This is a genomic window from Chitinophaga sp. 05T412, from assembly GCF_056396465.1.
Genome location: NZ_JBFTLN010000008.1, coordinates 173,015 through 403,700 on the forward strand (window position 1 = coordinate 173,015; position 230,686 = coordinate 403,700).

Below are 230,686 nucleotides of genomic sequence, written 5' to 3' on the forward strand. Positions count from 1 at the left end.
ATACCTTCCCGGTAGGATGCGCATTTTCTGACAAAATCGTTTTCCACGAATTCTTCAAAAATAATCCGGATATCAACAATCCTGATTACAATACCAAATACGGGGTATATGAGCCTAACTGTGGCTTGAGCAATGTACACCTGAGCTGGGGGCACGATGAATATGTTTATCAGATGATGAAGAATTACTTGCCGGAACCAGCACTGTATATGTTGCGTTATCACTCTTTTTATCCGCAGCAMAAAGAGCATGCCTACGGCCATCTGATGAATGCACATGATGTGGAAATGTTTAAATGGGTAGACCTGTTTAATCCATATGACCTGTATTCAAAGAGTCCGGTGCCGCCCAATTGGAAGGAGCTGAAACCTTATTATGAAGATTTGGTTGCCAAATATTTGCCTGCTACTTTAAAATTCTGATGTAGCGAAGGCCAACAAAGGATTATCGGGGATGGGTGCACGCAGTAATACAACATGACATCCAACCAGATAATCCTTTTTTATTTTTTCCACGGGGGAAAGTCTTATATTCCATCCAGGTATTTATATCCACGTCATTCAACTGCTGATCAACCACGAACCACTCATGAGTAATCAACTTGTCTTAAAAGACTACCTGGTATTTGCATTATATTTTCTTATTGTTGCTTCCTATGGTTATTGGATTTATAAAAAGAAGAAGAAAGGCGCGGTAAGTGCGTCCAAAAATTTTTTCCTCGCAGAAGGTTCTCTCACCTGGTGGGCCATTGGCGCCTCTATTATTGCATCTAACATTTCAGCAGAGCAGTTCATTGGTATGAGCGGCGATGGTTTTTTTGTGGGAATTGCGGTATCCGTGTATGAATGGGTAGGTGCGGCGGCATTGATTATTGTGGCGGTATTTCTGATGCCAGTGTATATCAAAAACAAGATATATACCATGCCGCAGTTTTTGAAAACCCGGTACAATGAAACGGTGGCATTGATCATGTCTATTTTCTGGTTGTTCTTATATGTATTTGTTAACCTGACTTCCATTCTTTATCTGGGGGCATTGGCCATTAACGGGCTATTGGGTGGCGCTTACTTTCATGAAGTGATGGTGGCATTGGCCATCTTCTCCGTGATCATTACCCTGGGAGGCATGAAAGTAATTGGTTATACCGATGTAATACAGGTAGGTGTGTTGATTGTAGGCGGGTTGGCTACTACGTATATGGCCTTAACGGTAGTGAGTGAAAAATTTGGTTTTGGGAAAGATGTACTCGCCGGGTTCAATGTGTTGATACGGGAAGCGCCCGATCACTTTCATATGATGTTAAAGAAACCTGCCGCTACAGCGCCGCAGGAGTATGTTAATAAATACCTGATTCTGCCTGGGTTTGGGATGTATATCGCGGGGCAGTGGATCAGTAATCTGAACTACTGGGGTTGTAACCAGTATATTACGCAACGTGCGCTGGGGGCAGATTTGCAAACCGCCCGCACAGGTATTTTATTTGCCGGTTTACTGAAAATACTGATGCCGGTGATTGTAATGTTGCCGGGTATCGTAGCGTATGTGTTGTATCAGCATGGACATCTTCCTCAATTGGAAGGCGGACATAAAGATGGCGCCTATGCAGCCATTCTTACCTTGCTGCCTTCAGGCCTGAAAGGCTTGGCTATTGCGGCGTTAACGGCTGCTATTGTGGCTTCGCTGGCCGGGAAATCAAATAGTATTTCTACTATTTTTACGCTGGATGTGTACAAGAAATATATCAATACCGGCGCTGATGAAAAGCAGTTGGTATGGATTGGAAGAATGACGATTATAGTTGCCATTATTGTTGGGGTAATATTTACCTGGAATGATGCGCTGGGCATTGGTGGTGCGGGCGGATATACTTTTGTGCAGAAGTATTCCAGTTTTATTAGTCCGGGTGTATTTGCCACGTTTATTTTAGGGATGTTCTGGAAACGTACCAGTGGCACTGCCGCTATTGCAGGGATCATTACCGGCTTTGTGGCGTCGTTGTTTTTCAATCAGCTGGCGGTGCGGATTTTTGGTCCCGAAACGATGTTGTACAGTGCGTTCCGCAATGCGGCCGGCGACTACGAGATTCCTTTCTTTATCAGCCTGGGATGGTCTTTCCTGACAACGGTGCTGGTGATGGTGGGTATCAGTCTGGCTGGTCCGAAAGTGAGCGACAAAGCCTTTGTGCTGGATTATGAGATGTTTAAACTGAAGCCATCTTCCGTCATACTAATCGTCACCATTTTATTGTTGTTGTCGGTTATTTATATCAGGTTCTGGTAATGTTCGTATATATACACTCGCTGTCTACTTGTTACAAAGCTGTTGCGCCTGCAACAGCTTTTTTTTGAGTGCAGGTAAAAGATTTTAACCCACCTGTAGACAGGTAGGTTAAATCTTTTTATAACCCTGTACTTATACTCTTACCACAATTTTTCCCTGCGTTTTACCGGAAGCCACTTGCGTATGTGCTTTGCCCATTTCTTCAAAAGAATAGGTGTGAGAAACGTCAGAGTGAAGGGCGCCTTCAGCCAGCAGTGCGGCGATGGAGCGGGTGCCGGTGGTGTCGGACTTCACGGTGAGGCGGTCGATATATACATTTTTGGCGGCGGCCTTAGCTTTTAGGGCATCGTCGAAATGTATGAGGAGGCTTACCAGGCGGCCATTAGGTTTCACGGTGTTGAGGGAGCGTTCCAGGTGGCCGGGGGCGCCCACCGCATCGATCACCACGTCTACGTCTTTGGCAACGGTTTCAAAATCCTGTTGGGTGTAGTCGATGTATTCATCTGCACCGAGGCGTTGTACGGCGTCTTTTTTGGCGGTAGAAGCGGTGGCGATCACGTGGGCGCCAAAGTGTTTGGCGATTTGTACGGCATAGTGCCCTACACCACCGGCTGCCGCGTGAATCAGTACTCTTTCTCCTTTCTGTATTTTGGCGGAGTCCACCAGTGCCTGCCAGGCGGTGAGGGCAGCGAGTGAGGCGGCGGCGGCTTCTTCATAAGAGGTGTGGGCTGGCTTTAGTGCAATGTGACCGGCCGGAGCGGCAACATATTCTGCATATGCCTTGCCAGGACCCGCGAAGTTCACCATACCGAATACATCATCTCCCACTTTGAAATCCTTGACATCTTTACCTACTGCTACCACCTCGCCGGCGATATCCCAACCCAGGATAATGTCTTCGCCGGGAACAGGCTGTACGTAGGCGTTCAGGGCTGCTTCAACGGCTCTTACGAAGTTGTCTACCGGATTGATGCCAATAGCTTTGTTATGTACCAGTACTTCATTGTCTTTTATAGCAGGAACAGGAACATCTTTGATAACCAGGTTTTCTACACCACCTACGGCTTGTAATACGATTGCTTTCATATCGAATAAATTTGTTTTTGTGATTTGATGAATCAAAATTCCAATAAATTTGTGGGTGGTCCCTTGTACGAACAGGGGTTCATTTTGTATAAAATCAGGTTATGAGAGTATTGAACCTATTTAAGCCATTTGACATCATCATGATAGAAGAAGGTAGCTGCCCGATGGGACAGCACCGGAACACCTTCTTTGAGCTGTTGTATATCATCAAGGGAACGGGGACCCTGCATAATAACCAGCATACCTTTGAGTATGGGCCGGAGCAGCTGTTCCTGTTTATGCCCCAGGATACGCATTATACCCGGATAAAAGAGCGAACGACCTTCCTCTTTATCCGCTTTAACGGCATTTACCTGGAAGCACAACGTACCGGTGCTTCCCATAGTAACCTGGGCGACTGGGCCCGCAAGCTGGAATATGTTTTTCTGAATAACCACCATTTTCCGGGTTGTATCCTGCGCAATGAAGCGGATAAACCGGTGATCAAGGCGCTGATAGATGCCCTGATCCTGGAGTATCCGAGGGAGCAATCTCTCCGCAACGAGGTGGTACAGCAACTGGTGAATACTATTCTCACCATTGTGGCGCGGAATGTAGCGATAATGGAGCCGGAAAAGCCCATGGTGAGTAATGAGCAGTCCAACGACTTAATGAGCTACATACACCAGAACATCTATTATCCTGACATGTTACGGTCCGATAAACTGGCGGCGCGGTTTAACATCTCACAAAATTATGTAAGTGAATATGTGAAGAAGGTAACCGGCGAAAGCATACAGCGGTACGTGACACGCTATAAGCTGAAACTGGTGGAAACACGTTTACAGTACAGCGATATGCGCATGAGTGAAATAGTAGCCGAACTGGGCTTTACAGACGAAAGCCATTTAAACAGAACCTTTAAGAAACATACTGGCATTAATCCCACCGACTTCCGGAAAAAGATGTGGGCGGAAAAGAACTATCAGCCGGGTTTGAGCGGCTGATGATTTACATCGCCAGTAATACCGCCACATAGTGACAAATAGCCGCTGCCAGTACCAGGAAATGCCAGATGGCATGGGTATAGGTATATTTATCCCAGATATAGAAAATAACCCCAATGGTGTATAATCCTCCACCAATGGCCAGCATAATCATCACTGGTAACGGCAGGGTATCGAAAAACCGCCGTCCGCCTACAATCATGATCCAGCCCATAGCAAGGTAAATAATGGTAGAAACAATATCGTATTTACCGGTAAACCATGTTTTAAAAAATACGCCTACCAGCGTTAATCCCCATAACACCGACAGCAACGTAATACCGAAGGCATTATTCATATACACCAGCAAAAACGGCGTATAGGTGCCGGCAATTAAAAAGTAAATGCTGATATGGTCAAATACGAGGAATAGCTTTTTAATGGCCACTTCCTGCGATAAATGATAGATGGTGGAGTTGGTGAAGAGTAATATAAAACAGAAGGTGTATATACAGGCGCCTACAATGCCTGGTGTATTATTATGGGTAGCGGCAATACCTGCCAGCATTGGCAGCGCACTCACGCCAAATATTATGCCCAGTCCATGTATCAGACCATTCACTATTTCCTGTTTGCGGGTATATCCTGTCTCATTCTTACTAACTGGCATGTCTCAAGTTTTCTTCTGATTTATAGGTGCTGTCAATGCAAAAGTAGGACAATAATCACCAACAGAAAGATCGAGTTTGTCGATACGGCTATTCATAAAAATGCCGCGGAGAATATAAGGGCTCCGCGGCATTTTTATGAATAACTCATCTTTTAATACACGGCCTTCCAGCCTTTTTCTTTCCAGTAGCTGATAATAGGCTGATAGGGGCCGTATTTATGTTGCGCTACAGAGAAGGTGTCTGCAAAAGGGCCATGGTCGTAGTCGATAGCTTTTTCTGCGATATGTGGATAATCGAAACTTTTTGGATTGGGTCTGGGGTGAATGGCATCGTTGTTAACGAAAGCCGCGATGTCCATCGCTTCCTGATCGGTGAGGAAAGGTTTGCCTGGCATGGCTTTATCATAGGGCATATTGTTTTTGAGCCATTCTGCCTGCTTGATCACCCGGTGCATGCTGGAGCCAGGCTGATAGGCTGTAGCCCCCCAGAGTGGCGGATATACATAAGTGCTTTTATCTGCATTCCATTGTCCTTCGCCGTTGGGACCATGACAGCGGGAACAGTTTTCCTGGTACAACAACTGCCCGTGTTGCGGGTTAGCGGCGATATCAGGAAAAGTGACAGTCAGGTTTTTAGCACCTTTGAAGGGTTGATTTTTGGGAACAAAAGTACTCAACCACTTAAAATACGAGAGGAACGCCACCATTTCTTTACTATCCAGTGGCAGTGGTTTGCCGTTATGTGGGCGGGTTACGCAGTTGTTCACTCTTTCTGCCAGTGTTAATACTTTTCCTTCCCGGCCCCGGTATTGCGGGTAGTGGTCGTGAGACGCCATGAGGTTAAAGGAAAAGGCTTTGGTACCGGCATCCTGATGGCAGTTGGTACAGTTCATTTTATTGCCCAGGTATTTTCCTGCGCTGCCATCGGGGCCTATTAAAACGGCGGTATTCATCATCAGTTCCCGGCCATAACGTACCGATTCCCCGAATTGATCATGTGGAATAAGCGCGGTATCGGCGGTAATCACTTGTTCAACGGGTGTTGTGGCAGCTTTGGCTGACTTGCCTTCCACCGCGGAGCCACAGGAGGAAATAATGGCAAACCCACTGATGCTGGCTATACCTATCACTATTAAGTTTCTCATGTGTTACTTTTTTTTGGTTGACATTAGTGTACATAACCTGGTTGTGAAACGTAAGGGGCCAGTCTTTCTGCCGGAATAAAAGAAGCCCGGTAAGATGACATGCCCGTTCTCATTGCCCAGAGAAATGTGCCTTGTAAGTTGGTCAGGATAACCGTATTGCGTTTAGTTGCACAAGATAATAAAGTGGTATCACCTACCAGATAGCTGCTGCCCATTCTTTCATTAAAGTTTTCCGGTGGCAGTTTGGTGTCCATGACGAGTTGTGCTTTCTTCGCGGCTTCATCGATTTTAAAGGAGAGGGTACGGGATGTTTTTTTGCTTACGCCATTGTCGAAAAACATCAATTCTCCATGTTCGTTGATATGCACGGCATGCGCCTGATCAAACAGGGCAGCTGCTGGTATATCGAAATCGCCGCCTTTGCCGAACGTCCATATGCGCTGGCCGGTGCGGGCATCTATCTTCCAAATTTGCCCATTGTTATAGAAAGAGATGAGGTAATTCCCCTCTTTATCCATAGCAATGCAATTGGCGTGCATCCAGTCTTTTTTCTCTTGTAAGATATTTTTATCATCGAGGGGATTGAGCGCATCAAATACTGTCCACTTCCAGATGGTTTTGCCGTGTTTATCCATGACGAGGATGCCGTCGCCGCGCACGGTATCTGTTTTGCTGCCGCCTTTGCTGCTCAGGTCTGTGACACGGTCTTCCACACAAAGTGTCACAAATTCATTTTTCGGCGTCAATAAAATTTCGTGGTGGATGGTAGGTGCAAAATCCCGTCCTTTTTTAAGATCGGCCAGCGTATCGCCGGTGAGTGAAACTTCGAGTATTTCATCGCCGTAGCTGGTTTCATAGCCGGGGCCACCGAGGAGTGAAAGGAAGGTATTGTTGTCCGTAAAGCGAGCCACTTTGAACCCGGTGCCGCTGACCTGGTGGTACCATACAATACGGCCTTTGGCATTTAACAGGAACAATACGCCAGGATCATCGCGACGGGATACCATCACATAGCCTGTCCGGAAGTTGGCGGGTAATACGGTGCTATCCGGACAAACCACGATGAATATATCTTTCATCCACATGGGATAATCGGTGGTCGTAAAAGTATATATTTTACTATCCTGAAGATCTTTATCATGGCCGGTACGCACACGGTACTCATAATTTTTTGCCGGCAGCAGGTTGGTGAGTACGATGGTGTGGTGCAGCTGGTGCAAAGATAGTGGCGTAGTAGTGCGTAGTGTTGGTTGTCCTTTGGGCCAGTATTCCACCGCAGCATCTACGGTGTCCGTACATTGAATATCTACTTTTACCTTGAGGGCATTTTGTCCTTTGGGTGTAAGTATGATTTCCGAGATGTTACCGGCGGTGTTACTTCCGCAGCTTTGCAGGAACAACGCTGCTGCCATTGTTAGCAATGGCAGCAGGCGTTGTATGTTATTCCATTTTTTCATCAATGTGCAATGATTTACTGGCGACGGCCACTATTACTGAGGCTTTTGTTCAGATCTGTTTGTGTTTGCGGATAAGGGAAATACTTATCGGTAGCGATTTTGATACTTGGAACTTTGCCTACTTCAGTAAGATACGCATTTACTATGCTTTCGTATTTATTCATACGAATCAGGTCTTGTCTGCGTTTGCATTCGAAGAACAGTTCCCAGCCACGTTCCTGCAGGATGGCGTTGCGAAGGGTTTCTTTGCTGAAAGTGCCTGCATTGCCTAATCCGGTGGCATGAGAGCGGCCTTTCACCTGATTGATCAGACCAATAGCTTCCGTGGTGGGGCCACTCAGCTCATTCAGCGCTTCTGCTCTGCATAGCAGGATGTCTGCGTAGCGCAGAATAGGGAATACGTGTCCATCGTAGTAGGTGGTGGAACCTTTAGGATCTGCGAATTTGGTGGTAGCTACATCCGGCATATAGTAGAAGCCCGTAGGTGGCTGGGTTTGCCCGGTTGGCGCCTGCATGTAGTGCAGTTTATCGGTACCAATATAGTCGTAGTAGAACATTTGTTTACGGTCGTCGTTGTCGGCAAAGGAATTCCAGAAATGCCAGGTCACCGCGAAATATTGCCATCTGTCTGTTACCACGGGATTGTTGATAGGTCCGAAGTGGTTCATGATTTCTACGGCATCATTGAGAGGATCGGCCAATGCACTGAAGATATTTTCCTGACACCATTTATTTTTCTCCGCAAATAACCCGGCATAAGAAGGATATAATCCATAGCCCAGTTTCATGATTTCAGTGGTGAGGTCCAGGGCTTTCTGCCATTGCAGTTCGCGCATATATAGTTTGCAGAGTAATGACATGGCAGCGCCTTTGGTAGCACGACCAATATCATTTGTACTGTAAATGGGGCTGTTCAGGTAATCGGCTGGTAAGTGCTGAGCAGCAAATTCCAGATCACTGATGATCAGTTTGTTGATCTCTGCTACAGGGGTAGGAGGCACAGCTGCTTCATAATCCGGTTGGGTGATGTTTTTTGCTACTGTTTCTTCCGTCACCAGGGGGACCGGACCAAAAGCATCCGTGAGATCCACGTAGCCCAGAGCGCGCAGAAACCGGAGTTCACCGGTGAACTGATTTTTCTGTTCAGCAGTAATGCTGGTCATTTTAGGAATATAGTATAGTGCAATGTTGGCATCTGTTACCAGTTTATATTGGTGCTGCCAGGCAAAAGCTAAGTAGGTGTTGGCGGGGGCCCACTGGCAATCAGACATCAGCCCTACATCTCCACCGGAGCTGGCGTGACCTATGTCGGTGGTGAGATCTGAAATAGTCACCTGGAAACCTGCGTAGTACATCCAGGCATCAGATCTGCCGCTGGGTTGTTTTAGTCTTGAGTATACACCGTTTACGGCTGCTTTGGCATCGCTCAGGGTGAGAAATGCATTGTCGTCTGTCAGGTAACTATATACTTTGGGTTCCACCAGTTTCTTACACGAAGTCGCGCCAAGCAGTAAGGTGGTAAGTGCGATATATGCGTATTTCATTTGTTCCGGAATTTACAGGTTTAGAAATTTAATTTAAGCCCCACAGTAACGGTGCGATAAGCAGGGAAGGCGGTGTAATCCAATCCGGAAGAAAGGTTTGCATTGCTGCCGCTGCTGTTCAGGTTAGTGTTTACTTCCGGGTCTGATCCTGTATATTTAGTAATTGTAAATAAGTTTTGTACGGAGCCATATACTTTGATACCTGCGAGGCTCTTCAAAAAGGTTTTAGCTAGGGGGATATTATAACCGAGTGTAATCATTTTGCAACGGAGATAGGAAGCATTTTCTACGAAGCGGGAGTTCATCAATCCACCATAGGAAATAGCATATCCATCTCTGGGAATATCCGTGTTTTCGTTGGTGGTGGTCCATCTGTTCAGCGCTGCTTTACCAGGACCTGATTCCAGTACCAACGCGGTACCATTGTACAAGCTATAATCTAAAGCTCCCTGCAGGAAGATGTTTAATTCAAAACCTTTGTAGGCAAAGTTGTTGTTGATACCATAGATGTAATGCGGGTTGGCATGACCGAGGTAGGTGCGGTCGCTGGCATTGATGATGCCATCTGGTTTGCCATCAGGGCCACTGATATCTTTGAATTTAGGATCACCTGGTTTTGAGTTAGGCTGTGCAGGATGTGCTTCACCGGTTTTTATTACGCCATCGTACACATAGCCATAAAAAGTACTCAGTTCCTGTCCTGGCTCCAGTTTGGTAAAGTCCATACCGCGACCGCCATACAGGTTAGCCGTTTGCGTGATCACATAAGGGCGGCCACCCAGGTCTATTGCTTTCTGTTTGTTATAAGCAATGTTTAAAGTAGTATTCCAGGTAAAAGCGTGGTGGATAATATTTTCTGTGGTGATGGCTAATTCCAGTCCTTTATTTTCAACGGTGCCGGCATTGAGGGTTTGAGAGGGAAAGCCATTCCAGTCGCCGATAGGTATATCGAACAACAACCTATTGGTTCTCTTCCGGTAGAAGTCGAGCGTAGCAGAAATGCGGTTGTTTAAGAAACCCATATCCACGCCGACGTCCCACTGTGCCGTGTTTTCCCAGCCCAGGTTCTCATTGGACAGGCGGGTCATCACCGTGCCGCCGTAGCTGTCACTACCTGCGCCCAATGATACATTGGTAGGTCCAAAGAGGGCCATGTAGATATAGTTGACGTTTTCGCCTAATCGGTCGTTACCGGTTTCACCGTATCCTGCTCTTACTTTCAGGTTGGAGAATACATTCAGGTTTTTGATGAAGTCTTCTTCACCGGCTCTCCATGCAATAGATCCGGAGGGGAAATTTCCGAAGCGCGTGTTACCACCAAATTTGGAGGAGCCATCCCGGCGGAAAGTAAAGGTGGCCAGGTATTTATCTTTCAGCGAGTAATTTAAGCGGCCATAGGCGGAGGCGAGGGGAACAGGTACATCCAGGCTGATGCTGGACAGGCGTTCTGAACCAGCCTCCAGGTTATGATACAGGAATGCATCTGTACTGAATTTCTGTACTTGTGAATAGTGTCTGGAATATCTGTCTGTCTGATAAGAGACACCCGCTACGAGGTTGAAGGAATGTACCTGATTAAATACTTTTTTATAGGTAAAGTAAGCTTCTATCAGGTTACGGGTAAGTGCCAGGTCGTTCAGGCTGGCTTTACCACCTACTTTTTCACCGTCTACCAGGTCGCGGGGCAGGTAAGTACCTTCTTTTGTGGTGGTATATTCCGTACCGCCATTTACACGGAAGTTAAATCCGTCGAGGATCTGGTAGTCGGCATATGCGTTGATGTTTACTTTATTTTCATACCGGTCGTTGGTAGGTGCCAGTAACCAGGCCAGTGGATTGTCTCTTCCTTTGAACCTGGCATAGGAACCATCCGGATTGTATACAGGAATAGCAGGGGACGCGGTTAATACACCATACATCACGTTAGACGGTACGATGTTACCATCATAGGTTTTGAAGTTGGTGTAGGCGCGTGATCCGTATACGTTGGCGCCTATTTTAAAACGTTTGGAAAATTGCCGGTCGTAGTTAAGACGTATGGAGTATCTTTCGAAAGAAGTGTTTTTCAAGGCACCGTCCTGTTTAAAGTAGCTGCCGGAGAGGGAAACGCGATCTTCCGGTGTACCACCACTTACGCTGATGTTGTGACTTTGTACCATACCGGGGCGGGTAGCCAGTTTGAACCAGTCGTTGTTCCGGCCACTGGTCAGGTCTTCCGCTGTATAGAAAGCAGGTTGTCCTTTTTCGATGGCTTTGGCATTGGTGACCTGCATGTTCTCCAGGCCGTTCATTTTATCGTATTCCTTTACGATACGTTGCGTACCGTAGTAGCCATCATACTGGATGTTTGCTCTGCCGGATTTACCCCTTTTCGTGGTGATCATTACTACGCCATTAGCGCCACGGGCGCCGTAGATGGCGGTAGAAGAGGCATCTTTTAAAATCTGTATATCATCGATATCATTCGGGTTGATATCTTTACCGGTTTCAGAAGGAAAACCATCTACTACGTAGAGGGGTTCGTTGGTAGATTTGATGGAGTTACCACCGCGGATACGCACAATGGTTTGTCCGCCGGGCGCCGCATTCGACTGACTCACCTGTACACCTGCAGCACGGCCCTGGATGGCTTGTGCGGCATTGGAGGTGACACCGCCGTTGTTCATCTGATCGCTGCTGATAGAGCTGATAGAGCCGGTGAGGTCTTTCTTTTTGGTGGTACCATAACCTACTACCACTACGTCGGTCAGGTTGGACACATCTTCTTCCAGTACTACTTTAAAAGCGGTGGTGCTGCCATCGAATTTTACGGACCAGGGTTTGAAGCCTACCATGGAGAATTCCAGTGTTTCACCGGGATTAGCGGAAATGCTGAAGCTACCATCCGATTTAGTCACCGCACCATGTTTGGTACCTTTTACGGTAACAGTAGCGCCGGGGAGTGGTTGTCCTTTGGCGGTGGTAACGGTGCCATGAATTTCTACCGGTGGCGGTGGTGTGCTGGCTGGTTGTGTGGCTGTTTTGTTTTTGACGATGATAGCGCCGTTTTCAATGCTGTAGGAGAGTGGTTGGTTGCGCATGAAAATATTCAGGGCATCATTGACCGTCATGTTTTTCACCTCAATATTGCTTCTGCCGCTTTTCTCCAGTAGCGCTTCATCCGCCAGGATATTAAGTCCGGTTTGTTTGTTGATTTCCCGGAAGACATCTTTGGCAGTGGCGTTTTTAAGCGACAGGTTCACCACCTGGTTTTGTGATTTAGCCGCCTGCACCTGCATACCAGTGGCGAGGCAGAACAAGGCCAGCAGCTTACTGGCTTTCAGACGTTTGGTGGAGCGCCGGTAGTTATCATACCGGGTACAGGCATCAGTACTTAATCGCATACTTGTGCTGATTTTGATTTAGATAATTGGTTGTTAAGTTTTCTATCGTTTTTCTTCAACTGTACTCTGGCTTTAGTGCCGCTCATCGGTTGTTGTCACTGTTCATTTGCTAATCAGTAGTTGGTTATTCTTCTCCTTTGACAATCAGTTTTTTTCCGTTTATGCTATATGTTACATTATTGGCATCCAATAGTTTTAATACATTCAGCAGCGGGCTGCGGCGGCTGATCATACCAAAGAATTTCCTTGGTTTTACCGGGCCTTCGTATACTACTTCGAGATCGTACCAATGCGCAAATTGTTTGAGCACGGTGGTGAGGTCTGCGTTTTCGAAGCGGAAGTAGCCTTCTTTCCAGGCAATAATTTCATCGGTGTTGATACCGGTTATTCTTTTTTGGTTGCCATTGCTGTTGGTCTGCGACTGTTCTCCGGGCGCCAGTTGGAGGCTGCCTTTATCGCTGTTTACTTTTACGGCGCCTTCCAGCAGGGTGGTATTCACCGTGGCTTCGTCTGTGTAGGCGTTGATGTTAAAGTGTGTACCCAGTACGTCGACTGTAATTTGTTTTGTTTGTACGCGGAAAGGCCGGTGTGCATCGTGTGCAATTTCGAAATAGGCTTCTCCGGTGAGTGTTACTTTGCGTTCATCGCCGGCAAAGGTGGCGGGGAAACGGATGGATGAGGAGGCGTTGAGCCATATTTTGCTACCGTCAGCCAGTACCAGCGGGAAGCTTTCGCCGGCGGCGGTGGTGAGTGTATTGTATTGTGGAGTGGCGGTTTCGCCGGTTGTTTTTTCGTATATCAGTTGTCCGTTGTTTGTCCGGATATTGCCTTGTTGGGCCAGTTGCTGCATGCCTTTTTCGTCCAGTACAATTGTTTCTCCGTTGGCCAGGGTCAGTACCGCTTTGTTGGGTGTTGTACCGTTGACTACGAATACCGGTCTATCGGCTGCCGGGGCTGCCGGGTGATGAGGATGCCAGAACCGGTAGGTAACCGGGCCGGCTATCGCCAGCAAAACGGCTGCTGCTGCGGCCAGTTTAAGCATCCGGTATTTGCCTCCAGGCTGCACTGGCACCACCGGGGTGGCCTGTATATGCTTTAAAAGCGCCTTCCTGACCCTGTCGCCCGCATGAGTTGCCGGTGGTGCCGCCTCGGGCGTTACCTGCCGGAAAGCGGCTTGTAATTCGTTTAACAGGGTACGGTTCGACATGTCCTGCCGCAGGTAGTCCATTAGTTCAATGGCTTCCGTAGGCGTACACGTCCGCTGTTGCCAGCGGAGGAGTAATTCCTCATTATACGCGTCGTTTTTTTCGGTGGACATATCTATACTATCCGAAAAACGACTAATAGGGTGGGTGGGGATGAAAATATTTTTTTGCTATGGTTGGGTGATGACAAAACCCGATAGCAGGAAGAGGGGAAGCAACCCATCTGCGTTAGTATAAAAATAAAAGCGGATACTTTTCATGGCCATGACCATATGTTCCTTCACCGTATTCCGGGAGATACCCAGTTCTATGGCTACTTCTTCGTAGCTTTTGCTTTCCTCCCGGCATAACCTGAATACCTTTTGTCGCTGTGGGGGCAACTGACGGATGGCTTCCAGCAATAATGCTTCATACTCCTTCCATATCAGACTGGTGTCTGCATCATTTGTTTGCCGTTGTAATTCCTGCATCACCTGCAGGCGCAGCGTTTCATCGGCAGTAATCTTTTTTAACGATTTAAATACCTGGTTACGGGTAATACGATACAGGTATCCACTGAAGGACAATTCCGGATTGATACGCTCCCTGATCTCCCATATCTTTATAAATACTTCCTGTAGTGCATCTTCTGCAAAAGCAGGAATATTAACAAAGTGGAGTATGTAGGTGTAAAGTGAGGGGTAGTATTGGTTGTATAATGTGATATATGCTGCTGCATCCCCTTGCTGCAGTTTCTTCAACAGAACCGCTTCTTCATTACCCACTGGCATTGTTATTTAAAGCTAAAATAAGCAATTGGCGATAAATTTTCCGGAATTTTCTGGGGAAGACAACATCCGCTGGATTTACTATCTTCGCCACGGTTCTTTACGTATTACCATCGAAGCAAGTATTGGTTTCCGCCGAAAGGCGGGATTAAAAGGGAACTGTGTGTAAATCACAGGCTGTCCCGCAACTGTAAGTTTTGCGCAGCTCATTATACTGCAACCGGTAAATAAGATGCCACTGTTCCGCTCCGGGAATGGGAAGGTATTTGCCGGCAAAACGAGCCAGGAGACCTGCCTTTACTTCACTTTGACATTGCTTTCGCGGATTGAGGCAGGTCAGGTTTTGATAGTAGTCTTTTTTAAAACAGCTAGCTGGCTAACTGCCTGCCTGTGAATAATAATAGCCTGCTGCCTTTTCCTTTCTCCTTCCTTCCGTTAAAGTATTGTGATATATGTATAAGAGCGTGGATACTCTTTTATCACTATTAAAAACAATACCAAAATGACGATGCAGGAAAAAATGCTGAAAGCAGAGACCCGTATATTCAAAGCCGTATTTCCCAGCACAACCAACCATTACGACACCCTCTTTGGTGGCACTGCCATGTCGCTCATGGATGAAGTGGCGTTCATTACAGCCACCCGTTTTTCCCGTAAAAAAATGGTGACGGTATCCTCCGGACAAATAGATTTTACGCGGCCCATTCCTGCCGGTACGATTGTGGAATTAATTGGTAAAGTAACGGAAGTAGGCAATACCAGCTTAAAGGTGCTGGTGGAATTGTATATAGAAGAGATGTATTCTGATAGCCGGGAGAAGGCTATATCAGGCACTTTCAGCCTGGTGGCGATTGGGGATGATAAACATCCGGTGCCCATCAATAGTTAAACGGAACAAATGAGGAGGCGGGATCATGTTGTGATCCCGCCTTTTTTGGGTATTTGAGGTGTTAGTTCATAGAAATGGTCATCATTTATTTTAGATTGAGATCTTTTACACCTGTTACTTCTGTAGAAATTTCTCCCAACCAACCGGCTTCTGCACGTTGACCAGTCTGTACTTTAATAAAGTCGATACCGGTGAGTTTTACAGGGTTACCGTCTTTATCTACTGCCCAGTCGATTTTAATTCTCGCATCAGGATCGTCATTAGGCATGTTATCTGAATAGCCCCAGGAAAAAGGAAGAGATACATAGTAAGGTGAACCTGGATCGCTGGAGGTATTTTTAACATTGGCAGCAGAAAGTTTAGTGCCGGTAAACGTGATGCTGTCGCCTTTCCACTGTGGATAGTAGGATTGGTCGTGGAAGATATTTTTCGCTAGATACCCGCTACCGCCCTGGTTATCTTTCCATTTGATGTAATTCTTATCGCTGGTATAATTATCATCCGGATCTGGAGTAGGAGCCTTGGTAGTATCTGGTTTATAGTAAGTGATCTGGTAGTTTTTAATTGTTTTGGAGCTGTTGTACTCAGATCCGGCAATTTCAAACCATTCGTCGTCTGGTAATCCGTTTTTGTTTTTGTCAACGGAAACGGAGATGACGCCCGGTTCTCCGAAATTGGCAAAAGCATTGCCCAATACAACGAAAGAGTATTGACCAGGTACATTTTTGATGGTATGGTCGAAGCCCATGACTACGTAGCCACCGAAGCCACCGAGTGAAATCATACCGTTTGCCTGCGACAGCGCATCCAGTGCGTGGGCTGCCATTTTTTTATCGTCGTCGCCTTTATTCCAGGTGGGCAGGTCATTGATAAATTGTCCGGGTGCAGGGAAGTATTCAAAAACTTTAGTGACTTTGTTTAAAAAGGGGCCGGTTGGTTCCGGATCTACCKGTGTTACTGCCTGATCTTTGCTTTTGGAGCAACTGGCGGCTATCATAGCCGTAATCATACCTGCGAGTAGAAATCTTCTTTTCATAATAGTTGATTAGTGTGATTATTTATTTGCTTTCACGAAAACCATATGACCGGGGATATCTCCGGTAACGGCTGACCATTTCTTTTTCCCTGTTTTATCGAAGCAGTATAGGGTGCCGAAAGACACATAATCTTTGGCATCTGTTACAAAAAAGTCTCTGGTGGCAGGATTCACAATAATGCCATAAGGCATTCTGATGGATTTTTCTGTGCCATCTGTAATGAAGTTGGTATTGAGCAACGTTTCTGTTTTTACGTTGATCATGTTGTAGGAAACGGTCCATTTGCCGGTATTATAGCTGAACTGAGAGCCATATACAAAAGCGGTATCACCGGCGATGCAGAGGTTACTGGCGCCGATATCAAACGTTTTTTTGACCGCATCTGTTTTGGTATCAATCACAAACAGCTTCGATGGAATACTGCGATAATCGCCGCGGGAAGTCACGTATAAGTCGCCCTCACTATCCGCTTTCAGCCGATCGAGGTTGATGGCCACATCAATTTTTTTTGTTTCGGTGAAGGTGAGCAGGTCAATGACAGAAACGGTGCGATCATAATTAGGCACGCGGTAGCCACCGGAATTAGCCACATATAATTTATTATTTACCACTGCCATTTCCTCCGGTTGGTAGCCTACAATTACTTTCCGTGTTACCTGCAGGGTGGCGGTATCTACTTCTGCTACAAAGCCAATGGGAGCGGCACCATCTATTTTTACCGGCCCTGCGTAAGAGCTCACATAGGCTTTACCGTTAGCAAAGGTGATATAGCGGCAGTTGAGGATATCGATTTTTCCGAGGCGTTTGGTATCGGCTACGTTCATCACTTCTACCTTGTTGGATACGTTGATAACGGCGTATAGTTTGCTGCCATAGATCTGGATGTCGTTACCCACATCTCCTAATTCTTTTACTACCGTTGGATTTCTTTCGGCATATATATTTTTTGTATAAATGCCGGTGGTATAATCGAAATAATCGAGGGAGGCTTTATTGCTGCCCATATTGCCTTCATTCAGCAGGTACATGCCTACATAAGGTGCATTGGGTTCCGGTGTGGTTACCGGTGTGATCACCGGTTGCACAATGGTGTTTTCCTTTCTGCAGCTGATGGCGGCGCCAACAACAACAGCCAGGAGTAAGATATGTTTTGCTTGTTTCATCATGATGAATGCCATTAAATGTTAACAGCTACAATGAAGCGGTAGTTTCTACCCGGCATGGGATAGCTTTGTACTACTTCATAGAACTGGTTTGCGAGGTTATTTACCTGTGCAGTAACGTGAACGTGTATACGTTTATATTGAAATTGTTTGCCAAAAGAAACATCGCTGGTGTACCAGGCAGGTACGTAGTTTTCTGCGGCGTTGTCTTTGCCGTTAAATCTTTCCCCAGTGTAGATGAAGCTGTAATTGGCTTCCCATGATTTATAGTCGGCCGCGAGGAGTAGCGTACCGCTATGTCGGGGAATATAAGCAATCTGTTGCCCATAAAAGCCATCCATCGGATTGGTATAATCCAATGCCTGCTGGAAGGTATAAGTGGCTTTGGTGTTGAGTTGCAGTTGTTGTGTGATAGGCCAGCTGCCGCTGATTTTAGCATCGAGGCCTTTAATTTTTACTTTGCCCAGGTTCATCATGGTCCATACAAACTGGTTTTGTCCGGGGATGGCTACAATTTTATCGGTTACTTCGTTGTAATAGGCGTCTACTTCTACGTTTGCTATTGACAGCCATTTACCGGTAAATGTTTTATTCCAGGTGATGCCTGCATCGTATTGTGTGGCAAACTCCGGTTTTAGCAGGTGGTTGCCGATTGCCGTATAGTAGAGGTCATTGAAAGTAGGCATGCGGAAGATACGTTTATAAAATCCACGCACTTTCAGGTCTGGTGTTGGTAAAGGCTGCCACGAAATAAAAATGGCCGGCGTGAATTTTTGTTGATACGGTGCTGCGGTGTTGACTTTCACCGTTTCCTTCACGAGGGTGGTGAGCAGGCTGGTCTGTGCGCTGAACCGTTTGAAATTCATTGCAGATGCCGCGGCAATGAGGGTGGTGTACCTGACGGGATAGCTGAAGCTGTCCAGGCTGGCGTTTAATTTATTCCATTGAAAATCGCCGGACAGGGAGATGGTCCACCAGTTGGTGAGGGCATACTGCTGCGCCAGCGAGAAATACATTTCGTATTGGTAGTAGTGATTATTTACCGGAAACTGTGCGGTATCCTGCGTTTTGTAATGCGTATAGTCGTAGGCGTATTTCCCGTTGAGCAGGATGCTATAACGTGGTGTCACTTCTTTCCTGAAAGAGGATTGAGCGAAAAAGCTTTTGTCCCACAAACGATCTATGTGGCCAAATACACCATTTACAATAAAGCCGGGAAGTCCTCTGGCGGATTCATAATAGTACACTTTTGTATTCCATTCACCGCCTTTGATAGTGCCGTTGAGTCCGGCTTCCACCCGCACGGCATTTACATCGCTATTCCTGCGGTAGTCGCTGGTATCGTATAGGAGGACGTGTTGGTCGTTGAATTTTTTATAAGTATACTTATATCTGCCGGTGGCATTAATCCATTCACTGCTGAAGGAAAGGGCGGTATGTTTGCTGATTTTTTGTTGCCAGAGAATAGAAGGGTTGAACAGCCCAAAGGAGCCTGTTTTTATGGTTGCTTTTGCATGGCTTTTTTCACCGGGTGCAAATTTGGGTTTGAGAGATGTTAAATAAATGGAGCCTGCGGAGCCAAAGTCTTTGGCCGGTTGGAAGATGTTACTTTTTTGTCCGTTATACAGGGCAATTTCTTCCATGTTATCCAATGAAAATTTGCCCAGGTCTACCTGTCCGTTTTGGGCGTTGCCCAGCTCTATGCCATCGTAGAATACGCCGGTGTGGTTAGATCCCATGCTGCGGATATCCACCGTTTTGAGGCCTCCTATACCACCATAATCTTTGATTTGCACGCCGGAGAAGAAGCGGATGGCATCGGCAACAGAATGAGTACCCAGCCTGCTGAGTTCTTTTTCCTGCATTTTTTGTCCGGGGCTTATTTCCTTGCCTGACCGGGGCGCAGTAACGGATACCTCCTTCAGATGAGTGGTAGTGGTATCTGTTTGTTGCGCTGTAATGAAGGTGAATGGCCAGATGATGAATCCCATCAGACATAAGCATCCCCTTATCAGTGAACGTATTTGTTCAGTGAATTGCATAAATTTTTTTCTCTGTTAATGTTTCATCAACAGCCTTCGACCGAAGAAAAAATAATTAGGAAAGCATATGGTACAGGCATTGCCTGTAGCTTGCATGTATCCCTAAGCTTCATTCCACGAAAGCTCAAAAATGAATGGTATGGCAGGTATTCTGACTTGTCTCTGCTTCTGGCGACCTTCCCATTGAATGAACAACAGTGGTCAAGAGTGATGCCTTTGCATTAGTTGAGACTTACAGCAGCGGGACTGTTCAGGATTTACGCCTGATTCCCTTTTAATTATTACTGGCCGGAGTGGACAGGAATAAACCATAATGGGGCAAAAGTAGGTTATTATTCTGTTGATGCAAAACAGAAAAGCAAATAGGGGAGAATGGTTGGTTTTTTCGGGAAGCGTTATTTAGCCGCACTTTCTGCGCCGCAGTCGTCCATGCGTCTGGTATCCAGGATATACTGGATTTTCCATTTACCATCCAGTTGTACCATTTGGAAGGAGTTGGCGCCGCAATGGTGGAATTGTTGTTTAAAATAAAAGCGATACGGTGTCCATACAGATGCCATGGTACCATCAATAGAGATGTTGCCAAATTCGATGCGTTCATCGGCGGCATTGGCAGGCAGTTTTCCAATGATGGAGGCGAACTCGTCGACGCTGGTAGTTTGTACATCTTTGCTTTTGGTGGTCACGGACTGAAGCCGGGCATCCGGGGCAAAGCAGGCTTTGAGAGCGGTGCTGTCGGCGTTGCGCATGGCGGTAAACAATTGGGTAACCGCTGCTTTCACAGCATCTGTAGGTGTTTGTGCAGATACAGTGAGGGAGGGGATGAGTAGCCCGATGAAGAGGTAAAACAGACGATGCATTTTTTTATACTAAGATAATGAATTTGTGCTGCATGAATATGGCAGTTGTGATAGATTAATGATCCGTTATAACTACTGGTGCTGCTGATTTTTGCCTGGATGAAGCCATGAAAAGCAGGGGGAGTGTTACCAGGAATATAATGCCTACCAGGAGGAAGGTGTCGCTGAAGCTGAGTAGGGTACTTTGACGGGTAACGGTATGGTCCAGGAGTTTCAGGGCTTTGCCGTGGGCGTCTGTGAGTGCCGCACCTTTGCTTAGGAAGAATTGGGTGTATCCATTGAGGCGGGCTACTACGGCGGGGTTGTCAGTATGTAAGTGACTCACCAGGTCATAACGGTGTTGGGCGTTGCGGTTGGCGAGATAGGTATTTACCATGGCGATGCCGAAGGAGCCACCGAGTTGTCGCATCATGTTATTGAGTGCCGCGCCTTGTGGGATGTCCGTTATAGGCAGTGACGATACGGCCAGTGTGGTGAGTGGTACGGTGACGAGCGCCAATCCTACGCCGCGCCAGATAAGCGACACGGTAATATCTGCGGCAGTGGCGTTCTGATTTAATTGCGACATCTGCCAGCTGAAGAGTATAAACAGCCCCATGCCGGCTACTATCAGAAAGAGAGGAGACACACCACGTTGCAACAGGCGGGCGGAGATGATGAGGCCACCAATGGCGAGGCAGGCGCCGGGTAGCAATAGCATGCCCGTTTGCAGTGGGGTAAAATTCAGGAGTCGTTGGGCAAATACCGGGGTAAGAAATACGGAGCTGAATATACCCATTCCTGATACAAAGGTGAGCACGGCTGCAATACTGAGGTTGCGGCTTTTAAGCACCCGCAGGTTCACTACCGGATGCTGGATACGAAGTTCCCACCAGATAAACAGGGTAATACATAAAGTAGCAATGGCGGTGAGCCAGGTGATATAGGGCGCTTCAAACCAGTCGTCAGTTTCACCGCGTTCCAGTACGGTTTGCAAAGCGCTTACACCCAGTGCCAGTAGTGCGATACCTGTCCAGTCGATTTTACTATCCGCTGTTTTTTCATGGGGTTCCTGTAGCAGCACATAACAAATGGCAGCTACTGCTATACCGATAGGTATATTAATGTAGAAGATCCAGGGCCAGGAATAAAATTCGGTGATATAGCCGCCGAGTGTAGGGCCTATCGTGGGACCAATAAACACGCCGACGCCAAACAGGGCGCTGGCAACATTACGTTTCTCTTTGGGAAACAGTTCAAAGATGATGACCTGTGATACGGAGAGGAGGGCGCCGCCACCAATGCCTTGCAGGAAACGGAATGCCACCAGTACCCAAATGTTGGTGGCTTGTCCGCACATCATGGAAAAGAAGGTGAAGGCAATGATAGATCCGATGTAATAGTTGCGTCTGCCCAGTTTGCCTGCCAGGAAGCCGGTGATGGGAATAATAATTACGTTGGCAATAGCGTAGGCTGTGATAACCCAGGAAGTGTCTTCCAGGGTGGCGCCCAGGTTGCCACTCATATGCGACAAAGCTACGTTTACAATGGAGGTGTCTATCAGCTCCATGATAGCTGCGGTGATGACCGCTATGATCAATATGGTCCGTTTCATTGGTGTGAGTTAATATACCGATCGGTATATTTATAGAGAAAAAATATGGGTTATAATTCGTCGATCACTTTTTCAACGGACTGCATAATTGCTTTCCGGTAATTCATTTTACMGGTTAATTTGGCAATCATAATACATCCTTCAATCAGGGCGATCATGGTCAGTGCGGTTTGTTCTGCAGGGGCGTTTTTGTTGAATTCTCCCTGTTGTATACCTTTTTCAATGATACCTATGATCGTATTTTTCCATCGTTGTATCGCGTCTGCGGCCTTTTGTTTTAACAGGGGGTGTGTATCATCTGCCTCTGTTGCGGTGTTAAGAATAGGGCAGCCGCCTGGTGGAAAGGGATGTTTGAGAAAGTTTTCGTACACATGTACATATACCATCAGTTGATCCCGCGCGCTGGTTTTTTTATCCATTTCCTGCCGGATGATCGCGCCTACTTTTTGCAGGTTATGATCAAATGCGGCCAGGGCTACTTCGTCTTTATTAGCGAAGTTGCCGTAAATACTTCCTTTTGTTAACCCGGTAGCATTGGTCATATCATTCAGAGACGTGCCGGTATAGCCCTTTTCATTGAATACCGGCGCGGTCATTTCCACAATAAACTGTTTTGTTTTCTCTGCTTTGTTCATATGATACGCTTTGGCTGGTACAAAAATATACCATTTGGTATTAAAAATAATATTTTTTTAGGAAGATGGAAAAAAGGATGCTTATGGTTTGTCGGCCGCCATCATCAGGAAAATGGGACGGCGGGTCTCATCCTGCATTTCGGGGTATTGTGCCAGTATTTCCGGAGTGGGTGTTGGTTCTGAAAGATACCGGAGGCGGAAGCCGGCTTCCAGCAGGCTATTCACCCAGGTAGCCGCAGTGCGGTGGTATTTTACTACATCTGTATCCAGGAACCGCGTTTGCCGTTGTCCTTCCGCCTGGTAATGATCTACCGGCCAGTGGAGGCGGTTGCCGGCGGCATCGTAGTACCAGTCCTGCGCCGCATTGCAGGTAAACACCGGGTGTTCCACAGATAATACAAAGGTGCCACCGGAACGCAGGCTGTTAAATACCTTGCGGCATACCACATCGTAAGCGGCTACATAGTGCAATGCCAGGGAGCTGATGACTACATCAAAGGAGCCGGGGACAAAGTCAATATCTTCCATGGCTTGTTGCAGGTAGGTGATGGCGGGATCGGGTGTTGTTTGCCGGGCCCGTTCCAGCATCTTCTCTGAAATATCTACGCCTACTACAATGGCGGCCTGTTGTTCCCGTGCATACCGGCAATGCCAGCCGAAACCGCAGCCCAGATCCAGCACGCTGGTATCGCGTAATGCAGGTAACATAGCACGGAAAGTTTGCCATTCTCCCGCTGCATTCAATCCATCTACGGAACGGGCCATCTGGCTGTAGCGGTCGAAGAAAGACGGATCATCGTATTTATTCTCTTTCATATTACGCCGGGTTGATGTGTTTGCTGGAAAGTTAAAAATAAGAAAACATTAAAATTAAGAAAAAGCGGCAAGTATAATGTAATATGCGCCCGCATGGCTTCCGGGAGGGGCGAATAAAATATTGTAAAAAGTTGGCGGAGCATGCTTATATTGTGTAGACCAGAATTTTTATAAATCGCTATGGATGATTTGTTGCGTCGTATTCAGTACGAGGGTGACCAGTTGGCTTTCCGGGAATTTTACCTGGCACATGCGCCACAGCTGCTCGACTTCGCATTTGTATACATAAAAAGCAAATTTATTGCGGAAGAAGTGGTGAACGATGTATTCATGAACCTGTGGCGTTCGCGGCAGCGCATTCATGAAATAGCGAATCTCCGCGTATACCTGTATGTAGGCGTGCGCAATGGTATCTCCAGTTATTTTAGTCGCAATAAGGATTGGCAGCATGTGGACATAGACACGGTGTCGGAAGTATCGCTGGAATTTACCACCGATCCTGAACAACAGCTCATCACCGCCGAATTGCGCAAACGCATTGAAGGCGCCGTTGCCAGTCTCCCGCCCAAATGCCAGGTGATTTTTAAAATGATTAAGGAAGATGGACTTAAATACCGGGAGGTAGCGGAAATCCTGCATCTATCTGTTAAAACGGTAGAGAACCAGCTCACCATTGCCATTCGGAAAATCAGCGCGGAAATATATCTTTGCACCGGTGAACAGCGAAAAGCGGGGCATTTATCCAAATTATAAACGCTTTTTTGGGGGTTTTTGCCGAAAACGGTGTCCTTGATACAGTAATTACATTAATGGAAGAAAGAATCGATTTACTATTAGCCAGGAAAATTTCAGGGGAGGCCACGGAAGCTGAGCTGCAGGAACTGCAGCAATGGCTGAAAGACCATCCTGAAGACGGTTTTGTGATGGAGGTGGTTAATGCAACACAATCAGTACCTCCCGCTAACAGCCAGGAGTGGGCCGGCAACAGCTGGGCCGCACTGGAAGCTGCCATGAATGCACCGGCAACAGCACCGGAAGCAACGCCTGCTGACACCCTGCCACCAACCGGTAAAGTGATTCGCTTTTTCCCCCGCTGGGTAATTGCTGCCGCCGTTTTAGCCGCGGTAGTCATTGCCGCCACTTTTATATTCCGTCCATCTCCCATAAAACATACCACTACCCATCCCGAAAGTAATACCATCGTGATGCGCAAGGGGGCACGCTCCAGTGTACAACTACCCGATGGGACTACGGTTTGGCTCAACAGCAGTAGCCGTTTGAGTTATAGCGACGGATTCGCACATGGCAAACGGGAAGTATTTCTCCAGGGAGAAGCTTTCTTCACCGTGAGCCAGCAGGAACAACAACCTTTTATTGTACATGCCGGCAATATGACGGTACAGGTATTGGGCACCACCTTTAACGTGAAAGCCTATACGGAAGATCAGCAACTGGAACTGGTACTGTTGTCCGGTAAAGTAGCCGTGGCTACCACCCGGCAACCACAGCCACTGCAACTGGTACCCGGACAAAAAGTAACGGTCTGGTCGGCCGCTGCTCCGGACAGCCTCCAACAACAACCAATGACGGTAGCCGCTTTCCCGCTGGATGCCAACAGCAACTCCTGCGATGAAACGGCCTGGATACACAACCAACTTATATTTAAGAATAAAACATTTGCCGCCTTATCAAAAGAAATGGAACGCTGGTATAATGTGAATATTCATATACAGGACGCTTCCCTTGAAAAAGAGTTATTCAACGGCGTCTTTCAGAAAGAGAATGTAACAGAGGCATTGAAAGCCCTGCAAATTGCAACACCATTTACGTTTTATCAATCAGGATCAGAAATATATATTAAGAAAGCAGGGTGATAATTATCCCAACCGCGTTCAGATATGAAGTCGCTTATAGTGATTTGCATGCTTATCGCTATGCTGGTAACCAACTATGCCACAGCACAGCAGAAATTCAGCTTTTCTTTCAGGCAGGTCCGTATGGAAAAAATACTGACCACCATCGAAGAAAAGAGTGGATACCGCTTTCTGTATAACAGCCGCTTGCTGCCCACTGCGCCGGTAAGCCTGAAAGTACGGCATGTTACGCTGGCCACCGCCCTCAGCCGGTTGCTGGGAGATTCACTCACGTATCGTATCCTCGATAATAAACTGGTCGTAATTTCTGCGGTGGTACGTCATGCTGCAGCAATAGACACTTCCCTGCAAAATGCACCGCCGGAGCGTATTAAAGACCTGCATGAAGTGATGGTAACGGCCATGGGTATACGAAAAGAATCCCGCGCCGTAGGGTATGCCCTTCAGGAAATAAAAATTGAAGGCACCGAAATGGTGAAGGCCCGCGAAGCCAACGCCTACAGCTCCCTTTTTGGAAAAGTGGCCGGCCTGGCTGTCAGTAATTCCCGCTACCTGTACAATGATCCACAACTGTATCTCCGCGGCAAACAACCGCTGATCGTAGTAGATGGCGTACCCGTCAACTCCGACTCCTGGGATATTAATATTGAAGATATTGCCTCCATGGTGGTGCTGAAAAGCGCCGCTGCCGCCGCATTATACGGACAGGAAGGTGCACGCGGTGTGATTCAGGTCACCACAAAAAAAGGAAGCAGCGGCAGACGCGGATTTGAAGTGTCCATTAACTCCACTACAGAGTTGCAGGGCAGCGCGGTAGCCATGCCCCATGCGCAACATAGCTACGGTCCCGGCGACTATTTTAAATACGCCTTCGTAGATGGAAAGGGCGGTGGCACTTACGACTACGACTATAACCTCTGGGGCCCCCGGTTCGAAGGCCAGCTCATCACCCAGTGGGATAGCCCCCGCGATGCCAACGGACAACTGATCCCGCTGCCATGGGTATCTAAGAATCCACGTAACCTGGAAGACTTTCTCCGTACAGGTATCCTGGCTACTAATAATATTGCGGTCACGGGCAACAACGGCCCCGGCGATTTCCGCCTCTCGGTCACCCAACTGAATCAGCGGGGCAGCATTCCCAACACCCATCTTGGTATCACCACCGCCATGTTGTCCGGCGGGTATAAGCTGGGTAAAAAAGCCCGGGTAGAGGCGCAGTTGTCGTACAACAAACAATACGCACCCAACTATCCGCAAATTTCATACGGACCGGAAAGTCCGATCTATGAACTATTAATCTGGGGCGGCAGCAATTTTGATATCCGTGATCCCAATCTCCGGCAATACTGGTATCCGGGGAAAGAAGGGGTGCAACAACGATGGGTAGAGTATACCCGCTACAATAATCCCTGGTTCAATGCGTATGAATACGAAAAGGCCTTTTATAAGGATGTATTAACCGGTTACGCTGCTTTGTCCTATCGCTTGAACGATCACCTGGATATGCAGCTAAAAACGGCCATTAATGGCTACTTTACCAATACGCATACCAACTACCCTGTTTCAGGGTTATACTATGGCGCCGATTTTAACCAGGTAGGCGCCTATGCCGAATCCGGTAACCGGTATAGTCAGGCGAATAACTCCCTGTTGCTGAATCATAGTACCAAACTGGATAGCAACTTTGCCTGGAAAACAACGCTGGGCGCCAATATACAGAACATCCGTTATGAGAGTAACAGCGCGCATACTTCCGGAGGGCTGGTACTTCCGGGCGTTTATAATCTCCAGAATTCTGTTAAGTCGATTGATAACGCTACCAATTACCGTGCGGCCCGGCAAATGCTCAGCGCCTTTTTTATGACGGATCTGAGCTATAAAAATTTCCTGTTCCTGGATATCTCCGGTCGGGTAGACCGTAACTCCAGTATGCCCGTGGAACGGGATACCTATTTTTATCCACAGGCCAGTTTGAGTGCGGTATTGTCGGATGTGATTCCGCTGCCGAAAGCGGTTTCTTTTCTGAAATTATCGGCGTCGATAGCGAAGCTGGGAGAGGGACTTACTTCCATCTCTCAAAATTATTCCCTGGAGCAAACCTACGATAAAGGCACTACCTGGCAGGGCTTCCCTTCCGTAAATTATGCGGCCGACAATGTGTTGTATAGTAAAGATATCCGCCCGGAATTTCATACAGTATATGAACTGGGCATGGAAGTACGATTGCTGCAAAATCGCTTGTCGCTCAAAACGCAGGCCTATAAAACCATTGACGGGCCACAGATTTTTGATGTGTCTATCTCCAATGCTTCCGGCTATGGTTATCGGAAAGTAAACGGGCTGGTAACAGAAAGAAGAGGGCTGGAATTTACGCTGGAAGCAGTACCTGTGGAAACCCGGTATTTCAGGTGGAATATGGGAGTGAACTGGAGCAGCAATATCAGCTATCTCCGGAAAGTATATGATTCGCTGCTCAACTATATCCGCATAAAACCGGGAGAACGGGTAGATCAGTTATTTATTAATCCCTTTGAAAGAAATCCTGCTACCGGCGCTATCCTTTATCACAACGACGGTACGCCGATTATCAATGACCAGGTGTATAAATTTGGCGGCTATGCCAACCCCGACTGGATAATGGGAACCACCCAAACCCTGAACTGGAAAAATATAGCGCTGACGCTGGAGTTTGATGGCAGCTTTGGTGGGAAAATTTTCAACCTGCTGGATTATAAAATGTGGCAGTCGGGCGCACATCCACAATCAGATAATGAATACCGCTATCAGGACTGGCTGCATCGCAATGATCCCAATTACAAAGGAACGCGTATAGGCGTTGGCGATAAGGTAGTGAGTGGAGAGGTGAAGTATGATGCAAACGGCAAGGTGATTTCCGATACCCGCACTTTTGCGCCGAATACTACGCCGGTACTGGAGCAAAACTGGGCCAATAGCTATGAAACAGCCGATGAGCGCAGGTACCAGAGCAAAACATATTTTAAGTTGCGGGGTATGACTTTCACCTATCGTTTAGCCCCTGCCGTTGTTAAGAAAATAAAAGGGCTGAGTGCCGCCAGCGTATCGGTAGTGATGCGTAACCTGATGTATTTTGCCCCTTTGAAACAAATAGACATGGATCACTGGTCGTATAGTTCACAAAGTGAATTGGAAGAGCCATCCATGAGGAGTATTGGCTTTAATCTCAACGTTAAATTCTGACTTATGCAGCGCTTCGCATGGTTGTTACTGTTGTTGTTGGCAGGTTGTGGGAAGATGGATGACCTCCGTAAGAATCCCAATAAAGCAACCATTGCCCAGCCGGGAGTGATATTCTCCGGTATTGCGCAATCGATGTTTGTACAACCCTGGGGCGACGCGCAGCGTAGCGCTCAATATCATTGCATTACTTATAGTTACTACGGCGACCAGAGTTATAGCTTTGGCGCCGCCGGTTTTAATTATGATGTGCTCCGGAATGTAGATCAGCTGGTAAAGGAAGCGCGGCGCAATGGAACTGATGCGATGCGGCCCTACTATGCGCTGGCTGATTTTATGCGGGCCTGGTTTTATATCAACATGACGGTACGAACCGGCGATATTCCGATGAGTCAGGCGATGAAAGCGGAACAGGGAATAGATCGTCCCGCGTATGATGCGCAACGCGATGTGTACCTGCAGTGTTTGCAACTGTTGCAGCAATCGCAGGATACTTTGGCAAAGCTGAACAGCAGTGGGAACTACCGGATTGAGGGCGACTTTTTCTTCAAAGGAAACCTGAAGCAGTGGCAGAAAGTAGTGAACGCTTTCCGCTTGCGGGTATTGATGAGCCTGAGCAATAAAACCAATGATGCCGCACTGAAAGTAAAGGAGAATTTTAATGCGATACTGCAAMTGCCGTTACCCGAAAGTAATGCAGACAACCTGGAAATTGTATACAGCACAGCGGAATTGAGTAACTATTATCCCGCTTATTCGCTAACGCCGGAAGCCAGTGCCAAACGTAATCCGCTAGGGGCCACCTATGTAAACCTGTTAAAGCAATTCCGTGATCCGCGGTTACTGGTAGTAGGTATGCCTGCTGCTATCAATGGTAGCGACAGTGCCACGGTGCATAACTTCGACGCCTATAGGGGCGCGTCTACCGGCACCTTACAGGGAGCGCTGAATGACTCTGCCAGCAAAGGATATTTTTCGTTGCCTGATTACCGTTACTGGTTTTCTTCTCCGGTGGGGCATCCTACGGTGTTACTGGGATTTCCGGAAGTTAGTTTTACGATAGCAGAAGCGATTAACCGTGGCTGGATCACGGGGAAAGATGCTGCCGTATATTATCGGGATGGCATTCGTGCCAATATGCAATATTATGAAATACCAGCAGTGGGGATTGAGCAATACCTTGCGCAGCCGTTGTTGCAATATGCCGGTAATAATGCGGATGGGTTCGCACAAATTCTGCAACAGAAGTATCTGGCCTTTTTTCAGCAGTCGGGCTGGGAGGCATTTTATAATCAACGTAGAACAGGTATCCCTGCTTTTGCTGTGGGCCCTGCCAATCAAAATCATGGCCTTATCCCCAAGCGCTGGATTTATCCCGCTTCCGAATCGATCGATAACCTGTATCACCTCACAGCCGCTTTACAAAGACAATATAACGGCGCCGATAATATCAATGGCGTAATGTGGTTATTGCAATAAAAGAATAACCAGTATAATTTTTCACCGGCGATACCCGCTGGCGATTTCCCTTGCCCTGAATGACCCCTTTTTTTCTGCGTCATCGAAAAATATTTTAATTCTCTTTAGGGGTATTTGCAAAATTCTGTCTCCCTTATATATCAACCTGTATTTTTTAGCCAGGAGTTTATCAATCAAGTGGACAGTGAACAATATTTAAACAGTTAAAATTTTACATAACGCGATAGTGACTGACTCCGCCCTGGCGGGGCCTTCCTGGCATGTTATTGCATTTACATTTTTTTATACCGGATAAAATTTTATGTAGCCTGATGATTTCACCTTTACCTTTTAACCGGCTCAGTATCTTACTACTACTGGCAGGAATGCTCCGGACGCAGGCCGTTACCGCCCGGCAAACACCCGCTGATTCTTTGTATAAGCGTACGGTTTGGAAGAATACGGCCTTCTTTACACCTGCAAAAGATACATTGTCGTATCGCACCGTTAGGGCACTACCGTATATGTATACCGGACAACTGCTGGAAGGCAGAGTTGCCGGGGTGAGTGTGATGCGTAATTCCGGTGAACCGGGTGTAGCACCATTACCTATTATCCGCGGCCTCGCTACGCCAATAGGCCAGTACAAAGACGTGTACAGCAACCGCCCTATTTATGTAGTAAACGGTGTGCCTTTAATCAGTAACAATAATCCCTATGCTTTGCGGATTAAAGCGGCTGATTTTACGGATATCGGCAGCGGCATTGAAGTAGATGCGTTGCCGGATATGAACAATATCCAGGAAGTGCACGTACTCAAAGGCCCGGAAGCCGTGGCGATTTACGGCAGCAAAGCGGCCAATGGCGCTATTGTTATCACCACTACCGATCCGGAAACAGGTAAGTATCATATTGGTGTGAATATCTACGGCGGTGTAGCAGTGAAACCCACCATCAATACTGCCAATGGCGCCTATCAACGCGATTTGATACTACCTTTTTATAACCAGTATGCCACACCGGCCCAGTGGAAAAACTTTCCGGCTTACCTCGCCGACTCCACGCGGCCGCTTTATTATGGTCCTGCTAACTGGGATGATATATATTATCGTAATGCCTTTCAACATGGCGTAGGACTGAGCATTGCCGGTGGTAGTGACCGTGCCAGCTTTCGCTTTGGGGTAGGCGAACGTACGGAGAATGGCGTTGCCGATCACAGCGCACTTCACCGGTATAATGTGTTTTATGATATGAGCATTATACCCATTGAACAACTCACCATCAATACTTATGTACAGGCGCTTACGGCAAAGCGTAATCGTAATAATAATATACTGGATCGCCTCGCGGAAGAGGAATATTACACCAATCAACAGTATCCATTATCACCAAATAAAACGTATCTCCAACAGTACTATCAGTTACTGGATGGCGGTGTAGACCGGAATCTGGCCAATGCAGCCCAGGCAGCAATCGACGTAAAATACCAGCTGTGGCGCACGTTGAGTATACACACACAGGGATCTATTGATTACAACGATAATAACCGCGACTTGTTTGTGCCGGCATCTGTGAATGACGGGAATAGTTATAACTCGCTGTTCACGGGTGTAAACCAGCGTTTGCGTTGGAATAACTTCCTCGCGTACGATAGAAAGGAACTACACATACAGGTTGGACAAACACTGGAAGAAGACCAGCTGAAGTATGATTATATGCGTGCTTACCGTGGCCCTTCCGACTTTATTAAAATCCCGGAAGTAAATACGGATAGCTCTTTCTGGCTCACGCATGGGAGAGAGTTAACGTATCCGTATAAAGATTATCAGCGTCAGCGTACCTTATCTTTTTACGGCAATGTATCTTATAAGTGGCGGGACAAATACAGCGCTACCGCCTCTTTGCGCAGCGATGGTTCTTCCTTCTTCGGTAATGGTTACTGGTGGAGCATTTCACCGGTGGTGTCACTGGGTTGGGATATGAAGAAAGAGAACTGGTTGAATGCCGCTACGGCGATCAATGCGCTACAACTCAACGTCAGCGCAGGACGTACGGCCAGGATGCTCGCGGAAGATATGTACGGCTACGGTCCTTATTATACCGTTGGCATCGGCTGGACCGGCGCCGGGAAAGTGTCTACCTATGCCTCTATGCCTACTTTAGGCAGGCCTTACGGTGACGGCTACACGGGTGGTGGCATTAAATCGCCTTATGATGAACATCTCAGTGTAGGCGTGACCGCTACCGCCTTTAAACATTTCAATGCTACGCTAACGGCTTACTCCCGTACCAGCAAAGGTCTGCTGATAGCGGTGCCGGTGGACGCCACCTATGGCTTTTCCAATAAAATTGTGAATGGAATGAGCGTACGCAACAGCGGTATCGAGCTGGGGCTACAGGGGAATTTCAAGTTGTCGCCGGAGCTGTATTGGTCTACCGGCATTGTGATGTCCTACAACCGGAATAAACTGCTGGCGCTCCCGKAAGGCCTTACCAGCATCAACTATGGACAACGCCACCTTGAAGTGGGAAAACCGATAGATCAGTTCTGGTTGTTACAAAATGAAGGCATCTACAAAAATAACAATGAAATTCCGGTATCCGATAAAGGTAAGCCGCTTACCTATAATGGTCTGACGCTGCATGCCGGTGATCCGCGCTGGAAAGATGTAAACGGCGATTACGTGATAGATGATAAAGACCGTGTGATGCAAGGGCATATTACGCCGCCGCTGCGTGGTGGTTGGAATAATACCCTTCGTTATAAAAAATGGACCCTGGATGCATCGTTTTCTTATGCACTGGGCAATCAACTGCTGAACAGTGCGGTAGCAAATCGTTTCGACTTTGCCAACCGTGAAGGAGCGAATGGTCTGGCTGGTGTAAAAGAAGTTACGTTCTGGCAGCAGATTCCGAATGCAGAGAAGTATCCGCGTTACAATCCCTGGAGCCTGGTGAAACCTTATCAGACAGAACAAACACTGTTTTATGAAAAGGCTTCCTGGCTGAAGTTACAGGCCCTTACGCTGAAGCATGATCTGGCAGGATATGCTTTTATAAAAGGTACTGCCTTGCGCAAGCTGCAGGCCTATGTAACTGCGTCTAATGTATTTACATGGTCGCCCTATTCCGGTGGTGATCCATCGCTGGTGGATTACTTTGGTTACGGCAGCGGATATGCGCAACCGTTACCCCGCACTTTCACCATTGGTATCACTGCTGATTTCTAAAAGTATTGTACATGACAACATTTCGTTTACCTATAAAAGTATTACTGGTGGCGGCCATGCTGACTGCTTCCTGTAAAAATACGCTGGACGTGAGTCCTACTCACCTGGTGCCGGAAAAAAATATGTGGACAACAAAGAACGATGCCCGTTCTGCGGTATTTGCCACCTATGGTTTATTTCGTGCCGCACTGGCAGATAACAACGCCTGGCTTGTGTATGGAGAGCTGCGTGCGGGCGACTTCAAAAGCGCTATGCGTACAGATCTGAGCGCAGTTACTACCAACCAGCTCAATGCGTCATCGGCTACGCTGGAAGGATGGAAAAGCTGGCGTCGTTTTTATGCCGCCATCGCGCAAGCCAATTTATGTCTGGAGAAATTAGCGCTGGTACATGAACATGATTTCCGTTATACACCGGAAGAAATGAAACTGGATATTGCGCAGGTGCGTTTCCTGCGTGCCATCACTTATTTCTACCTGGTGCGTATCTGGGGAGATGTACCACTCATCACGAATACGGGTGATGGTAATTTTACGTCCATAAAAAGAGAGCGCCAGGATAAAGTATTGGAGCAGGCCATGCAGGATGCGCAAAGTGCCTTAACCGATTTACCCTGGAGTTATTCCGGTACCTCACCGGAGCTGCTGTCTAATTACTGGGGGCTACCCGGTAACGTCTGGCAGGGGCTTATTGGTAGCAAGGGCGCCGCTTACGCTTTGCTGGCGCATATTTCCGCCTGGAAGGGCGATTACTTGTCCGCCGAAAAGTATGCACATACTGCCATGGATAATAAAGCACGTGGTGGCTATAATATGGTGGATGTGAGTACACTCACCGGTGCCACAGATGCCAGTACTTTCAGCGGACAAGGAGCAAACGTGATCTTTGCCATGCCGTTTAAAAACATTTACCAGGAGTCGTCCGGCAGTGGACATATTGAAGACTGGACCCTGGCAGATCCTTACATATCGCGGACTGCGCCGGACATCTACGTTTCCAGCGACAGCATATTGAAAATATTCAATGAACCCAATGATAATCGCTATTACATAGGCAATAATGGTTTTGCCTATGGTAATTATTTCTCCGGGTTTGGTAACCCCATACCCATATTTACAAAAGTCAAAATGCCGGGTATTGCAGGCGTTGATCCATTGCGCCTGTTTCAATCCGCCATCGTTGTTTTTCGCTATGAAGAACTGGTATTGCTGCGTGCGGAAGCCCTGCTGTTTCTCGGTAAGAACGAGGATGCCATTTTTCAGCTGAATGCGGTAAGGGCACAACGCAATCTACCCGACTTTAAAACCGGTAATCTGGCGAACGCTATTCTGGCGGAAAGAAGAAGGGAGTTGTTGGGAGAAGGATGGCGCTGGTACGACCTGGTGCGATTTGAAAAACTCACCACCTATACCGGGTTTAAACCAGCAGACATTGCCCAGGGGGCGCAGTGGTGGCCGGTATCCAAAGAGGTGCTGTCGTCTGGTAAAGAAATTACACAAACTAAATTCTGGCAACAATAATCATACATTATGCAGGGAAAAATCAGCGTTGTTTTATTGCTGCTCTGTTGTGTAGTGCTAACGTCCTGTAAAAAAGACAATACCTACCGGCAGGCATTACCACCACAAAATTATTCCGGTACMGTATATGAATACCTGCGGTCAAAACCCGGCAATTTCAAAGATGTATTACAGGTATTGGATCGGTGCGGACTTGGTCAGTTATTGAAAACTGATACGATAACCATTTTTGCGCCAACAGATCAGAGCCTGAATGCTGCTTTGGATAATTACAATTCCTATCGTCAGGCCGCGAATCAGCCGCCTGTTACACTGAATGATATAGACTCCTCTTCCTGGCGCGTGATCATGGGGAACTATCTGTTCTCTGGAAGTTGGCGTAGCAGCGACTTTGCCGGGCAAGATGGGAAATCATTAGTCAGCAAAGCGCTCCGGGTAATGGACCTGCGTCTCGTAAACCGCCGGGCCGCCGGTGTGGAGGGACAAGGACCGGAAGTGGTGCGCCTGTCTTATATGAACGGGTCCCGCTTTGTGAAGTACTGGATATCTACTTACGCAACAACAGCGGAAATTAAAGCGAAGAATGGAATGGTGTATGTGCTGGAATCAAGTCACCTGGTGGGTTTTGGCGCTTTCTTCGGTAAAGCCGGCAGCTACCAGAACCTCTATTCCGAATCGGTTCTTTTTGCAGATGGTTCCGCCACGTTGCCCAACGGCAACATTGAATTATGGAACTTCTATCCCAAAGAGTTGGCGGCCATTGATGCCAATACCGTTCAAACAGAAATGGCTAACCGGTTGAGCAAGAACTATGAGATGCGCCTTACCATTAACGCAGATAACACCGTGACCATTGCTGCAGCACCCGATTCCCCTGCACAGGAGATTCATAACAACGGCGCCTGCTATTTTGATCCGGCTGCCAGTTTGTTTAACCTGAATTATACCTATACAGATACGGACGGTAAAACATATCAGGTGGCGGAAGTGATTCGATACAATGCTATCAGGGAGCAATAAATAATATAAACGACAAATGTTTTTCAGATGAAATGGCAAGATTATTTAAAATGCGCACTGGTAGTGACCATCACCGCTACTGCCTGTAAAAAACTACCTGAGAAAAAAGATTATCTCAGTAACAACGCCAACTTTAACAAGAAGGATGTGTATGAGCCGGTGCTGGGTCGTACCATGCTGGAGCTCACCCAATTCAGCCCGGATGGCTCTACTTATCCGATGGTATTTTCTATTGAAAATGCCCGGGATCTGAGTAGTGGCAAACCTGCGGCCGACCTCTTTACGCCATTGAAAGTAAAAGAGTGGCAGCGGGACTATACCGGCCTGGAAAAATCGCTCGATGAAATTGAGGCCAAACGGGTATGGGTAAACGCTCCTTTCCTGGAGATACGCAAAGGCTCAGGTGATTTTATCTTCCGTAATGCCTCTTCGGCTATGATCAAAACTTACCCGGATACCGGCTATGCTTTTGACGTGAAAATTATGAATAAGGGCAACGTGCGCATCATCAAGGATTTCCGGTTGCGTCCATTGAAAGAAGTCCCTTATGAGCCTTATGAATATGATAAATATACCCGTCGGCGTATGCTGGAAGCCCGGCAGCAGCCCAATGGCCCGTCTTACATGGTACCCTATACCATTCATCCCAATTTCATGCAGAACTTAATATATGCAAAGGATAGCCTGATGAAGGATACCGTGGTATCTGTTTATTTTAATAAAACCAGTGAATCCGGACATTCACTCACTTTTAAGTTCCTCGATGAAAACCTGAAACCCATGAATCCGGCGCTGTTTAATAACACCAAATGGGATCAGCTGGTGCATGGTTTTAACCGGAAACAAACAGATAGCAGCGTAGTATATGATGTGGCGTATCCTATACCACTCACCGGGTTGACCACGCTATATGCATCCAATGGGAAAGCTAATTGCCAGTTTGGATATAGCCGTAAGGGTTATGGCGGTAATCGGGTGGATGCTTATTTCGGTTTGAGTTTCGCCATCTATGAGCCCGGCGACTGGTCCATCACTTTCTACTTCCGCCGGAATCCCATTTTCAATGATGATTAAACAACGCCTTTTATGAAATTATATATACAAGTACTATTACTACTCTTTTGTATTGGAACGGCGGTAGTGGCGCAGGACAAAACGATAGCGGTGAAAGGCCGGGTATTGTCGTCCGTGGATCGCAACGCATTGCCGGGCGTATCTGTATTATTACATGCACCGGGCGCCAAACCTAAAGCTATTGGCGTAACAGACGCCAACGGGGAATTTAATGTAAGAGTAGCACCTGATGCCAAACTGGAATTGCGCTTCATTTCATTTGAATCGTTGCTGATATCGGTGAATAACCGCGCTGTTATTAATATTTCGTTGAAGCCTTCTTCTACGTCGCTTAAGGAATCAGTAGTAGTAGGTTATCAGAAACGTACCAAAGAAACGGTAACGGGATCGGTTACACGTATTACCGCCAAAGAAATACAGGATGTGCCGGTATCTAATATAGAGCAGCTGATGCAGGGCCGTGTGGCTGGTTTGAATATCCAGCAAACAACCGGTGCGCCTGGGTTCCGGGGTTCTGCCTCTATCCGTGGGTTGTCGCAGTTAATGGTGAAAGGCGGCGGCAGCGATGCTTACCTGACCCCACAGTCGCCGTTGTACGTGATTGATGGGGTACCGGTAGATGCCAATGCCGGCTATGAATATGGCTTCCAGTCCAATGGCCCGGGCACCAGCCCCTTGTCGCTCATCCCACCGGAAGATATAGAAACCATTGACGTGATGAAAGATGCGGAAGCCACCTCCTTGTACGGTTCCCGGGGTGCAAACGGCGTAATTGTGATCACTACCCGTCGCGGACAATCTGCCGTACCTATTATCCGCTATGCCGGTAATATGTTCATCAACTTCCCGCCTTCCCTGCGTAATACCATTGGGGGTATGTCTGAACGCGATTACCGTATTGGCATGATCATGAATACCCTGAATGAAGATGAGATCAACCGCATCTCCAAAACGCCTTTACTGGCCGATAGTCTCAATCCCTTCTTCAATAATTCTACCAACTGGCAGGATATTTATTACCAGGTAACCTACAACCAAACGCATAACGTATCTGTGAGCGGTGGCGACCAGAAGCTGAACTATAAAACCAATGTGAACTTCTACAATGAACGCGGGGTAATTAAAAACACCGGATTTGACCGTTATTCCCTTAACCAGAATATCAACTTCAATCCTAATCCCCGCCTGCAGGTATCTGGTTACCTGGCAGCTGGTTTGGGTAAGAAGTTAAAAGGAAGTGGTAATGGTTTGACGGATGTAGGCGCCGGAAAGAATTACACCTCTTCGCTGTTGCCGGGTCCTTCCTACTTCAACAACGTAGGTCATTTCACCGGCGCCATGATGAGCAAGAATGATACACGTACTTATAACATCCGTACTTACCTGAACATCATGTACGAGCTGTTCCCGCATATTCAGTTGTCGTCCAATACCAGTTACGACTATACGGCGGATCAGGAAGATACGTTTACACCGGCATTGGCTAACTCTGAAATGCCTAAGGTGTACGGATTTACCGGGCGTACCAACAACCTGTATAACCGTACAGCGGTTAACTACAATCGTGTTTTCAATGGTAAGCATACCATCCTGGGCGCTGTTTTTTCTGAGGCCACCATTGCGCAGGGACAAACAAAAGTGCTGAATTTGCTGAATGCGCCCAACGATTACTATCGTGGACCATTGGGCTTCAATACGTACTATTCCGGTGTAAGCGGTATCCCGGCGGCAGGCGGATTTTCTGAAATTCATACAGTAGCATTGGCGGGTACCTTCAGCTACGACTACGATAAAAAATATGTGATTAACCTGAACTACCGCATGGATGGTAACTCTTATTCCGGTGTCAACGAACGTTGGGCAAAGAATCCTTCTATTGGAGTACGTTATAATTTCAATAAAGAGAAGATATTGGAGAAGCTGGAATGGCTGGACTTCGGCGACGTGCGTTTCAGTTATGGTATCAACCTGCGTCCCAGTACCAATATCTACGCCTCGCTGGGATGGTACGATGTAGTGGGCAACTATAACGGTGTAACCCGTATTTCTCCACACTTAGGACAGATGCCGAATCCATCCCTGAAACCGGAAAAAGTAGAGCAATATAACTATGGATTTGATATGAGTGTTTTCAAAGGAAGAGTGGGGATTACCTTCGATGCCTATACGAAAACAGTGTACAACATGTTGTATACCCGTGATCTGCCTACTTCTACCGGTTTTGCTACCACTACTACCAATGATGCTTCTTTGTATAACTATGGGTATGAAGGTAGTATTACTTTCCGGCCGTTTAAAACGCGGGAGGACTTTAGCTGGAGTATCAGTTTGAATGCGGCGATTAACCGTGATGTGCTGTTGTCGTTGCCGGGCGGCGCTACGCAGATGTTATCAGAGGATGGCTCTATGATCAATCGCGTGGGTTACGGTGCTTTGTCTAATTACCTGTATGTAACGCAGGGCGTGTACCGTACTGACGCAGATGTGCCGGTAGATCCTATCACGGGGTACCGCTACAGCAATGGCAAGAATGGTTATTATAAAGCGGGTGATGTGAAGTTCCAGGATGTGGATGGCAACTATGTTACCGATGGTACCGACCGTCAGGTGTCCGGTTCGCCTGTATCCCGAATCACGGGTGGTTTTAACTCTTTCCTCACTTACAAAGGCTTCAGCCTGAACTTCAATGGTACCATTCTGTTCCAACGGAAAGTGATCAACAGCGCATTGTATGAGCGGATGTTGAATCTGCAGTCTCCATATGATAATGGTACGATGGTAAACCTGGGCGACCTGAACTATTGGCGGCAGCCGGGAGATGTATCGCGGTATCCCAATCCGTATGATTATAAATCAAAAGCAGATGCTTACCGGGAATTGCAAACGCTGTTCCAGGAAGATGGTAGTTATATCAAGATCAACGCCATCACGTTTGGTTATTCTGCGAAGCGGAAATGGATCTCCAAATATCATATGAACGCACTGCGTTTCTACACCACCGTTACCAATCCATTTATGTTCACCGGCTATACCGGGCCTAACCCGGAAGCCGTAACAGAACTGGGTCGCGACAGGTTGGATAGTTATCCGATTGCGAGAACCTTATCATTTGGTTTAAATGTGGAATTTTAAAAATCAGGGTATGAAGCGTACTATTTATATAAGTCTGATCATGATGGTGTTGCTGACCACCGGCAGCTGTAAGAAATTCCTGGAAGTGTCACCACCGGATCGTATGAGTGATGCCGCTTTCTGGAAAACAAAAGGAGATGTGGAATCTTCCATCGCTAATGCGTATGGTTTTATATTCGATATCCTCACTAACGGGCCGTATGTGCCGTGTAATGGAGATATCCGGGCAGGGGAGTTTAATCCCAATGGGTTTGATGTATTTGCCGCAGTGGCAGCACAGGATTTGACGAATAACAGTCGCCTCATCCGGTATAACATGAATAAGCTGAGCGACTGGTATCCATTTTACCAGTCTATTGCCGCCTGTAATATTAACCTGGTAAGGGTACCGGGGGTGAAGGCGCTATCGGCAACGGAGATCAAACAGTACGAGGCGGAACTTCGTTTTGTCAGGGCGTTTACCTATTTCTATATTTCGCGGATTTATGGAGATGTACCACTATATGTGGAAGCGTATGATCAGCGCCCTTTGCCACGCACTCCGATGATTGACGTGCTGAAGTTTTGTCTGGCGGAGATGGACGCTGTGAAAGATGATTTACCCTGGCAATATGAAGAACCCTCCAAGTGGGGCGTACGTGCGGCCAGAGGCGCCGTGTACGCGTTGATCGCTAATGTAAATATGTGGGCCGCCGGTTTTGATAAAGCTAATCAGCAGCAGTATTGGAAAAATGCCGCAGCAGCCATTAAATCCATTTATGATTCCAATGCTTTTGAATTATTAGCGGTAGAAGATTTCCGGAAAATTTTTAAGGGTCGTACCAAAGAAAGTTTGTTTGAGTTTTCGGTAAACGCTAACTACGGTACCACCACCCGTTATGTGAGCATTGGCCAGTGGACATTGCATTCGCCGCTGGTACTTAACTATGCCAACAGTGACTGCTATTTCGACGCCGACTATCTCAAAAGGATTTTCCCGATAGACGCTACTGACAAGCGTCGGGACCTCTGGTTCTTTTCTCCCTATGCCAATAATACCAGCGCCATGTTTGTAAAGTACAGCAACGTGGTGAACAAGGTAAGTGAGACTGCCTGGTTGCTGGATGATGACCTGATTATTTTCCGTTACGGCGGAGAGCTGCTGTTAGGCGCGGAAGCACTGGCTAATCTGGGACAGGATGCAGAAGCCATTAAGCTGTTAAATGTAGTGAGAAAACGTGCCGGCGCTCCCAACTACAGTGGTGGTGGTGATGCGCTGAAGGATTTTATTTTCCTGGAACGCCAACGGGAACTGATAGGAGAGGGCGTACGCTGGTACGACCTGGTGCGTACCGGCAGGGTGACAGATCCTACGCAATGCAAAAGCTGGCTTACACCGGAACAGTTTACCCGTGGTGGCTGGACCTGGCCTATTGATGGTAAAGCGCGCAATAACAATCCTAACATCACCTTAAACACTTACTGGATAAAATGATGACGGCTACACAATCACTTAAAAGAACGGGCTGGCTGATGGGATTGCTCCTGCTGTTGGCAGCCGGTTTCAGCGCCTGTAAAAAGGATTACTATAAAGATTCCGGTTTACAGCAGGGGAAATTTGCCGGCTCCAGTTTTGAGTACCTGCAAACGAAACCTTATTACTTTGATACGTTAGTGACGATAGTACAGCTGGCCGGCCTGGAGTCGGTGTTGCGAGATTCGTCCGTGACTTTCTTTGCGCCAACTGATTACTCCGTGAAAGTGGCGATGAATATTATTAACGCGGAGCGTTACAATCAGTTCCAGGACTCGCTGAAGTTACAGGAAGTGCCGGGAGAAGTGTGGCGTAAGTTTTTGTCGCGCTACATATTCCGGGATAAATATATGTTGAAAGATGTACCCCGCTATGATCCTGATCAGCGGGAATTATATCCCGGTATGAATATGGAATCCTGGCAGGGCTATGTGATGAACCTGGGCGTTATGTTTTCCGACTACAACGGTACACATGATGTAGGGCCGCGTAGTTTGCTGCTGAGAGATATTGGTGACCTGGGCAATCCACAGAACGTTAGCGCCCAAATAGCCAGCTCTGATATGCAAACCCGCAACGGTATTGTGCATGTGCTGAACTCGGATCATATACTTGGATTTAACCCCTTTGCTTTCGCCTCGCTGGTGAAGGAATATTTAAAGTAACGCATTTATCATGAGGAACATACAAAAACTTTCGCTGTGGGGTGCATGCCTGTTGCTGTTATACTCTGCCTGCAAAAAAGATAATTATACCGGGAAAGATCCCTATGCCAACGCCAAAGAACCGTTGAAAATAAAGATCGATAAATCGGCCGCAGCGCCCGTATCCGGCGGTATTGGCGCTACTGTTACCATTAATGGCAGTGGTTTCCTGAAGTATAAAGATAGCGGCATGGTCATCAAGTTTAACGATGTGCCAGGTCAGATCACGGCAGTGACCGAATCCAGCATCACCGCCACGGTTCCTGACAACGCCAGTACCGGTATTATTTCATTAACGGTACAGCGGCAATTATTTGCAGGGCCTAATTTTCGTGTAATCGGTCCCGTTAGCATCGATCAAAATTTTCATGCGGTACCGGGAGCGGCTGATAATATGATCAATACCATTTGTTTTATTCCGGGAGGCAAATACCTGATTGGAGGTAGTTTTTCTGACTATGATAATTCCGGCGCCAGAAACGGCTACCGTGGCCTGGCGCGTGTCAATTCAGATGGTACCGTGGATCGCGATTTTAAAGTAGGAAAGGGGATATCTGGTACTGTGAATAGTATAGTGGTGCAGGCATCGGGCAAATATATTGTTGCCGGTGATTTCAATAACTACAACGAACGCTTTAAAGGTGGCTATGTTAATAACATCCTGCGGTTGAATCCCAACGGCATGTATGATAGTACGGTGATTGTAACGCCGCTGGGGCACCATGATACCATACCGGCATTGAATGTATATCTGGATGCGCCTATTACCAGGGTGCTGCAAACACCGGACAGTGGTAAGCTGGTGCTGGTAGGCGGATTTAAATATTTTATGCGGAGAAACTATGCGGGTATTACCGCCGATGGTAAGCGGGATTCTATCCTGGTAGACAGTATTCGTATGGATGGCATCATGCGGTTGAATGAAGACGGCAGCTTTGACTCCACTTTTAACTTTGATGCGGCGCGTCGCCGTAGCTACGAGGGACCCAACGGCTATATCGGCTCCGCGTTGATACAGGCAGATGGTAAAATTATGTTGGCAGGCAGCTTTACCCGCTTTCATGGCCAGCTGACCGGCAGTGTGGTCAGATTAAATCCAAATGGTGAAATAGATCCCAGCTTCAACACCGGTGCCGGTCCGGATGATAGGGTGGCGATGATTAGTCCATTGAAAGATGGCCGTTACCTGATTGGTGGCATGTTCTCAAAGGTGAATGGAAAAGAAGCGCACCGGGTGGCCGTATTAAATCCCAATGGGTCACTGTATGATGGCTTCAGCGTAGGTACTGGTCCGGAAGCAGGACCTAACGGCGTTCCTACTTCCGCTATACAATTGAAAAATGGAAAGATATTCCTGGCAGGATACTTTGAAACGTTTTCCGGTGTGAAGCGTGGAAATACTGTGATCCTGGATGAAGATGGAAAGATGAGTAAAGGATATAACTCTATGGGCGCGCTCAACGGTCAAATCGGGGATATGGTGAATATACCAAATGGCAATGGCGCTATCATGGTAGGCGCCTTTACTCAGTATGATATGCTGCAACAGAACCGTATTATGTTACTGCGATATTAATAGCTATGATAAAAAGATTATTTCCCCTGGCAGGCTTACTGCTGTTACTGGCAGCCTGTTTTAAAGAAAAAATGGCCGTAGTGGATTCGCCGGTGGATATCAATCCGAAAGATACCACCAGTGCCCCGGTTACCACTGCCGTGAAACGGAAGGTATTGTTCATCGGTATTTCCGGCGTCCGTGGAGATGCCATGCGTACCGCGCAGGCGCCTCATATGTTGGGACTATTGCCTAATGCCATCTATAGTTTTGATGCGTTAACGAAGGCGCCTACCAACAGTGGCGCTACCTGGTCCACTTTGCTGACCGGCGTATGGAGCAATAAACACGGTGTTACCAGCAATGCCTTTTCGGGTAATAATTTTACCCGTTATCCTATTGGGCTCAAATACCTGAAAACACTGGCGCCTCAGCTGCGTACGGTATCTGTGCAATCCTGGTCTGTGTTGAACAGCCAGTTGTTTGGCCAGGCAGATGTAACGGTAAACCTGCCGGATAACGATGCTGCGGTACGTGACACCACGGTGAACCGTATTACAACAGACAATGCTGATGTTGTTGTTGCAGGTTTCAGCGGCGTGCAAACGGCTGCCCATCAATATGGCTACGGCCCGGGCATACCGGAATACATGACGGCTATTACTACTGTAGATGCTTACATAGGCGATTTGCTGGCGGCGGTTAACAGCCGGCCCAATAAAGACAAGGAAGACTGGTTGGTGATCATCACCTCCGATCATGGTGGTACCGGCAAAGGAGAGGGAAGCAGCTCTTTTGAAGAGCGTAACATTTTTACGCTTTTTACTAACGCGAAATTTGCCAAACATGAAGTAGTGCCGCCGCTGAATTCCTTAAAGGCTGTTCGTTATGCATCTATTGGCGACTACAGCTATTCCAAAGATCCTTTTTATGATTTTGACCGAATAAAAAAGTTCACGGTAGCCATATCGGTGAGGTCTTCCACATTTGCGGGCGGCGATCCTCCTTTTATCGGCAACAAGAGCTGGGCCAGTGGAAACAATGCCGGTTGGCTGTTATGTCCGAAAGGCAATGATAAATGGAAGTTTCAGGCAGGTGACGGCGCTGGTGGTGCCCGTGTGGATATCACCTCCAGCGGACCCGTTATTACGGATAATAAATGGCATACCGTGGCGGTAACCATTGATCGCAGTAGTGCGCCTGGCACGGTAGTGCTTTACCAGGATGGCGTGCAGGTGGGCACCAGCTCACTGAACAACTTATCGCGCTTTGCCCCTACGAGTGACCTGAAACTAGTAGTAGGAGATGACATCTCCGGCACTTATCGGGATACTGATGGCAACTGCGATTTTTCGCTGGCTAATATTCGTATATGGGATACCGTTTGGACAAAGGCAGACATGGCCAAGTATGCTCATTGTGATACAGTTCAAACCGGCAATCCATATTATTCCCGTATGATAGGCTGGTGGAAAGGAATCGAAAACACCGGTGGTACTTTGAATGATGCAGGTCCGCTTAAAAAAGACCTGACGTTTAACAATGCGCCACAGTGGGTAGCGCAGGAAATTGATTTCTGTAATACGGCGATACCGGCGCCGGTACCGCAAAGTGTGGATATCATGCCTACCTTATTATCCTGGCTGCGCATCACCGTAGATCCGGGTTGGAATTTAGATGGTATTTCCTGGCTGCCTTAATTTATCAGTGACCTTAAAGATTTATCATGAACAGATATATATTATTGCCCGTTTTAGCTTGTGTGCTGTACTTTATGGGCAGTTGTAACAAGCCGGAGTTATTTGACCATCAGGTTACCCCTGATTCGTTGCCGCCTGCTGTTAAAAAGAAAGTGCTGGTGATAGCCATAGAAGGTGCACGGGGACAGGTGGTTCGGGATGCTGCAGCGCCTAACATCAAAGCGTTGCTACCCAACAGTGTATACAGCTGGGATGCCGTAACGGATACGTCTACACGCGATGCGGCTGCCTGGGCCAGTTTATTCACCGGGGCCGTGAACTACAAGAACGGGGTAACGGGTGCTGCTTATGCAGGTAATAACCTGGCAGCCTACCCTTCTTTCGTGCAGCGGCTGGCCGACAGATCGCTCAAGATTACCAGCATTAGCAGCAGTGCTTCGTTCAATGATACACTGGCAGGAGTGACTACCCTGGTGAAAACGACCGGTAATGACGTAGCAACAAAGGATTCCGCCATAGGCCGCCTGCAGCATAGCAATCCTGATGTGTTGGTAGTAGCTTTCAGTGGTGTAAATGCAGCTGGTGTTCAGCATGGTTTTACTGCTAACGCGACCGCCTATACGGACGCTATTCACCAGGTAGATGCTTACATCGGCGAAATACTGAGCGCACTCAAAAGCAGGAGTAATTATAATCTGGAAGACTGGTTGATTATAATTGGTTCTAACCATGGCGGCACGGACGACGGCAGCTATGGTGGCAGCACTTTCCCGGAGCGCAATAACTTTCTTTTATATTACAACCAGCGCCTTACCGGGCAGGTATTGGAACTGCCGCCGGTGAATGTACCTTACGAAGGTAGTTTTCCATTTTTTTATCGTAAAGATGGAAAAGACCATGCGGCCTATTCCAATGATCCGCTCTTCCACTTCGGTGCTACACAGGACTTTACTATTGAATTTAATATACAAACCACCTATGACGGCGATGATGACCACGGTGTGATTGCCAATAAAAACTGGGGTAGTGGCGGAAACACCGGCTGGGTGATTTATAAAACCAATGGGAACCTTCGCCTGAACTATAAAGGCGCCAGTGGCTCCCGGGTGGATGTGCGCAACGGCCCACCGGTGGCAGACGGTAAATGGCATCATATCTCCGTTACTTTTGACAGGAAGGGTGTAGTGAGTTTTTATAAAGATGGGAAGTTCTTTGTGTCTGGTCCAAGTATCAAAGACATGGGCACAGTAGATGCCGGCTTACCTTTTGTAATAGGTACCGATGGAACGCTGAACTACGGCTACAATGGAGCCGATGGTTCCGGTGATAACTACATTGCCGATATCCGGGTTTGGAATAGCGTACTAACTGAGTCGGTGATTTATGACTGGTCGTTCAGAACGGTTACCAAAGGACATCCCAACTATGCCTCGCTGATCGGTTACTGGAAAGCCAATGAAGTACCCACTGGTAATTTTATTAAAGACGATAGTCCCAGTGGTGCAGACCTCACCATTTCTAACGGCCTGCGTTGGGATGCCAAAAAAGATATCCTGAATCCTTCTGATGTAGATGCCACTTTATTAGTGCCTCATTCCATGGACCTCGCAGTAAACGTGCTGGCGTGGATGGGGGTGAAAATGAAATCGGATTGGATGCTGGATGGCAAAACCGCGATTGTACAGTAATAGCCGCCATTCAATACTCAGTGCCCTGCGCCATAGCGCGGGGCTTTTTTTGTTCCACGAATTTATCTATCTCCCGAAATACAAAAATTAAAATAAATTTTACGTTACATTTAAATGTTCGTACATAGTAGCAGTAGTACTTGAAAAGTTGGATGTGGTGGCGCTCCTATGCCTGAGTGGAGGATTAAAGCCATAAATTTCCCCATCACAATGCAAATAAAGAAAACTGTCCTGTTATCCTGGTTGACCTTTTGTTGGCTGTCATGTTCTGCACAGATAATTCCTGAAAAGTTATTTATTGATCCCGGGAACGCTTTCGGAGGAAGCGCCAGCAGTATGTTTTCTGCGGTTCGTTATATTCCCCTGGAAACAAAGAAGGAAAGCTTTTTCGGTGAAATTGACCAATTAGTGGTGACACCGGAATATTTTATTGTACTGGATTATGCCACTGATGCCATTTTATTTTTTAATAAAGATGGCAGCTATCATCATAAGCTGAAGAAACTACGTTTTGATAAAAATTTTTCTCATGCTCCCGGGACAATGGATCGCAGCATCGCGTCTTTCCAGGTAAGCAGGGGGAAGCAAGAATTGCAGGTGGTTTCCGTGTATGAAAATAACGTGGTCTACCTGTTCAACTTTGAAGGACAACGTATAGGCAAGCAGGTGATGCCGACAGAAACGGTCGGCCATTTCCAGTTACCGGATTCCACTATGATATATTGGCAACGGCGTCCTTTTGATTACGATAAGCTAAAAGGATTTATCCCATACGATATTTCATTTGGCCGGCATTTAGATAGCCTGCAGTACCTGCTCCCATTTAATTTTAAGCATACGGCACTTTATGGGGAGATGGGTGTTAACCTGGTGCCATTTTCCCCTGGCAGTCGGGAAGATCGTTGCTTTTTTATACCTGAGATGGACTTCAATGTATATGAGCTGGATCGTAAGGGCATTGCGAAACAGTATCGTCTGATATTTCCCATGTCCTTATCACTGCCAGCTGATTTTATCAATGATAGTACCTATGTGGGTAAACGGAAAGCATTTATAAAAGACCAGGATTATATTACACAAATCATGTGCTTTAACCAGGTGGGTAACTACCTGATTTTTGATCTGCGAAGTCTGACTGGTAAGTCAGGAGCATCCTACCCACTGTTATATAGTCTGAAAACCAAACGCTGCTTCCGGCTGGATCATATTGCGGCTGATACCTCGTCGTCTTATTTGCCTGTGAATGTAGACTATCCAAGTTATCTTCTCCGGATATTAACAACTGATGCAGATAGCTATTACAGTGGTTTTTCCTCCCTGAGATTTTTTGCCGAAAAAGAGAGCGGTCCCAGTCATGGTGTGCAATACAACGATACGATAACAAAATATTTTAAGACCCAGAACTGGAAAAGTAACCCTGTTATTATACAGTTAACACCTAAAGACAATCTATAGCTGCATGAAGCCATTATTCTTTCTGAGCATTTTTGTATTGATCACTACCATTGCTTTTTCGCAAAAAAAAGATAGTACCTGGACAGGCGCCGCCAAAGGCATTGTACGGGATTCTATACACGATTATAATTTACCGGCGGCTACATTGGCAGTTTACCTGGTCAAAGATTCCAGTTTGATCAGCTACCAGTTGTCGAATGGCTTCGGTGAGTTTCATTTCACCACACTGCCGGTAAAACAGCCGTTGCGGATAGTGGTCAGCTATATGGGCTACCGTAGTTTCGCGAAGAAATTTATCATCGCCGATGATGAGGTCGATTTAAAAATGCTGAACCTGGAGCGGGGTGAAAATAGTTTGAAAGAAGTGGAAGTAATTGCCGTGCCGCCAGTACAAATGAATGGCGATACACTCGAATTTAATGCCGATGCTTTTAGGCTGGACCCCAATGCCCAAACTGAAGACCTGCTGCGGGTATTACCAGGTGTAACACTTTGGGGAGATGGCACTATTACCATTAACGGACGGGAAGTGAAAAGTGTTTTGGTAGATGGGAAGCCCTTCTTTGGCGGAGATAAAAGAGTGGCCACGCAAAATATTCCGAAAGACGCCGTAGATAAGATACAGGTATATCAAAAAAGCAAAGACCCGAAACATGCATTGGATTCTACTACCGAAATAAATATAAAACTCAAAGCCAATAAGCGCATGGGGCATTTCGGAAAAGTTGCTGCCGGCTATGGCTCCGACGAGCGCTTTGAAGCAGATGCGAGTTTGAACTTTTTTTCGCCGGGCATGCAGCTGGGGATCGTGGGCGCCGCCAATAATATTAACAAGGAAGCCAGTAGCACAGACGAGTTGTTGCGCAATAGTACCTTTAAAGGGGTAGGAGCAGGAACGGAATACCAGTCGAGGTTTAACGCGTCGGGCATCAATCAGCCCAGGTCCGGTGGGGTAGTGTTTCAGCGGGATTTTATCCCCAATCCTGATTACAGTCATGAGAACCGGCTGAACATGAGTTATTTTTTAAAGAATAATTTAAACGACGTAGCAAGTAATCTCAAAACAATTACCTCCCTGGGAAAAGATAGCTCCCTGGTGCAGGAGGATCAGTCGGGCAGCCAGTCCACCAACACCAGTCACCGCTTTTCATCGAGATATGATATACTGAAAGATTATAACCGCTTCTACGCTGGCGCTGCTTTAAATGCGGATATCACAAATAATAATAGCAACAGTGAAAGCAGTGTGTATAATAGCGGGAACGTGTTACAAAGCACCAATCATGAGCGGAATCAAAGTAATAGCGACGCCAAAAGTCTGATACTGGAAATCGGTACTAAACATATCACCTCCAAAGAGCAGCGGAACCGGCGTCCCCGGCAGTACGACATTGCCTATTCCTTTGTTGCCGCCGGTAATAACAATGATAAACTACAACAGAGCCAGTTTACCATGATGGCAGATCCTACACAAAACAAGTTGTTTGATCGCCGGTATAACACGCGTGCTAACGACACCAAACAGCATTTGGTATTGGGAGTAGGAGATCTGGCGCCCTGGATATTTGGCCGTTGGCTGCAGTCGATACGAATGGAGTTATACAATGGCCTGGATGTAAATACGCATCACGAAACGAACGAGGTAGCGGATAAAGACGGTGCAAAAGATACGTATATACTCAACCGTTATCTAACCAACGACAGCAGGTATACCACGGTGGATGAAAAACCGGCCCTGAATCTAAGCAGGAGTTTTTCGAAGTGGCTGCCTAACCGTTATTCAAAAAACCTGACTATCCAAATGTCGGCGCAGGCACAATTCTATCAGTTACAAAATCATTCCGACCGGGATTTTCAAAATATCAACCGTAGTTATCAACGCTTCATACCAACTGCCGATATCAGCTATAATAATTACCAGATGGGTGCATTTGCAGATAATTATTCTGTGAAATTCGCGGCCAGCAGTCAGTATCCCATTTCTTCGCAGCTGGTACCCCTGGTAGATAGTGCCAATCAGTATTATATCCAGTATGGTAATGTTGATGTAAAGCCTGCTGATAAGAAGGAGTTATCCTTTAATTTCAGTCATTATACTATTGACAGGCACAATGATTTCAATTACAACATCGGGGTAGACATTGGTATGATCAATAATAGTTTTGCTGATAGTAGTATTACGGATCAGCAGGGACGTAGCCGTCATTACCTGGTAAATGCAGACGGCAACCGGTACCTGAACGGACGTGCTAATGTGAGTAAGTCATTTAAATTAAAAAATCACCAGCTGCAAATCAGCGTCAATGCTTTCCTTCAGATGAACCGTACCCCTAATAGTATTGGTGGCATTTGGAATACTTCCAACAACAGGATAAGCAATAGTCAGCTTCAGCTGTATTACTCATTTAAAGATATTTTTAGCGCCATCCTGGTGCAGCGGTTTGCCTGGTACCATTCAAAGCAGGATGGTATTAATGCCAATGAATTGCATAATCGCACTAATGAAACCAGTTTTAGCGCCAGTGCAAATTGTACGAAACGCCTTTCCCTGAGCAGCAATATTAATTTTAATCAGAACAAGGCTTCGCAGTCGGCCGCCATCAATTTTACCATCTGGAATGCTTACGCCTCTTACCGTTTCATGAAAGGAAATAACCTGGAGTTAAAGCTGTCTGCCATGGACTTGCTGCACCAGAATACCAGCATTGTTAATTATGGGAGTGTCAATGTGATCCGGTATGGTACCACGAGTGTATTACAGCAGTATTTTATGACTACTGTAGTCTGGTATCCCCGGAAGTTTGGAAAGAAGAATACGGCAGTGGAATAACGACAATGGTTATACGTAATGATTAAGTTGTAAATTGGCGCCGATTAATGATGATACCTATGTTCCGTCGCACCCTATTATTGTCTTGTGTGTTTTTTTCTCTGTGCCTGCAGGGATTTTCCCAAAAAAGTAAAACATTTTTCGCGCATTCGGCGGGTATATCCGCTTTTGTGGGAAATGAAAATTATGGAAAGGGCGGCCTTTCCTACGCGCCCCGGATTAACTTTCTGTGTTTATCCAATGATGCTACTTTTTCGATAGGTAGTCATTTGGCGGCGGGCGGGAGTTTTGGAGAACATGGTTATAACTCCAAAGATACCGGGATTCAGATAGGTGGAAATAATGCCTACGATTTACCGGTATTATTAGCTTATAATTTCGGGAATGGGGCCACTCGTATTGCAACAAAAAGGTTGGGAGGATATGTGGGGATGGGCTATGGCTGGCATACTCACCGGCAAAGCTATTTTGAGCGGGACCGCGGGCATTTCCAGGTGAATAGTACCATAGGTGGGCCTATGATGGAAGCGGGGTTTCGGTTTGCACCGGGACGTGCTTCTTTTGGCTTACATGTTTCGCATATGATGAATGTAAACGGCAGTAACCCAAGAGGGTTGACTGGTATGACGGTGATATCGTTCCAGTATAACCTGGCCACCTGGATGCCCCGGAAAGTACCGAAAGCGATCCCACGTGGCTCTTTTCCGGGAAGGCCGATAAAAAAAAATCCTTCCCGTTCAAAGAAGGAGAAGGATTTTTATAACATGGATCACTACCAGAAGTAACCAGGGTTTTGTGTTAATGCCGGATCATTTTTTATTTCATCCGGAGGGATAAACAGTAGCAACTGATGATCTGACCAGGGTTGCTTTTGTGATAACGCGCCCAGTACCTGTGCAGCTTTGCCGGTACGTTTCAGGTCAAACCAGCGATGTCCCCATTCACCGAATAATTCTATCTGCCGTTCATGTGCAATGGCATCCAGCAAAGCTTCTTTTGTGGCGGCTTTGGTGTTGGGCAGCGCTGCTCTGGAGCGAAGGATATTAATATCTGCGGCTGCGCCGGAGAGGTCCTGTTGTTGGGCGCGGGCTTCTGCGCGGATCAGGTATTGTTCTGCCATCCGCAGCACAGTATAGTAGGGATGAGGGAATTCCGCAGTTGCCGTGATTCGCTCATACTTGCGTACAAAGCGGTACTGGGTACCATTCCAGGGTGCAGCATTGGGGGCCGTCAGACTGTCGGTCCATTTGTCTTTCCGGAGGTCACCGGATTCGAAGGCATTGACCAGTTGATCAGTCATAAAATAGTTGGGGAGGAGTGCGATAACGAAACTTTCAAAGTTTACCGGATCGAGAAAGAACTCCCGGTCGGCTGGAGGAATCATAGAAAGGCTAAACTGCGGCATTAAATACATTGTTTCAGGCATTATATCCACCCCTGCACTGACGGAGGAGAACTTCAGGCACCAGATGGTTTCACGACTGGTGGCACTAAAGGCCTGATCGATAGCAGGCATACTAAATTGTCCGCTATTAATCAGTATAGAGGCTTGTTCTTCCGCTTCTTTCCATTGTTTGTTATACAGGTAATGTCTGGCCAGTAATGCAATAGCAGCATATTTGTTAGGACGTACTTTGCTGCCTTGTGTGATGGCAAAGTTATCGGGTAACAGCTGGATGGCAGCTGTCAGGTCTGCAAGGATTTGCTGGTTTACCTGTTCTATTGGATGGCGCTTTTGGAGAGATTCCGTCAGTGGATCGGCTGTTAGTGGCAGCGGAATTTCGCCGAAAAGATTCGATAAATAGAAGAAGCAATAAGCTCTGGCGAAGTGGCATTCTCCATTTAACTGGCGCTTTATGCTATCTGTCATGGTAGGCGACGTAGCAGCTGCCACACCTGCCAACACAGCATTGGCAGTATACACCGCTTTGTAAGCGGTACCCCAAAAAGGGGCCATTACCATTAGGTTGTCCAGCTTGAGTTTATTGCTATAGAATTGATAGTCGATAGGATTAGAGGCGCCTGCAAAAGGGACCAGTTCATCAGCCATCATTCCGCCGTAGACAGTCATAGTGCCACTACTGAAAGAAGGTTGTTTGCTGTTGGTCATCAAGGTATAGTAGATACCGGACAATGCAGCCGTGGCTTTGTCTGGATCGTTGAAAACAGTTGATGTATTAATGGAATTGATGGGTGGATCAATTTCTATCAGTTTCTTACAGGCACTGGTGGAGAGCAGCAAGCCAAGTGATAATATAGCTGCCCTTTTTTTATTGCGATATATCATGAGTACGGTGATTGGTAATTAAAAAGAAACATTACAACCTAAAGTAACGGTACGGATTGATGGAGCACCCCCTAGCAGATCCGGATCTATAGCAGATTTATAGTTGGTCAGCAGCCATAAGTTATCAGCGCTCAGGTGAAATGACAGTCCCTGCATATGTGCTTTCATCACCCGGGAAGTTGGCATTGACCAGGATAATTGCATACTGGATAGCCGTAGTATATTGGTCATAGTGTAGTTTTTGTCAGAAGACAAAAACCGGGTTGCTGCTGTTGCATCTGCTGCATTTAATGGTGGAAGTAAGGCCTGGTTGTTTTCCGGTGTCCAGCGGTTGTTATATTGCCAGATGGATACATTGACATCTTTAATCATACCTGATTGGTTATATCCAATGGTTTTATATCCGCGTTTGAAATTAAAGGTTGGGCTGATGCTCCAGTTTTTGTAACGGAGTAAGCCGGAGAAGCCTGCACTGAATACAGGGTTCAGATCCAGGAAGCGGATTCTGTCATCGTTACCGGTGCCAGGGGGAATACTATTATTGCTATTGATTTGTCCGTCGTTATTTGCATCTGTATAGTAGCCCAGGCCGGTTTTTGCATCTACGCCCAGGTAATGATATAATGCGATGTTGTTCAATGATTCACCTATTTTATAGGTAGTGGCATAAGGCGACAATTCCAGGTTGGGGTAGGACAGTAATTTATTTCGTTGGATATTGAAGTTCAGGTTTAGGTTAAGGGAGATGTTTTTATTTCGGATAACCGAGGTGTTGGCCATAAAATCCACACCGGAGTTTTGTACATTGGCGATTGAGTTAGCGGTGATAGTGTTAAAACCGGTGAAATTAGGTAATGGATAGCCGATTAACTGGTTATTGCAGCGGTTGCGATACCAGTCGGTGGAAAAATTCCATTTATCCCGGAAGCTGAACTCCAGGCCGAGTTCCAGTTGTTTATTGGATTGCCAGTGAAAATTTTGGTTAGCAGCCAGCGTTTCCATTAAGGGAGTGATATTGTTGTATTCGGAAATAACATTAGTGGCCACATTGGTACTTATCAGGTATTCCCATTGAGAGAGGTATTGATAATCTCCAACACCATCGCTGCCGGTCAGGCCATAGCTGGCGCGCACTTTCAGGAAGCTGAGTATTTTAGGTAATATTTTTTTGGCCCAGGGTTCTTCACTGATAATCCATCCTGCGCCCGCCGACCAGAAATTACCAAACTGTTTACCCGCACCAAAACGGCTGCTGCCATCCCTTCTACCACTTAGGTTCAGCAGGTATTTATCTGCTAAGTTATAATTGATGCCAGTGAAGGCGCCTATATATTTATATTGGCCACTTTGATTTTTTACAGTAACAGTGGGAGCCGCGGCAAGGGTGTTAATCATATCGTCGGATAAATAGCCAAGACCCAGAATGTAGTTAGTTTGAGTGGTGTTAGCCTGGTAAGTTCCTCCCACTAATACATTTAATATGCCGTTGCCCAGCGATTTACTCCAGTTCAACTGTGGTTCCACGCTCAGATTATTTACCTGGGTGCTGCCATTAGTATGATTACCGCGGGCAAGCACACCACTTACGGATTGTGGTGAAGCAGCTGCTACCGGGGTTATATTGTCGCCGGTATTATGAGACATATTGTAGCCGATTTGTGTGGAGATGTCCAGCCCTTGTGCCAATGTATAGCCCACGTTAAACCCGGCATTGAGGCGGGAAGTTTTGGATGTTGTGGTTTCTTTTAACCCGGCAAAAGGGAAGGCCATTCCTGCTTTTTTATACGCAGCATAATTCAGGTTGCCCAGATTGTCAAACGCATCAGGTGCATTTGGCGCCATGATAGCAGACTGCGCTACATGGCCCAGCGAAGTATTGTTGGAGCTGAGATAGAAAGCGCTGATACTGGTTTTTAGTTTGTTATTGTTGCTGTGGTTATCCAGTTTGAATAACACACTGGCAGAATTTGTATTGGCATTGGAAGGCGTAATATCTGTTTGTTTGGTATAGTTGGCAGATACCAGGTAAGCACTGTTGGCGGTGCCACCGGTAAGTTGCGGATTTACACTGGTATAAAGGCCGGTACCTCCGTACATGTATTTTTGCCAGTTGGTATACCGGGTTGTATCGGCGATCATGATTTCGGGTGCATATCCCGGGGTACCCGGCACTTTGGAAGGGGTTAAGCCAGCATTGGCATAAGATTCTCTGCGCATGGCTATAAATTGTTTGGTATCCAGCATGGGTTGGTAACGGATCACGCTTTTTACCCCCTGGTTCAATGCCATGGAAAATTTAGTGTTACCTGGTTTTACTTTTTTAGTAGTGATCAGGATCACGCCATTCGCACCACGACTGCCATAAATAGCGGTGGCGCCGGCATCTTTCAATACTTCTATAGATTCAATATCGGCAGGGCTCAGACCAAATATGGGGCTTTGTCCTGCGCCTATTGCCTGATCCAGTCCAAATGAGATAATGCTGGCATTAGGATTATCGCCATCGTTTGGCCCCCCTGTGTTAAGATCCATCACTGTTTGCGGTACCCCATCTATGATATATAATGGTTCTGAAGAAACAAATTTGTTGATGGAATTCCTGCCTCGTACTTCTATTTTTATGGGAGATGTTGGAGATGCATTGGCCCTGGTAATCTGCAATCCAGGTACCCTGCCCTCCAACGCCAGTAAAGGGTTTTGTATCGGTAGATCTGCCAGCTCTTTACCACTTACAGTTACAATATTACTGGTATTGAAACGTTTGCTCGTAGTTCCATAGGCTTTTACTACCACCTGGTCCAGCAGGTTGTTGGAAGGAGTCAGGAAGATAGCCATTTCCGGCTCCACAATGACTTTTCGATATTTTTCATATCCTACATAACTCACCATGATTTCTTCTCCCAGCATCACACCTTTGAGTATAAATTCACCTTTTTCATTAGTGAGTGTAGTTCTTTTGGTAAAGGAAGAAGAAACAGACGCATTTTCCAGCGGTACGTTATTTATCCCGGTATATAATTTGCCTTTCACGGTAATAGTAAAGCTATCTGCCACCGCAGCAGTGGCTTTGTCCAGGCGCGCCACTTTGGGCCTGGTATTCACAGAAATCACCTTATTCGTTACTTCATAACGAAAGGGGGTGTTTTCAAATATCTGTTGTAAAGCAGTCGTTACTTCTACGTTTTTCAACGCCACGCTGACTTTCTGATCGGTGTCGCGCAGATTTTTGGAATAGACGAAGTAATAGCCGGTTTGTTTTTCTACTTCTTTACATATTTTCTCCAGCGGTGCATTGTTCACCGATAAAGTAACCTTTTGTGCCAGCAAGGTGCCCGGTATCATGGTGGCAAGGAATAAGCAAGGCATATGCAATAGTCGCTGCATAGCCGCTCTCTTTACAAAGAGAGGTAAAACATTCATTTTTCGCATGTAACTAAACCTTGTTTAGATTATTGGTTGTTAGTGTCAGGAGTTTTACCTGAGCTACAGTCATTGACGCATCCGTTGCAGTATGGCTGATATGGATGTTGGCAATTCTAACTGTCCCCTTTTATATCCGTTAGCATGGTAGTTGTTCACTGCCGTGCAAATTACTGATTAAAACACGCTGATGAAAGCATTGAACTAGTCATTTTTCAAAGAAAAATATTTGTCATATGAACACTCATAAGGAAACCCGGTGGGCATATACCCGCCGGGTTTTACATTCATAGGTAATTTTCTCTGGATAGTTATTGCTTATGAAAACTCGTTACATTTTTTTCGCCAGTAATTGGATTTTCTCCTCCATAGCCGTCAGGTGCGCTATGGTAGCGGCATCTGCGGCGCGTGGAATCGCTTTCCGAATAGCAGCGGCTACGTATTTAATGTCAGCTGCCGCAATGGAAGATGCTTCTGATTCACTTATTTCCGGCTTTGCATCGCGGGTAATTTTGTACAACGCACCCAGGTAGGTTTGCTGCATGTGGCGATGGAAGGCATCTATTTTCACGGTACCGTTGTTCAGATCAGACCAGATCCCTTTATGTAGTAAGGACATATATTCCGTGATCCCCAATGTTTTTTCTGCACCAAAGCGGCGTTCCAGCATCATCACATAGTTGAGTCTTTTTACATCCAGCAGGCTGTTCACCGTATTGGTTTGCATGACATCCACCGGTGATATTTCAGCAGGATTGGCCACCAGGTCGCGAATAGCGGGATCTATCAGCCACATGGGTGTATTAAAAAGTTCTTCATTGAAGAACTGCAGCGCTGCTACCTGTTTGGCTTTAGGTACGGCAACATAGGCTGGTTGGTCATCGTGATCGCCACGTACGGTGTATTGTACCGCCGCAATATTTTTAGCTACATGTACCAGGTAGCGGTGATATTGCTGGTTTACATTTTCATACATGCTTTTTAACGCTTCGCGGTGACCATCTTCCACATAGGTCCATGTTTTCAGGTTGGCCATTACACGTTTCAGGTTTTTGATACCGTAGACGCTTGCTTTGGCCGCATCGTCGCCCAGGTCTTCGGTCTGGCAGCGGGGATCAATTTTGCGGCTTTCTCCATCACCAAACCAGAGGCGGTTGTTGGCAGCCAGGCGTTGTGTCACCAGTTTACGCATGATTTTCTGGTCTTCTTCCGCATTGGGTGCATTATTGAGCTTGTATCCAAATTCAATCGCCCATTTATCATATTCACCAATGCGTGGGAATAACAGCTCCTGTGGGATGCGGTCTTCCGGTTGTGCTACGTAGTTAAAGCGGGCATAATCCATGATGCTGGCGGTATGACCGTGTTTGCGCAGGTAGTTGATATTGCGTAAACTGTCTACCGGTGTTTGGCTGCTGCTGCCGAAGTTATGACGTAAGCCCAGTGTATGGCCTACTTCATGGCTGGATACAAAGCGGATCAGTTGTCCCATGGTTTCCTCATCAAAGGTAGCGGTGCGGGCTTTCGGATCATTCGGCCCTGCCTGCACCATGTACCAGTCGTGTACCAGTTGCATCACATTGTGATACCAGCCAATATGTGTTTGAATGATTTCACCGCTCCGTGGATCATGGGTATTAGGTCCGTAAGCATTGGATATTTCTGAAGCGAAATAATTGATAAACGAATAACGTACATCTTCCATATGCATGGAAGTATCATTTTCCGGCCATTCTTTTGCGATGATGGCGTTTTTAAATCCGGCTTGTTCAAAAGCGGCCTGCCAGTCGTTGACGCCCATGATCAGGTATTTGCGCCATTGTTTCGGCGTAGCCGGATCAATGTACAATACAATAGGTTTAGCGGGTGCTACTATTTCGCCATTCAGATAGCGTTGCAGGTCTGCTGGTTTAGGTTCCAGTCTCCAGCGGTTAATAAATTCCCGCTTTTCTACTTTTTGTTGTGCATCCCCATATTGCGTATAGTAGTCGGCAAAATAGCCTACGCGGTCGTCCACAAATCTCCGCTGCATGGGCTTTTCAGGCAATGCAATGAAAGAAGTATTGGTTTCCAGTGTAGCTGGTCGTGGAGGAATAGGAGCGGAGAAAAAGCCGGTAGATATTGGTTTGGTAGTACCATTCTTGGTAATCGCAATTTCCACATTTTCCGGTAAAGCGAGCACTGAAGATACTTCCAGGTCTTTCATGGTTTTTACATCCAGCGATGCTTTCAGTGCCTCATGTCCATCACCGGAATTAACGAATGAATTTACATCCCGGAGAAATTTGCTCATGTCAATCACATAACTGGCAGAATCTTTCCCATAGGCTTTGATAGGGAAGGTGGCGATCACCGGATTGAGATTGGAGGCCGTTACTGCCCGGTAAATAGCATTGGAAGAATCGGCATCGCTGATCACCAGGTTTAAACGTACGCGGATACTTTCATTGGGTCCTTTCTCAAAAATAACGGTGTTGTTATCCAGTTCTTCACCGGGATAAGCGCTGGTTCCACCTGGCGCTTTTTTAATGCGGTTTACAACGAGAATATCTCTGCCCAGCAGTTGATMGCTGATTTCAAAGAAGATGCTGTCCATCTCTTTAGTACTATGTACTGTAAAGAGCCCTTTCTGTGTGATCATGTTGGCAGTGATGACACTGTTATAGGGCTTGATGCCGTTCTTTCCTGGTGCAGGAACGGGCTTGGCCGCTGCTGTAGGTGTTGCTGCTGCAGCAGCTTTCTTTGTCTTTTTGTTGCCACCCTTGAATACGGCACAGGAAGCCATAACGGAGACAAGCGGAATATAAACGTAATAGTAGCGTTTCATTGTATGAGAACGAAATGATTTTTGGTAAGTAATAATCTGGGAATTGTACGTTGGATGTGCGTGAAATAATGCGTATCTGTCTTATAACACTTACTGTAAATGATTGAACTAGTGATCCGTGATATTTTTACAAAACCAGCGTGGATAAGCGTGTAATACGATCCTTCAGATCCCCGAGGTGCAATTTGGTAATAGGGTCAGCCGCCAGAGGTAATGCTTTCGCGATCATGTTGTTGACAATTTTTATTTCCGTGCTGGCAATACTGGCAACTTCCGACATACTGATTTCACTTTCCTTCGATGTGGTTAGTGTGAACAAGGCACCGATATAGGCTTTCTGCATATTGCGGTGATAGGCATCTATAGTGATAGTACCCTTGTCCATGTCCGGCCATATAGCCCGGCGTAGCAGCGGTATCAATTCTTCTACGGTGACGGTTTTTTCCGGTCCAAAGCGTCGGGTGAGGTCAAGTAATGGAATGATCTTCGCGGGACTAAACGCCATGCTGACAGCTCTGATCTGCATGTCTTCAATATAATTCCGGGTATAGGGCAACTGGAATTTATTCAGTAATGCGGAATCCACTAACCATGTGGGTGTTGTGAATAAATGATTGCACACAAAAGTAATGGCGGCAAGTTGTTTTTCTTTTGCCACGGGTTCGTAAGAAGGTTTATTGCCGGCATCCAGTCCCACCGTATAATTAACACCACCTACCACGCTGACGGTTTGGCGCATATAGTTCATATACTGACTGATGATACCTTCATACAAACGATTCATGTTTTTGCGGGTATGTCCTTCTTCCTCCGACCATTTTTCGAGGTTGGCAGCAACCCGTTCCAGGTTTTTCATACCCAGTTCGTTGGCTTTGGCATTGTCATCTCCGAGGTCTTCGGTCTGACAGCGGGGATCACCCTGGCGACTTTCACCATCTCCAAACCACAAACGGTTGTTGGCGGCAAGGCGTTGTGTAATCAGGTCGCTCATTATTTTGTTGTCAGCTTCGGGAGTGGTGGCTTTGGTGCGTTTGTATCCCCATTCAATCGCCCATTTATCATATTCATTGATACGTGGGAACAGCAGTTCTTCCGGAATATGATCCTCCGGTTGCGCTACATAGTTGAAACGTGCATAGTCCATGATACTGGCGGTGTGGCCATGTTCGCGCAGGTAGGTAATGCTACGCAGACTATCCACGGGTGTTTGACTGCTGCTGCCAAAGTTATGGCGTAATCCAAGCGTATGGCCTACTTCATGGCTGGATACAAAGCGGATCAGTTGCCCCATCAATGCCTCATCAAATACCGCCTGCTGTGCGCGGGGCACATTAGGACCGGCCTGGATCATGTACCAGTCGTGCAGCAGGTCTACAATGTTGTGATACCAACAGATATTGGTTTGTATGATTTCACCGCTGCGCGGATCGTGTACATTAGGTCCGTAAGCATTGGAGATATCTGACGGCAGATATCTAAGTACGGAATAACGCACATCTTCCATATTCATGGCGCTATCATTTTCCGGCCATTCTTTGGCGGAGATGGCATTTTTGAATCCTGCCTGTTCAAAGGCTACCTGCCAGTCGTTGATGCCCATGATCAGGTATTTACGCCATTGTTTGGGTGTAGCAGGGTCAATGTAAATGAGAATAGGTTTGGTGGGTTCAACCAGCTCGCCGTTATAGTAGCGTTCTCTGTCTTCGGGTTTGGGCTCCAGTCGCCAGCGGGTAATTATTTCCCTTTTTTTTACTTCCTGTTGCTGATCATTGAACGCTATATAGCTATCTGAAAAAAATCCTACGCGTTCATCACCAAACCGTATTTGCATAGGCGTATCCGGCAGTGCTATGAAGGAGGTGTTGGTTTCCAGGGATACAGGCATCGGTTCTTTGCTGTACAGTGTTTTGGTGGCGGTACCATTTTTGCTGATGGCAATTTCCACGTTAGAGGGATAGGTGCGGATGGCGGTTACTTCGTGCTCTTTCATGCTGCTTACCACCAGGAACTTCTCTATTTCCGTATTCTCTGCTTTATTCACAAAGCTGTTGGGATCTTTTAGTACAGCGGTCATATCTACCACATAACTGGTGCTATCCTTTCCATATGCGCGGATGGGGAGCTTAGCTATTACAGCGTTTGTGTTGGCGCTTTTAACAGCGCGGGCTATGATGTTGCCGGAGTCTGACCGGGAAGGCTGATAGTAGTATTTCAGCAGGAGGGTCTCATTTGGACCTTTTTCGAAGTAGATGGTGGTATTGGCCAACTCTTCTCCGGCATATACTTTCATACCGGCGCCTACTTTACGAATGCGATTGATGGTTAGTATATCTTTGCCCAGGAGGGATTGTCCGATTTCAAAGTACACCGTATCCCGCTCCCGGGTGCTGTGTACGGTGAATAGCCCCGGCTGCGATACCACGTCTTTTGTAATCACGTCAATATATGGCCGGATGCCGTTTTTTCCGGGCGTAAATGCAGGCGTGGCAGCTACCGTCTTTTTTTTATTCTTTTTGTTTCCACCATGTAGTACAGCGCAGGACGACAGTACCACTACCAGTGGAATATAAGCATAGCGATTCATCAGGGAATAAAAATTGATGTTGGTAATAAATATTCGGGGAAACGAAGTCAGGATAAGCATTTTACCGGAAGCAGCTGCCCACAGGGGCTGCGGTGAGTTGTTGTCTGACGGGAGTGCTCACGAACGGTAATAATGATAGTGTGCTATCGTTTACCAGGGATGATGTAGCAGGTTGCATGCCTGGTACTGTTTCCATAATCCGGAAGTAGCCGGTTACCCGTGTAGCCGCAGCTTCATCCCATAGTAGTACTACCGGGAATGTAGCGTGGGTGTTGCGGGTGAGGAAGCTGGCATTTCGAACATGTTCGCCGGTGCTGCGTAAATCGAGCAGGATACCGGTTTTTTGGCCGGCCCATTGATCCACCAGCGAGTTGGCGAGGAAATGGTAGCGATTTATCAGGGCGGCTACTTTTGCGTCACTGGCGGAATCCGGCAACGATATAAAAACGAAAGGCTGCCGGCTGCCCGATACAGGAAGTGAGCCGTATTGGGTGGCAAATGGTAAAGCAGGTGGTATTAATTCCAGGGAACCTTCTTCCGTGCCTTCTCCGATATTGGGAACGTGGTTGTCCGGCAACATCGTTCTTTCAGGCATCTCAATGCCACCAGGCGCGCCGTTCCGGGCGTTGCTGCAACTGTATAACGTGGTTGCGGTGAATAACAGCAGGACTCCCGTCTGCAGACAATTTAATTTTCTAAGCAGCATCATAATTTTGGCTATGAAATAATCTATAGCAGCTAAAACACGCKGGAAGAGGAAATGAACTAGTGAGGAAGAAAAAAAATAAGTACATCGCATTAGATTAATTGCTTATTCATCAAAACTTTTCTGCAGACTACTTGTTTAGAGATGAAAAATGATGTTCACATGAAACACTTCTTTTTAACATTTGCAGCATTGGGGATATTGTTGGGAATGTCCCGGCAGGAGCGGGTGGCGGCATGTACAAGAGCGGTATATAAAGGGCTGGATGGCCTGATTTTAACAGCCCGGTCGATGGACTGGAAAGAAGACATTAAAACCAACCTCTGGATTTTTCCGCGAGGAATGGCCCGTAACGGGGAAACCGGTACCAATACCGTGAAATGGACTTCCAAATATGGCAGCGTCATCGCATCTGCTTATGAGGTGTCCAGCACGGATGGGATGAATGAAAAAGGTCTGGTAGCCAATTTACTCTGGCTGGCAGAATCTAAATACCCCGAATGGGATCACCGTAAACCAGGGCTCACTATCGCCGCCTGGGTACAATATGTATTGGATAATTATGCAACAGTAAGTGAAGTAGTTACCGCGATGAGAAGCGAACCTTTTACTATCGTAACAGACAATGTACCGGGTATGGAAAGAACAGCTACCCTGCATTTATCTATTTCTGATGCCACCGGCGATAATGCTGTTTTTGAATATATAGATGGAAAACTGATGATCCATGAAGATAAAAAATATACCGTGATGACCAATTCACCCATTTTCGAAAAGCAGCTGGCATTGGAAGAATACTGGCGGGAAATTGGGGGGACGGTAATGTTGCCCGGCACCAACCGGGCCGCCGACCGTTTTGTAAGAGCAGCCTTTTATATTGATGCCATTCCTAAAACAGCAGATATGCGACTGGCAGCGGCCAGCGTTTTTAGTGTGATCAGGAATTGTTCTGTTCCATTGGGCATTTCAACGCCGGATCAACCCAATATCTCTTCCACCCGGTGGAGAACCGTAGCGGATCAAAAGAACCTGGTATACTATTTTGAATCTACGATTACACCTAATACGTTCTGGGTAAATTTTAAAGACGTGAATTTTTCGGCGAATGCACCGGTGCGGAAGCTGGTGCTGATTAACGGGGAAACCTATGCCGGCAATGCCACAAAGGCATTTGTGGATAGCAAGCCGTTTAAGTTCCAGGGGCTATAACGGTATAGTATATACGCAATTTATTATAATCAAGAAATAGAAAAGAGGTATCTCAAAAGTATTTTTTAAAGTACCTCTTTTCTATAATGCCTGTTATTTTATCGCATAGATGCGGTAATTCAATTGGCCTGGTCCGGTAAAACTGCCTACGCCAACGGCTACGGTATGATTCAGCCACGCATATTTAGGTGCGCTGGTTTCAAACACAGGTACTGATCTGAAGTAGTAGTCGTTCGGCGAAAGTTCATAGCCTTTTCCTTCCCGCATTAAAGCTGCATTTTTCCCGCTGGCGTAGCTATAGCCGGTATAACTAATGTAGATCAGGGCGCCGTCATCCGTTTGAATAGTGGCGCGAACATCCATTTTAAAAGTATTGGAATCTACGCTGAGTCCCCATTCTCCCCCACAGTCAATTATTTTACCAGTGATGTTGTCGCCCTTTATGGTACCGGATTTGAAGGGGAATATCAATCGGGTGCCTTTCAGTACGGGACCTATCACCTGTGGTGGGTTCAGGCTGAGTCCCAGGTCAAATAAAAAGGCGGATTTAAGTTCCTGCGCCTGCGTCCGGATGCCAAACCAGATAGAAAAAAAGAGAATCAGAAAGCATACTTTTTTCATGTGTGCGGGTTTTATTTTGTAAGACGAAATGACGATTTAGGGTATTTTAGCAACGGGTGTATCAAAGAAGTCGCTGACATCACCAATAGCTGTTCGGGTACATCGCATAATAATATCCTGCAGGTCGGTACCGGAGCTGTGTAAGGGATCAATGGCTTTTACCAGTAAGGTTCTCAGGTGAAAGAGTTCCGACCGGTTGAATTTTTTAGAGGCTTTCACCAACTCCAGTTTCATGCGTTCTTCCTGCTGATTTTGTTTGGGATTGAATATGCCATTCAGCTGGCTGCACTGGTCGCAAACACCATTTTTGTTGACCAGCGCACACCTGTTTTCAAAGATGCCGGTCAGGGTATTGCGGGCGTCATTCAGTAGATGTTTCACCACCCCTTCCGTTTTATCCAGGATCAGGCACATTTCTTTGACCGGAAAATCATAGATGTCTTTTAAGATCAGCGCCACCTGGTTTTCTATGGGTAGGGTTTTTGAGATGCAGGTAAAACAAAAATCGATGTGTTCTTTCATCTCATAAGTGCCGGTAGGGCTGTTCTGATGTACCAGCATAAATGCCTGTTGGATATCTCCGGAACCTATTGCCAGTGTGGCTCCCTGGTCTTGCGCGTCGACAGTCCATCGCCTGATTTTTTTCAGGTGATCATATGCGAGATGGGTCGCTATTTTAAATACCCAGGTTTTGAGCGATGACTCCTGTTGAAAGGTGGCTATTTTATCGAATGCCCTGATGAAGGTATCGTGCATCAGGTCTTCCACATCATTGCGATCTGTGAGTAAACGATACAGATATGATTTCAGCGGGTGTTGGAATTCGGCAAACAGGGTTTGAAAAGCATTGATATCTCCGGTCAAGGCTTGTTGAAGGATGTCTTCTTTGTCCATTTGATCCATTTTGTACTGCACAGTAATATGGGCAGCAGGTTTCCTGCGCCCTGTAAACATATTATAATAAATTCATTTTCCCACCATCAAAGTCAGCGATATGACTATTAAAGGGGCTATCATTTTCAGAAATCAGGAAGGCGGCGGTTTCGCGGTGCCGGCCACTTCTCCGGATGCCGCAAATACAACGGCTACTTTGTCTTTTAAGTTGTTCATTTTGTTTTGCTTTGTCTTTTTGACGATTGAGCGAAGCAAAACGATCGGGTTTTTAGAAAATAGTTTTGGGAGATGGCTTTCATGCTGGTGTACTATAACAAAAAAGGTTGGAGCATCGCTCCAACCTTTTCCTGCCAGCCGGCCAGTTTACCATAAGCCATAGGGCCAGGCGGTAAATCCATCTGTCTCATAAATAATACAATTGCCGGCTTTGTGCATTTTTAAAATCTGCCTACGTTCGCCATTGGGATAAACAGGTTGCTGTGGCGAATCGTTCATGGTGCCGGTGGCATATACCAGCCCATTTTCCCGGATAAAGCTCATATATCCGTGCAGGTTAGGGTTACCACCACCATATGGGTTATACACATAGTTGGTACACTCGATCTTAAATAATATAGGTTGCATCTGGCTTTCTGTGATTAACCCGATATGTACAGCATTGAGGAAAATTTCATACCCAGCCCCCACTTTGGCGCCATCGGCAGGCGTATAAACGCCGGCCTTATTCAGTGAGGCGTTATTGGGCAGAAACATGGTGCAGGCGATATCTCCCTTGACATATTTTCTCAGGGTATCACTCAGGTGGCTGTAGGTATCTGCATCGATGGCGTTTTGTAAGAAGGTACCTACCAGGTCCATACCAGGATCATTCATCAGATATTCCAGGATGTTGTTACCGGTAATGTCATCCCGTCTTACGGATAATTTAAACGGTGCATTTTGATAGATGGGACCTTTCAGCGTTTGCCAGCTCACCACTGCTTTGGTGCTAACGCCTGCCGGTACGATGAAGTGCGCCGTGTCAGCTTTTGCATCAACGACTTTAGCCGGTTTTCCATCCAGCCATATGTGCAGGTCGTTAGCGCCGTTGCCGAGGTCGCGGCCTGTTAATGCCACAGTATCACCGGCATATACGTAGAGCGGAGCGGCGGTTAAGATAGTGGGCGTGCCGAGGAGTCCGACAGACGGACCAATAGCTGTTTGGCGTCCTACGTGAATAATGAGTGTGCCGGTTTGGGTTTTCTCCGGTACCACCAGTGTTAAATGATTCTCTTCTACTGATACCAGTTTTACGGGTCTGCCGGAGAGAAACACGCTGGTTTCAAATCCGGTTTGACGGAAATATTTTCCGGATACCGTCAGCGTATCGCCTGCCTGTACTAAAGTGGGAGTCACTTGCGCGATCTCCGGGGTTTGAGCCTCCGGAGCGGTTGCATCCTGTTGGTTACGGCGACAACCACCTGCTAAGATACCTGTAGCAAACAGTAAAAGGAGTTGATGTGATAAGCGCATAAGTACAGTTTAGAAATTAATGATGGCAGAAAGATTGAATGTGGTATTCGGGTTGTCTGCCTGAGGGGCTTTATACCCACGGAAAATGAACGTATATGACCTGCCTGCGTAAACGGTAAATGCTTTCCGGACAATTGCCGGCGCTGTTTCTTCGGCACCTGTTCCCCTGATACGAAAAGAAGGATTATCTGTTGGCGGAATTTCGACAAAGGGCGTGATGGTCTTATACGACATGTTCTTTAAACCGGCTACAGGAGCCTGATTGATAAAGAAATCAACCGGGCCGCTGTCGGGCGACAAATGCACAAATCTGATGCGGGCTGTCTTTTCCGGGCGGTCGGCCATATTTTCTTCCGACATCAATACCGTGTAGAAGCCCAAACTGTCGGCCAGGTAAAAGGTGTACCAGGTGTCGGATTTCAGGGAGGCAAAATGTTCTGATACTTCCGCTTTTCCGCTGGTATCGGAGAAGCCTATACGATGTGGGCCGGGGGCTACCCAGCTGTAATTGGCATTGTTTAAAACGCCGGTGCCAGGTCCCATATCGTTGTATCCGCGGCTGGTGAGCCACGCGGTATCAATGAATATCAGGCTGGCTTTATCAATGAAAGCTGCACTGCCATTATAGATCATCACATGGCTCACCGGAATGGGCGCTGGTGCTACCGTATCCTTGTTACAGGCGCAAATAAGGAGTGTAAATAAAACGATCAGGTAATATACTGGTTTCATCTGTTGATTATTTTCTGTCGAGTGTAATGGTAGTAATGAAGACAGGAGCTGGATTATCGCGGCTATAGCCAACAAATAGTTTCCCGAACTGATCAAATACAATGCGGCTTACTTTTCCAAGGTTGGCGGAATCGCCGGGCAATGGCCGGGTATTATCAATGGTTAACTGATAGCCGGCTATCTTGTAAATCATCTCTTTATTCACATCCATCTTGTAAATCATTCTTGTAGCGCCATATCCTTCATCACAGCTGAACAGGAGGTTGCCGTCGAAGTCGGCATCAAAGGAGGTTACCGCGCGGATGTCTACTTCCTTGAAGGTGCCGGTGTAGGCGAACCGGTTGGGGGCGTTGGCAGGCCGGCCCACAATAGTGCTGACTTCTTTGGTGAGTGGATTGAATTCCCGGACACATTCCTGCATTTCAGGTGTAGGGCCCTGGGCAATATAGAATTTGCCATTCCCCGCGAGGGCCATGCCTCTTGGCCAACCGATGTTTACTTCTGCACCGAAACCATCATTCGAGTTATTATTGAGATCACCACCGGTTTTAATAATTTGCGGATGGGTGCCGTCCAGGTTGTAAAAAGTATGCTCGCCATAATCATTAGGCAGGGCAGAAAATGTGGAAACGGTATTGTCTGCAATAGATAGCTTGCGGAGCGCAACGCCGCCTGATCCGGTTCCCTGGTCCAGGAAATAGATATTACCAGCTTTATCCAGTTCTATGCTGACAATATTACCAATCATCGCTTCATTAGCAGGGCCATCTTTAATCGCTCTAAAGAAGGGATAGAGGTCCATGCAAAACTTATCATAAGGAGCGCTGAGTAATTGTTTTACTTCACCACTAATAGGATTGATCTTCAGTAAGCGGGGAATCGTTACATCCATGTCAATGATTCTGCCATCGTCTGGTATGGTAATGCTTACTCTTCTGGGAGAAAGTACGCCCATATAAATAGCGCCATCCGGACCTACTTTCATACAGTTGATCTGTTTCAGTTTCAGGTCTTTCAGCTGGGTAGCAAATTCATTTTCTCCATTCCCACCAATCGTGGTAATTTTCCCGCCTTCAATTTTCCGGAGGCCCTGCGTGACAACGTTAGTGGCGTGATGTTCCTCATCTTGCCAGGAAAGGTTCCCATAGTCGATGAAGTAGAGCGTACCGTTCTTGTCGAGTCCCATGTCGAGTATACCACCAATAGTAGCCGTGCCCAGTGCTCCGTCAATAGGTGATATTTTCCGTCCCCAGTCCGCAAATGGCGCGTTGATAAGAGGGCTGACGGTGACCTTGCCGGGAAACAGGATATCCGGTTTCTTCACAATAAAAGGATACGGCGGATATTTTACGTCAGCCAGTTTTATGTAAATATTTGTGCTGCCAATGAGCGCGTCTTCTGATATTCTCAGTTGAAAAGTATCTACCACCACCGTGCGTGTTTCCGTGGAAAGATAACTGACAGGATAGGTCACCTGTTTTTGTCCGTGTGATACAATTTCAGCCAGCGCGTTGCCAATGTATATCTGAGGCGTTACGGCGCGGTTGCCGATTTTAGCATAAAGGGGAATGATCTCACCCCGCATGCCCGACTGACGGCTTCTATCGTCACCGATGCCGATCACACCGGTGTCTCCCTCTCTTATCTGTACTTCGTCTTCAAAGGCTTTGTTGCAACTCAGTGCGGTGACAAGCAGCAATAACGGGTAGTAATATCTTATTAATTTCATATCCGGTAGTTAGCGCATTAGAAAATAAAATTCAGACCAAGTGAATAGTAAGGTCTCGAAGAGAACGACTGGTAAGGCTTATCTTTCTTACCAGTACCATCAAATTTGTCAACACCATCATATTTGTAGTTGTGGTTGTCGTCCAGAAATAGTTCCCTTTTCTGATCCAGTAAATTTTGTACACCCAGTTTGGTATGCAGATACTTGTTGATACGCTGGCTCCAGGTGAAGTCCAGCAGGTGTTGGCCCCGCTGCATTACATCGGCAATCGTCTGGTTGTTGTTGCCGAGGTAGGTAATCATAGAGCCCGTAATATTATAGCTCAACGACAACTTTGTGCCGATGGAAGGGTCTTCATAATTCAGGGCGGCATTCACGATAAAAGGTACCTGTCCCTGTAAGGGTCTTTTGCGTCCCTTCGTGTTGCCGGACATACTGGTGGGCTCCTGTACTACCTGACTGTAAATCCACGCGCCATTCAAAATAACCGACAGGTTCCGGAACAGGTTGCCGGGAATAAACTGCAGGCTTTTTCTGATCTCGGATTCTAACCCATATACTTTCGTAGGACCAGAGTTAACAAAACTGAGTTCATTGATGAATGATTCGTAAAAAGGTTCTCTGTTCAATATCTGTTCTATAGGCGCATCCATGGTTTTATAGAAGAAACCGACATTGAACATCTCGTTATTGGCCATGCTTTTGGGGTACCACTCCAACCGGATATCGTAGTTATTGATATTAACTGTTTTCAGGCTGGCGTTACCTGTATAGGACAGATAGTTTTGAATATCCTGGTATACAAACGGCGCTATTTCCCTGAACTCGGGACGGTTAACCGTTTTGCCAAATCCTGCCCTTAATATCAGGGTTTCATTTGGTTTCCACGATAGGTTAACAGAAGGTAATACGCTGGTCACCGGCGATTCCACAATCAGGGGATAATTGGCATAGCCTGCACTTAAGGCGCCTACAATGCGCAGGCGGTTATCTTCCACTCTTACTCCTCCAAATATAGAGAGATGCGCTTTCGGGATGTTGATACCAGTAGCCAGGAACGCTGCGGTCAGCTGGTTATCGGCAAAATAGCTATCGTTGGGAATGGTTTTTTCCTGCCATACAAACCCGGTGTTATCCGCCCGGAAATGCGATGGCGCCAGGTATTCGTCGAGCATGTCTTCTGTTAGCTTATAGCCGGGTTGACCCGGAAAGCTCAGATTGGGATCGTAGAAATTACTCCCTGTTTCCAGTGAAAACTGGCGCAAAGCTACTTTTCTGTTCTTGCGCTGGTAGTAAACGCCGGCTTTAAGAGACCAATTGGGCAGCAGGTTATGTTCGGCTTCCAGTGTAGCCTGCGCCGTGTTTTCTCTAACGCGGGTGTATACACGCCGGAGGCTCCCGTATTTTGAAGCGGAGGTGCCCAGTGTAAAAGGATTACCACTTATCTGCTCCGGGAAAGTGCTATCCATTCCCCGACGTTCATACCAGGCTTCCCGCATATCGGGATCATTCCGCAATAACGTAGCGTAGCCGGCATTCACGAACAGCTTTGTATTTCCTTTGTTTTTAAGATGGGTGTAAGCGCTGAGCTGACCATTGTAAAGAAAGGTACTCTGAAAAATCAGCTGGGTATTTTTGTTGGTACTTCCGCCGTTGTTATCGGAGAAAAAGATATTGTTGGTGACTTGTTTGGTGCCCAGTTGATTGATAAACTGTTTCAACTCCAGCCGGGTGCTATCGCCAATAGGAATGGTGTTTTGCTGGATCAGTGTTAAACGGGCATTTTGCACGCCACTGTTGATGATGCCGTCTGTGCGGTTAGCTTCTCTGGCATCGTAGTAAGGAATCTCGTTGTCCTGCGTAGTGAAGGTATAGGCCAGGGAGGTAAGATTGCTGACCCTTTTGCGCCCTATTTTCCACGCATCATAGTAGTTGCCTACTAACCGCTTGTCGAGGTCATTGTGGGTCTTAAACGTCCTGAAATTGTTGGGAAATGCCTGCCAGTATTTTGAACTTTCTTTCGGGTCTCCCAGGTTTAGTTTGATGCCGTCGGGGATACCGGCGGGTAATGCGCGTTTACCATTGTCGAAACCCAGCGCATCATAGGGACCGCCTGCATAAGAAGGCATATCCTGAAAGCTGGACCCGGGGCGGTATTGCGTGGAAATCTGCAGATCAAATTGCCTGCTGAGCTGACTGCTTTTCGTGTAAATCTTAACTACGCCACCGGCGAAGTCACCGGGTAAATCCGGTGATGGCGATTTATAGATCATAATACGATCTATCATGCTGCTGGTAATCAGGTCATAGGAAAAGGCTTTGCTGTCCAGTTCTGTAGCGGGTGCAATGTTGTCGTCGAGATAGGTTACGTTATACCGGCGGTTCAATCCACGTACGACAATGAACCGGTCGTTGGTAACATTTACGCCGGATATACGGCGTACTATTTCTGCGGCGTCGCGATCCATGCTGCGGGTGATCTGTTCATTGGATACGCCGGAAACAATGCCGCGTGCACTCCGGATTTCGTTGATCATCTGCACGTCGGTGGTGTGGATTACTTTTTTCCGGGGCAGGCCTTTTATCACTACTTCCGCCAGGTTTTTCCTGGGCTGTAGTTTGTAGCTGACCGGCGTTAGTTTTTTAGTGTCCACTTTCACGCCATTCAGTACACCGGTTTCGTAACCGATATAGCTGAATTGAATGCTCACGCGTCCGGCCGGAACTTTTTCCAGTTTGTAATAACCTTTTTCATCGGTTACTGTAGCGATGTTGGTATTGATAATGCGCACCGTAGCACCGATCAGCGGATCTCCGCTTTCAAAGTCAACCACTCTTCCGCTGATGCTGCCAGGGGCCTCCTGTGGCGGTTTAGGAGAAATAATAATATTGTTGCCATTTACGCTGAACAACAGGGCCGTACTGGCCGATAAACTTTCGAGATATTTATAAATATTAGCCCGCGCAATCACACCGGTATGCAGGGATACGGTTTTATTACGAACCAGTGCGGGGTCGTAAATAAATTTAAAACCGGTACCGTCGCTGATCCTGCGGAGAGCACTCTCCAGCGATTCCTGCTGTCGCTCTTCTGCCAGGTGCGCTGCTGCCATACTCCGGCTACCATAACCGGGTACGCATAGCAGGCAAAGCAAAGATGCGGTATGAAAGAAGGGTAGAATTTTCAAGTACATATAGGTGATATATTTTTATTAAAGACAATAGAATGCCTGCCGCAGGCGCGCGCTGCAGCAATACATGCCGTATCTGGACTTAATTATTAGCCGGCTTCGTTTACCCAAACGGTATTACCGTCATGTTTGAAATGAAGGCGCCGGTTATAGCTCAACAGCTCCAACACCTTATCCAGACTAACATTCCTGTCGAACGATGCGGTATAGAGATATTGCCGGGGGGCGTTGTCATTGAACAGGAAACGAATATTATAATGTGCCTGCAATATCAGGGCAATGTCCTGTAGCGACTGATTATAGAAATACAATTCACCGTTTAGCCATCTCCGGTAGTCATCGGCTTTTACAGCAAGTACGGTGCTTTTTTCGGGAGATATAATCAGTTGCTGGTCCGGCAACAGCTGCCGGACATCGCCGTGGTTGTTGACGGCAATACGGCCGGTGGCCAGTGTGATTTTTATTTGCCGGATGCCAGCATAAGCCTGGATCATGAAGGAAGTACCCAATACTTTTGTTTCCACATCCCGGCAGCTGACGCTGAACGGATGCGCGGCATCTGTGGCCACCTCAAAAAAAGCTTCTCCCGAAAAATATAATTTCCGGTTAACGGTATAATTGGAAGGCACCAGCAAAGTGGCATCACCATTCAGTATTACCTGCGAGTTATCGGGCAGCCGTACACTGCGCTGTTGGCCCGGAAGGGTACGGATGGTATCAAAGGTTACCGCCGCTATGATGGCCGCTGCAGGGCGCCGTTGCAGCAGGTAAATACCCGTGGCAACGATACCGGTGAGCACGGCGGCCCATGTCAGGATTTGTTTGTAACGGCCTGTTTTTTTCTGCAGTACCGGTTGGGTATACAATGCTTCCCGGAATAGCGCAAAAGCCGCTTGTTGACCGGTATCATGGCCGGATACCAGCTGGAACAGGGCAGTAGCTTCTTCAAACAACATTCTTTTTTCCGGATGTTCTTTTAACCAGTTTGTCCAGTAATGTTGTGCAGTGCCTGATTTATCCCTGCAATAATCACAGAAAGTTTCATCCAGCAGAAAATCTTCTGCCTGTTGATATTGATGCGAATGGCTTGCTTCCAAGTTAAGCGGATTGTGTACACTAGCAGGAGAGAGCGATGGCCGTTTTTTCCATGGTGAAAACGGGGAGTTAACAATTTGGTAATATCAGACGGTGGTTTTGGTCACTGCCAGTAGTTTCCTTAAGGTGGTAAGGGCTTCGTGGATATAGGTATACGTTGTTTTCATGCTTTGCCCGGTGAGCGAAGCTATTTCCTCGTAACTCTTCTGCTGGAAAAATTTCATTTCAATCACCTGGCGATATCGGGGAGCTAATTGGGCGAGGGCCAATTGTACGCGGGTGCTGCGTTCCTGCTCCACTGCTCTGTTGATCAGGATTTCTTCATAAGATATTTCTGCCAGAAAGGCTTCGGGTATGGTGTCGGGGGCCAGGGAAATGGTTTTGTCGCTTTCTTTGATGGCGGCATGTAGCTGGTGGCGAAGCGCCACAATCAGGTAGTTCTTCATATGAAGAATGGCCGGTAACTTTTCTTTGGATTGCCAGAGCCGGAGAAACAGCTGGTGGATAGCATCGCGAATGAGTTCCTTATCCGTTGTAATATAGCAACCGGAGGTAAATAATACCTGGTAGTAGGATTGATAAAGTTTCAGAAACTCCTCACGATCGCCGATCCTGATGAGTTCCCAGTTAATGGAAGGATTCATGAACGCTAGATAATATGATCCCGGGCACCTGTTTTCACAAAGTTTCAAAGGTATTGGTTTGGTGGGGACTTGTTTTTTAAGAAATTGTTAAGCGCGCTGGCAGGAGGGGTAAAAAAAATTTAGCCACCCCTTCACCCGTTTTTTACACTTGCGTTGTCTTCTTAAGAGAGAAAAACAGGTTTTAGGGGTAAAAGTGGATCATTTGGAAGGCTGCTGGCCATCATCGATGGGAATAGTTCGGGATTTTTCAATACTTTGTTCGCGAAAAAATGAAGATACAAAGTGTACTATGCATCAACCGGGATTGGAAGAAGCTGTTTCTTTTGAGGAACAATTCAGGCTTCATTGTAAATATTTGTGCGCGGTAGCATATCATATGGTGAAAGATGAAGATATCRCCATGGATATTGTACAGGATTTCTTTCTGAATTATTGGAGGAAGCGCGATGTGTTGCAGGTAAGGTATGACTTTAAGAGTTATGCGGTGTATGCTATTCGTAATACGGCGCTCAATTATCTGAAAAAGAACGGCAAAATAAAGTTAATGGAGGTACATCAGATGGAAGAGCTGATAGCATATACGCCGGAAGCAGATGGCACCGAAGAAGAGCGGCGTAAAGCCGCTTTATGGGGAGCCATTAATCGCTTACCCGAGCAGCGCCGCCGGATATTTCTGCTCAGCAACCGTGATGGATTGAAGTATAAGGAGATAGCAACGGCATTGGACATTTCCATTAACACGGTAAAAACACAGATAAAACTGGCTTTACAGTTTATGCGGAAGGAGTGTGGTTGGATGGTGAATGCCACTTTCCTGGGTTTATTTCTCAAAATGATGACGACTTTCACCCTTTTTGAAAAATTGTTTGTCCTAATTACAAGTTATGATGCATACAAATGACCACGATGATAAGCAGATAGACTGGGACAAGCTGCTGGAAGTGCTGGATGGCAACGGCGCTGCGGAGTCGCTGAATAGGCAGGAGCGGGAGATGCTGGCAGCAACGGTGGATATGCAGGTGAGATTACATGAAGACAAGTTCTCTGAAGAGGTGATGTGGAGCCGGTTTGTGGCAGCAAAAGAAAAAGGACGCATCCATCGTCTGGTCATCATCAGGCGATTGGTAGCAGCTTTGCTGGTACTCACCGTGGGCGCAGGGATATGGATGCTGGCGCCCTGGCGCAAACATCGCCCCATTGAACTGGCCAATGCTGCCCCTTCCGGAGATATCATATTAAAACGTGCCGGTGGCGTGGTGACACTTGGTAACCGTGTACAATCCATCCCACAAGGGGCTGGTGCACAGATTCAGTCTGATTCCGCCGTGATCACCTATACCAAAGGTAATGGGCAGGAAGTGTCTCCATTACAGGATACACTGGTAGTACCGCTGGGCCGTCAATATGGTCTTGAACTATCTGATGGTACCCGGGTGTTTCTGAATGCCGCTACCACATTGGTTTATGCGGAATCATTCCATGGCAGCACACGCGATGTATATGTAAACGGAGAAGCATTTTTTGAAGTAGCGCCCAACTCACATCAACCATTTATAGTGCATGTGGGAGAATTATCTATGAAAGTGTTGGGGACTGCTTTCAATGTGAATACGTATGAAGGAAATATAGTCACTACCCTTTCCAGTGGTAAACTCCTGGTAGCGGCAAACAGCAACCAGGTTACCTTACAGCCCGGAGAACAATCCGTTTACAGCAAAGGCGCGCTGAGCAAGCATACCGTTGACGCCGGGGTGTTCACTGCATGGAAAGATGGAGAGCTCTTCTTCGATGATGCACCGATGTCAGATATCGCTAAAGTATTATCCCGTAGCTACGAATACAATTTTATATTCGATGATCCGGCGGCTGCCAAAATGCAATTTACACTAGCTATGCACAGGCCTTCTTATTTACAGGAAGTGCTTACCCAGATTAACCGGAGTAGCAGCGACCTTTTATTTAAGGTGGAAGACAGAACAGTACATGTAACAATGAAAAGTAAAAAGCCATAACATCATTTAAAATCAGTCATCAGACAGCATGCAGGCAACAGTCCGTTGCCCTGACTAAACCGTAATATCAACCACGAATGAGAAAACTAACCGCGCTATCCTTCTTCCGGAAGGATGTGAAGAGCTTTGTCTTGTATGGTCCGTTCCTCCTCCTGTTGTTGTTCCTGAATACAGCAACGGCACAGGATAATTCCGGACAGGAAATTTTGTCGAGACGGATAACGTACGAAGCCAGTCATGTGTCCCTTAGTAAGGTATTGAAAGACCTCCGGGAAAAAATGAAGGTACGATTCACCTATAATACAGAGGTGATAGGCCGGCAGCCAGAGGTGACCGTGAAAGTGAATAACGTGACGCTGGAAACGTTGCTGAAGCAGATATTGAGTAATACTACGCTTGGCTTCACTGGTGTGATGGATGGGGTAGTGATTTACGAAACCGACAGGAGTAAGGTGCCTGGCAAAGAAGCCAGGATTATACAGGGCCGGGTGACCGATAAAATTGGTAACCCTTTGTCTGGTGTAAGTATCAAAGGGCTTACATCAAAAGAGATGACCATTACCCAGGGGGATGGTACTTTTCTGCTCCTGCCCTGGGCGGATGAACAGATCAGCCTGTCCCGCGTAGGGATGAAAACGCTTACCTATAAAGTAGACAAAGAAGTAGGAGGAGCAATGGTGTTTAAGATGGACTCGGTAGTACAGGAAATAAAAGAGGTCATCGTGAACGGTTATCAGAAGATAGATCCACGTTTATTTACCGGTGCGGTGACGAAATTAAGTGCTGCAGAAATCATGCAACCAGGGATGCCTACCATCGATAAAATGTTGCAGGGAAAGGTACCCGGTCTGATGGTAATGAATACTTCCGGTGGCGTGAATGCCAAAGCCACCCTGCGTATCAGAGGAACATCCACTTTGTTGGGTAACGCATCACCGTTATGGGTGGTGGATGGCGTGATCCGCCCGGAGCCGGTAGACGTGTCCAATGCTTTACTTAATAACCTGATCGATCCGGCTGCTGCATCCAATTTTGAACTAATGGGGAATGCTATCAGCGGGGTGAGTCCTTTTGATGTGGAAAGTATCACTTTTCTGAAAGATGCGGCTGCCACTTCTATCTATGGTACAAGGGCCGCCAATGGGGTGATTGTAGTGACCACCAAAATAGGCAAGGCGGGTCCCATGCAGGTGAGTTATAATACCAATCTTTCTTTCCAGCAGCGTCCTGATTATAGTCATCTCAACCTCATGAACTCGAAACAGCGTGTGGAATTGTCTAAGCAGCTGCAGGACGACGGGGTTATTTTTTCGGGGTTTCAGAGCGGTTTCCCGGAAACAGTTTCTTACGAAGGACAGTTGCGTGCTTTGTATATGAGACAGATTACAGAAGATCAGTTCAATAGTAACGTGGCGCAGATGGAAGCGCGTAATACAGACTGGTTCAAGGTATTATTCCGGAATCAGTTCAATATGCAGCATAACTTAAGTATCAGTGGTGGTGCAGGCAAAACTACCTACCGTGCTTCCATGGGATATGCTAATAATAGATCCAGTGCCATTGGTGATGGCAATAAAAAATATAATGCATTATTCAACTTACAGAGTCAGGTGGGAAAGAAACTGAACGTTTACCTTTCTATGAGTGGAGATTATATGGATGCCAACAGCTTTTATCCTACAGTGGCGCCAATGACCTATGCAATACAAACTAACCGGGGTTTTAATCCCAACGACTTCTACCCCTTGTCCCGTATAGTGCTGGGTAGTGAGTGGGTTGCAGGGGCACATGATGTAAAGCCAATTACAAATCCTCCGATTGTATTCAATATGTTGAATGATATGCAACATACGTTTAACACCAGCAAAACACAGAGCACGGTATTGTCGGTTCAGTTGGATTATAAGTTGATGCAGGGACTCACCCTGCGTAATAAATCCAGCGTGGTGATCAACAGTACAGCAGGGCGGGTAGGGTATGACCAGCAGTCATACGCAGCAGCCATGACTCGTGGATGGAACCTGGATGTTACGCCTACGGACCAGCAGGTGGCCCTTTCGTACCTGCCTGTTGGCGGCGTGGTAACGTTTAACAATCAGCGGATGGTGACGGTAGCCACCACTAATACTATTGATTATAGTCTTGATTTGTTCAAAGGCCGTGACCTGTTCAATGTTAGCCTGAACCAGGAGCTGATCTCCACTAAGATCGATGGGACTATCAGCAGGGAGGCCGGATATTTTCCGGATCGGGGAAAAACGTTCTACGCTTCCCCGGTTGGCAGAGAAAAGATCAACAGCCAGGTAGAAGTAGACCAACGTAATAACAGTATGGGTGTTTTTGCTACTGCAGGTTATAACATGGCGGGGCGCTATACCTTGTATGGTACTATCAGAGCTGATGCCACCAATCGTTTCGGCCAATACACGAAATCAAAATTTTTGCCCAACTGGGATATCTCCGGACAGTGGAATGTATCTGCAGAGAAATGGTTCCCTACCAAAGGCATCAGCGCATTACAGATCAAATCGTCTTACGGAACACAAGGCAATGCGGTAACAGCGGTAGGCCCTAACCTGGTAGCAGGTTATATGACCGATAATGATAAAAACAGTCGTACGCTGTTGCCGTATTTGCAGATTAAATCGTTGCCCTATCCCGATCTTCGTTGGGAAAAAACGTATCAATGGAATATCGGAGCGCAGATCGGCTTTTTTGATAACCGCCTGACGGCAGCATTTGATTACTTCACCAAACATTCCGTGGATTTACTCGACAATGTGATTATTCCATATGAGTATGGCAGGAGTTCAATGTACAGAAACATAGGTGTAATTGACGGCAAGGGTTGGGAGCTGTCTGCCACCGTGATGGCCATCAGAAGAAAAAACACAACGGTTTCCCTTACTGCATCGGCCTCCAAAGTGATGAGTACACTGGCAAGTACGGTAAGTCAACCTGCTTACCCAACCTTGTTTGATGGTTCAGGACATTTGCCAGGCCGCCCGGTGAGTGGTTTTTATTCTTACCAGTTTACAGGTTTGAGCCATACTAATGGTATGCCTTTGTTCGGTAAGATGGATCGGAAAGAGGCCACTACGAACCCCGACGATATCCTGGTTTATTCCGGACAAAGCCTGCCTAAAATTTATATGAACCTATCGCCCACGATCCGTTATAAATCGTTCTCATTCACCAGTGCATTTTATATTAGCCTGGGGAGCACTAAACGTTTGAACAGTCCGTTTGTGCTGGGAAGTGATTATAACTCTGTTCCTTCTCCATATGCGAATGTACCTGTTTCCTACTTCGACCGCTGGCGTAAACCGGGAGATGAATTGACAACAAATATCCCGGGTATCATCAGTAATATTCCCACTAACATGTGGGTAGTGGTGCCTTACTTTAAGCAAGGCGCCTTAAGCAACACAGCAGGGGAGCGCATCAACATCAATCCCTATGCGGCTTACAATCTTTCAGATATCAGAACCATTCGTAACAATTATCTCCGTTGCAATATGATGGCGGTAAGCTACACGGTTCCAACGAAGTATCTGGTTGGTAAAGGCGTAAAGAATTTATCCGTTGGGTTTAACGTGAACAATGTTTTCACGATTGCCAATCGTAAACTGAATGGACAAGATCCGGAAGTAGGCGATGTAAATTCCGGCTATGGTGCTTTGCCGTTGTCCAGAACTTATGCGTTCTCTCTCAGTGCTGCTTTATAATGTAACTATTCAAATTGCTGACATGAAAAAGATATTGCTCGTTATAACAGGTGCCTTGTGCATGATGTCCTGCAAGAAATTCCTGGCCGAATACTCTCAAACCGATCTGATGCCTAAAACGGTGAGTGACTATGGCGAAATATTATATTCAGATGGGTATCCCTTGACGAATGCTGCTATTCAAACATGGAGACTTTTTTTGGATGATGATATACAATGTTATGTGAGTCCTGTAAATGCCGGCACCGCCTCAGATATTATGGTACCAAGTGCCATCTATCAATGGCAGCCCGATTTTGTGGCAAAGAGCACCGGAGCCGGGTATCAGGAAGCGGAGCTGAACACCTGGGAAAAGTATTATCATTATATACTGGGGCCCAATGTGGTACTGGAGTATATTGACAATGCCCCAGGCTCACAGGCAGAAAGGGATCGGTATAAAGGAGAGGCATATGCCTTGCGTGCATTTTATCATTTTATGCTGGTGAACCTTTATGCAAAACCATATAACGATTCTACTACCACGCCGGATAAAAGTCCGGGAATTCCCATCAGAACGAGCAGCAATCTCACCGAAGCTCCGCTGCCCAGAAATTCGGTAAAAGAAGTATATGATCAGATCTCCAGAGATATTGATAGTGCTACTTATTTGCTGGATAAAGTGAAGGCCAATGCATCACCGTATCGCATTTCTTTTGTTGCTGCACATTTACTGGCCAGCAGAATTTATCTCTATATGGAGAAATGGGACAAAGTGACTGAGCATGCAGCAGTGGTGATGGCATACCATCCGCAGCTCATGAATCTCAATACCTGGGGTGATATAGATCCTGTTAGTAAGCCGTATTTCGGCGCCAAAAATGTGGAGAGTGTATTTACCTATAGCGGGCCGGCTGAATTTAGTTCAACAGGCCTMGGCATTGTCTATGATGTGTCTGCAGATCTGGCGGGATGTTTCGCAGAAGATGATCTCCGGGCGCAGGTGGCTTTTTCAGCGACACCTCCTTTCATGAAACCATTTATTGCCACGGATTATTCATCTAACAAAGCGCAGCCTTATAGCGGCGCAAAAGAAATGGGTGTTTCCTGGCGTAGTGCAGAAGCATACCTCAACAGTGCGGAAGCATTTATTCAGCAATATAAAGCTACCGGCGATGCCGGCGCCGCTAACAAAGCATTGGCCAACCTCAACGCACTTCGCATCACCAGGATCGATCCGGCTTCTTACCAGCCCTGGACCATACGCCCGGCCGATACGCTGCTCCAGATGTGCCGTACCGAACGCAGAAGAGAACTGTTTATGGAAGAAAATCATCGCTGGATGGATTTGCGCCGTTACGGAATGCCATCCGTTAAGCACATCTTTATGCCTGATCCGGCTACCACACAGGTATTCCGACTGAGGGCGCATGATCCTTCCTATGTATTGCCTATCCCGGATGCAGTAATTTCCCGCAATACTTCATTGGTGCAAAATCCTTTGTTTAGCGGTACCAGGATGCCTGAATAAAATTGTTAATTGTAAAACATCCCTGATGAGAATATATTTTCTGATAGCCACACTCATAATATTTGCGGCCTGCCATAAAGAGGCGAGTATCACACCAGATCCTACGCCTCCGCCGATGTATAAATTGCCGCAGGGTAATAGCAGCTATGATGATACCATCGTTGCGTTCCATAAAAAATATGGTAGCTATATACTGTATAAATTTACACAACACGATTTCAATTACAACTATAGCGACAAAAGAACAGATACGGCCTACATGGGAGATCCCGCTTACATTTCGCCGGCATTGATATTTCTTCAGCAACAACTATTCAATGGTTATTCGGATGCGTTTTTACAAAAAACAATGCCGTTGAAAATATTGTTGGCCAGCCGTATAGTTGATACCCTCGGAGGACTGAAGGACGCTGCATCTACCAGTAGTATGATGGCTTTTGGTTGGGCCAATAGTACGCTGCAGAAGAAAACAGCCGCAGAATTAAGACAAATGCGTGCAAAGATTCACCGGACTTATATGGAAAGGGCTTATCGCGCGGGCGCCCTGGCGATCCCCGACGATTTTATGACTACCGCTCCAACGAGTTATGGTGCTGTCACTGATGTAAATAAATATGCCCTCGGGGTAGTTGAAATCGTTGGGCAAAGACCACAGTTGAATATTGCTACCGACTACCTGGGATATATTGAAATGATTACAGGGAATTCCTATACAGCGCTCACGTCGCCAGGACAGCCACTGCATCCGGCCGTTGATGTGAAAGGATTGGTGAGGAAACGGTATACGATCATCCTGAATGATTTCGCCAATAACTATGGTGTCGATTTGCAGGCGATTGGTAATCTTCCTTAAAGCGTTTTTGCCATTCTATTATACATGCATGGATACCTCCTGAAAAGGAGGTATCTTTTTTTACACTATTTTTTCTTCCACCGCATCACCCTTTTTGAGGACCACCATTGTCTTTTATATGGAAATGTCTTCTTTAATTATCAGCCTTAATTAACAAGCGTATGAAAGTTTGCCAGGGAACAAAAATCCTGCTGTTGGCCGCAGCTACAGCCTTCACGGGATCTTGTGTGATAGCGCAGTCGCGTGCATCCATACCATTACCCATGAATATGCCGGAACAGCCATCTGCACCGGTGATACCACCTATGATGGAAGTGAGCCAGCCCGGTTATCGTGGCGCCGCCATTGCGTCTGCATTTAAAAAAATAAAGAAAGACCATTTCAACTATCCCGGCGTAACCGATGCGTATAGTCAGCAGGTATGGGAGAAATTTATTCATCTGCTGGACCCCAGTAATGATATTTTTTTACAGGAAGATATCCACCTGTTAGCCGCTTATAAAAATCAGATTGATGACGAAGTAAACGCTGGCTCCAGTGCTTTCTTTGATGCGGTGTATGCCATTTACAGCAAGCGTGTGAGGGAAGCAGAAAGTATCTGCCAGCGCATATTGCAGCAACCATTCAATATGCAGCAAAAGGAATCAGTAGCCGTAGCCTGGAATAAAGACTGGCCATTCCCGGCGAATGAACAAGCGCGTGAAGACCTGTGGCGCCGTAACCTGAAGTACTACACCCTGCGCCGTTACGTGGATGCGGATACTATTGCTACGCAAAAAAATAAAGTATTCAACCCAGCCGTGGAAGCTAAATCACGGGAATCTGTTCGCAAATGGTATGCAGAATATTTCCGTCAATGCACGTCAAAAGACGCCATGAAAGAGAAGTTCGCGCAATACATGTCTATTATGGTAGGGGAAATAGACCCGCATTCCTCATTTGCTGCACCCGATGATCGCAGCTACCAGGAACGGCTCACCAAGCGTTATTATGGTCTTGGCATAGAGCTGGGCACGCAGGAAGCTGACTTCATTGTGAAAAGAATGATGCCCGGTGGTACCGCGTATAAAAGCGGGGAAGTGAAAGAGAACGATATCGTAGTGGCTATCATGGATAGTCATGGCGAAATGGTGCCCGTGAATGGGATGGATGCTGTTCATGTTACCGCTATGATCCGCGGTGATAAAGGCTCTTCTATTACCCTGAAATTACAGCAGCCCGGTGAACAGGTGAGAACCGTTACCCTGAAAAGAGATGAAGTGCTCGATACGGAGAACAGGGCCAAGAGCGCACTGATTGAAAGGAACGGTAAAAAATATGGCTACATTTATCTACCTAATTTTTACGTTGATCCGACCGGAACAGGCCTCCGAGGTTGTGCCGGCGATGTATGGACAGAAATAGAAAAACTGAAAGAAAACGAAATAGATGGTATCATCATGGACCTTCGTGGTAACCCTGGTGGCGCCCTTCATGAAGTGGTGCGGATGTGTGCCGGATTTGTGCCTGCCAGCCCCGTTTCCTGGTTACGTTCCAGGGATAGTCTGCAGCGATATACTTCTCCCGCCATGACACCACTGTATGATGGCCCGCTTACCGTAATGGTAGATGAAAGCAGCGCCTCTGCTTCAGAAATATTCTCCGCAGCCATGCAGGATCTGGGCCGTGGCATTATCATTGGTACCAGTTCTACTTTTGGTAAAGGCACCGCACAATCCGGCTTCGCCCTGGGTAAATTAGGCGATGCTGCTAAAAATGTACCGGATACCGCTTATGGTACATTGAACCTCACCCTGCAAAAATTCTATCGTATCAGCGGTACTGCTACACAATTGAATGGCGTTACACCGGATATTATCCTGCAAAAGAGAATGTCGCTGGAATCCATTATGGAAAAGGATTACAGCTCCGCATTGCCTAATGATACCATGCGGTTACTGCCTTTTGATAAAGTAAAAAGCAACTACAATTTTGGGAAAGTAATTCAGCTGGCAAATGCACGCATTAAAGCCACGCCGGCGCTAACGGATATCGATAATAACATGGCGCAGCTGAAAGCACTCCGTAGTAAAGTAATGCCACTGCAATTAGGAGACTTCAGAAATGAATATAGCGCATTACAGGGTTGCGAAAAGCGTATCCAGCAAGATAAATTATTACCTGCCGGTCGTACGTTGCAGGTGCTGCCCGCGCTGCCACGCAGTGTGAATCCTGCTACCCTTCAAACCACACCCGGCGAAGAATTACGCAGCAAAGCCTGGTTGGAAAAACTCAGCAAGGATATTTATTTAGATCAAACAGTATCCGTACTGGAAGATATGTTGACCAATCAGTTATAGACACTTAAAATCACTTAAAGCATAGGATTATGATTAGAAAATTGCTTGTGTTTCTCTTTTGTGCCGGCAGTTTGCAGGCACTGGCGCAGGAACAAACCATCACGCTCAAAAATGACAATAAAAAAGTAGCCAGGATCACAGCAAAAATTGACAAGCTGCCGAATGATACTACGGTATACCTGTATGAGCCTTACTCCGGCGATATAGACAGCGCACGTGTCAAAAACCATGGCTTCAACATCAATATGCCGATGTCTAAAGGTGGTAGTATGTATCTGCTGATCATCGGCACTTCTTATACTCCCAACCGTGCCAGCGTAATGTATGTAGAAGAAGGAGATATGAAGATTACCGGTAAAGGAGATGGTCTCACCGGAGCTAAATTCACTGGTTCTTCCTGGGTAAAAGAAAATGAAGAGGTGATGGATATGCTGGACGATGGGAAAGGATTAGGTAAGGAGCTGGGCGACCTGCAACAAGCTTATGCTGCCGCAGTAAAGCTGGGAGATGAAGATATGGCGGATTCTCTTGGGCGGAAAGCGATGGTATTGGATAGCGCGTTGCATCAGCGACTGGTAAAGTGGATCAAAGCCAATCCTAACTCTGGTCTTACCGGTTATCTGCTGACCTGCTATATCAAAAGCGAAAAGGAAAGAGAAGCCCTATACGAAGGTCTCGGTGAACATGCAAAGGCATCCCGTATTCTGATGCGTTATAAGCACCCGGGCAAAATAGATGCTGCTCCGGTAAGCCTCGGCCTGGGTGAAGGTACTCCGGCTAACGCCTCGAAACGTCCTAAGGTAGGCGCCGATGCTCCCGTATTTGCCCTCGCAGATGTGAATGGTAAGGAAGTGTCTCTGGCTGACTTTAAAGGTAAATATGTACTGATCGACTTCTGGGCCAGCTGGTGCGGTCCCTGCAAAAGCCAGATACCTTTTCTGAAAGCGGCCAATGAAAAGTATAAAAACAAAAACTTTGTACTCCTCGGTGTTTCCCTGGATTCCAAAAAAGAAGCATGGGTGAAAGCGATCGATAAAGAGCAATTGAACTGGCTCCATGTATCTGGTCTGAAAGGTTGGGGAGACCCTGCCGCTGCACTGTATGGCGTTACAGCTATTCCATGCAACATCCTGATTGATCCAAACGGCAAAGTGATAGCCATGGATCTCATGGATGATAAACTTGAGCAAAAATTGTCCACTACTATATTATAAGATTCCTATTCCTGTCAAAACTACACAACGGCCCTGCGCATGATGCGTAGGGCCGTTGTATAACAACAAGACTGTTATGAAAAAGCAATGGTTAAACATAGCGCTGCTGTTACTCTTGCCCTTACTCAGCATTGCTGAAGAAGGTTTTGTGATCAAAGGAAAGGTAACCGGGGTTATCAGCGGTGCAGTGGAGATCACAGAATTTATTCATCTTACGGCAGATGAAAAGAATCCCGAAGTACCACCGAAAGTGCGCATCATCAATGGGGAATTCATTTACGCAGGTAAGCTGGAACATCCGGCGCTGGTGCAGATAAAAGTAAGCACCAGATCGATGCAGGTGTACCTGGAAAATACTAATTACACACTGGATTGTAGCCTTGACTCGTTGTCTGGTGCACAACTGAAAGGTGGTAAATTGAATAACGACTGGCAACAGTTCCTGTCAATGCACCTTCCTTCACTGGAGTATATCAAGCTGCACCCCAACAGCGAAATAGCCGCTTATCTGGCACTGCGGGATCATACCAGTACATTGGAAGGAGCCACTGCAGCCCGTGCCCTGTTAAGCAAGGAAGCATTGAATACCTGGTCCGGCCAGCGATTGGAAGCTGTTTTTGCTAAATTGACGAAAGCCAGTGCCGGCAATGCTTTCCCGGACCTGACAATGATAAATGCCAAAGGACAACCTTTTTCTGTAAAGAGTCTGGCAGGCAAAGTAGTGGTATTCGATTTTTGGGCAAGCTGGTGTTCACCCTGCCGCGCCTATATTCCTACACTGCGCGAGCACTATAAAAAATACCAGGCAAAGGGCGTACAATTTGTGAGCATTTCGGTGGACGATAACAAAGAAAAGTGGCTTAAGGCCATGCAGGAGCTGAAAATGGAGTGGACACAAACGCTTGCAGCCGGTGGATTTCAGGATGGAAAAGGCGTGAAGGAAGCATTGCATATCTTCTATATTCCTCACGTGATTGTGATGGGCAAAGATGGAAAAATCGCTGCATCATTGGATTATTCCAGAAAAGATCAACTGGAAAAAATACTCGAAACACTATTGTAAACAAAGAGGCTGTATCTTCAAAAATACAGCCTCTTTTTATTGTTAAAAACTAACGGTTACATCATTCACCTGCAACTTGTTACCGTTCGTACTTACTTTACCACCCACTGGGGTAAATACCAGCACCGCTGGGCTATGCGCCGGTAATACCAGTTCATACGACTGCTTTACTTTTCGTGCAATGAACTGCCGGGTAATGGTGTTATAAATATCCACCGGTTGATCACCTGTATTTACCGTTACCTTTTTTTCTTCCGGATAAGGATTATAGTAGAGATAAGAAGGATAGGCCGTATCTCGGAAAAAATCTGTGGCCAGTAAATTCAGTTGTAAGATGCCCGGTACAGAAGTAGTACGGATAATACTTCCAAAGATACCCACATGGCCGCTGCCATATACACTGAATTGTGATACATCCGGATTACCTTTAGCCCACTGTGGCCCATCACCCTGTGCTACCGGCGCTTTCAGGTGTGCATACTCGGGATAGGAAGAAGTATGAATAATGCCTTCATAACCAATTACCCCTTTGGTAATGGCTGCTTTTTCCGGGATGGTTTCATGGTCATCCGGCATATACTGCGTATAAAAAAAACGGGCGGCATTGCTGGCGTTCAGCATCCATTTGCCAACCGCAGCAGCGTAGGAAGGATCATAGCGTACCATGGCAACAAGCGGCCAGGCCGCATCAAAGGTATTCATCAGGAATCCGTATCCACCCCGGTCTGTGGTGCTGCCCACAATACCTGAAATGTCAATACCATTCCAGTTACCCACGAGTACGCCCCAGCCAAGGCGACATTCAGGGTTGCCGTTAAATGTCCATTCCATGAATTTTTGCACATTAAATTGTTGGCCTTGTTCGGCATTCAATCTTGCTGCCATATAAGCGCCAAAAGGCATCAGCACTTCATAGTTGGTGTTGTGTGGTTGTTGCTCCAGTGTTTGCAGTGCTTTCACCGCATGCTGCAGGTAGCGCGGATCGCCAAACTTTTTGTAGGCGGCATATAATACGTACGCATGACCCGCCGCGGCATCGGGTTGTTTACAGATCCAGTTGTCTTTGGGCTGCAGTTGTGCATAGTCGAAGAAGGAGTGATCGTAGTTGCCATTCAATACAGAATCGGCCGCGCAGAATTTTTCCGCAATACGATGGGCTAATGTATCAAAGCCTGGTGTATGCGGATACTGATCATAGATGCCATAAAAAAGTACGTTGGGATATACATCATACCACCAGTCGCGTCCATAGCCGCCGCCCAGTTGCGCCACTTCCGGACAGGTATTATTCATCATAATATCCCATCCGGTTTCCCGGTTGAAATAATTTTTCAGCATAGCTACATAGTTAAGGCTGGCAGGACTGCTTTTGTCGATGCCCACCAACGTAGCGCCTAGGGTGGCGCCCATGGTGGCCAGCGCTTCATGGAAAATACCTTTGTTATGCTGAGGCCCCTGCCGCTGATCATCCATAGCGGTATAGAGGCCTACTACCGGCTGATCAAAATTATGCCGGCTGCTATCCCACCACACCAATGGCCAATGTGGACCCGTGGTATTAAAGTTATACGCGGTGCTGTCGAATTGCCGGGCCAGGGCATACCAGTCTATGATTTGCAGTGGTTGCGGCACATCGGCCATGGAGTCCAGTCGGGCCAGGTGCCGTTGTGCTACTGGCGTTGGCGGCGTAGCGGTTTTGCAAGCCATCCACATCAGACCGCACACCATACCTGTTGTTATTAATTTTACCATGCTATTTACAATTTATACCACTACGGTGATTTTTTCATCAATTTCTTTTATCAGCGTTTTCCCTTCTTTGATAATACGTTTGCCCACTACAATAGAAAGCAGTTGCAGGATGGCAATGATGATGATCGCATAACGAAGCGCTACTTCCGTGGAGAAATAGTACGCCAGAAATATAAAGGTGCCGGCGCCCAGGAAGCGACCTGCATAGAGGCCTATTTCATGATTGAGAATATAAGCGTATTCATTGCGTTTTTCTTTTTTAGAAAGAATGTCGATTACGCTAAATTGAATAGGGAAGTAGGCCATATCCAGTAACGGTTTAGCGAGCAACAGGAACAACATGAAAATCACTACACCAGTGGCATTGTAAAATGCCCCATTGAAAATGGCCGCCAGTGCAAAGCAGATCAAACCGCCTGCAAAAATGGTGATCCGGTGTTCAGGTTTCGCTGCCCTGCCAATAATGTACATCAATACGGCGGCAATGATAGCGCCCACTGATTGCGCGGTACCCAATGCACCTTCCTTTCCCAACAGCAGCATGATCAGCATCGCCGGCGCTGTCACCAGATACCCTTGTGCCAGTCCTTTCAGCGTGGCCAGCATCAACAGTTTGCGCCAATACGGATGGAAGCGCAGGTATAAGAATGTTTTTTGCGACGGGTTCTGAAAGTGCCCCCTGAAACACATCACGGAGGCGAGGATGGTGATCAAAAATACCAGTCCGGTAATGATGCGGTAGGCCTTGTTTACATTTATATCACCTCCTGATTCTATAAACCAGCCAATACAAATCGGTACTACTACCGCGATGATAGTATAGAAAAAGGTTTCCAGACCATAGTAATAATTGCGGTTTACATCATTGGTGATGGATAACGCCAGGTAGTCGCGGTTGGCCCAGTAAAAGCCGAACGACATGCCCATGATGATACCTGCTATCCCAATACCGGTGAGGTCCAGCGTTTTGAGCGACATCATCACAATCATGGAAACACCGCTCAGTAACATGCCAACGGAATACAGTGTTTTAATGTTGAAGCGGTTCAACAGAAAACCGTTTAACAAAAATGTCAGTGGAATACCGGTGTATATAGTCAGCTGATAGATCACTACTTTCGTAGGGTCGTTAGAGTTACGCATCACATATGCGGCCACAAAAATATCGATCACCGGCAGCACCAGGGCATAGATCATATTGGTGAGGACCAGTATACGGAAATCGTGCGGCTGCTGATTGAAATGTTTTATTTCTGCAGAAAGATTCCTGAGCATAAGCGATTAACTTTTTAAGGATGAAAGTATTGCTGCGATGGAAAGCCGCGCCGCACAAACTACTTCGTCGGCTGCGCCGTAATAGATAGTGAGTTCATCGCCTTTCACCACATGTCCGTTMGTAAAAACTACCTGGCCAAAAAATCCGGTGAGCTCGTAAGGAGCCTCCGGCATCATGATGGGATCTTCACTGCGTGCCAGTACTTTAGATGGGTCATTCAGATCCAGTAGGAGGGCGCCAAGTCCATACTGATGTTGGATATTGGCGCCATGATATATTTCCAGCCACCCGGCGGCTGTTTTGATAGGCGCCGCACCTGCGCCTATCCTGGCGCTGTCCCAGCGGGCTGCACGGGTCCGGGCCAGGCATTGATGCTTCCCCCAATGCTCGCCGTCGGGCGACTGTGCCAGCCATATGTAGTTGCCACCAAGATCTACGCTGCTGGGACGATGCAAGGCATAATACTTACCATTTATTTTCTCCGTAAATAGCGTGCAGTCCTTATTATGTGGCGGAATAATCATGCTGGGCGGAGAGAACGTTTTCCAGTCGCGCGTGGTGCGCATGCCTACTCCCACGCCGTTGGAGGATACGGCGGTGAACGTGAGATAATACACATCGTCTATTTTTGTTACGCGGCAATCTTCCAACCCGAATGCTTCCAACGGTCCTTCTCCATGTAGCTGCGGATAGCCTTCCGCCTCGCAGAAGTGAATGCCGTCCTCACTGCAAAATAATCGTAGGTGCGAGAGCGTAGTGAGATAGTCGTCGCCTTTATAACGCAATACCCTCGGGTCGGTAGCGTCGAGCTGTGGATCGTTTTTTAAGATGTCTATGATGGTGATACCACCTTCCTGCAGTACAGGGAAGGAAATGGCATCAGGCCGTTGTTGTGGCCTTTCTGCTACGCGGATGATCAGCCATATTTTGTTGTCGAATTCAAAAACGCCCGGGTTTAACAGGCAGGCCACTTCCAGGCCCGGCCTGCTGGGCTTTACGTCGGCAGGTGTAAGCAATGGATTTTCCGCAAAGCGGTGAACGGTAACTGGTTTCATGTGAATTGCTTAAAGGATTTGTATGTTGTCCGCGTGGTGCGGACAACATACAAATGTCCGTGTTCAATAAAGCGGGTTAATAGCCGGTGTTTTGTGTCAACTTCAGCAAGTCTGCTTCCCGTTGTGGGATGGGCAACAGTTTGTTAAAAGGTTGCCAGCCGTTACCATGATCCTTGTATCCTTTCAGGGGATCGGCATCAGGCGCTTTGGCCAGTATGGTCTGTGCCAGATTCCATCTTACCAGATCATAATACCGATGGCCTTCCATGGCCAGTTCTACACGCCTTTCATGTTGAATAGCGGAAAGGAGTGCGACTTTATCATTGCTGGTAACAGCGGGCAAATTGGTCGCAGGATTTGCTGCGTACTTGCGTGCCCGTGCCCGTATCCTTTCGAGGTCCGCGCGTGCATCTGGCAATGCGCTGAGGTTCGCATGACATTCAGCTTTCCACAGTATCACATCTCCCAAACGGATATATACAAAATCAACACCTCCATCATCGATAGGATTGACGTTGCTCATGAACTTGCGCACATTGAAGCCGGTCACCGGCGACCAGGCCGGGTCATAGTTGGTACCGTCGAGGTATTTATCGCCAGTCTGGAAAAGCGTGGCGGCCCTGCGCGGATCACCTGTTTCAAAGGCGTCTACCAGGTCTTTTGTGGGAATTTCAAAACCCCAGCCTTTGCCCTGTGGCGCAAATACCGCGTTCAGCACAGATCCCTGGGAAGGTACTTTGCCGGCATCATGACGGGCCGCAAAGATGATCTCTCCGGCCTTTTCTCCCACGCCGTTAAAATTATCTTCATAATGATCGAGCAATTGATAACTACCTTTTTCTACTTCCGCTATCTGGTTCAAACAATCCTGCCAACGCTGCCGATAGAGGTAGGTTTTGGCCAGCAAGGCATGTGCGGCACCGGTAGTAGCCCGTTGATAGTTATCGGCATCATAGCTGGGCGGCAACAGGCTCATGGCCTGGTTAAGATCACTTTCTATCTGTTCATATACCTGTGCGACGGGCGTACGTACTGTATTATCCGTCATCTTTTTCTCTGGTATCAGCAACGGGATATCGCCGAAGTTGAGTACCAGCCGGAAGTAGTAAAACGCGCGCAGAAAATAGGCTTCGCCTTTCATGCGTTTCAGTAACGCCGGATCAAGACCAGGCACATTGGCGCCATCCTGTGCCAGCAGTGTATTACAGGCGTCTACCCCTTTGTAGTTAAAACGCCAGATGCCCAACACATTATTATTTTCCGGGAAGATGCTGAAAGTTTGCATCCGGCGCATATCTTCCTGGTCACCCAGGCTACCGCCGCCTTTCACGGCATCATCACTCATCAGATCGCCTACTACCCAATCGCGGGGAATGCTGCTGCCATCATCCCAGCCCCAGTCGCCGCGGAAACGGTTGGTGAGCGGGAGATACGCGGCATCAGTGGCCATTACAAAATCATTGGCTTCCGTAAAAACATTGCCGCCGGTTAGTTTTCCCTGTGGATATTTTTCCAGCTGTTTTGTACAACTGACCATACTAACGGCAACGGATATAGTAAGAATTAATTTTTTCATGGTGTGTTGATTTTAAAATCCAAACTGTAAACCAAAAGTATAGGTGCGGGAAGGCGGGTACGTACCCATGTCAATACCCACGGCCATATCTGCATAGTTGGCGAGGTTTTCATTCGTGTACAATTCCGGGTCCATGCCGCCATATTTGGTGATGGTAAACAGGTTTTGTGCACTTACATAAATGCGGGCATTGCTAAAGCCGATACGTTTCAGGAGTGCTGGCGACAACGTATACCCCAACATGGTGTTTTTAAGGCGCAAATAGCTGCCGTTTTCCACATAGCGGTCAGACGTGCGGCGGTTGTTGTTCGGGTCAAGGAAGGTGGCCCTGGGCGTTTTATTGCTCGTGCCTTCGCCGTGCCAGCGTTCTTTGTAGAAATCTTCTTTGTTATTAAAGCCTCTTCCATCGAAGCTGTTGATGATATTATCTACTTCGTTATAAATCTGGTTGCCCTGTACACCATTGAAAAACAAGGTGAGGTCAAATTGTTTCCAGGTGACGCCTGCTGTCAGGCTGTAAAGCAGTTTTGGATTCGGATTACCGATAATGGTGCGGTCTGCATCATCTATTTTTCCATCGTTGTTGTAGTCTACAAAACGGATGTCGCCGGGTTGGGCATTGGGCTGATATACTTCGCCTTTGCTGTTTTTATAGTTGGCTACTTCCTGTGTATTCTGGAAGATGCCATTTGTTTTGTAGCCGTAGAAAGAGCTGATAGGCTGGCCTTCCCGCAGGATGACGCGGCCTGATCCGGCAGAGAAGATTTGCTCCCGGCCCTTATATAACGACACGACCTTGTTGCGCAGGGTGGTAACGTTGGCGGCTATATTAAAAGAGAGATCTTTCTGCACGGATTGTTTATAGGCAGCGGTAATTTCCAGTCCTTTATTACTCATTTTGGCGCCATTCACATACGGTGGCGCTGCGTCGCCGTTGGTATAGGAAGACGGCAGTTGTATGAGGATGCCGGAAGATTGTTTATTGAAGTAATCCACACTGAGCGTGAGGGCGCCTTTGAGGAAACCCGCATCAATACCGATGTTGGACTGGGTAGTAGTTTCCCACTTCACATCAGGATTACCCCGGCTGATTACCTGTAAGATGTTATTGGTAGTAGAGTAGACGGTGGCAAACGGATAGAGGCCAATATCCTGGTTGCCCAGTTGTCCCCATCCACCGCGGATTTTGAGGTCATTGAGCCAGGTCACATCTTTCATGAAATTTTCATGGGCAATGTTCCAACCGGCAGAGAAAGAGGGAAAGTAACCCCAACGGTGATCTGCACCAAAGCGGGAAGACGCATCCGCACGCATGTTGGCGTTGAGCATGTATTTGTTGTCATATGCATAGGTTACGCGACCAAAATAAGACATCAATCCCCACTCTTCCAGGTTGCCACCATTAAACTGCTGACCGGAGCCGTAATCGAGATATTGCAGGCTGGGAGAGCCATCCGCGCGGTTATCGTAGCCGTTGCGGGAGGCGGAGAGATAATCTACCTTAGACGAAATATATTCAGAACCCAGCGTCACGCCTACATTGTGCTTTTCGTTGAAGAGGTGATTATAACTGAGTACGTTGGTCCAGTTATAGGTGGTGTAGCGGTGGCGGTATTTATCCAGTCCTTTGTCTTTATCCTGCATCAGCGTGCGGTCTCCGGGTATTTGTCCGCTGTATTGCTGTTGCTCTGCGATATAGAAATCGGTGCCGAGATCGGTACGCAGTTTAAAATCTTTCAGGAAGTGTGCTTCGGCAAATACATTTCCCAGCAGGCGGTATCTGCTGGCGGTGCGGGTACGGTAGTCGGCGATGGCCAGTGGATTTTTTCCATCTCCATATAATAAAGCATTTTTATAGAGACCTGCCGGCGGTAAGTCGCTATAGAAACCGGTTTTATCATCGTAGAGCGGGATGGCATTAGGTCTGATTAAAGCATAGCGTACTACACCTGGCAGACTGCCTGGGCGGGCGCCGTCGCCGGAAGCACCTATTTCCTGGGTGCGGTCGTACGTGAGGTTGAAATTTTCTCCCACGCGCAGCCAGCTTTTCACTTCACTGCTCACATTAGAGCGAAGGCCGTATCGTTTGAAATTAGAGTTGACGATGGTACCGTCCTGATTGACCACATTCCCAGCCAGGTAGTAGCGGGTTTTATCGGAGCCGCCGGAGAACGCCAGGTTATAGCGCTGGGTGAGCGCCTGACGGAAGATGGCGTTCAGCCAGTTCGTATTAGGCAATTTGGAAGGATCATCCTGGTTGCGGGTACTGGAACCATCGCTGGCAAATGCTTCGTTCTGCAGTTCTATAAACTGGCTGGTACTTAGCATAGTTGGTAATCCGCTGGCTTTGGCAAGGCCATAGGCAATGTCCAGGTTGATTTCATTTTTGCCAGCCTGACCAGTTTTGGTGGTCACAAGGATAACGCCATTGGCTGCACGAGAACCGTAGATAGCTGCTGCAGCAGCATCTTTGAGTACTTCAATGGAGGCAATGTCGTTGGGTGAAATGGTATTGAGTCCACTGTTCATGGGCACACCATCAATAATATAAAGCGGGTTGCTGCTCTGGCTGAGGGAGCCGATGCCTCTGATGCGTACTACTGCTTCTGTACCGGGTGCACCGGTGGGTGAGGTAACAGAAACGCCGGCCGCTTGTCCCTGTAAGGCGGTGCTGAGATCTACGGCTTGTGTTTTAGCCAGATTTTTTCCGTCTATGGAGGAGATGGCGCCGGTGACCTGGCTTCTCCGCTGCGTACCATAACCGATGACTACCACATCTTTCAGCGCTACTTCATCTTTTTGGAGGATCACGTTCAGGGCGCCGCTGCCGGCATAAGCAACTGTTTTGGTTAAGAATCCCATAAAAGAGAACTGCAGCGTAACAGCGCCGCCGCCGCTGATGGTAATACTGTAGTTGCCGTCCACTCCCGAAACAGTACCATTTTTAGTGTTGGTCTGTATCACGGTAACGCCGGGGAGGGCGCCACCTTGTTCATCGCTGATATGACCGCTTACTTTCACCTKGGCATAGGTGGCCCCGCTAAGTAGCAGCAGTATCACAGCTGACATTAGTTGTGTCCAGTTTTTCATTCGTAAGAATTTAATGGCTCCGTCTTCTGGAGGAACCGGTTTTAAAAATGTTTTTAACGTTGGATTTGAATGGAATTTACAGGCCCTGCGTCCCCTGTTTTTTCATACGTTGAATGATTGCTTTTGATTGATTTGGATGAGCTAAAGGTAGGTGTAAGGAGCCCGAAACGACTGTACTATAGTTGCAAAGAACTGTACAGTTGCCAGATTTTGTAATTGATAATCAATAGGTTGGATTTGTGTTTATCTTGTGCTTACACTACACCATGGTTTGTTGTTCGCGGTATTCATTGGGCGAGCAGTGATACATCTTTTTAAACTCCCGGAAGAAATAAGACTGGTTATTAAAACCTGTTTTATAGAAAATTTCAGCTACGCTGAGCTGGGTTTTTATCAGCAGTTGAGCGGCTTGTTTTAACCGGATATAACGGATAAATTCTGCCGGCGTCATATTGGTGAGTGTTTTCAGTTTCCGGTATAACTGCATTTTGCTGAGGAGCAGGTGCTTTTCTAATGCCTCCGCGTTGAGTCCTTCTTCATCGATCCGTTCTTCGATGGCGTGTACCAGTTCCTGCAGGAATTGTTTGTCGGCATCCGGCATATCGGTTTCTTCGAGTTGTCCCAGCGGATGATCTCTCTTGAAAATTTCGTGCAGGCGTTGGCGGTATTCCATCAGTTTGCGTACTCTTACCTGTAAGTGGGTAGCATGAAAGGGTTTAGGAAGATAGGCATCTGCGCCGGCTTCATACCCTTCTGTTTGCTGGTCGATGGTACCGCGGGCCGACAAGATAATAAAAGGAATATGACAGGTGCTGGGGGCATTTTTTATTTTGTCGCACAGCTCCAGGCCGTTCATATCGGGCATCATGATATCACTGATGATGAGGTCGGGGAGGGTTTGCCGGATCAGTTCCAACGCTTCGTGGCCATTACCGGCTTCATAAATAATATAATGATCGGCCAGCAGCTCTTTTAATAGTTGCCGGATGGCGTATTCATCTTCCACTACCAAAATACTTTTTTTACCCGCTTCCTGTACACTCTGAATACGGGACAACTTATTGGGATCTATTACGGGCGGCATTTGGGGCGACAACTGCGCCGTAATAGATTGCAACAAGTATGACGGAACCGGATTGGCGGGAGCGGCCTCTTGTGCAGGGTAACCAGTGCCCGCCGGCGATAGCGGTAGCGCTACATAAAATGCCACCCCATTATTTTCATTCGCCACCCGGATGCTGCCATGCAGCAGATGCACCATTTGCAGGGTGAACGCCAGTCCGATGCCGGTACCAAACTTGCCATGTGTAGCCGTGGCTGTGCTGAAAAAACGGGTGAACAGGTTTTCCAGTTGTGCCTCGGGAATATGACTGCCGGAATTATATACATAGATGTTTAGACAGTGCTGGTTGGGTGCTGCACGGAACACAATGGTTTCATTGCGGCCGGTGTATTTACAGGCATTGCTCAGGAGGTTAAACAGGATTTTTTCCAGTTTGTCTTTATCCATGGGGGCTATCATGGCAGGCGTAATATTCGTTTCGAAGCGTAAGGCCTTTTGCTGGCACATGGGCTTGAATAAAGCAGCAATATTTTCCAGCAATGCAGATATATTCAACGGGGAGTAGTCGTTTTTCAGAAAGCCGGATTCCGCCTTACGGAACTCGAGTAATTGTTGCACGAGATAAGTTAGCCGCGAGGCATGCTGGTGTACCAGGGCCTGATGATAAGCATCACCGGGTTGCTCGCGGCTGCGCTCAGCGGCACCTACAATCAGCGTGAGCGGTGTTTGCAGTTCGTGGGCAATGTTGGTGAAAAAGCGAAGCTGTTCTTCGTGTACTTCTTCTTCTTTTTTGCGCAGGAGGTGTTCCATCTCCAGCTGGTGTTTCATTTCCAGCTTATTTTTCCGGTATAGCCAGAACGCAGTGCCGGCGCCGGCTACCAGCAGCAGGTATAATAAAAATGCCGGCCAGGTGAGCCAGAAGTATTGTTGTATGGTAAGCGTGAGCAGAACGCTGGGAGGCGTCCATACGCCTTCTCCGTTGCTCCATTTTACTTTTAGTGTATACTTGCCCGGGGGAACGTTACTATACGCGATTCTACCGTTACCACCCATGTATTGCCAGGTTTTATCGTAGCCTTCTAACAGCCACGCATACTCGCATTTTTCCGCATGGAGAAAGCTCACTGCTTTTGCCTGTAGTTCGAAGAAGTTGTCGCGCCTCGCCAGCGTATAGGCGGCATCGTTATATTGCCCTGGTTGAAGCACCTCCATGCCGTGTTCATTTGTTTTGCCGGCCAGTTGCAGCCCGGATACCAGCAGGTTTGGATACAGGCGGCGTTCCTGTATGTTGGCAGCCATGAAATAATTGAAGCCATAAATGCCTCCAAAATACAGGCGGCCAGTGGGATCTTTCCATACGGCCCCATCGCTGAATTCATTGCTTTGTAAGCCATCGGCTTCCTGGAAATGTGATATTTCTCTGGTGCCGGGATTGATGCGCGCCAATCCTTTGTTGGTGCTCACCCAAATGAGGCCGTCGTTATCCTGCGTGATAGCATGAATGGTATTATTGGGAAGGCCATTGCCGGTGTTGTATTTGGTAAATACCGGCCTTGCCTGGCTGATATCTGCTTCTGTGAGGCAGTTCAGCCCGTAGCTGGTGCCTATCCATAAGCGTTGCTTCGTATCACGATAGAGCGCCAGCACATCATTGTGCGATAGCGCGCCATCATAACTAAAAGCCTGAAACAACTGAAATTGCTGCCGGCTTTTGTGGAAGAGATTCAATCCACCGTAGCGACAGCCGATCCACAGCGAGTTTGCAGGACCAGGCGCCAGTGAATAAATGATGTCGTTGGCAGGACCGCTATCGCTGCCATTGAAAGTATATTGCCGGAAGGTAGTTACGGCGAGGGCTGCTCCCTGTCGTTGTATCCGGAGATGTATGAGGCCATATCCGCTGGTGCCCAGCCACAGGGAGCTGTCGGCGTCCGTTAGGATGGCATATACGGAGCCGAATACCGGCAGTTTATCACTACCATTTACCGCCTGCCAGCGAACGAAGCGTTTATGCAGCTGATCGTAGATAGCAAGACCTTTACCATCTGTGCCAATAAAGATCAGGCTGTCCATTCCGCGGCAAAGGGCAAAAACGGAATTATCGTCCAGTTCTGCCGAAAACAGCTGCTGATGTATAGTAGCGGGTTGCCGTGTAAAATCGGACAACGCAATAATACCATTGCCTTTGGTGCCGATCCAAAGATCGTTGCCATTGGCGCAGAAAGCTCGTATGGGCTTATTAAAAGCGGCGCCGCCGGTACTCCGGTTTACGGCGCCAAAATATTTTGTCTGCGGGTATATTTTAATGATGCCATTGCCATCAGTTCCGCACCACAACACCTGCTCATTGCCGGTAGCCCAGGAAATGATTTTCATATCCTGCAGCTGTTGTGTGGCTTCCGGAAAAAGATGCGAGGGCCGGAATTGTGCATCGTATTCTCCAAAGCCTTGTGTAGTCCAGGCCAACAGATAATGCTGGTTGTAGATGGTCATGGCGTTGACGGCATGCGGCAGCAGCGCCTGCAGTTGCGCCTGGTGTGTGCCTGGTGATACAGCCATCAGCTCATGCGCCGTAGTGGTGAAAAATATGCTGCCATTCACGGCAAACAAGGCCTGCACATTGGTATACCGTTGTAACAGCGGCCATTGTGCCTGCCAGTCGGCATATATTTCCAAAGTGCCATCGCCGCGGAGTACCCACAGGTGGTTAGCGCCGTCGAACACCGCTTTGCTGATGCGGCTATTGCCGGGCGGAAGCGGGCATACGGCGAAGGAGTCGGCGGCGGCGTTGTAACGCGTGAGTCCTTCGCGCAGGCTCAGGCAATATAGTTGTCCGGCGCTATCCGTCATCAGCCGGTATTCCTGCTCACTGATACGACTACGTTGTTGCCGGCTGTAGAAGTAATTATAGAACTTTCCGCTTCGCTTATCATATCTGGATACGCCTTCGATGGTACTGAGCCAGATGTGTCGCCGGCCATCTTCTAATACCTGTAGTACTACGTTGTTGCCAATGCTGTGCAGGGGATTGTCTTTGCTATAGTTAAACACATGAAAGGCGGTGCCATCGTACATATTCAGTCCGTCCCAGGTAGCTGCCCAGAGGAGTTTATCTGAATCGAGGAAGAGGGAATTAACGGCGCTGTTGGAAAGGCCATTGCGGTTATCCAGTTGTTGGGTATAATAAGCCGCAGTATCACCTGCAGCACAGGTGGACATATAGATCAGCAGGGTACAGATCAGGAACAATCGCTTCATAACGTGCTGGTTTACGGTGGCATGGCCGGTGTCATTTGTTAAGGTACTAAATTTTTGGGTGGGAGGGAGGAGGGAATACGTAAATGGTATCCCTGTAGTGGTGATCTGTTGACCATTCCTCACATTATGATTCTCTTAGCATTTTAGTAAAAAAAGGATGCTTATCTTTATCCATATGTTACGGATCATCTTTCTTGCTGCTGTTTTAATGTCCGGTTTGGCGGTAAATGCGCAAACGGATTCGTCTTTCGGGGCTATGAACCGCTGGGAGTCAGGCTTTAAGCGTCCCGCTAGTGACACCAATCATATTCAAAAAAAATGGTTTGTTACAAAGTATGCGGGTGTTTCGGCTGGCTTTGTCGCCTTTAATGGCGGGGGAGGTTCTTTCTTGTCGGTGCCTTTATCCCTGCAGCTGAATCGTCAATTGACCCATAATTTGTTTGCCTTTGGGGCGGTATCGGCTGCACCGATGGTTTTCCGTTCCAATAGCATGTTTTACCAGCCTGCTATGAACAAGGGTGCTACCAGCTGGATGCAGACCAACAACTTTTCGGCCTGGTCAGATGCCAGAATAGGTGTGATGTATATCAGCAATGATAAAACGTTCTCTATTTCCGGTAGTGTAGGCGTAGGCAGAGGTACTTATAACGGATATTCTCCTTTCTATTCACCGATGGGTTCTCCGGCATTTTCTCCGATAGGAGGACATGGAATGGGAGGAGGGCATGGAATGTGGTAAGCGATAACAACTAATAGGATGAGCTGCTAATCATGCGGCTTTATATAAAAATACGAGAAGGCAGACCGGAGTACATTCCGGTTTGCCTTTTTTATTGGCACCTACTTCCATTCCTGAAATTAAGACGCGACAAAAAAATATTGTTCCGCACACTCCCGCGTGTAAGACGTAAATAATCAATGATACTCCCGAAAAAAAGTATATTTTTTTATGAAGATGAAAAAAGCCAGGAGCAAAGGTTTGGTACGATCGTATTTTACGCAGGCATTGGGCAGCTAGTCATCTCCGGAAAAAGAAAACAAGGTATTTTAAATGCTCCTACATTTTATTTTATCTCCTTGATATTATTATATTGCGAACAGAACGAAGAGATCATTAAATAATGTGAACTAACGCTATCGGGGATAAGAACACTCAAATTTTTTAAATCAACTTTATTTGTCGGATATTTCTTCATACAACGAGAAGGAATTCCTGAATGCTATTGCGGGCGGCGATGAGCAAGCCTATGTGCAATTATACAGGCATTACTGGAATGAAGTATACTCGCTTGCGTTGTCGTTTTTAAAATCTCCTTCCCTGGCTGAGGATACCCTCCAGGAAGTATTTGTAAAGCTGTGGCTGAAAAGAGAAAGCATTCGGGAATGGAAGGATTTCCGTGCCTACTTTATGACGATGGTGCGTCATGAAATTATTAATACGATGCGACAGGGCAAGCGCCAGTTGCTGATCCGCGACCTTCCTCCTGACATCGATGCTGCCGGAACTTCCCCCCAGGAAGAATTACTCCACAGCAAAGAAACCGTTGCGCTCCTGCAAAGCGCAGTGAATACATTGTCTGCAAAGCAACGGGAAGTTTTTCTCCTGAGCCGCACCAACGGATTAACACATGATCAGATTGCGGAACAAATGCAGCTGTCTAAAAAAACAGTCGCCAACCTGATTACACTCGCGCTGAACCAGATACGTGAATACCTGAGTCAACAGGGTTATATCATGGAATTTATACTGGTAGCCATTTTCCTGTTTTTTTGAAAAATAATATTGTTTTTTTTCGGGAGTATCATTTCTGCTTTGCGTCTTATCTATACAAGCATATGCGTCCGATCCATAAAAGTATGTTCATGAACAAGCCATTTGTTGAGCTGATTGATGCTTATCTGACCGATTCACTGACGCCGGAAGAAGAGGCGGCTTTCCTTTATATGCTGGAGGATAAAACCAACAGCGATATACTGGATCGCGTGATGGCCGAAAAGGCAGCGGATCGGTCCCTGGTGGGAGAAGAAGACATCAACCGCCGCGAGAAAAACCTGCTGGTGCTACAGGAAAGATTACAGCATCTGCGGGAGGAAGACGTGGCAGTTGTTAAAATACGTCCGTTATATCGTTATCGGTGGGTGGCAGCGGCAGTAGTACTCCTCTTGCTGGTGGGCGGTATTTATGCGCTGCTGCCCGGCGGACAAAAGCAACCGGCCGACATCGTGCAACAGGTGGTTAGGCATCCGGAAGATATTGCACCCGGCCGGAATGGCGCTGTATTAACGCTTTCCGACGGATCAGCAGTAGTATTGGATAGTATGCATAATGGTGAAGTGGCTAACCAGAACGGTACAAAGGTGTTGTTGAAAAATAACGCGCTCACTTACACGCCTGGTGGACAATACGCGGGGACACCAGTAGCCAATGTACTGTCTACTCCCAAAGGACGGCAGTTCAATGTTGTACTGCCCGATGGTACCAAGGCCTGGTTAAACGCAGCCTCTTCTATTACCTATCCTACCACATTTAATGGCCGGGAAAGAAGAGTGGAAATTACGGGAGAAGTATACCTGGAAGTAGCCGCCGATGCACAACAACCATTTTACGTGAGCATCAACAAACAAACCACCATACAGGTATTGGGTACCAGTTTTAATATCAATGCTTACGCAGATGAACCGGTGACCAAAACCACCCTGTTGCAGGGAAGCGTGAAGATAGTGATGGGCAGGAAGGCGAACATCCTGCAACCAGGAGAAGAAGCCATCACGGCATCAGGCAGAGATATAGTGGTACAACAAGCTGATATCGCAAAAGTAATGGCCTGGAAAAAAGGCATGTTCGATGTGGAAGGAGAAGGGACTGCTGCTTTCTTACGGCAACTGGCCCGGTGGTACGACCTGGAAATAGTGTACCAGGGCCCCGTTCCGGAAAAGAAGTTCCATGGGAAATTAGGCAGGGATCTGCAATTGTCACAGGTCCTCGACGTACTTACGCAATTTAATATACACTACAAACTCGAAGGAAAAGTATTAACGATACAATAAACCACCAATAAAAATAATTTATTCACCATTAAAAAAATAACGATGCCCTGATGATTTGAAAACAGGGATAACAGCAGAAAAAAACCGGAAGTGTTTGCACCACTTCCGGTATAAAATACTGGCTGATCCCAAAAACAATTGTATTGCTCAATACAGGACTGCCTTATTATCAACCAATAAACTGATGCAAATGTATGCAATTAAGTACTTATTGTAACCACGAGCGTGTTGTTTTAACAAACCGCTGGTTTATCAACCAAATGCTGCGAGTAATGAAACTGAGCGCTATCATTATACTTGTCTGCTGCCTGCATATCTCTGCCAGGAGCTTCTCCCAGAAAGTAACTTTTACGGGGAACAAAATTAAGTTGGAAAAAGTATTGGAAGCAGTGGAAAAACAAACCGGCTTTGTTGCTTTATACGACGAAGACGTGTTGAAAAATGCCCATCCCGTTACCATTACTGCCAGCCAGCAACCATTGGAAACATTTCTGAAAGAAGTGTTTCAGGATCAGTCGCTGGGCTTTACTATTAAAAACACTTCTATCATTATCAGCCGGAAAACCGCGCTCCCGCTACCTATACTACCTCCTTTAATATCGGTGCCTCCGGTGAAAGGAATGGTGCGAAGCACCGATGGTAGCCCCCTGCCAGGAGTATCTGTCAGGGTGATGGGATCTAACAAAGGCACCGTTACTGATGCCAGCGGAAAGTTCACCATCGCCGTAAAGGAAAATGATTTATTGTATATCACCTACCTGGGATTTCGCCCGGTGACGGCAGCCGTGAACGCCGCAGGCGCATTAATGCTGGTGGTGTCCGGAGAAAGAGTTGCTTCAAAAACACTGCTCAACACCGCCGATGGCGCCATCATTCAGCTGGAAGCAGATCCTACACAACTGGATGCGGTGACTGTCAACACCGGCTATCAGCAAATCTCAAAAGAACGAAGCGCCGGCTCTTTTTCTAATCCCGATATGCAGGTGATAAAAGACCGTAGTACCAGCATGAATATCCTCCAACGGATAGAAGGACTGGTACCGGGATTGGTGATTAATAATTCTCCGAACGCAGTCACGGACGGAACCACTTTTCAGATCCGGGGCCTGAGCACTATCAATGCTGATAAAAATCCATTGTACGTAGTAGATGGGATGCCCGTTAACGATGTATCTTCTATTAACCCACAGGACGTAGAAACCATCAGTGTGTTAAAAGATGCAACCGCCGCTTCTATCTGGGGCGCCCGGGCTTCCAATGGCGTGATTGTGATCACCACAAAAAAAGGTGAGGTGAATGAGCGGCTTAGTGTGAACTACGACGGATTTATCAGTTTCCGGGGGAAGCCTGATTTCAGCTATTTTCCTGTGCTGAATAGTCAACAATATATCCAGGCCGCAAAGGAAACTTTTGATTCGGTAAACCGGCCATATGCCGCGGCCACTACCTATGATCCGGCAAACGGTAGCCCCACCGGGTTGTCGCCCGACCGGCAAATACTATACGATATGTACCGGGGCGTGCTCACCGCTTCACAAGGCAACGCCAAACTGGATAGCTTGTCGCATATCGATAACAGGAGTCAGATAAAAAATATCTGGTATCGTCCGGCAAGGCTCACCAATCATACACTGTCGGTATCCGGCGGCTCTGGTAAATATGCCTTTTACGGATCAGTGGCATACACCGGTACGACAGATAATACACCCGGTGATGTCAACAACGTATATAAAGTAAATACCAGACAGGATTTTAAATTTAATAAATACGGGAGAGTTTTTTTACTGGCAGATATCACCAACACCGTTACCGCTGCTAATCGTGCTGTTTCCCCTGATGCCCGCTTTCTGCCTTACCAGCTATTTAAAGATGCATCCGGTAAAAGTATCGATATGCCGTATATGGGCTATCTCAGTAACGAAGCCAGAGCAGCGATGGAAGCCAGCAGTAAAATCAACCTGAATTATAATCCCATCGATAACATCTCCACCGGAGAAACAAAAAGCAATGGATTACTCACCCGCATTAATACGGGTATGACCATCAACCTGCACAAAGATCTGCGGTTTGAAGGCATGTATGGATATGTAAAAGGTAACACCCGGGCTACCGTGTACGATGACAATACCAACTACGCGCAACGCGTGCAGGTGGTAAACTTTACGGAAGTACCTACGTCCAGTAACATCCCGGTATATAATCTGCCTGCCACCGGCGGACAATATCGCCTGATCAATTCAATTCAGGATAACTGGGTAGTCAGAAATCAACTCGTCTATGATCACAACTGGATGAAAGGCCTGCATCAGCTAACCGCCATGGCAGGACAGGAAGCACAGGAACAAAAAAGTATTTACAATAGTAATCAGCAATACGGCTACGATCAACGATTACAAACCTACTCACTGGTAAACTATCAGCTATTAACTTCTACCGGGGTACCAAGCCCGGTGATGCCGTCGTCTACCAATGGATCTTTCTTAAACGCGGATTCAATTTTTACACAAACAGAAATCATGTCCCGTTTTACTTCCTGGTACCTGAACGCGGCCTATACCTACAACCGTAAATATTCCCTTAATGCGTCCTGGCGTAAAGACCAGAGCAACCTGTTTGGCAAGAATAAAGCGGCACAGAGTAAACCGGTTTGGAGTGTAGGAGGTAAGTGGGATATCTGCAATGAACCATTTTTTGATGCTGTCAGAGGTGTGAATAACCTGGCGCTGAGAGCTACCTATGGTATCACCGGTATTTCACCTATACCCGGCAGCGCTGCTTCTTTTGATGTATTGACCGCCATCAATGCCCCCAATGCACCCAGTGGAAAATCCCTGTATGTTTCCGCACCAGCCAATCCCAATCTGACCTGGGAAAGCACTAAAACTATCAATATCGGTGTAGACTTCGCATTTCTTGGAGAGCGGCTCACAGGGTCTGTTGATATCTACCGGAAAAAAACTTCCAACCTGCTGGGTAGCGTACCAGTCAATCCACTCACCGGTTTTACCACGCTATTTGGTAACGCCGGAGATATTACCAATAAGGGCATTGAACTGACGTTGTCGACCGGTAACATCCTGACAAAGAAATTCAAGTGGATTACCATGTTGACAATGTCTTACAACCGGAACAAGATAGATAAACTGGCGCAACGGTTCCCGTATACCACCGGCGCGCAGATGATCAACAGCGCCAATTATATGGAGGGACATCCTGCCTTTGCGCTTTGGGCTTATAATTTTGCCGGCCTGGATCACCTGGGTGACCCGCAGGTGCGATTGAACGATAAAAGTATTACGAAAGATCCTGTTGGCGTAAAAGCAGGAGATGTAGTATACATGGGTGTTTATCAGCAACCATGGAGTGGGGGACTATCTAACCTCTTTGTTTATAAATCGTTTTCGCTGAACATTAATATTATTTACAACCTCGGTAACAAAATGTTCCGCGATGTGAACCGCACTTATACCGGTTACAGCTTTATTCAGGCGCAGAATTTCACCAGTGGTAATTTGCATACAGATTTTGCTAACCGCTGGAAGCAGCCGGGAGATGAAGCGCATACAGATATACCTTCTTTTGTAAGTACTCTGGAGAGTTATAGCAGACGCAATACCGACTACTACGTATATGGTAACAATAATGTAGTAGATGCTTCCTACGCCAAGATCCGCGATATCTCATTATCGTATGCGCTGCCCGTGGCTATGGTAAAAAAGGTCCACGCAGAGCAATTGACGTTTCGGCTGCAGGTATCTAATCTGATGTTGTGGAAAGCCAATCATGATGGTATTGATCCGGAGTTCCAGGATGCCAGGTTCGGTTCCCGGGCTGCTATGCCGGTAAACCAGGGAGCTATCACTTTTGGTGCTCATTTAACACTTTAAAAATTAATGAAATGGAGCTACTGAATCGAAAATATATTTATCCTTTTGTCGCATTGATGCTGATGTGTGCCTGTAAGAAGGATTTCCTGGAAGTCAATCCCAAAGGGGTATTGGTGGCAGAAAAAATAGCGGATTATGATCAACTGCTGAACGCGCTCACTACCGTCTCTACCCCCGCTTATCAGGTCTCCGGTGATGAGGTGGCGGGTATAGCACCTTATTTTACGGGTGAAATATTACTGGAGAATCAAAAATCTTTCCGCTGGGAAAATGATATTTATTTGCCGGATGTCACCTCTATGGAATGGACCATGATCATGCGGGTGATGTATCAATACAATAAAATCATCAATGAAGTGATGACCGCCAGCGGAGGCAGTGAAGCGCAAAAACAGTCGCTGAAAGCAGAAGCGCGTGCCTGCCGTGCCTGGGGATACTTTATGATGGTTAACTTTTATGGAGCGCCCTATAATGAAGCCACTGCCGCTACAGACCTGGCCGTACCAAAAGTATTGACCGCTGATGTATCTCAAACAAAATTTACCCGGGCAACGGTAAAAGAAATCTATGATCTCATGGTGGATGATCTGACAGGCGCCATACCTTATCTGCCTACGGCGCTGACCAACCGTATCAGGATGTCGAAGCCGGCTGCAGAAGGTTTGCTGGGGAAGGTATATGCTTTCATGGGGCAATACGATAAAGGGCTGCCACAATTGAATGCCGCTATCAACGACCTTGCCGGTGCCAGCCTACCCGTTGGGCTATACGATTTTCAGAAAGAGCTGGCTCCCGGAGGTGCGTTTACGCCTATAAGTCCGATTACAGGGCCTGCCAGAGGTAACCTGAATATTGACAGGGAAGTACTCTTTCTCAGGCAAAGCCTTAACTATTTTAGCTACGTATTTTCCGGTGTTGTGCTGAATCCTCAAACGGTGGGTCTCTACCTGCCCGGTGATTATCGTCGTGCATTTTTGACAGCGAATCCGTTTGCAGATTTTGCAAACGTATATCCCAATGGTATGCTCAGAACCTGGGGAAGTGGCGCCGCAAATAATGCTGGCATCAGTATCCCCGACATCTACCTGCTGAGGGCAGAATGTAAGTCGCGCGGAAATGACCTGGCCGGTGCGGTGGCCGACATGGAAGCATTCCGGCGAATGCGGATGCCTGCCGGAGAAGCCACTATACCCACGGCAATTGCAGCGGATAAGGTAGCGTTAACCACATTTATTCTCCATGAAAGAATCCGGGAGTTTCCCATACAGGGATACCGCTGGTTTGATATGCGCCGCCTTTCGGTAGATCCGGTGTATAAATCTACCGTTGGGACCACGCACCTGGTGTATGATATGAATGGTGCCGTGAAAAACACGTATACACTGCGTCCGGAACGACTAACATTCCGTATCCCATTGTATATCGCAAATGCTAATCCGGATATGCCACAAAATCCGTAGCCGCATTTCTTAAGTAACAGATCTGGTTGTTAGCTGATTGTCTGCGCTGAGCGGCAGTACGGGCAACGTTTTGCCTGAACGTAAGCTATGTTAAGTATAAAATATAATATCTATAAAAATAAAAATAAACAAAATGATGAAGAAAAGTATCATACTGGTGATATGCTGTTTATATGCTGCTATCATCTTTGGACAAAAGAAGGAAGCGACCATCGTAATAGATGTTGCCCCCCTGAAGGTGGACTCTGTGTGGTTAACCGACGGTGATAATATAATCATGGTCGGCCCCAATAAAGCAGGGAAATTTACGCATCGCTTTGCAGGAACTTTTCCGAAGACAATCAGGCTGGGTATAGATACACCTAAGAAAGGGCAGATGCATTTGTTCCTGGAATCCGGCGATCAACTGAATATCAAAACTGATTTTGAGGCGAATACTAATTTCTCTGGCCCTGGCGCTGCAAATGCAAAAGTATTTTGGGAATACTTTTATGCATATGTACTGGATAATACGAACATCGATGCCACTAAGATGACAGTGAAGGAATACCATGAGATGGTGAATCGGGTAGAGCAGAAATCCATTGATATACTGGAGGCGAATAAACAAAAGGTAACACCGGCTTTTTACAAAGATCAGTCGGTAGACCTTAAGTACAGAAAATTGGCCTCTCTTGTACTGTCGCCATATTTTTATCATCTTGGTTTTAAGAAGCCCATGTCGGAAGTGCTGCCGGATGATTTCTGGAAGATTGCAGATAACGTAGAGATGAGAGATGATTTATTGGGCAATGAGTCTTATAATAGTTTTATGAGAGGCGCCTATCCTGCTTTTATGGGCTGGCGTGAATTACTCGAACAAGGAAAACTGGACAGCTCCTTCGCATATCCCCAGGTCTTAAAGCAGCGGTTAAAACTGATTGAACAGCGGTACACAGGAAAGGTGCGTAGCATGGCCATGCGAGCTACGCTGAATAGCCTGATAGAAATGGAGAAAAATGTTACCTCCCTGAAACCGGCAATTGACAATTATGTCGCTAAATACGCTACCCGCGAAGATGCTAAAATAATACAGGAGTCCTATAAAAAAACGCTTGCCCTGGCGGCCGGAAAAGTACCTCCGTTCTTTACACTGAAGGATATTAATGGCAAAGATGTAACGTTGAAGGATTTCTCCGGTAAAGTAATCTACATGGACTTCTGGGCCAGCTGGTGCGCTCCCTGCCGCTATGAAATGAAAAATGGTAGTCCTAAGCTGCATGAGAAGTTCAAAGAAAATAAAGACGTGGTTTTCCTTTACATCAGTGTAGACGACAAAGAAGCCAACTGGAAGAAAGCGATTGCAGATGATAAAATCGAAGGCATTCACTTATTATCTGCTGGTGGCATGAAAAGCGCTGTTGCCAATGCTTTTAATATTCACGGTGTTCCCCGCTATATCATCATTGGAAAAGATGGGAAAATATTTGACGCCGATGCTTCCAGACCAAGCGAAGAGAAAACTCCGGCAAGAATTGAAGAGGCACTAAACGCACAATAAAAGAGAAAGAATTGTTCTATGTACCCCCATGAACAGTTCTATAGGGAGAATGACCGATGCCGGATAACGGCGTCGGTCATTTTTTTGTGGGAGGTGGAAGGCCGGAGAGATAGATTCATCGCCMATCAAACATACTTTTTTCAGAAAAACATAATACCTTTAAGCCTCACTGTGTCATCATTTTAATTATTCCCCCTGCATACAGTCACCTGTAGCGGAGGATCTTTATATCAATTTGGCAACCAATCATCAGGATCATCGCTCTCTTGCTCCGGAACGGGAAGCGATGTTACTACTACAGTTTTCGGAAGGCGACAAAGACGCATTTGCAATACTTTACCGGTGTTATCAACCGGTATTGCTACATATATTACAGCCTTTCAGGGATATAGAAGATCCGGAAGAAGTAATACAGGACATCTTTTATAAACTATGGTCGAAAAAAGAGATTGTTGCTGGTTTGCAGTCCTTCAAAGGATACCTGTACCGGATGGCCAAAAACCGCATACTGGATATTAAGAAAGCGAAGGAAGCCCTGTTACGCCACGAAACCGGTTATGCCACCATTCAGCCCCAACAAACCACGCACACAGAAGAAGCACTGATATATAAGGAACTCCATCAATATGCTGTAGAGGCCATACAACAGCTACCTCCCAAACAACAGGACATTTTTACCCTGAGCATACTCCGGGAGTTGAGCCGCGAAGAAGTAGCCACCTTATTAGGGATCTCCCTGTCGGTGGTGGACAAACAACTCTACCTGGCCCGGAAGGCTGTCCGCAGCCGGATATTACAACATGCCGGCGCCCCGCCTGGCGGCTGATCCAATAAATTTTTAAAAAAAGTTTCGATTTTTTATCCAAACCATATTTCGGGCGTCGTCTTATCTATAATCAACACCATGAACCACCAGGACCTGTATAACAAAATAGCTTCCGGCCATGCCTCTGAAGAGGAAATAGCCGCGTTTAACCAGCATATGAGCGCCCTGGAAGGCGATAGGCTGGAACAGGCGATAGATAGCTATATACAGGCCATAGATGGGCAAACCATTACCACAGCTGCCAACGAAAGGTCGCTGCAACAGCTGCTGGCAAGGGTGAACGACGCCGAAGCGCCTGCCGGTAAAGTGTTACGCTTCCCATTCCGGGCAGCAGCAGCGGCAGTGATAGCAGGTATCCTGGCTACCGGCGCGTGGTATTTTATGCGGTCGCCTGCACCAGTGCCGTTGGCGGTCAACAAGGTGATTACACCAGCAGGCAACCAGGCGGTGCTCACACTGGGCAATGGACAACAGGTAGTACTGGACAATACCCGCAAGGGCGCATTGGCCACGCAACAGGGAACTGCTATCGACAGCGGCACAATTACTTATCAGCCGGGCAGTGAAACAGCGGTATATAATACGCTGTCTACCCCCCGCGGGATACAGTATCAGGTGATATTGCCCGATGGTAGCCATGTATGGTTGAATGCCGCCTCTTCGCTGAGGTATCCGACCGCCTTTACCGGGAAACAGCGGGTGGTGGAGCTTTCCGGAGAAGCCTACTTTGATGTGGCCGCCAATTCCTCTCAGGCTTTTCTGGTGAAAACCAGGAATACCACGGTAACGGTATTGGGCACAGCCTTCAACCTGATGGCATACAACGATGAAGCGATGGAGAATACCACCCTGATTACGGGTGCGGTGAAAGTCAATGAAGTGGTGCTTAAACCCGGTGAACAAGCCAGCATCGGCAGTCATACACAGGTGGCCCGCGTAGATACCAGTGAAGTATTGGCCTGGAAAGAAGGCAGGTTTAAATTTAAGAATGCCGATATCAGGAAAATTATGCGCCAGGTAGCGCGCTGGTATAATGTAGATATTAGCTATAGTGATAATGTGGAGGTAAGTGGATTATCCGGAGATGTACAACAGCAGGAGAATATCAGTCAACTACTAGAAACATTGGAAGCAACAGGAGATGTGAAGTTTAGGATGTCGGGGAGGAGTATTATTGTCATGCCCGCGAAGCACTAACAACCGTTAATTTTTTAGGAACAGGATATCCCGGATGAATGATGGCCACATTCATCGCGGCAGGGTATTGCTATTTTCTCAACCAATAAGTTTAATCAAGATTCGTATGCGATTGCATTCAGCCATCAAAAACCAACCAATCTATTTTCTTATGCGTATGAAGTGGAAAGGCCTTTCCCTGCTACTTTGCCTGTTATGTATACAGGTAGGAGTGCGGGCGCAACAGGTAACACTGCAATGTAACAACCAGCCACTGGAGCAGGTATTGGAAAGTATCAAGAAGCAAACAGGGTACTCTATCATTTACCATGAAGCAGCCATACAACGCGCCAAACCCGTTACCATGCAAGTGCGTAACGAAGCACTGGCCACCGTGCTGGAACGTTGCCTGAAGCCACAGGGCCTCACCGCTGTCATCAAAAACAACAGCATCATTATCACAAAGGAAAATAAAATCAGTACTCCTGACTGTGATACCTGTGGCATTGCTGTTACCAATTATTCCGGACAACTCGTGAACGGAAAAGGGATTCCAATGGAAGGGGTGCTGGTAGTCGTGAAAGGTGGTCAGCAAACTTCCACCAACAGCAGCGGCACCTTTCATATTAATGCTGCGCCCGGCCAAACCGTGATGTTCTACCTGATGGGATACAAGCGTATCGTTAAAACACTGGGTAAAGACCTGTCCTTTAAAGTAGCACTGGAAGAAGAAGTAAAGGGATTGAAAGAAGTAACCGTATATAATACCGGTTACCAGCAAATCAAAGCCGAGCAACTGACAGGTGCCGTAAGCCGCATCTCTTCCAAAGAATTTGAAAGCAGGATCACCAGCGGTAGTATCCTCGATGGGTTGCAAAATAAGCTACCGGGACTGATGATCAATCCCAGCATGCAGTTTGAAGGAAATCCACTTTTCCAGATCAGGGGTATTTCCACCATTTCCGGTAATAAACAACCCCTGATTGTACTGGATGGCTTCCCTACAGAACTGACCCTGGATGCAATAGATCCCAATGAGATACAGTCGGTGACTATCTTAAAAGATGCGGCAGCAGCAGCTATCTACGGGGTACGCGCTTCTAACGGCGTCATTATAGTAGATCGCAAACAGGCGAAGGAAGGGAAAACAAAATTCAATTTTCGTACTACCACCAGCGTTACTCCGAAGGAAAATTATAGTACCTATCGCTTTGCACCGCCGGGATCTCAGCTGAGATTTATGAAAGATACTTACTCCGATTACCCCGCGCAAACCTGGGATGACATCAAAGTCAGTCCATCTCCCTACCAGCCGGGATCAGAGATATTTATTGACCTCGCTTCCGGTATCATCAAAGCAGATCAGATAGATAAACGTATTGCAGACCTGACAGCTTATGACAATACCAAAGACTATAGCCGGCTGTTCAAACGCAGCACTATCAACAATCAATACGACCTGGTATTTTCCGGGGGGAATAAAAACGGCCTCTATTATGTGTCTTCCAACTTTACCAACAACAGCGGTCCGAACATCAAACAAAATAATCAACGTTTTCTCCTCTCCGCCCGTGGCTCCTACAAGTTTAGTGAAAGACTCTCTTTCGAAATGAGCAACGATTATTTTCAGTTAAATAGTTCCGCTGTTCCGGTACCCGATATCAATGAGGTATATCCCTGGGAAAAATTCCAGGACGATAAGGGTAATCCGTTGCCTATCTTCTCCGGATCAAGGATAAATCCCGTATACAATAAGAGTTTCCTGCTGGCGAATGGATTCAATGATAATCTCTATTACCCGCTCAATGAAATCAATCATGTGAATACTAAAACATTGTCCACCGGAAACAAGATCAGGGCAGAGTTCAAGTATCGCATCATAGACGGATTATCTTTCAAACTGGGAGGGATATACGAAAAATCAAATATCCGCCAAACCTACTTTGCAGATGATAAATCCGCGGCGGCACGTCAGCTCGTCAATTACTACGTGACCCAGGACCCGATTACATCTAAGTACATATTCAATATGCCAAAGGGGGGATATCAGACGCAGCAATTCAACAGTCAAATGGCCTATACCTTACGTGGACAATTGGATTACAACACCGTTCTTCACGATGATCACTCCCTGAACTTTATCCTCGGGGTAGAAGGCCGTAAAGTGGAATTATCCGGTACTACCACTTCTGCCTTTGGTTACAATGACCAAACACTGGTACAGATGCCGGTGGATTTCAACCTGTTGTTTAACCAGATACAGTATTCTCCATTTACCTATGGTTACTACCCCTCCGCATATAGTGGTTATTTTAATCAAACTTACTCAGACGACCGCTTCCTGTCGGGCTACTTCAACGGCGTGTACAGCTATAAGTCACGCTATTCCTTATCCGGAAGCATCAGGATTGACCAGTCCAATCTCTTTGGTACCGATCCTAAATATCGTTACAAACCATTGTGGTCAGCAGGTGGAGCCTGGAACATTTCCAATGAAGCCTTCTTTCCTAAAACCGATTGGGTAGACCTGCTGAAGTTCAGGATATCCAAAGGGTTTAACGGGAACGTGTCTAAAAACAGTTTGCCTGTTATTGTAGCCAGCGCAGCCACTAACAACAGAACACAACCCATTTCTCCGTCACTCGATCTCCTGAACCTGCAAAACAGCGCGCTTCGCTGGGAACAGACAGACAACGGGAACGTAGGTGTGGATTTCTCGGTGTTGAACCGCATTCGTTTTAACTTCGACTACTATACGAAGAAGAGTACCGATATCCTGGCAGCATCTGCTATTGACCCTTCCCGTGGCGCTTCTTCTGCCATCCTCAATGCTGCATCAATTGACAACAAAGGATGGGAAGTAAATATCAACGCCGACTGGATTCATAAAAAGAAGCTCAACTGGAACACCGGTTTCGTATTAGCACACAATACCAGCAAAGTCATCTCTGTATATACCAACATCGGCAGATATGCTTATACCTATTTCAACGGAGATAAAGCCAATAACTATATAAAAGGATATCCGGTAGGGGCGATGTTGAGTTATCGTTTTGCAGGCCTGAATGATGCGGGTTTACCTACAGTATATGATAACAAAGGCAATGTTAAAAGGTATGTGAATATCAGTAATGATGAGGGATTAAATGATCTTGCTTACTCCGGTAATTCCATTCCGGTGATGAATGCAGGCTTCAGTAATCGCGTGGACATTGGTCGCTTTTATGTGTACTGCATGGTCGACTTTTACGGTGGCTTCAAAACCAGGATACCACGGCCAACGATGGGTGTTGCCAGACCGCTGGCCGGCGCAGAAAACTACTTCCGTAAAGCCGGTGATCAGGCGCATACGGATGTAATGGGCTTTTATGATTACACGCAGCTCGACTATAACCACGACTTCCAGATATATGGCAACTCCGACAAGTATGCCGTAAATGGCGCCTACATGTTATTGCGCGACCTGACCGTTTCCTATAGCCTGCCAGCCGAAGCGCTGAAGCAGTTGAAATTGTCATCACTGGAAATAAAGCTGCAGGGAACGAACCTGTTTACCAAAGGCTTTAATGATTACAATTATAGTCTGGCGCTGGGCAGCTTCGTAAGAACCAGGCTGGTGCCCACTTACACCATCGGCTTGTTTGCTAATTTTTAAACTGTGTATCATGAAGAAAAAATATCTATTATACGCCATCACGGCCATCACTGTAATGACTTCCTCCTGTAACAAATATCTGGACGTAGCGCCGAAAGGGAAGGTGCTGTTGAAAACAGTGAACGATTACGACTTGTGGCTGAATAGCAGACTACTGACCACTTCCGCTGATCAGAATATGAACCTGCTGACAGACGAAGCTGATATCATGGCCATTAACCCGCAGAGTACATTCTCAAACGACCTGGTATATCTATGGCGGGCCCAATATACGCCTGATCCAAATACGTCGCCCGTGTTCTGGGGCAGGCATTATGCCAACATCTACCGCTTCAATGCGGTGTTGAATGGGATGAGTACCGTTGAAGATGGAACGCCACAGGATAAAGCGCGCTTAACGGCGGAAGCTTTGCTGGGTAGAGCATTTGAGTATTTTTATCTGATGAACCTCTACTGCCAGCCTTATCAGGCAGGCAAGGCAGCATCTACACCTGGTGTGCCATTCGTTACCACGAATGAAATTGCTGATAAAACACCACCCAGAGGTACATTGAAAGCCATTTATGATCAGGTGGTCAGCGATTTGACCACCGCTATTCCAGGACTGCCCGATAATAGTGATGCCAATAAATTCAGGGGCAGTAAAACGGCCGCTTATAGTGTACTGGCAAGGGTATATTATTATGGAGGAGATAATGAAAATGCGGATAAATACGCGAGGATGGCCCTGAAAAATAATAATACGGTATTTGATTATAATTCAGTGGCCGCCGGTAACAAGATACCAGCCATGGTGGTGAGCCCGCAGGAAATATATGCCCGCTATGGCTCCAATGCCGGCACGCCTGTAATGGCCTCCCTGGAGCTGTTGAACTTATACGACAGCACCGACCTGCGCATGAAATTCTTTTACCGCAATAAAGCTACCATGCCTTATACCAAGCGTGGGGTAACCCAGTACGGTAACGGACAAACGTCGGAGAGTTTTGGTACTTCTGTTCCGGAAATGAAACTGATGGTGGCAGAAATAGCGGCGCTCAATAATGACCTGACGACTGCCATTACACAATTGAACGATATCCGGGTGAAACGCTATCCAGCTGCCGTGTATAAGGCGCTTACCGTAACCGATCAGGCCACCGTGATGAGTCAGGTAATGCGGGAACGCCGCCTGGAACTGGCCTTTAAAGGTATCCGTTGGCTGGATATGAGAAAACTGAGCGCCGCGGGTAAAATGCCGCAGATACAACGGCTCGATAGCAAATCAGCCGTGGTGGCTACCTTAAAGCCTAACGATGCAAAATATACGTTGCAGATTCCTTTAGCAGTGCTGCTGTTTAACAGTGATATGGAGCAGAATCCGTGGGAGTAGTTTACGGCTCTTGTAAAATGAAAATGGGTGTATCAACAATAGTTTGATACACCCATTTTCATTTTACAAGCAGCATATTCATGAGTATATCTTTTCCCGGAATAGTAAACCCTTTTCCAAATGTCATTTTGAAAGCAGCCAGTCCTTGCGTGGCAGCTATTAACATGGCAGCCAGCTGTGCAGGATCTCCCGATAAGAAGACGCCTTCTTTTTGACCGGCTTTGATAATATCAGCGAGTACTTTCATTGACTGCTGCTTGCGGGTGATCAGCAACTGATTTTGTGCGGCATCCCTGGTTTCAAATTGTTGTCCAATAATGATGAAGTAACAAATTTCGGGGTATTTATGTACGCCGGTGAGAAACCCTTCAATGAAGCCTTCTACCTTTTCTTTGGCAGTGGAATGTTGTTTTTTTAGCGAAGTTAAATGTGCTATTGACATATCCATGGCCTGATTGGCTAATCCAAGATATAGTTCGTCCTTATTAGAATAATAATGATACATCAGCCCGAGGCTGATTTGCGCCTTTGCCGCTATTTCTTTAATGTTAGTCCCCGCCAGACCTTTGCTGGCAAACAGCTCAAGTCCGGCTGCCTGTATCTTTTTTTGCGCTTCCTGGCGCATTTCCTCGAACTGTTCTTTTGCTTTGGGCATTATCTTTTTTATTGAAAAATATTTCAATTGTAAGATAATTTTAAAAAACATAAAAATATTTCTTTCCCAACCATCTTCTAATTTTACAATTGAAATTTAATTCAATTAAAAAATATATGGCAACTTTTGAAAGAAACACCGTTACATCTACCCGCGGCAATATGATTACTTATGATACAATTGGTAATGGTCCAGGGCTAATTGTTGTACACGGCGCATTAAGCGATATAACTGAGTATACCGAGTTAGCCATCGMGCTTTCCGGACGTTTTAGCGTTCATCTGCTGCAGCGACGGGATAGGGAAGCGCAGGAAGCTCATTACAGTATAAAAGATGATTGTAGTGATTTAATGGCGGTACAGCAGGTAACAGGCGCCGCTTTTCTTTTCGGACATAGCTATGGAGGATTAGTAGCACTGGAAGCGGTGGCAAATGATAATCCTTTTAAGAAGGTAAGTGTTTATGAACCAGGTGTTTCGCTTGGTGGCAACTGGGAATGGCTGAATAGCTATGAAACGGCCATGGCTCATCAGCAATTTAGAAAAGCCTTTACCGCTTTTGTACAAGGAATGGGGCACAGTCCTTTGACCAAGGCACCATCCTGGCTGGCAAACCTGGTGCTGAGATTAGCCATAAAAGGAGAAGAATGGCAACTAAAGAAAAGTCTGCTCGCTAGTAATTTTCGGGAGCATCTGGAAGTAAAGCGATTGGAAGGAAGTTACAGGAAATATGCAATGTTGTCAATCCCTGTTCTTCTGATGGGAGGGAAAGCAAGCCCCGATTTCATTCCTGGTATGTTAAGTACCCTGAAACAAACAATACCACAAGCGAAAGTATTGCTATTATCGAAACTTCATCATCTGTCGCCAACTAATCATGAAGGGCCTGCAATGGTAGCAGAAAGCCTTATCACATTTTTTACTAATGATTAACTATATTTAATAAAAATTAAGTACCGGGTGGAATGTTAAAATATCTAAAGGTCTTTAGCATAATCTTGCCGCGATTACTTCGTTATTGCTGATATCCCTAATTCCTTAGTACTGTTATGAATATGAATCCCCTCTACCATATGAAGAAGTTTCTTGTCTTTTTATCACTGTTTGCAGTCTCATTTTCCTGCTTTTCGCAAACACAGCCTTCCATTGGAAAGTTTTCCGTGCAGCTGAAAGCAGGTACCGCTATACCACTGGGGCGCTTTGCGCATAAATCATTTTCGTTCGCCCCTGGTGATACGTCCGGCAACGCATTAGCCGGCTTTTCTGCTGATGTTCTGGTGAAGTACCAATTAACAAAAACAGTTGGTATTTCCTTAATGATTGGAGAGTCTATTAATAAACAGGATGCCGCGTATTTGAGAAATGAAGTCAAAAAAAACTATTCAGATAGRACAAAGATAAATGTTAAGGTAAATAGTTGGAAAGTATTTAAAGTGATGACTGGTGTGTATTATTCCATTCCATTTTCTTCCGGTTCTCCGTTCGAATTAACACCGATGGTGTTGGTAGGTATTTGCAAAACAAAGATTCCCGGATATTCTTATGAATATCGCTCGCCCACTTTAGGAGAGCCATCGGGTAGCTTGTATAAAGTTAAACTGGATTTACCGGCCGCATTCTGTTACAATGTTTCGATGGCATTGAATTACAAATTAAGCAAGAGGTTCTTTTTATCAGCAGATGCTAATTACTTCGGTGCATCACCTGTCATGAAATACACTTATTTTGCTAACTGGCCGGACGTATCTACTTTAACTCCGGCAAAGAAACATTATTCGCTGTCATCCCTGAATTTCCAGATAGGAGCCGGCATTAGATTTTAAAGTTGAACGCTATTAGCTCAAATAAATATCGGTAGTTTCCTGTCAGGCCCCGTATGAAAACGCGGCAGGTGCGCAAGACTTATGGCAATGGAGCGTATTTCGGACATAAATCAAGAAAGGATAAGTGGATATCATTTTGATACGCAAATGTTAGAAATGCTAAGGTGGTTTTGACACTCGTGGAAACGTTGACCAGTTGAGGGAACTCTGTTTCCTTATCGGGGACGAAGCATTCATCTTTTGCGTTTATTCTCCCATAAATTCATCCTTCCTTTCCCATTCAATTTGTGCTTTACAGGCATTAATGCGGTCTTCTATATAATTAAGGTGTTCCAGGTATCTGATGTCGTTGCGGGTTTGAATATAGTCTCTTACTTCTTCATAAACTATTATCTCCTGCCTGATTTTGGGTATCCGGCTACCTATGGAAATACTGCTTCCCGTATATAGGTCGAGGTTTTCGAAGAACGCCAGGTTGGAATTTTTCTGTAGCAGGAGATCCAGGAAATCGAATTTCGATTCATTGAATTGCGATACTACAATATTAAATGCCAACCTCAATATTTTCTCGTCGGTTGTTTTATTTACTAAATAGCGAAGGAAGTTTAGCCCATTTTCGCCACTACCCTGGAATGCAGTACCTACTTCCGAATGTGTATTTCTAAAGATAGAAGGGAATTTACTGAAGAATTGAATGATATCTTCGAACACTTCATTTCTATTCTCTAAGGTCCACAATTTTTTAAAATCATTTTCCAGTAAATCGGTCCTGCTGACAAATGTTTTGGCGTCAAAAGCAGCTGCCAGTAAATCGTTGATGAATGTGGGGTTTTTGCTTAAAATCAGTTTCAATACCTCCAGGCTGTAGTCGAAATGTCTATCTTTCCTGTCTAGCACGAGGTAGAGAAACTGAATATCCTGCAGCCTGTCTGAAAAGATGGACTGATGGTCTTTATAGAGGTATTTAAAAAAATCATTATTAACATAGAGATTGGAGGCAGTCGCCTTTTGCATTAAATAGTCTAATACACTATTCAATGCTTGTTCAATATGGATGTTTAAAGCTTGTAATTTTGGAAAGATTTTTTCAATAGAATATATCCACGTAGTTTTTTCGTCTCTGAAATAATTAACCCAAATGTCGTAATCCCCGGAGGTAATTAAATCAGCAGGAAGATATGTTAGAAGCGGCACAATGCACTCTGGGTTAATTTTACCTTCAAGGAGCAAATCCCTTAGTGCTAGTGATTTGTATTCGTTGTAGGCTATTTCTTTGAACACCATGTCAATGAAAAGATGCGTTGCGTATTCATATTTAAATAATACCTCGAAAACGTTAAGGAATAGCTTGAAATCTGATTTTTCTAAATGGATGAGAATATACGAGATGGAGTTTTTAATTGTTGAATACCCGGAGAAGTAATTCTTCTTCTTCTGGCTGAGAACATCAATTCGGGCAAAGAAAATCCGGTAGTCTTCAATACTGAAATTTTCCGTGTATTGATAGAGCAGTTCTTTTTTATCTTCCGCTCTTTTATTGAGTAAATGCCACAGGTCTACCTCCTTGTTCTTGAATTTCTCTTTCCATTGCTCATCGTAAATAATATCATAGAATGTCAGCTTTTTTAAATACCCATATACGATCTCTGTTTCTCTGAAAGAAGGAGCAGGGAGGAAGTTGTTTTCAAAGAAAGGGATGACCAGGTCCTTGTCGAAGTTGACTACATCAGTGTTTTTTACCGAGAGATGCCCATATCTGTGCTGGTCGAAGAAATCATATACACATGGCCGTAGTACTGGGTTTTTGTAGCAGCCGAAGATAAAGTTCCATAGCCTGGTCCTGAAATCTTTTTGTGCTTCCATTAAATACACAAGTCTTTGTCCCAAATAGATGATATCCCCGTCACCGTAGACGGATTGATAGCTATCTACTAAATATTTATGTGCAATGAATAGGATGATTTTGGCGTAAAACTCGTCGTCTTCTCCCTTGGATTTATTGTACAGGTACTCAAATAGCTTTGTCTGAATGAGATAATTGCTATTGTAATCATATCTTCCATAGGTAAAAGACTGCGTAAATACCTTGAGTAGTTTGGTGAATGGAACCGGGCCTGATAGGCCATATTTCATTAGCAAATCCAACGAAAGTATAAATTTATCGGGGAATTCTTGGAAATTGACGAGGATGTCTATGATATCATCCTGGTAGCGTTCCAGCTGATTGTGATTATAAATTTCGAAAGGAAGCGTATGCAGATCTGTTGCATGTTGTTCCGCGAGCAATCTGGCAATAGACACGAGAGATTCGGTGGGCATATAGAACCAGAAGTCTTTCAGGAATTTCAATGATTTAGAGGGATCATCAGATATATTACTCCACTTTCTTTTCAGATCAGCAATAACCTGCAGTTTTATTTCCTCAAACCCATAGTTGCTGACAATAGGAGTAAGAAGTTTAATCAGGGAAAATTTACCTTCATCTATGAATAAGTCGAGCAGCAAGCTAAAAGGTAGCTGTTTTTGTTTAATGAAAACCAGGTAGAAAATGTATTCGCCCAGTATCTGGTCTGCTATTTTGTAGGAGCCATTGTACTCATCTGCCAGTTCATACTTGTGGAGTAGCGTCAGGTTCTCCAGTAGGTCGTTTGGGGAAATCTTGAAATAGGTGTCAATTTCAGCGATAGATTTTGTGTGGTGCAAGTTTATGGTTCTGTATAACGCCAGCACTCCCGCAGTTTTGATAAGATCACTGCCTGCATTTAGCTGTCTGTTTACAGAGGAAAAATACTCATCCAGGATTAATGCGGCGTTGTTTAGTTTTTCTATTTCTCCATGGATGCCGGCGAGAGCTGCCATTATTGCAATCCTGGGGTTGCCCTTTGAGATAGAGAATATTTTATCGAAATAGTATTCCGTGATATTAAAATCGGGCGACTGTAGAATATTGTTTAATGCTGCTCTTTCAAAATTGTTGAGTGTAATATTTTTGTAGGTACTTAATTTTCCTTGTATTTCTTCCTGTACATAATTTCTGGCGGTGAAGATTAATTTTATCATCCCGCCATTGAAAGCATTTCTAAAGTTTATGATAAGGTCGAGATTAGTTTTTAATTTGTTAGCGTCATCAACAACTATAAGATAGTTTTCACCCGGTACTAACTGTACTTTTAAATCATCCCAGATATCGAGGGCGCCGTTGGATTTTATATATTTTACCTTATAGTCGTCGTGCTTTTTTGAGAATGTGCCGACCAGTGCTAAGGAGAACTTTGTTTTGCCTACGCCTGCCTGTCCGGAGATAATTAGCGTGTCGTGGTGCTCTAATAAAGACATACCTTCTGCTAATTCCTTCTCTCTATTGAAAAACTCGTTTGAAAGGGGAGTGGCGAATTTTGATTTTTCATATTGATCAATAAAGTCATTGGGTTCAAGGATTTGGCCTGTATCAATAGCCAGACCTAGCTCCCTTGCAATGGAGGGATACTCTTTGAATATGATCGTTGCAAAAGCATCTAATCCGATTAGCTCCAGATCCACATCACTGTTAAAAACATTTTTATGTTTGTTTAGTTCTTCCTGGATGGTGGTAGTGATTTTGCTATTGCAGATAAGGATTATCTTAATGATTTTCTCTGCCGGAACATTTCTTTGTTTAAAACAATGTTGGATGTCTTTCTTTAATTTTTCAGCCAGCTCTGTTTGTTGTGTGGTAATTTCATTGAAAATGTAGTCATCTTTAACGGAGATAAAATTATCGGGTGTACCTCTTTTCGATTTTTCTTTACCAGAAACAAAACCAGTAGAATTTATAATAGCGTATTTGTAGGAGAGGTATAGTCTGCACAAGTTCGCAAATTTGTCTGCGTTGCAACTTAAAAGGCGCTGTTCAATTTCCGTGATCATCAATAATAATAGGGGTTTAGCAATGAATGGGAAATTACAAAAAAGCGGTTGATTTCCCAAACTCCTTCGCCACCAGTCTGTTCATGAAAAAACTTGAGCCACCCAGGCAAGTAAATTGAGCTATGGAGGAAAGTGGTCATAGTGTACAACGGCAGATCTTTGTGTCGTAATCAAAAAAGAGGTATATGACAACAATAACAAAGATCGCATTAGRCAAAAACGGTCCGCTGGTATCCAAACTCGGACTAGGCTGTATGCGGATGTCGCCTGTTTGGGGTGGTCCTGCCAAAGATGAAAAAGAGAGTGTAGCTATCATTCAGCAGGCGCTGGATAGTGGTATCAATTTTCTGAATACGGGCGACTTCTACGGTAGTGGCCATAACGAGCTGCTGGTAGGTAAAGCCATCAAAGGAAGAAGGGATGATGCCTTCATCAGCGTCAAATTTGGCGCGATCTTCTACGGCGGGCGTATGCTGGGGTTAGATCTGCGTCCCATCGCCATCAGGAACTTCATCAACTACTCTTTGGTGCGTCTGGGCATCGATACCATTGACCTGTATCAACCCTGCCGGCTGGACAACAGCGTTCCGTTGGAAGACGTAATCGGAACAGTGGCCGACCTGATTAAAGAAGGAAAGGTACGCCACCCTGGGGGTTTCTGAAATAACAGCCAGCCAGCTGCGCGAGGCGAATAGTATTCACCCGGTAGCGGCCCTGGAAATAGGGTATTCGTTGGCCGATCGCCAGATAGAGAGGGAACTGTTGCCTGCTGCCAAAGAGCTCGGTATAGGAGTGGTGGCATTTGCTAATACGGCCGAAGGCTTGCTCACCGGCGAGATCAAAGCACCGCTGCCAGATAATGACTACCTGCTCCACTTCTCGCGCTTTCAGGGCGACAACCTGGTGAAGAACCTGGAGAAAGTGACACTGCTAAGGCAGATGGCAAAAGAAAAAGGATATACCCCTGCCCAACTGGCGATCGCCTGGGTAAATGCGCAGGGAGAGCACATCATGCCTTTGGTAAGTATGAGTCGCAGATCGCGGCTACCGGAAAACATGACAGCTATGGAGATTACTTTCACTCCTGATGAGATGAATACGTTGAATACCCATTTTTCGCCAGGGGCCATACTGGGGGGCACCTATTTGCAGCGATAGCCTGTTTGTTTTATATCTTTACATCATGACATATCCAGCAGAAGTAGTTCCCGGGGTCATCTTCTACTCCTATCTCTCGGCCATGAGAAAAGAGAAGTATGCATTTATGACGCATAGTAAGCTGGTGATGCAGGTTGCTGGCCTTTTCAAACTGCAGACAGCTAACGAGAGTATTTCTATGCGTAAGGGGCAGGTGTTGTTGATTCAAAAAAATCAACTCGGGGAAATTACTAAGATGCCCGTGGAAGGGGAGGATTATCAAACCATTGTCATCAATCTGGAAGAAGGCCTGCTTCGGCAGATCGCTCTGGAAGAAAAGATAGAGACGGGACAAAAATACATGGGACCTGCCAACATCCTGATTCCCGGAAACGATTTCTGGCATGCCTTCTTTCAGTCACTGCTTCCATATGTGAATCATCCGGAGAAAAAAGTAACCAGTGCGGTAGGAATGCTCAAAGTAAAAGAGGCAGTATACCTGCTGCTGGATACTATGCCGGAGCTGACAAAATTCTTATTCGACTTTTCGGAACCATATAAGATAGACCTGGAAAAATTCATGCGCAGTAATTTTCATTACAATATTCCGATTGAAAAATTTGCGCAACTTACGGGAAGAAGTCTCGCTGGTTTCAAGCGTGATTTCCAGAAAGTATTCGATCTGCCTCCCCGGCAGTGGCTATTGGAAAGGCGGCTGGCAGAGGCCCGGCACCTGATGGAGAAGAAGCATAAAAAGCCTTCTACTATTTATCTTGACCTGGGCTTTGAAAGCTTAAGTCATTTCTCCCATTCTTTTAAGAAGAAATTCGGCAAGGCACCCAGCGAGTGGTTGGTATAGGTTACAGGATTTCTAAGTATCCATTTATTGATACAAACAGCTGCGTCCATTTGTGTCGACACAATCTGTTTAGCATACTCCGTCCGCTTATTTGTAAGAATTTCGTCGTTAAGGTGTTGGCTAATCCCTAAAATAAAAATGAACAAACCGAAGTACATCTCGATTTGTCCATTTTCGCGCGCCGGAGTGTACTTTTCCCGAACCAATTAATTGGGAAATTATCGTGTAGAATACAATATTTAAAAGAAAAATGGATTCAGCCGATATCGAGAAATTTTACCCAGGCTAAAGGCCAGTAACCAGGTTATCATTCATTGTCGTCCTCTGTTACAGGTGCTGCTACAGGTGGTGTTACAGGTGTTATAACCACACGAGGTTCCGACCTGCCTGCCCTATCTGTGATAACATGTCCGTGTGCATCCCGTGGCCCCTGTACTAACCTTACCAGTAGATTGATGCTCTTTTCCGGTAAGTCTGGCAGAATCAATTTGAATCTTTGTTTTGGAACCTCACCTTGTAATTTCCCCACAATAGACGATGGGAATAAGATTTCTCCTGTACTCATTTTCAGTGTGCCGGCAGGGCCTGGAGTTACAATCACATTGACAGCTGGTTTTCCTTTAAAATGCAAAGAGAGAATGCCATCTTCATAAGTGTACGGTAATACTTCTTTTTTTCCAATGAACATATGATCCGGATGCTCCGCAGAAAACTGCCCATCAGCATCAGAGCGGAAAGTAACCTGATTCGACGCAAATTTATCTGATACAAATTCAAGCTCCGCTTCTGCAACCCAAACAGACCCGTAAAGCGCCTGGACCTGGAGGAGATAGTATTTCCTGCCTTTTAGTGAGTGCCCCTTCGGAATCCCTGCGTCGGCTGTCTCAGTGGCATCATTACTTTGATGGGTGGAATCAGACGAAGACTTTCGCTCGCCTGTGTGGGTGCAAGCATTCAAACAGGATGCCACTAGTGTAATGGCTAACAGTTTTTTCATAGGTAAACATAATAAGTCCGGAATAGGGTTTATCCTTGCAAAATTATATTAATATAATTTGATAATTAAAAATAAGAGGGTGTTTCAAAAGTAATTTTGAGATACCTTTTTCAAACTTGAAAAGTATTTTTCTTATCGCTTGTCAACTTTCTAGCAGCCCATTACGGAGAGAGCTACTAAAGTTAATGGTGGTACCTGGTATTAATCCCTTAGTGGGTACTAAAAAGAAAAGGTCGGAAGAAATTCCGGCCTTTTCTTTTTAGTACCCACTAAGGGACCATTATCGAACCAATTTTTGGTGGGGCCTATCGGGGACAAATACTGAACCTTTTAGCTGCTGATTAGAACGAAAAGATTCGAGTATTTTTTCAAATTCAGCCTTTGCTGTCGACGGGAAATTCGAGTCAAATTCAAAGGTGTTCATCAAATGATTTACCAATCCTGGATGAGGGAATTACCTAACGACTTATTTTTTGTGTTTCCAGAATCGGCTTTTTCCCTCTCCAATCCATTCTACAGCTTCACTTATCCTTTTATTTCTGGTTTCATCKGTTTTGGCATCAGATATCCAAATAATGTATTCCTTGCGAAAGGAATTAGACTTGGTTTCAAATATAGCCTTTGCTTCCGGATACAAGGCTAAAGCCTCTTCAAAGTAGTCAGGGACATCAAGCGTTTTAGGCTTTTCAGTCGCCGGTTTTTCCCGTGTTACCTTGATACCTTTTTCGTTTAGCCGCATTGCTTCGTGGAGCATGGAGATAAACTCGTTATCAGCAGGCAAATCGCTGAGTTTCGTAATTTTGCCTAAAAACCGTTTAATGGGCTTGGATTCCTTGCCATCCTTTAGACGTGGGTCACTCATAAACTCCGCGTTCATGAAAGTAAAAGCACAATGCGCCTTATAGGAGGCCATAACACAGAGGTTATTACTGCTATACTCGAAATGAGGAATACCCCATTTGATCACCTCGATAACATCGGGACATACAACCCTTATGAGATTACGCCAATGATTTAGGATTGGTTTGGCGAAATCCTCGGCCTCAGCAATATAGCTCTCTACAGATGATTGTTGATTCATCGGGTTAAGATTTTGAAAGTTGACTCATATTGACATACGCCAGTTCCCATTTATGCCCATCCATCAGTAAATTGTGGGTTAAATGAAAACCCTAAGTTTTTAAAAAAACTCATTGACCTTTGCAGGTCCTTCACTGGCAGATTGATAAATACTTTGCTCGGCATAGAATTGAATTTGGTTGCAAAGAAACCGTAATCGACCAATCTATACTTGTCAAAATCTTGGTTTTTTTAGTCAATTTCCTCAAGTTTGATTTCCGCGGAATGCTGATGGCGTCATACCGGTATGTTGCTTAAAAAAACGGCCGAAGTTTGCAGCATCGGAAAAGTTAAGTTGATAGGCAATTTGCGAAATCTCTGAATTAGTATACAGCAGCAACGATTTCGCTTCACTTGCTAAGCGGCCAGAAATAAAACTCAGCGCGTTCTTTCCAGATACAGATTTGACGACTTGAGAGAGATGGTTTGATGTGACGGATAGCATGTCCGCGTATTCTTGAACTGTGCGTTTGTCAACATAATGATTTTCGATCAGCTGGATGAATTTGCGCAGCAGCTCTTGCTGGGCTGTGGGCGCCTGGTCGTTTTTTTTGTACTCGTTGGCAAACTGCTCCAGATAGCAGAACAATCCCAGTAACTTCAATCGTGCTTCTAAATGCTGGTCCTTGTCTGATTGCTCATAAGCTGTGAACACAGCCTCGAAATGAGGAGCTAACTGATCGAACGTTGTATGACCAAAATTAAATAGGTTAGTATGTAGAAGATCGAACAGCGGAAACTGTTTTTGAAAATCTGGTTTAAAGAAAGAAAAAGCCTCAGATTTGAAATAAATAATATAACCTTCCAGCGCGTTGTTATGCGCAAAGCTATAAATGAGGTTGGGAGAATGGAAAACAAGATAGGAATCGGGATTATGTATGGTTTTGTCACCGAAGTTCACTTGAATTTTCCCTGAATTATAAAATAACGCAAAGAAATAAAAGGAACGCTTGAAAGGTGGTCGGTATACAGACGCTTGTCCGGGGACGGGTTTTAGCCGAAGACAGAAAAAATCGGGATTGACCGTACCAGCTGGCCAAGGTATGGACGCAAGAAAATCATTGATTTCTGTATAGTAAGGAAGACCCATTTTTGTCTTTTCCATAAATAACCACGAAAGATTTGGCTAATATAATTATATGAGCTGAATTTTAGGGAAATCAGGAAGAAAGCTACCGAACCGCAATACCACGAAAGCAGACGAGAACAGGTAGAATTGTTGGAAATGCACAAGGATGGGATCATGGTAGCGGAATATTGGACAGAACTACCTCCTAAAAAGAACTGGCTCAATTCTAAAAGAAAGTAGGATTCGATTTTCCCATAAAAACTCACTTTTGTTGGAATCAATTATCGAACTGCCGACTCAACGAAGCCGTTAAGCTGATATATACGCTGGACGCGGGATTACCCCAAAATAAAAATGGACAAACCTAAGTTTGTCCATTTTTGTGCCCAGAACTGGATTCGAACCAGCACACCCTTGCGAGCGCTGCGACCTGAACACAGTGCGTCTACCAATTTCGCCATCTGGGCAACTGATATCGTGTCAGGGGTTGCAAAGATAAGCAGACAAAGCATTTCGCCAAATTTTTTTCAAAAATTCCTGAAAAAAAATCAGCGCAACCTAAATGGTAATGTGCTGAAATCCTTTGCTGCAGAGGGTTTAAACCTCCATCGCTTTGCTTACCTTACGATACACAAACTCATGATACACGTGTCTGCGGCAGAATCTGCCCGGTGTATCTGAGTTAATGAGCTTCACATATATTGCTTTTGGAACCTCCAGGTATTCATAGCTGCTGCCATCCTGGAAATGCAATTGTAAGGTTTGTTTGGAATAACTGAAATCTACGATGGTAGAAGCAGAGATAGTTTCTGTATACTGGGGAAGTGCTGCTGCAATTGTTTCCGGTGCAATGCTTACCAGAAAGTGATAAGCTTCGATCAGCTCTTTACTTTTCACTTCTGCTTCCAGTTTTTTCTCTTCTTCCAGTCCCTCAAATTTGTCAGGGTGCCACTCCTTCATTAAGTTCCGGTAGATGGTTTTTAATTCTTTTACTTCCGTAGTTTTGGTAACGCCCAGCAACTTCCGGTAATCAACTATTTTACTCATAATGTCTTTGTTCAAAAAATAAACAGGCTGATCACTATGAGCAGGCTACCATTTATCTTCCCCGAAAAAGTCCGCAAAGTTACGCTTTTTTAGGTGGGCGACAAGCTTTTATTTGCCCTTGTCCAGCGCCATTTTTATGGCTAAACCGCTGAAAACGCCCCCCATGAGCCACTTCTGCATGCGTACCCATTTAGGATTGGCCGCAAACCAACGTGTTACGCCGGCGGCTGAATATATAATGAAAAAATTAACAGTGAAGCTAACCGTAATCTGGGTAAGCCCCAGCAGAAAGCTTTGCGCCAGTACGGAACCGTATTCTGGCTTGATAAACTGCGGGAAAAACGACAAATAAAACACCGCTACTTTCGGATTCAACATATTAGTAAATAAACCCATGCTGAATAGCTTCAATGGCTTATCTACGTCCAGTTGCCGACCCGTGTCAAACAGGCTTTTTCCGCCCGGTTTAAGCGTTTGCCAGGCCAGGTATAGGAGATAGGCGCTACCGGTTAATTTAAGCACCGTATAAGCGTAAGGAACGGCCATTAATACCGCCGTTAACCCAAAAGATACCAGCGTAATGTGAAAGAGGAAGCCACAAGCCACCCCACAAAGCGAAATAAACCCCGCTTTTTTGCCCTGTGTCACAGAACGCGAAATCAGATAAATCATATTGGGACCCGGTACTAACACCATGAGCAAAGCGGTGAAAGCAAAAAGAAGCAGCTGGCTAATCGGTATCATGTTGTCAGAAGATTAAGCGAAAGAAAACACAAGATACCGCTTTCCGGAAATAAAAAAAGTCCTCCCGGTGATGACCGGAAGGACCTACCAGGTTGTAAATATTAGTTTTTCTTAGTATGTAGTYTATAGAAAATAACGCCGTTTTTGTAATCATCGATGCCTTTGCAGTAATATACGTCACCGTTTTTATCCTGCCCTATCAGCTTAACATCCTGGAAGTTGACCCATTTCGCTGAACCGGTTATTTTATTTTGGGCTGGAGTGCCCCTTTCATACATGCCTATTTCCGTGCCGGCATAACAATAGGAGCTCAACGCTTCAATATCATAATTTACCAGAGAATGGTTATTTACTACCAGCAGTGTACCATTTTGGAGTTGGAGTTCCTTGTTCATGTATCCGGCATAGGATGGATCTACAGCAAAGCCAAAGTCACTTGTGTTTTTATAAGTAAGATCAGCTTCATAAGAGTGAAAAAAGTAGGGTATGTTATTCGTCTTATAGGTCTTGCCCTTATCATCGTCGGTGATATTGTATTGCAATAGTTCAAATGGTGCCCAGTTTACGGAAGTATATCCGTACAAATGTTTACCCGAAGGATCAGGTAAGTACTTGCCGGAATATACCATGAATCCGGTGGACGGATAATAGAATTCCGCATGCATTAATCCGTGTACGATACCATTCACGTCTAATCTGGATACCAGCAACAGAGAACCTGTATTACTGTCATAATCGGTAGTGCCGGTGCTAATACCACTGGTATACCATTCATTGTGGTTGTCCCACGGACTGCCTGGTGCATATACATTGGTGTAGTAAAGATTGTTGTTAATATCCGTGTTTAAATTAACAGCTACCACCTTCAGTGCACTGATATTTCCGTTAAAAGGCCCTCCGGTTTCTTCACTACTATATTGATTTGCTACCAGTGTGCGATTTAGGGTGCTAATGCTTTTGGTCGTTAAATCCATTTTACAGAGCCGGAAAACATAATTTGTTCCTTCATCTGTTGGGTTATCCGAAACTTCTGCAGAAAAATAGATAGCGTCTCCATCAAATGTGACGGTGCTGCCAAGTACCTGCTTAATAGAAAAACTGCTGCCTTTGGCATCAGTTAACCGATCGCCTGCTTTTATCAGCGTATGTACGGTACCGTTATTGATTGCCTGAACTGACAGCTTATTATCGAAGTACAGGTTCCCCGCTTTATCCACATGGCTGCTACGCATTAGCGGGTTGGCATGAGAAGCATAGTCCTCCACATTGGCCGGCAGCCATTGGGTCAGTTGATCTACCCATAAGGTGGTATCGGTGCGGAGAAGCCCGCCTTTAGTCATCACGATATTAATGGTATTGCCGTAAATAGTGACGCCATTGGCGGTAATGGAAACCGTTTTCTTGGGTCCTGTCATTTCTTTGGTAACAATGAATTGTATCCCGTCCATTTTGGGCTGTGGCGTATAGACCCTGTAACCGGGCGAATATTGTGCGGTATCAATAATCTTCACCGGTACCCCTCCAATCATGATTTGTGTACCCGGCTGATAAGGAAACAGACGGCCAATAAGCATGGCGGTATCACCTACCAGCAGATCGGTGGGGTAAGTCCATGTAATAGGTGTTAGCCTGGAACCGCTGGTCTGCGTATGACTATCCGCCAACCAGGGCTGTGATAATATCATCACAGCATGATCGTCCACCTTTTTGCAACCCGTCAATAAACTGATGGTCAATATGGCGTATAGCCCTAACCGTACAAAGAGCAATAATTTTTTTTTCATCACTAGAAGTTTTTGAAAAGCATAAGCGAGAAATTGTTGACGATCGGTATTTTTCTCCCGGTTAGCGGATCAACATAGCTGGAAGGTGCTGTATCACTATAACCATTGATCAACAGCGTATAGGCGTGGCCGGGTAACATATCTGTCGCGGCGCTGGCCAGAAATTGGGTGCTATCGCCGGGTTGGTAAACCTTTATATTTACGGTAGCAGGCGCCGGGAAATCAACAGGCATAAATCCGGTATGATCCATGAAAGAGGTAGATGCTGGTAGCGTCGGAGGTATCGTCTTGTTAACGGTTACAAAAACAGGACCGGTAAACGGACTGAGATTAATAATCCGTAAGCCGATTATTCCGGCTGTAGCCGTGTAGGGATCTGCGCCAATAATATGGCGGTAGTGTCCTGCACTATCCCCCAGAAACACCATGGCGGGAACAGTAGGCGCGAGTGTTAAGCTGGCGCTGTCTACTACGCGATGGGCCGTATCTACGAGGAACAATTGGTGCATACCGGTGGGTAACCGCATCAGCCGTACCCATTCAGAAATGGAATTAGGATAAAGCGGACGGTCTTTTCCCGGAAAAAGAAGATAAGGATAAAAAGACTGGTAGCTGGGCTCAGGTAATTCATAGGTACTGTCCCGGCTATCTATTAATACTTTATATCCTTTGGAGTCCAGGGCATTGGCGCCATTTACAGCCGCCGTAGAGGCAAAGTAGAAGTTGATCTGTCCGTCTGCAACTTGTTCCGGCATGGTAACGTCTTTATTACAGGCATTTCCCAGGAGAACAAGCAACAGTAGTATAGCCTGCCAGCAAAAGAGTTTTCTCATGTTATACGCGTTTGTGCTTTACTGAATAGTTTTAAAATGAATAGGTAAACTGTAACAATATGTACCTACCCGGTTTATATTTTGAGTAGATGTTATCGCCTTTGTAATACCGGTGATTATCCGGAAGGTCAATTGGTTTTTCTTTGTTATATCGCTGGTTGAAATTATTATCTTCTATAATCCGGTAGCTTTGATCCAGGAGGTTTTGTATACTCAGTTTCAGCTGTAGTGATTTAATCAGTCGCTGCGTTACAGACAGGTCCAGCAGGTGTGTAGGCAATTGCAGCAGATCTGGGCGATAATGCTTGTCTTCAGCACTGGAATCAGCAATCGTACGGACACTCTTGGCATAAATGCTGGCGCCGCTTACATTGTACACCAATCCTATCTTGGTACCGGTAGCAATGTTTTCATAAAACAACCCTGCATTCATAATATAAGGCGCCTGCCCCTGCAGGGGACCGCCTGCTTTATGCGCGGTATCGKAGCTATAAAAACCAGGCGTTTTTCGTCTTTCGGTACTACTTTTTATATAGGAGCCATTCAGCACTACAGAAAGATGGCGAAAGATCTTGCCGGGAATGAAGGCGAGGTTCTTTTTAATTTCGGCTTCCACTCCATAAATTTCGGCGCTTACAGAGTTGTCATAACTAATGTTGGTAAAGCTTCTGTCGTTGTTATATTCATCATTAGTGGCTTCTTCCCGCATTTTTTCAATAGGATGCTGCAGGTGTTTATAAAATACACCAACATTAATCACTTCATTGGCATTGCGCGGATATAGTTCTGCCCGGAAGTCGTAGTTGTCAATCACGGCAGTTACTACACCTGGATTACCTGCTATTCTTTCATTTCGCTGGTAGTCAAAATCATCAAATGGGGTGATCTCCCGGAAGTCTGGACGATTCACCGTACGACCGTAGCTGGCGCGGATCACAAAGCTGCTGTCGGGGTGGTAGCCAATGTTGACCGAAGGTAACAGCAACGTTTTTTTATGATCTACATACACATATTCTATGGCTTGTTTGCCAGCGCCCTGATATACTTTAGCGCCGGAAAGCCTTTGCCGGTCATATTCTCCCCTTAATCCTGCATTCAGTGTAAGCCGGTTATCAGCCGTTTTCCAATCGCCCATCACGTAAAAGGAGTTGTATTGCTCTGTTGCCGTATAGGAGTCTACGGGAGAAGTGACATCGTATATCGCAAGGGCGCTGTTGTCATCCGGGAAAAAAGCAGGGCTCCATAGTTTTGGCAAGTCTCCGAGGCGAAAGCTGAGCTTATTAATATCGTTGATATCATACCCGGTCTGCCATTTGGGATAGAGCGGGGAATTATTAGGTACCTCTATTTCGTCAGGTTGAAGCCCGGCACGATTTACACGAAAGAACCGACGACCTACCCGTCTGATTTTGAACAGCTGATACCCGCCTGTTTTGATATAAAAATTGGGGCGCAGGTGAAAGGTATAATCTACAGATCCGTTGTATACCTGTTCCAGGTTTTTGAGGTATAGGCGAGCCAGCATACCTGCCTGGGTGGTGTTGGCATCGCCATTGGAGCCAGCGGCATACCATTGATCAGATTCAACAGTCGCGGGAATGATACCACCAAAATGTATCAGACGCATGTCCGGCACATTTTGCAGATCATGTGTATAGCCCAGGTTCCAGGTGAGTTCATGACGACGTTGCTGATCCAATGCATGGGTACCGTTTATATTTCCGGAATACAACATCCGCTGCTGGAAAGAAAGTACCAGGTCTTTTCTGAGACTGCCATTGCGCCTGCTTTGGTAGAACGGAGTAGCATTAAGTCTGGTTTCGCTATTGCTGGTAAATCGCTTTCCATCATTCACAAAAAAATTCAATAGCGAAAACTGGTGACGGTCGTTCAGCTTCAGGGTCAGGTTTTCCAGAACATTCACTTTCCCCGTTTCTGTAGTTTGGGCAATGCGGCTGATTTTGTTGGCKGTACCATCAAACTGCCCCGCAACGTCACTTAGCATATAAGCATCCGTATTTCCCGTTTGCCGGTACAATTCATTGGCCGTGGTTTCTTTGGTGTAGGTGATAGCAGTAAGATCATACAACCTGGCTTTGCCAATACGCCAGCTATTGTAGTAGTTGCCAAATAATTGCATGTCAGGCAGGCTATATCTTTTACCAATAGCCAGCGTGGGAGAAAAACCCTTGAGGTATTCCGACTGCGATAATCCGKATACCCGCCGGTTACTCTCAAAAACACCCGGCGAGAATGCAGGAAGTTTACGCGTGCCATCATCGATACCCAGGAAGTCCAGTTTACCACCATTGTAGCTGTTCACATTGGTCATGCTGGAGTTTTCCCGCCACGCTACCTGTACGCCCATATCAAAGTGCTTTACCGGCATGGCATTCTTCGTAAATACCTTCACCGCTGCACCACCGTATTCGCCTACCAGGTCAGCTACGGGTGATTTATACACCATTATTTTATCAATCACACTGCTGGGCAGCAGGTCGTAGGCAAATGCTTTGGTATATAATTCCGTAGAGGGGGCCACGTTACCATTCAGGTAAGTCAGATTATATCTTTCATTCATCCCTCTCACTACTATAAAGCGGTCATCTACTACGGTAATACCAGAAATACGTTTTACAATTTCCGCTGCATTACGGTCGGCGGTTTTGCTGATCAACTCACTGGATATACCGGATACCACTCCTGTGGCTTGTTTGATTTCCTGCAACAACTGCTGCTCGGTACTATGTGTCACCGCTCTTACTTTCCGGGGACCACTACCTACTACTACTTCTTTCAGCGCGCCACCTGTCTGCATTTTTACATCATAGCTCGCCGCTTTATCTTTTTCTACCTGTACCCGCGCTACGGTACTGCGCTGATAACCCACAAAAGTGATCAACATCGTATAGGCGTTCACGGGAACATTCGTTAACTGGTAGTAACCTTTCGTATCTGTAATAGCGCCGAAGGTAGTGCCTTGCAGCTGCACCGTAGCGCCGGGGAGGGGAGTAGCCGTTTCAAAATCTACCACGCGGCCATGTATATTGCCATTCCCCGCATCCTTCGGGGTATTGGGACCTGCTTTGATGGCCACTGTATTACCAGTTACCTGGTAAGTAATACCATAGGTTTTTGTTAATTCTCCCAATACATTTTTCAGCGGCACTGCTTTCCACTCAACACTGCGGAGCTTTACAGCACCCAGCGACGCCGGATTGTAAGAGAAGTTAAAATCACTCTGACGATCTATTTCTGCCATCACGGTAGCCAGGTTGGTGTTGCTGAGCGTGAGCGTTACGGGCTGATTCAGCGCAGGCGACTGGGCATTAGCATATCCCGCCATCAGCAGCCAGCACAGGAACCAGGCCTGCCACCATTTTCTTTTGGGCAGGTTTGCGTTGGTTTGTCTAAATTTGTTCATACGTAAACTTTAAAAACAATTGTTTTTGATGTCCCGCTGCCAGGCGGGACATTTTTTTATGAATTAGTGAATGATGATGGAGTCGCGTGTTTCCCAGTAGTGGAACCCATAAATGAAGGCCATGTTATCGAGTATTGCTGTTAACGTTTGCTGGCTATAAGTAGCGGTAAAGCGGGCGGTTTTAAGGGTATCTGTGGAGACAAGAATCGTTTTGTGATACCGGCTTCCCAAACGGCTGAATGCCGCCTGCAGCGGCACATCTTCCAGTACCAATGCTCCCTGTTTCCAGGCGCTTTCTTTATCCGGTGAAAATCGTTTGGTGCTAAAGCTTTGTGTTGACTTTTTATAAGAGAGCTTCAAGCCTGGAGTGAGTATCAGGGTACTGTCCGGCTGGCCGTGCAGTGATAACTGTACCGCTATTTTGCCGGACGACAACGCCACGGCAGTTGTCGTTTCGCCGGGGTAAGCTTCTATATTGAAATGGGTGCCTAATACGGTAGCTTTTACCCCGCCTGCATTCACCTGGAAAGGAGCGGCTTGCGGCGCCACCTCAAAGTAGGCTTCTCCCGTAAGTATTATCTCCCTGGTTATTACATTGTAGTCATCCGGCACGCTGAGTACTGATCCGGGTGTGAGCCATAATTCACTGCCATCCGGGAGGGTCAGTTTGCGCACATGGCCGGAGGTATTGGCGATTTGCTGCGAAGCTACTGCTGTAGCAGGTTTTGTCGGCCGATTTAACCACAATAAACTACCGGCCAGCACAAGGATACAAGCGGCCGCCGTCCATTTCAAATAAAACAGCCGACGTCGACGGGCAGGCCGCAGTAAATGCGCCAGGTCCTGATCCAGCATACGGGCCATATCCGCCGGCATAGGCGGTGGCGATACTTCCCATTCCCGCTCCAGCAGTGCATCCAGCGCTTGTTCATCCTGCGTCTGCAGCCAACGCAATACCGCTTTGCGCTCTGCTGCCGTACAGATATTGTCGATGTATCTTTGCCAGGTATGCGGATCTATCATATGCCCATAGTTTTACTTACTACTATCAGCACGTGAAAAGTGAGGATTACCTCAATGCATAAACGCAGAAAAAACGGCAATTAACAATTTGGTAATATAGTATTTCGCTCCGCCGCCCCCTATATTTGTACTGCTATGTCGGATTCTGCTACGTATGACAAGGAACTCCTCTTTAACCGGTTCTATCACGCCTCCCGCAACAGGCTGTATGACTACCTGCATCATTATACCCGGGATACGCATTTGCTGAAAGACCTCATGCAGCAATGCTACCTGAAAGTCTGGGAACGTATGGATACTATCTACGACGTAGAAGCCGCATTACCCCTGCTCAAAACCATTGCCCGTCATCAGCTCATTGATGTGGTCCGCAAACGCATGAAAGAAGATACGGCCTGGCTGGAAACGGTGCAGGAAGAAGTAAATCAGTTACTCGTTACGCCGGCAGAGAATTCCCGCGCACCGCTACAGGCGCTGGATACCGCCATCGCACAACTGCCGGACAATTGCCGGCAGGTATATTTGTTACATCGGGAAGAAGGATTGTCGTATCGCGATATTTCTTTTCGTATGTCTATCTCCGTTAGTATGGTGGAAAAACACATGAGTAAAGCTATCCGTTTGCTTAAACGCGACTTACTCACTAACTATGAGTTGCTATTGGTAGTAGTAGCCGTAAATAAGTTGCTGTAGTGCCGGATTTGTAGTACTTTAATAGTAACTTTTTCAACCTGTTTTTATGAGAACACCCACGTTGTTAACCATGCTGTTGTTATGCGCATTAGCGGGCCATAGCCAACAATTGGATTCTATCAGTTATCCCAATGGTTACCTTTATTTTCATACTTATGGTGCCGGCACGCCTGTTATCATTTTATCAGGTGGCCCTGGTAATTCCTGCCTGCAGCAGGAAGAAGTAGCGATGACACTCAGTAAAAAATACCGCAGTATTTTGCTGGAACAAAGAGGTACAGGCTTGTCCGTTCCGGTGCCTTTGGATTCTACTACGATCAATCTCGATGAAGCGATGAAAGATTTGCGTCGTCTGTTAGATCATCTGCACCTGAAAAAGGCGGTGTTTTACGGACATTCCTGGGGAGCCATGCTGGCGATGAGTTTCGCCGCTAATTACCCGGATAAGGTGAGCGCACTGGTATTGGTGGACCCGGGATATTATAAATATTCACCGGAATGGATGACGGCACATATGAATAATCTGCGAAGCCGCCTGTCTGCAACAGAAGTGAATTTAACAGATTCACTGGAGAAAATAATAAATGAGGGGAAAGCAACCGATGAACAGATGAAGCACTACTTCAATACGATACGACTGAGTTATATCTATAACAAATCGCAGATTGATAGTATGCTGAGAAAAATAAATGTAGCAAAATCCAATCTTGTGATGCAACAGCTGATGGTCAATGATCTCAGGCGAATAAATTTTGACCTGAGTAAAAACCTTCATCAGTACAAAGGCCCTATTACCGTTATTGCAGGGCGGCAGGATGCCCTGGTGTTTTATACTTATGAACTGAAAATAATCCGCCCTGCCATTAAACTACGCTGGATAGAAGAAGCTGGTCATTTTCCGATGTTTGAGCAAACACCGGCGTTTAATAAACAGCTACTGGAGGAAATGAGCACGGCTACTACATATCCATAAACTCCCACGCACTCTGATAAGCATTTTTGTTTTCCGCGTAACTGATAAATCCGGCGTAAAACGCCAGCTGGGAAAGGGTGCCGCTATCGCCAATGACCACCAGCTTTTTACGCGCCCTTGTCATCGCCACATTCATGCGCCGGGTATCTGACAAAAAGCCAATCTTATTTTCTGTATTGCTGCGTGTCATGCTGATATACACAATATCGCGTTCCTGTCCCTGAAAACTATCAATGGTATTCACGGAAATTTTATCTGCATAGGGCTGTAAGGCAGGCGTATGCAGCAGTTGTTCTTTTAAGAGTTGTATTTGTTGTTTATAGGGAGATATAACCGCCACTGTGGGAAAATCTTTCGGCTGGTAATGTGCACTCAGTTCGGTCACCAGCATGGTCAGGTGCTTAAACAAGAACACGGCTTCTTCCGGGTTGGTAGTACTGGTTCCTTCTGATTTTTCATCAAACCCGCAGCCGGCGGTATCTACAAAAGATAAAGGCGTATCGTTGTTAAACAATAAATGATGCGCTACAGACGCATGCGCCTTTAGTTTATCGCCATAAAAAATGCCAGACGAATACCCCATAATGGTTTCGTGCATGCGATACTGTTCTTCCAGCAACGTCACTGTTTCCGGATGTAGCTGCGTACACTTTTCCAGCAGGGTAGTACTGAATCCTTTCCTGGCGGCTTCCTCCGATTTGATAGTAGGCGATAGCTGGCAATGATCGCCTGCCAGCACTACTTTTTGCGCTTTCAGAATGGGAATCCAGCAGGCGGGTTCGAGGGCTTGTCCTGCTTCATCTATGACTACGGTATGATATTGCAGATTTTTGACGGTGTAATGATTGGCGCCTACAAGGGTAGCTGTGATGACCTGCGCTTTAGCAATTACATCATCTATAATATATTGTTCGGTGTTGCCCACTTCTTTCATGATTTTGCGGGCTTCGTCAAACAGCGCTTTGCGTTGTTCCCTTTCTGCTTTGCCGAAATTACGTTTGTATTTATGCGCCATATCGCGGAATTCATTGGCTTGTTTCTTTAGCCGTTTGATTTCTTTGATACTGCTATGTTCTGATACTTTGCTGTCGAGCGTTAATGCGGTGAGTCGTTCTGAAACGCGGGCAGGGTTGCCCACGCGCAGTACATTCAGTCCTTCATCCGACAGCTTTTCACTGAGCAGATCTACGGCGGTATTGCTGGGCGCTACTACCAATATCTGCCGATGGTCCTGTTGTATCAGCGCTTTGATGGCCTGTACCAGGGTAGTTGTTTTACCGGTACCGGGAGGACCATGYACAATAGCCAGTTCGTTGGCACGTAATATATTGGTGACGGCGGCCTGCTGGGAGGCATTTAGCCGGGGATTGACATATGGGGCCAGTTCCTCATGAAAGGACGGCTTTTGAGCGCCGGTTAGTATTTTAATCAGTCTGCCTTCCGGAGATTTATCCTGTAATGCGTCTGCCTGTTTAAGGGCATTCTGCATTTCGTCGTAGCTGTTATCATCAAACAGCACATCTATGCCGAGCTTGCCATCATTGGCCCATTCGGGCAGCTCATCGGTGCGCAGGGTGATTTTCAGGCGGTTGCCGCCCTGGTAGGAGATGGTGCCTTCCAGGTGATCTTCTTTAGGATCATGGTTGGAGAATAACATGGCGGAAGCGCCAAAACGCAGCTGATGCGGGATATCCTGGTGTGTGGTACGTTCTACTTCTACGGTCAGATAGTCGCCCCGGCTCATTTCAGAACCCCGGATGGCAATAGGATACCAGGTCAGTCCGTTGCCACGGCGCTCAGCCACAGAAGAAGTGGTGGTCATTTGCTGATACGATTGCCGGTCTGTTTCGCGTTCTAATTTGAGTAAATCAAGCTGTTTTTTGAAATAATCCATGGCGCAAAGGTAAGGTGTTCTGCATTTGTCGCAATCGGCCATTAAGAATGTCGTATTCCCCCACGATCTAAAAGCTGGAATCAGCCTAAGTTTGTATCATCAATCACACAAAGAAAATCACACTTTATGGAAACACAAACAATTTATATGAAACCCGTAGCTCCCTCTAAAAGCGCTAATATCACCGGTTGGGTGATCACCGTTATCTGTCTGTTATTCCTTCTTGTAGATGGAGGTATGAAAGTATTTAATGCAGCAGTATCTATAAAAGGTAGTGTCGAACTCGGCTGGCCGGAATCACAGGTGCAGGGATTAGGTATTGTATTGCTGCTATGCACCCTGCTATATGCCATCCCCCGTACTGCCGTGCTGGGAGCCATTTTCCTGAGTTGCTACCTGGGTGGCGCCGTGGCACTTATGTCAGTTGCAAAATTTCCTTATTACTTCCCTATCATTTTTGGTATCCTGATATGGGTAAGCCTTTATCTGCGTATTCCAGCGCTGCGTGCGGTTTTCCCGCAAACAAAGTAGGTCTGGGCGGATATTGTCTGTGTACAGGATTAGACGGATGATATTTTATAAGAGGAGAAAAGATGAAAGTGGATAGATATCCGCTTTCATCTTTTTTTTATATTTTGCATACAGATTAACCTATACACCCGGCACATATCAACCTATGCGAAATGCCACCGGGCGTATGTCTTACCAGAATTTAAATCATGCTTCAATCAACAATCCTATGACTCACTATGTAGCCGGAAATGGCGATCAGCAGATTAAGCTGACGGTTGACATTACTACCAATGGATTTGCATGGACCAGGGTATTTATGCTACTTGCTGACGGTACCAAGTTCCCGGTGCCTGCCGGCGTATCGGATGCTACCGGCGATATCCGCCCCCTGGCACTCGGACAGGCAGCTGCACTACAGGGAAAGAGCGTCAATGTGGTCACCAAAATTGAGTTATTCTGGGAAGACCTGGCCACCCGGAAAATAGAATTTGGGAAGATAGGCGCCCGCTATGTGTTCGATAATGGCGCAGATGGCCACAAAGAGATCTCCGCCCCGGATCAGGTAATCAATGCCAGCGGCGACTTTACCACCATTTATTTATTGACTACCGTAAAACTGGACTAACCATGCAGTCATTGATTCGTTTGTTCTCCCTGTTGTTATTATTGCTGATCAGTCAGCACTTACTGGCACAGGAGGTGCCCGCCGAAAATCTGAGCGTGCCCAACTCCAGCGCATTCAAGTTGGTGGATATCTCTCCCACCTTGATAGAATCACCCGCTACGCCTAAAGCTTTTGGCTTAAGTGTATTGCAAAATTTCAATGGCGATGGCTGGCCGCAAAATTATGCAGYCCAGTTTACGCCTTACTGGTGGGCGCTTCCAAAGAACCGCGACGTTTTTCGCTTTATAGGCATTGCCCGTCAGCAAACAGGTACGGCCAAAGAAGTATGGAAAACACAACCGTTTTCCGCGTTGAAGTTTTCAACAATATCCGTGGCGTTCATCAAAAAAGATATGATTCCGGATACCATCAGCACTTCGCAGAAAGTGTTTTCGATAGGTTTCCGTAGCACCGTACTGCGTGCTTACCGGCGCGGATATGCCGCCCGCCTCCAGGCAACGGTAGATACCCTCACCCAACAGCAACAAGCCGATATCCTCAACGCGGTTAACTCAGATCCGGCATATAATCAGGCCCTGGCGCAGGGAGATACCGCCACCATTGCCCGTATCTTCAGAGAATATACCGCCCGGAAAAATGAAGCCTTATCCGCGCTAATGACCCGGGTAAAAAGTCAACTCACCGAAAAACCGCTTTTCCAATGGGAAGTAGCCGGTGCCTACGCCACCTATGGTATTGGCGATACTACCTGGAAGGCTGGCAGGGCTGGTGTTTGGAGTACGGTAGCCCTCAATACGCCACTGAATAGTCATCGTCCCGGTGCTGCCACTACCAATTATTTCAGCATCGCTGCCTATACCCGGTACATGTACGATGCCTATGCCCTGGCCAATGGCAGTATTACGCCCGCCAACAGCATAGATGTAGGTGGTCGTTTAGCCTTCGAATTCGATCCGCTGAGCCTTGGTATGGAGGCGATTTACCGGAATTATACAAACGGGGATCACCTGAAATCGCAGCGCGTAGTGGGATTTGTGAATTACCGCGTGGCAAAAGACCTGTACATCAACGGCGCATTTGGCAACGACTTTGGCCTGGACAAATCGCGTATACTGGCCATGTTCGGGGTAACATTGGGCTTTGGCAAAGAGAAGATAGACATGAGTAAGCTGCCGGCGATGCCTTAAGTAATTTAATGCTGCCAATGCATTGTTGGCCAGTCGAAAATAAACTGGGTAGCTCCTGACATAAGGTTGTCACCACACCCTGGTAAATTTGGTTTTTATTTCACTACAAAGACTACCTTTATCATATGCAGGCGGACATCCAAACCCTCCATCAATCACCTATCTGCACGGTACATAATTTCTTATGTCAGTGCCGGGAATGCAAGGTTTCTGCAAAAGAATACCAGGCTACCTTTTCTATGGCTTACATCCGCAAAGGCAACTTCCGCTTTAAGGTGTTCAGAAATGATTTAGATGCTTACAGTGGCTTGTTCCTGCTCTGCAAACCTGGGTACGAACACCAGGTAGCACATGTACACGATATCCCGGATCAATGCACCATTTTTTCTTTTGAGCCGGAAAGTGTTGCTACCCTCATGCCTTATGCACAAACGTTTTCCTGGTTTTTTGATAACCCGGACATACAATCTATTCTCGTGAAGGCTACGCCGGAAATGGAACTGTTGCATCAGCGTATCTTTGCCTTATTACAGCAACCCCGTTATAGCCAGTTAAGCGCGGAACAATTAATGACCTCCCTCTTTCTGCTGATATTGAGTGCCGGTAGTCCGCTGCAGCCGTTGCCTGTACTGAATGATAAACAGAAGCGGAATTACCTGCCGGTGATTGAAAACGTAAAGGCATTTATCAATGATCATTATGCAGATGATATCAGCCTGTCGCAATTGGCGGCCATTGGACATATGAGCCCTTTCCATTTCAACCGCCTGTTTAAGCAGGTCACAGCAGCATCGCCCTATAACTACATGTTACAGGTACGACTCAAAGAAGCGCAGCTACAGCTTTCCGATACCCGCCTTCCTGTCACCGATATTGCGTTCGCCACCGGCTTTAACAGCCTTGAACATTTTTCTGCTGCGTACAAAAAGCAATTCGGAAAATCCCCTTCTGCCGTGCGTTCCTAAAAACAGCAATTTTCCTTAAGTATATGGAAGACTGGCCCGTTAATTTTGGCTTATCAAAATGAAAAAGATGAAAGCACAATTATTAACCACCCTGAACAATGCGAGAGATTATACGCTTCGCGTAGCAGCCGCGATGCCGGCAGAAAAATTTGATTTTAAACCCGTTCCCGAAGTATGGACTTTCGGCGAATTACTACATCATATCGGCTATGGTATTGGATGGTGGGAGGAAAATTATATCCGGCAACAATCGGCCGACTGGAATCCACCTGCGGCTACCACTGGTAAAAAGGCCACCATCGCATACGTGGAGCAGGCCTTTGATGCACTGCAAAAAAGTATCGACAACAGCACCTTGTCGGAACCCGTGATAGCGGGCTTCTACGCCACTATTGATCACGTGACGCATCACCGTGGACAAGCCACGATATACTTGCGTAGCAATGGAATCACCCCACCGGAATACATCTACTAAAAAATAATTTATGCCAGTATATTACGTGAATAGCTACGACATTACCGACATGGAAGCCTATAGTCAATATGCCCCGCCGGTAATTATTTTACTTCAGCAATATGGTGCAGAGGTATTGGCGGCCGATTTGGAAGCCATCCCCGTAGAAGGAGGAATGAAAAGAATGAATGCCATTATTCGGTTTCCCTCTGAGGCGGCGGCCCTGCAATGTTACAATGACCCTGCGTATCAGCCGTTAAAAGCCATTCGATGGGGGAGTACCGACAATTGTACCATGACGTTGGTGCATGGGTTGGAGCCATAAATATCATCTACTCCGGTTGTTGCATAGTTGTAACAACCGGATCTGTTGCGTTACTTCCGGATCACCGGTTTAATGTCGATCACCGGTGTTTGATCCAGCGCTTCCAAACCAGATACCGCTATTACGCCATCAGGTGAAACCGCTAATACTTTCACTTCATGTATACCAATAGGGTTAGGCCGGTCAGGTGATCTGGTAGAGAATACACCTGTAAGCGGAGCAGCCGGATTATTCCGTGGCTGGCAGGCCAATACCGTTCTGTTGGCCTGATGCAGCCAGGTAAGTAAGAGCAGATTTGTTCCTTCCGTAATGTGTTGGATACCGGGTAAAAATTCCGGAAAAATGGTGATCATAGCTGCCGGAGCATTTTCACTCTCCTGCAACGGACATTCTTCCAACGAGGTTAGAATAGAATCTACTTTGCCGATAAATTTTATATTGGTTTCCATTTGTCTGTTATTATTTAGTGAATGGTATCCATCTTGTCCCGGATTCCCTGTTTTTCTATGGGCGTTTTTGCCAGATCATACGCCTTTTGCCAATTCATCAACGCTTTTTTAGCATCAATATCTTTATACATTTCTCCCAGTAGTAAAAAATAAAAATGGTTATTCTCCAGTTGTAATTTCTCCGCTTCTACCAGCGCCACCTTAGCGCCATTGGCTTTATAGAGCGCAAAGGTTCTGTTGAGCGCTACGCTGGGGGAATAGTTAATCATCAACAGTTCGTTATATAACTGAAGAATATGTTCCCACTTTTCAGGAGTATCTTCCTTAATACAATGCCAATATGCAATTCTGGCTTCCAGGTGATAAGAGCTTACTTCATCTCCCTGTGCCGACAGGCCCAGGAAATGTTGTCCCTGATTGATTAATGCCTGATCCCACAACGCTTCATTTTGTGCTTCGTATAATACAACGGTGTCATCGTGTTGTTGCCGCGCATCAAACCGGGAGGCGTGAAAACACATCAGCGCAATGAGTGCATTGGTTTTAGGGAGATTGGTACGGTCGTAGTCAGTGAGCATTAAACCCAGCCGCAGGGCTTCTACGCAAAGATCTTTCTGTAAGATCTGGTTCTGCGTTTGAGAGTAGTAGCCTTCGCTGAAAAGGAGGTAAATGATATGCAATACATTATCCAACCGGTTAACGATTTCGCGTTCGGGAGGTAATTCCATCCGGATATTTTCGGTACGCAGTTTTTCTTTGGCCCTGAATAATCTTTTGTTGATAGTTTCTTTGTTAGACAAAAATGCTTCTGCAATTTCATCGATGCCGAAACCGCAAAGGATACGCAACGCGAGGCCTATTTGAGCTTCGCTGGCAATAGCCGGGTTGCAAATGGCGAAAAGCATTTGCAGCTGGCTATCTTTTATTTGCTGCGCAGAAAAGCTGAAGTCATCATTTTCTACGGTGGTGGCTTCTTTGGCAGTAAGTGCCGGCATTACTTTCTTTTCATAGATTTCGTTTCTCCGGAAGTGATACAACGTTTTTTGTTTAGCCACCGTATAAAGCCATGCCGTGGGATTTGGGGGGATGCCTTTCTCTTCCCAGATTTCTGTGGCTAGCAAAAAAGTTTCGCTGACAATATCTTCCGCTATTTCAATATGCTGTAATCCGTAGCGCCGGCTGATGACCGCCACCATTTTGGAAAATTCCTGCTGGAATAAATGCTTTAGAGAAGTTTGTTGGTTTTCCATATTGATAGCAAAACCCACTCCCTCACAGGAGTGGATTTTGAAAAAACGTGATTGATGATATTCGCTTAAATGCTTTTAGCCCATGATAGGTCTGATTTCCACGCTGCCATTGGCATCCAGGGCTGGACAACCATGTGCCAGGGTAGTGGCTTCGTCCAGTGAATCAGCTTTTATGATGATAAAGCTGCCCAGGCGTTCGCGGATTTCCACGAATGGTCCGTCGGTAATAACGCCGCCTGCTTTCAGCACTCTACCATTGAAATCCAGCCGGCGACCAGGTGCCGCTAATTTTCCCTGTGCTGCAATACCGCCTGCCCAATCGCCCCATTTTTTGGCGAGTGCCTGCATTTCTTCTGGTGTAGCCTGTGAGTAATCGTAGCTAGGCTGGCGGAATATTAACATGAATTCTTTCATGACATCATTTATTTAAAAGGTGAGTGAATGTACGAATTTATTTTGCTTGCTGATTAAACATCCCTGGTTGGTAACCGCCTGCAGTTGGGAGGAAGGCGGCATTCAGGCGATTGTAACTGTTGATTGCAATCGCTGCCATGGTGAGGTCTACCAGTTCTTCTTCAGAAAAAACTTCTCTGCTGGCAGCAAATACGGCATCCGGTACATGTGCGGTAGTCACGGCTTCTACCCAGGCAAAAGCGGCACGCTCACGGGCGGTATAAACAGGGGAGTCTTTCCAGCCACTTAACATATAAAGGCGTTGCTCTGTTTCCCCGATAGCCCGCAGATCTTTAGAGTGCATATCCAGACAAAAAGCACAACCATTGATTTGAGATACCCGGAAATAAATCAGGTGTAATAACGGTTGCTCAATAATAGATTTAGAGAGATACGCACCGATGCCGTTTAATGCTTTGAATGCGCCTTGTCCTTTCTGAAAATAATTAATTCTTGGTTCCATGATACGTTTATTTATTGTTGAATGTTTGCGTTTATACAGGAATAATGACTGACTTAAATCAAATTGGACATCTTACTGGAAAAATTTTTTAAAAAACCGGTACTTTTAGGGAAGAAGGCCTGTGGTGGCGGATTTTGTTTTTTTGTCCTTTCACCACCAAAATCTGCCCAAACGTCAAATATCTTTTAACGCCCCGCCTGCCACCAATAAGTTTGCATAAAATCTGTTTTATGCAACCACAATCACCTGACAGGCAGGCTTATTTAGATTGGCTAAGGGTATTGGCCATCCTCTGTGTATTATTTTTTCATTCCGCTATGCCCTATGTGGCCGAATGGGGCTGGCATATCAAGAATAAAGAAACCAGTAATATGCTGCTGGAATTCAATGATTTTACTCACCGGTTCCGTATGCCCCTGCTTTTCTTTATTTCCGGCACTGTCAGTTATTATATGCTGCAGCGCAGATCCGGTGGCGGCTTTATCGGTCTGCGGTTCCGCCGGTTGTTTGTACCCTTGCTGCTGGGGGTGTTGATGATTGTACCACCGCAGATATATATGGAACGACTCACACAGGGCTTTTCCGGCAATTACTGGGATTTTTACAAACATATGTTTACCTCAGGTGTCTACCCCAAAGGCAATATCAGCTGGCATCACCTTTGGTTTATCTGTTACCTGCTGATATATGATATTGTGTTTGCCCCTGTATTTGCATGGTTCACCTCTGCCAGGGGAAAGGCATTGCTGCAAAAGGCCAACTGGATGGCCCGTGGCGTCAATATTTATTTGCTGATCATTCCCGGTGTGCTGGTGTACACTTTTATGGTATTGAAGTACCCGGAAACCAATATGCTGGTGGGTGATTATGCCTTTTTGCTTTATTGGTTATTTTTTGTACTCGCCGGCTTTTTCTGCATTGCCAATCCCATGTGGATGGATAGCCTGGAGCGTAACCGCCGCCTTTCACTGACCATTGCTTTTACGTTAACTATCACGATCAATTATTTACGCTGGAATAAGCTGGAGCCCTGGATGGTATTCGATGATTACAAGCATGCACCAGGTATGTTTGTATTCCTGGCTATATCAGCCATCGCTGCGTGGATGTGGGTATTCGCTATTGTTGGATATGGTAAAAAGTACCTCAACAGGAAAAGCGCGGCATTGCCCTATCTCAACGAGGCCGCGTATCCTTTTTATATCCTGCATCAAACTATTATTGTGATACTTACCTATTACATCGTGCAAACCCCTGATGACGTGGCACTGAAATATTTTTTCACCGTCATTGTTACATTGGTACTGAGTATGATGATCTTCCATCTGTTTATCCGGCCCTTCGGCGTGATGCGCTTCCTGTTTGGTATGAAACCCCGGCAGCCGCGGGAAAAGAAGGCCCGGGAAGAAACCATCCCGCTGTCATTACCTGCTGAACCCATAACCGTATAATTAATTGTAACTTTCAATCATGATGAAGCGAGCATTCTGGAAATATCTGTTCCCCGCAATGTATGGACTGCTGGTATATTATACCATCCGCCTGCTGGCAGACAGTAGCTCGGGGATGCGGTTCTGGCACCGGCCTTTGTTGCTGAATACCATTGAGGTCGTATGTAGCATTGTGATGGGCTACATTTTCATATGGCTGCTCAACCGCTTGTTCCGCTTCTTTGATGAGAAAAGAGCCGCTGGGTTTTCCTATCGCAGTGTGACGCATGAATTGGGATATGTTTGTCTCCTGAACCTGGTGGTACAAAATGCAACGCTGATGCCCATGGCGGCCTTAACAGACGACGGCCTGCAATGGTCTGATGTGGTGGATATCAACCTGATCCCCTTGCTGTATTCGTTGATTTATTATGGCGTGCGGCGGAGTAACATCTTCCTGCAGGCATATGTGCAAAACCAGCTGCAGCTGGAAAAAATAGCCAATGATCAGTTGCAAACAGAGCTGAAATTTTTAAGGGCCCAATATCATCCGCATTTTTTGTTTAATGCCCTGAACACTATTTATTTTCAGATGGATGAAGATGTAGCCGCCGCTAAAAAAACGGTGGAACGCTTTTCAGAACTGTTGCGATATCAGTTGTATGATCAGCAGCAAACGGTGAGCATCCGGCAGGAAATACAATATCTGCAAAACTTCATCGACTTACAACAAATACGATCTTCCAGAAAGCTGCAGTTGAGTGTGCATTTTGACGAGCAGCTGAAAGAGGAACAGGTATATCCTTTACTGTTTTTGCCACTCGTAGAAAATGCGTTTAAATATGTAGGCGGCAATTTTCATCTGCGCATGCAAATGACCAAACAAGCCACCAACATATGTTTTGTAGTCGAAAATGCGGTACCGGAAAATATCGGCATCACCCGCAAAGGCGGCATTGGACTGGACAACCTGAAAAGAAGATTACAACTATTGTATCCCGGCGCGCATAGCCTCACCACACAGGCCACTGGCGATACTTTTTTTGCTGAATTAAAATTAACCTTGAGCTGATGGAGCGCTTTCATATAAAATGTATCATTACAGACGATGAACCCCTTGCTGTCAAAGGGTTACATGGTTATGCCGAAAAAACAGGCTTCCTGGAAGTCGTGACAACCTGCGAAAATGCCATAGAGCTAAATGCCATACTGAAACAACAACCGGCAATAGATCTCCTGTTTCTCGACATTGAAATGCCTTACATGACGGGCATCGAATTCCTGAAAAGTTTGCATCATCCGCCCAAAGTAATTTTTACAACAGCCTATGAACAGTACGCCATACAAGGCTTTGAGCTGGATGTACTGGATTACCTGGTTAAACCCATTTCTTTTGAACGTTTTCTGAAGGCTGCCAACAAAGCATATGATTACTTCAGCGTGCAGCAGCCCGGAGATCAACCGTATATTTTTATTAAGTCAGATACCAAACTGGAGAAGCTGTTATTCAACGACATCCTGTTTGCCGAAGCCCTGGGGAATTATGTCGCTTTTTATACGACAGATAAAAAAATAGTGACCCATGCCACGCTGAAGTCGGTACAGGAAAAGTTGCCACCGCGACAATTTTTCCAACCACATAAATCTTACCTCGTCAACATGAATCATATCAGCGCCATCGAAGGAAACATCCTGCACATGGGCACCTATGAAGTACCTATCAGTAAATATCAGAAAGAAGAAGTGTTGGAGAAAATTGTCAATAATAAGCTGCTAAAGAAATAAGTAACGCTGGAAGCGCTCCCTGTTTTTATAGCATATATGCGATACCGTTAGGGTCTCATGTTGCTTCTTTAAAGCAGCCAAAGGCTGTTTCCAGGTGCGATAAGTCGCACTCTAATGCCGCGCGGTCCCAGTGGGCGGTATTGGCGGCGGCCTCATAGGTCGATTGCAGGAAGTCCAGTAGGGTGGCTTCCGGATCATCTGCAGCCTGTACATCCGCATAGCGGAGTAGAAACTCTCCCATATCCGTGCTGTAAAAGGCGGTGGAAGGCTTTACGGGTTGTTGCGCAAAAGCAGCGGGCGCAGGGTAGCAGTAGGCATAAAATGCGGCATGTGGATATTGCTCATTTCCAGGCCAGAAGCCACAGGAGCTCACCTCTTTGGAATATGCTTCCTGCATGACGGCTGCCGGCATATTGGGTGCCTGTCCGGTATGCAGAGGTGCATCCCTGCCCGAGAAACGGGTAACCGCCAGGTCGAAGGCCCCCCAGAAAAAATGTACCGGGCTACATTTGCCCGTGAAGCGGGTTTTGAAGCGCGTGAATACGTTGTGTATTTTCACCAGCGCCTGCCAGAAATCTTCCATCTGGCGGGCATCATACGACTGATGTATGGTATCTTCTTCAAAAGGAATAGCGCCGGGTATTTCGCTGGGCATACTATTGATGCGGACATCAATAGCCAGTGCATCCAGCTTTTCAAAAAGCTCCTGGTAGAAACTGGCCACTGTTCTGGGTTGTAGCGCTACTGTCTCCCGCTTACCCATACTGGTAATAATGATCAGCTGATGCTGCATGAAGTTAAAGTCTATCTGGAAAATACCGTGCTGATACGGTACACTTCCTGTACTGAGGCCATCAGGGGTGACATACAGCGTTACATGCCATGAGTGATTTAGCCACGGCATTTTCCGCAAACGGATTTTTCCCACTATCTGCGACCAGAGATGTACGGTGGCGAGGGTATCTTTCCAGTCGTTAAAGGAAAGTACCGGCCAGGAATCATTTGTTATGGCGGCGTTTTGCATACCAGGTGTTTAGAGCTGAAGGAGGCGTTGCTATAGCCGTTTAACAAAAAGAATAAGGTAAAGTTTAGCGGAGTTGGTTTTCGGGAGATGTCATGCCGTGGCGGCTACCGTTTTCAACGGTAGTTTTCCAGGAGCTTTTTAGCACTGTCAGACGCCGTAACGAGGCCACCTGCCAGCATAATGATGTCTTTTAATACCAAACGTCCTGCGCCGGACAAATAGGGGAATCCATATTGCAGGGTAGGCGAATCTCCTCCCAGGTTGGGCACATAGGCTTCCGGCGTGGTGATCAGAAACGACAACGTTACCAGCGACATGCCAAAGGTCAGGATACCACCTGCCACACCCGCTTTAGGAAACCAGATGCCAGCCAGCACCAATACGCCAATAGCCACTATCATCGCTCCCAGCCCATAAGCGAAAATGTAAGTGCCGTTTTCCTGCTGCCACGCCACGTTTTGGGCCACCATCTTTCCCTCTGGATTTTTATACAACGTATAGGCGGGTACCGTTACGCCTTTATCATTGACGGCGGTTTCCCCGCTATGATGATAGAAAAATTTCATGAAGGGGCTATTCGTAACAAATGGAACAATACCATCTGCTTCATATTGGAACGCTTTAAGACCGCCTATCCATGCCATCACCACAAAAATGCTGATGCGTATCAGGTGGATGTACTTCGTTTGTCCGGCTGCCAGTAATTCCAATAACCAGGGGGCCTTGCTGTTGTTTTCCTTCATAACTTTTTTATACAAAGGAACGCCGTTCCCGTGGCCCGGGGAATGGACGAAAGATGAAATAACCTAGACTATTTAGCCACAATAGAGATCCCCACCGTTTCCCGGAATTGCCTGGGAGATACCCCTATTTCTTTTTTGAAATACCTGCTGAAATAAAATTCATCTTCAAAATTCAGGTCGCTGGCAATTTCTTTAACTGGCTTGTTCGTTAAATGCAATAGCTTTTTTGCTTCCAGCACAATACGATCCCGGATCAGCAGGGAAGGCGTTTTGCCGGTATACAATTTAATCTTCTTGCTAAACGCATTCACGGACAATCCATACATGGCCGCATAGAAGGAAACATCTTTGGATTGCAGGTAATGGGTTTCCAACGTATTTTGAAAGTCTGTGATTGTTTTATGATCGTTGTGGTCAACCGTTTTTTGCGCCAGCTGCTGTTGCTTTTCCTTACTGGAAAGCGCCAGTACCAGTTGCAGATAAGATCTCAGAATAGCAATATCAAATGCGTCCTGCTCCTTGTTATAAGACGCCATCCGTTCAATGATATCACTCACTTCCCTAAAAATGGCGTCTGATACCGTAATATGCGGATGCTGATATATATTATTAAAGAGCAAACCATTGCAGGCCACTTCCTTTTTGTGATATTCAATGCAATAAAAATCGCCATGGAATATAACGGCGCTTACACGCACTTGCCCGGGACTTATCCATTTAAAAACCTGATAGGGCGACAGGAAAACCATTGTTTTTCCTGAGCTGGTATAAAGGTTGAAATCTATGGAGAAGTCCGCCGTTACTTCAAAAAGGAGAATATAATAATAAGGCTMTTTGAGGCCGTTTAGAAGATCGGAAGAGGATAGCGTTGCTATTTTGTATGGTTGTGTCAATGGCTCGGATTAAATAAATCGGGTTGAAATTAGGATATTTAGATGGATGTGGGAAGATTAAACAAATAAATACTTCTCATCAATCCACTTCCCTTCAAATTCATGTTGGCACAAGTAATTTTTTTTAATAGAAAACAGCTATCTGCAACAATCATCCATACACTTCATTACTGCATATTACGAAACCGATTTCGTGAGCCTGCATGGCTCAACGGCGCAATGTTCTATCCTTTTTACCAGATCAGAAAACAAAAATTTTTTTTCTTTCTTCCAAGTGAAATACTAATTTGGTCGTAGTTGGTTCCACGTAGCTTTTCTTCAAGAAAGGAATCATTTTTTGTGTTATGAGGAATTAACATCTTTTTGCAGTATTGGTCAACCAATTTCTATATCCGGCATCGTGGATAGGGAACACCCTTATCAGGAAAAAACAACCAAAAGTTGTACGTGATTTTTTGTGAGAAATAAAATTCAATAATTATTTATTGTGATGAAATCTATTGCTGTGGCGGGATGTAGCTAATCATTCCTTCACGGAAATAAATCATTAGTGTGTACATAAAAGTCCGCAGTGCGGCATCGCTTTGTCTGAAAGGCACTACAGATAAGCTTATTCAACCAGATGACATTAAGATAATAATCTGATAACACGATCTGCTATTAATTCAACAGCATCATATTTAGTTTTATGGCGTAAATACGCCTTATCGATCAAACATGAATGTATTACAAATTGCACTGAATGCTTTACGCCTGGCGAATTTTAAGCTAATGCATCTTCCATTCAAGAACAGCAGCCATTAACATTTAAAACAAACAAGCCACTTAAAGATTGCTTTATGAACAAAATCTATCAATGTAGGTTTTTACTGCGGTTTCCTGTAAAACTGCTGCCAGCCTTCCTGTGCTGGATTGCCTGCCTTTGTCTGGCCTTGCCACCGGTACAGGCGCAGAACAAATTCAGCATCCAGGGTAAGGTTACCGACGACAAAAATCAACCACTTCCCGGCGTGAGCATCTCTGAAGCCGGCACCCGTAGCGGTGTAATAACAGATGTAGAAGGTAAGTATCGTTTAGACGTTGCCGGTAGTAACAGCTCATTGCACATCGCATTTGTGGGCTACGAAAGCAAAGATGTTTCCGTAAACGGCGCTCATACACTTAATATATCACTGGTACAGCAGCTGAAACAGCTGAACGATGTAGTCATCACCGGATATGGTAAAACCAGCAAAAAGAACGTTATCGGCGCTATCAGTTCCGTCAACTCCGGTGAGTTCACACAAGGCGTCATCGCCTCTCCATCGATGTTACTGCAGGGTAAGGTAGCGGGTTTGACCATCACCAAAAGTGGTAACCCAAACCAAAACCCAACAGTAATATTAAGAGGTCCTTCTACCTTACGTAGCGGCGCCCAGGAACCATTCTATGTGATCGACGGTGTACCCGGCGCTCCAATAGACATGGTAGCTCCGGATGATATCGCCACAATCGACGTACTCAAAGATGGTGCCTCTACCGCCATCTACGGCGCCAGAGCAGCTAACGGCGTTATCATGGTCACCACCCGCCGCCCCAAGATGGATCAGCTGCGTATCGCTTACAATGCTTATATCGGACTGGAAAAAGTATCGAAACGCCTAGAAGTACTTACCGGCGACGAGTTGCGTAAATACCTCGCAGACAATGGTCAGGTATTGGCCACTGCCAACAACGACGTGTATCCGGGCACCACTACTCCCGTAAACACCGACTGGCAGAAAGAAGTACAACAGGATGCCGTTTCTCATAATCATAACCTGTCTGTGATGGGAGGTGCTAAAAGCACTACCTATGGCTTCAGCGTGAACTATCTGGACAATCCCGGTATCATCAAAACTTCTTCGCTGAAGCGACTCGGTGTACGGGCTAACATCGATCAACGTGCGTTTGATGATCGCCTGCGCCTCGGTATCAACATCTTCAATACAGCAACTACCCAGAACAATGTACCTGATGCGGTATTCGGCAACATGCTCAACTACCTGCCAACCGTGCTGGTAAAGCGTCCTGATGGTACCTATACAGAAGACTACGCCGGTAACATCCGCGGAAGTAATAACCCGGTGTCGCTGATCGACAACAACATCGATCAGACCAAAATCAACAAGTTCCTCGCCAACGGACTGGCAGAAGTAAAGATTCTGCCCGGCCTTACCTATACACTCAGCCTCTCCACACAGCGGGAGCAGGTAACCAGGAACGTGTATTACAACAGCCTTTCTGTACTGGCAAAAGGATTGAATGGTAAAGCCAATCGCATTACCTGGACCAACGCCCGTAATATCATCGAATCTTATTTTAACTACGATAAAACAGTAGGTAAGCATAACTTCAAAGTGCTGGCAGGGTACTCCTGGCAGGAAGAACGCAACGGCGACGGATTCGGCGTTACTACGCAAGGCTTCGGCAGCGATGCCCTTTCCTGGAATAACCTGGCATTGAGCAACCCGCCTCCAGGCACTGTGGTATTTGATAACTCCGGTTCTACCACACTCACCACACTGCGCCTGATCTCTTACTACGGCAGGATCAACTACCAGTACGCAGATAAATATTATTTCCAGGCCTCCCTGCGTAATGATGGTTCTTCTGCATTTGGTAAAAATAACCGCTGGGGTTATTTCCCTGCCGTATCAGCAGGTTGGCGTATCAGCCAGGAGCCTTTCATGAAATCAAACAATATCTTCGACGACCTGAAACTGCGTGTGAGCTACGGAAGCTCCGGTAACTCACTCGGCTTCGATCCGCTGGCCGCACAGCTGCAATACAGCACCACCGGCCGTTACTACGATAATGGTAACCTGATCAACGCCATCGCACCTGTACAGAATGCCAACCCCGATCTGAAATGGGAACGTACCGGTATGTTCAACGCCGGTGTCGACTTCGCCATCTTCAACGGCCGCCTGAGCGGTGCCGTCGACTACTACGATAAACAAACCTCCGACCTGATCTGGAACTACCCGGTAACAACTACCCAATACATCACCACTACTTTGCTGGCCAACGTAGGAAAGGTAAGTAACAAAGGGGTGGAAGTGGTACTGAATGCAGAACCAGTGCACACAAAGAATTTCTCCTGGAAAACATCCGTCAACGTTGCGCATAATACCAATAGCATCAGCTCCCTGTCTAACGGCCGCTTTACGCTGAAAGATATCCCTACAGCTATTCTGGGAGGTAAAGGTCAATCCGGTAACTGGAGCCAGAAAGTACTGGAAGGTCAGCCTATCGGTACTTTCACCCTGTTCCATTACCTGGGTAAAGATAAAGACGGTGTTTCCACTTACCAGAAAGCAGATGGTACCGTTACTACCTCTCCGGCCATCGGTGACCTGATGCGCGCAGGGAATGCACAGCCTTCTATTACTTATGGATGGAGCAATACCTTCACCTGGAAAGGATTTGATCTGAACGTATTTATCCGTGGCGTATCCGGCAACAAAATCCTGAATGCTACCAAGGCAGCATTGAATACGCCTACAGATGCGAAAGTGACTAACATCCTGAAGTTTACAGCAGGAGAGTCGTACAACGACAAAAACTCTTTCATGATCTCCGACAGATTCCTGGAAAACGGTTCCTACCTGCGTATGGATAACCTCACCCTGGGATATACTTTCAAGATCAAAAGCAATTACATCAGCAAATTACGTGTATACGGCAACGTGAATAACGTATTTACGATTACCAAATACACCGGCATAGACCCCGAAATGGACCTCGGTGGCCTTACACCAGGTATTGACGCCAGGAACTATTATCCTAAAACACGGTCTTTCATTTTTGGTCTGAATGCTATTTTCTAATCTCTTTGTTTAAATATCAAGATATGAGATCTAATAAAATCCTTTACATTTTCCTGCTTGCCGTAACGGCGCTGGCAGCATGCCGCAAGCTGGATGTGGATGTGGAATCAAAATATACGCCATCAAACTTTCCTTCCAACAACAGCTCCTATGCTGCTGCTATTGGTGCGGTGTATTCCCAGCTGGCCAATACCAAATCAGGGGATGCTACCTACTGGATGAACGGTACCGGCTTCAGCTACGGTGTGGATTACTGGATGCTGCAGGAGTTTTCTACAGATGAAGCGATCATTCCTGCCCGCGATGGTAACTACGACGATGGTGGTAAATATCGTTTTATGCACCTGCATACCTGGGGTAGTAGTCATCCTTATGTAATCAGTGCCTGGCAGTGGGGATTTGGTGGGGTCAATATCTCCAATAACGCCATCAACTTATTGAAAGCATTACCCGATGGTGCCTACAAAACCTCGTCTGTAGCGGAATTGAAAGCCATGCGTTCCCTATTCTATTTCTTTATGATGGACCTGTATGGTAACATTCCCGTATTGGATAGTTTTCCGGTAAATACACCTCCGGCTACGAAACAACGTAAAGAAGTATTCACCTTTATCGAAAATACGCTGAAGTCAGCATTACCGAACCTGACCACAAAAGTAGACGGTAGTACTTACGGCCGTGCTACCAAATGGTTGGCATTTGCCCTGTTAGAGAAAATGTATCTTAACGCAGAGTACTATACCGGTACCCCACGTTATGCAGATGCGGTAGCAATGGCAGACAGTATCCTCATCAACGCACCGTATTCCCTGGACGCAGACTATACTTCCATCTTCAAGCCAGATAACGGTCCGCAGATTAAGGAAACTATCTTCGCTATTCCTTACGATGCCAACCTGATTCCTGGTTGCCACTTTACCCGTTTCTGTCTGCATCCTTTCCTGAAGGCTCGTTTCGACCTGCCMGATGCATTCGGTCCCAGCGTAGCGTTGAGCACCATTCCTGATTTTTATGCTTACTTCAACCAGCCAAATGATGTGCGTAACAACACCTGGTTGTCCGGCAAACAGTATAACAAAGACGGTACACAGAACATTGTACACACCACTACTAAAACCCTGGATGCCTCTTCCACAGGTCCGGATACTCCGATCGACTGGTGGGTGGAAATCTTCCCGGAACTCACGGTGAAACCAGGTGGTGAAGCGAAACTGGATGTAGGGAACGACCTGAAAGGACAACTGAAGGGTGTACGCTCTATCAAATATTATCCTGACAAAAACGTGAATACATCTACCCGTTTCCAGAATACCGATTTACCGGTATTCCGTTTGGCAGATGTAATCATGATGAAAGCAGAAGCCATTCTTCGTGGCGCCACACCTACCGTGGTAAAAGGAGAGCTGCAAACAGCAGACGTGCTGGTGAACAAAATCCGTTCACGTGCGGGTACTACACCATGGGTAGGTACTACCTTGAATATGCTGCTGGAAGAACGTGCCCGCGAATTTGCCTGGGAAGCCTGGAGAAGAAATGACCTGATCCGCTTTGGTAAGTTTGAAGGCAAATGGGGCTTTAAAGCAGCCGACAATGATGTTTTCCGTCGGGTGTTCCCTATTCCTGCCATAGAGCTGGCGCTGAATCCTAACCTGGTGCCTAATCCAGGATACTAAGGAGCAAGAATAATATTATCTGAAATGAGAAAGGCCACCTGCTCAGGGTGGCCTTTTTCATTTCAGATCTCAATCACCTTCGGCACATGCCCCGCATAATGGAGAAAATGCGGCATGATCCAGTTCATCGGTACTTTCATATAACCCGTGGTAGTACCATCACTGCAGCCATACCATTCCTCCGAAAGAATATCTTTATCAATCACTACCTGTATCTTATTTTCTTTATCCAGCATCACCCCAAATATGGTGGCGGCTCCCACGGAAGTACCTAACATGCTATCCAGCAATTCCACCGGCGCAAAAGATAAACGGGAAATGTTTAATACGGCGCTGAGATCTTTCGTCTTGAAAGGCTTATCCGCCGTGGTAATAAACAGGTAAAAATCAGTTTGCTGACGATTACAGAGAAATAGTGTTTTCACTGTTTTCATATCCAGCCGCTCGTTAATCCGGATACAATCTTCCATAGTAATCGCCTCATCCGTATCAACACGCTCAAATGGTACGGCCATTTGTTGTAACGTCAGGTAAACCATTTCCTGCAGTTGGGTTTTAAATACAGCCGGTACCGTGGTGATAGGCTCACTTACATAAATCATCAAAGCATACTTTTAATTCCTCACGAAAATAAGGAGGGAGATTGATATTTTCCGGAGAGAAATGCATTGCTATTTTGATCCTGCCGGATTTGTCCGTAAATCTTTTGCTATGGCTGGTTTTGGGGAGATGGTATCCGTTTGTTAACCCTTACCTGCAAAAATAGTATTTGTAATGGTCAAATTATGGGTGGTATTCTGCACAAGATAATAAGACCTTTAGAACAGATTCAGAATATTATCAACCGGAACAATGAATGAGTAATTCCACAAATTAGCTATCTACACAAATTTTACTATGAACCAATCTAAATCGTTACTGTGGACGATCGCATTGCTATGCTTTGTCCTACAGGGAATGCGTTTGCACGCGCAGGAAAAAATTACTGTCAAAGGGATGGTCACCGATTCCATCGGGTCGCCATTGCCTGGCGCTACGGTAAGTCAGGAAGGGAATATCAAGGTAGGAGTCGTTACCAATGCGACAGGCCACTTTGAATTGAGCGTGCCTTCCGGCAGCCGGCTAAGGGTGACGATGACCGGCTTTCGCCCGGCTTTTGCCGCCGCAGGAGCAGCACCCATCACTGTTGTATTACATCCCACTGCTACGGACTTAACAGACGTGGTAGTAGTAGGGTATGGTACACAGAAAAAAGCCAAAATGACGGCGGCTGTTTCTTCTATGAATGCGAAAGACATCGCATTGATACCCACTACCAATTTATCGAATGCGCTGGCTGGCCGTATGTCCGGCGTTTTCATCAGCTCACCAACGGGTACACCTGGTATTGGATCAAATGTAAAGGTGCGCTCTGCCTCTTCCTTTAGTAACAGTGCGGTGGAACCGTTATATGTTATTGATGGAATTGTACGGGATAAAACAAGTTTCGATGCATTAGATCCCAACGAAGTAGGGGATATCACTATCCTGAAAGATGCATCTTCCGCTGCTATTTATGGCTCCCGTTCTTCTAACGGCGCTATCCTGGTAACGACTAAAACCGGTAAAAGTGGTCTGGCGGTGATCAATTTCAATGCTACCTATAATACACAACGTGTAGGTGCTTTACCGAAATATATGCCGGTGAAAGATGGGCTGAACTTAAGTAAATCAGTAAACGGTGGATTAAGCGACGAAGAAATTAACTGGGTACTGAAAAATAACCCGAATGGCGATAACTATTACAAAGCGGCGTATACCAATCCTAACAGTCAGCGTTACGCGTTGAGCGTGTCCGGAGGAAGCGAAAAAATAAAGGCTTACGTAGGAGGTTCTTATGTGAGTGAAAATGGTTTCCTGCCACAGGTAAATTATAAGAAGTATAACCTGCGTGGTAATGTGGAAGCTAATCTGGTGAAAAACCTGACACTCGGTTTAAACCTCAGCACCAGCTATGGTACCCGTAGTCGTTTCAACTTTACCTATGACTATGGTTCCGATGACTTGAATAACCTGTGGGGTAAATTGCTGTACTGGGATGTGTTTGCCTCGCCTTATATCGATGGTAAACCCAATAACCCCGGCTGGTTAGGTAATCCTATTGAAATGATGAGAAATGGCGGCTACTGGCGTGACAACAATCAACAGGTAGATGCATTGGTAACTGCTGAATACAAAATACCACAGGTAAAAGGATTGAGTATAAAAGGCACTTACAGCAAAAACTATGATAACGACTTTGTAAAAACGTTTGCCAAAAAACAAACACTCTATAATTTCAAAAAAACAGGCCCTAATGGTTTGATTTATACGGACACACTGGTGGGCTCCACGATGAGTGGCGATCCGGGCACTCCCTATTTGGGAAATTCCTATGAACGCACGAACAATTACCAACTAAATGCGCAGGTAAACTATGACCGTACATTCGGTAAACACACTATAGGCGGCTTATTGGTATACGAGCAATTTGAAGGCTACTGGAACACGTTTGGGGTAACCCGGAACAACTTCCCGCTGGTGGCTAAAGATCAGTTTTTATACACCAGTGGCAATAATGCGGACTGGTCAACCGGTGGTGCTGAAAGAGAGAGTGGAAGGTTGTCTTACATAGGAAGGATCAACTATGACTACGACGCCAAATACCTGTTTTCCGCATCCGTTCGTAGAGATGGATCTACCAACTTTGCACCGGATAAGCGCTGGGGTTGGTTCCCGTCAGTATCGGCCGGCTGGGTGATTTCCAGGGAGCAGTTTTTTAGTGCATCAAGAGTAGGGCACGCCATTGACTTCTTAAAACTGAGAGCATCCTATGCTACTACGGGTAATGATGTCCTGGATAAAGACAATATCAACAGCAGATGGAGATGGATGGAACAATATATTATCTCCGGTAGTTCCTATTTCCTTGGTGCAAACGGTGCCTCTGTTCCTGGTTTATCTTATGGCGGTCTTCCTAACAGTAATCTGACCTGGGAAAAATCAAATTCTGCTGGCATTGGAGTGGATGCAACATTATTTAAGAATGTTCGATTCACCTTTGATTACTGGAAACGTCACTCCTATGATATCTTAGGAACAAGGATTTTAGCGGTGCCTTCCGAGTTCGGCGGTACTTTACCTCCGGAGAATTATGGTCAGGTGAATTCACACGGTATCGAAATTGAACTGGGATATAATAACAATATCGGCAAAAATTTTAGCTATAATATCAAAGGTGTATTCACCTATGCTGCTAATAAAGTCATCAGAAAAGATGTAGCAGCCAATACCCAGGATTATGCTAATCCGAATGGGAAAACCCTTTCGTATGGCACTGGTTACCAGACTTTAGGTATTTTACGTACGCAACAAGACCTGGATAAATTACCGGCAGGATATACCATCAATGGCGTTGCGCCGGCGCTGGGAGATATGCTGTTCGCAGATTTGAGTGGTCCTAACGGGAAACCTGATAATAAAGTAGACAGTTATGATCAGGTAGTGTTAGGTAATTATTTCGGCGCCGATAATGCCCCTATCTCTTATGGACTCAATATTGCCCTGTCTTACAAAGGGTTTGCTGTAGAAGCATTGGTATCAGGACTTACCGGGTTCAAAGTTTCATATAATGATGCCTGGGGCAGGAATTTTGGCGGCGGAGGAAAAGTACCTTTTTACCATGCGGATTCCTGGACCACAGATAACCCTAACGGATCTACGCCAAAGATATATCCATGGGGTGATCCACATTCAGCAGGGTATACATGGAATTCTAACTTCAACGTATACAACGGCGGTTTTTTACGGATGAAGTACCTGAATATTAACTATAACCTGCCTGAAGTAGTGTTAAACAAGCTGGGTATGAAAGATGTAAAAATTTTCCTGGCAGGTTCCAACCTCTTTAATATCACCAAATTTAAGCTGTATGATCCTGAGATAAAAGGATTCATGAGTTACCCCACCACGAAAACTTTCACCGCTGGTATCGATATCAGGTTGTAGAAAGGTGTGTTTATTTTAAAAGTTAAAAAAATGAAGACTAAATTAAATATAGCCAAAATCGCCTTATTCGTTCCCTTCCTGATGATGGGGTGCAGTAAGGTACTGGATAAAACAAACCTTTCTGCCGTTGGACCTGACCAGGTATGGACAGATGTGAATATGTCCACGGCCTACTTAAATCAGATTTATGCCAATCTGATGCCTGCTAATACCATGGGCAGTGGTAACGGCACAGATGAAGGGGTACCTTACCAAAAACAAACCAACGATTGGTTACGGGGCACTGCTACCTTTGATTCCAGAGATGATTTTTGGACGTATAGCAATATACGAACCATTAATATTTTGCTGGGCAATATTGATAAAGCTACTTTCGGACAGGATGATAAAAATAAAATTAAAGGACAGGCGCTGTTTTGGAGAGCCTGGGCTTATCATATCCTGGTGAGCTCCTATGGTGGTGTACCATTGATTCTCGAAGCACAAACACCGACAACAGATCTGACAGCGCTGCAAAAGCCCCGTAATAAAACCTCTGAATGCGTTACACAGATTTTAAAAGACCTGGATGATGCCATCGCCTTATTACCCGATGCTTTTACAGACAATGACCTGGGTAGAATAGATAAAGGTGCTGCCATGGCTTTCAAAGGAAGAGTATTGCTGTTTTACGCCAGCCCGTTATTCAATGGTTTAGGTGGCGTGGCCTCCTGGCAAAAGGCCTACGATGCCAATAAAGCAGCCAAAGAATTTTTAGATGCGCGAGGTAAAGGTCTCTATAGTCCATACAGCAAAATATGGGATGATGAGTTAAACAAAGAAGTGGTCATGGTACGTCGCTTCAACTACCCGCAAGCAACCTATTTTCAGGGAGGTTTAATTCCGCTGGACTGGTCTAAAGATGACGTAGGTTATGATCGGCCCTCGCTGGAACTGGTAGACGCCTTCCCCATGAAAGATGGCTCCCGCTGGGCATCGCAGACAAGAAGTTACGATACCCTGTTTAGAAACAGAGATGATCGCTTCTATGCGAATATCTACTACAACGGTGCTCCCAATCAATATGTAAAAGGAATGCGGGATGATAAAACCTATCTGTGGACGTATTTTACCAGCATCACCAATTACAGTGGCGCTACAGGATTGGAAGGCGTACACAATTCCATCACCTTAGATCCACTGTGGTCTAATTCCAGTTTTTATCGCATCAAAGCAGTGGATAAAAACATAGATAAAGGTACGGTGTATAATGCAGCGGTTGATTGGATAGAGATCCGTTATGCAGAAGTATTAATGAACTATGCAGAATGTGCTAATGAAGTGAATAATACCGCCGCAGCATTGGATGTATTGAAACAAATCAGAAATCGCGCAGGTATTTTACCCGGTGCCGGAGGCAATTATGGTATTACGGCAACCACCCAACCGGAGATCCGCACCGCTCTTCAACAGGAAAGCTTTGTAGAATTCTGTTTTGAAGGTAGACGTATGGATGATTTACGTCGCTGGAAAATGTTTGATTACCTGAGGGCCTTGCCACAACGTCATGGTATCGCCGTATTGCTGAAAACCGGTCAGCCGGATGTAAGCCCACTGTCAGATATCAATACGGTATGGAACAGGTTCACCACCACGGTGATTGCTACTGATGCCACTAATATCGCCATAAAAGACCAATACTATATTTACGGTATTCCTAAAATTAATTTAGACAGGAACCCATTATTGAAACAGAATAATAACTGGGGAGGAGATTTTGATCCTTTGCAATAATTTTTGTGTAGACAGATTTGTTAAGAGCAGGGGCTGACTACGGTCGGCCCTTTTCTTTGTGGCCAATGTGCCAAAAAATTTATTTTTAAACCTTCATCCATGAGTATATCCATGCTTATGCTGGTTCCGCTTACTGCAGGTACCTAAGGGAAATACGACAGACAAATGAATCCTATACAATTTTAGCTATCCACCGCGCGTTAGTTGGGTGCCCGGAAATTCTGTACAAAGATAAATAGCTATGAGAAAAAGATTATTGATTAACCTGCTGGTATCAGCAGCCGTATTAAGCACAACCGTCAGCAAGGCACAAGAAAACAACCCACAGCTGCACCAACTGTTTGACGACTACTATGCTGCCCGGATGAAATTGTTTCCCTTAGAAGCCACTGCCGCCGGCTTCCACCAATACGATGATGTCCTGCCTATAGAAGGAGGGATACCTTATCTGGAAGATACCGAATCATTTTACTGGCACTATCTCCATAAGCTGAAGAAGTTCGACCAGGTGAAATTGAACACTGGCGACCGGGTTTCGGCAGACATCCTCGCCTATACATTGCGTACTGGCCTGGAGGGTATATCCCTCCACCTGGAGTATCTGCCCATGAACCAGTTTGTATCTACACCGCTGGAACTGGCGTCTTTAGGCGCTGGCAATGGCGACCAGCCCTTCAACACCGTAAAGGATTATGAGAACTGGGCCAAACGAATGTCGGCATTTATGGAATGGTCAGATACCTGTATCGCCAAGTTCGACAAAGGAATTATGGAAGGTGTGGTGCTGCCCAAAGCACTGGTCCAGCTGATGATCCCTCAAATGAAATCACTGGCAGAAAAAGACACCGCCAAAAATATTTTCTACAAGCCGCTGTCGAAAATGCCGGCTTCCTTTACAGCCGCTGAAAAAGAGAAAATCACAAAGCTGTACCAGCGGGTAATTGCAAATCGCCTCCGCCCGGCATATCAACAATTAGCCTACTACCTGGAACATACTTATCTACTCGCCGCACAGAAAAAGGCCGGCCTTTCTGCCATACCATCCGGAAAACAGATATATCAATACTACGTACGTTCCTTTACCACTACCGACCTTAGCCCGGAGAAAATTTATCAGACGGGATTGTCGGAAGTAGCAAGGATACATGCGGAGATGGAGCGGATAAAAACACAAACAGGGTTTACCGGCACTTTATCGGAATATTTTGCCTGGCTGAAGACCAACCCTCAGCTCATGCCATTTAAGACGCCGGAAGAGGTGCTGGATGCCTACAGGGCTATCTATCAGAAAGTGCTGCCGCATATACCGGCGTTATTTGGTCATCAGCCCCAAACGCCTATGGAGGTACGAAGAGTGGAGGCATATCGGGAAGCAGCCAGCGGTGGGCCTTTCTACATCAAAGGGAATATCGCGGAAAAACGGGCCGCTATTTTATACGTACCGGTACCAGACGCCACCAAAGTGAATGTTACCTTCTATGGTATGGAGGCTACCTTTATTCATGAAGGCATCCCCGGCCATCACTTTCAGATTGCTTTGCAACAGGAGAATAAGGAAATTCCTGCCTTCCGGCGGCAACCTTCCTTCAGTGCCTATTTCGAAGGCTGGGCGTTATATGTAGAGTCATTGGGTGAGAAGATGGGCTGCTATACTGATGCTTATCAGCAAATGGGGGCCCTGAACAACGAAATTCACCGCGCTATCCGGCTGGTGCTGGATGTGGCTATCCATACCGGTAAAATGACCCGTGAAGAAGCTATTGACTACATGATGGCCAATGAATCCATAAGTAAAGAGATAGCCACCGCAGAAGTGGAACGCTATATGGCAATGCCCGGACAGGCGCTGTCTTACAAAATTGGTGAAATAAGCATCAAGGCATTGAGAGATAAACTGAGCGCACAGTTAGGCGCCCGCTTTAACCTGCGCGACTTCCACGATGCCCTGCTGGCTTATGGCGACATGCCCCTGCAGGTGCTGGAAAAGTATATGGACAACTGGGCGGCCCATTATCAGGCGAAATAAGGGTGCTGTTTAAAAATGAATGGCCATAAATGAAAAAAGGCTTGCCGGCGATAGCTGACAAGCCTTTTTTCATTTATTAAATCGTCTCCAGGGCTGGGGACTAATGGGAATAACAAGCGATTAACAATATAACGCAACCTGCCTGACATACTCACCCAACTACTTCTCTGTTTCATTTGTTTAATGATGGTAAAAGCCCCAAAAGCAAGGTGTTGTTATGATAAATAATGGATGAAGCAAAACAGCTGTAATTCCCTCCGGCATGTTGAATTCTTGTTTACTTCTTAAAAAAACAATTGCAATGCGTACGTTATTAAAAGTAACCTGTCCGGTAGAAGCCTCCAACAAGGCCGTGGCAGATGGCACACTGTCAAAAATTGTTAAATCAACAACGGAAAAATTAAATCCGGAAGCCACCTATTTTCTTCCCATGGATGGCTGCCGGGCAATGTTGTTCGTCTTTGATCTCAAAGATTCATCAGACCTCCCAGGCATATCTGAGCCTTTCTTTGCATCGCTCAATGCCAAAGTAGAGTTTAGTCCTGTTATGAATGGGGAAGACCTCCAAAAAGGACTGGCCAAAGCAGGAATTGGGAAATAGTATTCCACCCTCCTGAATCCTGTAGATTTGAGTGGCTAATATGGCTTTGCTGAAAATTAAAATGGATAAACCTAAGTTTATCCATTTTTTATGCCCGGAAGTGTATGCTTTCGAACATCTTTTTAGCTGATTTAGAATACTTTATAAAAGTGATTGGGTTTAAAAGCTATCGCTTGTTTGACAGGATTTATTTTTTATTTAACAATTTTGTCTAACAAAAAAGAATATTTAATGCATATTTGCCCCGCTGGAGTAAAGTACTAATATCTAAAATCAGAAAATACCGTGGGCTTAATCGTAAAATCATTGAATTATGTTCATCCAGATAATGAGGCGCTATTCCATGACCTGAACTTTATTTTAAATGATGGCGAAAAAGCGGCACTGGTAGGAATAAACGGCGCAGGTAAGTCAACTTTACTACGCCTGGTTTCCCAAAAACTTGAATTAACATCCGGAGAAATCAGCTTTTCGGATGCTCCCTGGTATGTACCACAACATCTGGGAGAATTTGACACCTGGTCTGTTGCCCGGGCATTGGGGGCAGATAAGAAACTGAACGCACTGCAGGCTATTTTAGGAGGAGATACGGATGAACATCAGTTTACACAATTGGACGATGACTGGGATATCGAAAATAAAGTCAAAAAGGCCCTCGAAAAATGGGACCTTGGTGAGATCCATGAAAATCGCTTACTGGGAAGCCTGAGTGGTGGCCAAAAAACCAAGGTTTTTCTGGCAGCCATGGATATGAACAGCCCGGACCTGATTTTATTAGACGAGCCCTCCAATCACCTGGACATCAACACCAGGATGAAATTGTATGCCATGATCCTTCAAAGCAAATCCACTATGTTGATCGTGAGTCACGACAGAACATTATTGAACCTCATGAACAAAACACTGGAGTTGAATGAAAAAGGGATGGAAGTATTCGGTGGAAACTTTGATTTTTATCAGCAGAAAAAAACGGAAAAAGTAAGTGCCTTGCGCGCCCGGTTGAACGAACATTCCAAAGCATTGAAAGCATCCGAAAGAAAAGCCACAGATATGGCTGGTCAAAGGGCACAACAGGAATCCAGATCAGCGGGAATGAGCGGTTCAATACCACGCATCATTGCAGGGGGATTAAAAAATAAAGCGGAGCGCAGTACAGCGCGCATGTTAAATGCACATGAGGAAAAGATAGCCATACTGCTGCATAATATTGAACAGATCAAAGCACAAATCCAGGAATACGAAGTGCTTAAAATCGACATCGGCACGCCGGACCTACATGCGGGCCAGTTGCTGATCGACATAACAGATATTAACTTCAAATATAGCGACACGTTACTATGGAATAATCTCAGCTTCCAGATTAAATCTGGTGAGCGAATACAGATCAAGGGCGAAAATGGAAGTGGGAAAACCACCTTGTTGAAAATTATCACAAAGGAGCTGCAACCAATCGAGGGTAGCTACAACAGTGCGGCATTCTCTTATTGCTATCTGGATCAGAACTACTCGATGATCAATCCGATGCTAACTGTTTATGAACAAATACAGGCATATAATAAACGTGGTTTGGAAGAGCAGGAGTTAGCAGAATTATTGGTGTATTCCCAATTTCCTCCGGCTACTTTTGATAAAAAATGCGCAGGATTAAGCGGAGGAGAAAGAATGAAACTATCGTTGAGTTGTTTGTTGGTCAGTAATCAGGCGCCGGATATATTGATCCTTGATGAACCAACAAATAATCTCGACATTCGGAGCCTGGAAGTACTCACCCTCGCGGTGAAAAATTTTGGAGGTACATTGCTGGTGATTTCGCATGATGATTATTTTATCAACGAAATAGGAATCGATTATACCATAAGTTTAACTTAAAAGAGATGCCATTAAAAAATACAGGGACAGAGCAGCATATAAAAGACACCGCAAAGCGCCTGCTTTTCGCAGAAGGAAAGCTCCATGCCACTACTCAGGAAATAGCAGATGCTGCGGGCGTTAACAGAACCGCACTGCATTATTATTTCCGTTCCAGAGATCTGCTGGTTGCTGCCATATTCCAGGATGCCATGCAGGATTTAAGCCAACGCCTTAACGAATGCATGACAGCGGAACAACCTTTTAAAGCTAAAACGGAAAATATCATTGCCGTTTTTCTCAAACATATGATGGCTTTCCCTTATCAGGAAACATTTTTAGTAACAGAGATCAATACGTTAGGGAAGCAACTGATCACCAACATTCAATCAGATCCTGTAAAGTCTTATTTGAAAGAAGCAGAGCAGGAAATGAAGAAGGGAACTATTGAGAAAATGAATCCTGTTCATTTTCTGATGAACTTGTTTTCTTTGTTGTCTTATCCATTGATCATGGCCCCTCTCTACGAAAGGTTGTTCAAGGTATCTGGAAAAGAATTCAAAGGACTAATAGCGGAGCGGAGAGCACTTATTGTTCGGTTGCTGTTTAAAACCAGTGGTTAACATAAAAAGAGCAAGTAGGAAAGCCCAACGATAATCGTTAATTTGCATTCATGATCCAGAACACGCTGCCTGATTGTGCAAAATTTCGCAATAGTCATGCAAAACCTGTTAAAAATGCAGTAATCATTGCAGATACACAGGGCGGCTATTTTTATCCGGAACATCCAACCCCGTATTTATTCATCACCAATTTTCGGAACAAAGGCAGGTATAAGCTAAATAAACGGTCTATTGAAGTATCAGACCGGCATTTCTACTTTCTGAATGCGAATGATAGCCTGGAAATCAATTTTCTCCCAGCTACTTCCCTGAAGACGGTGCTGATTCTTTTTGACACAAATTTCATCCGTGATAGTTTCCATTATTTGCAGAACAGTGAAGAGAAATTGCTGGATATGCCCGCCGCGCCGATAGGAGAGGATATCTTTTTTCCCAACGTTCCGTTTGATATGGACGACACAATTTATAAGATCCTCTCTGGTTTGACAGGTCCACAGGAAGATGCACTCTTTAATTTGATCACCGCTGTCGGAATGCAGCGAGACCACACCCAGAAAAGTATCAGGGCCTTAAAAGCCGTAAAACGTTCTACTAAAGAAGAATTGTATCGTCGCCTGATACTGGCCAGAGATTTTATGAACGATAATATAATGGAAGATATATCCTTAGAAGAGATCGCTCAACAGGCCTGTCTTAATAAATTCCATTTTCTGTCTAATTTCCGGGATGTTTTCAATATCACTCCACATCAGTATCTCACAGAGCTGAGACTGCAGCTAGCGCTTAAACTATTGAAGAACCAATCCGTTTCAGCAACTTGTTTCCAACTTGGTTTCGAAAGCCCCACATCCTTTAGTCTTCTTTTTAAGAGAAGATTCGGATTCCCACCCTCCCAGGCATAATTCCCAATTTTCGATAAGTGCAACTACGCCATTAGTATTTTCTTTATGAAAAAATGAATATGAAAATATTAATCGCCACTTTGCTGCTAGCGCTAACAGCCCGGGCACAGAAGATTACCCGGACTGCTTCCATTACGTTAAACGGAAATGTCAATACGGTGTTCCCTTTATTCGGCGCTTACGAAGAGAAGAAATGGTCGGCAGACTGGATGCCAACGCCGGTTTATCCCAATACGCAGACCATCGAAGAGGAAGCAACATTTACTACACCCGGTCATTTGAAAGGTGAAAAAGACTACGTTTGGCGAGTGTCAAGATATGATACGCAACAATTCCTGATTCAATATATGGTCTATGGAGATAACCGTTGTTGGACCATTACCGTTCAATGCAGTCCCCAATCTGATACTAAAACACTTGCCCGCATTACTTACAGCCTTATTGGGCTGAATGCACAGGGCAACCAGGTCAACCAACAATTTATTGAACATATCTATAAAAACGATTTGAAGGACTGGGAGGAGGAAATAAATGGTTTTCTTGCACGGTCCTTCCCAGCTGACTCACCTCCTGCTAACACATTCAAAAAGTAAGGTGCATCGCTCCTTATTCTTTTACAGGCTTCCCCATTATTCTTTTCCTATGTTTCTTACCCCAGTCTTCCATTTCAAGGATTATTTTTTTGAGGGACCTTCCGTAAGGAGTGATAGAATATTCAATATAAACTGGCGATTCATCGTAAACGGTACGATTTATTAATTGGTTCATTTCAAGTACACGTAATTCCTTGACAAGCATTTTGGGAGTAATGCCAGGAATATAATTTTGTAAATCTTTAAATCTTCTTTTTCCAAACATCAGCAGCATAATAATTTGCAACTTCCATTTGCCACTTAAAATATCCAACACATCCCTGATAGGGAGAATAGAGCGGGTACATTCTTCTATTGATGCTTCTTTCATTTATTTAAACTTTAGTTTCAAAAAGACACTATACTTTAGGAAAGTACTATATTTTATATAGTAAAAGTAAATATTTTTGATGTGTTGAGAAACCAGAAATTTATTTTCAACGATGCTCAACAGGCACACAAATCTATTCACAAGTAAAAAAAGTAAAATGACACAGGAAGCGCCAAAAGCAACAACTCCGGATAAAACAACCGAGGTGTTCATGTATTACTACAATCTTGGTAATGTAGACAATTTGATAAATGCTTATTATGAGCAAAATGCCGTTATGGCGGAGAGTCCGGGCAAAATTGCCCAGGGAGAGGCATTGAAAAATGCGTTGATGCCGTATTTTGCTTTAAATGGAAAGATATCGGGAGAAACAAGGCACACATTAATCAATGGAGATATAGCATTGCTTGTTCTTGACTGGGCAGTTGACTATACAGATGAGACAGGAACCCCTGCGAAATATTCAGGCACTTCAACGGATGTGGTGCGTAAGGGAGCTGACGGGATATGGCGTTGTATAATTGACAACCCGCACAATATAAAATAGATAGGAAGAAGTACTAAAAGCGTGATTCTTCGACACTTCCAAAAGCAAAAAAGGTTGTAAGTATTGACTTACAACCTTTTTTTGCGGGGTATTTAAGCGGATTGTTGGTATAGCCCTTCAGTATACCTCCTGCAGCAACGAAAAATAAAAGTACAAATGTAAGATCACCACTAACCTTTATCCCGGGTTGTTTTGGCGAAAAAAGCGGCTGGGCTAAAAAATAGCAATTTTGAAGAGGTGAAACTTTAATTCATAACGGATCTTTGTGTAAACAAATAAAACGCAAAAAGGATGATTACCTAACTAACACATGTAAACATCTATGTACTTGACCAAGACAGCGCTGTTTTTACCTGCAACAATGTTTATGCAACTTATGAAGAACTAAAAGCAAAAGGGGTTGAATTTACAAAAGCCCTCTACAAAAGAATTTTACGGCACGGAAGCATTATTTAAAGACGATTCAGGCAACTGATTTTCGCTCGCAAAACTTGTTTAAGGGGCATCTTTTACCCGCCCGGGTTATACCAACGTGATTTTTTAAATTATAGAAACATGAAAACAATATTTGACAAAACAACAAAAGATGAACTGATTACCAGGATCAATACGCTTAATGAAAATAGCACCGCCCAATGGGGAAAAATGAATATTTACCAGGTATTGAAACATTGTATCCTGTATGAAGAAATGCTATTAGGTAAAAAAAAATTTAAGCGGATGTTCCTTGGCCGCTTGTTTGGTAAAATTGCTTTGAAAGAACTAATAGGAGATGATAGTCCAATCAAACAAAACCTGCCTACTATCCCAGAAATTAAGGTTAAAGTAACCGACGGCGATATAGCAGCTGAAAAACAGCATTGGATTACCCTGATTAAAGAACATGCGGACTGTTCAAACCCTGAATTTGTACACGCTTTTGTGGGGAAAGTAACAAAAGAACAGAGTGGCTATTTAGCTTATAAACATACCGATCACCATCTCCGGCAGTTTAATAGTTAAGTGATCTGAAAAGACTAAAAGAAAAGCCATCATGATGATAGTGCTTTGGAAGAGTCACCCCAAAATCATGGCTATTGCCATTGTAACAGTCTGTTATCAGGCCATTAAGGCGGCCATGGTAAACCTGGTAAAGAGCCTGTGGAAAGGATAGAACATAATAAACTTAACCATATTTTTCCCGAATGCATAAATAGGTTTCCCGATCTGATCACAGTAAGAATAGCGATCACAGTAGCTTTGCGGTGCTCAGTAACCGGGCAAATAAACTGTGAGCATTAACTTCTATTCAACGCTAATGAAACCATTCTGCTTATGTGAGTCAGGCCTGCGTGTCTGCCTGACTACCTACACACGCATCCTTTTGTTTTTGATTTTCCTGCTTGCTGCCGGTCAGCTGATGGCGCAATCCAATGCCGTTATTCAGGGAAAAGTTTCTTCCTCCGATGGACAGCCGGTAGGGGAAGTACTGGTAATGCTGGTGGAAACACACCAGGAAACATATACCAACAAAGAGGGTAACTACCGCTTTGATCATCTCCATAAAGGAAATTATACGCTAAAAGCCACCTTACTGGGATTACCGGTAATGAAACGCACCGTGACTCTTACGGCTGACGGTAGCGCTACGGCTGATTTTATATTAAAGGAAAGCGCTATCGGCTTACAGGAATTTGAAATCAGTACCCGTACAATCAGTAAAGAACTGAACAAGGAAAGCCGCATTGTTTCCAAACTTCCTTTGAAGTACATGGAAAATCCGCAGGTATATACCACGCTGTCCGATAAACTGATGACAGAACAGATTATTACGGACCTCAGCGAAGGACTGAAAAATGCGCCCGGCCTGATTAAAATGCAGGGAAGTATTGGTCGCGGTGGCGATGGCGCCGTATACTACAATCTCCGTGGATTCCCTACCCGGGTATCTATGGTGGATGGCCTTCCCGGTCAGACCAATGGCGAAATTGATATGGCCAATATTCAGTCAGTAGAGGTAGTAAAAGGCCCCTCCGGTACCTTGTTTGGAGGCGCTGTGACTTCTTTCGGCGGTTTAATTAACGTAGTCACTAAAAAACCGTTGGACACGTTAGGTGGTGAAGTTTCGTATACCGGTGGCAGTTATGATCTCAGCAGGCTTACTGCAGATGTATATGGCCCGGTGAACAAGAGCAAAACATTAACGGCCCGGCTGAATGCGGCATACCATACCCGCAATTCACCGCAGGACGCGGGTTTCAGGAAATCGTTTTTCCTGGCCCCGGTAATTAATTATAAACCTACCGATCGTCTGGATATCACCCTGGGTGCTGAAATCTATTCCTATGAGGGTACCAATCCTTCTATTATCTTCCTGAGCAGAACCCGCAAGTTTTTTGCTACCAATCCATCCGAAATGAATTTCGACTGGAACACATCCTATACCAATAATGATATTACCTTAAAAGCCCCATCTTCCAATATTCATGGCCGCATCGATTATAAATTGGGCCGGGGATGGGTGTCCAGCACCAATTTCTCCCGGAATACCAGGAAAACAGATGGTATTTACCAATACGAGTTTATCCGTGGAAATACCAGTGATGACCTGGTAGAGCGCAACGTGCAGCTGCAGAATGCAGATGCTGCCACTACCAGTATTCAGCAAAACTTTACAGGCGATTTTCATATAGGCGGTATCCGTAACCGCCTGGTGGTTGGATTAGACTACCTGAACCAGAACGCTTTCAACAACTACTCCGGCATTGTGAAGTTTGACACCATCAGCGGTTCCAAGCCAAACTTCGCCAAATACAGCCTGCTGTCAAGGGCCAATGCCATCAATAAGATTGTCATGAGCGGAGCTGCACCGGTTAAAAACTATACTTCCAGTAATATTTATGGTGCCTATGCTTCCGATGCGATAAATATTACACGTTACCTGATAGCGGTAATGAGCTTGCGCCTGGATTATTTTGCCAGCAACGGAACCATTAACCATGTATCCGGCAAAATGGTGCCTGACAGCAGGTTCTATCAGACTTCCCTGTCGCCTAAATTGGGACTGGTATATGAAGTCGTTCCGGAAATGGTATCCCTCTTCGGTAACTATATGAATGGGTTTGTGAATGTTCCCCCGGTGACACAGCCGGTGGCCAATGTAAACGGAAACTTCAAGCCGATGTATGCCAATCAGCTGGAAGGTGGTGTGAAGCTGAATCTCCTGCAGAACAGGTTGACGGTAACTGCCAGCTACTACGACATCAAGGTGAAGAATATGACCCGTCCGGATGTGCTGATGGATAACGGTACCGAATATACGATTATCGTACAGGATGGTACCCAGCGCAGTAAAGGAGCAGAAGTGGAAGTGATGGCGGTTCCATTTAAAGGGCTGAACCTCATTGCCGGTTATGCTTATAACGACAGCAAACTGAATACCACCGGTAAAGACACGGATGGATACCGTCCTGCCAATGCCGGTCCTCCCACCATCGGTAACCTCTGGCTGAGCTACACCCTTTACAAGGGAGTATTGAAAGGCCTGGGTATTGGCGCCGGCGCTAACTATGTKAGCGAACACGTTACTGCCAATTCAGCCACCACCGGTCGTTTTGTATACAAACCGTATACCCTGATCAATGCCACTGCATTTTATGATGCCAACAAATTCAGGGTAGGGTTGAAGTTCGACAACCTCACCGATGAACAGTATTTCACTGGCCAGGGTGTTATCAGTCCGCAGCTGCCTTTCAACGCATCCGCAAACCTGACGGTAAGATTTTAATTACAGACAACTAAAAGCGAATGGCATCAAGGTGTATACCTTGATGCCATTCGCTTTTATGGGATGTGTGACGTGTGACCTCCCTCCAAAAAAAAACTGTAGCGCTGCAATGCACACAGAACAAGGCATTGCCTAAAAATAAAAATGGACAAACCGAAGTTTGTCCATTTTTGTGCACCGGAATGGAAGACTATCGAACCCAATAGCATTGATGCTAAAGAAGTCGTCTGATTTATTAACAGTATTGTCCGACTAAAATAATCAGTGCCTAAAAAGGGAACTTCGCCAGGCTACAGGTCCGGATTTTATCTAAATATTTTATCGGAGATAGGTAAAATTCAGTGAATCCATCAATGAATTAGTTCCCTCGAAAACAGAGTATACTTCGGCACTTACCGGATAATTACGTTCATTGTACTTATATCTGAAAATTTGCTGTGGGGAATATCCTCCACGAGGATCTCCTGATTTTTCATCTATTATATTATTGGCAGACAGATATACCGCTGGATTTTCCCATTTCTTGGTTCCTAAGGGTATATTGCGTAGTGGGTTAATTTTATCATCATACTTGTAGTTCTTGACATAAAACAACTTACCATCTTTATCATAGCAGTCTATTCTGATCAGATTCATGCTATCCCAGGTTAGTTTATCGACTCCGGAATACACCTTATCGCTACCCAGATATATGCGGGATTCAATTATCCTGTGCTGGTCATCATATACATTCTTAGCGTCAACAAAACTGAGATTTCCAGCAGAATCGTACCTGGCATCAAACTTTACACTCCCAAATGTTAAGGATGCAAGTTTTTCATTACTATATGCGTACAGTATCTCCAAATTTAAGTTTGATCCGCTAATAGTAAAGCTGGCAGTTCGTTTAATGGTCATATCAGCATTATACTCCGTGATGGTACTATCATAATTACTCTTTAATAAAGCCAGATACATCTTGTTCTGAGAAGGCTTAGGGGTATCGGAAGATTTAGAGCAGGATACAATCACAGCTGAAACAATGGCCACGGCCAGTAGTATTCTTTTCATAGGTCAACTTATTTGTTGCGGCGCAAAGCTAATAACATTTCGATCAACTATATCTTGTTGAGTATAATTCTTATGAAGAAAATATAGCATGAATACTTTGATATATCGAACCGCTAGATTAAACGAAGCCGTTAAGCTGATATGCACACTGAACGCGGCATTGCCTTAAAATAAAAATGGACAAACTTTCGTTTGTCCATTTTTGTGCCCAGAACTGGATTCGAACCAGCACACCCTTGCGAGCGCTGCGACCTGAACACAGTGCGTCTACCAATTTCGCCATCTGGGCATCGCAGTGTCCCCGTTAAGGGATTGCAAAAGTACGCGTTTTTTTAAATCCACCAAATTTTTTTCGTTTCTCACAAAAAAAAATCGCGCCATACATTCAAATGCATGGCGCGACCTCTATAGAAAAAGATATTTATACTGCTACATTAAACTCACGCAGCGTATCATTCAAACTTGTTTTCAGATCGGTAGAAGCTTTACGCTGACCAATGATCAGTGCGCAGGATACCTGGTATTCGCCGGCAGGGAATTTCTTGGTATAGGTACCAGGAATTACCACGCTGCGGGCTGGTACACGGCCTTTATATTCGATAGGTTCGCTGCCGCTTACATCAATGATTTTGGTAGATTGGGTCAGTACTACGTTCGCACCTAATACCGCTTCTTTTTCTACGATCACGCCTTCTACTACGATGCAACGGGAACCGATGAAGCAACCATCTTCGATGATTACCGGGCTGGCTTGTAAGGGTTCCAGTACACCGCCGATACCTACGCCACCGCTCAGGTGTACATGTTTGCCGATCTGTGCGCAGGAGCCTACTGTTGCCCAGGTATCCACCATGGTACCTTCGTCAACAAAAGCACCAATATTCACATAAGAAGGCATCAGGATACAACCTTTAGCGATATAAGCGCCATAGCGGGCAACCGCGTGTGGTACTACTCTTACGCCGAGCTCTTTATAATTCGACTTCAATCTCATTTTATCATAGAACTCAAATGGAGGCACTTCCATTGTTTCCATGGGTTGTATGGAGAAATACAGCAGGATAGCTTGTTTCACCCATTCATTCACCTGCCAGCCGTTTTCTGTAGGCGTCGCAACTCTCAGATGTCCTTTATCTACTGCTTCTATCACCGCTTTTACTGCATCTGTGTACTGTGTCTCCTGTAAGAGGCTGCGATCAGCCCAGGCAGCCAGTATTTGTTGTTGTAAATCCATTGTCGTTTTTTTTGCAAACATAATATCTGAAACGGATAAATTCGAATAACCAACCACCGAATTCCGGAAATCTTCTCAGATATACGTAAATCGCCATTCGTAATTCGTAATTTTGTCATTCGTCTGAAGAAGGAGCATTATGAAAATAGGATTCGACGCCAAGCGCGCGTTCCAGAATAATACAGGTTTAGGAAATTATAGCCGTACACTGATATCTTCCCTGGTAAAGGATTTTCCGGAGGAGGAGTACTACCTGTTTGCCCCTAAGCAAACCACTATGTATAATGCTTCGCCGGAGGTAAAGGTGGTATTGCCCGAAAAACAGCTCCATCGCTGGTTTAAATCAGCCTGGCGCAGCCGTTTTGTGGTAAAGGATTTACGGCGCTATGATATCGATATCTACCATGGGCTCAGCCATGAGCTGCCTTTCGGCATCCATAAGAGCGGTATCCGTTCGGTGGTTACTATGCACGACTTGATTTTTGAAAGATATCCGGAGCAATATAATGCCATTGATGTGCTCACATACCGGCGAAAAGCCCGCTACGCCTGCGAACAGGCGGATAGGGTGGTGGCCATCAGCGAGCAAACCAAACAAGACCTTATTACTTATTATCATACGCCGGCACATAAAATAGACGTCGTTTATCAAAGTTGTGATCCCGCTTTCAGTGTTACCTGGCAGGATGATGATATCGCCGCTTTGGGCGCGAAATATCAGCTGCCTTCTCAATATTTTCTGTATGTAGGCTCGCTGATTGAACGTAAGAACCTGCTGGGCATAGTAACGGCCATGAATACACTAAAAGGCACCGTCGATATACCGCTGGTGGTGTTGGGCAATGGCAGCGGGTATAAAAAGAAAGTAAAAGCCTACCTGGACGCCAATGGTCTTACGCGACAGGTTGTTTTCCTGAACGAGCAGGTGCGTTTGGAGAATAGTGAGTTGCCGGGACTATACCAGGGCGCGTTAGCGCTGATTTATCCTTCTATTTTCGAGGGCTTTGGCATTCCGGTACTGGAAGCCTTGTGGAGCCGCACGCCGGTGATTACATCCCAGGGATCTTGTTTTGCGGAAACTGCGGGAGATGGGGCACTGTATGTGGACCCGCTGAACCCGGCCACCATTGCCGATGCCATGAAACGGATCGTCAGCCAGCCTTCGCTGGTAAAGCAGCTGCAGGAAAAAGGGATACAACATGCGCAGCATTTTACACCGGAAAAGTGTGCTGCCGCCATGATGAAAGTTTATCAATCCATTACCAAATAATAACCTACTGAAATGTTTGAAGATGATATCAGTGCGGCCATGCCGGTACTGCGGAACGGAGGACTGATCCTTTACCCTACAGATACCATCTGGGGAATTGGTTGCGATGCCACCGATGAAACGGCGGTACAGAAAGTATATGAGCTGAAAAAGCGCAGTGAAAGCAAAAGTCTGGTAATATTATTGGCAGATGTGAAAGATCTGCTGCACTTTATCGCCAATCCCCGCCCCGATATCGCGGATATTATTGCGGGTTTCACCCGTCCTACCACCGTTATTTATGAGGGTGCCCTGGGACTGGCCCCCAATGTCATCAATGAAGATGGCAGCATCGCTATCCGTATTGTGAAAGATCCTTTCTGTCGTCATTTGATAAAAAGATTGCGGAAGCCATTGGTATCTACCTCCGCCAATATCAGTGGAGAGCCTTCTCCGGCCAGCTTCGGGGATGTCAGCCCTGCTATCCGCAATGGCGTGGATTATATCGTTCAACACCGCCAGGAAGAAGCCACTGCCAGCATCGCTTCCAGGATTATCAGGATAAACAAAGACGGTTCAATCGCGATAATCCGGGATTAAAAACGTTTATTTATTACATTTGCGCCCTGATTTCAGCGAAAGGAATACATTTAACAGGAATATTTTTATATGATCAGCAGTAAGCCGTTGGACATACCCTGCTCCCTGCAGGAAAGAAAAGTGCTGGAGAAGATAGCATTGGCAGCCCATGAATTAAGGGTGCCCGCCTATCTGATCGGTGGCTTTGTGCGGGATAAACTGTTGGGACGGAAAACAAAAGATATGGACGTGGTGTGCGTTGGTGATGGTATTGCCCTCGCACATAAAGTGGCAGAAAGCTTAGGCGATAAAGTACCCGTAAGTTTCTTCAAAACCTACGGTACTGCCCAGGTAAAATGGAATGAGCTGGAAATTGAATTTGTTGGCGCCCGCAAAGAAAGCTATCGCCAGGAATCCCGCAATCCGGAAGTCTCTGCAGGTACGCTGCAGGACGACCAGAATCGCCGCGATTTCACGATTAATGCCATGGCCATCAGCCTGAGAGAACAAGATTATGGCTCCCTCCTCGATCCGTTCGAAGGATTGGCCGATCTCGATAAGCAAATTATTCGTACGCCCCTGGCGCCGGCGCAAACATTCAGTGATGATCCGCTGCGCATGATGCGGGCCATTCGCTTCGCGTCACAGCTCCAATTCACCATTGAGGCATCCGCCTTTACGGCCATTCAGGAAAATGCAGAACGCATCCGTATTATTTCCCAGGAAAGAATTACCGATGAGTTTAATAAAATTATGCTCTCCGCTAAACCCTCTGTAGGACTGGACCTCTTGTATAAATCCGGCCTGCTCAAAATCATTTTCCCACAAATGATTGATATGGTGGGTGTAGAGATGAATGAAGGGAAAGGGCACAAAGATAATTTTTATCATACCTTGCAGGTAGTAGATAATATCTCAACAAATACCCGGGATCTTTGGCTGCGCTGGGCCGCGTTATTACACGATATTGGCAAGCCTGCTACCAAAAAATTTGAACCGGGCCATGGCTGGACTTTTCACGGCCATGATGCAGTTGGAGGTAAAATGGTGCAGCGTATTTTTACCAAAATGAAATTGCCCCTGAGCGATAAAATGAAACTGGTAAAAAAACTGGTAGAATTACACCTGCGGCCCATTAGTCTCACCAAAGAAAATATAACAGACTCGGCTATCCGCAGATTACTGTTCGATGCAGGAGATGACATAGAAGGACTCATGATGCTCTGCGAAGCGGATATTACCTCAAAAAATAAAGCCAAGGTAAAACGGTACCTGGAAAATTTTGAACTGGTCCGCAGACGATTGAAAGAAGTAGAAGAAAGCGACCGTATCCGCAACTGGCAACCCCCTGTAACCGGCGAAATGATCATGGAAACATTTGGGCTGAAACCCGGTAGGATCGTAGGTGATCTGAAAAGCGCCATCAGAGAAGCCATCCTGGATGGCGAAATCCCAAATAGTTATGACGCCGCATACGCTTTTTTATTGGAAAAAGCCAGCGCATTGAACCTTCACCCGGTTAAATAAAATTGGTAATTTTACATCACCATAATACGTATTCACTAGCATTCAAAACCTACCGCCTACAGCGGCCTGTTTAAACATTACATAACTTATAACCTTTTTGTCATGCCGGTTTTAAAATTCAGAGTTTACTGGGAAGAAGATGAAAGTGTCTACAGAGACATTGCCATTAAGCCGAATCAGACGTTTTTAGTATTTCACCAGGCAATCTTGCAAGCATTTGAATTTGACTCAAAACATAAGGCTACCTTTTTCCGTAGCAATGATAACTGGCAACGCGGCCGGGAAATTATCCTGGAAGCCGACAACCAGCCCCGTAAAGCAGAACCCCTGCTCATGGCAGACACCGTGATTGGTGTGGCCGTAAAAGATCCCAATCAGAAATTTATCTACCTGTACGACTTCGCCAAAAACTGGTCGTTCCTGGTAGAACTGATCGGCGTGTCAAAAGATGAAAACAGTAAAATCGTATATCCCGCCTGCGTACGTAAAGAAGGCCTCGCGCCCAGCCAATACGGCACCAAAGGCCTCGTGGGCGATAAGCTCGTGGAAATGGAAGAGAAATACGATCTCAATAAAGAAGGCATGGACGCCGATGGATTCGGTGAAGAAGGCGAAGAAAGCGACGCACTCGGCGGCGATGGCGGCGAAGAATTCGGCGCAGAAGAGGAGAACAGCTTTTAAGTAAGATCAATCGAATAGGGATACAAACGGAGTTTTGAGCAGCTGTAAATGGATTTTACAGGCTACTCAAAACTCCGTCATACTTTCATAGAATAAATAATTATGCAAAAGACCGTCATTGTGATCGCAGGGCCAACAGCTTCCGGTAAAACAGCTTTGTCTGTCCAGATGGCACAACTGTTTAATACCGCTGTTATCTCTGCTGATTCGAGGCAATGCTACCGTGAAATCAGCATCGGTACCGCAAAACCCTCGGCAGAAGAACTGGCGGCGGTACCTCACTATTTCATCGATTCACATAGCATCCGGGAAGAAGTAAATGCCGGCATTTACGAAAAACTGGCCCTCGGTTATGCCAACAACATCTTTCAAAACAACGATATAGCCATTATGTGCGGCGGTACTGGCCTTTATATCAGGGCCTTTGCCGATGGCATCGACGATATGCCCGATATCCCCGCCGGTATCCGTGCCCATCTGAATGAGCAATATGCCCTCCATGGCCTTTCCTGGCTCCAGCAGCAGCTACAAGAGCGCGATCCAGGGTTTTACGCCACCGCCGAAACCCAGAATCCCATGCGCCTCATCCGCGCGCTGGAAGTACTGGACGCTACCGGGCAATCTATTACCGCTTTCCGTAGCGCTACCCGCGCCCAACGCAACTTTCGGATCATCAAAATTGGGATCACGCCTCCCAAAGAAATTCTGCACCAACGCATCCATCAACGGGTAGATCAAATGATCCACGCTGGCCTGGTGGAAGAAGTGAGAGAAGTGCTGCCTTACCGGGAACATAACGCCCTGCGAACAGTCGGCTACCAGGAAATCTTCAGCTTCCTCGATGGACATATCTCCCTCGATCAGGCCATTGAAGAAGTGAAAATACATACCCGGCAATATGCCAAACGGCAGTTKACCTGGTTCCGGAAAGACCCCGCCTTCCAATGGTTCGATCCCCGCGATCCGGCGCCCATCCTGGAATACGTACAACAGCAGTTATCCGCAACAGCTGCGCACTGATGTAGCCACAGTATGCTTACGGCGTTGGTCATCTCCCGAAAAAACAAATACGAACAGCGGCTGTACTAAAACCGGACAAATGTATTTTATATATTATATATATGTAGTTTGCTTTTAGGGAGATGCCATCATGGCATTTTCTTCGCTGCTCCAGGTTTTTCACCGCCGTTCGCCCGCGCAAACATCCACTTATGCTTAAAAACTACCTGAAAATCGCCTGGCGCCAACTGATAAAAAACAGGCGCTTTACCATCCTGAACCTCATCGGCCTCTCTACCGGCCTCGCCTGTACGTTGCTCATTTATCTCTGGGCCCAGGATGAACGCGCGTTCGATCATTTCCATCACAATGATCGCCACCTGTTTCAGGTAATGGAAAATAAACCACACGAAAAAGGAATAGTTACCTCCACAGAAACTCCGGCGATGCTGGCGGAAACACTCGCGGCTACCATGCCGGAAGTGGAATATGCCGCGGCCAGCACACCACCATCCTGGTTTCCTAAAGTGGTATTGTCCGCCGGTGAACAACGTAGTAAAGCAGGTGGCATTTTCGCGGGGAAGGACTATCTCCGAGTTTTCTCCTATCCTCTGCTGCAGGGGAACGCGCAACAGGTACTCCACGATAAAAATGGCATCGTTATTTCCGAAAAACTCGCCCAAACGCTTTTTCACAATGCCGCCAGCGCCGTGGGAAAAACCGTCACCTGGCAGTTTGATGCCGTTAAAAAGAGCAGTATCGTAACAGGCGTCCTGAAAAACACACCCGCTAATTCTTCTACACAATTCGATTTTATATTGCCCTTCGATGCCTTCAAAGATATCATGAACATCACGGGAATGGAGCCACAGGGGCCTTTTCTCACCTATCTCGTATTAAAAAGCGATACAGATGTTCCTGCATTTAATGCAAAGCTGAGCAGCTTTATGAACAGTATCACCAAAGGCGCCAGCAGTAACCGAAACATGTTCCTGCAACGTTACAGCGATAGCTACCTGTATGGCACCTACGAAAATGGCGTAGTAGCGGGCGGCCGTATCAGTTATGTAAAACTGTTTTCACTGATTGCGCTGTTTATTATCCTGATTGCTGCTATTAATTTCGTAAACCTCTCTACTGCCAAGGCTTCCGGAAGAATGAAGGAAATGGGTATCCGCAAAGCCATCGGCGCCAATCGTCTTACGCTGATTGCGCAATATCTCAGTGAGTCAATGTTACTGACATTTGCAGCATTACTCCTGGCTTTGGGGATGGTAGCCTTGCTGCTGCCATATTTCAACGATATTACCGGCAAAACACTCTATATCGGCCTGCAGCCGGACATGATCTTATCTATACTGGGGATCACTTTGTTGACCGGCCTGCTGGCAGGCAGTTATCCCGCTTTATACCTCTCCGGCTTCAATCCGCTGACTGTGCTGAAAGGAAAAATACAAACAGGAGTAGGACAACTCCTGGCCCGCAAAGGACTGGTGGTATTTCAGTTTACACTCTCTGTGTTGTTTATGGTGGCAGTGATTACCATCTATCGCCAAATCGCTTATGTACAGGAAAAGAAGACCGGTTACGATAAAGACAACGTAGTATACTTCGATGCAGAAGGAAAAATATCCCGGGAAGGGATGCCCGCTTTTTTAGCGGCCGTAAAGAAAATCCCCGGTGTAGTGAATGCTTCCGGCATGGTAGGCAACCTGTTAGGCGCGCCCACTATGGGCTATAGCTGGAAGGGCAGGGGAACCGATGAAACAATTCTCTGCCGGCCGCTAATGGTCAATTTTGATATGTTGGAAACACTGGGCCTGGAAATGGCGGCAGGACGGCCATTCTCCCGGGATTTCGCGACAGATAGCACCAACATTATTTTTAATGAAGCCGCTATCAAAGCCATGGGCATTACTGATCCGGTAGGAAAGGTAATTAACTTCAATGGCGCCACCACCACCATCATTGGCGTGGTGAAGAACTTCCATTTCCAGTCGCTCCACGAAACCATCAAGCCACAGTTTTTCATGATGGATTTTCACAACAGTACGGTGATGGTGAAAATAAAAGCCGGCCAAACTCAGGCGGTGCTCGACCGGCTGGCTTCCTTCTACAATACCTACAACCCTGGTTTTACCTTCGATTATAAATTCCTGGACGATGATTTCCAGGCGCAATATGTAGCAGAAAAAAGAGTGGCGGCGTTGTCGAAATACTTTACAGGACTGGCATTACTCATTTCCTGCCTCGGATTATTTGGTCTGGCTACGTTTACTGCTGAAAGCAAACGCAAGGAAATTAGTATCCGTAAAGTGTTAGGTGCTACGGTGACCAATGTAGTAATGATGCTGTCGAAAGAATTTTTCCGCGCGGTGGCTATCGCCATCATCATTGGATTACCAGTGGCCTGGTATTGCATGGATCGTTGGTTGGAGAGTTTTGCTTACCATATTCGTTTAGGCGTAGGCGTGTTTATTGGCGTTGGTGGCGCCATGTTGCTGATTACCTTGCTCACCGTGAGTGTTCAAGCCATCAGGGCGGCATTGGAGAACCCGGTGAAGAGCTTGCAGATGGAATAGTGGATAGATACATTTTTATAAAAGAAAGGTCCCTCCTGCCAATGCAGGAGGGACCTTTCTTTTATAAAAATGTATATCGTCTTAGAATTTAAATCCGATGGTCATCAAAATATTACTTCTGTTATAAGCGAGGGTAGCTGCTTTGGGGCTCAGATCAGCTTGTCCGGCCGCCTGATAGATGGTATACGGCTGGTATCTGTCGTCGCCTTGTGTATAGCTGTAAGTAAGATCGGCATAAAAACCTTTGTTACGGAAGCCTACACCACCACTGTATACTTTGCGGGAAGCATCGATGCCTGCGTTATACGCATCATTGCTATATGGATTGCCAAAGGCAGCAAAGCCAAGTCTGACAGCATACATTGCCTGGAATTTAACTTCAGCGCCTGCACGAATATTAGAAGTAGCTTTATAGATAGCACTGATGTTATCGTTTACACCGTTGGCCGCTTTGCCATCATTATATTTGAATTTGCCGGAAGACTGATTCACATATTCGTAATCTGCTGTAATGAATCCTTGTGTTGATTTAGGCTCTGCCAGGTTACCGAAAAAGTAGGAAGCGCCTGCTCCTGCGCGTAAAGGAGCTGTGTAGTGATAATCATTTTCTGTCGGATATCCTTGTGTCAGGTCAACAGAGTAAGCAGGAACTTCACCCTGACCATTTTCAATATCAGAGTGGAGTTCAGCCGTGTAGCTGTCGTGAATAGAATACCAGGTAGGTGTTGCGAAAGTACCACCTAATCTGAAGTGATCAGATACTTTATACAGGATACCCAGTTTGGCGCCAAATCCTAATCCGGTACGTTTCAGGCGTTTGGTATAGTCGAAATAGCCAAACCCGTTGTTTTTATCATTACTGGCATCATCTTCCGACCAGTTAAGTGTTTCTTTATAATTGATGCTCGGCAAATTAAGACTGGCGCCTATATACAGGCGATCGCCATAATTACCGCCAATCGCAAAGGAGTATTCATTCAAACCACCTTCTGTTTGGAGGGTACCTCTTTGTTGTATACCGCCGGACAGGCCGCCACCAGGTCTGGAAGGGGATGCCTGAGAAATAATAGAGGTATCACCAGGTGCATTGGCGTGTTTATGTATCATGCCGGTATAGTAACCAAGATCAAATCCCAGTCCCAATGCGGCATCGCTAACGCGCTGGTCAAAGAAATCATCTACCCAGGCATCGGAGAGGGAGGTTTGGCTATTACGTCCTGCGATCGCCATTTTATTATTGTAATTGGCTATACGCTCCATGCCTAATGAAAAGGTAATATTATTCCAGGTGCTGCTGCCACTGTTTTTATTCGTCGCCATGATGACGCCAATAGACGGCATCTGGAAATTGGAGCGGTTCCCTTTATTATCAAGTTGGCCGTTGCCAAGGTAGTTAGACGTAAACTGGGAGATACCAACTCCTGCAGAGATATGGAATTCACCGGTTTTAAAGATGGCAATACCTGCCGGGTTAAGATGTGCGGATGAATAATCTCCTCCAAGGCCTATACCAGCACCACCCAATGCCTGTGTTCTGGCAGTACCATGTGGTTGATTGGGTGAATAAAGTAATGCGTCGTTGGAACTTTGGGCCATGGCTGTTGCAGATAAAAACAAGCCGCCTAAAAGAGGATAAAGTCTTTTAATCATGATCTGAAAACTTAATAAATGATATTTGCTTTGCAGGCTATTCTACTGATGCTAACGTGTGCTGCAATGAGTATAACGGTTATATGGGCAAAACCTTGTGTGAAGATAAAAAATAAGCGTAGGTTTTTAGGCTACGCTTATCTTGTCAATATTTTATTAACGGCCTCCTCTGGATGGGCGACTATATCCGCCGCCGCCACCGCCGCTGTTACCGCCGCCGATACGGCCACCACCGCCGGAGCTGGGTGGAGTATAGCTAGGTGCAGGAGAAGGAGCAGGTCTGCTGTATTCTACACGTTGTGGACGGGAGTAACCGCCGCCATTGTTGCCGCTGTTACCGCCGTTGTTTTGATAAACGGGTCTTTCTGAGCTGGATTGCTGGAATATCCGGCGTGGTCTGCTTATATTACCATTACCACCACCTGGATTTACACTACCATTACCACCGCCATTAGCTGGCTGGAAAGTACCGGTTCTGTTAGGACGGGTATAACCACCGCCACCACTCATGTTACCTCCATTATTGCTGTAGTTAGGTCTTGAAATTCTTTCACCACTGGAGTTAACCGTGCCGTAAGAATTAGATGGACGGCGATAGTATCCACCACCGTAGTATCCACCATGACCATAGTATCCGCCGCCATAATAGCCGCCACCATAGTATGGATAGTAGTAAGAAGGCCAGTAGCTGCCGATGTATGGATAACCCATTCCACCATAGTAACCCATGCTCCATGGGCTATAGAAACCACCCATGCCCCAGCCAAGTCCGAAGCTTAATGACGGACCATAGAAGGCGCTGTATGGGCTGTAACCCAGTCCAAAGCCGCTGCCATATCCGTAGCCAAGGCCATAGCTATTCATCATATACATGCTGGAAGCGTCATTGTATCCATCCCAGTAACTACCGGAATAGCTGTTTCCATTGGAACCAAATCTGTTCAGACGACGTTGATAATCTCCCTGATCCTCATCCTGGTATGTCACGTAGTTACCACCATCATCCTGGGTGCCTTGTACGTAGTTCGCATCATTTTCATCCTGACGACTGTTGCCATTCGAACCGTTGTTTGAGGCATAGGTACGCTGCTGTTGACGCGGAGAATAATAGACATCATCCGGTGTCTGAGCCGTTTTATAGGTGCTGGAACATGCTCCCAATGCGAGCGATGCGGCCAGTCCGATGTATAATATAGGCTTCATTTGAAATATGTTTTAAGCGTGATTCGTGTAGTAAATTTACTTCTTTTTAACGGATTTCTGTGGAAGAAAGTTACAATAACATAGTMTAGGTGATATTATTTTCTGATAACTATTTGCACAGTTATGTTTTTCATCTATGTTTGTGGAATTTTCCTCTTTCATTTTAAAGTGACAAAAACTAAGCCAATCCAGCCTTTTTCAGCTGTAGCGAGAATTTAATTTTGACACGACAAATTGAGTTGAAAAAGCCTTAAAAATAACGAAATATAAATAAGTTATAATTTTTATGAGTAAAGAGATTACAGCCCGTTCGGAAGATTATTCAAAGTGGTATAACGACCTGGTATTGAAAGGCGGCCTGGCAGATTATTCCGCGGTAAAAGGCTGTATGGTGATCAAACCATACGGATTTGCCCTGTGGGAAGCCATGCGCGATATACTGGACCGTAAATTTAAGGAAACCGGCCACCAGAATGCTTACTTCCCGCTGTTCATCCCTAAAAGCTTTCTGAGTAAAGAAGCTGCCCACATAGAAGGATTCGCTAAGGAATGCGCCGTAGTAACCCACTATCGCCTGAAAAACGACCCCGACGGTGGCGGCGTTATCGTAGATCCTGAAGCGAAACTGACAGAAGAACTGATCGTTCGCCCCACTTCTGAAACAATTATCTGGAATACTTATAAAGACTGGATTCAGTCTTACCGCGACTTGCCACTGCTCATCAACCAATGGGCTAACGTAGTGCGCTGGGAAATGCGTACTCGCCTTTTCCTCCGTACCACCGAATTCCTCTGGCAGGAAGGACACACCGCACACGCTACCGCTCAAGAAGCGATCGCAGAAACAGAACAGATGCTGAACATCTACGCTGATTTTGCTGAAAACTATATGGCTGTACCTGTGGTGCGTGGTCTCAAATCTGCCAGCGAAAGATTTGCCGGTGCAGTAGAAACCTATTGCGTGGAAGCTATGATGCAAGATGGTAAAGCCTTACAGGCCGGCACCTCTCACTTCCTCGGCCAGAACTTTGCCAAAGCATTTGAAGTACAATTCTCCAACAAGGAAAATAAACTCGACTATGTATGGGCTACCTCCTGGGGCGTATCCACCCGCCTCATCGGTGCACTCATCATGGTTCACAGCGACGACCAGGGGCTGGTACTGCCTCCTAGAATTGCACCTACCCAGGTGGTGATTGTGCCTATCTATAAAGGCCCTGATCAGAAAGCCGGTCTCGATGAAAAAGTAAATGTCATCGTACAGGAACTGAGAAAAGCCGGTATCAGCGTGAAATACGACGACTCCGACAATAATCGCCCAGGATGGAAATTCGCAGAATACGAAATGAAAGGCGTACCTGTTCGTATAGCCATTGGCGCAAGAGATCTCGAAAATAACGTGGCCGAAGTAACCCGCCGCGATACCAAAGAAAAAATGAGCCTGTCGCTGGATGGTTTACCAGCCCGTATTCAGGAACTGCTGGAAGAAATTCAACTCAACCTCTTTAATAAAGCTAAAGCATACCGCGATAGCCACATTACCCGCGTTGATACTTTCGAAGAATTTGAGAAAGTATTGGACGAAAAAGGTGGCTTCATCTCTGCTCACTGGGATGGTACCGCCGAAACAGAAGAACAAATAAAAGAACGTACCAAAGCTACGATCCGCTGCATTCCGCTCGATAACCCGCAGGAAGCAGGCACTTGTATTCTGACCGGCAAACCGTCTAAAGAAAGGGTGTTGTTCGCAAGAGCGTACTAGAAAAGAATTACGAATTACGAATTATGAATTACGGATTTGTGGGTAGAGAATAGCGGATAATATTCGCGTTTACCATCTCCGCACAAATCCGTAATTCATAATTCGTAATTCGTAATTCTTCAATAAACCATTAAAACCATCCGATGCCCTTGAACCGTTACATAATGTTATGGGCGCTGGTCTTCTTTTGCACTGTTACTAATGCGCTGGCCCAGGGGCTGATGATCCGTAACTACAATGTAAAGGACGGACTGGCCAACGCCACTGTTTATGCTGCTGTGCAGGATAAAGACGGTTTCATATGGTTTGCTACTCCCACCGGCGTCAGTAAATTCGACGGAAAACGCTTTCGGAACTACGCTAAAAAAGATGGCCTGACAGATAACGACGTTGTCAAACTGGCCGCCGATTCCAAAGGACGGGTATGGTTTTTTACCCTCAACGGAAAACCTTCTTTCTACAAAAAATCAGTCATCCACAGCGAAGAAAATGATAGCTCCCTCCTCTTCAATAGCCGCAGCCATTACATGCAGTACGCTTTTGAAGGAAAAGGAGGCGGATTGATCTGGTTCCTGAATACCAACAATCGCATTGTTCAATACAACGGCAGGGAAACGACCTACGATAAACTAGGCAAATCCGGCGCAGACCTGCTTTTCATGATGAGAAATTACAACATCTTCCATCCGTTAGATGCCTTTTTTCATCTCGAAAGTCTGAACGATCCCGCTAATCCCAATCAGAGAATAGATCCCGTATGCCCGTACCCGTTAGATGATCCGGAATTGCATACCCGCATCAAAGACAGCGCCATCGTTATCATGCGGAATACCATCTGGTCCTATACCGCCTCTCATGCCCTGTGCTTTTTTAACGGCGCAGAATGGGGTATCCACGATGATATCAGCCACATGTGTGTGGATAATGACAACCTGTGGGTAGGTACCCAACGCGCCCTGTTTTTCCTGAAAGGATATTTTAAAAACGAGAAAAAGAAAGTCAAACTACTCGATAACCACTATATCACCTCCCTGCTGAAAGACCGGGACGGTAACATCTGGATTACCACTTTCGGAGATGGCGTGTATAATATCCCCTACAAAAATTTTTATTTCAGCTACCTCGATAACACCAACGGCCTTGCTTCGCATTCCATCTTCAGCGTCAGCAAAGACAAAAAAAATGACTTGTTGCTGATCGGACAAAGCGCCGGTGTACTCAACACCATGGATGGCGAAGGGCACATCAGCAGCCAGTTTACCGTGGATACCAGTTCCGGACGTAATAGCCTCCTGACCATACTCCCACATAAAGACGATCATGCACTCGTAGGCACCGACAACGGTCTCTATGATTTTAATACCCTGACGCATAAAACATCTCTCCTGAAAGCCATAAAAATGCTAAAGGACGTGGATGTGTCGCCGGGCGGGAAAATCAGGGTGGCCGCGAAAAACCAGGTGATTGCGCTGGATGACTATACCATCGGCGACCTGGATATGCTCGTGACTTCCATCGCCTGTGTCAACGACTCCGAATACTATGTAGGGACCAACAACGGACTTTATTTTTGTACGGACCGGAAAAAGCAACTGCAACCTGCTGGCCCTGATACCCTGCGTAAAGTGAATATCAAAGACCTGAAGTGGATAGACGGCTCCCTGTGGATCGGTACCAGCGATCAGGGGATTTATGTGATGCAGCACGACCAGATTGTAAAACACCTCGCATCCGCCAACAACCTGGCCAGCGATATTTGTCAGCAGCTGTACTACGACGGCATCGGCCGCCTGTATGTAGCTACTAACCGCGGTGTATCCGTGATTGATGTGAAAACACAATCCCTTACACGTAATATCACTTCCAACGATGGCCTTAGTTCTKATGATATACGTGGCGTGTACTCGGATCAGGACCGGCTGTATATCGCCACCTCCAACGGCCTGTGTTATTTTAACGCAGATCATATCCCGGTAGACACCGTGCCGCCGGTCATCTACCTGAATAATATCCGCTATGGTGACAGTACCTTTCTGGCTGCCAATGCTTTTTTACACCTGTATAAAAGAAAGGCTTCTTTTGAAGCCGAATTTGGTACCATCGTTTTTGACCTGCCGGAACTGGTAGAATACCAGTATAATTTTTCGGGAGATACGACTAACGGTTGGGTAACTACCATGTCGAACATTATCCCGTTCCCTGACTTACAACCAGGTAATTATAAATTGATGGTGAGGGCCCGTAAATACAAAAGCAACTGGTCCAACACCCTGAACATAGACGTAAATATACTGCCAAGGTGGTATCAGCAATGGTGGGCAAGGGGCATTCTCCTAATGGCCGGGCTGCTGCTGGTATTGGTGGGATTGCGATACATTATCAGGCGTATCAAGCAGGCAGAGAAACGAAAAACGGAATATAACCGGCGCATCGCGGAGCTGGAGGCCAAAGCGCTTACTAACCAGATGAACCCGCACTTTATTTTCAATTCCCTGAATTCAGTGCAGCATCTCATCCTGGAGAAGGAGGAAAAACAAGCCCTCAATTTCCTGGCAGATTTCGCTACGCTCATGCGGCAGATGCTCAACAACTCCCGTAAGTCCTATATTTCGCTGGAAGAGGAAATTGCGTTCCTGACCCGGTACCTGGAGCTGGAAAAAATACGGTTTGCGCATTCCTTTAAGTATCATTTCATTTTGGAAGATGCCTTAAAAGAGTATACTATTTACATTCCACCGATGATTATTCAGCCCATTGTGGAAAATGCCATTAAACATGGGTTGGCGCCAAAGAATATTAGCGGTTATCTGGAAATTAGATTGGAAATTGTAGATGATCTCTTATATTGTTCTGTGGATGACGACGGGATAGGCTGGGATAAGTCAAATAGCATTAAAAGTTCTAGGCTCATTAAACACGAGTCTACCGCACTTAGCGTGATTAAGGAGCGGTTGCAGATTATAAAATCTTTTAATGGAAGTATTGGAAAGTTAGAAATTATTGATAAATTTAAATCTGGTTTCGGCAATAAGGAAGGTACCTTAGTTGAAATACTGATTCCCATTGTTAAGATGTTATGAGTAATATAAAAGCTGCCATTGTAGACGATGAAGTCCGCAACATTCATATTTTACGTAATATACTGGAGAACTACTGCAAAGATGTAACGGTTGTCGGTGAAGCGCAAAATATCAATGAGGCGGCAGAAATGATTAAGAATAACCCCATTGATGTACTGTTTCTTGATATTGAGATGCCACCGCACAATGGGTTTCAGCTATTGGAGATGTTTCCTGTACTGAATTTTGAAGTCATTTTTATCACCGCGTTTCAGGAATATGCACTGCAGGCCATCAAGTTTGCAGCGCTGGACTATTTATTGAAACCCATCAAGGTGAGTGAGGTAGAAGATGCCCTGGAAAAGGTAAAGAAGAGCAAGAAGGGCCGGCTCAACGAATTGGCATCGATCCTGAAGGATTATGTCAAAAATAATGATAACGCTTTCTCCAAAATCGTTATCCCGGTTAATGACGGGTATAACGTAATTGATCTGAAAGACATCATTTATTGCGAAGCATTTGATAGCTATACGAAGATTCAGCTCATCAATAATGTTTCTCATCTCATTTCAAAATCATTGAAAGAATATGAGGAAATGCTTTCTGATAAAGGATTTTATCGGGTACATAAGTCGTTCCTCATCAATATCCATCACATCGTGAAAATCATCAAAGGCCTGGGAACGGCGGTGGTGATGAGTGATCAGAAGAATATTCCGATCTCTTCCCGTAAAAAGGATGAATTCTTTACCCAGCTGAAGGGAGTGATTAACTTATAGCCTTTAGTTCGAAGAACAATATGCAACAGGCCCACGCAAAGCGTGGGCCTGTTGCATATTAGTATGTTAAAGTTCGCCCGTCAGGGGTTGTTTGCGTCGTTTTGGGCAACGAATCATTCTCTTCCTCTTGCATTCAACATACATTTTCTATCATTGGCTGGCTCATTTTCTACTTTCACGGAATCGTGGAAGGTAATGTCATATACTTATATTATTTTCATAATGGGTTTTCATAGATTGGCTAATTGCATGATACGCTTTTCCAGGCAATGCATGTACGACTTAATGGAAAAGTCCCGTCCTGGTTATCCAGGAACGGGACTTTTTATTTCTGAAGACCTATAAAACGAGATTACAGATTTTCGCTACCGGCGCCGGTAGTAATATTGTAGTAATAGATGCTGCTACCTTTTTCAGGATAGAAGCCAATCAATTTGAGTGATTTTTGTTTTTCCACCGCAGTGCTGAGGGCATCTACAGAAGTAACAGATACGTTTCCTGCTTTCAGGATCACAAAGCCTGGCGCCATGGTAGTTTGTTTTTTCAGGATACCGTTGCCGATATCATTTACCACTACACCGCCGTTTACCCCTAGCTGGGCGGCCTGTTCTTTGTCCAGTTCAGATAAATCCGCCCCGAGACGATCCAGTGTAGTTACTTTCACCAGGTCAGTATTTCCTTTCAGGTTTCTCAGGATCACATTTTCTGCAGTGACTTCTTTGTTGTCGCGCAGATAAGTGATGGAGATTTTATCGCCTGGTTTGTAGCGGGCAACCTGTTCGCTGAGTTGGGAAGTGGTAGGGATTTTTACGCCGTTAATAGCGGTAATCACATCACCGGAACGAAGACCAGCCGCAGCTGCGGAGCTGTTAGGCATTACTTCTGTTACCTGTACACCATTTACATCTCTTCTGATACCTGCATCTTTCAGTTGCTCGTCGCTCATATTGGCGATGAGGGAAGAAGGCGCATATTTCACACCGAGGTAAGCTCTCTGAACGTTACCATATTTCAGGATATCGTTCACCACTTTTTTGATGAGGTTTACCGGAATGGCATAGGAGTACCCGGCGTAAGATCCGGTAGGAGAGGCGATAGCGGAGTTAATACCCACCAGCTCACCGGCAGTATTTACCAGTGCCCCACCGCTGTTACCCTGGTTCACGGCAGCATCGGTTTGTATAAATGATTCGATGGCGCTGTTTACTTTGCCACCGCTTTTATTAATGCCAATAGAACGGGATTTGGCGCTCACAATACCAGCGGTAACGGTAGCATCCAGGTTTAACGGATAACCCACTGCCAGTACCCATTGGCCAATTTCCACGTTATCAGAATTACCATAAATCAGGTAAGGCAGGCCGGAAGCTTCTATTTTTACTACGGCCAGGTCAGTGCTGGGATCTGTACCTACCAGCTTGGCTTTGAAAGTTTTAGTAGAGTTACTGAGGGTAACACTGATTTCATCGGCATCTGCAATTACGTGGTTATTGGTAACAATATAACCATCGGAAGAAATCAATACACCGGAACCGGATGCCATCTGGCCGGGAACGTAATACCTGCGTCCATCGCCGCCGCCATTGAATTCATCTCCAAAAAACTCATCTCCGAAAAGATCCTGTAAGATGCTGCGTTTTCTTTGGAGATTATTGCCATTCGTGACTTGCCGGGGATTGATTTTTGTTTTGATATGCACTACGCCGGGAACGACTGCCTTTGCTGCGGTCGTAAAATCTGAGGGCGGGGTTGCGTTTGCGTTGCCTGTTGTGCCTGGCATGTAGCGCGCGTAATTTACAGGGACTTCTGCGCCATTCTGGAAAACCATAGGTTGCCTCTGCTGGATATATTTGCCATACACAAATATGGAGGCAGCGGCAGTTACAGCACTGATAAGAACAGTTGTAACAATTTGCTTGAATTTCATATTATAGTGTGTTTGCGTGAAAATTAATGAGATAATAACGCCGGGATATGATCAATTTACATGCCCTTACTACAAATTTAACTTGCGGGAAGAATGAAACGGTATACCCGTGATTTGTTTTAACACATTTTTATCGTAATCGTTAAACGCGGCTTAATATCCCCCCTGACAACTCTGTCAGCATATATGTCAATATAACAAGTGAATGCGACAATTTGTTAGGAAGCCAAAAGCATAAAGCAGAAAGCAAAAAGCTATTGTAGCGAGTCATCAGAGCGAATTATGATATACGCGCTAGTCACTCGCTACAATAGCTTTTTGCTTTCTGCTTTCTGCTTTCGGCTTCCAGGTTATATTTCCAGGAAAAATTTCATCGTATCAACGCCATCTGCATAATCGCTGAGGGAAGGTTGCTGTGCGTTACCGAAAGGAGTAAATGATTGTCCTACGAGGCATTGCAGCGCTTCTTCACCGGAAAGCTCCTGTTGCAGTTGGCCCATATCTATATAATTGCTGTAATGCAATACACTGAGCGGGGAAAACAGGGAGGTGTTTTCCTGCAGCAGGATGGTACCATTGGTCATATAAGGGCTGGCATTCAGCAGGAGCAGCGCCAGGTTATAGTCGTAGTTAKTCTTGTATTTATGATGATCCGCCAGGTAGCTGTATTTCTCCAAAGCTTTCAGCAGTGGTACAAAATCATAGTTTACCGGCACGTATATTTTGGTCACATTCCGGCAACCCAGGCCGAAGTACAGCATAATATCATCTGCCAGGGCCGATAATTCTTCCGGTGTTTCTGTACCGGTTAGTATGGCGGCGGAGGTGCGGTTATGGCGTATGATATGAGGGTATTTGGCAAAATAGTAATGGAAATACCGGGCGGAATTGTTGCTGCCGGTAGCGATATAGGCATCACAATTTTTGAGCATGTCCTGTATTTCGGTTTGGCCGGCCTGTTCGGGATACCACTCGTTCATTTTGTCCAGGACATGTTTCATCAGAATTTCATCCTTGCCGGAAAGTTTCATTTTTACCTGGTGTCCGCTCACGAAGCCACAGAGCCAGTCGTGGAAGCCTACCAGGGGAATATTCCCGGCAGACACGATGCCCACCGTTTTAGGGGTGCGGCTGTGGTCTACACCAGGATAGCCTGCTAACCACTGCCGTAGAGGGGCAGGGGATAGGAAATATTGGGAGATATTGTCCAGGGCGTTGTCTATAAAGGATGGGATAAACCAGCCATTGGCCATATAAGCGCGCTCTTTCACTGCTTCCAATTCCGGGCTTTTTTCCGCCAGATACTGCCCCAGGCGCACCAATGCGGCTTCTTTTTCTGCTATGTTCATGAAACTGTATAAATAATTGACTTGATTAAACCGGGAAAATTTTATTTTTGTCACACAAAATTAATGGCTTACTACTTAACCAAAAAGTTTACACTATGGCAATTAAGATAACAGACGAATGTATAAACTGTGGCGCCTGCGAACCGGAATGCCCGAACAATGCGATATATGAAGGCGGTGTAGAGTGGGCTATGACCGATGGCACCACTGTAAAAGGCTCCTATACCCTGATGGACGGTAGTGTATTGGATGCTGACCAGCGCAATGCCCCTATCAGCGTAGATACCTACTATATTGTGCCCAACAAATGTACAGAATGCCAGGGATTTCATGAAGAACCACAATGTGCGGCTGTTTGTCCGGTAGATTGCTGCGTTCCGGATGAAATGTACCAGGAAACAGTGGATGAGCTGCTTGGTAAGAAAGCGAAACTGCACCTTTAAAATATTCTTAAGGAAGCTTAATAACCGTCCCCCGCTTCGGCGAGGGCGGTTTTTTTATGTAATTTGCGTAGCGATAACAATCCACCCCCTAACCTAAAAGCCTATACTATGGCAATTAAAATAACAGACGACTGTATCATTTGCTCCGCCTGCGAACCGGAATGTCCCAACAATGCGATCTATGACGCCGGCGTTGAATGGTCGATGGCCGATGGTAACACACTGAAAGGCAGTTATACCCTGATGGACGGTACTGTAATTGATGCGGCACAGCAGAACGCACCGATTAGTACATCTTTCTACTATATTGTGCCCGACAAGTGTACAGAGTGCCAGGGATTTCATGAAGAACCGCAATGTGCGGCGGTTTGCCCGGTAGACTCCTGCGTTCCGGATGAAATGTACCAGGAAACAGTAGATGAACTGCTCGCGAAAAAAGAGAAACTACATCTTTAATATATGTATAAGGAAGCTTAAAAAACCGTTCCCGCTTTGGTGGTGACGGTTTTTTTTATGTAATTTGAACACGCAGGAGCGCGTACAGCGTCTCTTGACAATTAACAAATAACCTTTAACTTTACCCGCTTATTGTAAAATATCTTATGAAGAAGAATATAGCTTTGGTCGCCGGTGGATATTCCGGGGAATATGTGATATCTGTTCAGAGTGCTGTAACAATTGAAAACAACCTGGATAGTAGTAAATATAATGTTTACAAGATTATCATTACCAGGGCCAGCTGGAGCTATACCAGTGCCAGCGGGGAAGTGATCGCAGTAGATAAAAATGATTTTTCTTTAACCGTTAATGGTCAGAAAATCACTTTTGATTCGGTATTCATCGGTATTCACGGTACGCCGGGAGAAGATGGCCGCCTGCAGGGATATTTTGAAATGCTTGGTATTCCTTTCACCAGCTGTGGTATGGTGACCTCCGCGGTGACATTTAATAAAAGCTATTGTAACAAGGTAGTGGAGGCTTTGCAGGTAGTGAATGTATCTAAATCAGTGCATGTTTTCCGTGATCAGCCTTATAATACCGCTGAAATACTGCAGCGGCTACGTTTACCTGTTTTTGTGAAACCGGCAGAAGGCGGCAGCAGCATTGGTATGTCTAAGGTGAAAACGGCGGAAGAGCTGCAACCGGCCATCGATAAAGCCTTTAACGAGGATTGCCAGATATTGATTGAAGAGTTTATTAAAGGGCGGGAATTGACCATGGGGCTGTTTCGCTCCAATGGTGCCATTACTACCCTGCCTATTACAGAGGTAGTGAGCAGCAAAGAGTTTTTCGACTATGAGGCAAAGTATACGCCAGGCGTATCTAACGAAATTACTCCGGCGCCTGTTTCCGCGGAAATAGCAAAACAGGTACAGGAAATCGCCACCGTATTATATAATAAGCTGAACTGTAAAGGAATTACACGGGTAGATTTTATCTATGAAGAAAGCACTGGAAAATTATATTTTCTGGAGATAAATACTATGCCCGGACAATCTGAAAATAGCCTGGTACCACAGCAGGTAAGAGCTGCCGGCAAAACCCTGCAGGAATTTTATGGCTTGCTTTTGGAAGAGAGCATGAAATAAGGATTATCACATTTAATATAATTATCGTGTTCGACTTTATTACCAAACGTTCATTTGTCGTCAACCTGTTAGCTGTTATCGCCATGTTTTTTGCGTTGGCGCTGGTATTCTTTTCCCTGCTGGGCATTATTACCAAACATGGTCAACAGCTCACTGTACCCGATGTACACGGGAAAAATGTAAAGGAAGCCATTGAACTGCTGGAGAAAGCCGGTTTCGAAGCGGATGTAAGAGATTCCATTTATGTGGATTCTATTCCTGCCCTTTCGGTATATGCGCAAACGCCGGATAAAGGTGCGCAGGTGAAAGTGGGCAGAACAATTTATCTGACTGTCAATAAAGTAGTGGCGCCGATGGTGAAAATGCCTGACCTGGAAGGGTTGACGTTCCGTAGCGCTGAAATGATGTTGAAAAGCATGCGTCTCAATGTGGGAGATACGATCTATCGTCCGGATATCGCCACCAATTCCGTATTGCAACAGCTGCTGAATGGCAAGAAAATAAAACCTGGTACCCTCGTAGCAGAAGGCAGCAACATTACCCTCATATTAGGTAGTGGCACTGGCAGCGTAGAGAATCCKGTACCCAGTTTCATAGGCCTCACTTATGCAGAAGCGCGTGAAATACTGAGCGCCAGCAACCTGAACGCCGGTACGGTAATMATTGATCCAAGTGTAACAGATACTGCTAACGCCTATATTATTAAGCAGGTACCTACCCGCAAAAATGAAATCGGCGATTTCAATATGCTGAGAGCAGGAGAAAGCGTAGACTTCTGGTTATCAGCTACCAAACCGGTAACTGATAGTACTGCTACTGCGAAGCCTGCTACTCAGGAATAATGGAAAATGACGTAATTTGATTTGATTTTAAATTCCTATAACATGCAAAATATCACCGCAGAAGAGCTGAAACAGCGTATAGATAACGGCGAAGAGCTCTATATATTAGATGTGAGAGAACCACATGAGCGCGAAGAATTCAATATCGGAGGCAAACATATTCCATTAGGTTTCATTCAACAGATGGATGTGGAAGAAATCGAAGATTGGAAAGATAAAGAACTGATTGTATACTGCCGTAGCGGTAACCGCAGCGGTCAGGCTTGTATGCTGCTGGATTCCATGGGCTTTACCAACACCAAAAATCTGGTAGGTGGTATGCTGAAATGGACAGAAACGTATAAATAGCAAAAAGCTTAAAGCAGAAAGCACAAAGCTATTGTAGCGAGTGATTAAAGCGTAATATCCGCTCTGATCACTCGCTACAATAGCTTTGTGCTTTCTGCTTTAAGCTTTTTGCTCTATAATGGCTGTTGCCTCAATTTCTACCAGGTACCGGGGATCAATCAGTTTGCTTACTTCTACCATGGAGGTAGCCGGTTTAATGCTTTTGAAAAATTCTCCATGGGCGCGGCCATACTCTTCCCACCGGGATATATCTGTTACAAACATGCGGGTACGTACTACGTCGTGTAGTGTGGCGCCGGCATTGATGAGGGCGGATTCAATTTTAGCGAGTGCAAATTTTGTTTGTTCATACGCATCACCTTCTGCCACTACTTTATCGTTATCAGAGGCTACGGTGCCGGATACTTCGATAATATTGCCTACTCTTACAGCCCTTGAATAGCCGACTTTACCTTCCCAGATGGCGCCGGAGGAATAATTGGTGCGTTTCATAGTATTTATTGAAGAAGTGAGGAGATACGCAAAGTTACAACATCTTCTTTAGTACCGGGTGCAGTGTATGCTAACGTGTTTTGTCATCAGGTGGCGTAGCCGTTCTGAACTTCACTACTTTTCCCAGCAAATCAAACCAGAAGGGGGCGCCTAAAGAAATAGCGAGAGCAGTGATACCCCAGCCGGCAAAGATGAGTCCTTTGTTTTGCTGAAAAGGGTGGGTGTAGCCGCAACGTAAGATGGCATGTCCGCTGCTACTGTCGGTGATACAGCCGCGGCTGATGCCCAGCACATTCCGGGCGTCGCCGGCATCATTACGGAGCATAGCATATACGCCTATCAGCGAGGTATCGTTGACGAATACACGCAGCGAGGTATCATTGCGAAAAAAGGCACTGTCTTTATGCAGGATATTTTTACGTATAAGCGTATCAGTTATAGCCGTATATGCCGGTGCACGGCTGGTAGCCAGTTGTACCATTTCTGTACGCACGTTTTTATCTTTCATGAGGATACGTGCAATGGCAATGGAGTCTACATTAAATATGGCAGCAATACCGATACCGATACAGAGTAGCCAGGTTTGTGTTTGCTTGCGATACCAGCCACTGGCACGGGTCATGGTTTCATTGAACCAGCTTTCCATGTTTACACGAAAAGCGGGTATATCATGTTGCGCATCTTCAAATAGTTGCAGGAGGTGATCCTGTATATCCGGCGCCAGTTGCAGGTAATTTTGCGTCAGCGCGGACTGAATCGCTGCCGCATCTGTTAACTGCGGTGTGGTGGCGGCAGGTGCCTCTGTAGTGGTGGTGGATGGCTGATTGTCGGCTGTTTTGACACTGCTACGCAACAGGTGCACCATCGCCTGAGAAAAAATGGACGGGCTGATATAAGCAGGCCTTGCAGCGGAGCTGTTTTCGCCGAGGTGGCGAATGGTCGGCGTAGTATAGAACTGCTTCAAAAAAGGGCTGCGATGGAAGGGATCAAAAAAATACACCACGCTCCAGCCCAGTTCATAGAACCAGTTGAAAAAGGTAAACTGACCGAACCAGCCCAGGTCCTTGCTGTGGTCATCTTCTTCCAACATCCGGCGTAAGCCTTTTGTCAGTACACGGGCTMTTGAATTGAAAATGCGGGCTATTAATTCCTGTACAACGGAGGCCAGCAAACTATACAGCAGGTAGATAAAAATAAGGCCAAGAGCCACGTCTATGGCCAGGTTACTAAACATAGGGATAGGTATTAAGTTGACATATAGACATAAAATTATGTTATTATTGCCAAGTTAGGGAGCTACTACGCAATGTATTTGTGAACTCGTCGTTATCTTTAATTATGCTGGTATTTACCTGCATAAACAACAAAAATATTTAATACATTCTATATTTGCGTATATTTTGATCATATGAAATTGAAACATTTATTCCTGTGTTTCCTGATGGCAGCGGCTTGCAGCGCTTCCGCCCAAATCAAATACAGGGACACAGAGAAGAAGCCAACTTTAGTTCCTTACGACAGCAGCATCGCCTTTCAGCATCTTTCCCMCAACATTGCACAGCTCACGCTGGTAGGGCAGGATATCACTTTTTTAAAACTCAACCCGAGACGTGCGGTTAGAAATAAAGAAGATAGTCTCCTGGATAACATCAAGGTAAAAGCAGTAGTAGAAGTACCTTATAAAAGTGTACTCAAAGGCGGTCATTTTTATACGCCCTACAAAGCGGTAGAAAACAAAACATTCCGCATTGTTGACTACGACCGTAAAAGCCTTGACGGTGGTGTAAACACGCTCATATTTACCCTGCGTGATGAAGATCGTAAACTCCTGCTTTTCCAGGTACCTGCTGAAAGTTTGGCCAATACGCCCGTCATCATTAATGCTAATTATGAGTGGCTGAAACAACGGTATGTTGGCAAGGAATTACACCTGAAGAAAAGTAGTCACAAAACAGAAAATGTATTGGACGAAAACAAAGAAATAACCCTGCAACAATCAGATGTTTTTTCCTGCACAGAAGTAGCCGTGATTTTTGCGGGTAAACAAAAATATGGACAACCTTTCCTGATCGTTAAAAACAGCGAGAACCAGGAATTGGCTATTGGCTTAGGCTCCAGGAGTGAATACAACCATGGGCCTTTGATTGAAGAATTTGATTTGTAGGAGCTGAAAGCGTAAAGCAGAAAGCAAAAAGCTATTGTGGCGAGTGATCAAAGCGTATTAATATTCGCAATGGTCACTCGCCACAATAGCTTTTTGCTTTCTGCTTTACGCTTTCAGCTCTTCAAAAAATGCAGTACTGCCACCCACCCATGTATCTTTACTATTGTAACCTACGCCAATCATTTTGCCTTTACTGATACGGGCAAGATTGTGTACCAACATAGGGCGCGCAGCGCCATCCAGCCAGATGTAAATCATTCTTATTTCGCAGATGGCAGGACCGGTGGGCGTTTCAATAGCAGGGGCATATTTTACTTTATGTTGCAGTATCCAGTTTTCAGGATCTTTTATACCATCGATATCCGCCTGGGTAACATCTATCAATACACCTTGCCCGGCGAAAGAGAAGAGTGGTTTCAAGACATAATTTTCCAGGTCGGCCGGAATAACGGGTAATTCATGGAGGAACCAACTTTTAGGCACATATTCGCTGTGAATAAAAGGCATCATGTATTTGCTGATCCGGTAAAACCAGTTAGGATGTGTGATCCATTCTACATCCAGATCCTGGAAGAGGTTTACATATTCGCCCAGATCAGCAGATTGCCGTTGCAGGTCATCAAAAATGATCCGGTTATAGATGCGTTGAATGGGCATTTTAATGCCATCTTTCAAATAAAATAATTTCTTTCCTTCCTGTATTAGGGAGGTTAAACACACCGTAGGAATACCCAGGTTTTTTTCGGTGCTGGCGAAGTCGATACGGGTCTTTTGTGCTTCCGGCTTTACTTCCAGTAATACCACTTCTTCCGGCTGATGCGGTCCTACAATCATATCGCGTAACAATTGATAGTAAGCTGCTTCATCCAGGCCATTAAAGAAGTTGCTGAAGCCGGCGGGGATATCGAAATGTGTTTTAAACCGGCGGGCCATCACTTCCTGGAAGGCCAGCATGGTAGGGAATCCCTGTAGTTCGATCAGTTGCGGTATTAACTCGCCTTCTGGTGTTTTACATACGGCAAAGTCGATCACAATAAAGTGGGGATGTTCATTTTCACGCGGCAGTTTCATCGCCGGTGGAATGGCATCCTGTGTGATGGTTTTGAAGTCGGGGCGAAGGATGACGTTCACAATTTCTTCGCAGGCCTGCACCAGTTTATTGCCGAGCGTAGCCGGTACAAATACCGGGGTTTCGGCAATGCGGAAAGCAGGTTTCACACCAGTGTCTGCTGCAATACCATCTAAAAAATCCTGGTATTTGGCAGCCGTAAATTGTGCGTTATAGGCGGTTCTGATAAGCGGAATCATGGTGTCTTTTAGTTAAAAGAACGAGTGCTCATTATCGTTATGGGCGGCCACTTGTACCAGTCGTTCAATAGCAGCCAGCCGGTCAGACAGTCCGCCGTAAATCGCATAGTCCAGGAACGCGGTAATGAAGCGATCGTGTGTAAGCATAATCTTGTCCGGATCAGTGAGCTGGCTGATCATGCTATTATATTTTTCCAGTCCGTGGTGATTGACCACTTGTTTTTTCTTTTCTTCCTGTTGCAGGTACATGTGCATACCAGCGGCATCTGCTTCCGGGTGAAATTGGGTGCCAATGAAATGCTCATTAAACCGGATGGCCATGGTAGCTCTTTCCAGCGGTACATGCGGTCGTTCTTTTTCCAGTGCCAGTACATGTCCACCCATGGCCTGCAAATTTTCGTAGTCCAGTTCTATCACTTGCCAGTCGCGGCTATCCACAATAAAAAAAGGATCGGGGAGTGCGCTGAAAACTTTTTCGCGCATGCCGGCAGCGCTTTTATGTACCGGAAAAACGCCAAAAGCGGGTGATTTACGTTTGCATACATTGCCGAGTTTATAGTACCGGCACATGATCTGATAGGAGTGGCAAATAAAGAAGGCTGGCTTCTTCACCGCCTGCACACGATTCCATTCCAGCAAATCATTAATGAGAGAGAAATAGGCGGTTTCCCAGGCACTGCCTTCACTATCTACCGGGCTGCCGGGGCCGCCGGTGGAAATATAAATATCGTAAGATGTATCGGGTACCTGTATTTGTTGCCGTACTTCAAATTCATCGAATTGGAGATCCAGCGCGTGCATGCTGGCGTATTTCGTCAATATTTCACGAATACAGCGCATCCCTTCATTAGGAACACCCTCGTACATATCCAGCACAGCTACCTTCCAGCTTTTTTTAATTGGATGCATACTGCAAAATTACGAAATCTGTGCTAACAGCCCCGCAGAAACTCCTGATGTATGAAATCTGTCACGGCTACGAGATCATTGGTATCGGCAAATACCTGTAGCTGTTTATCAGCGCCGGTGCCGGTTTCCATGATGCGGGTGGTGGCATCTATTACTTCCCGGCTGCCTAAGTCATCCACTACATCATCGATAAAGTCGAGCAGTTCGAAGATAAGCGAACGGGTATTGACTTCTATTTCTTTCCCAAAATCAATCAGGTAACCATCAATACCATAGCGGGATGCCCGCCATTTATTTTCATTAATCAGGGCGCGGTTGTAGATAATAAAGTTGAGGTTCTGCATGCGCAGCTTGTGTATTTTGGCGCATACGGCCTGGAAAAGGCCGGCCAGCATAATGGTATCGTCGATGGTCATCGGCACATCACAAATACGGAATTCTACTGTATTGAAGAAGGGATGCACCCGCAGGTCCCACCATACTTTTTTGGCGTTGTCTATACAATTGGTTTTTACCAGCAGCTTGATATAGTTATCGTATTCTTCAATGCTGGCAAAGTAATCAGGGATACCGGTACGCGGAAATTTGTCGAATACCTTGGTACGAAACGATTTAAAGCCTGTGTTGCGGCCTTCCCAGAAAGGAGAATTAGTACTCAGCGCAAAAATATGCGGCAGGAAATATCTAACGGAGTTGGCTATATGAATTGCCATCTCACGGTTTTCCATACCTACATGCACATGTAATCCGAAGATAAGATTAGAACGGGCAGCATCCTGCATTTCGTTCACTATTTCGAAATAGCGGGGATGATCGGTGATGAGTTGTTTTTCCCATTTGCTGAAGGGGTGGGTACCGGAAGCGCCGATATTGAATCCCAGGTCGCCGGCAATTTGTGCAATGGTACGACGAAGCAGGGCTACATCAGATCTGGCTTCGTCAATATTGGCACAAACACGGGTACCTACTTCCACTACTGCCTGATGAAATTCAGCCTTTACCTGGTCGCTGATCACTTTATGTGCCTGTTCTACTATTTTTTGTTCATGGGAGCGAAGTTCCCGGGTAACGGGATCAATGACCATGTACTCTTCTTCAATTCCCAGCGTAAAGGCTTTTAACATAGCGGATATTTTAGTAGCAGTTAGCTTTTAGCAGTTAGCTTTTAGTAAATGCAGCGGAGAATATGATATGTTAATCTTTGCTGCATTTGCTAAAATGCTAAAAGCCAATGGCTAAAAGCTAAAACAAATTTAGTGCAGTAAACGGTCTCATTTTTCTTTTTGTTGTTTTTTAACAGCGCTTTTTTTATCCGTGCTTTTTTTAGCAGGTGTTTTGGGAGCCTTTTCTGTTGCGGATTTCTTTGGCTTAGCGGCGGCTGCTTTCTTCTTCTCTGCGGTGGCAGCAGGTTTTGCGGCCTTCGCCGGGCTACGTTGCACAAACTTGCCCCAGGTGAGATTATCTTTCCCTGGTTTCTGCGCCATCGCCCTTTCAATGGCGTAACGGGCGCTGGTTTCTACTACCCATTCAAAATGTTCGGCGCCAATAGAGTGGAGATCAGCATCCGGAGCAGGATTGCAGAAGTCTATCGCATAAGGTACTTCGCTGCGTACGGCCATCTCCACTGTATTAAAATCATAACCCAGGTGCTGGTTCAATGCCAATACCTGTTCTGTGATTTGTGCGGCCAGTTCCGGGCTGGGCTCATAACTGGCATCATAGCGTCGTTCGTGCGGTTGTTTAGGATTATACGGCATGATACGTACATGCTTGCCACCAATACAGAAGCAGCGGTAATACTGGCTATAATTAATTTCTTCCTGCAACATCATCACCAGTTGCCCGGTTTCGCTGTGTTTATGGAAAAAATCGTCTTTATCTTCTACCCGGTATACATTTTTCCAACCGCCGCCGGCGTAAGGTTTCATGTAGGCGGGAAAGCTAACATAGTCGAAAATGGTGTTCCAGTCGAACGGATAAATCAGGTTGCGGAATGATTTATCGGTGGTTTCATCCGGTAACTTATAGGAGGGGAGCAGCACGGTGTTCGGCACATGGATGCCTATTTTATCTGCCAAAGCATTATTAAAAAATTTATCATCTGCACTCCACCAGAAGGGATTGTTGATCACCGCCGTACCTGCGGCGGCGGCGTTTTTTAAGTAGGCCCGGTAGAAGGGCACATCCTGCGAAATACGGTCCAGGATTACAGCATAGCCGCTATCAGCGCCTTGCATAACCTTATCAATGGTGACAAATTCAGCGAAGATGCCAGGCGGATTAATGCGATTCACGCGGTCTACAAAAGCCTGGGGAAAAGTGTTTTCCTGTCCGAAGAGGATACCAATTTTTTTCATACAGCACTTACTTAATGAGTGATAGATAATGGGGCAGCATTTCCCGCCATACGGGCCAGTCGTGCGTAGTTTGTGGCCGTACATCCAGCCAGTGCGCAATTTTTTTGGTGGCCAGTAATCCCGACAATTGTTCATTTTGCGGCCGGGTAACATCCCGGTCGGCTACGCCCAGCACGATGCCCATGCGCCACAGATCAGCGTGCTGGTTGCCGGGCATATAATCTGTTGGATTATTGAAGTAAATATTATCGTTGTAATAGCCATCTACCCGGGGGGTGATGTCGAAAATACCGCTCAGGCTAAATAAATAAGATACCTTTTCCGGATGACGGAAGGCAAAGTTGGCAGCATGATAGCCACCAAAGCTGCAGCCGGCAACGACAATCCGTTGTTGCCCGGTTTCTGCTTCCATACGGGGCAGCACTTCTTCCATGAGCAGCTTGTCATAACAGGTATGATTATACGCTCTTTGTTCAGGCGGGATCTGCTTGTTATACCAGCTCTCGGTGTCTATGCTGTCGGGGCAGTACACCCGGATTCTGCCCTCGTCAATAAACCAGCGGATGGCCTCAATAAGGCCAAAATCTTTGCTTTCATAGTAGCGTCCCATGGAGGTGGGAAAGAGTAGTAACGGATATCCGCTGTCGCCGAATACCAGCATTTCAAACTCCTTTCCCAGACTGGGAGAATGCCATTTCAAATAGTTTTCGGTCACGGGAAGCATTTAGTTAAATTTAAAGAAGATTATTGGTTTATTGGTAAATTGTTGGCGTGCAAACGTGTCAACATTATATCAATTCTTTGTATCTGCAGCGGGAAGTGGTGCTGGATACTTATTTCAGCGGCGAATCTCCGACCGTGTTATTACTGGTAAACGACGGACAGGAACTGGGTGCTATGCTGGATAAAATTCCGGCTGGCGTGTTGATAGCTGGTATTCATGCAGGCGCACAACGCCGCGCGGAATACGGTACAGCAGGCATATTGGATTACCAGGGACAGGGCGCATTGGCGGAAAATTACACCTGTTTTATTATCCGGGAGTTACTTCCTTTTTTACAACAGCAGTTTCCCGATATCGAAATCCGGCAGCGGGCTTTTGCGGGCTTCTCTCTGGGAGGCTTATCTGCATTGGATATTACCTGGCGTTACCCCGACGTATTCCAGCTGGCTGGCGTATTTTCAGGCGCCTTGTGGTGGCGGAGCAAGCCGTTGGGGGAAGGGTACGACGATCAGCAACATCGCATTATGCACCAATTGATTCGCCATGGTCATAAACATCCGGGGCAGCAGTTTTTCTTTGAATGCGGTACCGCTGATGAAACGGCGGACAGGAATCAAAATGGGGTGATTGACAGTATTGACGATACCCGGGATTTGATAAAAGAGTTACTGGKGAAGGGGTATAAGCCGGATAAAGAGGTGTTTTACCTGGAGATTCCAGGTGGGCGGCATGATACCGCCACCTGGAAAATTGCTATGGATTTATTTTTACAGTTACCTTTCTTTTATTAGTAACTAACGATAACGCCTATATTAAATGCAGCGCCTCGTCCTTTGGCATATTGATTTGGAATCATAAACCATTGTGCACGTGCGGGGAAGTAGTCTTCGTTGAAAAGGTTTTCAATGCCTAATGTGAGCATGGTACGTGGCGTTACTTTATAGTTGGCGTTGAAATTAACGAGGTTATAAGGCTTTACGCGGCCTTCGTTTCCATTATATACGCCTTTCGCATTTTTCTCAAAACGATCCCGCCCATTAATGCCCATGTATTGCAGGCGCAATTCCAGCTCTTTCAACGGACGATAGTTGATGCTACCGGTTACTTTAGGCGGCGCAATTCTTCTGCCATTGAGGTATACATTGTATTGTCCGCCTGTTTTTGCAGTATCTGCTTTTCCTTCCACATAGCTGTAGCTGGCGCTGAGATCCAGGTTATGCAGGGGTTGGTAGGTGATAGCTGCTTCAACACCGTATATGCGTTCAGGTGTTCTGCTCACATTAAACAGCCCTGTATTGGGATCAAATATCATGTCGGCGCCGAGTTTGGAGGTACTCAGGAAGCCGCTGAGTTCAAAGCGGAATTTTTTATGTTCGCTGACAAAGCCCAGTTCATAGTTATTCACGAGCACTGCTTCAGTATTGATTTTTTTCAGGTCGTCTACTTTGGCATCACGCAGTGCCAGGCCCACATCGGCTACAGAGAAGCCCTGTGAAAAGCTGACGTAGGGCATGAAAGCGGGCAGGCGGTTATATCGGATACCAGCGTTAAACAAGGTAGCGGTGTAGTCCAGGCTGCCACCTTTTACGCGAATGCTGGGAGGCACGCTGCCATTGCTGTTGGTGAGCGGCAGTGTGTTGTAATCATCCACACTAACGTGTACCTTTTCTACTCTTACCCCAGCTTTCACGATCAGGTTTTGCCACAAATTCCATTGGGTTTCTGCAAAAGGGGCATAGTTCAGCATATTCATCTCAGGGACCCAAATGCGGCCATCCACCAGTGGCTGTGAGGTCACGTCATTCAGCAGATCGGCGCCATAGGAAAGGGTGCCGGAAAAATCGTATTTGTTGGATAGTGGAGAACTGAGCATCAGGCGCAATCCTTTCTTTTTATCCAGGGTATGTGATTGGCCGTCGCCGCCTTCAAAGCGTCCGAAGGACACGTAGAAGATATCGTCGCGGGAAGTGTAGTAGGCATCGGCATTCAGAGAGGTACCGCCTATGAGGCTGTCGGCCTGGTAGGTGAGGTGCAGGTTATGATTACCTCTGGACCCCGTAGGTACGCCGGCAGGTTGCCCCAGGACGCCGGAAGAAGGAATACCTTTGGCAATATCGCCGTTTACTACGGTATAGTTCGAGTTTTGCTGGCTGCGGTAGTAGTTGTACATCAGCTGTAAGCGTTGCCGGCTGTTGATCTGATAGCCGGTTTTGGCAAACACATTATAACTGTTGGTTTCTCCGAGGCTATAATTAGGCCCTACCAGCTTGCCTTTCGCGTCTTTGTATTCGCCGGTTTCTTCGGCTACACCACTCACGATGTAATCGAACTTTTTATATTTTCCCTGTAGCAGCTGACTAACGCGGCCGCCTACACTATTTTTCAGGTTGGTAAGGGAGCCGGTGGTGTTGAGGCTGGTTCTGCCGGACAGGACTTTGTCTTCTTTAGGGGTAGCAGTGATATAGTTGATCAGGCCTCCGGTAGCACCGTTGCCGTAGATGGCGGTGGCGTCTTTCAGTACATCTACTCTTTCCAGTACCGCGGGATCTATGGAGCGCATGTCTACTTCTCCGTTGCGGAGTGGGGTAGATTGCGGAATACCATCGATCATAATCAGTACAGAGCGGCCACGGAGTGATTGTCCCACGTTGCTGTTGGTTTGTGTACCAGGCGCCAGGCCGGGTACTTCTTTTGCCAGGATGTCTGTTACATCAGTATTGATACGCAAATCGTTTTCCAGTGTTTTGCGGGTAATAACTGTTACGGAAGAAGGAATATTATCGAGTGATACGGGTTTCCTGCTGGCAGTCACCACAATTTCGCCCAATACTTTTTGATCGGTGTTGGTGGCCGGAATGGTATCTTTCTTAGGTTGGTTGTGACGGTGGCGTTGTTGGGCTGCTAATGGTGCGGTAATGCTGCATCCGGTGAGGAGCAGCACGAATAATTTTGTGTTGAATAGATGGTGCATAGCCGTTTAAATAATGTAAATGCTTTCCTGATTTGCCGGTAGAAGGCTTGATTTCCGGGTGGCAAAATTAGGCAAAAGTATTCCGGCGCGTTTACGCAATCGGGAAAAAGTCGGGGGAAAATGGCGGGATAAATTTCCGTTTTCGTAGGAAGGAAAGCCCTCATCCCTGTTCGACGACGTACTTTTGGATCATTCCGACAGGTAATAAATTACAATTTCCACGCGCCTGTTTTTTCGCCTGCCTGCCGGGGTACGGTTATCAGCTACTGGCATGGATTCTCCCATTCCATTTACTGCGGAGATATGGCTACCTGGTTTTTTATTGCGTATATAATCTGCTACAGTAAAGGCCCGGCGCATAGATAGTTCCTGGTTGTAGATATTGGTGCCTGTATTATCGGTATGTCCGGTAACGCTAATGGATATGTGATCGCCGGAAGGAATTTTATCAATAAGGCTATCCAGGGAATGTTGCATTTTATTTTCCAGTTCATGGCTGTTTACCTGGAATAGGAGGTCTGGGATGAGCAAGGTATCAGTACGTGTAACCGATACCGTTACCTCTTCTGCAGGTTGGCAATTCACGAGCTCCACGCGTTCGGTGGAGTCGCCATCGGGAGGCAATTTCCCAATGCCGGTAATAATAAAGTCGTCGAAGCTGTAGCCTTTTTTGTACACCAGGAAGCTGGCTACTGCCTGTGCGCGGTCTTGCGCCATCACTTCGTTGTATTTTTCGCTGGGGTTTTTAAATACGTATCCGGTGAGTTTGATTTTGCGGCGAAGTACGGCCCCTGTTGGCTTCAGCGCTGTTTCCAGCTGACCGGCGTAGGTGGGGTTGATATTTTTACTTTTAGGAAGAAAGAAGTCAGTCTTCAACACCAGGGTATCACAACTGCCGGGGGTATAAAAAACGGTTTGTAGTTTGGGTGTTTCCACGGGTTGCAGATCGTTGTCCGGCGAAATGAAATGGTGGCGGTCGTGCATCGCGTATAGTTTCGCGGCAGTTTCTTTGGTATTCGCGCAGATAGCACCGGCTAAGGGTGTGAGGGATACACTGTCGATGTTCAGGTAAAAAGCTTCATTGCGTGGATAGTTGTTGGTGATGGAATCAAAGTTGCCGATAATCATGTACCGGGCGTCGGCGGGAGCTACGAATGTTTTTTCCAGTACGGTCCATTTTTTTTCCGGGTGTTTATCGGTATCTCTTGAAAAGTATAGTGTGGCGGGCATGGCCAAGGGGCGGGGTGTCCAGCGGTGTATGAGACCGGAGTCGAATAATACGCCGGGAGGGGGGTAAGGGCGGTCYTCTTCCATCAGGGTATATAATTTCAACTGGTACTCTTTTCCTTTCTGCAGGGGCAGAGTAGCTGTGTTTCGCTATAGGAGCGGAAATTGGGATCAATGCTGCTATAGAGGGTGAGGGTAATGTAACGATTGCCTCTGTCTTCCGTGTACATAATTTTGCTGGTATTGGGTGCTACGGATTCCCAGGCGCTGGGGGCACAGGGAAAGTTGTATTCGGTGCAGATGTTGACATCTGAGAAGCCCGGGTTGGCGACGATATTTTGCGCGTGTATGCGTTGGAGAGGGAGAAGGAAAGCGAGTGACAGGATAAGAATACGTATCAAGGGTCAGGATTTGGGGTATAACGGGAATGGGAGTGGGTTTATTATAAAACGAGAGGGCGTCCCATCAGGGACGCCCTCTCGTAAAAGTCAATTTATAACAGATTAGTTGAAGATATATCTTATACCAACCTGCATCTGCCATCTGGACAACACAGAGGTGAAGTCATTGAATGGGCTCTTGATATTATTGAAAGAGTAACGGGCTTGTCCACCTGGGCCGTTGCTATCACGGTAGGTTAAGAAAGCAGGGTTAGCAACAGTTTTTGCTACGCCCCAGTTACTGTTCAGCAGGTTACCGAAGTTGATGATATCAAGGGTTGCCTGCAATTTGCTTTTGGTTTTTGGAGCAATTTTCGCGAAGTCGATGTCCTGGATGATTTTCACATCAAAGTGATTCCACCATGGATACTGACCACCATTTCTTTCAGTAAACTGTCCTCTGCGGCTGTTCAGGTATTTATCCTTGGAGATAAACTGATCCAGATCGCTCCAGATTTGATCTGGGGTACGGGTATCAGCTGGAGCACCAGCAGCTACTTTACTTGGAATGAGGATGATGTCGTTTTTATCTTTTGGAACGTAGATCAGGTCGTTGTTAGTGGTAGAACCATCATGGTTCATGTCACCTGCATATACGTAGCTGATACGGGTATTACTAAATGCGTCAGAGAAAGGAGATCCTTCGTAGACAACAGATACCGTTGTAGCGAGCACTTTCGCATACTGAATTTTGTAAGACAGGGTTGCTACTACTCTGTGTTGCACCAGGAATCCGGTGTATGATAATACCGGGTTGTTCGGATCATTCACAACAGCGTTACCGTTGAACGCACTGGCAGCCTGAGATCCAGGGCTGGAAGTGATGTCTTTCGCATTCTGGTAAGCATAAGCAGCAGAAGCATACAGACCAAAATCAAATGTTTTGGAGAACTGTGCAGACAAAGAGTAAGACCAGCCTTTGGAGGTATTATCCAATACGATAGCATTGGTTGCTTTCGGGCTTACGCGGTTATTAGTAGGGAAAGTATCACGTGCACCTGGTCCTACAGACTTACCGGTTGGGTTTACGAGGTTAGCATCTCTGTGGTATACAGCGTTGATATCTTTCGTGTAGATACCTTCGAAGGTACCGAGGATTTTACCTGGTAATAATACGTCTACTGCCAGGTTAGTACGCCAGATCTGTGGGTATTTGAAATCGGGAGACATTACGTTAATCAGCACGCTGTTTGGAGCGGATGGATTAGGCGGAATGTATGCACCCGGATTAGGATTGAATGGGCGGGCATTAGCACCAGCAAAGTTGGTGATTTTGTCGTTACCATAGAGCAATCCATTCTGGCCTGCCTGGTTAACTGCCCATACATACGGGATACGACCAGTGAAGATACCTGATCCACCGCGGATCTGTAATGATTGGTCATTTTTAACATCCCAGTTGAAACCGATACGTGGTGATACCATCAGTTTGGCTTTCGGCAGAACGCTTACGTCCAGATGTTCACCGTTACGGAATGATACCGCATCAATAGTCGGGTTCTTATCCAGTTTGGTAGGGTAGAAAGGAACATCAAATCTTACTCCATAAGTCAGTTTGAAATTATCCTTGATCTGGAATTCATCCTGTGCATAAGCAGAAGCAGTAGCCGCACTTAAGTCAGCAGATGGAGCCGGATTACCTTTGATGGCAGAATAAGACAGCTGGTACAGCGTAGGTTGAACCGTTTGGTCGCCACCCAGTGCAGCCAATGCAGAGGTCATGTCTTTATAACGGAACTGACCGAGATAGAACTGCGCAAATGCGTTGCTGAATTTGAAGTATTCACCAGCTACACCAAATGTCCAGGTATGTTTACCTGAATACAGGTTAAAGTTGTTGGCAAATTGTACCAGATCCTGGCTCAGTTTGTTCACTGCACTGAAAGGTTCAGAACCTGCGGAGATGTAGTTTTTACCATTGCCATCTTCAATGTCTATCAGTGGGAACAAGCCACCTGGTGCAGTACGGTAGTCACGGAACCTGCTATAGGTTACAGACAGGTTGTTAGACATTTTGTTGGAGATGGAGCTATTCAGTTCCGCTACATAAGAATTGATCTTATTGTATTGACGGTAGCTGGTATTCTGGAACAGTAAGCTGGTTTGGCTTGGACCACGACCAGTATTGGAGTTAGAAGTACTCGAGTTGATATCCCGGAATGCGTTCATGTAAGAATAACGGAAGTTGAACTTATTCTTGGAATTGATGTTCCAGTCGATACGTGCGGTTACTTTTTCGTTATTCTGTTGAAACTCGTAGCCTTCATAAGCACCAGGATCATAGCCTAATTTCTGTAGGGCTGTTTTTACCTGGTCGAGATCAGATGCCTTCACATTGGAAATGCCAGGGCCATCGGTACCGCGGTTAGCGCGGAAATTGCTTCCTGGAGAACTTTGTCTTTCCAACTCACCATTCACGAAGAAGAACAATTTATTTTTGATAATCGGACCACCTACACGGAAGCCATATTGGTTAAGGCTGTATTTATCGTTACTAACATCTGCACCTTTTACTTTAGCACCAGTGAGGTCTGTGCTTCTGATAAAGGTGTAAACAGAGCCGGAGAATTCGTTCGTACCAGATTTGGTTACAGCATTAATGTTTGCACCAGTGAAACCACTCAGTTTAACATCATACGGCGCCAGGTTCACCTGGATTTGATCAATTGCATCGAGACTGATAGGCTGAGAGTTAGTAGCACCACCTGGTAAATCGGATAAACCAAAGGCATTGCTGAACAGGGAACCATCTACAGTAAAGGAGTTGTAGAGGTTGTTTCTGCCTGCAAAAGTGAGGCCTTTACCTGCTTGAGGAGTCAGTTTGGTAAAGTCCTGGATACCTCTGTTTAAAGAAGGCAGATTCTGTAACTGCTCTCTGGAGATGTAAGTAGCTGCACCGGTACGGGAACTGTTAAAGGTGGTGCTTTGCTTACCTGTTACTACCAGCTCTTTCAGTGCGGTAGAGGAGGACTGCAATTTAAAATCAATTTTGAATGTCTGACCCAATGGGAGGCTTACATTCTCTTCCTTTTGTTCCTGGAAGCTGATAAATGAAACGGTGATGGTGTATGGTCCACCTACCCTCATGTTAGGGATGTTGTAACGGCCGCCTTCCTGCGTCGTAGTACCATAGATAGTACCAGATGGAACGTGCACGGCTTTAACTGTTGCACCAATTAATCCTTCTCCTTTGTCGTCTTTTACGTAACCAGTCATGCTACCGGTTGTAACCTGACCAAAAGTGAAGATGGAAACAAACAGAACTAATGTTGTTAAGAGTAATTTTTTAAACCCCATAAAGCAAAGATGTTGTTGAATCAGCCGCAAAGGTGGGTAATTTTCTCGTTATAATTTTAACTTGAAATTAACAAATTGTTAAGTACACTGTGAATATCTCAATGCGTCAAGAAAAAATTGCATGGTATCTAGCTGATTGCGGATTCGCAAGCGAAATTTTCAAGATTTCTCCCAAAAATTATAAATTCTCAAATTGGCGTTATTAATAATGAATGAAACCTTTAACCAGAGTGAACTTTATGGGGTTTAAAATGTATGCGGTAATCAAAGATGGTGCTAATTTTTTATATGTGAAAGTTGGTGAGTATAACCTACATAATAACAGTAGGTATTTTGTCTCAAAACCCGAATCCCTTCCCTCAGTTTTTCACATGTATATGTTGTAACTTTGCGCAATTCAACATTACTGACCCGGAGGGAATTTAATATGTTAGATAAAATAGAAGCAGCAATAGAAGATATAAAAAACGGTAAACTGGTGATCGTAGTAGATGACGAGGACCGTGAAAACGAAGGTGACTTTATAACAGCAGCGCGCAACGTAACACCTGAGATTATCAATTTTATGAGTACCCACGGCCGTGGGCTGATATGCGCTCCTTTAGTGGAAGAACGCTGCGAAGAACTGGGACTGGAGCTGATGGTACGCGATAATACCGCCCTGCATCAAACCCCGTTCACCGTATCCGTTGACTTACTCGGACATGGCTGTACTACCGGTATTTCCGCACACGACAGAGCCAAAACCATTCAGGCCCTGATCGATCCTACTACCAAACCGGAACACCTCGGTAAACCCGGCCATATATTTCCGCTGAAAGCCAAAACCGGTGGCGTATTACGTCGCTCTGGCCACACCGAAGCTACCATCGACCTGGCGCGACTGGCCGGATTCGAACCTGCCGGCGTACTGGTGGAAATCATGAATGAAGATGGTTCCATGGCCCGCTTACCGCAACTTCGCGAAATAGCCGACAAATTTGACCTGAAACTCATCTCCATAAAAGACCTGATCGCTTATCTCCTCAGCACCGAAACACTGATAGAAGAAGGCGTAAAAGTGCAAATGCCTACCAAATACGGCAATTTTGAACTCATCGCATTCAAACAAATCAATTCCGGTGAAATCCACATGGCATTGAAGAAAGGCGATTGGAAAAAAGATGAACCAATACTGGTACGCGTACACTCTTCCTGCGTAACCGGTGATATCCTTCACTCCCTGCGCTGCGATTGTGGTGAACAACTGCATGCCGCCATGCAAATGGTGGAAAGAGAAGGGAAAGGCCTTATATTATATATGAACCAGGAAGGAAGAGGTATTGGCCTGATGAACAAACTGAAAGCCTATAAGCTGCAGGAAGAAGGACTGGATACCGTAGAAGCCAACCTGGAACTGGGCTTTAAAATGGATGAACGCGATTATGGCGTAGGTGCACAAATCCTCCGTCAACTGGGTATCAGCAAACTGCGCCTGATTACCAACAATCCGCGTAAACGCGCCGGATTAAGTGGTTATGGCCTGGAAGTAGTGGAAAATGTACCCATCGAAATTCATCCCAACCCACATAACGAGACTTACCTGAAAACAAAAAGAGATAAATTAGGACACGAAATTTTGAAAGGATAATAGTGACGATTTCATTGGGTAACGCGTAAAAGGTTGAAGTATCGAAAAGTACTTCAATATCATTTAAGCCGCACAAAGGAGCAATGCCTGCATTTACAGGTTTTGCTCCTTTGCTGTTTTTGTATCCATGTTATTTAATGGGAATGGTATCTGCCTTTACTTTCTCGCCATCTTCCTGTTCCTGTTTCAGGGCCGCAGCTTTGCGGAGCGAATCCATTAATGGTGTACGGGAACGGCGGTTGCCGCCAAATAATTCACTGAAACGGTTGTACTCCCTGATATAGGAAATACCCACACCAGATTTCGTACGGTTGTTGAGGTTATATACGTCGTAGTCCGTTTTGCTGAACGCATTAATACGGAAACGGCCATCAGGAGTGAGCAGATATTCAATACGGAAGTCGCCCGCAAACCGGTTGGTATTGGCGGAAGTAGCTGTTTTACCCCAGTCGTAATCCCCACCGGCATATAAACGGAAGCGATTATTAAAGAGATTACTGGTAATACCGGCACTCACCTGGTTGCGGTCTACGGAAGAATTATCCAGGGGCCCACCCACGTTATACGCACGGTAGTTAACATTTACACCAATGCCACTGCCTTTCAGCAATGCGCCGGTAATGTTATTTAAAATGGCCTGCGCCTGTGCTGAGAGGGCTTGCCCCACACTGTTTTTACCGGTAATACCCACATTAGCGGCAGCGGTGGATGACGCATCATCCGGCAGGAACTGGTTAGAGAACAGCAGTCCCCATACCTGGAATAACGCTTTATTCTGATCGTTATTAATTTCTTTCAGGTGAGCCGCCACACCACTTTCATACGCCAGACTACCTACTTCCGGTAATTCGATAGAATAAGTGATATCCGGTTTCAATAGGGCGCCCCGCAGATTAATTTCCACGTCTACTTTTTCGGTACGGGTAGCCAGTTTATCGTTTTGTGCGTTGGTACCTTGTCCTACCAGGTTGTACAGACTCACCTTCGGCAACGAGTACTTGGCCATGATGTTTACTCTCGCCTCGGATGGATCACCGTTCCAGGTAATGGTACTGTTTTTCTCGATGTCGAACTTCCAGCTGGTTAAGCGTTGGAAAGTGAAGTTATAAGACCCGTTGTTGATCTCATAGTTACCAAACATGGTAAAGTCGCCTTCGGTGTTCACGGTGACCTGGAGGTTACCGGTACCGTTGGCCGAAATGATATCGCCGGTGGTGGCATCCAGGATGACGTCTATCTGCGCATCCGGATTAGCGGCGATATCCAGTTTTACGGTGAGTTTGGTATTATCTTTCTTCTTCTTCTTTTCCGCTATTTCCTTTCCGTATGTTTTGAAAGTGATGTAATCATATTTACCGATATCCTTGCTGTCAGACATTGGTAGATAAAAATGCGTGCCTTTGATGGGGCGGGCGATGATGTGCATTTGCATATCATTCAGCGGACCGGAGAAATATACTTTACCATCGGCAATTACATCTCCATAAAACAGGTCATTATCTTTGGAGCTGGTGTTCAGGAACACAAATCCACGGCCGGTTACGTCGAAATCGAAGTTGAGTTTGTCGAAGTGGTCATGACTGATATAGCCACTGCCCTTGCCTATGGTATTATTTTTATCTATTAGTGAGAAGTTGCCGAATTCGATCAGGTTATCATCCACATTCACGGTGAGTTTCGGAATCCGGTAGTGGGTGCCCAGATAATCTACAGTTACTCCAATAGTATCCAGGGTAAGCGTTCCTTTTACAGAAGGAAGGGCCGTGGTGCCACTGACGTTCAGGGTACCTGCTACGCTACCCGTTAGCTGAGATACATAGCCTGCCAGGTATTTATTCAACAGGCTGATGGAGGTGCCATTGAGCTTGATGTTAGCATCTATATCCTGGTTCGCGGCCAGCAAGCCTACCTTACCCTGTGCCAGGAATGCTTTTCCTTCGTTATCCGACTGGATATTAAAGGTAGCGATGCCTGTTTTGTGATGATAGCTGCCATCTACATTTAGAATGCCGATGGAGTCATTATCGATACGCAGCTCTCTGGTTCTGAGTGCGGTGTTGATATCCAGGTTTTGGGTAGGATCAGCGATATTGATGGTCCCGTCGGTAATACCTTCTATACGCGTAGTGATGAGCTGTGCCGGGATCACGTCGGCCAGGTTCAGGTTTTTGAGTGTAACAATAAATTTCGATTCGTCCGGATTATACTCATTGGTTTCAATGGTAATCAGCTGGTCGTTACGGTTAATGCGGAGGTTCTTTACCGTGAGGAAATGTTTGCTCCAGTAAATTTCATTACCTGGTGTTACATTCCATTGCCGTTCATTGACGGTGAAGGCGCTGTTCAGGAAGTTGATTTTTACACCTTCCGGTACGGTAATGATCCGTGCATAGAAGCCATCCAGGGAAGACGTATCTTCTGCGGCCAGGTCTACCTTTACATAAGAGGTGTCGTGGCTGGAACTGGCGAGTATCAACGGGTTTTCGAGGATTACATTTTTGCCGGACAGCACCTTGCCAATACTGGTGCTGATATTGACTTTGTTGAAGTTCCCATCTCCCTTTACCTGTAAATCCTGTACATGATAATGCTCGTAGCCTGCTTCCGGTACATTAATATTGAGTGCCAGGTTGCCGCCGTTCATGGTGCTGAGGGCGCCCGTTACTTTACTGTCGTTAAAGCCGGAAAACTGTTTGGTAAAGCCTTTCAGCAATTTATCCACTTCTCCCAGGTTAAAGGCGAAGGTGAAGTTTTGGTTATCGCTGATATGTTGGGGAGGGCTGAAATAGCTGGGATAATATTTATAGAGTAACAGGTGGAATGCGTCCGGCAATTGGAGGAAGCTGTATTGGCCTTTTACAAAGCCGGCGATTTCGCTACCGGAAAATTCCAGCAGTTTTTGATTATCCACCATATGAGACGACACGTTGAGGGAGTCGAACTCCAGGCGGCGTTTATCTTTGAATACGGACACTTCATACATCCGGGCGATACCGTTGAAGTTGTCGATATTGCTACCTGCGACGTTCAGGTCTACCTTCGCCTGCAGGGTAACGGAATCTTCCGTGATGCGCAATGCTTTCAGGTCACTCTTACGAACATCTGCATTGAAATTGAATACCGGCAAGGCTTCGTTGAAGTCGATGGTACCGGCAAAGTCCATATCCAGGTTAGGATCATTGGCGGTGAGGGAGCCGTTAAAGAATTTGCGGCTCATTTCCCCTTTTGTTTTGATGTTCTGATAATTATATCCGAAAAGGGAAATTTCCTGTACGTTGGCGTMTACGCTGGCTTTCAGCGTTTTGAAATTGAAACCGGCTCCATCTACTTTCGCATCCAGGGAAATGGTGGAGAGGTTGCTGTTATCGAAAAGACTACCGATATCAAATTTGGTAGCGGTGAGGCTTCCGGAGTAAACGGGCACATCACGGCTGGTTTTGAAGTTCAGATCCGAGTTGAGTTTGCCCAGGTTGGTCTGAAACTGGCCGTAGGCCACAAAGTCGTTGATAAATCCGGTATAGCTACCCTGGAAGCGGATGGCAGTGAGGCGATCGATCCGAACGGTATTGACAATATCTTTTACGATTGGCATGATTTGCATCACATCTTTCCCGGTGGTCACCAGTTCTTCGGCGTGGAAGTCGATGAAGGTTTCATTGATATCCGGCAGGCCGCGCATTTCGAAGCTTCCTTTCATGCGGGTGGTGCTGCCGGCTTCCAGTTCAATGTCGGAAGCTTTCAGGTTGCTGACAGGGCCACGGGCCTTTCCATTGAGGATAATCTCTTTTTTCCAGGTAGAAAGGGGAGGGGCAAAAAAGGCAATATCGTCGGAAGATAGTTTACAGTTTTTAAAGTGGGCCTGCATAAAAACATCATCGATATAATTGCTCATATCATTGATATCGCTGTATTGCATGGTGTAGTAGTCGCCAATATGGCTGCGGTTCGTTTCCAGGTCCAGCTGGGAGAACTCCATTTCCACGGGCGACATTTTAAACCGGCTGCTGAGTTTTTTTACTTCAAAGCCGCAACGTTCTTTGGTGGTGAGGTTAAGATCCCCGATGATGCTGTCTTTCACCAGGCTGGTGTTGGTGAGCGACAGGTTAATGTCATTAAAGCGAATATGATGTGGGGCAAAATAGCCGGGCTCTATTTTCGTGCTGTCGTCCGGGTTATCTACGCCGAAGACGCCATTTTTTATATTAATTTCTTTTACAATAAGTTTCCAGTTAGCGCCGTTCCAGCGCAATTGATGGCTGGTATCGGTAGCGGGGGGCTCGGGGGCATGATGTCTTTTATGCCGTAGCGGAGAGGACGCGTAACTGCTGATGATGAAGTTGGGCTCAGTGAGGGTGAGTTCCTGTATATCGATGTTATGTTTTTGCAGGTCCAGGTTTTTGGCATCCAGGTAGATGCGTTTGGCGGATGCCCGCATATCTTCACCTACCCAGGCGTCTACCTGGTTGAGCTGAATGTTTTTAAGATCAATTTTTTTCAGATCCAGGGAAAGGCCCTGGGAGGGGGTATGGCTGGTATCGGGGGTAGAAGAGCCGAAGGCTGCTTCGATGAAATGATAGTTCCAGACGGAATCTTTGCGGGACCGTAGCAGGTTGACCTGTGCATTTTCGAGGCCGATGAATTTGATAACGGGCTTGTCCTGAAAAAAGAACCAGTCGGTAATACGTACCTGTAGTTTGCCGGCATATAGCAGGGTGTCGTGGTGCTGATCCTCTATGAGTGCGCCTTCCAGCTGCATGCTGTTAAACAGTCGGAAGGTGACGCGGTCTATTTGTACTTTTGTTTTCAGCTGTGAAGACAAGCGGCTGGTGACCTCTCCCACCAGGAAGTTCTGCACCACAGGGATGTTTACCAGTATTCCAATGAGAATGACGAGGCCCAACAAACATAGTAACACGACAGATAATATTTTCCGTACTTTTTTCAGGCTGTAAAGTTTATCCGGCAAAAATAATTAATAGTTGTCAATCAGGGCCATATTACAGATGGATCATTACGAATTAATAATGGCGATGGAAAGTTGAGTTTTATTTAGCCATCTCATATTTTCGTATATAGGTAACAGTGAGATTGGCGTACGAGCAGATAGGGGCATCGCATAAAAAGTGAATGTCACGTAATTGTCGAGGGGAGTTGAAAAAGATAGTGTTATATTATTATTTAATGATGTTATTTTGATGTTTTAGAGTATGGGAAGATAGTTTTATTGCTGTAACGTATTTATTATCAGATGTTTTTAAGCAATCACGGCATTTGCTTATCATGTAAAAATTATGGTCATTGAATTGTCAGTTGTTTATCGGGTAGCTATTAGGAAAACTTTAACATTTATAATTTCCATCCAGAACAATGAAGTAAGTGAGCAAGGTATTGTAACAGTGAGCAAGTAGCATACCGTCAAAGCAAGTAAGGTCAACCAAATTATAATTTATTTAATTCATTTTAAATCTAATCGGAGCGTATCAAAAGCACATCATTTTTTGCTTATCGTTTTTTGCTTATAACTATTCAACCAACATTTTTCAATACAATTTTTAATTAACCAAAGTCCAAAAAAAGCAATTGTTATTTATTCAACAGTGAACATCAACAGGTATCATTAGCATTAGCGTTAGCCAATCTGATTATTCCAGCGTAATTTATTAAACCAGAATCTATGCACAAAAAGTTGCTACTATTAGCGCTCATGGGATTGCTATGCCTACAGGTGTGGGCCCAGGAGCGGAAAATTTCGGGAACCGTTACAGATGACAAAGGAGGCGCATTGCCCGGGGTATCTGTGAAAGAAGTAGGCACCAATAATGGCGTAGCCTCTTCGCCCGACGGACAGTTTACGCTTACATTAAAAGGACACTCCAACAAACTCTCCATTTCATTTATTGGATTTGAAACACAAACCGTAGAGGTGGGTGGTAAAACAACTTTCCGCATCAGCCTGAAACCGGATGCTAAAAGTTTGAAAGATGTGGTGGTAATCGGGTACCAGGAAGTAAAGCGTAAAACGGTAACAGCAGCTGTTTCTAGCGTGAAAGGTAAGGATATAGAAAACCTGCCTTCACCGAGTTTTGATGCGTTATTGCAAGGACGTGCAGCAGGCTTGAACGTACAAAACTTTACCGGCGAACCCGGGGTGCGTGGATCTTTTGTGGTAAGAGGAAATACGTCTATCAGCCGTAGCGCCAGTGCCGCACGTACCATGAGTTCCCCCTTATTTGTAATTGATGATATTCCCATCTCCATGGATGATGCGGCTCAATTTGATAATACTGGTACCAACTACATTGCAGGTATTAACCCTAATGATATTGAATCTATCGACATCCTGAAAGATGCTTCTGCAGCAGCTATTTACGGCTCCCGTGGTGCAAATGGTGTAGTGATTGTGAAAACCAAGCGTGGTAAACAAGGTAGACCGCAGATTAACTTCACGACTTATGGAGGATTTATCCAGAAGCMAAAGTTTGAAACAGTATACGGTGGTGCAGAGGAAAGACAGTTTAAAATGAACTATCTGAAAAAGTATCTTACCTATGAGCAGATTCGCGACGGAAAATTACCGATGATGTTAACGGACAGTCTGAATCCGGCTTTTACGGGTGCAATTGACTGGCAGGATATGTTTTATCAGAATGCGCTGATCCAGAACTATGACTTGTCTGCAGCAGGAGCATCAGAAACCATTAACTATCGTGTGAGTGGTAACTACTATAACGAAGAAGGAACCATCAGAGGAACCGGGTTTAAACGGTATACAGTATCTGGCGCTATGGGAGTGAAGTTGTCCTCCAAATTGAATATCTCTTCCCTGTTCCGTTTAAGTCGTGGTGATAGATCCCGTGGTAGAGGGGTATTCCCCGGCGAGGATGTAATACCATTGGTGAATGGTCAGTACCTGTCTTCCTTGTTTAATATTTCAGACGTTGATAAAAAGAACTTTACCGGAGATCTGACTTCTGGCAGAGATAAGAATTTGAATGATGATATCACGGCCAGTCTTACGCTGAACTATGATTTTAATCCCAAACTTCGTTTTTCTTCTATAGGCTCTATTCAGTCAAGTGTCAATTCACGTGATATCTTCCGGCCGGGAGAGTTGAATACAATAGGGTTATCCTATTCTCAGAGCAGCAAATCACGGTATGAAAATGTGAACCTCGACAACACGCTTAGTTACAATACCAATATTGTAAACAAGGATCATCATTTAAATGCGTTGCTGGGTAATACCATTAACAACGTAAAAAATGAGTATACCGGTATTGGCAGTGGTGCATTGAGTAATGACAACGTGAAAGTAGTACAGGGATTTGATCCGAATTATTTGCTGTACTATGATGTCCATGGTAACCTGGTATCTGGTTCTGATTATAAATCAGCCGGGATGTTGTCTTTCTTCTCCCGTGTGAACTATGATTACAAAGAGAAGTATCTGTTGTCTTTGGCTTATCGTGCGGATGCTTCCTCCCGGTTTGGTCCTGAGAGCAGATGGGGATATTTCCCGTCTATATCCGGTGGCTGGAATATTTCAGAAGAGTCGTTTATGGCGCCGTTGAAAAAATGGGTTGACTTTTTAAAGATCCGTGGTAGCTACGGTGTAACGGGTAGTTTACCGGATGGTTACTACATGCCTTTTAATAGCTATAGCATGAACCAGGGTACCTATGGTGGGTCTTTAACAGGTACGTATAATGGTGTAAATGCGGTAACGCCTAATTTCTCAGATGGTGTGGCGCAGAAGGGATTGACCTGGGAACAGGCGATACAGTCAAACATCGGTATAGATCTGAGCATGTTTAACGGACGTTTGAATGTAACAGCAGATGTGTTTAATCGCGGAACATCCAAGAAGTTATTTGATTTACTGCTTCCTTCTACTTCGGGGTATGATAAAGTAAATACCAATGCCGCAGAGGTACGTAACACAGGTATGGAGTTTGCCATACAAGGGCGCATCATGCCTCCACAGAGTAAATTCCAATGGAATACCACATTGATATTATCCTTTGTTAAGAATCAAATTGCCGCTCTGCCTAATGGAAACCGTGATCTGGTGAAAACTGATCCGAATACGGGTATGACCTATGTCTTGTCCAAAGGCCGGCCGTTGAATGAGTTTTACATGATCGAAAATAAAGGGGTATATGCTTCTGAAAAAGATATTCCGTTCAATCCGCTAACAGGCGAAAAACTGACTTATTGGGGTGGTAATCACACCGTACAGGCGGGAGATTTCATCTGGGTAGATCAGAACGGCGACTACGATGTATGGGATTGGAATGATAAAGTACGTAGCGGTAACCCCAACCCTGCATGTACCGGTGGTATGACCAACGTATTTTCTTATGGTCCATTGACATTACAGGTTTACATGACCTTTACACTGAAGCGTGATATCTATAACAAGTATATGTCTGACCGGTTGATTGGCTTAACCAATGATTACGCTGCTATTGCTGCGGTTGATCCGTCTAAGATTAATAGCTGGCATCAGCCGGGTGATAATGCGCAGTATGCAGAAGTGATTCCTTATAATCCTAACTATTACTACCAGTTTTTACCTTTTTCTTCTGCTTTTGTTGAAAGCGGATCTTATTTGCGCATTAAGTATATCAATCTTTCCTATGTTTTTGCACCTAAATTCCTGGAGCGTACCAAGTTGACCAAATTGCAGGTGTACGGCTTAATCGATAACGTGAAGATGTTCCAGAAGTCCACTGTTCCGGATGCCGAAGCGGTGGACGAGAAGGGGACTTATACCGGTGGAGGATATCCTATCCCGCGCAAGTTTACCCTGGGTGTAAATATTGGTTTTTAATTTAAAAAGCAGCAGTTATGAATTTTCTCAAAAATATATGTGCGGTAATAGTAGCAGGACTGACATTGTCGCCCTTTGTGTCCTGCAAGAAGCTACTGAACCAGGACCCTATTAACTCACCTTACAATACGGTTTTCTGGCAAAACCAGCGGGATGCAGAACAAGGGGTGGCCGGAGGTTATGCCCTGTTACGTAAGGCATTAACTACGAATACAGAATGGAACAACAGTATGTCGCACTTTGCCTATGGCTCTTTACCAGCGTTTGAGTTTAAAGAGTTCGTGCAATATGATGTGCAATTCCTGGTGAAGGGAGGCAATAATCTGAATACAGCGGATTTTATTGGATCTTACCTGGACCCTTATCATGATTGGTCGCCCTATTACAAAATTGTTACACAGGCCAATATTATGTTGCATAATATTCCTAACATACCAGATAGAGCGTTTACAGATGCGCCCACCCGTACGCGCAAGCGTTTCCTGGGAGAAGCTTACTTCCTTCGTGCATATGCATATTTCTATATGGTGCGTTTGTGGGGAGATGTACCGTTGGTTACCAAATATGATGATGATCCGGCACATGCCACCAACTTGCCACGGATCAATGAAAAAATAGTGTTGGACACAGTGATAGCGGATCTCCGCAATGCTATTAGTTTGTTGCCGATGGAATATAAGTCAGGTAATGAAAGAGCCGTAAGAGCCAACAAAGGCGCTGCATTGGGCCTGCTGGCGCATGCATATATGTGGAGAAATTTCCTGAACAAGGGGTCCGTAGCTACAGATCTTACCAATACTATTGCCGCCATCGATTCAGTAGAAAGTAGCGGACAATATCAATTGCTTACCGCTGATCAGTATCCTAAAGTATTCCACGGAAAATCAGCCGAAGGAGTATTCGAAGTTAACATGCAGGTAGGAGATGCCGAGCAGCAGATATCCAAAGGCTTCTATTTCACCATTCTGAAGGAACCTTTCCTGCATGATGTGAAAGGTAAAGGAGATGCGCCTAACCAGGACTTAATTTATGACATCTACGATGATGAGAACGATGTTCGTCTTCAATATTACTTCAGTGGCCTGGATGGCGACGATCAGTTCAATGTACAGATTTGCAAATTTGCAGGGCCTAACCGGGAGAATATCAACTACAAAAACCCAGGCGCTTTCACTGATCCATCTGTAGATGCCAACATCATTCTGATGCGATATGCTGATTTGTTATTGCTGCGTGCAGAAGCTTATGCCAATCAGGGAAATGTAGGCGCTGCCTTACAGGATATCAATAAAATAAGAGCCCGTGCACACGCCAGCCAATTAACTGCTGCGGATATTTATGATGCTGATATTAAAAAGGAAGTATGCCGTGAGCGTTCCCGTGAATTATATGCAGAAGGACAGCGTTGGTACGACCTCGTTAGAACAGGCTACCTGACCAATCCTGGGATGAATGGCGGAGGTAATTTCCCTCAAAGCCGCTTTGATGCAGAAGGTTGGAAATGGCCAGTAGGACGCGTATTATTTCTTAATAATAGCGTGCTTTCTCAAAATAATTTCTGGCTGGGTAAAGTGAATTAATATTTTGAACTTTTTTAAACGCATCGACATGAATAAACTTAAGATATGCGGTATATCAGCGGGATGGGGCATTTTATTGCTGGCCTTCCTGTTTACTTCCTGCAAAAAAGATAACCACTTTATTGGAGGAAGTCCCACCAATGATCATACTGATTTGACCACTTATGATTATCTGAAAGCAAATCCGCTTTTTGATACGCTCATATTGCTGATTGATAAAGCGGGGTTGAAGGAAACTGTTAATAGCAACATCACTTTTGTGGCGCCAACTGACTATGCTATTAAAACATTTTTGGCGATTCGCACAGTGGCATTGCAGAAAGCTAAGAACGATGAAAATATCACGTACACGATTGATAGCCTGAAAGCACCTGAATTAAGAGATTCGCTAATGGCCTATATGTTCGATGGTCCTGTTGTACGATCAGATCTTTCATTAGAAGCAAGTATTTATAAAAATAAAGTAGGAGAACCTTTTGCATTCAAATTGGTGAAGTCTACCAGTTATTCAGATGTTTTTTCTGCTGGAGTGAGAATCATGACGCTGGCCAAAATCATTAATGGCCTGGACCCAGACCCGCGCCCGGATGGTTTTCCACCGCAAGACATGGATAAGGAATATATATTGCAAACCACTGGTATCATCACCAAAACAGGTGTGCTGCACGTATTGGAAAACCACCATGTGTTTTACTGGAAATAGTTATCATCAAAAAACTTAAAAGTATGTTTGACAAATATAATTTGAAAAAATTGCTGGGAGCAGCTATACTACTGGGTGTAGTGGCAGTGGGGTGTAAGAAAATCGATGAAGGTTTTTTGAGTGATGCTTTGTATGTGCCGGATTCACCGATTAAAATAGAGCGCGGTACAGCATTCCAGAAAACCAGTTCCATTATGCCGGATGGTAGCACCCGTCCTATGACGGTGAAACTGCTGGACATTCGCAGAGCTGACAGCAAAAAGCATGCAGATGAAATGTATAAGCAATACCCGGTATGGGTATACACTGCAGCTGTTGATCCCGCCGTGGATACTACTATCGAGCAGG

General features: G+C 45.9%; 165 protein-coding genes, 2 tRNA genes and 2 riboswitches (2 of these 169 cut by a window edge). Of the genes, 90 read left to right on the plus strand and 77 right to left on the minus strand.

Annotated features, from left to right (window positions below; translation table 11 throughout):
- Together AC1DFM_RS18845 and AC1DFM_RS18850 are read left to right on the plus strand one after the other, a co-directional pair.
- Positions 1 to 422: the 3' end of an inositol oxygenase family protein gene (locus AC1DFM_RS18845; RefSeq protein ID WP_477078294.1), read on the plus strand. The gene continues 460 nt to the left of window position 1, outside the view; the window shows 422 of its 882 coding nt (coding positions 461-882); its start codon lies beyond the left edge, outside the window; it ends in the stop codon at positions 420 to 422.
- A gap of 166 nt (positions 423 to 588) precedes the next feature.
- A complete protein-coding gene (locus AC1DFM_RS18850; RefSeq protein WP_477078295.1) occupies positions 589 to 2,280 on the plus strand; it encodes a sodium:solute symporter family transporter in 1,692 nt (563 codons plus the stop codon).
- Between the two features lie 132 nt (positions 2,281 to 2,412).
- On the opposite strand, the gene AC1DFM_RS18855 is transcribed toward AC1DFM_RS18850, so the two are convergent.
- Positions 2,413 to 3,366: an NADP-dependent oxidoreductase gene (locus AC1DFM_RS18855; RefSeq protein WP_477078296.1), complete on the minus strand. Its 954-nt coding sequence runs from the start codon at positions 3,364 to 3,366 to the stop codon at positions 2,413 to 2,415.
- 101 nt (positions 3,367 to 3,467) lie between these two features.
- Here AC1DFM_RS18855 and AC1DFM_RS18860 point away from each other — a divergent pair, with 101 nt between their 5' ends.
- Positions 3,468 to 4,352: a helix-turn-helix domain-containing protein gene (locus AC1DFM_RS18860; protein ID WP_477078297.1), complete on the plus strand. Its 885-nt coding sequence runs from the start codon at positions 3,468 to 3,470 to the stop codon at positions 4,350 to 4,352.
- Positions 4,353 to 4,356: 4 nt separating this feature from the next.
- On the opposite strand, the gene trhA is transcribed toward AC1DFM_RS18860, so the two are convergent.
- From trhA to AC1DFM_RS18895, 7 genes are all read right to left on the minus strand, one after another.
- Positions 4,357 to 5,001, minus strand: coding sequence for a PAQR family membrane homeostasis protein TrhA (gene trhA, locus AC1DFM_RS18865; protein WP_477078298.1), 645 nt, complete (start codon positions 4,999 to 5,001; stop codon positions 4,357 to 4,359).
- A 152-nt stretch (positions 5,002 to 5,153) separates the two neighbouring features.
- On the minus strand, positions 5,154 to 6,146 hold the full coding sequence (locus AC1DFM_RS18870; protein WP_477078299.1) for a c-type cytochrome: 993 nt from the start codon (positions 6,144 to 6,146) through the stop codon (positions 5,154 to 5,156).
- Positions 6,147 to 6,169: 23 nt separating this feature from the next.
- Positions 6,170 to 7,603: an aryl-sulfate sulfotransferase gene (locus AC1DFM_RS18875; protein WP_477078300.1), complete on the minus strand. Its 1,434-nt coding sequence runs from the start codon at positions 7,601 to 7,603 to the stop codon at positions 6,170 to 6,172.
- A 14-nt stretch (positions 7,604 to 7,617) separates the two neighbouring features.
- Complete coding sequence (locus tag AC1DFM_RS18880; RefSeq protein ID WP_477078301.1) at positions 7,618 to 9,147, minus strand: RagB/SusD family nutrient uptake outer membrane protein; 1,530 nt, start codon at positions 9,145 to 9,147, stop codon at positions 7,618 to 7,620.
- A gap of 20 nt (positions 9,148 to 9,167) precedes the next feature.
- Entirely contained in the window at positions 9,168 to 12,530 is a 3,363-nt protein-coding gene (locus AC1DFM_RS18885) for a TonB-dependent receptor (protein ID WP_477078302.1), read from the minus strand.
- A gap of 124 nt (positions 12,531 to 12,654) precedes the next feature.
- Positions 12,655 to 13,848 (minus strand): FecR family protein, encoded by a 1,194-nt coding sequence (locus tag AC1DFM_RS18890; RefSeq protein WP_477078303.1) that lies wholly within the window; start codon positions 13,846 to 13,848, stop codon positions 12,655 to 12,657.
- Positions 13,849 to 13,905: 57 nt separating this feature from the next.
- Complete coding sequence (locus AC1DFM_RS18895; RefSeq protein WP_477078304.1) at positions 13,906 to 14,499, minus strand: RNA polymerase sigma factor; 594 nt, start codon at positions 14,497 to 14,499, stop codon at positions 13,906 to 13,908.
- A 112-nt stretch (positions 14,500 to 14,611) separates the two neighbouring features.
- A riboswitch (cobalamin riboswitch) is annotated at positions 14,612 to 14,815 on the plus strand.
- 189 nt (positions 14,816 to 15,004) lie between these two features.
- On the opposite strand from AC1DFM_RS18895, the gene AC1DFM_RS18900 reads away from it, so the two are divergent.
- A complete protein-coding gene (locus AC1DFM_RS18900) occupies positions 15,005 to 15,391 on the plus strand; it encodes an acyl-CoA thioesterase (RefSeq protein WP_477078305.1) in 387 nt (128 codons plus the stop codon).
- A gap of 85 nt (positions 15,392 to 15,476) precedes the next feature.
- On the opposite strand, the gene AC1DFM_RS18905 is transcribed toward AC1DFM_RS18900, so the two are convergent.
- From AC1DFM_RS18905 to AC1DFM_RS18935, 7 genes are all read right to left on the minus strand, one after another.
- Positions 15,477 to 16,427 (minus strand): hypothetical protein, encoded by a 951-nt coding sequence (locus AC1DFM_RS18905; RefSeq protein ID WP_477078306.1) that lies wholly within the window; start codon positions 16,425 to 16,427, stop codon positions 15,477 to 15,479.
- A gap of 18 nt (positions 16,428 to 16,445) precedes the next feature.
- Positions 16,446 to 17,594 carry a YncE family protein gene (locus AC1DFM_RS18910; protein ID WP_477078307.1) on the minus strand — a complete coding sequence of 383 codons (1,149 nt, stop codon included), beginning with the start codon at positions 17,592 to 17,594 and terminating at the stop codon, positions 16,446 to 16,448.
- An 11-nt stretch (positions 17,595 to 17,605) separates the two neighbouring features.
- The gene (locus tag AC1DFM_RS18915) at positions 17,606 to 19,633 is read right to left on the minus strand and encodes a TonB-dependent receptor (RefSeq protein ID WP_477078308.1); all 2,028 of its coding nucleotides are present in this window, start codon (positions 19,631 to 19,633) and stop codon (positions 17,606 to 17,608) included.
- Positions 19,634 to 19,757: 124 nt separating this feature from the next.
- A riboswitch (cobalamin riboswitch) is annotated at positions 19,758 to 19,961 on the minus strand.
- Positions 19,962 to 20,028: 67 nt separating this feature from the next.
- On the minus strand, positions 20,029 to 20,493 hold the full coding sequence (locus AC1DFM_RS18920; RefSeq protein WP_477078309.1) for a nuclear transport factor 2 family protein: 465 nt from the start codon (positions 20,491 to 20,493) through the stop codon (positions 20,029 to 20,031).
- Between the two features lie 55 nt (positions 20,494 to 20,548).
- The gene (locus AC1DFM_RS18925) at positions 20,549 to 22,087 is read right to left on the minus strand and encodes a DHA2 family efflux MFS transporter permease subunit (RefSeq protein ID WP_477078310.1); all 1,539 of its coding nucleotides are present in this window, start codon (positions 22,085 to 22,087) and stop codon (positions 20,549 to 20,551) included.
- A 50-nt stretch (positions 22,088 to 22,137) separates the two neighbouring features.
- Positions 22,138 to 22,722, minus strand: coding sequence for a TetR/AcrR family transcriptional regulator (locus AC1DFM_RS18930; protein ID WP_477078311.1), 585 nt, complete (start codon positions 22,720 to 22,722; stop codon positions 22,138 to 22,140).
- An 81-nt stretch (positions 22,723 to 22,803) separates the two neighbouring features.
- Entirely contained in the window at positions 22,804 to 23,538 is a 735-nt protein-coding gene (locus tag AC1DFM_RS18935) for a class I SAM-dependent methyltransferase (RefSeq protein ID WP_477078312.1), read from the minus strand.
- Positions 23,539 to 23,718: 180 nt separating this feature from the next.
- On the opposite strand from AC1DFM_RS18935, the gene AC1DFM_RS18940 reads away from it, so the two are divergent.
- The 17 genes from AC1DFM_RS18940 (at position 23,719) to AC1DFM_RS19020 (ending at position 52,295) form a co-directional block, all read left to right on the plus strand.
- Positions 23,719 to 24,291 (plus strand): RNA polymerase sigma-70 factor, encoded by a 573-nt coding sequence (locus tag AC1DFM_RS18940; protein WP_477078313.1) that lies wholly within the window; start codon positions 23,719 to 23,721, stop codon positions 24,289 to 24,291.
- Positions 24,292 to 24,347: 56 nt separating this feature from the next.
- Entirely contained in the window at positions 24,348 to 25,412 is a 1,065-nt protein-coding gene (locus AC1DFM_RS18945) for a FecR family protein (RefSeq protein ID WP_477078314.1), read from the plus strand.
- A gap of 24 nt (positions 25,413 to 25,436) precedes the next feature.
- Positions 25,437 to 28,634, plus strand: coding sequence for a TonB-dependent receptor plug domain-containing protein (locus AC1DFM_RS18950; RefSeq protein ID WP_477078315.1), 3,198 nt, complete (start codon positions 25,437 to 25,439; stop codon positions 28,632 to 28,634).
- 3 nt (positions 28,635 to 28,637) lie between these two features.
- On the plus strand, positions 28,638 to 30,110 hold the full coding sequence (locus tag AC1DFM_RS18955; protein WP_477078316.1) for a SusD/RagB family nutrient-binding outer membrane lipoprotein: 1,473 nt from the start codon (positions 28,638 to 28,640) through the stop codon (positions 30,108 to 30,110).
- Between the two features lie 311 nt (positions 30,111 to 30,421).
- Positions 30,422 to 33,319, plus strand: a complete 2,898-nt coding sequence (locus AC1DFM_RS18960; RefSeq protein ID WP_477078317.1) for a SusC/RagA family TonB-linked outer membrane protein — start codon at positions 30,422 to 30,424, stop codon at positions 33,317 to 33,319.
- A gap of 11 nt (positions 33,320 to 33,330) precedes the next feature.
- Positions 33,331 to 34,839, plus strand: coding sequence for a RagB/SusD family nutrient uptake outer membrane protein (locus AC1DFM_RS18965; protein ID WP_477078318.1), 1,509 nt, complete (start codon positions 33,331 to 33,333; stop codon positions 34,837 to 34,839).
- 9 nt (positions 34,840 to 34,848) lie between these two features.
- Positions 34,849 to 35,859, plus strand: a complete 1,011-nt coding sequence (locus AC1DFM_RS18970; protein ID WP_477078319.1) for a BT_3044 domain-containing protein — start codon at positions 34,849 to 34,851, stop codon at positions 35,857 to 35,859.
- Between the two features lie 27 nt (positions 35,860 to 35,886).
- Positions 35,887 to 36,933: a DUF5007 domain-containing protein gene (locus AC1DFM_RS18975; protein ID WP_477078320.1), complete on the plus strand. Its 1,047-nt coding sequence runs from the start codon at positions 35,887 to 35,889 to the stop codon at positions 36,931 to 36,933.
- Between the two features lie 12 nt (positions 36,934 to 36,945).
- The gene (locus AC1DFM_RS18980) at positions 36,946 to 40,065 is read left to right on the plus strand and encodes a SusC/RagA family TonB-linked outer membrane protein (RefSeq protein WP_477078321.1); all 3,120 of its coding nucleotides are present in this window, start codon (positions 36,946 to 36,948) and stop codon (positions 40,063 to 40,065) included.
- 10 nt (positions 40,066 to 40,075) lie between these two features.
- A complete protein-coding gene (locus AC1DFM_RS18985; RefSeq protein ID WP_477078322.1) occupies positions 40,076 to 41,539 on the plus strand; it encodes a RagB/SusD family nutrient uptake outer membrane protein in 1,464 nt (487 codons plus the stop codon).
- The gene (locus AC1DFM_RS18990) at positions 41,536 to 42,243 is read left to right on the plus strand and encodes a fasciclin domain-containing protein (RefSeq protein WP_477078323.1); all 708 of its coding nucleotides are present in this window, start codon (positions 41,536 to 41,538) and stop codon (positions 42,241 to 42,243) included. Before AC1DFM_RS18985 ends, AC1DFM_RS18990 begins: the two co-directional genes overlap by 4 nt.
- A gap of 10 nt (positions 42,244 to 42,253) precedes the next feature.
- Positions 42,254 to 43,858 carry an IPT/TIG domain-containing protein gene (locus AC1DFM_RS18995; protein WP_477078324.1) on the plus strand — a complete coding sequence of 535 codons (1,605 nt, stop codon included), beginning with the start codon at positions 42,254 to 42,256 and terminating at the stop codon, positions 43,856 to 43,858.
- A gap of 5 nt (positions 43,859 to 43,863) precedes the next feature.
- Positions 43,864 to 45,537, plus strand: a complete 1,674-nt coding sequence (locus AC1DFM_RS19000; protein WP_477078325.1) for an alkaline phosphatase family protein — start codon at positions 43,864 to 43,866, stop codon at positions 45,535 to 45,537.
- Between the two features lie 26 nt (positions 45,538 to 45,563).
- Positions 45,564 to 47,225: a LamG-like jellyroll fold domain-containing protein gene (locus AC1DFM_RS19005; RefSeq protein WP_477078326.1), complete on the plus strand. Its 1,662-nt coding sequence runs from the start codon at positions 45,564 to 45,566 to the stop codon at positions 47,223 to 47,225.
- Between the two features lie 210 nt (positions 47,226 to 47,435).
- Positions 47,436 to 48,680: a 6-bladed beta-propeller gene (locus tag AC1DFM_RS19010; protein WP_477078327.1), complete on the plus strand. Its 1,245-nt coding sequence runs from the start codon at positions 47,436 to 47,438 to the stop codon at positions 48,678 to 48,680.
- 4 nt (positions 48,681 to 48,684) lie between these two features.
- Positions 48,685 to 51,510, plus strand: a complete 2,826-nt coding sequence (locus AC1DFM_RS19015) for a hypothetical protein (protein ID WP_477078328.1) — start codon at positions 48,685 to 48,687, stop codon at positions 51,508 to 51,510.
- A gap of 170 nt (positions 51,511 to 51,680) precedes the next feature.
- On the plus strand, positions 51,681 to 52,295 hold the full coding sequence (locus AC1DFM_RS19020) for a hypothetical protein (protein ID WP_477078329.1): 615 nt from the start codon (positions 51,681 to 51,683) through the stop codon (positions 52,293 to 52,295).
- Here AC1DFM_RS19020 and AC1DFM_RS19025 read toward each other — a convergent pair.
- From AC1DFM_RS19025 to AC1DFM_RS19045, 5 genes are all read right to left on the minus strand, one after another.
- The gene (locus AC1DFM_RS19025) at positions 52,283 to 53,797 is read right to left on the minus strand and encodes a RagB/SusD family nutrient uptake outer membrane protein (protein WP_477078330.1); all 1,515 of its coding nucleotides are present in this window, start codon (positions 53,795 to 53,797) and stop codon (positions 52,283 to 52,285) included. The genes AC1DFM_RS19020 and AC1DFM_RS19025 overlap by 13 nt on opposite strands.
- A gap of 18 nt (positions 53,798 to 53,815) precedes the next feature.
- On the minus strand, positions 53,816 to 57,217 hold the full coding sequence (locus AC1DFM_RS19030; RefSeq protein ID WP_477078331.1) for a SusC/RagA family TonB-linked outer membrane protein: 3,402 nt from the start codon (positions 57,215 to 57,217) through the stop codon (positions 53,816 to 53,818).
- A gap of 331 nt (positions 57,218 to 57,548) precedes the next feature.
- The gene (locus AC1DFM_RS19035) at positions 57,549 to 60,044 is read right to left on the minus strand and encodes a zinc-dependent metalloprotease (protein WP_477078332.1); all 2,496 of its coding nucleotides are present in this window, start codon (positions 60,042 to 60,044) and stop codon (positions 57,549 to 57,551) included.
- A 127-nt stretch (positions 60,045 to 60,171) separates the two neighbouring features.
- Positions 60,172 to 62,628, minus strand: coding sequence for a zinc-dependent metalloprotease (locus AC1DFM_RS19040; RefSeq protein WP_477078333.1), 2,457 nt, complete (start codon positions 62,626 to 62,628; stop codon positions 60,172 to 60,174).
- 61 nt (positions 62,629 to 62,689) lie between these two features.
- Complete coding sequence (locus AC1DFM_RS19045; protein ID WP_477078334.1) at positions 62,690 to 63,337, minus strand: hypothetical protein; 648 nt, start codon at positions 63,335 to 63,337, stop codon at positions 62,690 to 62,692.
- Between the two features lie 159 nt (positions 63,338 to 63,496).
- Between AC1DFM_RS19045 and AC1DFM_RS19050 the strand changes: the two genes are divergently transcribed.
- On the plus strand, positions 63,497 to 64,543 hold the full coding sequence (locus tag AC1DFM_RS19050; protein ID WP_477078335.1) for a linear amide C-N hydrolase: 1,047 nt from the start codon (positions 63,497 to 63,499) through the stop codon (positions 64,541 to 64,543).
- 93 nt (positions 64,544 to 64,636) lie between these two features.
- Here AC1DFM_RS19050 and AC1DFM_RS19055 read toward each other — a convergent pair whose 3' ends face one another.
- The 9 genes from AC1DFM_RS19055 to AC1DFM_RS19095 all read right to left on the minus strand — a co-directional run bounded on the left by AC1DFM_RS19055 (position 64,637) and on the right by AC1DFM_RS19095 (position 74,961).
- Complete coding sequence (locus AC1DFM_RS19055) at positions 64,637 to 65,164, minus strand: DUF3237 domain-containing protein (RefSeq protein ID WP_477078336.1); 528 nt, start codon at positions 65,162 to 65,164, stop codon at positions 64,637 to 64,639.
- 36 nt (positions 65,165 to 65,200) lie between these two features.
- On the minus strand, positions 65,201 to 66,058 hold the full coding sequence (locus tag AC1DFM_RS19060) for an RNA polymerase sigma factor (protein WP_477078337.1): 858 nt from the start codon (positions 66,056 to 66,058) through the stop codon (positions 65,201 to 65,203).
- 132 nt (positions 66,059 to 66,190) lie between these two features.
- Positions 66,191 to 66,313, minus strand: a complete 123-nt coding sequence (locus tag AC1DFM_RS19065) for a hypothetical protein (RefSeq protein ID WP_477078338.1) — start codon at positions 66,311 to 66,313, stop codon at positions 66,191 to 66,193.
- 108 nt (positions 66,314 to 66,421) lie between these two features.
- Positions 66,422 to 67,570 carry an IPT/TIG domain-containing protein gene (locus AC1DFM_RS19070; RefSeq protein WP_477078339.1) on the minus strand — a complete coding sequence of 383 codons (1,149 nt, stop codon included), beginning with the start codon at positions 67,568 to 67,570 and terminating at the stop codon, positions 66,422 to 66,424.
- A 9-nt stretch (positions 67,571 to 67,579) separates the two neighbouring features.
- Positions 67,580 to 68,302, minus strand: a complete 723-nt coding sequence (locus AC1DFM_RS19075; protein WP_477078340.1) for a DUF4397 domain-containing protein — start codon at positions 68,300 to 68,302, stop codon at positions 67,580 to 67,582.
- 7 nt (positions 68,303 to 68,309) lie between these two features.
- A complete protein-coding gene (locus tag AC1DFM_RS19080) occupies positions 68,310 to 70,031 on the minus strand; it encodes an NHL repeat-containing protein (RefSeq protein ID WP_477078341.1) in 1,722 nt (573 codons plus the stop codon).
- Positions 70,032 to 70,048: 17 nt separating this feature from the next.
- Positions 70,049 to 73,225, minus strand: a complete 3,177-nt coding sequence (locus tag AC1DFM_RS19085) for a TonB-dependent receptor (protein ID WP_477078342.1) — start codon at positions 73,223 to 73,225, stop codon at positions 70,049 to 70,051.
- 86 nt (positions 73,226 to 73,311) lie between these two features.
- Positions 73,312 to 74,319 carry a FecR family protein gene (locus AC1DFM_RS19090; protein ID WP_477078343.1) on the minus strand — a complete coding sequence of 336 codons (1,008 nt, stop codon included), beginning with the start codon at positions 74,317 to 74,319 and terminating at the stop codon, positions 73,312 to 73,314.
- 84 nt (positions 74,320 to 74,403) lie between these two features.
- Positions 74,404 to 74,961: an RNA polymerase sigma factor gene (locus tag AC1DFM_RS19095; protein ID WP_477078344.1), complete on the minus strand. Its 558-nt coding sequence runs from the start codon at positions 74,959 to 74,961 to the stop codon at positions 74,404 to 74,406.
- Positions 74,962 to 75,250: 289 nt separating this feature from the next.
- Here AC1DFM_RS19095 and AC1DFM_RS19100 point away from each other — a divergent pair, with 289 nt between their 5' ends.
- The 8 genes from AC1DFM_RS19100 (at position 75,251) to AC1DFM_RS19135 (ending at position 87,680) form a co-directional block, all read left to right on the plus strand.
- Positions 75,251 to 75,862, plus strand: a complete 612-nt coding sequence (locus AC1DFM_RS19100; protein WP_477078345.1) for an RNA polymerase sigma-70 factor — start codon at positions 75,251 to 75,253, stop codon at positions 75,860 to 75,862.
- On the plus strand, positions 75,846 to 76,973 hold the full coding sequence (locus tag AC1DFM_RS19105) for a FecR family protein (protein ID WP_477078346.1): 1,128 nt from the start codon (positions 75,846 to 75,848) through the stop codon (positions 76,971 to 76,973). Before AC1DFM_RS19100 ends, AC1DFM_RS19105 begins: the two co-directional genes overlap by 17 nt.
- Before the next feature lie 77 nt (positions 76,974 to 77,050).
- Positions 77,051 to 80,701 carry a SusC/RagA family TonB-linked outer membrane protein gene (locus tag AC1DFM_RS19110; RefSeq protein ID WP_477078347.1) on the plus strand — a complete coding sequence of 1,217 codons (3,651 nt, stop codon included), beginning with the start codon at positions 77,051 to 77,053 and terminating at the stop codon, positions 80,699 to 80,701.
- 22 nt (positions 80,702 to 80,723) lie between these two features.
- Positions 80,724 to 82,211, plus strand: a complete 1,488-nt coding sequence (locus AC1DFM_RS19115) for a RagB/SusD family nutrient uptake outer membrane protein (RefSeq protein ID WP_477078348.1) — start codon at positions 80,724 to 80,726, stop codon at positions 82,209 to 82,211.
- A 25-nt stretch (positions 82,212 to 82,236) separates the two neighbouring features.
- Positions 82,237 to 83,064 carry a hypothetical protein gene (locus AC1DFM_RS19120; RefSeq protein WP_477078349.1) on the plus strand — a complete coding sequence of 276 codons (828 nt, stop codon included), beginning with the start codon at positions 82,237 to 82,239 and terminating at the stop codon, positions 83,062 to 83,064.
- Positions 83,065 to 83,225: 161 nt separating this feature from the next.
- Positions 83,226 to 85,403, plus strand: coding sequence for a carboxy terminal-processing peptidase (locus tag AC1DFM_RS19125; protein WP_477078350.1), 2,178 nt, complete (start codon positions 83,226 to 83,228; stop codon positions 85,401 to 85,403).
- Between the two features lie 29 nt (positions 85,404 to 85,432).
- Positions 85,433 to 86,617: a redoxin domain-containing protein gene (locus AC1DFM_RS19130; protein ID WP_477078351.1), complete on the plus strand. Its 1,185-nt coding sequence runs from the start codon at positions 85,433 to 85,435 to the stop codon at positions 86,615 to 86,617.
- A 76-nt stretch (positions 86,618 to 86,693) separates the two neighbouring features.
- Positions 86,694 to 87,680, plus strand: a complete 987-nt coding sequence (locus tag AC1DFM_RS19135) for a redoxin domain-containing protein (RefSeq protein WP_477078352.1) — start codon at positions 86,694 to 86,696, stop codon at positions 87,678 to 87,680.
- Positions 87,681 to 87,722: 42 nt separating this feature from the next.
- Here AC1DFM_RS19135 and AC1DFM_RS19140 read toward each other — a convergent pair whose 3' ends face one another.
- From AC1DFM_RS19140 to AC1DFM_RS19165, 6 genes are all read right to left on the minus strand, one after another.
- The gene (locus AC1DFM_RS19140; protein WP_477078353.1) at positions 87,723 to 89,432 is read right to left on the minus strand and encodes a hypothetical protein; all 1,710 of its coding nucleotides are present in this window, start codon (positions 89,430 to 89,432) and stop codon (positions 87,723 to 87,725) included.
- Positions 89,433 to 89,444: 12 nt separating this feature from the next.
- Positions 89,445 to 90,707 (minus strand): MFS transporter, encoded by a 1,263-nt coding sequence (locus tag AC1DFM_RS19145; RefSeq protein WP_477078354.1) that lies wholly within the window; start codon positions 90,705 to 90,707, stop codon positions 89,445 to 89,447.
- Between the two features lie 6 nt (positions 90,708 to 90,713).
- Positions 90,714 to 91,763, minus strand: coding sequence for a glycoside hydrolase family 130 protein (locus tag AC1DFM_RS19150; protein WP_477078355.1), 1,050 nt, complete (start codon positions 91,761 to 91,763; stop codon positions 90,714 to 90,716).
- 76 nt (positions 91,764 to 91,839) lie between these two features.
- The gene (locus AC1DFM_RS19155) at positions 91,840 to 93,339 is read right to left on the minus strand and encodes a RagB/SusD family nutrient uptake outer membrane protein (RefSeq protein WP_477078356.1); all 1,500 of its coding nucleotides are present in this window, start codon (positions 93,337 to 93,339) and stop codon (positions 91,840 to 91,842) included.
- Between the two features lie 12 nt (positions 93,340 to 93,351).
- Positions 93,352 to 96,429, minus strand: a complete 3,078-nt coding sequence (locus AC1DFM_RS19160) for a SusC/RagA family TonB-linked outer membrane protein (RefSeq protein WP_477078357.1) — start codon at positions 96,427 to 96,429, stop codon at positions 93,352 to 93,354.
- Positions 96,430 to 96,688: 259 nt separating this feature from the next.
- On the minus strand, positions 96,689 to 100,750 hold the full coding sequence (locus tag AC1DFM_RS19165) for a hybrid sensor histidine kinase/response regulator (RefSeq protein WP_477078358.1): 4,062 nt from the start codon (positions 100,748 to 100,750) through the stop codon (positions 96,689 to 96,691).
- Positions 100,751 to 100,925: 175 nt separating this feature from the next.
- On the opposite strand from AC1DFM_RS19165, the gene AC1DFM_RS19170 reads away from it, so the two are divergent.
- The 10 genes from AC1DFM_RS19170 (at position 100,926) to AC1DFM_RS19215 (ending at position 117,714) form a co-directional block, all read left to right on the plus strand.
- Positions 100,926 to 101,489: a hypothetical protein gene (locus AC1DFM_RS19170; RefSeq protein WP_477078359.1), complete on the plus strand. Its 564-nt coding sequence runs from the start codon at positions 100,926 to 100,928 to the stop codon at positions 101,487 to 101,489.
- A gap of 438 nt (positions 101,490 to 101,927) precedes the next feature.
- Complete coding sequence (locus AC1DFM_RS19175) at positions 101,928 to 102,524, plus strand: RNA polymerase sigma factor (protein ID WP_477078360.1); 597 nt, start codon at positions 101,928 to 101,930, stop codon at positions 102,522 to 102,524.
- Between the two features lie 89 nt (positions 102,525 to 102,613).
- Entirely contained in the window at positions 102,614 to 103,798 is a 1,185-nt protein-coding gene (locus AC1DFM_RS19180; RefSeq protein ID WP_477078361.1) for a FecR family protein, read from the plus strand.
- Positions 103,799 to 104,070: 272 nt separating this feature from the next.
- Positions 104,071 to 107,685: a SusC/RagA family TonB-linked outer membrane protein gene (locus AC1DFM_RS19185; protein WP_477078362.1), complete on the plus strand. Its 3,615-nt coding sequence runs from the start codon at positions 104,071 to 104,073 to the stop codon at positions 107,683 to 107,685.
- Positions 107,686 to 107,696: 11 nt separating this feature from the next.
- The gene (locus AC1DFM_RS19190; RefSeq protein ID WP_477078363.1) at positions 107,697 to 109,145 is read left to right on the plus strand and encodes a RagB/SusD family nutrient uptake outer membrane protein; all 1,449 of its coding nucleotides are present in this window, start codon (positions 107,697 to 107,699) and stop codon (positions 109,143 to 109,145) included.
- 133 nt (positions 109,146 to 109,278) lie between these two features.
- Positions 109,279 to 110,685 (plus strand): TlpA family protein disulfide reductase, encoded by a 1,407-nt coding sequence (locus AC1DFM_RS19195; RefSeq protein ID WP_477078364.1) that lies wholly within the window; start codon positions 109,279 to 109,281, stop codon positions 110,683 to 110,685.
- A gap of 235 nt (positions 110,686 to 110,920) precedes the next feature.
- Complete coding sequence (locus tag AC1DFM_RS19200) at positions 110,921 to 111,511, plus strand: RNA polymerase sigma factor (RefSeq protein ID WP_477078365.1); 591 nt, start codon at positions 110,921 to 110,923, stop codon at positions 111,509 to 111,511.
- A 78-nt stretch (positions 111,512 to 111,589) separates the two neighbouring features.
- Positions 111,590 to 112,708, plus strand: coding sequence for a FecR family protein (locus AC1DFM_RS19205; protein ID WP_477078366.1), 1,119 nt, complete (start codon positions 111,590 to 111,592; stop codon positions 112,706 to 112,708).
- A 151-nt stretch (positions 112,709 to 112,859) separates the two neighbouring features.
- Complete coding sequence (locus AC1DFM_RS19210; RefSeq protein WP_477078367.1) at positions 112,860 to 116,342, plus strand: SusC/RagA family TonB-linked outer membrane protein; 3,483 nt, start codon at positions 112,860 to 112,862, stop codon at positions 116,340 to 116,342.
- A gap of 10 nt (positions 116,343 to 116,352) precedes the next feature.
- Positions 116,353 to 117,714 (plus strand): RagB/SusD family nutrient uptake outer membrane protein, encoded by a 1,362-nt coding sequence (locus AC1DFM_RS19215; RefSeq protein ID WP_477078368.1) that lies wholly within the window; start codon positions 116,353 to 116,355, stop codon positions 117,712 to 117,714.
- A gap of 58 nt (positions 117,715 to 117,772) precedes the next feature.
- On the opposite strand, the gene AC1DFM_RS19220 is transcribed toward AC1DFM_RS19215, so the two are convergent.
- Positions 117,773 to 118,369 (minus strand): TetR/AcrR family transcriptional regulator, encoded by a 597-nt coding sequence (locus tag AC1DFM_RS19220; RefSeq protein WP_477078369.1) that lies wholly within the window; start codon positions 118,367 to 118,369, stop codon positions 117,773 to 117,775.
- 89 nt (positions 118,370 to 118,458) lie between these two features.
- Here AC1DFM_RS19220 and AC1DFM_RS19225 point away from each other — a divergent pair, with 89 nt between their 5' ends.
- Both AC1DFM_RS19225 and AC1DFM_RS19230 read left to right on the plus strand, forming a co-directional pair.
- Positions 118,459 to 119,301: an alpha/beta fold hydrolase gene (locus tag AC1DFM_RS19225; protein WP_477078370.1), complete on the plus strand. Its 843-nt coding sequence runs from the start codon at positions 118,459 to 118,461 to the stop codon at positions 119,299 to 119,301.
- Between the two features lie 140 nt (positions 119,302 to 119,441).
- Positions 119,442 to 120,191, plus strand: coding sequence for a hypothetical protein (locus AC1DFM_RS19230; protein WP_477078371.1), 750 nt, complete (start codon positions 119,442 to 119,444; stop codon positions 120,189 to 120,191).
- 246 nt (positions 120,192 to 120,437) lie between these two features.
- Here AC1DFM_RS19230 and AC1DFM_RS19235 read toward each other — a convergent pair whose 3' ends face one another.
- Entirely contained in the window at positions 120,438 to 124,040 is a 3,603-nt protein-coding gene (locus AC1DFM_RS19235; protein WP_477078372.1) for an nSTAND3 domain-containing NTPase, read from the minus strand.
- A gap of 242 nt (positions 124,041 to 124,282) precedes the next feature.
- On the opposite strand from AC1DFM_RS19235, the gene AC1DFM_RS19240 reads away from it, so the two are divergent.
- From AC1DFM_RS19240 to AC1DFM_RS19250, 3 genes are read left to right on the plus strand one after another with little or no spacing between them, the layout of a single operon-like run.
- Positions 124,283 to 124,759 (plus strand): aldo/keto reductase, encoded by a 477-nt coding sequence (locus AC1DFM_RS19240; protein ID WP_477078373.1) that lies wholly within the window; start codon positions 124,283 to 124,285, stop codon positions 124,757 to 124,759.
- 34 nt (positions 124,760 to 124,793) lie between these two features.
- On the plus strand, positions 124,794 to 125,255 hold the full coding sequence (locus tag AC1DFM_RS19245; protein WP_477078484.1) for an aldo/keto reductase: 462 nt from the start codon (positions 124,794 to 124,796) through the stop codon (positions 125,253 to 125,255).
- Positions 125,256 to 125,280: 25 nt separating this feature from the next.
- Entirely contained in the window at positions 125,281 to 126,093 is an 813-nt protein-coding gene (locus tag AC1DFM_RS19250) for a helix-turn-helix domain-containing protein (protein WP_477078374.1), read from the plus strand.
- A gap of 307 nt (positions 126,094 to 126,400) precedes the next feature.
- On the opposite strand, the gene AC1DFM_RS19255 is transcribed toward AC1DFM_RS19250, so the two are convergent.
- The 11 genes from AC1DFM_RS19255 to AC1DFM_RS19305 form a co-directional block, all read right to left on the minus strand.
- Positions 126,401 to 127,090, minus strand: a complete 690-nt coding sequence (locus AC1DFM_RS19255; protein ID WP_477078375.1) for a hypothetical protein — start codon at positions 127,088 to 127,090, stop codon at positions 126,401 to 126,403.
- Between the two features lie 466 nt (positions 127,091 to 127,556).
- Complete coding sequence (locus AC1DFM_RS19260; RefSeq protein WP_477078376.1) at positions 127,557 to 128,171, minus strand: YdeI/OmpD-associated family protein; 615 nt, start codon at positions 128,169 to 128,171, stop codon at positions 127,557 to 127,559.
- A 50-nt stretch (positions 128,172 to 128,221) separates the two neighbouring features.
- Positions 128,222 to 128,335: a VOC family protein gene (locus tag AC1DFM_RS19265; protein ID WP_477078377.1), complete on the minus strand. Its 114-nt coding sequence runs from the start codon at positions 128,333 to 128,335 to the stop codon at positions 128,222 to 128,224.
- Between the two features lie 79 nt (positions 128,336 to 128,414).
- Positions 128,415 to 129,314 carry a helix-turn-helix domain-containing protein gene (locus tag AC1DFM_RS19270; protein WP_477078378.1) on the minus strand — a complete coding sequence of 300 codons (900 nt, stop codon included), beginning with the start codon at positions 129,312 to 129,314 and terminating at the stop codon, positions 128,415 to 128,417.
- Between the two features lie 347 nt (positions 129,315 to 129,661).
- Positions 129,662 to 129,745, minus strand: a tRNA-Leu gene (locus AC1DFM_RS19275).
- Between the two features lie 130 nt (positions 129,746 to 129,875).
- On the minus strand, positions 129,876 to 130,325 hold the full coding sequence (locus AC1DFM_RS19280; protein WP_477078379.1) for a KTSC domain-containing protein: 450 nt from the start codon (positions 130,323 to 130,325) through the stop codon (positions 129,876 to 129,878).
- Between the two features lie 108 nt (positions 130,326 to 130,433).
- Positions 130,434 to 131,069 (minus strand): LysE family translocator, encoded by a 636-nt coding sequence (locus AC1DFM_RS19285; RefSeq protein ID WP_477078380.1) that lies wholly within the window; start codon positions 131,067 to 131,069, stop codon positions 130,434 to 130,436.
- Positions 131,070 to 131,170: 101 nt separating this feature from the next.
- Positions 131,171 to 132,853 (minus strand): hypothetical protein, encoded by a 1,683-nt coding sequence (locus tag AC1DFM_RS19290; RefSeq protein ID WP_477078381.1) that lies wholly within the window; start codon positions 132,851 to 132,853, stop codon positions 131,171 to 131,173.
- A 2-nt stretch (positions 132,854 to 132,855) separates the two neighbouring features.
- Positions 132,856 to 133,686, minus strand: coding sequence for a hypothetical protein (locus AC1DFM_RS19295; protein WP_477078382.1), 831 nt, complete (start codon positions 133,684 to 133,686; stop codon positions 132,856 to 132,858).
- Between the two features lie 31 nt (positions 133,687 to 133,717).
- Positions 133,718 to 137,110, minus strand: a complete 3,393-nt coding sequence (locus tag AC1DFM_RS19300; RefSeq protein WP_477078383.1) for a TonB-dependent receptor — start codon at positions 137,108 to 137,110, stop codon at positions 133,718 to 133,720.
- A 63-nt stretch (positions 137,111 to 137,173) separates the two neighbouring features.
- Entirely contained in the window at positions 137,174 to 138,133 is a 960-nt protein-coding gene (locus AC1DFM_RS19305; RefSeq protein WP_477078384.1) for a FecR family protein, read from the minus strand.
- Between the two features lie 135 nt (positions 138,134 to 138,268).
- On the opposite strand from AC1DFM_RS19305, the gene AC1DFM_RS19310 reads away from it, so the two are divergent.
- Together AC1DFM_RS19310 and AC1DFM_RS19315 are read left to right on the plus strand one after the other, a co-directional pair.
- Positions 138,269 to 138,826, plus strand: a complete 558-nt coding sequence (locus AC1DFM_RS19310) for an RNA polymerase sigma factor (RefSeq protein ID WP_477078385.1) — start codon at positions 138,269 to 138,271, stop codon at positions 138,824 to 138,826.
- A gap of 46 nt (positions 138,827 to 138,872) precedes the next feature.
- Positions 138,873 to 139,799 carry an alpha/beta fold hydrolase gene (locus tag AC1DFM_RS19315; RefSeq protein ID WP_477078386.1) on the plus strand — a complete coding sequence of 309 codons (927 nt, stop codon included), beginning with the start codon at positions 138,873 to 138,875 and terminating at the stop codon, positions 139,797 to 139,799.
- Here the strand turns inward: AC1DFM_RS19315 and AC1DFM_RS19320 are convergent.
- Positions 139,786 to 141,693 carry an AAA domain-containing protein gene (locus AC1DFM_RS19320; protein WP_477078387.1) on the minus strand — a complete coding sequence of 636 codons (1,908 nt, stop codon included), beginning with the start codon at positions 141,691 to 141,693 and terminating at the stop codon, positions 139,786 to 139,788. The two genes, AC1DFM_RS19315 and AC1DFM_RS19320, sit on opposite strands and share 14 nt — an antisense overlap.
- A 126-nt stretch (positions 141,694 to 141,819) precedes the next feature.
- On the opposite strand from AC1DFM_RS19320, the gene AC1DFM_RS19325 reads away from it, so the two are divergent.
- From AC1DFM_RS19325 to AC1DFM_RS19350, 6 genes are all read left to right on the plus strand, one after another.
- Positions 141,820 to 142,224 (plus strand): DoxX family protein, encoded by a 405-nt coding sequence (locus tag AC1DFM_RS19325; RefSeq protein WP_477078388.1) that lies wholly within the window; start codon positions 141,820 to 141,822, stop codon positions 142,222 to 142,224.
- Between the two features lie 208 nt (positions 142,225 to 142,432).
- The gene (locus AC1DFM_RS19330; RefSeq protein WP_477078389.1) at positions 142,433 to 142,831 is read left to right on the plus strand and encodes a hypothetical protein; all 399 of its coding nucleotides are present in this window, start codon (positions 142,433 to 142,435) and stop codon (positions 142,829 to 142,831) included.
- 2 nt (positions 142,832 to 142,833) lie between these two features.
- Complete coding sequence (locus AC1DFM_RS19335) at positions 142,834 to 144,018, plus strand: hypothetical protein (protein WP_477078390.1); 1,185 nt, start codon at positions 142,834 to 142,836, stop codon at positions 144,016 to 144,018.
- Between the two features lie 125 nt (positions 144,019 to 144,143).
- Complete coding sequence (locus AC1DFM_RS19340; protein ID WP_477078391.1) at positions 144,144 to 144,983, plus strand: helix-turn-helix domain-containing protein; 840 nt, start codon at positions 144,144 to 144,146, stop codon at positions 144,981 to 144,983.
- 67 nt (positions 144,984 to 145,050) lie between these two features.
- The gene (locus AC1DFM_RS19345; RefSeq protein ID WP_477078392.1) at positions 145,051 to 145,458 is read left to right on the plus strand and encodes a DinB family protein; all 408 of its coding nucleotides are present in this window, start codon (positions 145,051 to 145,053) and stop codon (positions 145,456 to 145,458) included.
- A 10-nt stretch (positions 145,459 to 145,468) separates the two neighbouring features.
- Entirely contained in the window at positions 145,469 to 145,762 is a 294-nt protein-coding gene (locus tag AC1DFM_RS19350) for a DUF1330 domain-containing protein (RefSeq protein WP_477078393.1), read from the plus strand.
- Positions 145,763 to 145,812: 50 nt separating this feature from the next.
- Here the strand turns inward: AC1DFM_RS19350 and tsaA are convergent, their stop codons facing one another.
- The 4 genes from tsaA to AC1DFM_RS19370 form a co-directional block, all read right to left on the minus strand.
- The gene (gene tsaA / locus AC1DFM_RS19355; RefSeq protein ID WP_477078394.1) at positions 145,813 to 146,211 is read right to left on the minus strand and encodes a tRNA (N6-threonylcarbamoyladenosine(37)-N6)-methyltransferase TrmO; all 399 of its coding nucleotides are present in this window, start codon (positions 146,209 to 146,211) and stop codon (positions 145,813 to 145,815) included.
- A 14-nt stretch (positions 146,212 to 146,225) separates the two neighbouring features.
- Complete coding sequence (locus AC1DFM_RS19360) at positions 146,226 to 147,461, minus strand: RNA polymerase sigma factor (RefSeq protein ID WP_477078395.1); 1,236 nt, start codon at positions 147,459 to 147,461, stop codon at positions 146,226 to 146,228.
- A gap of 75 nt (positions 147,462 to 147,536) precedes the next feature.
- Positions 147,537 to 147,875, minus strand: coding sequence for a YciI family protein (locus AC1DFM_RS19365; protein WP_477078396.1), 339 nt, complete (start codon positions 147,873 to 147,875; stop codon positions 147,537 to 147,539).
- Positions 147,876 to 147,912: 37 nt separating this feature from the next.
- Positions 147,913 to 148,377 carry a carboxymuconolactone decarboxylase family protein gene (locus tag AC1DFM_RS19370; protein ID WP_477078397.1) on the minus strand — a complete coding sequence of 155 codons (465 nt, stop codon included), beginning with the start codon at positions 148,375 to 148,377 and terminating at the stop codon, positions 147,913 to 147,915.
- Positions 148,378 to 148,607: 230 nt separating this feature from the next.
- Here AC1DFM_RS19370 and AC1DFM_RS19375 point away from each other — a divergent pair, with 230 nt between their 5' ends.
- The 3 genes from AC1DFM_RS19375 to AC1DFM_RS19385 are packed head-to-tail and all read left to right on the plus strand — an operon-like array spanning position 148,608 to position 151,592.
- Positions 148,608 to 149,828: an acyltransferase family protein gene (locus tag AC1DFM_RS19375; protein WP_477078398.1), complete on the plus strand. Its 1,221-nt coding sequence runs from the start codon at positions 148,608 to 148,610 to the stop codon at positions 149,826 to 149,828.
- Between the two features lie 19 nt (positions 149,829 to 149,847).
- Positions 149,848 to 150,879 carry a sensor histidine kinase gene (locus AC1DFM_RS19380; protein ID WP_477078399.1) on the plus strand — a complete coding sequence of 344 codons (1,032 nt, stop codon included), beginning with the start codon at positions 149,848 to 149,850 and terminating at the stop codon, positions 150,877 to 150,879.
- Positions 150,879 to 151,592 carry a LytR/AlgR family response regulator transcription factor gene (locus tag AC1DFM_RS19385; RefSeq protein ID WP_477078400.1) on the plus strand — a complete coding sequence of 238 codons (714 nt, stop codon included), beginning with the start codon at positions 150,879 to 150,881 and terminating at the stop codon, positions 151,590 to 151,592. Before AC1DFM_RS19380 ends, AC1DFM_RS19385 begins: the two co-directional genes overlap by 1 nt.
- Positions 151,593 to 151,647: 55 nt before the next feature.
- Here the strand turns inward: AC1DFM_RS19385 and AC1DFM_RS19390 are convergent, their stop codons facing one another.
- The 3 genes from AC1DFM_RS19390 to AC1DFM_RS19400 all read right to left on the minus strand — a co-directional run bounded on the left by AC1DFM_RS19390 (position 151,648) and on the right by AC1DFM_RS19400 (position 154,252).
- Positions 151,648 to 152,616 (minus strand): DUF5996 family protein, encoded by a 969-nt coding sequence (locus tag AC1DFM_RS19390; protein WP_477078401.1) that lies wholly within the window; start codon positions 152,614 to 152,616, stop codon positions 151,648 to 151,650.
- Positions 152,617 to 152,729: 113 nt separating this feature from the next.
- A complete protein-coding gene (locus AC1DFM_RS19395; RefSeq protein WP_477078402.1) occupies positions 152,730 to 153,359 on the minus strand; it encodes a DUF417 family protein in 630 nt (209 codons plus the stop codon).
- 68 nt (positions 153,360 to 153,427) lie between these two features.
- Positions 153,428 to 154,252: a helix-turn-helix domain-containing protein gene (locus tag AC1DFM_RS19400; protein WP_477078403.1), complete on the minus strand. Its 825-nt coding sequence runs from the start codon at positions 154,250 to 154,252 to the stop codon at positions 153,428 to 153,430.
- Between the two features lie 839 nt (positions 154,253 to 155,091).
- On the opposite strand from AC1DFM_RS19400, the gene AC1DFM_RS19405 reads away from it, so the two are divergent.
- Both AC1DFM_RS19405 and AC1DFM_RS19410 read left to right on the plus strand, forming a co-directional pair.
- Positions 155,092 to 158,103: a SusC/RagA family TonB-linked outer membrane protein gene (locus AC1DFM_RS19405; protein ID WP_477078404.1), complete on the plus strand. Its 3,012-nt coding sequence runs from the start codon at positions 155,092 to 155,094 to the stop codon at positions 158,101 to 158,103.
- Between the two features lie 23 nt (positions 158,104 to 158,126).
- Entirely contained in the window at positions 158,127 to 159,776 is a 1,650-nt protein-coding gene (locus AC1DFM_RS19410) for a RagB/SusD family nutrient uptake outer membrane protein (RefSeq protein WP_477078405.1), read from the plus strand.
- A gap of 62 nt (positions 159,777 to 159,838) precedes the next feature.
- On the opposite strand, the gene AC1DFM_RS19415 is transcribed toward AC1DFM_RS19410, so the two are convergent.
- Complete coding sequence (locus AC1DFM_RS19415; RefSeq protein ID WP_477078485.1) at positions 159,839 to 160,378, minus strand: prolyl-tRNA synthetase associated domain-containing protein; 540 nt, start codon at positions 160,376 to 160,378, stop codon at positions 159,839 to 159,841.
- 295 nt (positions 160,379 to 160,673) lie between these two features.
- Here AC1DFM_RS19415 and AC1DFM_RS19420 point away from each other — a divergent pair, with 295 nt between their 5' ends.
- From AC1DFM_RS19420 to AC1DFM_RS19455, 8 genes are all read left to right on the plus strand, one after another.
- Positions 160,674 to 163,802: a SusC/RagA family TonB-linked outer membrane protein gene (locus AC1DFM_RS19420; protein ID WP_477078406.1), complete on the plus strand. Its 3,129-nt coding sequence runs from the start codon at positions 160,674 to 160,676 to the stop codon at positions 163,800 to 163,802.
- 30 nt (positions 163,803 to 163,832) lie between these two features.
- The gene (locus tag AC1DFM_RS19425) at positions 163,833 to 165,575 is read left to right on the plus strand and encodes a RagB/SusD family nutrient uptake outer membrane protein (RefSeq protein ID WP_477078407.1); all 1,743 of its coding nucleotides are present in this window, start codon (positions 163,833 to 163,835) and stop codon (positions 165,573 to 165,575) included.
- Positions 165,576 to 165,816: 241 nt separating this feature from the next.
- On the plus strand, positions 165,817 to 167,601 hold the full coding sequence (locus tag AC1DFM_RS19430) for a DUF885 domain-containing protein (RefSeq protein WP_477078408.1): 1,785 nt from the start codon (positions 165,817 to 165,819) through the stop codon (positions 167,599 to 167,601).
- Between the two features lie 301 nt (positions 167,602 to 167,902).
- The gene (locus AC1DFM_RS19435) at positions 167,903 to 168,202 is read left to right on the plus strand and encodes a hypothetical protein (protein ID WP_477078409.1); all 300 of its coding nucleotides are present in this window, start codon (positions 167,903 to 167,905) and stop codon (positions 168,200 to 168,202) included.
- 306 nt (positions 168,203 to 168,508) lie between these two features.
- Complete coding sequence (locus AC1DFM_RS19440; RefSeq protein ID WP_477078410.1) at positions 168,509 to 170,071, plus strand: ABC-F family ATP-binding cassette domain-containing protein; 1,563 nt, start codon at positions 168,509 to 168,511, stop codon at positions 170,069 to 170,071.
- A 5-nt stretch (positions 170,072 to 170,076) separates the two neighbouring features.
- A complete protein-coding gene (locus tag AC1DFM_RS19445; RefSeq protein ID WP_477078411.1) occupies positions 170,077 to 170,673 on the plus strand; it encodes a TetR/AcrR family transcriptional regulator in 597 nt (198 codons plus the stop codon).
- Positions 170,674 to 170,723: 50 nt separating this feature from the next.
- The gene (locus AC1DFM_RS19450) at positions 170,724 to 171,575 is read left to right on the plus strand and encodes a helix-turn-helix transcriptional regulator (protein ID WP_477078412.1); all 852 of its coding nucleotides are present in this window, start codon (positions 170,724 to 170,726) and stop codon (positions 171,573 to 171,575) included.
- A gap of 59 nt (positions 171,576 to 171,634) precedes the next feature.
- Positions 171,635 to 172,168 carry a hypothetical protein gene (locus AC1DFM_RS19455; RefSeq protein WP_477078413.1) on the plus strand — a complete coding sequence of 178 codons (534 nt, stop codon included), beginning with the start codon at positions 171,635 to 171,637 and terminating at the stop codon, positions 172,166 to 172,168.
- 13 nt (positions 172,169 to 172,181) lie between these two features.
- Here AC1DFM_RS19455 and AC1DFM_RS19460 read toward each other — a convergent pair whose 3' ends face one another.
- Positions 172,182 to 172,538, minus strand: a complete 357-nt coding sequence (locus AC1DFM_RS19460) for a winged helix-turn-helix transcriptional regulator (RefSeq protein WP_477078414.1) — start codon at positions 172,536 to 172,538, stop codon at positions 172,182 to 172,184.
- Positions 172,539 to 172,695: 157 nt separating this feature from the next.
- Here AC1DFM_RS19460 and AC1DFM_RS19465 point away from each other — a divergent pair, with 157 nt between their 5' ends.
- The 3 genes from AC1DFM_RS19465 (at position 172,696) to AC1DFM_RS19475 (ending at position 176,851) form a co-directional block, all read left to right on the plus strand.
- Positions 172,696 to 173,085 carry a YybH family protein gene (locus AC1DFM_RS19465; RefSeq protein ID WP_477078415.1) on the plus strand — a complete coding sequence of 130 codons (390 nt, stop codon included), beginning with the start codon at positions 172,696 to 172,698 and terminating at the stop codon, positions 173,083 to 173,085.
- 555 nt (positions 173,086 to 173,640) lie between these two features.
- Entirely contained in the window at positions 173,641 to 174,087 is a 447-nt protein-coding gene (locus tag AC1DFM_RS19470; RefSeq protein WP_477078416.1) for a DUF1569 domain-containing protein, read from the plus strand.
- Positions 174,088 to 174,382: 295 nt separating this feature from the next.
- Positions 174,383 to 176,851, plus strand: coding sequence for a TonB-dependent siderophore receptor (locus AC1DFM_RS19475; protein ID WP_477078417.1), 2,469 nt, complete (start codon positions 174,383 to 174,385; stop codon positions 176,849 to 176,851).
- A 318-nt stretch (positions 176,852 to 177,169) separates the two neighbouring features.
- Here AC1DFM_RS19475 and AC1DFM_RS19480 read toward each other — a convergent pair whose 3' ends face one another.
- The 3 genes from AC1DFM_RS19480 to AC1DFM_RS19490 all read right to left on the minus strand — a co-directional run bounded on the left by AC1DFM_RS19480 (position 177,170) and on the right by AC1DFM_RS19490 (position 179,135).
- Positions 177,170 to 177,901, minus strand: coding sequence for a hypothetical protein (locus AC1DFM_RS19480; protein WP_477078418.1), 732 nt, complete (start codon positions 177,899 to 177,901; stop codon positions 177,170 to 177,172).
- A 205-nt stretch (positions 177,902 to 178,106) separates the two neighbouring features.
- A tRNA-Leu gene (locus AC1DFM_RS19485) sits at positions 178,107 to 178,190 on the minus strand.
- A gap of 132 nt (positions 178,191 to 178,322) precedes the next feature.
- Positions 178,323 to 179,135 carry a 2,3,4,5-tetrahydropyridine-2,6-dicarboxylate N-succinyltransferase gene (locus AC1DFM_RS19490; protein ID WP_477078419.1) on the minus strand — a complete coding sequence of 271 codons (813 nt, stop codon included), beginning with the start codon at positions 179,133 to 179,135 and terminating at the stop codon, positions 178,323 to 178,325.
- Between the two features lie 139 nt (positions 179,136 to 179,274).
- Between AC1DFM_RS19490 and AC1DFM_RS19495 the strand changes: the two genes are divergently transcribed.
- From AC1DFM_RS19495 to AC1DFM_RS19520, 6 genes are all read left to right on the plus strand, one after another.
- Entirely contained in the window at positions 179,275 to 180,405 is a 1,131-nt protein-coding gene (locus AC1DFM_RS19495; protein ID WP_477078420.1) for a glycosyltransferase family 4 protein, read from the plus strand.
- Between the two features lie 12 nt (positions 180,406 to 180,417).
- Complete coding sequence (locus AC1DFM_RS19500) at positions 180,418 to 180,984, plus strand: L-threonylcarbamoyladenylate synthase (RefSeq protein ID WP_477078421.1); 567 nt, start codon at positions 180,418 to 180,420, stop codon at positions 180,982 to 180,984.
- Between the two features lie 69 nt (positions 180,985 to 181,053).
- Entirely contained in the window at positions 181,054 to 182,490 is a 1,437-nt protein-coding gene (locus AC1DFM_RS19505; protein WP_477078422.1) for a CCA tRNA nucleotidyltransferase, read from the plus strand.
- A 102-nt stretch (positions 182,491 to 182,592) separates the two neighbouring features.
- On the plus strand, positions 182,593 to 183,171 hold the full coding sequence (locus AC1DFM_RS19510) for an IS1096 element passenger TnpR family protein (protein WP_477078423.1): 579 nt from the start codon (positions 182,593 to 182,595) through the stop codon (positions 183,169 to 183,171).
- A gap of 102 nt (positions 183,172 to 183,273) precedes the next feature.
- Complete coding sequence (gene miaA / locus AC1DFM_RS19515) at positions 183,274 to 184,191, plus strand: tRNA (adenosine(37)-N6)-dimethylallyltransferase MiaA (RefSeq protein ID WP_477078424.1); 918 nt, start codon at positions 183,274 to 183,276, stop codon at positions 184,189 to 184,191.
- Between the two features lie 191 nt (positions 184,192 to 184,382).
- A complete protein-coding gene (locus AC1DFM_RS19520; RefSeq protein ID WP_477078425.1) occupies positions 184,383 to 186,752 on the plus strand; it encodes an ABC transporter permease in 2,370 nt (789 codons plus the stop codon).
- Positions 186,753 to 186,833: 81 nt separating this feature from the next.
- Here the strand turns inward: AC1DFM_RS19520 and AC1DFM_RS19525 are convergent, their stop codons facing one another.
- Positions 186,834 to 188,402, minus strand: a complete 1,569-nt coding sequence (locus AC1DFM_RS19525; protein WP_477078426.1) for an OmpP1/FadL family transporter — start codon at positions 188,400 to 188,402, stop codon at positions 186,834 to 186,836.
- A gap of 156 nt (positions 188,403 to 188,558) precedes the next feature.
- The gene (locus AC1DFM_RS19530; protein WP_477078427.1) at positions 188,559 to 189,605 is read right to left on the minus strand and encodes a hypothetical protein; all 1,047 of its coding nucleotides are present in this window, start codon (positions 189,603 to 189,605) and stop codon (positions 188,559 to 188,561) included.
- Between the two features lie 286 nt (positions 189,606 to 189,891).
- Here AC1DFM_RS19530 and proS point away from each other — a divergent pair, with 286 nt between their 5' ends.
- The 3 genes from proS to AC1DFM_RS19545 all read left to right on the plus strand — a co-directional run bounded on the left by proS (position 189,892) and on the right by AC1DFM_RS19545 (position 195,205).
- The gene (gene proS / locus AC1DFM_RS19535; RefSeq protein WP_477078428.1) at positions 189,892 to 191,367 is read left to right on the plus strand and encodes a proline--tRNA ligase; all 1,476 of its coding nucleotides are present in this window, start codon (positions 189,892 to 189,894) and stop codon (positions 191,365 to 191,367) included.
- A 149-nt stretch (positions 191,368 to 191,516) separates the two neighbouring features.
- Positions 191,517 to 194,447: a sensor histidine kinase gene (locus tag AC1DFM_RS19540; protein WP_477078429.1), complete on the plus strand. Its 2,931-nt coding sequence runs from the start codon at positions 191,517 to 191,519 to the stop codon at positions 194,445 to 194,447.
- Positions 194,444 to 195,205, plus strand: coding sequence for a LytR/AlgR family response regulator transcription factor (locus tag AC1DFM_RS19545; RefSeq protein WP_078672331.1), 762 nt, complete (start codon positions 194,444 to 194,446; stop codon positions 195,203 to 195,205). Before AC1DFM_RS19540 ends, AC1DFM_RS19545 begins: the two co-directional genes overlap by 4 nt.
- 352 nt (positions 195,206 to 195,557) lie before the next feature.
- Here AC1DFM_RS19545 and AC1DFM_RS19550 read toward each other — a convergent pair whose 3' ends face one another.
- Positions 195,558 to 197,132 carry a trypsin-like peptidase domain-containing protein gene (locus AC1DFM_RS19550; RefSeq protein ID WP_477078430.1) on the minus strand — a complete coding sequence of 525 codons (1,575 nt, stop codon included), beginning with the start codon at positions 197,130 to 197,132 and terminating at the stop codon, positions 195,558 to 195,560.
- Between the two features lie 350 nt (positions 197,133 to 197,482).
- Positions 197,483 to 198,481: an acyl-CoA reductase gene (locus AC1DFM_RS19555; protein WP_477078431.1), complete on the minus strand. Its 999-nt coding sequence runs from the start codon at positions 198,479 to 198,481 to the stop codon at positions 197,483 to 197,485.
- Between the two features lie 95 nt (positions 198,482 to 198,576).
- Between AC1DFM_RS19555 and AC1DFM_RS19560 the strand changes: the two genes are divergently transcribed.
- The 5 genes from AC1DFM_RS19560 to AC1DFM_RS19580 all read left to right on the plus strand — a co-directional run bounded on the left by AC1DFM_RS19560 (position 198,577) and on the right by AC1DFM_RS19580 (position 201,703).
- On the plus strand, positions 198,577 to 198,924 hold the full coding sequence (locus AC1DFM_RS19560; protein WP_477078432.1) for a 4Fe-4S dicluster domain-containing protein: 348 nt from the start codon (positions 198,577 to 198,579) through the stop codon (positions 198,922 to 198,924).
- 108 nt (positions 198,925 to 199,032) lie between these two features.
- Entirely contained in the window at positions 199,033 to 199,380 is a 348-nt protein-coding gene (locus tag AC1DFM_RS19565) for a 4Fe-4S binding protein (RefSeq protein WP_477078433.1), read from the plus strand.
- Between the two features lie 146 nt (positions 199,381 to 199,526).
- Positions 199,527 to 200,513, plus strand: coding sequence for a D-alanine--D-alanine ligase (locus tag AC1DFM_RS19570; protein WP_477078434.1), 987 nt, complete (start codon positions 199,527 to 199,529; stop codon positions 200,511 to 200,513).
- 26 nt (positions 200,514 to 200,539) lie between these two features.
- Entirely contained in the window at positions 200,540 to 201,355 is an 816-nt protein-coding gene (locus AC1DFM_RS19575; protein ID WP_477078435.1) for a PASTA domain-containing protein, read from the plus strand.
- 42 nt (positions 201,356 to 201,397) lie between these two features.
- Positions 201,398 to 201,703: a rhodanese-like domain-containing protein gene (locus AC1DFM_RS19580; protein WP_477078436.1), complete on the plus strand. Its 306-nt coding sequence runs from the start codon at positions 201,398 to 201,400 to the stop codon at positions 201,701 to 201,703.
- Between the two features lie 99 nt (positions 201,704 to 201,802).
- Here the strand turns inward: AC1DFM_RS19580 and AC1DFM_RS19585 are convergent, their stop codons facing one another.
- Positions 201,803 to 202,195: a RidA family protein gene (locus AC1DFM_RS19585; RefSeq protein WP_477078437.1), complete on the minus strand. Its 393-nt coding sequence runs from the start codon at positions 202,193 to 202,195 to the stop codon at positions 201,803 to 201,805.
- 70 nt (positions 202,196 to 202,265) lie between these two features.
- On the minus strand, positions 202,266 to 203,429 hold the full coding sequence (locus tag AC1DFM_RS19590; protein WP_477078438.1) for a hypothetical protein: 1,164 nt from the start codon (positions 203,427 to 203,429) through the stop codon (positions 202,266 to 202,268).
- A gap of 174 nt (positions 203,430 to 203,603) precedes the next feature.
- Here AC1DFM_RS19590 and AC1DFM_RS19595 point away from each other — a divergent pair, with 174 nt between their 5' ends.
- Complete coding sequence (locus AC1DFM_RS19595) at positions 203,604 to 204,359, plus strand: hypothetical protein (RefSeq protein WP_477078439.1); 756 nt, start codon at positions 203,604 to 203,606, stop codon at positions 204,357 to 204,359.
- A gap of 105 nt (positions 204,360 to 204,464) precedes the next feature.
- On the opposite strand, the gene AC1DFM_RS19600 is transcribed toward AC1DFM_RS19595, so the two are convergent.
- From AC1DFM_RS19600 to AC1DFM_RS19620, 5 genes are all read right to left on the minus strand, one after another.
- Positions 204,465 to 205,667, minus strand: coding sequence for a hypothetical protein (locus tag AC1DFM_RS19600; RefSeq protein WP_477078440.1), 1,203 nt, complete (start codon positions 205,665 to 205,667; stop codon positions 204,465 to 204,467).
- 12 nt (positions 205,668 to 205,679) lie between these two features.
- Entirely contained in the window at positions 205,680 to 206,576 is an 897-nt protein-coding gene (locus AC1DFM_RS19605; protein ID WP_477078441.1) for a type 1 glutamine amidotransferase, read from the minus strand.
- 23 nt (positions 206,577 to 206,599) lie between these two features.
- Positions 206,600 to 207,700, minus strand: a complete 1,101-nt coding sequence (locus tag AC1DFM_RS19610; protein WP_477078442.1) for a carboxylate-amine ligase — start codon at positions 207,698 to 207,700, stop codon at positions 206,600 to 206,602.
- A gap of 147 nt (positions 207,701 to 207,847) precedes the next feature.
- Complete coding sequence (locus tag AC1DFM_RS19615) at positions 207,848 to 208,933, minus strand: ATP-grasp domain-containing protein (RefSeq protein WP_477078443.1); 1,086 nt, start codon at positions 208,931 to 208,933, stop codon at positions 207,848 to 207,850.
- A 7-nt stretch (positions 208,934 to 208,940) separates the two neighbouring features.
- Entirely contained in the window at positions 208,941 to 209,648 is a 708-nt protein-coding gene (locus AC1DFM_RS19620; protein WP_477078444.1) for an esterase family protein, read from the minus strand.
- Between the two features lie 56 nt (positions 209,649 to 209,704).
- On the opposite strand from AC1DFM_RS19620, the gene AC1DFM_RS19625 reads away from it, so the two are divergent.
- Positions 209,705 to 210,448 (plus strand): alpha/beta hydrolase, encoded by a 744-nt coding sequence (locus tag AC1DFM_RS19625; RefSeq protein ID WP_477078445.1) that lies wholly within the window; start codon positions 209,705 to 209,707, stop codon positions 210,446 to 210,448.
- Here the strand turns inward: AC1DFM_RS19625 and AC1DFM_RS19630 are convergent.
- The 4 genes from AC1DFM_RS19630 to AC1DFM_RS19645 form a co-directional block, all read right to left on the minus strand.
- A complete protein-coding gene (locus AC1DFM_RS19630; RefSeq protein ID WP_477078446.1) occupies positions 210,445 to 212,628 on the minus strand; it encodes a TonB-dependent receptor in 2,184 nt (727 codons plus the stop codon). The two genes, AC1DFM_RS19625 and AC1DFM_RS19630, sit on opposite strands and share 4 nt — an antisense overlap.
- A 189-nt stretch (positions 212,629 to 212,817) precedes the next feature.
- On the minus strand, positions 212,818 to 213,960 hold the full coding sequence (locus tag AC1DFM_RS19635) for an OmpA family protein (RefSeq protein ID WP_477078447.1): 1,143 nt from the start codon (positions 213,958 to 213,960) through the stop codon (positions 212,818 to 212,820).
- On the minus strand, positions 213,957 to 214,256 hold the full coding sequence (locus AC1DFM_RS19640; protein ID WP_477078448.1) for a hypothetical protein: 300 nt from the start codon (positions 214,254 to 214,256) through the stop codon (positions 213,957 to 213,959). The genes AC1DFM_RS19635 and AC1DFM_RS19640 overlap by 4 nt, the downstream gene beginning before the upstream one ends.
- A 102-nt stretch (positions 214,257 to 214,358) precedes the next feature.
- Entirely contained in the window at positions 214,359 to 217,511 is a 3,153-nt protein-coding gene (locus tag AC1DFM_RS19645) for a TonB-dependent receptor (RefSeq protein WP_477078449.1), read from the minus strand.
- Positions 217,512 to 218,019: 508 nt separating this feature from the next.
- Here AC1DFM_RS19645 and AC1DFM_RS19650 point away from each other — a divergent pair.
- Positions 218,020 to 219,222, plus strand: a complete 1,203-nt coding sequence (locus AC1DFM_RS19650) for a bifunctional 3,4-dihydroxy-2-butanone-4-phosphate synthase/GTP cyclohydrolase II (protein ID WP_477078450.1) — start codon at positions 218,020 to 218,022, stop codon at positions 219,220 to 219,222.
- Positions 219,223 to 219,352: 130 nt separating this feature from the next.
- Here the strand turns inward: AC1DFM_RS19650 and AC1DFM_RS19655 are convergent, their stop codons facing one another.
- Positions 219,353 to 224,137 carry a translocation/assembly module TamB domain-containing protein gene (locus AC1DFM_RS19655; RefSeq protein ID WP_477078451.1) on the minus strand — a complete coding sequence of 1,595 codons (4,785 nt, stop codon included), beginning with the start codon at positions 224,135 to 224,137 and terminating at the stop codon, positions 219,353 to 219,355.
- A 759-nt stretch (positions 224,138 to 224,896) separates the two neighbouring features.
- Between AC1DFM_RS19655 and AC1DFM_RS19660 the strand changes: the two genes are divergently transcribed.
- The 4 genes in view from AC1DFM_RS19660 to AC1DFM_RS19675 are tightly spaced (at most 28 nt apart) and all read left to right on the plus strand, a layout consistent with a single transcriptional unit that may run on beyond the window.
- Complete coding sequence (locus AC1DFM_RS19660; protein WP_477078452.1) at positions 224,897 to 228,055, plus strand: SusC/RagA family TonB-linked outer membrane protein; 3,159 nt, start codon at positions 224,897 to 224,899, stop codon at positions 228,053 to 228,055.
- 17 nt (positions 228,056 to 228,072) lie between these two features.
- Positions 228,073 to 229,635: a RagB/SusD family nutrient uptake outer membrane protein gene (locus AC1DFM_RS19665; RefSeq protein ID WP_477078453.1), complete on the plus strand. Its 1,563-nt coding sequence runs from the start codon at positions 228,073 to 228,075 to the stop codon at positions 229,633 to 229,635.
- A 28-nt stretch (positions 229,636 to 229,663) separates the two neighbouring features.
- Complete coding sequence (locus AC1DFM_RS19670; RefSeq protein WP_477078454.1) at positions 229,664 to 230,338, plus strand: hypothetical protein; 675 nt, start codon at positions 229,664 to 229,666, stop codon at positions 230,336 to 230,338.
- 23 nt (positions 230,339 to 230,361) lie between these two features.
- Positions 230,362 to 230,686, plus strand: the 5' end (the start) of a protein-coding gene (locus AC1DFM_RS19675) for a DUF5007 domain-containing protein (RefSeq protein ID WP_477078455.1). 665 nt of this gene lie beyond the right edge of the window; the window shows 325 of its 990 coding nt (coding positions 1-325); the start codon lies at positions 230,362 to 230,364; the stop codon falls past the right edge of the window.

Excerpts from the sequence above, each read along its gene's own strand:
- AC1DFM_RS19325 (WP_477078388.1), top strand. The coding sequence starts at position 141,820 with ATGGAAACACAAACAATTTATATGAAACCCGTAGCTCCCTCTAAAAGC.
- AC1DFM_RS19390 (WP_477078401.1), bottom strand. The coding sequence starts at position 152,616 with ATGCAAAACGCCGCCATAACAAATGATTCCTGGCCGGTACTTTCCTTT.
- AC1DFM_RS19430 (WP_477078408.1), top strand. The coding sequence starts at position 165,817 with ATGAGAAAAAGATTATTGATTAACCTGCTGGTATCAGCAGCCGTATTA.
- AC1DFM_RS19505 (WP_477078422.1), top strand. The coding sequence starts at position 181,054 with ATGATCAGCAGTAAGCCGTTGGACATACCCTGCTCCCTGCAGGAAAGA.
- AC1DFM_RS19450 (WP_477078412.1), top strand. The coding sequence starts at position 170,724 with ATGATCCAGAACACGCTGCCTGATTGTGCAAAATTTCGCAATAGTCAT.
- AC1DFM_RS19145 (WP_477078354.1), bottom strand. The coding sequence starts at position 90,707 with ATGCTCAGGAATCTTTCTGCAGAAATAAAACATTTCAATCAGCAGCCG.
- AC1DFM_RS19055 (WP_477078336.1), bottom strand. The coding sequence starts at position 65,164 with ATGAAAAAAGTATGCTTTCTGATTCTCTTTTTTTCTATCTGGTTTGGC.
- AC1DFM_RS19130 (WP_477078351.1), top strand. The coding sequence starts at position 85,433 with ATGATTAGAAAATTGCTTGTGTTTCTCTTTTGTGCCGGCAGTTTGCAG.
- AC1DFM_RS19190 (WP_477078363.1), top strand. The coding sequence starts at position 107,697 with ATGGAGCTACTGAATCGAAAATATATTTATCCTTTTGTCGCATTGATG.
- AC1DFM_RS19340 (WP_477078391.1), top strand. The coding sequence starts at position 144,144 with ATGCAGGCGGACATCCAAACCCTCCATCAATCACCTATCTGCACGGTA.
- AC1DFM_RS19050 (WP_477078335.1), top strand. The coding sequence starts at position 63,497 with ATGAAACACTTCTTTTTAACATTTGCAGCATTGGGGATATTGTTGGGA.
- AC1DFM_RS19040 (WP_477078333.1), bottom strand. The coding sequence starts at position 62,628 with ATGAATCGCTATGCTTATATTCCACTGGTAGTGGTACTGTCGTCCTGC.
- AC1DFM_RS19605 (WP_477078441.1), bottom strand. The coding sequence starts at position 206,576 with ATGCATCCAATTAAAAAAAGCTGGAAGGTAGCTGTGCTGGATATGTAC.
- AC1DFM_RS19310 (WP_477078385.1), top strand. The coding sequence starts at position 138,269 with ATGTCGGATTCTGCTACGTATGACAAGGAACTCCTCTTTAACCGGTTC.
- trhA (WP_477078298.1), bottom strand. The coding sequence starts at position 5,001 with ATGCCAGTTAGTAAGAATGAGACAGGATATACCCGCAAACAGGAAATA.
- AC1DFM_RS18950 (WP_477078315.1), top strand. The coding sequence starts at position 25,437 with ATGAAGTCGCTTATAGTGATTTGCATGCTTATCGCTATGCTGGTAACC.
- AC1DFM_RS18975 (WP_477078320.1), top strand. The coding sequence starts at position 35,887 with ATGAAATGGCAAGATTATTTAAAATGCGCACTGGTAGTGACCATCACC.
- AC1DFM_RS19455 (WP_477078413.1), top strand. The coding sequence starts at position 171,635 with ATGAAAATATTAATCGCCACTTTGCTGCTAGCGCTAACAGCCCGGGCA.
- AC1DFM_RS19580 (WP_477078436.1), top strand. The coding sequence starts at position 201,398 with ATGCAAAATATCACCGCAGAAGAGCTGAAACAGCGTATAGATAACGGC.
- AC1DFM_RS19380 (WP_477078399.1), top strand. The coding sequence starts at position 149,848 with ATGATGAAGCGAGCATTCTGGAAATATCTGTTCCCCGCAATGTATGGA.
- AC1DFM_RS19135 (WP_477078352.1), top strand. The coding sequence starts at position 86,694 with ATGAAAAAGCAATGGTTAAACATAGCGCTGCTGTTACTCTTGCCCTTA.
- AC1DFM_RS19435 (WP_477078409.1), top strand. The coding sequence starts at position 167,903 with ATGCGTACGTTATTAAAAGTAACCTGTCCGGTAGAAGCCTCCAACAAG.
- AC1DFM_RS19460 (WP_477078414.1), bottom strand. The coding sequence starts at position 172,538 with ATGAAAGAAGCATCAATAGAAGAATGTACCCGCTCTATTCTCCCTATC.
- AC1DFM_RS19630 (WP_477078446.1), bottom strand. The coding sequence starts at position 212,628 with ATGCACCATCTATTCAACACAAAATTATTCGTGCTGCTCCTCACCGGA.
- AC1DFM_RS19350 (WP_477078393.1), top strand. The coding sequence starts at position 145,469 with ATGCCAGTATATTACGTGAATAGCTACGACATTACCGACATGGAAGCC.
- AC1DFM_RS19255 (WP_477078375.1), bottom strand. The coding sequence starts at position 127,090 with ATGAAAAAACTGTTAGCCATTACACTAGTGGCATCCTGTTTGAATGCT.
- AC1DFM_RS19370 (WP_477078397.1), bottom strand. The coding sequence starts at position 148,377 with ATGGAACCAAGAATTAATTATTTTCAGAAAGGACAAGGCGCATTCAAA.
- AC1DFM_RS19165 (WP_477078358.1), bottom strand. The coding sequence starts at position 100,750 with ATGAAGCGATTGTTCCTGATCTGTACCCTGCTGATCTATATGTCCACC.
- AC1DFM_RS19445 (WP_477078411.1), top strand. The coding sequence starts at position 170,077 with ATGCCATTAAAAAATACAGGGACAGAGCAGCATATAAAAGACACCGCA.
- AC1DFM_RS18875 (WP_477078300.1), bottom strand. The coding sequence starts at position 7,603 with ATGAAAAAATGGAATAACATACAACGCCTGCTGCCATTGCTAACAATG.
- AC1DFM_RS19305 (WP_477078384.1), bottom strand. The coding sequence starts at position 138,133 with ATGATAGATCCGCATACCTGGCAAAGATACATCGACAATATCTGTACG.
- AC1DFM_RS18880 (WP_477078301.1), bottom strand. The coding sequence starts at position 9,147 with ATGAAATACGCATATATCGCACTTACCACCTTACTGCTTGGCGCGACT.
- AC1DFM_RS19395 (WP_477078402.1), bottom strand. The coding sequence starts at position 153,359 with ATGAAGGAAAACAACAGCAAGGCCCCCTGGTTATTGGAATTACTGGCA.
- AC1DFM_RS19610 (WP_477078442.1), bottom strand. The coding sequence starts at position 207,700 with ATGTTAAAAGCCTTTACGCTGGGAATTGAAGAAGAGTACATGGTCATT.
- AC1DFM_RS18910 (WP_477078307.1), bottom strand. The coding sequence starts at position 17,594 with ATGATGAAACAAGCAAAACATATCTTACTCCTGGCTGTTGTTGTTGGC.
- proS (WP_477078428.1), top strand. The coding sequence starts at position 189,892 with ATGAGTAAAGAGATTACAGCCCGTTCGGAAGATTATTCAAAGTGGTAT.
- AC1DFM_RS19285 (WP_477078380.1), bottom strand. The coding sequence starts at position 131,069 with ATGATACCGATTAGCCAGCTGCTTCTTTTTGCTTTCACCGCTTTGCTC.
- tsaA (WP_477078394.1), bottom strand. The coding sequence starts at position 146,211 with ATGGAAACCAATATAAAATTTATCGGCAAAGTAGATTCTATTCTAACC.
- AC1DFM_RS19330 (WP_477078389.1), top strand. The coding sequence starts at position 142,433 with ATGACTCACTATGTAGCCGGAAATGGCGATCAGCAGATTAAGCTGACG.
- AC1DFM_RS19045 (WP_477078334.1), bottom strand. The coding sequence starts at position 63,337 with ATGATGCTGCTTAGAAAATTAAATTGTCTGCAGACGGGAGTCCTGCTG.
- AC1DFM_RS18850 (WP_477078295.1), top strand. The coding sequence starts at position 589 with ATGAGTAATCAACTTGTCTTAAAAGACTACCTGGTATTTGCATTATAT.
- AC1DFM_RS19420 (WP_477078406.1), top strand. The coding sequence starts at position 160,674 with ATGAACCAATCTAAATCGTTACTGTGGACGATCGCATTGCTATGCTTT.
- AC1DFM_RS19280 (WP_477078379.1), bottom strand. The coding sequence starts at position 130,325 with ATGAGTAAAATAGTTGATTACCGGAAGTTGCTGGGCGTTACCAAAACT.
- AC1DFM_RS19215 (WP_477078368.1), top strand. The coding sequence starts at position 116,353 with ATGAAGAAAAAATATCTATTATACGCCATCACGGCCATCACTGTAATG.
- AC1DFM_RS19030 (WP_477078331.1), bottom strand. The coding sequence starts at position 57,217 with ATGAATGTTTTACCTCTCTTTGTAAAGAGAGCGGCTATGCAGCGACTA.
- AC1DFM_RS19295 (WP_477078382.1), bottom strand. The coding sequence starts at position 133,686 with ATGAGAAAACTCTTTTGCTGGCAGGCTATACTACTGTTGCTTGTTCTC.
- AC1DFM_RS19000 (WP_477078325.1), top strand. The coding sequence starts at position 43,864 with ATGATAAAAAGATTATTTCCCCTGGCAGGCTTACTGCTGTTACTGGCA.
- AC1DFM_RS19060 (WP_477078337.1), bottom strand. The coding sequence starts at position 66,058 with ATGGACAAAGAAGACATCCTTCAACAAGCCTTGACCGGAGATATCAAT.
- AC1DFM_RS19465 (WP_477078415.1), top strand. The coding sequence starts at position 172,696 with ATGACACAGGAAGCGCCAAAAGCAACAACTCCGGATAAAACAACCGAG.
- AC1DFM_RS19405 (WP_477078404.1), top strand. The coding sequence starts at position 155,092 with ATGAACAAAATCTATCAATGTAGGTTTTTACTGCGGTTTCCTGTAAAA.
- AC1DFM_RS18965 (WP_477078318.1), top strand. The coding sequence starts at position 33,331 with ATGACAACATTTCGTTTACCTATAAAAGTATTACTGGTGGCGGCCATG.
- AC1DFM_RS18890 (WP_477078303.1), bottom strand. The coding sequence starts at position 13,848 with ATGTCCACCGAAAAAAACGACGCGTATAATGAGGAATTACTCCTCCGC.
- AC1DFM_RS19125 (WP_477078350.1), top strand. The coding sequence starts at position 83,226 with ATGAAAGTTTGCCAGGGAACAAAAATCCTGCTGTTGGCCGCAGCTACA.
- AC1DFM_RS18915 (WP_477078308.1), bottom strand. The coding sequence starts at position 19,633 with ATGCAATTCACTGAACAAATACGTTCACTGATAAGGGGATGCTTATGT.
- AC1DFM_RS18870 (WP_477078299.1), bottom strand. The coding sequence starts at position 6,146 with ATGAGAAACTTAATAGTGATAGGTATAGCCAGCATCAGTGGGTTTGCC.
- AC1DFM_RS18935 (WP_477078312.1), bottom strand. The coding sequence starts at position 23,538 with ATGAAAGAGAATAAATACGATGATCCGTCTTTCTTCGACCGCTACAGC.
- AC1DFM_RS19185 (WP_477078362.1), top strand. The coding sequence starts at position 104,071 with ATGAAACTGAGCGCTATCATTATACTTGTCTGCTGCCTGCATATCTCT.
- AC1DFM_RS19545 (WP_078672331.1), top strand. The coding sequence starts at position 194,444 with ATGAGTAATATAAAAGCTGCCATTGTAGACGATGAAGTCCGCAACATT.
- AC1DFM_RS19375 (WP_477078398.1), top strand. The coding sequence starts at position 148,608 with ATGCAACCACAATCACCTGACAGGCAGGCTTATTTAGATTGGCTAAGG.
- AC1DFM_RS19585 (WP_477078437.1), bottom strand. The coding sequence starts at position 202,195 with ATGAAACGCACCAATTATTCCTCCGGCGCCATCTGGGAAGGTAAAGTC.
- AC1DFM_RS18990 (WP_477078323.1), top strand. The coding sequence starts at position 41,536 with ATGATGACGGCTACACAATCACTTAAAAGAACGGGCTGGCTGATGGGA.
- AC1DFM_RS19500 (WP_477078421.1), top strand. The coding sequence starts at position 180,418 with ATGTTTGAAGATGATATCAGTGCGGCCATGCCGGTACTGCGGAACGGA.
- AC1DFM_RS19600 (WP_477078440.1), bottom strand. The coding sequence starts at position 205,667 with ATGATTCCGCTTATCAGAACCGCCTATAACGCACAATTTACGGCTGCC.
- AC1DFM_RS19520 (WP_477078425.1), top strand. The coding sequence starts at position 184,383 with ATGCTTAAAAACTACCTGAAAATCGCCTGGCGCCAACTGATAAAAAAC.
- AC1DFM_RS18925 (WP_477078310.1), bottom strand. The coding sequence starts at position 22,087 with ATGAAACGGACCATATTGATCATAGCGGTCATCACCGCAGCTATCATG.
- AC1DFM_RS19105 (WP_477078346.1), top strand. The coding sequence starts at position 75,846 with ATGATGCATACAAATGACCACGATGATAAGCAGATAGACTGGGACAAG.
- AC1DFM_RS19180 (WP_477078361.1), top strand. The coding sequence starts at position 102,614 with ATGAACAAGCCATTTGTTGAGCTGATTGATGCTTATCTGACCGATTCA.
- AC1DFM_RS18945 (WP_477078314.1), top strand. The coding sequence starts at position 24,348 with ATGGAAGAAAGAATCGATTTACTATTAGCCAGGAAAATTTCAGGGGAG.
- AC1DFM_RS19550 (WP_477078430.1), bottom strand. The coding sequence starts at position 197,132 with ATGAAATTCAAGCAAATTGTTACAACTGTTCTTATCAGTGCTGTAACT.
- AC1DFM_RS19080 (WP_477078341.1), bottom strand. The coding sequence starts at position 70,031 with ATGAAATTAATAAGATATTACTACCCGTTATTGCTGCTTGTCACCGCA.
- AC1DFM_RS19670 (WP_477078454.1), top strand. The coding sequence starts at position 229,664 with ATGAATAAACTTAAGATATGCGGTATATCAGCGGGATGGGGCATTTTA.
- AC1DFM_RS19155 (WP_477078356.1), bottom strand. The coding sequence starts at position 93,339 with ATGAAAAAATTAATTCTTACTATATCCGTTGCCGTTAGTATGGTCAGT.
- AC1DFM_RS19665 (WP_477078453.1), top strand. The coding sequence starts at position 228,073 with ATGAATTTTCTCAAAAATATATGTGCGGTAATAGTAGCAGGACTGACA.
- AC1DFM_RS19415 (WP_477078485.1), bottom strand. The coding sequence starts at position 160,378 with ATGATTTATGTAAGTGAGCCTATCACCACGGTACCGGCTGTATTTAAA.
- AC1DFM_RS19470 (WP_477078416.1), top strand. The coding sequence starts at position 173,641 with ATGAAAACAATATTTGACAAAACAACAAAAGATGAACTGATTACCAGG.
- AC1DFM_RS19085 (WP_477078342.1), bottom strand. The coding sequence starts at position 73,225 with ATGTACTTGAAAATTCTACCCTTCTTTCATACCGCATCTTTGCTTTGC.
- AC1DFM_RS19195 (WP_477078364.1), top strand. The coding sequence starts at position 109,279 with ATGATGAAGAAAAGTATCATACTGGTGATATGCTGTTTATATGCTGCT.
- AC1DFM_RS19270 (WP_477078378.1), bottom strand. The coding sequence starts at position 129,314 with ATGGAAAAGACAAAAATGGGTCTTCCTTACTATACAGAAATCAATGAT.
- AC1DFM_RS19565 (WP_477078433.1), top strand. The coding sequence starts at position 199,033 with ATGGCAATTAAAATAACAGACGACTGTATCATTTGCTCCGCCTGCGAA.
- AC1DFM_RS19645 (WP_477078449.1), bottom strand. The coding sequence starts at position 217,511 with ATGACTGGTTACGTAAAAGACGACAAAGGAGAAGGATTAATTGGTGCA.
- AC1DFM_RS18920 (WP_477078309.1), bottom strand. The coding sequence starts at position 20,493 with ATGCATCGTCTGTTTTACCTCTTCATCGGGCTACTCATCCCCTCCCTC.
- AC1DFM_RS19210 (WP_477078367.1), top strand. The coding sequence starts at position 112,860 with ATGCGTATGAAGTGGAAAGGCCTTTCCCTGCTACTTTGCCTGTTATGT.
- AC1DFM_RS19385 (WP_477078400.1), top strand. The coding sequence starts at position 150,879 with ATGGAGCGCTTTCATATAAAATGTATCATTACAGACGATGAACCCCTT.
- AC1DFM_RS19615 (WP_477078443.1), bottom strand. The coding sequence starts at position 208,933 with ATGAAAAAAATTGGTATCCTCTTCGGACAGGAAAACACTTTTCCCCAG.
- AC1DFM_RS19095 (WP_477078344.1), bottom strand. The coding sequence starts at position 74,961 with ATGAATCCTTCCATTAACTGGGAACTCATCAGGATCGGCGATCGTGAG.
- AC1DFM_RS19425 (WP_477078407.1), top strand. The coding sequence starts at position 163,833 with ATGAAGACTAAATTAAATATAGCCAAAATCGCCTTATTCGTTCCCTTC.
- AC1DFM_RS19025 (WP_477078330.1), bottom strand. The coding sequence starts at position 53,797 with ATGATATATCGCAATAAAAAAAGGGCAGCTATATTATCACTTGGCTTG.
- AC1DFM_RS19120 (WP_477078349.1), top strand. The coding sequence starts at position 82,237 with ATGAGAATATATTTTCTGATAGCCACACTCATAATATTTGCGGCCTGC.
- AC1DFM_RS19495 (WP_477078420.1), top strand. The coding sequence starts at position 179,275 with ATGAAAATAGGATTCGACGCCAAGCGCGCGTTCCAGAATAATACAGGT.
- AC1DFM_RS19250 (WP_477078374.1), top strand. The coding sequence starts at position 125,281 with ATGACATATCCAGCAGAAGTAGTTCCCGGGGTCATCTTCTACTCCTAT.
- AC1DFM_RS19525 (WP_477078426.1), bottom strand. The coding sequence starts at position 188,402 with ATGATTAAAAGACTTTATCCTCTTTTAGGCGGCTTGTTTTTATCTGCA.
- AC1DFM_RS19205 (WP_477078366.1), top strand. The coding sequence starts at position 111,590 with ATGAACCACCAGGACCTGTATAACAAAATAGCTTCCGGCCATGCCTCT.
- AC1DFM_RS19650 (WP_477078450.1), top strand. The coding sequence starts at position 218,020 with ATGTTAGATAAAATAGAAGCAGCAATAGAAGATATAAAAAACGGTAAA.
- AC1DFM_RS19070 (WP_477078339.1), bottom strand. The coding sequence starts at position 67,570 with ATGCGCTTATCACATCAACTCCTTTTACTGTTTGCTACAGGTATCTTA.
- AC1DFM_RS18940 (WP_477078313.1), top strand. The coding sequence starts at position 23,719 with ATGGATGATTTGTTGCGTCGTATTCAGTACGAGGGTGACCAGTTGGCT.
- AC1DFM_RS19075 (WP_477078340.1), bottom strand. The coding sequence starts at position 68,302 with ATGAAACCAGTATATTACCTGATCGTTTTATTTACACTCCTTATTTGC.
- AC1DFM_RS19570 (WP_477078434.1), top strand. The coding sequence starts at position 199,527 with ATGAAGAAGAATATAGCTTTGGTCGCCGGTGGATATTCCGGGGAATAT.
- AC1DFM_RS19510 (WP_477078423.1), top strand. The coding sequence starts at position 182,593 with ATGCCGGTTTTAAAATTCAGAGTTTACTGGGAAGAAGATGAAAGTGTC.
- AC1DFM_RS19315 (WP_477078386.1), top strand. The coding sequence starts at position 138,873 with ATGAGAACACCCACGTTGTTAACCATGCTGTTGTTATGCGCATTAGCG.
- AC1DFM_RS19010 (WP_477078327.1), top strand. The coding sequence starts at position 47,436 with ATGCAAATAAAGAAAACTGTCCTGTTATCCTGGTTGACCTTTTGTTGG.
- AC1DFM_RS18980 (WP_477078321.1), top strand. The coding sequence starts at position 36,946 with ATGAAATTATATATACAAGTACTATTACTACTCTTTTGTATTGGAACG.
- AC1DFM_RS18995 (WP_477078324.1), top strand. The coding sequence starts at position 42,254 with ATGAGGAACATACAAAAACTTTCGCTGTGGGGTGCATGCCTGTTGCTG.
- AC1DFM_RS19110 (WP_477078347.1), top strand. The coding sequence starts at position 77,051 with ATGAGAAAACTAACCGCGCTATCCTTCTTCCGGAAGGATGTGAAGAGC.
- AC1DFM_RS18900 (WP_477078305.1), top strand. The coding sequence starts at position 15,005 with ATGACGATGCAGGAAAAAATGCTGAAAGCAGAGACCCGTATATTCAAA.
- AC1DFM_RS18885 (WP_477078302.1), bottom strand. The coding sequence starts at position 12,530 with ATGCGATTAAGTACTGATGCCTGTACCCGGTATGATAACTACCGGCGC.
- AC1DFM_RS19170 (WP_477078359.1), top strand. The coding sequence starts at position 100,926 with ATGTTACGGATCATCTTTCTTGCTGCTGTTTTAATGTCCGGTTTGGCG.
- AC1DFM_RS19015 (WP_477078328.1), top strand. The coding sequence starts at position 48,685 with ATGAAGCCATTATTCTTTCTGAGCATTTTTGTATTGATCACTACCATT.
- AC1DFM_RS19265 (WP_477078377.1), bottom strand. The coding sequence starts at position 128,335 with ATGCCGAGCAAAGTATTTATCAATCTGCCAGTGAAGGACCTGCAAAGG.
- AC1DFM_RS19360 (WP_477078395.1), bottom strand. The coding sequence starts at position 147,461 with ATGGAAAACCAACAAACTTCTCTAAAGCATTTATTCCAGCAGGAATTT.
- AC1DFM_RS19480 (WP_477078418.1), bottom strand. The coding sequence starts at position 177,901 with ATGAAAAGAATACTACTGGCCGTGGCCATTGTTTCAGCTGTGATTGTA.
- AC1DFM_RS19140 (WP_477078353.1), bottom strand. The coding sequence starts at position 89,432 with ATGGTAAAATTAATAACAACAGGTATGGTGTGCGGTCTGATGTGGATG.
- AC1DFM_RS18860 (WP_477078297.1), top strand. The coding sequence starts at position 3,468 with ATGAGAGTATTGAACCTATTTAAGCCATTTGACATCATCATGATAGAA.
- AC1DFM_RS19005 (WP_477078326.1), top strand. The coding sequence starts at position 45,564 with ATGAACAGATATATATTATTGCCCGTTTTAGCTTGTGTGCTGTACTTT.
- AC1DFM_RS18985 (WP_477078322.1), top strand. The coding sequence starts at position 40,076 with ATGAAGCGTACTATTTATATAAGTCTGATCATGATGGTGTTGCTGACC.
- AC1DFM_RS18855 (WP_477078296.1), bottom strand. The coding sequence starts at position 3,366 with ATGAAAGCAATCGTATTACAAGCCGTAGGTGGTGTAGAAAACCTGGTT.
- AC1DFM_RS19530 (WP_477078427.1), bottom strand. The coding sequence starts at position 189,605 with ATGAAGCCTATATTATACATCGGACTGGCCGCATCGCTCGCATTGGGA.
- AC1DFM_RS19560 (WP_477078432.1), top strand. The coding sequence starts at position 198,577 with ATGGCAATTAAGATAACAGACGAATGTATAAACTGTGGCGCCTGCGAA.
- AC1DFM_RS19220 (WP_477078369.1), bottom strand. The coding sequence starts at position 118,369 with ATGCCCAAAGCAAAAGAACAGTTCGAGGAAATGCGCCAGGAAGCGCAA.
- AC1DFM_RS19490 (WP_477078419.1), bottom strand. The coding sequence starts at position 179,135 with ATGGATTTACAACAACAAATACTGGCTGCCTGGGCTGATCGCAGCCTC.
- AC1DFM_RS19345 (WP_477078392.1), top strand. The coding sequence starts at position 145,051 with ATGAAAGCACAATTATTAACCACCCTGAACAATGCGAGAGATTATACG.
- AC1DFM_RS19365 (WP_477078396.1), bottom strand. The coding sequence starts at position 147,875 with ATGAAAGAATTCATGTTAATATTCCGCCAGCCTAGCTACGATTACTCA.